Source organism: Winogradskyella thalassocola, assembly GCF_900099995.1.
In the GTDB taxonomy this organism is placed as follows: domain Bacteria; phylum Bacteroidota; class Bacteroidia; order Flavobacteriales; family Flavobacteriaceae; genus Winogradskyella; species Winogradskyella thalassocola.
In genome coordinates this window covers 1-230,686 of sequence record NZ_FNCZ01000004.1, presented here as the reverse complement: position 1 = coordinate 230,686, position 230,686 = coordinate 1, and the positions used below count along the sequence as shown (strand labels likewise).

Sequence of the window (230,686 nt, the reverse complement as noted above, 5' to 3'; positions counted from 1 at the left end):
CTTTAATTTCAGAATTAAAATAAGCTTTAATACTACCTTCTTCAATTCGGTTTATAATGTCTGGTCTTACCCAATATTTCACACGTTCGCCAATGGCATCGCCTCTTATAATCATGGTAACGTTGCCTCCTTTTCTATAAATTTCCAATGCTGCATCCACCGACGAATTACTTGCGCCTACCACGGCAATATCTTGTAAAGTAAAAGGGTGTGCTTCTTTATAATAATGAAACACTTTTGCTAAATCTTCTCCTTCAACGTTTAAGAGGTTAGGGATGTCATAAAACCCGGTAGCTATAATGATTTTCTTAGCATTGTATATTGATTTATCCGATTGAATTTTAAATCCGTTTGGTGTTTTATTTATGTCTATTACCGTTTCGTAAAGGTTAATATTTAAAGCGTTAGATGTGGTAACACGTCTGTAATATTCTAAAGCTTCGTTCCGTGTTGGTTTAGGGTTGTTGCTAATAAAAGGAATGTTATTAATCTCTAATTTTTCAGATGTTGAAAAAAAGGTCATGTTTAACGGGTAATTAAATAATGAGTTGGTTAAAGCTCCTTTTTCGAGTATAACATAATTCAAGTTTCGTTTTTTGCATTCTAAGGCGCAGGCGATTCCTATTGGTCCTGCTCCAATTATTATAATGTCATTATTAATTGATTCCATTTATTGTTTTAATTTAGTCTCCAAGGTGGGTTTTTACGGTTTTTTCCTGCGTGATAAATGATAATAGAGTGCCCATCAGGATCATTTAAGTGTACCTCATTCCAAAGCCAAGACTGTTCCAAAATTTCAGATTTAAAAGTAATACCTTTTTGCTTTAATTCTGAAACGGTTGTAGAAAGATTCTCAACTTCAAAATATAAAGTGATCTTATTTTCTTCGGAAAGTTCTTCAACATTATGAATTGAAAATGTTGAATCTCCATCTGGGCATTCAAACCGTACATATCTTGGTAAAGCATCTACAATTAAGTTTAGGCCTAGGATTTTGTAAAATACAACGGCTTTTTCAACGTTTAGTGATGCTATAGTCACCTGATTTAGATTCATGTTAATTCATTTTTAGATCTTAGTACCCTTTTTAAATATAGCAAAAGTACGATGCCTAATAGTCCAAGCCCTCCCATAATATACCAAGTGTTTTTGTAACCAATACTTCCTACTAATCTTAAACCTCCACTGTGTCCAAAGACATTAGCTATTGCAAAAGCCATAACATACATAGATAAATACTCTCCCGATTTTCCTTTTTTTGCTCTATCCATTGCAAAGGCATTAGAAAACGGAAATCCAATCATTTCACCTACAGTCACAAACAACATGCCTATAGCGAGTATACCAATCCACGACGTTAAATTAAGTAAATAAAAACTTAATGTTGTTAGAATGAGGCCTCCAAGAGTTAATCCTATTTTTGAATGTTTGGTTTGTTCTAACCATTTTATTAAGGGCATTTCTAACAAGAAAATAAAAAAGCCATTGAGACCGAGTAGTATTCCAATCTGTAACACAGATAAGCCATGTATTTCTTTATAATATAAAGGCATTGTAGAAAAATATTGTAAAAATATAATTCCAAATAATACCATAGCCACAAAGAAAATCCAAAACGGTTTATCCTTATAAATTGAGATAGGATTCTCTATAATAATGTTATCAATAGGTTGTGCTACTCTCGGGTTTAAAACTTTAATAAGTAAAATTGTAGCGAGTATACATGTGATGCCATCTACCCAAAATAAACCACTATAGCCTAGAGTTGTAATGATGAGTCCTCCAACTGCTGGACCAGCAGAAAAACCTAAGTTTATGGCTAAGCGAATTAAAGTAACGGATCTGGTTTTATTTTCTGGTTTACTATACACACTCATCGCTACAAACATGGCAGGTCTAAAAGTGTCTGCAACGAGCATCACTAAAAAGATACCAATACAGAGACTGGCAAACGTATTTAGAAATTGTAAGGCTATGAATAGAATTCCTGTACTTAGAAGGCTTCTTACCATAACCTTATAATAGCCTATTTTGTCTGTAAGTTTGCCGCCAATCCATGCTCCTGCCACTGAGCCTAAACCAAAAGCAGCCATTATCCAACTTACATTTTCAACTGAAAATTTTAAATCATCCTTTAAGTATAATGTTAAGAAAGGAATAACCATAGTGCCAGCTCTATTTACAAATGTAATTAGGGCAAGCCACCAAACTTCTTTCGAAAGTCCTTTAAAGGTGTTTAGGTAATTGTTAAATAAAGTTTTCATTTTTTTTGTGGTGGTTATAAAAATAAAAAGTCCGACGTTGACGTCGGACTTTTAAATATTGTTTAATAGTATATGAGTATAGCTACAATAGATAATGCGTCCGAACAGTTTCCGTAGAAATCACACAGGTTTGCTTTGTATATCTTTTGTTTTGTAGCATTGTTTTACTTTTATTACTTACCCAAATCTACAATAAAATTGGTATATATTGTATTTTTGATTTCTAAATTAATTTGAAATGAAGAATTTGATGTTATTTGTTTTGGTAATCTTTTCGTTTGGTTGTACCGAAAATAAAAAGATGATTGTTGATGAAACTCCATTTCAGAGAAAGATGAATACCGAGTTTAAGGATGCTTCAAAGTCTCCTTTAAAAGCAAAGGATTTAAAGGTATTTGACGGTTTAGATTTCTTTCCTTATGATTCTGCTTTTGTTGTTACTGCCACTTTAAAGCGTACTCCAAATAGCGAGTGGTTTGATATGAAAACGAGTACAGATCGTTTATCTACAGAGCGTGTTTTAGGGGTTTTAAATTTTGAATTAAAGGGTGAATCTTATCAATTGAATGTTTACCAAGGAGAAAAACTTATGCAAACGGAAGGTTTTGAAGACTATCTGTTTTTGCCTTTTCTAGATAATACCAATGGAGCTTCAACCTATGGCGGCGGACGCTATATCGATTTAAAAATCCCGGAAGGCAATACAATAGAAATTGATTTTAACTCAGCATACAATCCATTATGTGCTTATAACGAGAAGTATTCTTGCCCAATTGTTCCAAGAGTTAATTATGTTGATTTAGATGTTGAAGCGGGAGTAATGGCTTTTAAAAATCACTAGTACTACAGCTTTTTTTGCTTTGAAATTGTTTGATTAAAATTCCTTTTCTACCAAGTAATTTTCAAAGCTAACACCTTTAGAAATCTTATTTTGTTTTTTTAGAACTTCGAAATATTTATTATCAAAAAATGGCAACGCTGTTTTACTGACGTCAGATTTTAGCACTTCAAAGTCATTCATCATGACTTGAGATTCTATAATTCGCAATAATTTTGAACCTATGCCTTGGCGTTGATAATTTTTATGAACAAATAACCCATCTAAATAATTGCCATTTTTTAAGTAGGCGAAACCTACAATGGTATGTTCAATTTTAGCGATAATAAAATAGAGTTTAGTGAGACGTTCTTCCCATTTTTCAATATCATCAGCACCAGAAGCCCATACACTAATCTGTTTTTCAGAATAATGTTTTTTGTTGATATGAATAATAGTGTCTCTAAAAAGGGAAGTGATTTCTGGAATATCGTCTAGAGTGGCAGTATTTATTTCTATTGATTTGTTCAATTTTTTCTATAAATTATTGATAGTTTTTCTAATAGCGACTAAATTAGTCAACAAACCTTCCAAGTTATCCAAATGCAACATATTGGCACCATCACTTTTTGCATTTGCAGGATCAAAATGGGTTTCAATAAACAAGCCGTCGATGTTGTTTACGACACCAGCTCTGGCAATCGTTTCAATCATATCAGGTCGTCCACCAGTAACACCAATACTTTGATTAGGTTGTTGCAATGAGTGTGTAACGTCTAAAACCGTTGGTGCATATTGACGCATTGTTGGGATACCTCTAAAATCTACAATCATGTCTTGGTAGCCAAACATCGTTCCTCTATCTGTAATCCATGCTTTATCATTACCAGCATCTTTTACTTTCTGAACGGCATGTTTCATGGCTTCAGGACTCATAAATTGTCCTTTCTTCAAATTAACCACTTTTCCAGTTTCTGCAGCTGCAACAACTAAATCTGTTTGTCGCACTAAAAACGCAGGAATTTGCAATACATCTACATATTCTGCAGCCATTGCAGCATCAGATACTTCGTGAATATCAGTTACTGTTGGTACATCAAAAGTTTCAGAAACTTTTCTTAGAATTTTTAATGCTTTTTCGTTTCCAATACCTGTAAAACTATCTATTCTACTGCGGTTAGCTTTTTTGAAACTGCCTTTAAATACGTAAGGAATTTCAAGCTTATCAGTAATTTTCATGACTTTTTCAGCAATACGTAATGCCATATCCTCACCTTCAATAGCACAAGGACCACATAGTAAAAAAAAGTTATCGGATTGGGTATGTTTTAATTTTGGAACTGTAATCAAAATTTTAGACTTAGATGGTTAAGGTACAAAGATACGATTATGTATGTTTAGATGAAACTTTGATTATTGGATATTAAGTTTCAAAAACGGAATCTTTGTGTTCTTGCAAAGTTGTGCAAGATTTTCTAGATATTATGAATCAGTTTTTTTGTCTTCAATTAAAATTCTTTCTTAATACTGTTTCTAACAATCCAGAGTGACATCACAAAATTACCAACAACTAAAAGGCCACCGTAAAATAAAAGTTTTTTAGATGTTTCTGTCCAATGAATAATATTAAGTAGATCAAATAAATAAGCTAAAATTAGGTAAGAAGACAAGCAAACAAATATAATCCCTAAAGAAAAATTTAATTTTTTATTAGGTTTAAAAAGTTGCCATAAAAACGGAATACTAAACAATAATATAGGATAAGCAGAAATGCCTTCAATTTTATTAATAGTTGTAAACCAATATACAATTACCGACAAAAAATAGAGGTAAGGAATAAATTTGGTGTATTTGCTAAGAGTGTTCATCTGTTAATTTTTAGGGTTCAGATTAATCTGCAAAACGCAGTTATAATAGCCCAATTAGCGATTGATTTTATAGGGTAGGCTTTACGCTGTGAATCAATAATATAACGTAAGATACGACTTCAAATTATTTGATAATAAAATTATAACATATAATTAACGAAAAAACGAGAATTAGCCGTACATTTGCACGCTTAAAAATTAGCATCAGTTATGACTAAGATTAAAAATATTGCAATTATTGCGCACGTCGATCACGGTAAAACAACATTGGTTGATAAGATTATGTACCATTGTCAATTGTTTCGTGAAAACGAAAATACAGGAGACTTAATTCTAGATAACAATGATTTAGAACGTGAGAGAGGTATTACAATTACTTCTAAAAACGTTTCTGTTGTTTATAAGGATACTAAGATTAATATCATTGATACACCGGGTCACGCCGATTTTGGAGGTGAAGTAGAACGTGTATTAAATATGGCTGATGGAGTTGTGTTATTGGTAGATGCCTTTGAAGGTCCTATGCCACAAACACGATTTGTATTACAAAAAGCGATTGATTTAGGTTTAAAACCTTGTGTAGTTATCAATAAAGTGGATAAAGAAAACTGTACTCCAGATGAAGTACATGAAAAAGTTTTTGATCTAATGTTTGAGCTTGGTGCTGAAGAATGGCAGTTGGATTTTCCAACCGTTTATGGTTCTGCTAAGAATAACTGGATGAGTGATGATTGGAGAAATGAAACTAAAAATGTTGAGCCGTTATTAGATATGGTTGTTGAGCATGTGCCAACTCCTGAATTTGAGAAAGGAACAACGCAGATGTTAATTACATCATTAGATTTCTCTTCTTTTACAGGTCGTATTGCAATTGGTCGTGTACAAAGAGGAAATATTGTAGAAGGACAACAAATCGCTTTAGTAAAAAGAGATGGTTCAATAGTAAAAAGTAGAATTAAAGAAGTCTTTATCTTTGAAGGTTTAGGACGTAAGAAAGTTCAAAGCGTTGAAACTGGAGATATCTGTGCACTTGTTGGTGTTGAAGGATTTGAAATCGGAGATACTGTTTCTGATATAGAAAACCCTGAAGGTTTAAAATCTATTGCGATAGATGAACCTACAATGAGTATGTTGTTTACAATTAACGATTCTCCTTTCTTCGGAAAAGATGGAAAGTATGTAACGTCTCGTCACATAAAAGATCGTTTAGAAAAAGAATTAGAGAAAAACTTAGCTCTTAAGTTAGGTGAAACTGGTAGTGCTGATAAGTTTATGGTTTTTGGTCGTGGTGTATTACACTTATCGGTATTAATCGAAACGATGCGTCGTGAAGGTTATGAATTACAAATTGGACAACCACAAGTAATCATTAAAGAAATTGATGGTGTTAAATGTGAGCCAATTGAAGAATTAACTATTGATCTTCCTGAAACTGTTTCTGGTAAAGCTGTAGAGTTTGTAACGAAGCGTAAAGGTGAGTTATTAAGTATGGTGACTAAAGGTGAGCGAATGATTTGTGAGTTTATGATCCCTTCTCGTGGTATTATTGGTTTACGTAACCAATTATTAACAGCAACTGCTGGAGAGGCAATTATGGCACACCGTTTTAAAGAATACCAGCCTTATAAAGGTGATATTCCTGGACGTATTTCTGGATCTTTAATTTCTATGGAAAACGGAACAGCGATTCCTTACTCAATTGATAAATTACAAGATAGAGGTAAGTTCTTTGTTGAACCAGGTGAAAACATTTACGAAGGTCAAGTTATTGGTGAGAACTCTCGTCAAGATGATATGTCTGTAAACATTACAAAAGCTAAAAAGCAAAGTAATGTACGTAGTTCTGGAGCAGATGATAAAGCTAAGATTGTTCCTGCAATTAAATTTTCTTTAGAAGAAGCTTTAGAATATATTCAGAAAGATGAATATGTTGAAGTAACTCCAAACTCTTTAAGATTGCGTAAGATTTTCTTAAAAGAGGTAGATCGTAAACGTAATAAATTTTAATCTAAAATTTATTAAACATATAGTTTTAAAAAGAGAAACACTGAAAAGTGTTTCTCTTTTTTTTGCAATCATTTTAAACAATAAGCCCTTACAAATAAACTGAACTAATAGTTTTTTATTTACTTTAGTCACGAATTCAAAAAAGTAAAGATTATTTTCTCAGTAAAAAAATATCAACCTGATTTACAACCAGAATGGGATGCGTTTGTGAAGGAGGCTAAGAATGCGACGTTCTTGTTTCAACGTGATTTTATGGACTATCACAGTGATCGTTTTAAGGATTTTTCAGTAATGATATATAAAGATGACCAGCTATATGCAGTGCTTCCGGCAAATGGTGTTGGTGATAAGGTGATTTCTCATCAAGGCTTAACTTACGGGAGTTTTATTTTAAAGGATAGTTCAAAATTGTTTTATGCTTTTGAAGCTTTTAAAGCCATGTTGGCCTTTTATGAAGCCGAAAATGTATCGGAATTAGAAATTAGGGTTATCCCAACATTTTATAATAGAATGCCAGCAGATGAGTTGGATTATTTTCTTTATAAAGCTGAAGCGCAACTAATAAAGAAAGATGTGCTGATGGTTATTGATTATACCCATAAATTACGGTTTCAGAAAAACCGAAGAGAAGGGATTAATAAAGCTTTGCGTTCTGAGCTTGAACTGAAAGTAGATACAAATTTCAAAGATTTTTGGACGGACGTTTTAATTCCTAATTTGGATAAGAAACACGGTATTAAACCCGTACATTCATTAAAAGAAATAGAATTATTAGCCGCTCGGTTTCCTGAAAATATTAAACAGGTTAACATCTATAAAGATGGAAAAGTTGTAGCAGGAACAACGGTGTTTTTAACCGATACGACCGTGCATCCGCAATATGTATCTGGTAATACAGATAAAAATGCCGATGGAAGTTTAGATTTGGCTTATGATTTTATCATCAATAAAATGTGTGATGATAAGCGTTATTTTGATTTCAATATTTCGAGTGAAGACAACGGACTTAAAATTAATGAAGGTCTCATATTTTGGAAGGAAAGCTGTGGGGCGAGAAGCTATACGGCAAACACTTATCTTGTTAATACTTCGATTCATAAACTATTACACATACCTAAAACATAAAGCATTTCTTTGCGTTTATATTATTTTCGGAGGTATTAAAAGGATTGTAAGCAATGTTTTTAAAATCTTGCAACTTAAAGTTTTAATTAAACCAATTGTTGTTTTATATTTCACAGGTTTATCTGATTTTTCAAGTTTAGCGAAATTAGATATGTACTTTCAAATTGTTAATTCATGATTAAGTTTTTAGATTTATATAAAATCAATGACCGTTTTCGCGATGAGTTTCAGGCCTCATTTAGTAAATCTTTAGATGATGCCCATTTTATTCTTGGAAATAACGTTACCAATTTTGAATATGAATTTGCGAATTTCTGTGGTACAAAGTTTTGTATTGGTACGGGCAATGGGTTAGATGCCTTGACTTTAATTTTAAAAGGTTACATAGAACTCGGTAAGCTCAAAAAAGGAGATAGAGTTATTGTACCTGCAAATACGTTTATTGCTACGATTTTATCTGTTTTACATGCGGAGTTGGTTCCTGTTTTAGTTGAACCCAATCCCGACACCTATAATATTTCTGTCGATACAGATAAAGCACTATTTATGGAAGCTAAGGCTATAATTATGGTGCATTTGTATGGGCAACTCGCAGATGTTGAGGGGTTTCAAAAAGTAGCTAAAGATTTTAATTTGCTTTTAATTGAAGATGCGGCTCAGGCTCATGGAGCGTCATGTCATTTAGGAAAAGCCGGAAACCTTTCGCATGCAGCAGCTTTTAGTTTTTATCCCACTAAAAATTTAGGGGCACTTGGTGATGGAGGTGCAGTAACCACTAACGATTCAGAATTAGGTGATGTCCTAAAATTGTTGCGCAATTATGGAAGTGAAGAAAAGTACACTAATAAAATGATTGGTTTTAATAGTCGCTTAGATGATATGCAAGCGGCATTCTTAAGGATTAAGTTGAAAACCTTAGACAAGGATAATGAAAGACGTCAGGAAATTGCTAGAACATATTTGGCAGGTATTCATAATTCAAAATTAAAGTTACCATTGTATAACGGTTCTAAGAATCACATTTTTTATGCCTTCGTTGTTGAAGTTGATGATAGAACAAATTTTACCGAATTTCTAAATAGGAACAACATAGAATGGTTAATCCATTATCCAATTCCTCCACATCAGCAGGAAGCATTAAAAGAATTTTCGCATTTTAAACTCCCACTAACAGAAAAGATTCATAAAAGAATTATAAGTTTGCCAATGAGTCCTGTAATGACAGAACGTGACATTCAAACAGTTATAGACGTTTTAAACACCTACTAATTGAGAAAGCTTTTCCAATATATAAATAACGAAGTTCTAGTAAAGGCTGCGAATCTAAATTTGGCTAATCTTAGTCTTAGAATTATAGCAGGTATTCTTGTTTCAAAATTTATAGCCATCTACATTGGTCCACAAGGCATGGCGCTTATTGGAAATTTACGGAACTTTATGAGTGCATTACAGTCTTTGTCTATTTCCGGACTTTACAAAGGTGTTGTTAGATTAATCAGTAAGTGTAAAGAGGATGCCGTTGAACTTTCCAAAACATTATCCACCGTCTTTTACTTTGGGTTTTTCTCTTCAGTGCTTCTGTCCTTTTTATGTTATTACAATGCTGAGTTTATAAATGATCTCATTTTTTCTTCAAGCTACAGATATACCTATATCATTAAAACGCTCTCTATTGTTTTACCGTTTTATGCCTTAAACATGTTTGCTTTTTCCATTATGAATGGATTCTCTAAGCATAAGTATCTACTCATTATAAACATTCTTGGACAGGTTTTAGGGCTTTTAGTTACGTTACTATTAATATATCAAGATAATATAGATGGTGCCTTACAAGCTATTGTAATCACGCCTGCACTTAATTTATTAATTACTATTGTTGGTATTGCGTTTAGACGAAGTTTAGTATCCTCTATTAAAATTACGCAAGTTAGTTTGTCTATCATAAATAGATTGAGTCCTTATATGATAATGGCTTTGGTTAGTGCTATTGCGCTACCTATTGTGTCTATTATTATCAGAAATTATCTTATAGATGAATTAGGCATAAAAGCTGCAGGTTATTGGACAGCTATGACACGCGTTTCAGATTATTATTTAATGTTTTTTAATTCGTTGATGGCACTTTATATCTTGCCACGTTTTGCCGAAATAAACTCAAAACAAGCATTTAGAAAAGAAGTGTTTAGTTTCTATAAAACTATTATGCCAGCGTTTTTAGTACTACTTCTTATTATTTATCTCAGCAGATCACTATTAATAAATATTTTATTCACTGAAGATTTTAGACCTGTAGAAGGCTTATTTGGGTATCAAATATTAGGAGATATTGCACGTGTACTTTCCATGGTAATTGCCTATCAGTTTTTAGCTAAAAAGATGTTTGCGCACTTCCTCATTTTGGAAGTATTCTTATTTATAATGATGTATTTTTCTAGTATTTACCTTATTGATGAGTTTGGACTGCAGGGAGCTGTAATGGGACATTGCTTGAGTTATTTTATGTACTTCGGAATAATAGTATTACTCTTTAGTAGTTCTTTGTTTGGCGTTTTAGACGAAGAAAAAACAGAAGACCATTAAAAATAGAGACGTGAAGCTTCCAAAATTTATTAGTAGTAATACAGTGCTTAAGATTACGTCGCTTAATGCTGTGGTGATTACAATTCGATTAATTGTTTCTGCATTTATTCAACGTTTACTTGCGGTTACTGTTGGTGAAGCTGGCTACGCAAGTATTGGTCAGGTGAGGAATGTTTTAGCAATGCTCACTAGTACATCTACCTTAGGTACATTTAATGGAGTTGTAAAATATGTCGCTGAATTTAAAAACAATCAGCCAGAACTTTCTAGGGTGTTTTCTACCGTAACCATTTTTGCAATTATTGGTTCCGTTGTTTCTGCTGCAGTTTTATTCTTTGGAGCGTCGTATTTGTCAGACTATCTTTTTAATTCGCAATCCTATATTTATATATTTCAACTTTTGGCGGTTATAGTCCCTTTTATAGCCGTTAGTCGTGTGGTAAATGCTGTGGTTAGTGGTTTGTCGGATTATAAACGCTACGCCAAAATAGAACTCATTAGTTATCTTTTAGCAACTGTTGCAGTTGTTGTTGGCCTATATACTTCAGAATTAAAAGGAATAATCATTGCTATTGCACTAGCGCCAGTGATTCAGTTAGTTGTTTTGGCCTTTGTATTTGGAAAAACTTTAAAAACCTATGTAAAATTTAAGTCTTTAACGTTTAGCCTCATTTATAAAAACAAGTTATTGGCATTTACATTAATGTCTTTTATTTCGACTTTTTTATTGAATTATATTGAGTTGAATATAAGAACTCTGGTTACCGATGAAATAAATATTAACGAAGCGGGATATTGGACGGCCATTACATTTATTTCTAAAAACTATATGGTGTTTGCTACTGGATTGTTTACGCTGTATGTATTACCAAAATTCGCTAGCATTCATAATAAGCATGAATTTAAGGTTGAAGTATTCAATATTTACAAAACCATTCTGCCGATTTTTGGATTAGGAATGTTGTTAGTCTATTTTTTAAGAGACTATATTATAATGTTTATATATCCAGATTTTACAGGTATGGAACCCTTGTTTAAATGGCAACTACTTGGAGATTTTATAAGATTAGGAGCGTTAGTATTATCACATCAGTTTTTAGCTAAACGTTTAGTAAAAAGTTTTGTAATTACTGAAATAGCGTCTTTAGCATTGTTTTTTGTACTGTCTAAAGTGTTTATTCAATATTATGGTACAGAAGGGATTGTAATTGCTCATTTTGTGAGGTATATCATTTACTTTATAATGGTCTTTTTTGTCATAAAAATATATTTCAGTAATCAAAAAAATAATTCCACCGATGGAAAAAATATGTAAAATATTTATTGATAATAAACCTTTTGAATTTAAGGTAGAAGGTGAATTTTTTTGGGGAAAACCAGAATTGCTTTATCCACAGAAAGATAATGTCTTGTCTAAAATGTCATGGGAAAATGAAGGTTTTAATATCGTTGAAGCCTTTGAAGAGCTAGATTTTTTAAAGCTTCAAGCATCGGTGAAAAATATTATAATTGATGCTTTAAAGACTAATAATGTAGCTGTAGATAATGAAACATTTGACTTAAAGGATTATCATAAATTTGTGACTACAGATGCATTGCATAATCAGGTAATTGCTATAACTCGTAATCTTGAAACTTCAGATTTTGATTTTGATATAGACTTATTGGCAAAACGGTTTGGAGACATTTTGGGTTACCAATTGACATCTTATGTAGAGGAACTAAAAAAATCACATATTCAAATACGGATAAGTAGACCACAATCTTTGGATATAAATCCACCACACAGAGATGGTTATTTAAGTTATTGGGAAGATATTATTAATGTTTGGCTACCTATTGCAGGTTGTAATGAAAAATCGTCTTTACCAGTAGTTGCAAAAAGCCACCTTATTCCAGAAAACGAAATTTTAAGAACAGAAAGTAAGGGAGCAAAAATTAATGGGAATATTTATTATGTGCCTTGTATTTTAGAGACAAAATCTGGAGTCATTAAGATGACAAGACCAAATCCTATGGAAAGTGAAGCCTTATTATTTTCTCCTTTTTTAATTCATGGAGCTGCCGTAAATGAAAATGAAGATATTACAAGAGTTTCTTTAGAACTTCGTTTTCCTAAGCAAAAAAACTAAGACCATTTTTCTAAAAATGATTTTGCACTATCAACATGGTTGTGATGCGTTTTTACAAATTGACGTGCATTTTTAGATATTTCAATTATTTTTTCAGGATTTTCAATCAGCCATTCTAGTTTAGAGGTAATCGCTTTTGCATCTGGTAATGCGTTTATAGCAATAGTATTGGGTGTTACATTATAGTAGTCTTCCCATTCTTTTTCAGCTCCTGTAAACACTACTTTTCCTTTTGCCATAGCTTCTAAAGCATTATAGCCTTGATCATAAGCATAGACTTGATCTAATAAGATATGAGCAGTATCAAAAGCTTTAATGTATTCTGTGTAAGGTAAGTTTTCGACCTTAATTATAATGACTTCTGATTTGTATTTAGTTTCAATTATATCTAATGCAGCATCAAAAATGTCATTTCCTTTTTTGTAATAGTTTGTTCTATTTATGCCATGAAAAATAGTTATTTTTCCTTCTATATTAGGTTCTTGATAAGGTATACTATCTACATTTATAACATGAGGAATCATTCCTAAATGTTTTTTATGGTTTTTTAACGGAATGTAATAATCGAGGTCAGAACTAATAACACCTTCAATTTTATTGTATATATGATGGTGTAATTTCACAAATTCAGGTGTTAAATATTTGAGTCCCAACGAGAAATCTGTGGCTTTTACGCGGCCTTCAAAATAAGGGGTGTGTATGGAATATTTAAATTTTTTATCAACTGAGAATTTAACACTCGGGTAGTCTGTTCCACAGGATAGGATGAATACTTTCTTGTTCCAACTGGTTAATAAATCAAAGATTTTTTGTTCATCTTTAGCAGCACAGAGAAAAGAAGATTCATTTATAAATTGGACAACATCATAGTTTTCTAGTTGGGTTTTATGCTTAAGGAGTTGCTTCTTTACGTGAATAAAATGTAAGTCTATTTTAAACAAACGGATCATTAAAGATCTCACTTTTTGCAATGGTCCTTTTCTAAATTTTTGATTTATTTCTATATCAACATCAACTTTTTTGAACCCATCATCCATGCCAACAACAATTGCTTCGTGTCCAAAATTTTGCAGCCCTTCTTTTAAATATCTATGTGACCTATTGTATTCTCCAACCAATAAAACTCTCATGTGTAGATTCTAATTATTGTAATCAAAGTTATGGAACATTTCAACAATAATCTTGTTAGAATAGCATTGAAATATAGATGTTTCATTTATATCGTTACATTTGTCTCAAAGATACTCGTTAATGCTAAAAGCCAATAATAAAAAGATTTGTATTGTTGTTTCCTCTTTAGGTAAAGGAGGTGCAGAACGCTCTTCTGGCTTATTATCTGAGATGCTTTTTGATGTTGGTTATGATGTGCACGTGGTTAGTGTGCTTAATGATATTGAGTTTCCATTTAAAGGTAAACTTCTTAATTTAGGAGAGCTTAAGGCTAAAGATGATTCTGCTTTAGGAAGAATAAATAGACTTAGAGTTTTAAAAGCATATTTAAAAAAACATAACTTCGATTATGTCATTGATAATAGAACACGAATTGGGTTTTTGAAAGAATTTATAATTTCTAAATTCATCTACTCTCCTAAAAAAACTATCTATTGTATTCGAAGCTATAAAACAGCTAATTATATTAATCCTAATCGGTTTTTAGGACGATTATTATATGGTAATGCTTATAAAATTGTTGGAGTGTCTAAAGCCATTGCCGAAAAAGTAAAAGCGGATTATAGTTTTAATAACGTGACATCTATTTACAATCCTATAGCATTAGAAGAGCATAACTCAAAACTTGAAACTAAAGACAACTATATCTTATTTTTTGGTCGCTTAGATGATGAGGTTAAAAATATTTCATTGCTGTTAGAAGCGTATGCAAAATCCGAACTACCAAAACATCAGGTGAACCTAAAAATTTTAGGAGAAGGAAAAGATTTAGAAACACTAAAGAATCAAGTTGAAATATTAAATATAGCATCTAACGTAGAGTTCTTGCCATACAATCCATATCCTTCAGCCATTGTGAAATCTGCTTTATTTACACTGTTAACCAGCAGATATGAAGGTTTTCCGAGATCTATTTTAGAATCTCTTGCGCTTGGTACTCCTGTGGTTTCTGTAGATTGTAAATCTGGACCTAATGAAATTATTCAGAATACCTTCAATGGTCTTTTAGTTGAAAATCATAATCAGGGGGCTCTATCAGAAGCCATGACAAGTCTTTTTATAGATAAAGATTTATATTTACGTTGTAAGCAGAATTCGAAACCTAGCGTTGCTCATTTCTCGGAAGCTGAAATTGTTCAACAATGGCAATCCATTTTAAATTAATTATATGAATTCAATAAACGACGTAAAAATAATTGACATTCCTAAAGTACATGATGAACGTGGTTTTTTAGCGGTCATAGAAAAGAACACCATTCCATTTGCAATTAATCGTGTGTATTATTTGTACGATGTACCAAGTGATAGTTTTCGAGGTGGACATGCTCATAAGGAACAAGAATCCGTTATTATAGCATTAAGTGGAAGTTTTGAAGTGCTAGTAGATGATGGTAAAACAAAAAAGAGAATTATGCTCAATAAGCCCAACCTAGGGTTGGTCATACCAACACAGATTTGGCGGGAAATAGATAATTTTTCTTCTGGTGCTGTGTGTTTAGTCTTAGCCTCTACAACATATGATGAAGCAGAATATATCAGAGATTATGAGATTTTTAAATCTCAGCTTTTAGGGTAATATATTTTTTCGCCTTTTAAAGATTTAATTTTAATTAAGAGCTTTAAGAGCCATTCAGGACTATGTAATAAAAAGTTTTGTCTAAAACTTAAATTACTAGAATCTAAATGTGACGTATAATAATTAAAAAGGGTTTTATCATGCTGTACTTTACTGAGTATCGCCATGGAATACCTATTTCTATCCAAGAACTTCTTTAATGACGTGTTCTGTTGCTCTTCTTTGTAATACTTGTCAAACTTGGGTTTTTTATTCGCATCAAATGTTGTGTTAGATAGACTAGCCGAATTAAAAACATAATAGACAAGAACTTTGTTTATAAAGACGACGTCATAATGCATTCCAAAACGAAGCCACAAATCAGTATCCTGTCCAGAAACTATAGACGTATCAAAAAGACCTGTTTTATCTGTGATGGATTTTTTAAAGACGACACTAGAGCTTGTGATTAAAGAATATTTCTGACTTGCTTCAAAAAAATTGTGAGCGCCATAAAGTTCTTGTTGTTGAAAATTATACGCAACAGGAACAACTTTGTTTTCATATTTCTGAGCAATACCAGCAGCGAAAACCTTTAATTTAGGAAATTTAAGGATAGCATCGTACATGTATTGCAAATAAGAGGTATCCCAAGTATCATCACCATCTAAAAGTGCAATATAATCAGTGGTTGCTGCTTTTATTCCTGTATTTCTAGCGTTGGAAGCTCCTTGGTTTTTAATGCTTAGAAGTCTTAAGCGGTGGTCGTCAAAACTGTTTATAACGGCTTCGCTATTATCTGTAGAACCATCGTTAATAATTATAATTTCAAAATCTTTGAAACTCTGATTCAGAACACTTTCAATGGTGTGTTGAATGTGTTTTTCCTTATTATAAACCGATATGATTACAGAGAAAAATGCCATTTACCTTTTCGATTTTAAAGTGCAATAATAACTTAATCGGTACAAATCAAAAATCATGAGTGACGGGTTTTCACCAAGTAGGTTTTTTCTGAAAGTAGATTCAAACTTATAATAAATAGAGGCTAGTACTTTTGAAATGACGTTATCCTTAATTTTCGAATAGATGTTTGTAATTCGAGTGTAATGAGATGGTAATAAATCTTGATTGATAAATAGGTTTATCGCTTCAATCGAATCTAATGATTTTTGTAGAAAAGTCTTACTGTCTTCAAGACCAAGATGGTAAACAGGATTATCTATATGTTGTATGTTAATGTTAGCTTCCTTTAAGTTATACGAAAACAACGTGTCTTCATGTCTTAAATTAGGTATGTCTTCATTAAAACGAACCGTATTAAAAATACTTTTATGTATTAAGAAGCTTAAGGTTAAAAAGCTCAAATACGTGTTTTTGTTTCGAACTTCGGCAGATAAGGCTTCTCGTTTATTTCCATAAATCCAACGTAAGAGTTGAGCATCATTTACACGTTTTTCTTGATATAAAATACCTCCATAAATTACTTCAGATTTTTCTGAAATAGATTTAAGATAGGTACTTATAAAATCATCATTTTTGGGCATAACATCGGCATCTAGAAAAAGACACCAATCGAATTTTGCATTTTGAGCTAGCTTATTTCGTATGGCACTTCGTCCAATATTCTTTGGCAGAATATGATACTCAGAATGTGAAAGTGTATTTATAATGTTATTATACTCCTGAAATTTAATATCGTTAGAACAGTCATCATAACACAATATTTCAAAAGGAACGTCTGATATAATTAACTGCTTATGCACTACGGAAACGAGTTCTGAAATATTATAATTATAAACAGGTATTAATACAGAAATCATAAGATTTTACAAAGGTTAACCAAAAACTTAAGAGCGTTACATTGAAGATTTAACTCTTTCGTTGCACCACTTCAAACACTTTGTTTTCGTCGCATTTTAAGGTTTTGCTCGGATATTTTAAAAGTAAAGCATAATCGTGTGTGGCCATTAAAATAGTATTGCCATTTTTATTAATGTCTTGTAATACTTCCATGACTTCAACACTGGTTTGTGGATCTAAATTTCCAGTTGGCTCATCGGCTAATATCAGTTCAGGGTCATTAAGTAAAGCACGTGCAATAGCAATACGCTGTTGTTCACCACCAGAAAGTTCATGAGGATATTTAAAGCCTTTGGTCTTCATTGCGACCTTATCTAAAACCGTGTCTATACGGTCTTTAATACGGTCTTTTTCTTTCCAACCCGTTGCTTTTAACACGAATTCTAAATTTCCAATAATAGTACGATCTGGTAATAATTTAAAATCTTGAAAAACGATACCCAATTTTCGTCTTAAAAAAGGGATGTCTTTTTCTTTCATGGTTTTTAAGTTGAAATCCACAATAGAACCTTCACCTTCTGTTAATTGTAAATCACCATAAAGGGTTTTCATGAAACTACTTTTTCCACTTCCTGTTTTACCAATAAGATAGACGAAATCGCCTTTCTTCATTTCAAAATTCACCTTAGACAGGACCATACTGTCACCTTGATAAATCGTAGCATCTTTGAGCTCTAAAACTGTTTCGGACATATTATAGATATAAATAATTGGTAACTGTAAATGTATTGCTTAAAATTTCAAATCCAAAACATAAGTTTTAAATTCCAATTTAGAATTCTATTTTCAACCAACAACTACAAATCAAAATAATCGATATAGTTCTGCAAATCTTTATCACCACGACCAGATAAACTAATTACAACAACGTCGTTAGGTTTAAAAGTTTTATGTTTAAAAATAGCCAAAGCATGAGAACTTTCGATAGCCGGAATAATACCTTCTAACTGCGTTAATTCTAAACCAGAAGTCATCGCTTCGTCGTCTGTAGCAGAATAAAATTCACCACGTCCAGTTTTATATAAATGTGAATGTAAAGGACCAACACCAGGATAATCTAATCCTGCAGAAATTGAGTAGGGTTCTGTGATTTGTCCGTCTTTGGTTTGCATCAATAAGGTTTTACAACCATGTATAATGCCTTCTTTTCCTAAAACAGATGTGGCAGCACTTTCACCAGAATGAATTCCTTTTCCAGCAGCTTCAACAGCAATAATCCCAACATCTTCATTATCTAGAAAATGATGATAGGTTCCTGCGGCATTACTTCCTCCACCAATACAAGCCACAACGTAATCAGGATTTTCTCGACCTTCTTTTTCCTTTAATTGCCATTTTATTTCTTCGGAAATCACCGATTGAAATTGCGTAACCATGTCTGGGTAGGGATGTGGACCAATAGCAGATCCAATAATGTAATGGGTGTCAACCGGATTGTTAATCCAGTCGCGAATAGCTTCATTAGTAGCGTCTTTTAAAGTACGGCTACCAGATAACGCAGGTACAACTTTGGCGCCTAACATTTTCATTCGGGCTACGTTTGGTGCTTGACGAGCAATATCAATTTCTCCCATATAAACTACACAATCGATACCAGTTAAAGCACAAACAGTTGCGGTTGCAACGCCGTGTTGACCCGCTCCAGTTTCGGCAATAATTCTGTTTTTGCCTAAACGTTTTGCCATTAAAATTTGACCAATGGTATTGTTGATTTTGTGAGCACCAGTATGATTTAAATCCTCACGTTTTAAATATACTTTGGTATTGTATTTTTCAGAAAGACGTTTCGCAAAATAGAGTGGAGAAGGACGACCAACATAATCTTTTAAAAGTTGATTGAACTCGTCTTGAAACGAAGGTTCAGCCATGATTTTTAGATAGTTTTGACGCAATTCTTCTACATTAGGATAAAGCATTTCGGGAATGTATGCTCCACCGAACTCACCGTAATAGCCTTTTTCGTTGATTTTGTATGTGTTTTTCATAAGCCTTTGTCATTCCTGCGAAGGCAGGAATCTATTATTTTCATTGTGGATCACGCTTTTTTGCGTGATGTGGCAATCTGTTTCTTTCTTTCTTTCTTTCTTTCTTTCTTTCTTTCTTTGCGTTCATTTTGTCTTGAAACACTATTAAATAAAAATTGTCCAGTGGACGATTTTTGTTTCATACAAAACCAAAAATTCAAAACGATTTATTAGGAAATTGCTAAAGCACCATTCGCTTTCAAAGCTACATGCTTGAAGCTTCGCTTCGCAGTTCCGCTTTTTCGCTCTTTATTTCTGAAAATCGTTGTTTCCGACGCTGTCGGAATTTGGGACACTCTTACTATGCTAATTTTTGCTTTCCTCCCACGTTATTTTAATTTTTGCAACAGCTAACAGCTAACAGCTAACAGCTAACAGCTAATTACATTATGTTTAAACGTTTTCAATTCTTCAATATTCTTCAATCCAGGTTCAATTTCAAATTTACTATTAACGTCAATAGCGTAACAATATTTTGAAGCAAGACTTTCTTTAAAACCTTTTATTTTTTCAATTTCATGTAATCCAATACCACCACTTAAAAAATAAGGTTTGGTTGATGGATACTGTTCTAATACATTCCAGTTGAAGGTGTAACCGTTTCCTCCTGGTAATTTTCCTTTAGTATCGAATAAAAAATAATCACAGACATCTTCAAAAGGTTGAAGCACATCAAAGTTGAATTCATCTTTAATGCTAAAGACCTTTATAACTTCAACAGTGTTTATTGTTGCACAATATTCTGGCGATTCGTGTCCATGTAATTGAACAGCTTGTAAGTTGAATTTTTTAATAGTGTCTTTCACTATTTCTAGTTCTTCATCCACAAAAACACCAACTTTTTTTATTGATCTTGGCAATTCAGGAATATTAGAATCAAAATGTCTGGCTGATTTTTTATAAAATATAAAACCGAGATAGTCTGGTCGCAAATTAGCCACACCTTCTAGGTTCTCCTTATATTTCATTCCGCAGACTTTTAGTTTCATCTTCATTCTCGCGAAAGCGGGAATCTCACCACGCATTCGGCTTTTTTAAATTATTATTTTTGTCATTCCTGCGAAGGCAAGAATCTATTTATTTCTTCTCGATACAATTTTTTCGTACTTCAAATAGCACTCGAAGTGACGTTAAAATTAATTTGTTTCTTTTCTATTTTAGACCTGCTAGGTTTTATAAACCTGCTAAGTCTTTTATAAATTGAGCAGCACTCGCTCCAGGGTTATCTGTTTTCATAAAGTTTTCGCCGATTAAAAAACCTTTATAGCCATAAGGCTGTAATTCTTTGATGGCGTCCACAGAACTAATACCTGATTCAGATACTTTTACAAAATCATTTGGTATCAATGCACTTAATTGTTTTGAGATGTCTAAACTGACTTCAAATGTTTTTAAATTTCTGTTATTTACACCTAACATATCTAAAGATGGCATAATGGACTTATGTAATTCGTCTTCGTTATGGACTTCTAATAACACATCGAGATTTAGGCTTTTAGCTAATTCAGAAAACTGCTTAATCTCAGCTTTAGTTAATATGGCTGCAATTAGTAAAATAGCATCTGCACCAATAGCTTTGGCTTCAATAATCTGATATTCATCAATTATAAATTCTTTTCGAAGCAAAGGCAATTCGCAATTTTCTCTAGCAATCATTAAATCGTCCATGGAACCACCAAAATAAATCTCGTCCGTTAAAATAGACATGCCACATACTCCTGCATTTTCGTAACCAATGGCAACATCTTCAACCAAAGCAGTATCATTTATAATGGATTTAGAAGGCGATTTGCGTTTGAATTCTGCAATAATACCAGTCTGACTTACTCTTAATTTTTCTGACAATGACCTTGTTTTCATTCCGAAATAAGGTAGCTGTTCATAAGCTTTTATAGGAATTAGTTCTTTTTTAAGATTAACCTCCTTGCGTTTGTCTATTACTATTTTGTCTAAGATGTTCATTTGCTTAATTCAATTAGTTTATCTAAACTCTGTTTTGCTTTTCCACCAACAAGCGATTCTTTGGCCAATTCAAATCCTTCCTTATGTGAAATTTGTTTGGCCGTAGCAATGGCTAGTCCGGCGTTAGCACACACCACATTGTGCTGTGCTTCTGTACCTTTATAATTGATAACACTTTTAAAAATTTCGGCAGCCATTTTGATACTGTTTCCTCCAAAAATTTCAGATTGTTGAATTTGATTGACTCCTAAGTCATGCGGTTCAAATAAGGTTTCTGCTATATTAGAAATCACTTTCGTTTTTCCTGTTAACGAGATTTCATCATAACCATCTAAAGCATGAACTATGGCATAGTTTTTATCCGATTCTTGATATAAATAACTGTACAATCTCAATAATTCAAGATTAAAAACACCAACCATTTGATTTTTTGGAAATGCAGGATTGACCATTGGGCCTAACATATTGAAAAAGGTTTTTACACCCAATTCTTTTCGGATTGGGGCTACATTTTTCATTGCAGGATGAAATAAAGGTGCATGTAAAACGCATATTCCGGCTTCATCAATACTACGTTTTAAAAAGTCGGTATCACTTGTGAATTTTATGCCTAAATATTCCATGACATTTGAAGACCCACAAGCCGAAGACACACCATAATTCCCATGTTTAGTAACATGGACTCCTGCACCTGCTGTCACAAATGAAGATAAGGTTGAAATATTAAAAGTATCTTTTCCGTCACCTCCAGTTCCACATAAATCGATAGTCTCGTAGTTATCTAAATTTACTGGAATACATAACTCTAGTAGTGCGTCTCTAAAACCTCGAAGCTCTTCTGTGGTGATACTTCGCATCATATAAACGGTTAAGAATGATGCAATTTGACTTTGGTTATATTTTCCTTCGGATATGTTGACCAAGACGTTTTTTGCTTCTTCACTAGAGATGCTTTCTTGGTTAATGAGTCGGTTTAATAATTGTTTCATATCAATGCCTACGAAAGCAGGTATCTTTTTTTTATTTGTTCTTATTTTCTTTTGTTCATTTGCCTTGATGCAAACGAACCAAAAATCACGATCAAAATTAGGAAATTGCTAAAGCACCATTCGTTTTCGAAATTCCATGCTTAAAGCTTCGCTTTGCAGTTCCATTCCTTCACTTATTATTTCTGAATTTTGATGTTTCCGACTTTGTCGGAATATGGGACATTAATTTTTACTGAATTTTGTATTCTTCCCAAATTGTATTTTAGTTTTTGCTTACTGCTTACTGTTTACCCAATTTTCTAAAATCTGTTTTCCATCTGGTGTCAACACCGATTCTGGGTGATATTGCACACCTTTAACGTCGTAAACTTTATGTCTTAATGACATTATTTGTCCGTTGTCGTCAAATGACGTAGCTTCTAAACAATCTGGTAAATTGGCATTCACGACCCATGAATGATATCTGCCCACTTCAAAAGTTTTGCCTAAGCCTTTAAAAAGGGATTCGTCATCAACTGAAAGTGTAATGCTAGTGGCCACACCATGATACACATTATCTAAATTTTCCAATGAACCACCAAAAACTTCACCAATAGCTTGTTGTCCTAAACAAACACCTAAGATACTTTTGGTTGGAGCATAAGTTTCTATAATCTGTTTTAATAAACCGGCTTCATCTGGGACTCCTGGTCCTGGAGATAACACAATTTTATCAAAAGCATCGACTTCTTCTAGTGTTAGTTTATCGTTTCGTTTTACGGTGACTTCACAATCTAAATCTTCTAAATAATGAACTAAATTGTATGTAAAACTGTCGTAATTATCTATGACTAATATTTTTTTCATCGCAATGTTCCGTGAAACGGAATATCTTTTTAATTATACTTCAATTTTTTAAATAGATTCCTGCTTATGCAGGAATGACAGCTAACTCAAATTTCCTCAGCCTGTTCAATCGCTTTTGTTAAAGCACCAAGCTTATTATAAACTTCTTGCAATTCACTTTCGGCTTCAGATTTGGCAACTATTCCTGCGCCTGCTTGCCAAAATAATTTATGATTCTGACTTAAAAATGTTCTAATCATGATGGCATGATTAAAATTGCCGTTAAAATCCATAAAACCGATAGCTCCACCATAATAACCTCTGCTTGTTTTCTCATACTTCTCAATCAACTGCATGGCTTTGTGTTTTGGTGCTCCACTTAGCGTTCCGGCAGGAAATGTGTCTGCAACCACTTGCATGGTGTCGGTGTTTTTGTGAATTGTACCTGTAACTTTACTTACTAAATGAATGACGTGAGAGAAGAATTGTACTTCTCTATAATTTTCGACAGTAACATTGCTTCCGTTTCTACTTAGGTCGTTTCTTGCCAAGTCAACTAACATGACATGCTCGCTGTTTTCTTTGTCGTCTTTTATTAATTCTTCAGCTAATTGCGCGTCTTTAAGGTCGTTTCCACTTCGCTTAAAAGTACCAGCAATAGGATGAATTTCGGCTTTACCATCACTAACTACTAATTGTGCTTCTGGTGAGCTACCAAATATTTTAAAATTCCCATAATCAAAATAGAATAGGTAAGGGGATGGGTTAATACTTCTTAAGGCTCTGTAAACATTAAACTCGTCTCCACTAAATTGTTGTGAAAATTGTTTAGACAGTACCAGTTGAAAGACATCTCCGCGGCCACAATGTTTTTTTGCTAGTTCTACATTTGCTTTATATTCCTCATCTGTAAGATTAGATTCAATGTCTCCTTTGGGTTTAAAATCGTAAGAGGCATATTGTCTCGTTTGGATCAATTGTAAAATGTCGTCAATGTTATTTTCGCTATGAAAACAATGTGCAAAAATATAAGCTTCATTTTTCTGATGATCTATAGCGATGATATTTTGATAAACAGCATAATATATTTCAGGAATAGAAACAGAATTATCTTTTTTTGAAATTTCGATGTCTTCAAAATACTTTACAGCATCATAAGCGGTGTACCCAAAAATCCCATTATTGATAAACTTAAAGTCGTCGTTGGAGTCCACCTTAAAACGTTGGGTAAACTTATGAATCTCTTCAATGACACCAACCGTCTCAATTAAATTGCTCTTGGAACTTCCATCAGGATAAGTTTGCGAAATCGTATCACCTTCCACTTTTATAGAAGCGATCGGATTGCAGCAGATATATGAAAAATTGTTGTCGTTTGCATGGTAATCACTACTCTCTAATAGAATACTATTCGGGAATTTGTCTCTAATTTTAAGATAGATACTAACTGGCGTAATAGTGTCTGCTAATATTTTTTTATAATGTGTGTTTAAACTAAATGTTTTCATTTTATGTTAAATTAAAAAAGGCTTGTCGTGAATGACAAGCCTTTTTTTTATATAAGTATTACATACCAAGGATTAGTTCACGAACGTAAGTTTGAGAAATTCCACCACCAAGTATGATTTGTATTTATTTTCATCTGAGCATCAAAGATAGAAATCAAATTTCGGATATCAAACACTTTAGGAAAAAAAGATTCCTGTCGTCGTAAATTTCACGAAAACAGGAATCAAAATATAAATGTGACTACTTTTTTTTTATTGAGGGATTAAAACTTAAGCGTTACATCTAAATCAAATTCGTCATAAATAGCTTTATCCTTTATAGTTTCTAAGATAGAAGGTGATTTGTAGGTAATGTTATGTTTCGTTCTATCAATCTTTAAATTTGCAGTTGCTGTGTTATCTTTAATAAGTAATGGAAAAGAAATAGCTTCTGTTTTTCCTTTAATAGTAATATTAGCTTTTACATTAAAATTACCATTTTTACCTGTTACAGATGTAATATCTAAAGTTGCTGTAGGAAATTCTTCTACACCAAAGAAATCATCAGACTTTAAGTGACTATCTAATTTTTCTTTGTACCCACCTTCTAAATCGGTTGAATTGATAGATTTCATATCTATAGTGAAATTTCCTCCGGTCAAGGTTTTACCATCAAATGAAAGTGTACCACTTTTTAAGTTAATTGTTCCAGTATGTTCTCCACCGACTTTATAACCTTTCCAGATTACTGAACTCTCTTCAACTTTTACGGTTTTGTCTTTTAATGTTGTGTAAGACATAAATGATAATGCTAAAACTAATAGCATGGCAATTTTTGAATTTCTGTTTTTCATAATTATTTGTTTTTAAGTTTTATTAAAAGGGTATTCAATTCTATTAACTCGCCTTGAGTCAAATTTTTTGTAATATTTTTTTCTGTGTGATCTATAATCGGGTCCACTGTTTTCAACGTTTCTAAACCTAAATCTGTAATGACGATCTCCACTTTTCTTCTGTTGGTATTACAGATTGTACGTTTTACAAATTTTTTCTTTATCAGCTTGTCCACTAATCTTGTGGTATTACTCATTTTGTTTACCATACGCTCTTGTATGTCTTGTAAGTTTATGGCTTTTCCATTTTGACCTCTCAAAATCCTAAGGACATTAAATTGTTCTAAGGATAAATCGAAAGGTTTTAGCTCTAATAACAAATCATCTTTTATCCATGTTGTGGTGTGAAAAATATTTATTACTGTCGCTCTTGGTATCGGCAAATCAGCTTTTGTTTTTAGTATGTCGTTTAATTCTTTCATATACAACAATTGTATATACAAATGTATGTGTTTTATTCACATGAGAAATTAATATTTTGTTAAATTTTGAACGTGTAGATTTTAATTATTCAGAGTGCTATGTCATTTAAAGAATTGATGTACTAAAAAAACGATAGAAGAGTTATATATAGAATATGATGTTAGGCTGAATTAGAGATCATGATATAAAAGGGAAGGAATAAATAGTAATTGACTATATTCTTTAAATTTAATTACAGTAGATTCCTACGATAGTGGAGGAATATGTTAAAAAATGAATCTGAAATGTAACACTTCTGATTTTTTTACGTCTATATCATAATGGAATGTTAATTTTGCTAAAAATTAAGAACAAAGAATGGCTGATTTATCACAAGAAGAATGGACAAAACAACTCGAAGCAGACGAGAATGCAATTGTTTTAGACGTTAGAACACAAGATGAAGTTGCAGAAGGAATAATTCCTAACGCAATTCATATAGATATTTTTAAGGGACAAGGTTTTATCTACGAAGTTGAAGAATTGGATAAATCAAAAAACTTTTACGTATACTGTAGATCTGGTAATAGAAGCGGACAAGCGTGCGCTATTATGAATCAATTAGATATTGAAAATGCTTATAATCTATTAGGTGGGTTCAATGAATGGCAAGGTGATGTTGCCTATAATGAATAATTTAATACTTAAATGATGAGAAGAATAGTTGCAATATGTTGTTTTTTAGTTACAGTTGGCTTTAATACAAGCTGTTTAAATAAATCTTTAGATAATTCTGAAATACAACTCGTGTCTGCTGAAGAAATGAAGTCTATTTTAGAGTTAGAAGATGTGCAATTAATTGATGTAAGAACACCCAAAGAATATGCAAGTGGTTACATTGCTAATGCTCAAAATATAGATTTTATGTCACCTACTTTTGATGATGATATCACAAAATTGAATAAAGATAAACCTGTAATATTGTACTGTAAATCTGGAGGTCGAAGTGCTAAATGTGCTAAAAAGATGAAAGATGCAGGATTTAAAAAGATATACGATCTTGAAGGTGGAATTTCTAAATGGAAATTTTCAGATGTCATAAAAATTGAAGAAAAATCTTAACAACCTAACCGAACTTAATGTTCGGTTTTTTTATACTCCTAATTCTCTTCTCGAATTCTTAAGATTTTTATAAATTAGACGACTGTAAACAGAGAACAGAAAGACTTCTGTTACATTTGCAAATTAACATGTCGTTTATGAACTTTAAAAAAGTACTTCTACTTTGCCTTTTGGCATTTTCGTTTTCATTCAATTTATTTTCTCAAGTTTTCGATCCCGTAAAATGGGAAACAAAAGTCGAAAAGATTTCCGATATAGAATACAACCTTATTTCAATTGCAACTATTGATTCCGGATGGCATTTATATTCTCAAAATGTACCAGATAATGGACCAATTCCTACTGGTTTTACGTTTACAGAAAGCGAGAATTTTGAGTTAGTCGGTGCAACTTCTGAGGATAAAGGTCATACTGTAGATGATCCTGTTTTTCAAATGCGGATTAAATTTTTTGAAAACAAAGCGGAGTTTACACAACGTATTAAAGTTTTAAATAATGAATTATCTCTAGTTGAAGGTGAAGTGGAATTTATGGTCTGTGATGACGAAAAATGTTTACCACCAACTTATATAGATCTTAAGTTTAACTTGAAGGATACTGAAGACGTTAAAGAGGTTTCTGCAGGAATGGCGTTAAATTTAACAGGTGATACCACAAAAATTCTTGAGCCAGTAAAATGGAGTACTTCTGTTGAAAAACTAAATGATAACGAATTAATTTTAGTGTCTACCGCAACGATAGATGAGGGTTGGAAGTTATATGCTCAAAATATTGAAGAAGGCGGCCCAATTCCAACAAGTTTTGACTATACATTAAAAGACGGTGTTGAGTTAGTCGGTTCTACCAACGAAGAAAAGGGTGAAGAAAGTATAGACAAGGTCTTCGATATGAAGATTAAATACTTTAAAAATAAGGCTGAATTCAGACAAAAAATTAAAGTTTCAGACGCAACAATTTCTAAAGTCGTTTCAGAGGTTGGTTTTATGTCTTGCGATGACACACAATGTACAGCTCCAACTTATGTCGATTTAGAATATGATTTAACTAAGACTGTTGTGGCTTCCTCAGATGTCACTGAGATTTCTGAGTCAACTGACGACGAGTCGAGCAAAGGTTTGTGGTCTATTTTTATAATTGCTTTCTTTTCAGGATTTGTCGCGTTATTAACACCATGCGTGTTTCCAATGATACCAATGACGGTGAGTTTCTTTATAAAACAAAGTCAATCTAAAGCCAAAGGCATTCGTAATGCTATTATTTATGGATTATCTATTATTGTAATCTATGTCTTATTAGGTACAATTATAACAGCCATTTTTGGTGCTGATGCCTTAAATGCATTAGCCACAAACGTTTGGTTTAACCTTATTTTCTTTATATTATTAGTGGTTTTTGCCATTTCATTTTTAGGTGCTTTTGAAATTGTATTACCGAATTCTTGGGCAAATAAAGCCGATAAGCAAGCTGATAGAGGTGGACTAGTTGGTATCTTTTTTATGGCTTTGGCCTTAGCAATTGTCTCGTTTTCTTGCACAGGTCCAATAGTAGGAACTATTTTGGTCGAAGCAGCTTCCAAAGGAGGAATCGCACCGGTAATAGGAATGTTAGGATTTTCATCTGCAATCGCATTACCATTTGCATTATTCGCTGCTTTTCCGGGTTGGTTAAATTCTTTACCAAAATCAGGAGGCTGGTTAAATACTGTAAAGGTCGTTTTAGGGTTCTTAGAATTAGCTTTAGCGTTTAAATTCTTATCGCAAGCCGATTTAGTATTGCAATTACACTTCTTAGAACGTGAAGTATTCATAGCTATATGGATTGCTATTTTTGGAACATTATCCTTATACCTTTTTGGGAAAATTCAATTGCCACACGATTCGCCACTAAAACATATTTCCGTAGGACGATTATTATTTGGCTTACTAACGCTAACGTTTACGATTTACATGATTCCTGGACTTTGGGGAGCGCCTTTAAAAATTATTAGCGCCTTTCCTCCTCCATTAGATTATTCTGAATCTCCTTATGGAGTTGGAAATTCAAAAGGTGGTGGCGCAAGTATAACAGATATTCCTGAAGGAGCACATTTATTAGCACCACATGATATTTTGGCTTTTAATGATTATGAAACTGGTTTGGCTTATGCCAAAAAAGTAGGGAAACCTGTGATGTTAGATTTTACGGGTTGGGCTTGTGTGAATTGCCGTAAGATGGAACAAAATGTTTGGGTAGATCCACAAGTGTTATCTAAACTTAAAAATGACATTGTGCTTATTTCTTTATATGTTGATGAGCAAATCGATTTTCCTGAAGGTGAAGCGCCAGATTCTAAATTAAGACCAGGAAAAAAACTAAGAAACAAAGGTCAGAAGTGGAGCGAAATGCAAACCATCAGGTACAAAACCAATACACAACCGTATTATGTATTGATGAATCATAATGAAGAAAATCTTAATGAGCCTGTTGCTTATACTCCAGATATTGAGGAATACGAGGCATGGTTAAAAGAAGGGATTGGAAATTTTAAAGATTAAAAAATCAAACTAAAAACAGAACCTTCTCCTTCTACACTTTTAACAATAATTCTACCTTTATGAAGCAACATAATTTGCTTACAAAGGCTTAATCCAATACCGCTTCCTGTGGTTTTACTAGTAAAGAACGGTACAAAGATATTTTCTAAAATGTCTTTAGGAATTCCGGAACCATTGTCTAAAACTTTAATCACAATATCTCTATTTGGGTTTTGAGAAGCAAGGACTTTAATTTGTGGATGGGCTCCATCTTTACAAGCATCAACAGCATTTAAAATAAGGTTAATTAAGACTTGTTCTATAAGATGGGTGTCAATATCCAACTCTAGTTTAGGAGACGTAACATTAAATGCTATACTTATATTTTTCGCCTTTATTGAAGGTTCCATTAACAACTGAAGATTATTAAATAAGTCTTCAATTTTAACACGTTGTAGGTTGAGGTGTGTCACTTTACTCAAACTTCTATAGGTCTTCGCAAATTTTAAAAGGCCTTCACTACGGTTTTTAATGGTTTTAACTCCAGCGTTTAAATCGTCTAACTCAAGGCGTGTTTCTTCAGGTTGTTCTATGGCTAATTGTAAGTTTTTTTGAAGTGTGTCTGCTAAGGATGAAATCGGAGCAATAGAATTCATGATTTCGTGTGTCATCACGCTTAAAAGCTTCTTCCAAGATTCTGATTCATTTTTATTTAAGGTATCATCGATATTCTGAATTACAATTAATTTGAAAGCATCCTCTTTAACCTGAAATACAGTATCAGAAATTAATATTTTAATACTTTCATTTTGAAGCGCTATCGCAATGGAATTCGGCTCTCTATGGTAAGTTTCAAAAATGGTATTAAATAATTCTGGTTTTCTATTTTCTACAAATCGAATATTTTTAAACGACGGCATGTCTAAGGTTTCGCCAAAAGAATCATTACTCCAAAGCACGTCACCAGATTCCAGATTATACGCAATAATCCCAATGTCTACCATCTCTAAAATTTTTTGAAGGTAAACGTATTGCGCTTCGTTTTGAGAGTTGATTTCTTTTATAGTTTTATTAATTTCATTAAAGCCTGTGTATAAAAAACGGATATCTTTTGGACCTCTGTCTTCTGGAAACCATCTCGAAAAGTCACGATACTTAACCGCTTCAAAAAAATCATCCATCACCACAAACCTTCGTTTTACAAACGTGTAGGTATTAATACATAAATAAAGTAGTGCAATGCTAATTACTACGATGTAAGCCGTCTGTTCCTTGTATATGGTATAGGCTAATGCAAGTATGATACTTACTAAAAGTAGAATTCTAAAAAAGAGCCAAAAGATGTAACTTCTATAGTTCATACTTTTCTAATCTTCTGTATAAAGCAGCTCTTGTAATGCCCAGTTCTTTAGCCGATTTTGACACGTTGCCCTTATTTTTTTCAAGGACATTTAAAATCGCGTTTTTTTCTAAATCGTCTAAGTTTAAACTTTTCGTGGTAATACTTGTCGCTGAGGACGGACGTTCTATAGATGAAAACACTAAGTCTTCAGGTTTTAAAACGGAACCATCCGTCATTATCACAGCACGTTCTAAAACGTATTGTAATTCTCTAACATTACCTGGGAAATCGTGATTTTTTAATTTTGAAATAAATCCAGAATCAAATGAAAACGGACTTTTATTATATTTTTCGGCATATAAGGTGACAAAATGATGTGCTAATTCGGTAATATCTGTGCCACGATCTCTAAGTGGTGGCGCAATAATATCCACCGTATTTATTCTGTAAATTAAATCTTTTCGAAATTTCTTTTCGTCCGCTAAAATTTGTGGGTCAATATTCGTCGCACAAACTAAGCGAATGTCAATAGGAATTGAAGTATTAGAACCTAAAGGCGTCACATGTCTATTCTGTAAAACGGTGAGCAATCTTGCTTGTTGGGCTAAACTAATATTGCCAATTTCATCTAAAAATAATGTACCACCATGGGCAGCTTCAAAACGGCCTTTTCTATCTTCTCTAGCGTCTGTAAACGCGCCTTTTTTATACCCGAATAATTCACTTTCAAATAATGATTCGGTTAAAGCACCAACATCAACCTTTACAAACGGTTGGTTTTTTCTATTGGAGTTATCATGAAGTGCACGAGCAATTAAATCTTTACCTGTGCCGTTTTCACCAAGGATTAAAACGTTGGCATCTGTTGGTGCCACTTTTTTAAGTTTGGTAAAGACATCCGTCATAACATCACTGTCGCCAATGATTGCAACGGTATTGCTATTAAATTGTTTCTTCTGAGTGTTTTGGGATTTCTTTTGACTTAGGATCGTTGTAATCGTTTCTACGATTTTTTCATTCTTCCAAGGTTTCATCAAAAAGTCAGAAGCTCCTTCTTTTAATCCTCTTATCGCTAAATCAATATCAGCATATGCGGTCATTAAAATAACTGAGGTTTCAGGTTTTTGCTTTCTAATTTTATTCAACCAAAAAATACCTTCGTTACCTGTATTGACCAAACCATTAAAGTTCATATCTAAAATGATAATGTCGTAGGAGGTACGCTCAATTTGAGACGCAATATTACTCGGATTTTTTTCGGTAACCACTTCCTTAACCAGTGGTTTTAAAAGCAGGCGTAATGCTGTTAATACATCAACATCATCGTCTATAACTAATATTGTAGCGTTTTTTAATACCATCACTCGATAATCGAGGTTTATTTATTAGGAAGTCCTTTCAAAGCTCAACGTCATTCTTCGAAAATAACGTATAGAGCTCATTCTAAGGTTGTGTTTACAATATTACGATTTTATCTCGGGCTTATAAAAATTACAAAACTTAAATTTTTAGAGCCTTCAAAAGTGTGCGTTTTCGAACATAAAGTGTATCAAAAACGGACACTTTTAGTTTTAGATTTAAATATAATTAGCTGTAAATAAGGTTTTTGTGGTTTTGGCATCATCTTCACTATATAAATGGTATAAATAAAAGAGATATAATGGACGTTCCAATTCAGAAGAAGAAATTTTCAAATCAAAAACTAGGATTAGCTTTAGGGATTTTAGCCATAGTGGCTTTAATCGTGTATGTTATTTTTCAAACCTCAGGTGGTTCAAAATTGAATGTTGAAAAAGAACGTATTTCAATCAATACCGTTTCGAAAGGTGTGTTTCAAGAAAATATTCCGGTTAATGGTATTGTATTGCCTATCACTACTATTTATTTAGATGCGTTAGAAGGCGGCCGAGTAGAGGAGAAGTTTGTTGAAGATGGAGCCATGCTGAAAAAAGGAGAGCCTATTTTAAGGTTATCGAACACTGATTTGGAATTGAGTTTAGTGAACCAAGAAACATCCGTATATAACTTGTTAACGCAAATGCAAATCTCTCAAAATGCAGCGCGTCAAAATACCATTAACAGACAAAATCAATTTACAGATGTTGAAAATAATTTGATTGAAGCGGAACGTGTTTATAATTTGAATAAACGCTTATATGATAAAGGTGCGATAGGAAGAATGGATTACGAGTCGTCTCAGAATAATTTTGAGTATCAGAAAGAACGTATGAAACTTGCAAAACAAGTTTTATCTGAGGACACCATTTCGTCTAAATTAGAAGTGAGCCAAGCAAAAAACTCATATGCCAGAACGCAAAGTGCATTAGAGTTGATGCGAAAAAAAGTAGGAGATTTAGTGGTGAGAGCACCAATCGATGGACAGTTAACCTCTTTGGATGCCGAAATTGGTCAGTCTATAAATAAAGGCACACGATTAGGACAAGTTGATGTCACTAGCGGTTACAAGGTAAGAGTTGATATCGATGAGCACTATATTTCTAGAATTTATAATGGTCAAATAGGCACCTTTACCTTGAATAACAAAACCTACACGTTAGTCATCAAAAAAGTATTTACCCAAGTAACCAATGGTCGTTTTCAAGTAGATATGAAATTTGAAGGCGATGTACCAGAAGGGATTAGAAGAGGTCAAAACTTACAGATACGCGTGGCCTTAAGTGCCGAAAAAGAAGCGTTGTTAGTTGCTAAAGGTGGGTTTTTTCAAAAAACAGGAGGGAATTGGGTGTTTAAAGTGAGCGAAGATGGTAATACGGCCTACAAAGTAAATATCAGATTAGGAAGTCAGAATACAGAATACTACGAAGTGTTAGATGGATTAAATCCAGGTGATAAAGTAGTGACATCGAGTTACGATTCTTTTGGTGATACGGAAGAGTTGATATTGAAATAGAAACAAGAGAATAGAGAAATAATTAAGAGTTAACAACTAACAAGCTAAAGGCTAACAGCTAAGGGCCAACAGCCAAAAAACAAATACAATGATACAAATTACGGACTTAGAGAAATTTTATAAAACAGAAGAAGTGCAAACCATAGCTTTAAACAAGTTGTCTTTTAATGTAAAAGAAGGTGAGTTTGTCGCGATCATGGGACCTTCAGGATGTGGGAAATCGACTTTATTAAACATTTTAGGGTTATTGGATGATCCAGATGGAGGCAGCTTTATGTTTAATGGTACTGAAGTCGCTGGTTACAATGAGCGTAAACGTTCAGAATTACGAAAACATAACATCGGTTTTGTATTTCAGAGCTTTAATCTTATCGATGAACTTACCGTTTTTGAAAACGTAGAATTACCATTAATCTACACAGGTGTAAAACCTGCAGAACGTAAAAAGCAAGTGGAAGCGGTTTTAGAAAAAATGCAAATTATGCATCGTCGTAATCACTTTCCTCAGCAATTGTCTGGTGGTCAACAACAACGTGTGGCAGTAGCGAGAGCGGTGGTTAATAATCCAAAATTAATATTAGCCGATGAACCAACAGGAAATTTAGATAGTACTAATGGTAATGAGGTGATGGATTTATTAATAGATCTTAATGAAGCTGGAACAACCATCATTATGGTAACACACAGTGAGCATGATGCTAAATACAGTCACAGAATTATAAGAATGTTAGACGGACAAAAAGTAACAGAAAATATATTGGCATAAATAGAATAGACCTGTCAGGTTTTTAAAACCTGACAGGTCTGGAAATAATCAATCAATCAATCAATCAGGTGGAAATACTTCAGTACGTCATCAACCAACCAATCAACTTGTACTGAAGTGTTGAAGCCAAATCAATCAAGAAACGAACAGTAATTTATAGAAATCATGCTAAAAAATTATTTCAAAATAGCGTTTAGGAATCTTATTAAAAATAAGGTGTATTCATTTATCAATATTTCAGGTTTAGCTGTTGGCATGGCAGCGACGATTATGATTGGTTTATGGGTCACTGATGAATTAAATTTTAATAATCATTTTGAAAATAAAGAGACTATAGCTCAAATATTTCAAAGTCAGACTATAAATAATACCATTGGAACAGGTCCAGCAATTCCGAGACCATTAGAGTTTGCCTTGCGTCAAGATCATAAAGATAACTTTAAACATATTGTGATGTCATCTTGGGAGCAACCACGATACCTGAAATTTGGTGAAACCAACATTTACAGAACAGGAAACGCGATGCAAGAAGGTGCAACCGATATGTTGGACTTGGATATTATTGCAGGTGTTAAGGATGGCCTTAAAGAGAAGCATTCAATCATGCTTTCTGAATCTGCTGCTCATGCTTTATTTGGGAATGATACGGCACTTGGTAAAATCGTAAAAGTAAATAACGAAGATGATTTAGTGGTCACTGCAATTTATAAAGATATACCAGCTAATAATTCGTTTAGCGACATGAAATATATCATTCCATGGAAGCATTATATCACCACGCAAGATTGGATTGAATGGTCTAAAGAATCATGGGGAAACAATTCTTTTCAGTTGTTTGTGCAAATCAATGCGAATACCACTATGGATGTGGTCAATTCTAAAATTAGTGATGTAAAGAAAAATGCCTCATCCGAAACAGCTCAATTTAATCCGCAACTATTTTTATTACCAATGAAAGATTGGTATTTACGAAGTGAGTTTGAAAACGGTGTGCAATCTGGCGGACGTATTGAAAACGTTTGGTTATTTGGTATTATAGGTTTGTTTATTCTGTTATTAGCTTGTATCAATTTTGTGAATTTAAGTACAGCGCGTTCCGAAAAACGAGCGACCGAAGTTGGTATTAGAAAATCGATTGGCTCACAACGTAGTCAGCTTATTTTTCAATTTTTAAGTGAATCGTTTTTAATAGTTTTTCTCTCATTTATTGTTGCACTTGGTTTAGTGTTGTTGTTCTTAAATGGATTTAATAACCTAGCGAGTAAAGCCATTGTTTTTCCGTGGACAAGTCTTCAATTCTGGTTGATAGCATTAGTGTTTGTAATTATTACGGCATTTTTAGCAGGGAGTTATCCTGCATTGTATTTGTCATCTTTCAATCCTGTTACGGTATTAAAAGGCACTTTTAAATCTGGTCGCTATTCATCCTTACCTCGAAAAATTTTAGTCGTAGCACAGTTTACCGTTTCTGTAGCATTGATTATAGGAACATTGGTGGTAATGAATCAAATTCAATTTTCTAAAGATCGTCCTGTTGGATATGATAAAGAAGGATTGATTCAAATTCCTGTAATGAGTAACGAGTTTATCGGGAAAAAAGATATCATGAGGAATCAGTTTATAGCCTCTGGAGGTGCTTTAGAAATGACGGGTACAAGTGGGCCAATGACTAATGTGTGGTCCAACCGATCTGGCTATACTTGGGATGGTAAGCCTGAGGGTTTTCAAGAAGATTTAGCATACACTTCTGTGTCTTACGAATTTGTTGAAACTTTAGGTTTAAAAGTACTTGAAGGGCGAGGGTTTTCGAGAGCATTTGCTTCAGACTCTAATGCGGTACTTCTTAATGAAACCGCTGTAAAATATATGAATATCAAAAATCCTATTGGGAAATATATTAGAGATTCTGATACTGAAGACCAAAATCCACCTTTAAAAATTGTAGGCGTTGTTGAAGATATGATTATTCAATCGCCTTACAGTCCTGTAAAACAAGCGATGTATGTTTTTGATAGCGAAGATAATACGGCGTTTTATAATGTAAGACTTAATCCTGAAAAAAGCACTAGTGAAAATTTAGCGCTTATTGAAACTGTCTTTAAAAAGAACTTCCCAAACACACCTTTCGATTATCAGTTTGTGGATGAGGAATATGGAGCAAAGTTTAAATCGGAAGAACGTGTTGCCAGTTTAGCAAGAGTATTTACGGCATTAGCGATTTTTATAAGTTGCTTAGGACTTTTTGGATTGGCATCGTTTGTAGCAGAACAACGCACAAAAGAAATTGGAGTCCGTAAAGTATTAGGAGCATCAATCAGTCAGTTATGGTTATTGCTTTCAAAAGATTTCATCACGCTTGTAATCATAGCATTGTTAATTGCATCTCCGTTAGCTTATTATATTATGGGACAATGGTTGCAGAAATTTAGTTACCGCACAACCGTAAGTTGGGATGTCTTTGCGATTGCTTGTTTTGGAGCATTAATCATTACACTAATCACTGTAAGCTTCCAAGCCGTAAAAGCAGCTACGTCAAATCCTGTGAAATCACTTAGAACAGAATAAATCAATCAATCAATCAATCAATCAATCAATCAAAAAACGAACAGTAATTCTTAGAAACTATGTTTAAAAATTATTTCAAAATAGCACTCAGAAACCTCTGGAAGAACAGAACATTCACAGCACTCAATGTCGTAGGTCTTACAGTCGCATTCGGAGTAGCTCTATTATTAGGCATGTTTGCGGTTTTTCAATTGTCTTTTGATCGCTTTCATGACCATGGAGATACGATTTATAAAGTGTATTCAGAAGATAGTGGACCATACGGTATTGAAGCCAATACCTCAAAATCTGAACCTTTTGCGGCAACATTTCGTGATGAGGTTACAGGAGTAGATAAAATTACACGTTATAGTGGATCTGGAGTTTTATTAACGTATCAAGACAAGCAACTTGGTATGGGGACGGCTTATGTGGATCCCGATTTTTTTGATATGTTTAGTTTTCCCATTGTAAAAGGAGATACGAAAAATCCAATAACGTCAGAGTCTTCAGTTGCAATGACAGAGCAGGCTGCAAAACGCATATTTGGAGATGAAAATCCCATAGGGCAAACGGTTACTATTTTACGAGATGAAGAAGAAGTGCCTTTTAATGTCACAGCCATTGTTGAAGATTTTCCGGATACAAGTTCTATAGGTTTTGATATCGTGCTCAATTTTAAAAGCCAAAATGAACATGCCTATGCCAGAACTGTAGGACGTTGGGACATGGAAAATCATGAGGTGTATATGCAACTTTCTGAAGGTTTAAAACCTGAGCAATTTGAGAAAAGTACAGCGGATTTTACCCAACTACATTATAAAAATGAGATTGATAATGCCAAGCGTGATGGTTTTGAGCCTAATGCAGATGGCCTTTACAGACAAATAAAAGTATTGCCGTTGGCAGATGTTCGCTTTGCTAATTTTAATCAAGGCGTTGTTAGTGTCAATCGTACCATGCCTTATTTAGTTTTGGGAATTTCTTTTTTAATTCTGTTTATCGCTTGTGTGAATTTTATAAATATGAGTATTGCCAAAAGTTCACAACGTTTGCGTGAAATCGGTATGCGAAAAACACTTGGAGCCAATAAAAAACAGCTCTTCTTTCAGTTTTGGGGGGAGAGCATTTTAGTGTTTTTAATGTCCATAGGTTTAGGGATTTTATTAGCTGTGGTGTTACTGCCTTATTTTCAAACACTCTTTAGAACGCAAGCTTCATTGGCAACATTACTAAATCCATCATTACTGATTTTGCTAATTTTTAGTGTTTTGCTTATTACATTAATTGCAGGTGGTTATCCTGCATTACTCATGAGTCGTCTTGGAACTTTACAAAGTTTAAAAGGAAAGCTACAGGTGAATGGTAAAAATCGTTTACGAAACAGTTTAATGGTTTTACAATTTGGGATTGCTATTTTATTGATAAGTGGTACGCTTGTACTTTGGGATCAGGTAGAATTTATGCGAACTAAAGATTTAGGGTTTAATAAAGATCAGGTCATTGCTTTTCCGCTTAATGGAAAACTCAACGATCAAAAAGCTATAGAATTACTTCGAAATACGCTTCAGGATAAGCCGAATATTGTGAGCATCACAGCATCCAACAATATTTTGGGTATTGGTAAAGATGGCAATCGAACAACGAGTGTCTTAGGTTTTGAGCACAAAGGGCGTGGAGTGGATACGCATATGTTAGTTGTTGATGCAGATTATGTTGAAACTTTAGATTTGAATATTATTGAAGGCCGTTCATTTCGAAAGAATCTGGTGAGCGATAGTCTATCGGTTATTATCAACGAAGCGATGGCTAAGCAGATGAATGAAGAGGATATTTTAGCATCTCAAATCACACTAGATGATGCTTCTTATAATATCGTTGGAGTCATTGAGGATTTTAACTTTCAGGAATTAGATCAGCATATTGCGCCTATGACCTTATTTGCACTTCCTAATTGGAATCTAAGAAATGCCTACGTTAAAGTTACATCTCAAAATTTAGAACAGGCTTACGATGATGTGAAAACAGCTTGGAATACTATTGAACCTAATGTGGAATTTCAGGGCTCATTTTTAAATGAAAATATAGAACGAACCTTACGTAACGAACGCACCATGATTACTATGATTGGTAGTGGTTCCATACTAGCCATTATCTTAAGCTGTATTGGTTTGTTTGCCATGTCATTGCTCATTGTGGCACAACGACGAAAAGAAATAGGTGTACGTAAAATTGTTGGTGCGAGTGTCTCTGCAATTACGGTATTGCTTACTAAAGACTTTTTAAAATTGGTTGTTATTGCATTTCTTATGGCTACACCTATTGCTTGGTGGACCATGAATAAATGGTTACAGAACTATCCGTATCGTATTGATCTTAATATTTGGATTTTCCTTGCAGCTGGTGGAATTGCCGTATTAATAGCCATGCTAACCATAGCTGTAAAAACAATAAAAGCCGCAACCTCTAATCCTGTAGAATCTTTAAGAACGGAATAATCATCATCAACCTGCAAGGTTTTTAAAACCTTGTAGGTTTTTTTATAAAACAATACATCATGATTAAAAATTATTTCAAAATAGCATGGAGGAACCTTATGAAGCATAAGGTGTTTTCTCTAATCAATATCATAGGTCTTACTATTGGATTAAGTGCTTCGTTTGTAATTGGTTTAATGGTGTATTATGATGCTACCTTTGATGACTTTCATAAAGATGGTGACCGTATTTATCGAGTGGTTACAGATTTAATTAGTCCAGAAGATACCTTTTCTATTTCAGGAGTCACCTTAGCATTAGAGGATGAAATAAAGGATGATTCCAATTTTGAAACGGTTGGTAGCTTTTATATTGAACGCCCTTTTAAAGTTGAAAATAGAGAATTAGGTTCTGAATTTAAGTGGCCAAACTTCGTCATTTTTACAGATGCCAATTATTTTAAGATTTTCAATTACACATTTTTAGCAGGAGATGAAACTAGCATCTTATCACATCCAAATAGTGTTATACTAACAGAAAATAGAGCAGCAGATTACTTTCCAAATACTGTGCCTTCAGATATTATAGGAAAGACTCTAGTTTATAACGATTCCCTTAATGTTACTGTAACAGGTATTGTTGAAAATTTTAAAGAAAGAACCGATTTTGTGTTTGAAGAATTTATAGCAAAACCTCTTCTTTTGCAAACCCGATTACGAGAAAATTTCCTCAATTTAAATTGGAATAATACAAATGATGCTTCACAACTCTTTGTAAAAGTAGCTTCTAATGCCGATTTATCAGCCATACAAAATCGTCTTGATAATTTAGCTGCAGCGCACCAAGATGAAGATTCAAAAAAATATGGTGATGAGCAAAAGTTTGGATTACAACCGCTATCAGATATTCATTTTAATGAAAAATATGGTATCTATGATTGGACAAAAGGGCAAGCCAATAAATCACTACTTACTAATCTAGCTTTAGTGGCTATATTCTTGTTATTATTAGGCTGTATCAATTTTATAAACCTCAATACAGCACAAGCATCTCAACGCGCCAAAGAAATTGGTATTCGTAAAACCTTAGGGAGTTCTAGAAAGCAATTGATTGGTCAGTTTATGGGAGAGACCTTTTTATTGGTGCTAATATCTGCTCTATTGTCTGTTTTGCTTTCTAAATGGTTAATAAATGTGTTTTCAGATTTTGTGCCAGATGGTCTAAATTTTGAGCTTTTTAAATCGCCTTTAATTGTTGTTTGTGTTATCGTTTTATTAATCATAGTAACATTTTTATCAGGATTTTATCCAGCCTTAATTTTATCAAAATTTAATACCGTTTCCGTATTAAAAAATCATTTAGCTGTTGGCGATAAAAAGGTGAAACTAAGAAAGTTTTTAACCATTTTTCAGTTCACCATTGCTCAGATATTCATAATTGCCACATTATTGGTCGGTAAACAAATTAATTTTCTGCTCACTACAGATATGGGTTTTAAAACGGATGCTATTATTTCTGTTTATAGTCCAAGAGGCGAGCGTGAAGTTTCCAAAAAAGAGCTTTATGTTGAAAAATTAAGAGCCATTCCAGAAATAAAAGAAATTAGTATAGGTGGCACACCTCCTGCATCGATATCCACAAATAGTACGTCTCTTTCCTATAATAATGGTGAAAATGAGGTTAACACCGACTTGCAGTTTATTTTTGGAGACATTAATTATTCAAAAGTCTTTGAGTTAGATCTTTTAGCCGGAAGAAGTATAAGAAATGATACGGTTAAAGAGTTAGTCATAAACGAAACCTGTAGAAAAAAACTAGGATTTAAAAGTCCAGAGGAAGCCGTTGGTAAGATCGTTTTGTTAGGTGGTGAGAATGTTCCGATTGTGGGTGTTATGGCTGATTTTTTTCAACGTTCATTGAAAAGTAATATTAAACCTATGGCATTTCGTGGAGATTGGAACCGTCCAGATTGGAGTCAATTTCAGGGACTACATTTAGCGTTGCAAAATGAATCTTCCGAAGACTTAAAAACAACATTGTCGAAAATTGAACATGCTTATAAATCCGTCTATACAGAAATAGATGATTATCGCGTAGAGTTTTTAGACGAAAGCATTCAAAATTTCTATAATCGCGAACGTAAAATTTCTAAACTATTAAATTGGGCAACTGGCTTGTCTATTCTCATTAGCTGTTTAGGCTTATTGGGTCTTGTCATTTATACCACAAACCGACGTGTAAAAGAAATAGGCGTGCGTAAGGTTTTAGGTGCGTCATTATTTCAAATTAACACAATCCTATGTAAAGAATTCTTAATCTTGGTTGCGATTGCTTTTGTAATTGCGGCACCAATTGCTTGGTATGGGATTAATAATTGGTTGCAAGATTTTGCCTATAAAACGAGTATTAGTTTTTGGGTGTTTCTAGTAAGCGGATTAGCTATGATTTTCTTCGCCTTATTAGTCATCAGTGTAAAGACGCTTCAAGCTGCAAATGCCAATCCTGTAGACTCATTGCGTTCAGAATAAATCAATTTGAGATTGTCCCCTTGAGGGGACTTTAGGGGTGTTTTTAAATTTAGTTCTAAACTGTCCGTTAACGAACAAAAAGTGTATCAAAATCGAACACTATGGATTTTAAAACAAAAATTAATTAATTGATTTTTAGCGATTTAGAGTTTTGGCATCATCTTCACTATATAATGAGTAGAAGTAATTAATTCAGTCAAAAAATAGTATGATTTTAAATTATATAAAAATAGCATTCCGGACGTTACGTAAAAATAAAGGGTATAGCTTTCTGAATATTTTCGGATTAGCCATAGGAATTACGTGTGCCAGTTTAATCTTTCTATGGGTTGAGGATGAGTTGAGTTTCGATTCGGAATTTGAAAAACAAGATCAAGTGTATTACGTGCCAACGCATCAAGAATATGATGGAGAATGGCGAACGTTCAATTCTACACCAGGACCATTTGCGGAAGCTATGAAAACGGAAATTCCGGGAATTGTTAAGGCATCACGTACCAAACATAGAGACTTTTTATTTGCGGTTAATGATAATGCCATTAATAGTGGTGGACGTTTTGTAGATGCCGATTTTATTGAAATTTTTAGTTTAAAGTTTGTAGAAGGAAATGCTAAAGACGCCTTTAAGAATCCGGAAGCTATCGTTATTACTAAAGCAACGGCAGAACAGCTTTATGGCGAAAACATCAAAGTATTAGGCAACGTCTTAACCATAGACAATAAAGACCAATACCTCATTACTGGAGTGATTGAGAATTTGCCGAAAAACGTAACGTTTCCTATAAATTGGATTGCGCCATTTGAGCGTTGGAGTGCAGATAAAGAATGGACCAATGGTTATGGTAGTTTTTTCGCAGATACATTTGTTGAGTTGTCACCAGAAGCTGATTTTAATGCTGTAAATGATCAAGTCCTTGGATTACTTGAGAAAAAAACAGGAGACAGTGATTCAAAAGCATTTTTACATTCTATAAAAGATTGGCATTTAAGAGATCATTTTGAAAATGGAAAGCAAGTTGGAGGACGCATTGATTCGGTTAGACTATTTACCATCATTGCTTTAATTATTTTGCTTATAGCTTGTATTAACTTCATGAATTTATCTACAGCACGAAGCGAAAAACGTGCCAACGAAGTCGGAGTTCGAAAAGCCATGGGCTCTGGTCGTACACGATTAATTTTTCAATTTATTTCTGAAGCTTTAATTCTTGCTTTTATGGCAACTTTAGTGAGTGTTTTATTGCTCTTTGTTTTATTGCCACAATTCAATTTACTTATAGAGAAAGATTTAGTTTTAGGATTGGCTAAGCCGTTACATATGGTCTTTTTATTAGGAATTACGTTGGTGTGTGGCATATTCGCAGGACTATATCCTGCTTTTTATCTATCCTCATTTAAGCCTGTTGAGGTTTTAAAAGGTTTAAAAGTCACACAAGGTTCTGCAAATTATATCCGGAAAGGGCTCGTTGTTGGTCAGTTTACAATTTCAATTGTTTTTATCATTTGTACGATTCTCGTCTATCAACAACTTCAACATATAAAAAATAGAGACTTAGGTTTTGATAAAGACCAATTGATTTCATTGAATGTCAATGGTACGATGATTGAAAAATTTGATGTCATCAAACAAGATTTAATACATACAGGAGCGGTTTCAAGTGTTGGCTTAAATAATTCTGGGATTCTAAATGGCGGCAATAATGGCTCAAACCTAACATGGACAGGAGGCACAAATACTGAAGATGTCTTAATTTTCTTTAGATATGTCAGTTCCGATTTCTTGGAAACGGCAGGTATGGAAATCGTTGAAGGTCGTGGATTTTATGAAAATATGGTAAAAGACAGTGCGAGTGTTTTAATTACAGAATCATTCGCTAAACTGATGGGACAAGGCAGTGCTATTGGTAAAAAGATAGATCGAGGAGATGTGTATACGGTTGTTGGCGTTGTAAAAGATTACCTCTTTGATGACATGTATGGACAAAGTGATCCTGTGCTATTTTTTAACTACCATGGTGAAGCGAGCTATATGTATCTAAAAACAAATCCTAAAATAGGAACTAGCGATGTGTTGTCTAAAATTGAAGCGGTAATGAAAAAACACAATCCAGCGTTTCCTTTTGAATACAGCTTTGTAGATGATGCTTTTAATGCCAAATTTAAAAGTGAACAACTTGTCGGAAAGTTATCTCAACTCTTTGCTTTATTAGCCATTCTTATTTCGTGTTTGGGACTTTTTGGATTGGCGGCTTATACCGCAGAGCAGCGTAGTAAAGAAATTGGAGTTCGTAAAGTTTTAGGGGCAAGTGTTGCAGGCATCGTAAAATTATTATCTAAAGACTTTTTAAAACTCGTTGGTCTTGCTATTGTAATTGCCATTCCTATGGCTTGGTATGTTATGGATAATTGGCTTCAAAATTATGCTTATCGTATAGAAATTAATTGGTGGATTTTTGTAATAGCAGGAGTTGTTGCCATTTTAATTGCGATGGTTACGGTAAGTTTTCAGGCTGTAAAAGCAGCATTGGCAAATCCTGTAGATAGTTTAAAAACAGAATAAAAAAAACAAGTATTATGATACGTAGTTATATAAAAATTGCTTGGAGAAGTTTAAAGACGAATCGTTTATTTTCAATTGTAAATATTTTAGGGCTTTCCATTGGTTTAGCCACCACATTAGTTCTGTTTTTATTTATTTTACATGAGCGTAGTTTTGATTCTATGTATGCCAACAAGGATAAAATCTACCGTGTACTTCTTAATACAACAGAAGATGACCTTGAAACTTGGACAGGTTCTCCTTCCGCAGTTGCACTAGAGCTCGAAGCTAATATTCCTGATATCGCAGAAGCAGGGCGACTACTCAAACACGATTTTGGTGGGACCGCTTTTATTAAAACGGGTAATGAGGTGTTTGCTGAGAAAAAATTATTTTGGTCTGATGCTTCTATATTAGATATGTTTGATGTTGAGATTGTGAAAGGAGAAGGTTCTGAAGTTCTCAATACTCCAAATACAGTGTTACTTTCAGAAAGCACTGCAAAACGGTATTTTGGAGATGAAAATCCAATAGGTAAGACCTTAAGTATAGACGATATAGATATTGTTGAGGTAAAAGGTGTTTTTAAGGATTTTCCTGAAAATAGTTCGTTAGACTTCAATGTGGTTGCTCCGTTTTTAATGCAAAGTGCAGCAAAAAATCCCACTTGGGATAATGCGAGTTTTGAAACCTTTTTGCGCTTTAATTCAGCGTCACCAAATGTGGCAAATGTTGAAGCTAAAATTCAAGGTATTCTAGATAAAAATGTTAAGAAAGATGAGCAATGGTACAACTTTTCGCTTCAGCCTTTAGAACAAATTCATTTGTATTCTTCAACATATAAGGATAGTTATATTGAGCGAAATGGTGATATCAATCAGATTAGAAATTTAACGGCTTTAGCGATTTTAATTTTAGTAATTGCTTGTATTAATTACATGAATTTAATTACAGCACGGTCTCAAAAACGTGCCACAGATGTCGGTATTAATAAAACGCTTGGGGCATCTGTTAGAGATATCATTGTTAGATTCTATATTGAAACAGGTTTAATTACTGCAATTGCCATGATTTTAGGAGGTGTGCTTGCTGTTGTAGCATTGCCGATGTTTAATGATATTGCAGGAAAAGAACTCGATATTTCGTCACTTTTTTCTATTGAAATCATCGTTTTCTTAGTCTTAATTTGGTTCGTAACAAGTCTTATTTCTGGATCTTATCCAGCATTGTATTTATCACGATTCTCGCCTAAAGAAGCCCTCAAACCTTCTACTAATAAAGGAGGTGTCGCAAGTGTTGTAAGAAAGGGCTTGGTTGTGGTTCAATTTTCAGCATCCGTTGTTCTGATTATTGGAGTCATTGTGATTCATCAGCAACTAGAGTACATTCAGAATAAAAGTTTAGGCTATAATCCTGAAAATGTAATGGCGATATCTACATCTGCAATTCGCGGTGGACAGGCTAATCAGGCTTTAGTAAATGCTTTTAAAAAATTACCAAATGTTTCAGTTGTAGGGAGATCTCAAGGTTATCCTGGCATGGGGGTTAGTGGGAGAAGTATTAATAAGCCTAATACGGACGAAACCATGGGGATTTCAACAAATACTTCTGAGCGCGAAGTGGCGGATGTATTACAGCTTAAGCTCTTAGCAGGTCAGTTGTTGCCTAAAAATAAACAGGCAGGTGATACCTTAGTTGAGGTTGTGGTGAACAAAACTACAGTTGACTTTTTAGGATTATCGCCAGACGAAGCTATTGGGAAAAAAGTAGCGATGCAATTAGGTAATAATGCTTATATACATGGAGTTGTAGAGGATTTTAATTTTGCGTCATTGCATAATCCAATTGGTGCGTATGCGTTTCATAACTCAAACAGAGAACCGAAATCGTACTTGTTAATTCGCTTTACAAATGAGGTTTTATCTGAAACGATTTCAAATTTTGAAAACACATTTAAAAACATAGCACCAAACTCTGCCTTTGAATATACCTTTTTAGATAAGAATCTAGAATTGCTATATGAGAAAGAACAACGTACAGCAAATGTCGGTTTGTTATTTTCAATTTTGGCAGTCATTGTAGCTTGTTTGGGTTTATTTGGCTTAGCAGCTTATATGGCAGAACAACGTCATAAAGAAATTGGAATACGGAAAGTTTTTGGAGCAAGCGTCCCAAGAATCGTACAGTTACTCTCTATGGATTTTATGAGATTGGTCTTAATTTCTTTAGCGATTAGTTTTCCGTTAGCATTTTATGTTATGAATCAATGGTTACAAGATTTTGCTTATCGTGTTACTATTAGCTGGACAGTTTTTGCAATTGCTGGTGCATTAGCGTTGATGATCACATTTGTTACGGTGGGGTACCAAGCGGTTAAAGCAGCAGTGGCAAATCCTATAAAAAGTTTAAGAACAGAATAAAATTATAAAAATAAAATATGAAAAATTTAAAATATAGCTTAGTCCTACTATTTGTTTGTATGAGCCAAATTACATTAGCACAAACAAAGAAGCCTGTTGAATCTTTTAATAAGGTTATTATAAGTCCACATATCGAAACCACATTTGTTCAAGGGGATGAAGAATCTGTTACCATATTAGAGAGCTCAGAACCAGAAGACAAAATAAACATTGAAGTTAAAGGGGGAACACTTCGCGTGTACTTAGATGATGCGAAAGAAACTACTAAAAACGAAAGTATTACAAAAGATGGTATGAAGATGAAAGTGCCAATATATAAAGGAAAAGTACTAACCATTCTAGTTACCTACAAAAATATTAATGCATTGTCTTTAAGAGGAGAACAACGCACACTGTGTAAGAGTTTTATGGATGAAAAAAAGTTTACACTTAATATTTATGGTGAATCTCAAGTAACTTTTAATCATGTGGATTTCGACACATTTAACGTGGATATTTATGGAGAAAGTGAATTGATAATTAAAAAAGGAACTACAGTTAAGCAGAATATTACGGCGTATGGAGCAGGAATCATCAATCTTGTAAGTGTGGATAATAAATCGTCGAAACTTAAAGCTTATGGAGAAGCGGTGTTTAAAATTCAAGCTTCAGAAAGTATCAAATTTACAGCTTATGGTGAAGCCACATTACGCTATAAAGGAAAGGCTGAGGTCAATAAAGGACTGAGTTTTGGCGACTATGAAATTAAACGAATAGATTAAGTTATAAATAGTATAAACAATATCATATTTTCCTAAAAATAGTCTTAGTTAGATTGTCCCCTTGAGGATTATTAAAATAAAAGCGATGGCTTTTGTTGAAAATACCGAGCGTAGCTCATTAGGGGTGTTTTTTTAGAGAGAATTATAATAAAAAAACCAAAGAATGCAATAGTTAACACATCAATAAAAATGAAAAACACACTATTAAGTCTAAACGAAGCCACCAGAACTGTAAACTCAGGAAGTAATAAAGTCACGCTGTTAGATAATATCAATTTGAATGTAGAGGAGGGAGAATTCATTTCACTAATGGGACCTTCAGGTTCTGGGAAATCCACGTTACTGAATTGTATTGGCATGTTAGATAATTTTACAGATGGAGGGTATACGTTTTTAGGGGAACCTGTGCATAGCATGAAAGAAAAAAACAGATCCAAATTGTTTAAAGAGTATATCGGATTTGTATTTCAGGCGTATCATCTTATAGATGAATTAACGGTTTATGAAAACATTGAAACACCATTACTCTATAAAAATGTAAAATCTTCTGAACGCAAAGCGATGGTTGCAGATATGTTAGATCGTTTTAATATCGTTGGAAAGAAAGATTTATTCCCTATTCAATTAAGTGGCGGTCAACAGCAATTAGTTGGTGTAGCTCGAGCATTAATAGGAAAACCAAAGTTGATTTTAGCAGATGAGCCAACAGGTAATCTAAACTCTAAGCAAAGTGAAGAAATTATGGAGCTCTTTGCGCAATTAAATAAAGAAGGAGTCACCATAATCCAAGCCACACATTCAGAAAGTAATGCCGCTTATGGCTCTCGAATTATAAATTTACTAGACGGAAAAATAGTCTAATTATCATAAATAAAAAGGCATTTCGATAACGTTGCGTCACTTCGAGTGAAATTTTCGCTTTTCAGATTATTTTGTATCGAGAAGTAATATATAGATATAAGATTCTCGATACATCTCTCGTTCGCTCGAAACACTCGAATTGACGATGCTGTAGGATTAATTATTCGACACCTAAATAATTAAAAAAAAAACAAATCATGACACATAAACTTGCAATATTAATCATCATTCTAGTGATGAGTTGGGCTGGTTTTGCTCAAAATGAAATAAACAAAAGTTATACCTTAGACGAATGCATTGCAGTCGCTTTAGAGCATAATCTCGATTTAAAATCAACCAATTTACAAGCCAATTCAGCAAAAGTAAATTACCAACAGTCTAAAGCTAATTTGCTGCCAAGTCTTAATGGGAATTTTAGTCTGGGTGTTAATGATGGAAGAAGTATCGATCCATTTACCAATGCTTATATCAATCAAGAATTAACCTTTTCAAACTTAGGATTGAGTTTAGATATGACAATCTTCAATGGCTTTCGATTATTGAATTCGGTCAAACAAGAGCGACTGAATAAAAAGGCATCAGAATTAGAAATTGAAGCCGCGCAACAAGATTTAATATTAAATGTAACCTTAGCATATCTTCAAGTTTTAAATGCTAGAGATCTTTTGGGTTTAACTAAAGCGCGATTAGAAACGACTAAACAACAACTTAAAATTCAACAAGATTTTTACGACAACGAATCTGGAAACCCAGCAGATTATGCAGATATTTTAGGACAAGTGGCAAGCGATGAAACTAGTGTTTTGTCTTCTGAAAGTGGCTTAAATAATGCTAAATTGAACTTAGCACAATTAATGAATTTAAAAGAAAACGTCAATCTAGCGACAGATGGATTAATCCTAGATTTTGAAAAATATAATTTAACTTCGGATGCTGTTTATGAGGAAGCTTTGCAAAATTTAGCCACATTTAAAGCTAAAGAATTACGTGTTGAAGCCGCTAAAAAAGGAGTCAGTGTCGCCAAGTCTCAATTCACACCCGAAATATCCCTTTTTGGAGGTGTCAATACCAATTACTCAAGTGCAGCAGAACTGTTTACGGCAACAGGATCAAACGTTGTGGGAACTGGCGATTTTGTTACGGTTGATGGTCAAAATTTACCAATTATGACAGAGCAAACTAATTTTGCTTCAAAAAGTATTGGTTACAAAGATCAATTAGATAATAACTTAAATACTGTGGTTGGCGTTGCAGTAAATGTGCCATTGTTTAATGGGTTTAGAGCAAAAAACAATGTGGCTTTAGAAAAAATTAGAGTAGAGGGGTCTATCATAGAATTAGAGCGTACCCATGTAGATATAAAAAATGCCATTGCTCAGGTTTATTTTGATATGGAAGCTGCCTATAACCGTCATCAAAGTTTAGAAAAACAAGTAGACGCTTACCAAGAATCCTATCGCATCAATGATATCCGATTTAAAAATGGAGTGTCTAATTTCTTAAATTATATTACCAGTAAGAACAATTTAGATAATGCCAAAGTGAACCTTGCCAATGCAAAATATGAATACTTGTTACGTGTAAAAGTTCTAGATTATTATAGAGGAACTAATTTATTATGATCAGTTGAAGCCGTTCAACTTTTTATCTTCAGACTAAAGCAGATACATTTAATGGCTTTAGAGTTAATGCGTTTGATGTTAAAGAATTTACTTTATAATTCATTAACAGGAGTGACATCATGTACTACAGAAAAAAACATGGCAGAGGCTTTCGATATGTCGATAGCTCTGATAGAACTATTAAAGATAAAGATTTAAAAGATTGGTTTAAATCGCTGTTATTCCTCCGGCATGGACTGAAGTGGAAATTAATGCCAAGAAGACAGCTAAGATTTTGGCGACAGGTAGAGACGATAAAAACAGAAAACAATACATCTATAATCCGAAATATAGAGAAAAACAAGATCAAGAAAAGTTTGATCGCATTCTTAAGTTTGCTGGCGAACTAGAGCATATGCGACGTGTTACAGGCCAGCATCTTCGCAAGCGAAAATTGGTTAAGGAAAAAGTGCTCGCGTGTATGGTTCGATTGTTAGAAGCGGCTTATTTCCGTCCAGGAAGTGACCGTTATTCTAAAGAAAATCAGAGTTACGGATTAACGACGATGAGAAGTAAGCATTTACAAATTGAAAATGAAGAACTCATATTTAGTTATATCGGCAAATCAGGAAAAGAACAAGAACGGCATATTGTCGATAAAAAATTGGCCAGAATAGTACAAGAAATTGACGACTTACCGGGTTACGAAATATTCAAATTTATTGATGAAGATGGTGTAAAACAAGATGTGAAGAGCGATCATCTCAATGCGTATATTAGAGACGTTATGGGAGACGAATTTTCAGCCAAAGATTTTAGAACATGGGCAGGCACTGTAATTGCGGCTATGGCTTTAGATGAGATTGGCTATTCCAAAAAGCAAGACCAAAAAGAACTGGATAGTAATATTCGAAATGCTGTTATAAAGGTTAGTGAAAGGTTGGGGAATACACCATCTGTAGCACGGAGTTCTTATATAGATCCACGAGTCATTGATGAATATATTGACGGCAAAACCATTAATTATTTTCAAAAGGAAATTTTGCGACTTTTGAAGGTCAACGAAAATCTTTCAAGAGAAGAAATCGGTGTGTTATGTATGTTGAAAAAGAAATTAAAATAAGTAGTTAATTCCAGCTGAGATCACTCCGTTCTTGCCAATAGTCTTGAGGATCTACGGTAAACGATTTTAGTTTTAAAATCTCGTGTGCTTCTAGTTTTAAATTAAAAGCTTTCAAATTTTGTTGAAGCTGATTTGTGCTCGACGCACCACTTAAGATGAGAGTTGGTTCTAAACTATCCATAATAAAACGAATGGCTATAGCATCTACGTTAACGTTGTATTTCTTAGAGAGCGTTTCAAGGTAGTCATAAGCGGATTTATAAGCAGGAAACGTATCGTTTTTGAAAATTCTACCATTTGCCAAAGCTTCTTTAATAATGATAGTTTTCCCTTCTGCTAATAATTCTTTTAAAATTTCAAAAGTAGATTGTTCAAAAATATTGAAGGTCACTTGGTAGCTGTCAAATAGATCTTCATCATTAAAACTAACTTTTCGAGCTTCTTCTATAATTTTTACCTGCTCAGTTCCGCTCGAAGACATTCCGATTTTAAGTTGATGCTTTTGTTTTAAGTCGTTTAACCTCGAGAGTACAGCATCATTTGTTAAAACACCACTATCTAATGTCGCCGAATGAATTTGATAGATTTTTAAATTAGGCAATAAGGCTTTTGAAACCTCCCATTGTTCGTTCAATTTGTCTAGAGAGTGTTCTTTTAATTCATGTTTACCTGAAAATCCAACTTCCCAATTCGCAACATAGGTATACCCAAATTTAGTAGAAAGATGAACGTCTTTGTGGTTTCTAGAGTCATTCCAATTTTGTAAAAATTGTTCACCTAAACCATAAGAAGGGGCCACATCAAAATCACGAATTCCTAAGGAATAGCTCTCATCTAAAACCTTCAATGCATTTGCCTTAAAGCTTTCAATAGACTTATCTATGTTTTGCTCTGGTCTTATATTTATATAATCTGGTCGGCCTAAAGCGGCTAAGCCTAATCCAATTTTTGTAGTGCTCATCTGTTAATTATTCTGATGTCGATTGTAATGTTTTGGGAATAAAGTCTATATCAATATAATTTGAAAAATCCTTTAATAAGAGTCTCAATTTAGGATTTATAAAGCGTTCGCAGAAAGGTTTTTCAGGATTTTTTTGATAGTAATTCTGAATAGCTTCACGAGACGCTTTAAATTCGGAAAACGGATAGGCTTTAGTTACTAGATGGTTTCCAAACTCTGGTTGAAATGCATTTAATAAAGTTTCAGTTTCTGCTTTCTGAGCCTCTGAAAAATAATAGATGGCAGAACGGTATTTGTCTCGCATAGAATGCGCAGATGTACTCTTGTGTGTGCGTAAATGAATTTCAATTAAAACCTGAAGTGAGATAATATCAGAATCAAACTGTAAAATAACAGCTTCGGAAAATGAGCTGTTATTCTCGGTAGAAGCGATAAAACCTTGTTCTACGTTATAGACTCCTTTTAAAGATTGAAATACAGCTTCGGTACACCAATGGCAACCACCTCCAAATGCTATTTTAATTGATCTATCCATTTTATTAATTCTGCGTCCGATGGGTTTCGTAATTTTTTAGTTCCTAACGTGAGTGTTGGAAAATTAAGTTTTTTATTAGTATATAGGTTTCTTAACTCTTCAGCATAATCTTCATTGATGTCAACATCTAAAAATGAATATGGTAAACCTATTTCATTTAAAACCTTTATATAATGTTGGGTTTTATGGCATTGTGATGTACCGTATAGCTTGATTTTCAAAATAGAAGACATATGTTATTCTTATTCTTTCCTTCAATAAAAAAAAGCAACTCTCAATTGAAAGTTGCTCTTAAATATTTGTTTGTTATTTCAACTTATCTGAATGCAATTTTCTGAGCTTCGTCAATTTAGGATCTATAACGAAACTACAATAGCCGTATTCTGGATTGTTTTCATAAAAATCTTGATGCTCTTTTTCCGCTTCATAAAAAACAGGAGCAGCAGTTAATTCAGTGACAATCGGTTGCTCGTAATAAGGCTTCATCTCGTTAAGTACAAGTTTAGCGATGTCTTTCTGTTTATCATCGTGGTAATAAATCACAGAACGGTATTGTGTGCCACGATCGGCTCCTTGTCTATTTAGCGTTGTAGGGTCGTGCGTGGTCATGAAAATGACTAGAATATCTTCGTAGCTAATGACGTTAGCATCAAAAGTAACTTGTACAACTTCAGCATGACCAGTTAAACCAGAACAAATTTCTCTATACGTTGGTCGTCCAGGGACAATTCCACCCGAATATCCAGATATCACTTCTTCCACACCTTTTACTTCCTGAAAAACGGCTTCTGTACACCAAAAACAGCCTCCACCTACGGTTGCTATTTGTAAATTTTTAGTTGTCATTAGGCTATCTCCTTATCTAAAATCATGGATTCTGAATTCACGCAATAGCGCAAGCCGCTAGGTTCTGGTCCATCTGGGAATACATGTCCTAAATGCCCATCACAGGTGTTACACATCACTTCTACGCGTACCATTCCAAAAGCTGTGTCTTTTTCGTACTTAATGGCATTTTCTTTTATGGGTTGCGTAAAACTTGGCCAACCTGTGCCTGAGCTAAATTTTATGGTAGAATCAAACAGCGGAGTGTCACAACAAACGCAATTGTATTTGCCTTCGTCATAAGCTGTACAGAGTTCGCCAGTATGCGCACGTTCTGTGCCTTTTTGTCTCGTAATTCTGAATTGTTCAGGAGTTAATTGAGCCCTCCATTCTGCTTCAGTTTTTTCAACTCTTTTATCTGGAGTTGGATTTCCGTTTACGGAAAAGTTGATGACTTCTTTCCAAGTTAACATAGTTAATAGTCCTTTCTTAATATAATTGATTTGTCTAACTGTTTTCAAGATAAAGGTAGTCGAAATGTTTTTCAATTTCTTACAGTTATAAAATTTTAAGTGTCTTACCTAGGTATGTTCCTAATTTTACATCAAACGGTTAATATTTCACGTTAAGTTTTTCTTAAATACACCGAAAATATTAGGTTTCATTCTTTATTCTGTCTTAGAAATAATAGTTTTGTAGCATAAATAAATGAAAACAAGAAGTATGAGTATAGTAAAAGAAAATGATACAGTAAAAGTTCATTACACAGGAAAATTAAAAAACGGACAAGTCTTTGATAGTTCTTTAGAGCGTGAGCCATTAGAGTTTACCTTAGGTCAAGGCATGTTGATTCCTGGTTTTGAGAGTGCTGTCATTGATATGAAAGTGAACGATAAAAAAACAGTAGATATTCCTGTGGCTGAAGCATATGGTGAGGTAAGACAAGAATTATTTCATAAAGTAGATAATGCACAACTTCCGGAAGAAGTAAAGCCAGAAGTAGGTTTGGGTTTAGTGTCTAAAGATGCGCAAGGTAATGAGCACCCTTTTAAAATTGTAGAGGTTAATGATGACCATATTGTTGTAGATGGAAATCATCCTTTAGCAGGACAAGAATTAGTATTTGATCTAGAATTAGTAGAGATTAAATAAGACCTACTTACCTAGAATAAAAAAACCTGTGAAGTTCAACTTTACAGGTTTTTTTATTCAAATATCAAGGGCAAAAAGGCTATTTACTTTGCAATGTGTGCTTCACACCATGCATCGTATGCGGTTTGAAGTTCTTTAACAATTTCAGGATGTTGAGCTGAGACATCATTGCGTTCTCCTGGGTCAGCTTCAATATCAAATAATTTGATAGTTAAATCGTCTCTAATTGGAGCAATATACTGTACTGATGGTTCACTCTTCCAGTGATTTTCCTTAGCATTCGTTATTTTCCATTTGCCTTGTCGTGCAGCCCAAGTTTTTTGCCATTTCCAAACTAATAAGCGTTCATCTTTGGGTTCAAGTAAACTGATGCCATCAATATCCTTATCAGTGATAGTAATTCCTGCAGCGTCCGTTAACGTTGGTAGAATATCTAATGCAGACACGTAACGGTTTTCAATTTTACCAGCCTCCACATGCCCTGGCCAACTTACTGCCATCGGCACTCTGATGCCACCTTCCCAAAGAGAGTATTTACCACCTGTTAATGGTGCGTTATTTGCACCTGTAAGCGGAGAGCCACCATTATCTGATACAAATACAACTAAGGTGTTTTTGTCTAATCCGGTTTCATTTAAAGCATCTAAAACACGACCAATATTACCGTCTAAACAATTTAAATTGGCTAAGTAGTATTTTCGTAAGTCGTCTGTGTTTATGGCGCCAACTCGAGAGTATTTGTCGTAGTATGCAGAATAACTCCCAGCTTTATGATTTCCAAAAGCAACTAAACTATCGGGATCATAGTTGGCAATCTCTTTAACATTAAACTTGTCTAAATACTTTTTTGGTACTTCGTGAATTAAATGATGAACAGCACTATAAGATAACGTTAAAAAGAAAGGTTTGTCGTGTTTGCGTTTTAAGTAGTCAATGGATTCGTCTGTTAAAATATCGGTAAGATAACCGGCTTCGTAACTTTTTTCTCCCATATTATGCATTAAAGGTCCAAGTAAAGCACTCGTGCCATAAGGATCTGGAGTGCGATCTTTTATACTTTGAGAATTTGCCCAATAATCGTGAGCATGTGCAGAAAAGCCTAAAAACTCATCATAACCATGCTGTAACGGATATTCCCTAACGTCATTTTTATGAAAATTTTGACCTAAGTCATTTTTACCAATACGCGCTGTGTGGTAACCGGCTTCTTTTAAATATTCAGGAATTGTTTTTACATCATCAGGCAAACCTGGTCCCCAACTAGCAGGTTTATCCCAGCGAAATTGATTTTTTCCTGTAATAATTCCTGCTCTAGATGGACTACAAACTGGTGCTGTAACGTAGGCTTGTGAGTAAACCGTACCAGATTTCCCTAATCGTGCGATATTTGGACTAGAAACAGAGGTGTCAAAGTTGTCAAAAGGCGAAAAATCCGCATAACCTTGGTCATCGATAACAATTAAAAGAATGTTTGGTTTTACATTCTGCATTGCCATATCTTCTGAAGAAGTTTCACTTTTCTTCTTTTCTGAATGACATGAAAATAATAAAGCAAAAACTAGTAATGCTACGACGTGTTTCATTTTAAAAGTTGTTTAAGTTAATTCAAATTTATAAGCCATTTACAATCGTGACTTTGATTTCTTTTTCTTCTAATTTTTTTCGTTTTATATCAGAAATACCACTGTCTGTTATAATTTCATCCACACGTGAAAGATCGCATATACGAGCAAAACTCTTTTTTCCGAATTTTGAAGAATCTGCTAAGACAATCACTTTTTGAGCTGCATTTAGCATTTTCTTGTTTAATTCAGCTTCTTCTAGGTTTGTGGTAGAAAGTCCGTATTCCAAATCAATTCCATCAACACCTAAAAACAATTTACTACAAGATACATTTTGCAAAATATATTCCGCGTAATTTCCGATTACAGAGGCAGAACTGTGGCGTATATAACCACCTAGCTGTAAAATTTCAATATTTTTATCATTTATAAGGTGCAGAACCACATGAAGCGAAGACGTAATTACTGTCAGTTTGTTTTTGGGTTGAATGTATTTTGAAAAGGCTTGTACGGTTGTTCCCGAAGCAATTAAAATAGAGTCATTTTCAACAATACGGGTGGCAGCCATTTGGGCTATACCGTTTTTTTCCTCTACCGAGATTTTCTCTTTATCTAAAACCGTACGTTCATTAATGTATGGGTTTTCTATAGAAGCTCCTCCGTGTGTTCTGTGAAGTAATCCTTTTTGTTCCAGAAATTTTAAATCTTTTCTGATGGTAACAGCAGAGACGTTTAACATCTCACACAGTTCTAAAACTTCAAGATGTTTCTCTTTTGTTAGTCGATCTAGTATGTCTTGATGTCTCTTCATGTAATATTTTTTTTCTAATGGTTGTTCAAAGCGGGAAAGAACAAATATAATAAAACGAAAGAAAGTGAAGTTAATTTTTTCGTAAATCTTCATTTGTGATCAAATTTTAGTTTCGTTTTGTTTCATTTTGAAATAATTTGTTTACATTTGAAACTAATTGTAATACAAATAAAACATTTTGTTCAAGAGAAAAGCTTTAGTAGATCAGTTAAATACCACCAAAAATTGGGATGTTATTATCATTGGAGGTGGTGCAACCGGATTGGGTGTCGCCTTAGATTGTGCAACCCGTGGTTACAAAACCTTATTGCTAGAGCAAGTTGATTTTGCTAAAGGCACATCGAGTAGAAGTACAAAACTGGTTCATGGTGGAGTACGCTATTTAGCACAAGGTAATATTGATTTGGTGCGTGAAGCTTTGTATGAAAGAGGTTTGATGCTTAAAAATGCGTCACACTTGGTGAGTAATCAGTCTTTTATTATTCCGAATTATAGATGGTGGGATAATTTTTTCTACACCGTTGGGATGAAGGTTTATGATTTCTTGGCTGGTAAATTAAGTTTTGGAAAATCTACAAGAATTAAGAAAAAAGAAACCATTTCTAGATTGTCTACGTTAAAAACAGATAAGTTAAAAGGAGGTGTTGTTTATCATGATGGTCAATTTGACGATTCGAGATTGGCTGTTAATATTGCACAAAGTTGTATTGAAAACGGAGCAACAGTTTTAAATCATTTTAAGGTTAAGAACCTTCAAAAAAATGAAAAAGGACTCGTTGATGGAGTCGTAGCTATTGATACTGAAACTAGTGTTGAATATACTTTAAATGCTAAAGTAGTCGTGAATGCTACTGGTGTTTTCTCTGATGAAGTGTTACAGATGGATAATGTATCTGCAGAAAATAGTATTCGCCCAAGTCAAGGTATTCATTTGGTTTTTGATAAGTCATTTTTACCAGGAAACGATGCTATAATGATTCCGAAAACAGATGATGGACGTGTGTTGTTTTTAGTGCCATGGCATAATAGAGTTGTGGTTGGTACTACAGATACCTTATTAGATAGTCATAGTTTAGAGCCAAAACCATTAGATAAAGAAATCGATTTTGTGTTAGAAACCGCAAACAGATATCTTAATAAAAAAGTAAGTAAAGATGATGTGTTAAGCATTTTTGCAGGTTTGAGACCATTAGCAGCTCCAAAGGATAAATCTGAAAAAACAAAAGAAATATCACGAAGTCATAAAATCATCGTTTCAGATTCAGAACTCGTTACAATCACAGGCGGAAAATGGACAACATACAGAAGGATGGCACAAGATACCGTGAATAAAATAATAGAATTAAGGAAGTTACCAAACGCGGAATGTAAAACGCATAATTTATTAATTCATGGATCTAACGGAAAAGTAGATCGTGCAAATCATCTATATATTTACGGAACAGACCAAAAAGGAATTGCTCAGCTTATTGAAGAAAATCCTGAATTAGGCGAACTTTTACATCCAAGATTAGAATTTACAAAAGCAGAAGTCGTTTGGGCTGTAAGACATGAAATGGCTAGAAGCATTGAAGATGTTTTAGCAAGACGTGTGCGAATACTATTTTTAGATGCAAAAGCAGCCATTGAGATTGCTCCATTGGTAGGAGAATTAGTACGAGTAGAATTAAATGAAACGGAAGACTGGCGTGCTAAGCAAATTTCAGAATTTATACAGATTGCAGATCAATATATTTTAAAATAACAAGAATTTATTCCGAACTCTACTTCGGTTAACTACTAAATAAACACTAAGTTATGGGAAAATACATTTTATCCCTAGATCAAGGGACTACCAGTTCTAGGGCGATTGTTTTTGATAAAAAAGGTCATATTATTTCGATTGCTCAAAAAGAGTTTACACAATATTTTCATAAACCTGGCTGGGTAGAACACGATCCAAGAGAAATTTGGTCGTCACAAGCAGGAGTTGCTGCAGAAGCTATTGCTAAAAAAGGATTGGATGTAGAACATATCGCGGCTATTGGTATTACGAACCAACGTGAAACCGTTGTGGTTTGGGATAAAAACACAGGCGAACCCGTTTACAACGCTATTGTTTGGCAAGATAAAAGAACTTCAGATTATTGCGATCAACTTAAAAAAGAAGGTAAATCAGAACTTATAAAGAAGAAAACCGGATTGGTGATAGATTCTTATTTTTCTGGAACTAAAGTGAAATGGATTCTAGATAATGTTGATGGAGCACGAGCAAAAGCCGAAGCAGGAGATTTAATTTTAGGCACCATTGATTGTTGGTTGGTCTGGAATTTTACCAAAGGCAAGCAACACGTTACAGATGTCACTAACGCATCAAGAACGTTGATGTTTAATATTAATACCATGGAATGGGATGATGAATTATTGGAGTTATTGACCATTCCCAAAAGTATGCTGCCAGAAGTAAAAGCCTCTAGTGAAGTTTATGGTCATACGACATCGACGTTTTATGATACTAAAATTCCTATTGCAGGAATTGCAGGTGACCAACAAGCCGCATTATTTGGACAAATGTGTACGAAGCCAGGAATGGTTAAAAATACTTATGGTACAGGTTGTTTTATGTTAATGAATATTGGAGAGAAGCCAATCGTTTCCAAAAATAACTTATTGACGACTGTAGCTTGGAAAATTAATGGAAAAACAACTTATGCCTTAGAAGGGAGTGTCTTTATAGCAGGAGCCGTTGTGCAGTGGCTTCGAGATAGCTTGAAAATTATAAGAAATTCTTCAGATATCGAAAGATTAGCAGCTTCGGTAGATAGTACAGATGGTGTCTATTTTGTGCCGGCTTTTGCTGGTTTGGGAGCGCCACATTGGAATCAGCATGCAAAAGGTACTATGTTTGGATTAACAAGAGGGAGTACAGATGCGCATATCGCTAGAGCAGCTGTAGAGTCTATTGCTTTTCAGACTATGGATATTTTGAAAGCTATGGAAGCTGATGCCGATATATCTATAAAAGAATTGCGTGTTGATGGTGGTGCAACCATTAATAATATGCTGATGCAGTTTCAATCGGATGTTTTAAACACGGTCACTGTAAGACCTAAAGTTGTAGAAACAACTGCTATGGGAGCAGCGTTTTTGGCAGGTTTGGCTGTTGGTTATTGGGAAAGTCCTGAAGAAATTCAAGATATTTGGCAGGCGGATAAAACGTTTAGTCCAAAAGAAGATAGAACTGAAATTGAAACCAATATTAAAGGTTGGTATAGAGCTATTGATGCTTTAGAGTATTGGACTAAAAACATTTAAAACAGCGTTTAAATTATGACACCATTTATAGCAGAAATTATAGGTACAGCGATTTTAATTTTACTCGGAGGAGGCGTTGTGGCTAATGTCGTCCTCAATAAAACCATTGGTAATAATAGTGGTTGGATAGTGATTACTACGGGTTGGGCTTTGGCTGTTTATGTAGCTGTTGTTATTGCAGGCCCATATAGTGGAGCGCATATTAATCCGGCAGTTACGGTGGCAGTGGCAATTGCTGGTAAATTTCCTTGGGCAGATGTGCCAATGTATATATTAGCGCAAATGATTGGAGCTATGATAGGGGCTTCTGCAGTTTGGTTAACTTATAAGAATCACTTTGACGAAACAGAAGACGCAGATTCTAAGAAAGCAGTGTTCTGTACGGCACCAGCTATCAGAAATACATTTTCAAACTTTTTTAGTGAAATGATCGGGACGTTTGTCTTACTCTTTACGATATTTTATTTTTCGGATGCCAGTATTACAGAGACTGAATCCGTTATAGGTTTAGGGTCTTTAGGAGCTTTGCCTGTTGCTTTTTTGGTTTGGTCTATTGGTCTATCTTTAGGTGGTACTACTGGTTATGCTATTAATCCGGCAAGAGATTTAGGACCGCGAATTATGCATGCTATTTTACCCATAAAAAATAAAGCAAAAAGTGATTGGTCTTATGCTTGGATTCCTGTTTTAGGGCCATTAACTGGTGGAGCGTTAGCAGCTTTTTTTATGCTTGCGTTGTCGTAGTTTAGTATTTTAAGTTTATAATTTTTAATGTCAGTTCATAAAGAGCTGGCATTTTGTTTGTTCATTATCTAAAACTATCTTTACAACACAGATGAGACACTTCATATTTATATTATTTCTACATGTATTCTTGATGATTCCTGCTCAAGAATTACCCCCTATTGAAAAATTTACAGCTTCAGATTATGGAGGAGACAATCAAAATTGGATGATTTCTCAAAATGAGGATAATTATATTTATGCGGCAAATAACAAAGGCCTTTTAGAATATAATGGATCTAATTGGGTGGCGTATCCGTCTCCAAACAATACGATATTGAGAGCTGTGAACGTTATTGATGATCGGATTTATACAGGTTGCTATGAGGAATTCGGGTATTGGTTAAAGGATGAAAAAGGACTACTGAACTATACGTCGCTAATTCCGAAACTAAAAGAAGCTTCTATAAATGATGATCAAATCTGGAACATTCTAGACTTTAATGAATGGGTGCTTTTTCAATCTAGTCATGCGCTATATTTCTATAATAAAAAAACAGAGCATTTTAAAACGATTACTTCAGAGCAGATAATTTACAAGGTTTTCAATATCAATGACCTTATTTATTATCATGTTGCGAATGAAGGGATTTATCTTATAAAAGATGGTCAACCTAAATTAATAATAGATGATGCTGTAGTCGTAGAAGATCGGGTTATTAATATGTTCTTTGTAGATGATGTGCTTACGATTCTTACCCGAAATACTGGCTTTTTTCAATTGAATAATAATCAGTTAGAGCCATGGGGAATTTTAGCAAATGAGCGTATAAAAAAGTTAAATATCTTTAATAGTATAAGGCTTGAAGATAATAGTTTTGTTATTGGTACAATTTCTAATGGGATTATAAAAATTAATAATAAAGGCGAATTTGATTATACAATAAATCAGAAATTAGGATTAAGCAATAATACCGTTTTGGCATTGTTTGAGGACACTAACCATAATGTTTGGGCAGGTTTAGATAATGGCATCAACTGTATAAATATGACGTCTCCAATTCGAACATTTATTGATTATGAAGGTGTTTTAGGAACTGTGTACTCAACCATTATTTTTAAGGATTTACTTTACGTTGGTACAAATCAAGGCTTGTTTTATAGGTCATTAAAGTCTGTAGATGAACCGTTCAGTTTTGTAAAAGGTACTGCTGGTCAGGTATGGAGCTTATATAATCATAACAACGAAAGTCTTATCTGTGGCCATCATTTGGGGACCTTTATTGTTGATAAGGATGAAGTGGAAAAAATTAGTTCAGATTTAGGCGCTTGGAACTTTAAGAGAATTCCAAATCATGATAACCTATTAATTCAAGGTAACTATGATGGATTATATGTTTTGGAGCATAAAAACAATACTTGGGAAGTAAGAAATAAAATTGAAAACTTTAAAAACTCATCTCGTTTTTTTGAAATCAATGCTTCTAATCAAATCATGGTGAATCATGAGTACAAAGGGGTATTTGTCTTAAATATGAATTCTGATTTCACTCAAACTTTAGAGGTAGTCGATGTACCGGAATTGACCATTGGGAATAGTTCAAGTTTAGAGAGTTACCAAGGTGATATCCTCTATACTTCAAAAAATGGAATATTTAATTATAAAGAAGCTGAACATAAATTTGTTGAAAATAGTGCTTTAACAGATCTGATTACGTCTAAAAACTTTACTTCGGGGAAAATGGTAGTGGATCAAACAGGTAAGTTGTGGTTGTTTTTTAAAAATAATATTAGTTATATAACTAATGATAATCTTACGAATATTCCTCAAATTACAGACATCGCAATTCCTTCTGATCTTAGAAAAGGGGTTCTGGGATTTGAGAACTTACAGCATATAGAAAATGAAAAATATATTTTAGGAACTGTAAATGGTTATTTAACGCTCGATTTAGCAAATATTGAAACTAATAATACCTATTCAATACATCTCAATACCATAATGAGAAAGGATGTTGATGGTAGTTCTAATTATTTGCCTCTAACAGAAAGTGGATCATTTGAACATGAAAAGGGTATAGTGTCATTCGGGTTCTCTGTTCCGGAATACAATAAATTCCAAGATGTTAGTTATAGTTATAAAATTGAAGGGCTTTCCGATAAATGGAGTGAGTGGTCTCATGTGTCAAGTGTTCAATTCGAGAATTTATCATTTGGAGATTATACTTTAGAGGTTAAAGGAAAAGTAGGAAATCAACTTACGGAGAATTCAATTGTATATCATTTTGAGGTTAATAGACCTTGGTATATTTCAAATTTAGCCATTATACTTTACATGTTAATTCTTGTTGGAATTGCATTTTTAGTGAATAAAGTATATAAATTTTACTACGAGCGAATTCTTAAGCATGAGCACATAAAAAGTGAACGCGCACTCATTCAAATAAAGAATGAAAAATTAAATCAAGACATCGAAGGAAAAAACAGAGAATTAGTTATTTCTACAATGAGTATCATTAAGAAAAATGAGTTGCTCAATAAAATAAAGAAGGAATTAAAAAGAACTAGAAACAATAAAGATATAGAAAGTGCAATTGATCTAATTGATACCAATTTGAATAATAATAAGGATTGGAAATTCTTTAAAGAAGCCTTTAATAATGCCGATAAAGATTTTATGGATAAAATTAAGGCAACACACCCAGATTTAACCCCTAATGATTTGAAGTTTTGTGCCTATTTACGATTGAATTTATCCTCTAAAGAAATGGCCCCATTGCTTAATATATCTATAAAAAGCGTGGAGACTAAACGTTACAGATTACGTAAAAGATTACAATTAGATCACGATGACAGTTTAGTTAACTATATCTTAAAATTCTAACACCTCGACAATCACATTTTCTACCACGACTTTACCTCGACAAGCTTATTTTTTAACTAAGTTTTTGGTTTTTCTTAAGAAATTTTAAGTTCTTCATAAAGCCAATGTTTATAACACATACCGAGATTTTTTAAAGATTTATTTTTGCTTAATTTTACGATGTTCGTTTTTTATCGAGGTGTATATTGTCAATTTAGCAATTATTTGAGGTTAAATTTACAAAAGCTTAACATTACATCTCATTTCTGCATGTTTTGAAATGATAGTTTTGGGCTTTAATTTTTAACTAAATCAATCATTCATGAAATTAAAATTTCAAAAATCAAGAATTGAAATATTCTTCTGTCTCTTTTTATTGTGCAGTTCGTTTTCGCTTTTAGCGCAGACCACAATAAAAGGAAAAGTGCTTTCTTCTGCAGATAATATGCCACTGCCAGGCGCGTCTGTTGTAGAAAAAGGAACAACCAATGGTACACAATCAGATTTTGATGGTGCATTTATTTTAGAGGTTTCAAATGAGTCTTCTATTATAGTGGTGTCTTATGTAGGTTTTAAATCTAAAGAAGTTGCCTATAGTTCTGGAGAAATTACAGTGATGTTAGAGGATGATACGGCTTTAGAAGAAGTTGTAGTCGTAGGTTATGGTACGCAAAAGAAAAGTGATATTGTAAATGCTGTAGCTACAACAGATTTATCAAAAGCAACATTATCACCAACATCAGATGTTAATGAGATGTTGCGTGGTAGAATTGCCGGTTTACAAGTAAATGTTGGTGGTGGTACATTACGACCAGGTGGAACATCGGATATTATATTTAGAGGACAAGGTTCTATTGAAGGTAATGTCAGTGCAATTTATGTTGTAGATGGTATTGTTAGAGAAGGAGGTATTGAAGATATCGACGCTGATGATATTAAGTCTGTAGAGTTTTTAAAAGATGCTTCGGCTCAGGCTATTTATGGTTCTAGAGGTGCTAACGGTGTTGTTTTAATAACAACTAAACGTGGTACTGCAGGGAAAGTAAGTGTAAGTTATCATGGTTTTCTTACTACAAAAACAATTGAACGTAATTTTGATGTTTATAATGGACAGGAATTCGCGCAATTAAGAAGAGAAGCGTGGAGGTCCACAAGAGCAGATGATAGCTATGCAGATGATGTTGTAGATAATGTATTTACAGATGTTGAATTAGAAAATCTATCAAACAATCGTTTTGTTAATTGGGAAGACGAGTTAATGAGAAATGGTTTTGTTAACAGTCAGGCTATTAGTATTAGTGGTGGTACCGAAATGACTAAAGTTTTTGGTAGTATCAACTACTTTCAAGAAGATGGTCTTATACCATCATCGAGCTATACTAGAAAAACATTGCGTTTAAATGTAGATCAAAAAATATCTGATAAGTTCTCTGTGAATTTTGATTTAAACCTTTTAAATGATGATACCGATAGATCAGCGAACGTCAATGTTATTACAACGTCACCATTAGGAAGTGCTTATAATGACGATGGTAGTATAACACGTTATCCAAGTGGTGAAGAAGGCTCGTCTGTAAACCCATTATGGAATTTACGTGAGCAAAATCACGAAGAAAAAGGAAATGACTATGTGATTAATGTAACTCCGATATGGCAAATTACTAAAGATTTACAATATCAATTAAAAACGAATTTAACTAGAAGAACATCAGAAAGAGGACAGTATCAGTCGTCTTTAAGTTCTGCAGGTGATGCTGTAAGAGGTATCGCAAGAATCGATAATAAACTATGGGAATCTTATCTTGTTGAGAATATTTTGACTTATGATAAAGCGATTAACAACGACCATAAATTAAATCTTACACTAGTGCAATCGGCTCAAGAAAATGCTTTTTCTAGAACATTTACGGAAGGTCAAGGATTTCCAAATGAAGATTTGGGGTATAACGGTATTTCAAGTGCAATAGGTAATGTCACTGTAGAGCGTGATGGTGATAAATTTAGATATTTAGGCTATTTAGCGAGAGCACGATATACCTTAATGAATAAATATACGTTTGAAGGAATCATCAGAGCGGATGGAGCTTCATTAAATGGAGAGGGTAATAAATGGAGTTACAATCCAGCAGGTTCATTTGCTTGGAAGATTCATAATGAAAGTTTTTTAGAAGAAGTAAGTCAAATACAAGAATTAAAGTTTAGAGCAAGTTATGGTTCTTTAGTTAATGACTTAGGGCGTGCTTATACATCACTGTTTACAGCTGATTTCCAACCTTATATATTTGATGAGGAAACTGGGTCAGGATTTTCGCCATCGACTATTTTACCTAATCCCGATTTAAAGTTTGAAAGAATAACAACCTTAAACCTTGGTTTAGATTTTTCAATCTTTAAAAACACATTAGTGGGTAGTGTTAACTGGTATGATGCTAGAACTACTGATTTATTGTTAAAAAGAGGTGTGCCTCCCGTAACCGGATATACATCAACATTCTTTAATGCTGGTGAAATGCAAAATACAGGTATTGAATTAGGCTTAACGGCTAATATTTTTAATACTGAAGATTTTAGTTGGTCTGTATCTACAAACTGGTCTAATAACAAAAACAAATTATTAGAGCTTTATAATGATGGAAATGGAGATGCTATAACCGAAGATAATTCATTCAATTATTATGTTGGTCAGCCAGTAGGTGTTATTTATCAATATGCATTTGATGGGATATGGCAAGAAGGAGAAGATTTTGAAAATGCACCACAAGCGAATCCAGAATCCGCAAATCCACAAACCAACTTAAGACCAGGTGATATTAAAGTTAAAGATATTAACGGAGTTGATGAAGAAGGTAATATAATAGCTGGTCCTGATGGGAAAATAACTCAAGAAGACCGTGTTTTTATAGATCCTAATCCAGATTGGTTTGGTTCACTATCTACAACAATAGCCTACAAAAACTTTGATTTATTTTTAGATTTTTATGCTGTAGAAGGTGCTACTAAGGTTAATCCATTTTTAAACGAGTACAATAATGGAGGAACATTAAGAGGAGATATAAATGGTGTTAAAGTAGATTACTATACGCCAGAAAATCCATCAACATCATTCCCTCGTCCAAATAAAGATTCTGCGGATCAATACTTAAATGCGTTAGCAGTTAAAGATGCATCATATTTAAGATTAAGAACGATAAGTTTAGGATATACGTTGTCAGAGAAGTTTACATCTAAAATAAATTTCGATCAGGTTAGACTTTACGTTACTGCTACAAATGTATTTACAAAAACTGACTATTTAGGGTATAGCCCAGAAGTAAACATTAGATCTACGTATTCTAGTGCTGATACAGGGTATCCAGATGCGAAGTCATTCACTTTTGGAGTAAGAGTTAAATTTTAATTATAAAAAAGAATAATATTATGAAAACTAAGTTTTTTAATTCAAAAATAAAAGGTGGCTTTCTATTAGCCATGACGTTATTCTTTGTTGTAGCTTCTTGTGAAGATTACTTAGAAGAACAACCAAGTACGCTAATCGATGCAGATTATGTTTATACTACTGAAGGCGGTTTAAAGTCTGGTGTAGTGAGTTTATATAAATTTGAAAGAGATCGTTACGATAATGGTACCGAAGATTATATGGGTTCAGTGCTTATGTCATCTAGAGCAGATTTAACCTTTGCAAGATCTGGTTATACAGGTTTAATAGGAAGATACGAAAGAGCAACGTCTCCAGTAGACCAAGGTACTAAATTTGCATCTTCATTATTTTGGAAGCATTATTATAACATGGCTAATAAAGCCACTGCCATAATAAATGCAGCTGAAACTTTAGAAGGTATTGATGAAGATACAAGAGCACAAATTTTATCTGAAGCAAAGTTTTTTAGAGCACATTCTTATTTTTACTTATATAGAATGTACAATAACATTTATGTGACTACAGAAACAATAACTGTAGATAATGCTTTTGATGTGATCAACGATAAATCGTCTGAACAAGAGATTTTTGCACTTATCAATAGTGATTTAAACTACGCTGTAGAGAATTTAGAATGGACAGATACTTTTGGTCGTGTTACTAAAGGAACTGCAAAGCATGTGAAGGCAAAAGTGGCTATGTGGCAAGGTGACTGGACAGAAGCAAAAAACCAAGCTTTAGATGTTATAGAAGGACCAGATAGTCCTCATAGTTTAGTAGGTAGTACAGCAGATGTATTTGCAGGTGATAGAAATAATTCAGAAGCCTTATTTGTTATCCAATCTAAAGATGATATCCTAGGAGGAGGAAATGCAACCATGATGAATGCGAATTACGTAACTCAGTTTTTTCAAATTTCTGGTATAGAATACAATAACGAACAAGGAGGTAGAGGTTTTTCTAGAGTTTTACCAAATTTATATTTGTTAAATCTCTTAGCAGAAGATCCAAATGACACAAGAGATGATGATACTTATTTCAGATTAAAATATTATTACACTTCTGGAGATAGAATTGGTGAGGAGATCGATAACTATGCTCCAATTACAGATTTAGACAATCCAAGTAGTACTTACGGGTCTTATTACCAAAGGATGCATCCATCTTGTATCAAATTTGCTCAAGCAGACGGTGATGAATCTTCTTATACTATTAGAGGTAATGTTATGGTTTATAGATTAGCAGAGACTTATTTAATAGCGGCAGAAGCTATTATGAGATCTTCAGGTGATCCTTTACCATATATTAATGCTGTAAGAACTAGAGCTGGTGCTGCACCAGTTGTAACTGTTAATCAACAAACTATTTTAGATGAACGCGCAAGAGAATTAGCTTTTGAAGGGCAACGTTGGTTTACTCTAAAAAGAATGGGACAAAGCGTTATTGATTTTCAAATGACCAATTATGCTGGTGACGGTGAATATTTTCCGGCTAATTTAGGTTCTAAAGATCCTAGAGAAAATTGGAGATCGCATTTCATTAATTGGCCAATATCCCAAAATGATTTAGATCTATTAGGTCCGGATTATCCTCAGAATAATGGTTATAATTAATTATATGAATTAGTCATTCTATAGAAACATATTGGGCAAGTTCACTTGCCCTTTTGTGTTTTTTATTTACGATTTTTGCTCACTTTTATTTTAATACTTTGGCTTATGCGTTGTTTTATAGTTTTATTTTTATGTCTTGGGTTGGCATCATGCAATTCGACGACCACCGAATCAGAAATTGTTTTTGCTGATAATCCTGTAATTGCACACAGAGGAGCCTGGAAAGCTAAAGGGTTTCCAAAAAATTCTATTGCTGCATTGCATGAGGCAATTAATCTAAAATGTACAGGTTCTGAGTTTGATGTTCGTATGACATCAGATCATGTTTTAATCGTAACGCATGATGCCGATTATCAGGGTGTTGATATTGAAACTTCAACTTATGAGGAATTGGCAAAAGTTAAGCTTCCAAATGGTGAAACGCTACCAACACTAAAAGATTTTATTAGTGCAGGTATGAATAATAATACCACAACTGGTTTGGTTTGTGAAATAAAGCCTTCTAAAATTGAAGGGAGAAATATTGAAATGGCAAACAAAACGGTAGCCTTAGTTAAGGAATTAAAAGCTGAAGCTTATATTTCTTATTATATTAGTTTTAGTTATGATGTTATTAAACGTATCAAAGACATAGATGCCAATGCACGAGTCTTATATCTCGATGGTTCAAAACCTCCAGAAGAATTAAAAAAGGATGGTATTACAGGTTTAGATTATATCGTCTGGAAACTAAAAAATAAAGAGAATTGGATTAAAGAAGCTAAAGATTTAGGCCTTAAATTAAATGCTTGGACAGCAAATAAAGAAGAAGATATAGATTGGTTATTAGCTCATGATTTTGATTATATAACTACGGATGAACCTGAATTAACTTTCGAAAGAATAAAAGCAAGGTCTAATACTGCTGATTAAACCTTATTCTATTCTAGCGATAACTTATTTTGAAAGGCTTATTTTTCAAGTTTGAAATCACAATTACATGAAACTAATTAATATATTAATTATTGGTCTTTTCTTTTTAGGGTGTAGTCCTAAGAAAATGAAGCCTGAATCTAATACTGAGTCTGTGAAGTTAAAGGTAATGACCTATAACATTCGCCTAGATATCACTTCGGATGGTGACAATGCATGGCCAAATCGAAAAGATTTTTTAAGTTCTCAAATATTGTTTCTTAGTCCTGATGTTTTTGGAGTACAAGAAGCACGGCCGAATCAAATAGAAGATTTAAATGCCGCTTTGCGAGATTATAAATTTATAGGTGAAGGAAGAGATGGCAACGGAGAGGGAGAGTTCTCTGCAATTTACTACAATTCAAAACACCTAAAAGTTGAAAAACAACACACCTTTTGGTTATCAGATTCGCCAACTGTAGTTTCCAAAGGTTGGGATGCGGCTTACCCAAGAGTTTGCACCTATGGTTTATTTACTTCAAAAGACACTAATCAAAAATTCTGGGTATTTAATACGCATTTAGATCATATTGGTAAAGAAGCGCAAAAAGAAGGCATGAAACTCATTCTTAGAAAGATGGCTTCAGAAAATACTCAAAACTACCCTGTACTTCTCATGGGTGATTTTAATGTAGAACCTAATAGTGAGGTTGTCGCAGAAATTTTACCAACCATGTCAGATTCAAAACATATAGCTGCATTAAAATTTGGGTCCGATGGAACATTCAATGGCTTTCAATATAATGAACCCGTAACACGACGAATTGATTATCTTTTTGTTTCAAAATCGCCTGAAGTCGTAGTGCGCAAATATGCTGTACTTTCAAGTGCTATAGATTTTAAGTTTCCTTCCGACCATTTTCCTGTATATGCAGAAATTGAGTTAAAATGATTTTTATATAATGAATAAAACGACCAAGTCTTTATTATTAGGAGTAATTAGTGTAAAAATTGTTGTTATTCTTCTCGTTACAAGTATTCCCGTAAATGGCAATACGTTAGTGCCAAATGATTCAGAACTTGTGAAAAATACGACTACTTTAATCAATGTAAGTACTGAACATAAGGTAGATTCAGTATTAGCATTAATGACTATCGATGAGAAAATTGGTCAATTAGTTCAGTATAGTGGTAAATGGAATGCAACAGGTCCTTCAACTTCAAAAAGAGATCAGTACAAACACGATAAACTAAAGAAAGGCGAAGTAGGTTCTATGCTCAACATAGCTTCTGTAGCTTCTATCCGTGAAACACAACGGATCGTTATGGAAAATTCTCGATTAAAAATCCCACTTATTTTTGCCTATGATGTCATTCATGGTTACAAAACCATATTTCCTATTCCTCTTGGCGAGAGTGCGAGTTGGGATTTAGGGATTATAGAAAAATCGGCTGCGATTGCTGCTAAAGAAGCTGCTGCCTCTGGTTTAAATTGGACCTTTGCACCAATGATAGATGTGTCTAGAGATGCGCGTTGGGGACGAATAATGGAAGGTTCAGGGGAAGACACGTATTTAACTACTAAAATTGGTGTTGCAAGAATAAATGGATTTCAAGGAAACGATTTGTCTGCAGCTCATACCATAGCGGCTTGTGCAAAACATTTTGTAGGCTATGGATTTGCAGAAGGAGGTAGAGATTACAATACAGTGAATATTGGAGAGTTTGAATTGCATAATACTATTTTACCTCCATTTAAAGCAGCATCCGAAGTTGGTGTCGCTACATTTATGAATGCCTTTAACGATATTGATGGTATACCAGCAACAGGGCATAAATATTTACAAAGAGATTTGTTGAAAAAGGATTGGAATTGGCCCGGTCTAATGGTTTCAGATTGGGGAAGTATCGGAGAAATGATAGCTCATGGCTATGCAAGAGATTTAGAACATGCTTCCGAAATAGCGATTAATGCAGGAAGTGATATGGATATGGAATCTTATGCTTATGAAGCGTCATTAAAAACATTAGTAGAAAAAGGTAAAGTTTCAACAGCGATTTTAGACGATGCGGTTAGGCGTGTTTTACGTCTTAAATTTCAATTAGGATTATTTGATGATCCTTATAAATATTGTGATGAAGAAAGAGAGAAAGCCGATGTTTATTCTAAGGAAAATCTTGAGATAGCTAGAGATGTTGCGAAAAAATCTATCGTACTTCTTAAAAATGATAATCAAATTTTACCACTTTCAAAAAAGATAAAGAGTATTGCTGTTATTGGTCCATTAGCTGATGATAAAGATACTCCATTAGGAAATTGGAGGGCAAGAGCGGATTATAATTCGGCTGTATCCCTATTGGAAGGTGTAAAGCATGCTGTTTCAAAATCCACAGCTATTTATTATGAAAAAGGCATTGAGTTAACCATTCCTATAGTCAAACCTGGTGAAAATCAGTTTGCACGTCCTTTAGAATTTAATACAACGGATAGTTCTGGTATTGAAAAAGCAGTGGAATTGGCTAAGAAAGTTGAGGTGGTTTTATTAGCCATTGGAGAAGATGCTTACCAAACCGGAGAAGGAAGAAGTCAAGTAGATATTGGATTTAAAGGCTTACAACTAGAGTTGTTAGAGGCGATTCAAAAAGTCAATAAAAACATCGTGATTGTTCTGATGAATGGTCGCCCAATGGATTTAAGTCGTGCTTCGGAAGTGGCTCCAACTATTTTAGAATGTTGGCATTTAGGATCGGAATCTGGTAATGCCATAGCAGATGTTATTTTTGGGGATTATAATCCTTCTGGTAAATTGCCAGTATCATTTCCGCATCATGTAGGTCAAGAGCCTTTATATTACAATCAAAAAAATACGGGGAGACCTTACGGGTCAACACAAGTGACGTATTCGTCATACAGAGATGCACCAAGATCGGCCCTATATCCTTTTGGTCATGGGTTAAGTTATACGACTTTCAGTTATGATAATTTTAAACTGAGCACAACTGAGATAAATGCTTCAGAACATATAGAAGTTTCAGTTAATGTAACTAATGCCGGAAAGCGTAATGGTGAAGAAGTGGTGCAACTATATATTAGAGATTTAGTTGGTAGTTTGGTAAGGCCAATTAAAGAATTAAAAGGCTTTAAAAAGCTAATGATTAAGGCAGGTGAAACTAAAACAGTCACGTTTAAAATTAATGCGGAGACACTTCAGTTTTATACAGCAAATAAAAAATGGGAGGTAGAACCTGGCGCATTTGAAGTTTGGGTTGGAGGCAGCTCTCTTGCTGAATTAAAACAAAGTTTTAGTGTTGTTGAATAAATAAGTTTTATTCAAAAGCATTTATTCCCTCAGTAATTTTATCGATCCAAGTATCGTTAATAGTAACTAATTGACCATGCTGTGTTTCCTTATCGTAAGATTTTTGTGTTTTTAGGCATTCCTCCCATAATTCTTGATAGACACTTACATAAGAATTGTAATTAGCATTCTTCTGTGCTTTTAATTTTTCGAACTCTGCTTGGATTTTAAAAGCATATAACGCCGCGATATCAAAGTGTAATTGTTCATGCAAAAGTAAATAGGCGCTTTTTTCATAAACCCATGAGTGTTCCGTATAAAAATTGGCTACAACGGTCAATGATTCATAATCTTGAATATTCTCATCAGAATCAACCATAATATCACTTGGTAGGATTTCTATTTTATAAGAAGTGAGGGCATATGCCACAATATCTAAATTAGGAGCTGCTTTAAAATCCGACCAGTTTAATTTTCTGTCTTTTGACCACTCTACTGTGTCCTGGGCGTTTAACTGTGTTGAAAGAAATAGAGATATCAATATAACGCATAGCGCTACTGTTTGTTTCATGTCGAGTTGAGGTCGTTGTGTTGAATGACTTAAAAGATGTTTAGGTGTGATGAGGCAACTAATTTAGTAAACAAAATATATTTAGAAAATGTCTGCTGATTTTTATTTTCTTTAATGAAGAATAATTTTAGTTGTTTTGCTTTAATAAGCACGATAATTAAAAACAGAAAACCGTTCAAGCAAGCTTGGCGGATTTCTATTGTTTTCACTCAAAATAGAGTTATGAGTGTTGTAGAGTCGGTGAGATTAACGTCGTTGTTCTCTAGTGAATCCCATCCTGTAAATACAACTTTTTGTGCTTTCAGCCCAAGTGCTTTTAAACAACAAAGCTCAATCAAGTAAAACTTGTTGAGCTTTTTATGCTTAAAATCACAACAAAGTTGTGCTTAATTGTGGAGTCGGAGAGAATCGAACTCTCGTCCAAACAAGTAACCAAAAGGCTTTCTACACGTTTATTCTTTTCTTGTTTTTTCGACTTAAAGCTGGTTAAAGACAACCCACTTTTAGCTTAGCTCCTTAATCTCGAAAAGGTATCAGAGCACTACCTAATCTAAGTCAATTTTTACGATGCCTAATAAAGAACGCCATTAACTAAGGCTTTCTCGAGACATTTAGCACTCCTACCTAGTAGGACGAGGCTTAATCTTACTATAATTCAGATTATGCAGCTAAAGCGTAGTTATTCTCGCCGTTTAAAATTTGGTCTTGCCTTTTACGTGTATCAATGCCATTACACGACGTGCTTACAATCTAATTAATCTCGCTGTCAAAACCAGTCGACCCCATTTACTTCCCACGAAAGTGGGAATCTCTTTAATAAATTGATAATAATTTTTTGGGCGTTACCTTATCAGGTCGGGCTGTCCGCTATATCTTTTGCTAAAAAAAAGCAAAAGGATGCCGCTTCCATCCCTAACGCGCTAAACCCAGAAACTGTATTGGTGTTTCAAGGGCTGCAAAATTACAAAAAATAATAACGCAAAAGTTATACCAAACTTGTTTTCTATGAATTTGCAGAAATTGTGTCAGAAGCTGTACATCATCATAGCAGATAGGATACAAAACTTTAGTGATGTTTAAAACAGTATTAATTATACTCAGTTTTTCTAATCCATTTAAAGATAAAAATACTCAATTTGAGTATTTTTTAATGTAGTTGCTTGATTTATATTTGGTTACATAAAAAAATACCTAGTAGTGGGTATTGTTTTGCTTTACAATATTATATAATATCGCGTGACACATTTTTTACCAATCAATACATATATCATGAAAAAACAAGTACTGTTGTCGCTTGCCCTAATGCTAATTACAACCTTTTTTAACCTTAATGCGCAAATAGCTTTTGAAAAAGTGTTGCCACAATCGTCTTCACCTCTTATTAGTAATGATTTTGAAGGAGTCACTAATAGTGGACTAGATTATTCAGATATTGATAATGATGGAGATCAAGATGTTTTAATCACAGGTACAGATAGATTGGGTCAAAAAATTGCTACACTTTATTTGAATGATGGTTTAGGTAATTATTCTGAGATATCAGGAACATCTTTTGTTGGTGTAAATCAAAGTACTGTACATTTCTTTGATGCAGATGGAGATAATGATGAAGATGTATTAATTTCTGGTGCTGATAGCTCAAATCAAAGAATAACAAAACTATATACTAATAATGGAAGTGGAGACTTTACAGAAGTTTTAGGAACACCCTTTGATGGTGTTACTTCTGGTTCGGTATCTATAGCTGATATAGAAGGCGATAGTGACCTAGATGTTTTAATTACAGGATATGATAGTTCATCTCAAAAAATAGCAAAACTTTATACTAATAATGGAGGTGGAGTGTTTTCAGAAATATTTGGGACTATTTTCGAAAACGTTGGTACTAGTGCTGCATCATTTAATGATATAGATGGAGATAACGATCAAGATGTTTTAATTACAGGAATTAATAATTTAAATCAAAGAATAGCAAAATTATATACTAACGACGGTAGTGGTATTTTTTCTGAAGTTGTTGGAACATCTTTTGAGCCAGTTAATGGTGGTGAAGTAGTATTTGTTGATATAGATGGAGATAACGACGAAGATGTCTTTTTAACAGGATATAGTTCTAACTTAGAACAGCGCATATCTAAATTATATACCAATAATGGAAGTGGCGTTTTTTCAGAAGTTTTGGCAACTCCTTTTGAAGGTGTTCAACAAGGAGGTGTGTCTTTTGCTGATATAGATGGAGATTTAGATCAGGACTTATTAATTACAGGATATAATGGTTCAAGTCAAGGTATTTCAAAATTATATATAAATAATGGAAGTGGTGTATTTAGCTTAGATGTTAACACTCCTATGGAGGGAGTTTGGAATGGAGCATTATCATTTTTAGATATTGATAATGATAGTGATTTAGATTTACTTTTAACAGGTTCAGGTTATAGTGGTAATAAGGTGTCTAAATTATTTGTTAATGATGGAAGTGGTTTTTTTAGAGAAGTTACAGGTTCTACATTTACTAATTTAGGACTAAGTTCTAATAAATTTTCTGACATTGATAATGATGGAGACGAAGATTTATTAATTAGTGGTTTAAAACTAAATCAATATATAACAGAAGTATATGAAAATAATGGTTCTGGTGAATATATATTAAATCAAGCTATACCTATTAATGATTTCTTTGGTGAAGTTAGTTTTATAGATATCGATGGTGATAATGATGAGGATTTAATTTTTGTAGGTTATATACTTCCTTACCAACCCATAACCAAACTATATAGGAATGATGGCTTAGGAAATTTCACAGAAATTCTAGGAACCTCTTTTGTTGGATTAACTTCTAGTTCTATTGCGTATGCTGATATTGACGGAGATAATGATCAAGATGTACTAATTGCAGGTAAAGATAGTTCTAATAACAGGAGAACTTTATTATATTCAAATGATGGAAATGGCAATTATCAATTAGTAAGTGGTACGCCATTTACAGGAGTGTTTGCTGGTTCTATTGCCTTTGCAGATGTAGATGGTGATAATGATCAAGATGTTTTAATTACAGGCGTTACTGATAATTATGGGAGTTATGGCATATCTAGATTATATACTAATAATGGAAGTGGTGTGTTTTCTTATGTTTTGGGAACACCATTTGATGATGTACGAACTAGTGCTATTGCCTTCGCTGATATTGATAATGATGGAGACCAAGATGTTTTAATTACAGGAAGGAATAGTTCAAATGAATACATATCAAAATTATATGATAATGATGGTAGTGGCGGGTTTACCTTAAACACAGATTCTACTTTACAAAGTTATAGTACTAAAAGAGCTGTCGGTTTTACAGATATTGATGGAGATACAGATTTAGATTTAATAATGATTGGAGGAGGTGTTACTAATTTGTACACTAATGATAGTTTTGGTGTATTTACCCTAGAAATAAATACCATTTTAGAAGGTGTAAGTAATGGTTCTCTTGCATTTTCAGATATTGATACCGATAATGATATTGATGTATTAATTTCTGGTAAAAATTCAGTAAACGAAGAGACAACATTTTTATATAGAAATGTAAGTATTCCTATGCCACCAATTATAGCAGATACCACAAGCTTACTAGACCTCACTGCGCAATGTGAAGCAACACCAACAGCACCTACAGCAAACAGTGGAGCAATCACTGCAACCGCAGATGTTGCCTTCCCACTTACAACACAAGACACAACAATAGTTACATGGACTTACGATGATGGTATTGGTAATACCTTAACTCAAACACAAAATATAATAATTAATGATTCCACAGGACCAAGCATGTCATTTACTAACCCTTCAGATGCAACAATAGAATCGTGTGACACTGAAGTATTAGTCCCTTCACCTCAAGCTATCGAAGACTGTTTAACAAATGATTTTGCATTAGACTTTGATGGAGTAGATGATTTTGTAAGTATCAATCAAGCTATTGGCAGTTTTGGCACCATAGAATTTTGGATGTATACCGAAAATGGAATTAATGGGTCTGAAGAGTTTGATTTTATATTCAATTTTAATAATTCATTATTACAATACGCAGGCACAGGTAATGTAACAAGTGATTTTGCTGGTGAAACTTTTACTATCGTTACAAATTTTGGTCAGTTAATGGCAATTACAGAACTTATTCCGGCTGGTTGGAACCATATAGCAATAACAGGAAATGGTAGTATCTACGATAAAATTATTTTAAATGGAGTCAGTAAATCTACAATAGGACTAGGCACACCAGTAGTAATCAATGCATCTAGTTTATTCATTGGCAAAAGGCAAGAAGATGTAAGTAGCAGGTTTTTAGGTAAACTTGACGAAATTAGATTTTGGAATACGCCAAGAACAGAACAAGAAGTTGCAGATGATTTTGAGAAAATTATTGATGCATCAACACCAAATCTTCTAGCGTACTACGACTTTGAGGATGGCATAGGAAGCTCAATTTTAAGCGATAAGACTTCTACAAATGCTAATGGAGTATTAACGAATATGAATATAAATACAGATTGGGTTACTTCTGATGCACCTATATCATCAGTAACGTTAACAAATGACTTTAACGGAACATCTGATGCATCAGGAACATATCCTGAAGGAGAAACTACGGTCACATGGACAGCTACAGATCCTTTAGGAAATCAATCAACATTAGAACAAACAGTAAACATTGTTTGTAGTATAACTTACACGTTTAACAATGATGTTTGGTCTCCTAGTGATCCAAATGGTGTTGCTACTGCTATAGATAACTTGATAATTACATCAGGTAATGCTAATATAAGCTCTAACACCACTGTAAATTCAGTAACCGTTGAAGCTGGTGCATCTCTAACTCTAGATGCAGCCTTATCAGCTACAGATATCACTTTAAACTCTACTGCAGGCAGTTATTCAAGTTTACTAACTGGAGCATCTAGTAGTGCATCTGGAATTATAAGCTATAACCGTTTCGTTAACTCTAATAGTCTTGGTAACGACCTAATCTCATCACCATTATCTGGTGAAACCTGGAGCGATTTTTTAAGTCCAGAAAATGCCACAGCCTTATTAGATAATGGTGGAACACCAACCATTTATGCTTTTGCGCCTTTTGATAAAACAACAGATGATTATGAAAATTACGATAGCAACACTTCAGCAATCTTAAGCAGTGGTAAAGGGTATAGAGCTGCAACGAATACAGGTGAAACCTTAACGTTTTCAGGAACAGTGCCAACAGACGCTAGTGTCAATATTATGAATACGGCAACCGCTTATTCTCAATGGAATTTAGTCGGTAATCCGTATCCCTCTTATCTTAATGTACACGCATTTTTAAACCACGAGGTAGAGGCTGGTATTTCAAACCTAGATCTTTTTACAAATGCATCTGCCGCAATTTATGGTTATAATGCTACTACAGAAAATAGCTGGACCATCTACAACTTAGCAAATACAACAGCGTCTACTGTTATAGCGCCAGGTCAAGGCTTTTTTGTAAGTGCAGATGCCACACATGTTGCAGCACATAATTTAGAGTTTACCACAGCAATGCAAACCACAGGGACTTCAGACGATTTTATTGCTGGTCGTAATGCGGACTTAGAACTAATTTATCTTAAAATAGGCTTAAGTTCAAACACAAGCACGTACAATACAGATGTCTATTTTAATGGTAATGCGAGTGAAGGTTTAGATAAAGGTTACGATGCTGATCTTTGGGGATCCGTAGTGCCAGAGTTTAGTATTTATTCTCACTTAGTACAAGACAATACAGGGAAACCAATAGCGTTACAAGCCTTAAACACAAACAGTTTATCTAATGTATCTATTCCTTTAGGTGTGCATGCCAACTTAGGAGAACAAATTACCTTTAGCATTTCAGAAACCACATTGCCAGCAACAATAAACGTGTTTTTAGATGATGTTTTAACTAACACATCTACATTACTTACTAACAGCGATTATACCATAACACCATCAACAGATCTTTCAGGAACTGGCCGTTTCTTTTTACGAACTACAGAAGAAGCGTTGTCTATTGCAGACAATAATTTTGATGCTATAAGTATATTCTATGAGAAGCGTGCTAAAGATGTCCTTATAAACGGACGTATTCAAAATAATACTGTAGTTGAGATTTATGACATGCAAGGCAGAAAAGTGTTGTCTAGTCCTCTTGATGCTGCCGTATTAGAAAATAGGATACATGTTGCTTCGTTAAATGCTGGTGTGTATTTAGTTAATCTTAAAAATAGCTTAGAACAAAAAACACAGAAAATAATTATTAATTGATGGATTAAATTGACAGTAATAATTTTAAAAATTATTCCAATCAAAGATAAAAGGGATTAACACGTTTAGTGATAAAATTTATGGTGTTTTAGTTATGTTTTTATAAAGTATAGTGGACTAAATTTCAAGGATTATCACTGATTAAAAATTGCTCATTAATTTTAAATTAACCATGGTTTTAAAGCTTACTTTTGTCGGCTTCAAACTAAACCATGTACTCATGACAAAACCAAGAATAGCACTTGCGGTTGGCATTATTTGTATTTCAATATTCCCAATTTTGGTGAAGTTAAATCTAACACCAGGACTTATTTCAGCATTTTACAGAATGGCGATAGCTTCTGTTTTTATTGTGCCTTACGTATTGATCACAAAACAGTTTAAGGTAACGTCTAAAAAAGCAGTCCTATTTTCCATAATTTGTGGTGTTGTATTTGGTTTAGACGTTGGTGTTTGGAATATTGCGATTCAACAATCTACTGCAACACAAGCGACATTGCTAACTAATTTATCACCAGTTTGGGTAGGTGTTGGTGCCTTTTTGTTTTTAAAAGATAAGCCGAAACAGAATTTCTGGATGGGTACCGTTGTGGCCATTATTGGTATGGTGCTCTTGGTCGGCTTTGATTTGTTCCTGAATTTTGATTTTAATCTCGCCTTTATTTTTGGTGTCTTATCAGGCATGCTCTATGCCGTTTATATGTTGTTGAGTAAAAATATTTTAGAAGATATGGAGGTTATGACCTTTATGACGATTAGTCTCGTGTCTTCAACCATAGCATTGGGGGCGCTTAGTTATGCTTTTAATGAGCCTTTTACTGGGTTTTCAGAAGCAGGCTGGTTGGTATTAGTTGTTCAAGGTATAGTATGTCAGCTTTTGGCGTGGTTACTTATTAGCTATGCAACAAAGCATATGCGTGCTACAAGAGTTTCTGTGAGTCTGTTAGGGCAAGCTGTATTGGCTTCCATTTTAGCTTGGTGGTTATTAGATGAGCAAGTGTCTTTACAAATGGTTATTGGCGGTATAGTATTACTATTTGGCATTAGACTTACCTTTTATGAAAAGCCTATGCTGAAACCTAAGGTTTAAAATTTACCTGAGTAATAGTTGTCTACTTTATGAACCTTTAGTGGTTATAAAACAGTATAAGAAATGCAGATGAATCTTGTCTTAAACCAGATTTCTGTAATATTTAATTGATGGTGTTCCATACCATAATATCTTGTAAATATTTTAACCGAAGAATGTTTGCTAAAACATGCAATTCCTCTTATTTTCGTGAAAACATTTTTCAATATTAAATGCTGAATTTAAAGTGTTTCTTTACACAAATCACTAACGTATGTGTTACCTGAAAGCCTAAGTATTTAATTTCGAAATATCTCAATTTTAAAATATAGCTATGACATTCGCCATCATAAAAGAACGTAAAAATCCACCAGACAGACGTGTGGTATTTTCTCCTGAACATTTAGCAGAAGCGAGAACGCAATTTCCGGATGCTACTTTTATTGTAGAATCTTCGGATATTAGAATTTTTCCGGATGAAGCCTATAGAGCTTTAGGTTTTGAAGTGTTGGACGATGTGTCGCATGCTGATGTTATGATTGGCGTCAAAGAAGTGCCGATTGAAAATTTAATTTCAAATAAAAAATATTTCTATTTCTCACATACTATTAAAAAGCAGCCTTACAACAGAAAATTGTTGGTCGCTATGTTAGAGAAACATATAGAAATGTTTGATCACGAAACTATTGTTAGAAAAACGGGTGCGCGTTTAATTGGTTTTGGACGTTACGCAGGTTTGGTTGGTGCATACAATGGGTTTAGAGCTTTAGGGTTACGAGATGGTTTGTTTGAATTACCAAAAGTTGAAACACTTGCTGATTTAGATGCCGTAAAGTCAGAATTAGATAAAATCACCATCCCAAATATTAAGATTTTACTCTCCGGAACAGGAAAAGTGGCCTATGGAGCCAAAGAGATTTTAGATCATTTAGGTATTAAGCAAATTAGCGATGCCTTGTATTTAACATCTCAATTTTCGGAGCCTGTGTATGTTATGGCAGATGTAATGGAATATGCCAAACGAAAAGACGGTAAAGTAGGAGATAAGTATAAGTTTTATAAAGACCCATCGGGTTATGAAAGTAATTTTATGCCTTATGCTAAAGAAACTGATTATTTTATAGCTGGTCATTTCTATGGGAATAATGCACCTTATTTATTTACAAGGGAAGATGCCAAACATCCCGATTTCAAAATTAATTTAGTTGCTGATATATCTTGTGATATCGATGGCCCAGTGGCAAGTACAATTAGGCCTTCAACTATTGAAGATCCTTTCTATGGTTACAATCCTAAGACCGAAAAGGAAGTCGCTTATGATGCAAAAGGCGCAATAACGGTTATGGCTGTAGATAATTTACCATGCGAATTACCAAAAGATGCTAGTGAAGGTTTCGGTGAAACATTTTTAGAACACGTTATTCCTGCTTTCTTTAATAACGATGAACGGGAAATCTTAAAACGTGCTCAAATGACTGAAAAGGGTAAACTGACGAAACGATTTAGTTATTTGCAGGATTATGTAAATGGAAAATAATCTACATAGGATTATAATCAATAACAGTTAGGTCACCAACTTCTAAAGTAACATACTGATAATTAACTTTGTCTTTTTTGTCAAACTCACCAGTTTTGTTGGTGTCAGATATACTTTTAAAATATAATCTGTTCTGTTTTGGAATAACTTTCCAGTCAACAATTTGCGCAAATTCAGGAGTTAGTTTTTTAAGATTCTTACCGTCAATAGTACTAATGTATAAGGTTTCAATATCATTGAAATCTAGCTTGGAGTCTTTGTTGGTGTCGGCATCTCTAATGGTATATACTAAAAATTGAAGTCCGGTTTGTGCTCTAATGTTTTCAAGAAAACTGATAGCCGTAATCTCCATAATCTCATCTGATAAAGCGGTGAGTTTTTCCGAATTAAGGTGCTGGAATTTAATAGTACTGAATTCTCCCGTTATTGAAAACTTATTATAGCGCGACACTGCGTATGACGTATGACCACCTCCCTTACTGTAACTTGAGAATTTCGAATTATCATACTCTGTTATATAACCAATCGGATGAATTAAATAATCCGTACTGTCAATAAGAATTGGCAAATCAGCGATTTCGATTTTTGAACTGTCTTTTTTGATTTTAGTTTCAAAGGTGTCATCATGACTGATGGTTTGTGATTTTTCCTTACAGCCCATTATAAATAAGGCTAGACATAAAGTTATAAAAGTTGATTTCATAATTTTAGTTTTTTTCTAATTGATTTAAGGTAGTAAACATCCAAAAGCCAATCACCAAAAATGTACCAAAGCCCAAAGTGAATAACCACGCTTCAAAATGCTGAAATGGTGACATTATAATAGTGACAATATCCATAAATAAAAACTGTGGTCCACTTATAATTTCCCAGGAATTGTAACGGAGAAAACGACCTAAATATACTCCAAATCCACATAAAAAGATCAAGGTTATACTCAGCGCTTCAATAGGAAGTTTTTTAAATTGAGAAGTCACTAGTTTCTGCATATCCATTATAGATACATAGAATAATAATAAACCACTTAAAGCAAACGACAACACCACCAGCACATCGAGCCATAAAAGCGAATCGTTTCCTATTCTAATATGAATAAGATCAGTAACAATATAAGGTGCATTAGGCAAAAAGGCTAACCAAACCATAAACCAGAATCCAAGTTTTAGTTTGCTCAAATTTTGTGCGGTATTTAAATACATCGTTATAGCATAAGGTATGATGGCCAAAAACACATTCCAGATTAAAAACAGAAAGAAATAGGACTTGTTCAGTTTCATGCGTACCATGAGTAAAATAACACTAAACAGTAAGGCTACTGTAATTAATGATAAGGTTTTAAAACGATTTAGAATTAATGTTTTTAGAACTTCCATAATCTTATATTTTGCTTGTTTTGTAATTTGAAAAGTGAAGACTCTACGGCTAAAACAGTCAGTATTCCTAAAGTATAAGCGAGTAAATCTGTGACATGGAATGTGCTACCGAAAACGAGTTTAGCCGTAAAACTATCTTGTAAATTAAAGTAGGTTAAGAATGGGGTGAGTTGAAGAAACTCAATAGCATAAGCAATTAAGAGGACGACCAAACTCGACGCCCTCACATTCAAGTTGATGCATCCTCTAATAATTGCATATAATAAAATAACAACGAGATAATCGCCAAATGTGTAGCGAATAAATCCTGTTTTAATGATGAAAGCGATGGCTAATTCTATAAGAAATAGGCTATGTGCGAGTACTAAATATTTTTTGTTGAATTGAAATTTCATGGTCGTGTTTTGAGGTTTTATTTAATAGCGATTTTGTCTCCTAGAAATTTAGGTGTAACATTAAAAAGTAAGTCTAAACGTGCTTTAGTACGTGCTAGATATTCTCTTGGAGGTGTTTTGTAGACATCTTTGGCATTGTAAGCTATAGCGTCAATATCATAATGTTGAGCGATATAAATGGCGCGCTGGTTATGGAACTTCTGCGAGATAATAGTGATCGTATTTTGGCCAAATATTTCTTTAGCTCTTACTATAGAGTCTAAAGTTCTAAAGCCAGCATAATCTAAAAATATACGATCTGCAGGAACGCCTTTTGCAATTAAATCGTTTTTAAAATCAGTGGGTTCATCATAGTCTTTTCTGCCATTGTCGCCACTGACCAAGATGTACTCTATTTTTCCGGCTTTGTAAAGTGCAACCGCAGCATCTACTCTGTGTTTGTAGAATAAGTTGATGTTGCCGCTTGGCGCAAATTTGCTTGCTCCAAGTACAAGTCCGACGTTGTTCTTCGGGATATTATCAATAGCGTCATAAGTCAATCCTTTAGCTTTAAAACTCACCCAATGAAAAGTAGTAAAAACACCTAATGCGATAAATAATCCTGTTATAATTAATATTTTAAATGTTTTCATACTGAAATGAGATTAAGGTTTAATAAGTCATGTTTCGGAAAAATGGCATCTCTAAAATCTGAAATGGAAACATGCATAAGCTTCCTATAATCAAAATGATGGAATGCATTAGCCGCTTTTCCTATTTTGAAAGATTTATGGTAATACTTATAGTAATCAGGAAGAATAGCAACACCAAGAATAATGGCTCCATACAAATACGGACTGCGTTTCCCGTTGCCATAACAAAGACATTGTAGTGCAATTTCATCTTCAACTTTAGTACTATAGCCACAGAGCACATGATAGCAATCGTGACGTTCAACCTTTGGAATTAGTTCAAAATTATTTCTATCCAAGAATTCGCCTAAATGTCTTCCAAATGTAGGTTTTGGTAGATTTAGTAAATCCGTTTTGGTGAGGTTCCAAGGTTCTTGATTTTTAAACATGTTGGTGTAAATGCGTTGCGAATGTTCAAACAACCAAATGATAAATTGCTTTCGTTTTGCTTTTAAAATTTTAAATAGGTTGTTCATGGTAATTCGGGTTGATGTGATTCTACATTATTGTTATTTATAGACTGTATTTTTCTACTTTGTATGAGTTCATATCTCCAGATTAAAAGCGATATAAAAAACACAAAACTGAAATAATAAATGGCACCTATACGTTTGTCTAGTCCTATTATTACTGCCATACAAAGTGTAAATAAACAAATGATGTAATATGGGAAATAGGTTTTGTAGATTCGTATTTTATCATGTCTATATTTGGAAGTCCAAAACACGCACGATATACTTAGTCTTACCATTACTACCGTTAGTACGCCTACCAAAAGGGACAAAAATATAATTAAGGAGATCATTTTATTTTGTGTTAATTTTGAAATTGTCGTACTGTAATTCCTGCCAATTATTCGTTTTTAATTTATCGATATAGCCATGATATTTTTCTTCAATAAGATATGTGAATCCTCTATTGAGGTCTTTATGGTCTAACTGCTCATTTAATAGTAGAGTGTTGTTGTTAGAGAGGCCGATGACATAATTATAGTCCATTGATTTGGCATAATTAAAGTTGTAATTGGTAATATGATAGTCCCAATTTATAGTGCTAGAAACAACTAGAATTATAAATGCAGCTTGTGTATTGACCCTAAAGAGAAACCAATTATTTTTTGCGCTATTTATCTTTAGAAGTGTTGTAACCAGTCCGATTGTAGCTAGTAAAAGATAAATCACAACACCAATACGCTTATACGTTAAACCAAAATTATAGATGTACTGAGCGTTTTTAAATACAATGCTTAGAACTAATAGAATGTTTAAAATGATCCAAGTAAAGGCTAGACGTTTTAAGGTGGTGTTTTGCTCGTAAAAATTAAGATTGCCCCTAAAGACATATAACAGAATCATAATAGCAATAAGAATTGAGGCAATAAGTGCGTTAATGCCACTATGAACCTGAGCAGAATAAACAGAAGCGCTAATATCTTGTTGCGTTGTTAAAAAGGTGATATCTGTTATTAAGTACATTACAATCAATGCGTTTAATAGTGTGATAAGAACGACACCAAGTTGGTTTTCTTGTTTTAATTTTGGAATAGAAAAGGCTTCGGTTTTATGTAAACTGTTTTCGGTTTGCAAATCAATTTCAGTAGCGGGTTCGACTTCAATTGGTGCATAAATATTATTGAACAAATAGTACCCTAAACCTGCCATTAAAATCCATTGAATATTTATAAAACCGAAATCTATTTTTTCTATTAAGTTGCTGAAAACAGGGTTTCCTTCTTTGTAGAGAGCAATGAAGGTGATTACAATGACGGCTGGAATTAGAATGATTTTAACCCAATGTAAATAATCAATGTCGATTTTTTCTTTTGTGTCTTCAGAATTAGTTTTTGATTCAACGATAGCAAAGTTGCGATGAAAAAAACCAGCAATTGTTGTGTATAAGCCGTTAAGCCAACTGACGTAAATAGACGATTTAGTCTCAGAGAGCTGACCTATTAAAGTGAAGAATGCTACGAGATTTGCAATTACAGAAAGTGTAGAACTATGAAAAAAGATGGTTAGTCCTGTGATGAGGTAGGCTATAGTGTAGATTTGGGTTTTCCGATTCTTAAACTGAGACTTGTTATTAATAAAAAGGATGACAACAGTAAGAATACTGAATAAAAAGAGGTTAAGTCCGATAGTTTGGTTGTAGAAGAGGGTGCTAAATAAAAGGGCTGCAATGAATAAGATTAGTTTTTTCATGATTGATTATTTTAAAGTACTTTGAATTTCAAAGTAAATGATTAAAAAAAAGATTTTAATTTTTCAACTGTTCCGCTAAGGGCAGTTGAGGTGTTTTTATTGAGTTTTGTTTATTAATTTTTCAAGGGCTTCAATATGTTTTTGAAATTCTAATTTTCCTAGTTTCGTAACGCTGTATCTTGTATTCGGTTTTCGACCTATAAATTGTTTTTCTACTAAAATGTATTCTGCTTTTTCTAATGCCTTCGTATGACTTGATAAATTACCATCTGTCGCACCCAATAATTCTTTTAGCATATTAAAATCCGCATACTCGTTTACCATAAGTACCGACATAATGCCAAGTCTTATCCTATGATCAAAAAGTTTATTTATGTTGGTTATTATGCTCATCTCACTTCCTGCGAAAGCAGGAATCTTAGTTTTTTAATTTCAGTATTCAGTTTCGAAATTAGGTCAATTATTTAAAAGGCTCTGTGATTTTCCGTACAACCTTTGTGCTTCTCTACGTTATTTTTTTGTTTGCGCTTTTGCGCCTTTGCGAGATCATTTTTTCACTTTACATCATATTTAAAATGCATCCAAGTGCCATAAACAATATGCATGATCCCAAAACCAATTACCCAAAGCCAAAAACCATAACCAGGATAAACGGCTGCAACAAGTCCCAAAGCTATCTGAATAAATCCTAAATATTTAATATCTCCAATACTATATTTTGAGGCGTTGATTAATGCTAGGCCATAAAATATAAGCATTAGGCCACCAGTTTGTCCGTATTTACCTTGACTCAAGATAATTAAGGTGTATAATCCACCAGCAACTAGAGGAATTAAAAAATTAAATAACAAACGTTTAGAAGAGTTATCCCATATTTTCTCTCCATTTTTTTTAGCTTTTCTCGTAGTTAGTAAAATGCCAGTTGCTACACTAAAAAATGCGACTAAGAATAGAATGAGTAATACGGTTTCAAAAATCCAACCATCTAATTTTAAAGTACCATAACTATAGGTTGTAACTAACCAATACGTAGCAGCTGCACCAATAAGGGCATAAATTCCAGCCAAAATTCCAGATAATCCACTCAAAGAAATAAATCGAGAGGATTTATTCATAAGATTTTTAATCTCACTAATGTCTTTTAGATAATCTTTTTCGCTCATGTTAAAGTACTTTGAAATACAAAGTAAATTAAATTAATTGGTTTGCGCAAGTTTATTTTTCAGATTTGACTAATTTTATATTCAATTAATTAAACCATAATTAAAACATGATTGAATTACTTTTAGCTATAGCAAATATTTCAGGAGGCATCTTACTTGGTTTAGCAACCTTAGACAAATGGGATGGTGAGCATAACTTTTTCAACAAAATTGCTGGTTTTTTAGCGCCATTTGATACCATAATAGGACTTGGTCTTATCATCTTAGCGATATTAGAATTTTGGGATGGCCTGTTATTTAATATCGTGAGTATTTTAGGTGGTATTTTACTTTTAACGCATGTCTTTGGGAAAGTACCTGCTTTAGAAACAAGCTTAAGACAACTCTCTGCTAAGCTAATGCCCTTTAAGGCTATTATTGGAATTGGACTTATTGTGATTGGTATAATCGGCATATTTTAACGCTATATTTTGAATCCAGCAGAAGCTCATATCCTAAATCAACCTGAACCTTTCAAGTCTATATTCATGCATTTGCAAGTATTGATTGAGCATACCTTGCCAGAAGCCGATTTATTATACAAATGGAGAATGCCGTGTTACTACATGGATAAACGACCAATATGCTACATTAATAAAACCAAAGACTATGTTGATATTGGCTTTTGGCATTCCGCACACTTATCAAAAAAATGGGATACTTATTTAGTAAGTGAAAAACGGAAAGTTGTAAAATCGCTACGTTATAAAATGCTAGATGATATTGATGATGCCGTTTTTATAGCAATTTTAAAAGAAGTAGAAGGGGTGAAAGAGAAGGGGTTTTATAAGAAAGGGTAGATTTTAGTCTTAGTCTTAGTCTTAGTCTTAGTCTCAGTGTTCAGTCTCAAGATGGAAAAAAGTTATTTGATATTGAGTTGATGTCTCAAATCGCTCTTTACATATCCAAGTCATCTCTACTTTGCGTCTCAGCGCCTTCGCAAGAAACTTTTTTTACACTGCAACTCTGAAACTTTGCTTCTTTGCGTCTTTTCGCCTCAGCGAGAGAAAAATCATTTCACCAAAAACATCCCCAAAAACACAGCCAAAAACCCAACCACAAAACTAGCAATCGTATAAATCGCAAAACTCGTAAAGTCACCCGATTTTAAAAACACATGGTTCTCATAAGCAAAAGTTGAAAACGTCGTAAAACCTCCACAAAGACCAGTCGCTAAAAGTAAAGTCTGACTCTGGGACAGTGTTTCATTTTTAGCCGCTAAACCAAGAATAATTCCAATTAATAAACTACCAATGATATTTGCAGCGAAAGTCCCATAAGGAATTCCAGTTTCCGAGTTGTTTAACCATTTTCCGATGATAAAACGCAGTACGCTACCAAAGCCACCTCCAAGAAATACGAGTAAGAGTTGTTTCAATTGTTTAGTTTTTAGTTGGTAGTCGGTAGTTGTTGGTTCGAAGTATATTATTTTCAATCATCAGTTTCAAACTAGGGAATTAAGTTATTCAATTACTACGTTATTGAGTCGTATTCTTATTCTCATTTTAACAAGATTTTTTTAGCTACACACTTCACACTTCACACTTCACACTACTTTACTGCTACATATATTTCAGTAATCCATTTCGCAGGATTTTGCTCACTCATAGGATCGGTTAAATAGGTTTCAAGCATTGGACCGCCTTCAATCATTTCTAAATTATTATCAGCAATATAATTCATAGTTGTATCCCATGCTTCTTTCAAATTAGAATAGTTGCCTTTTAAAACGGTTCTTACTGCTGTAAATGATTCTAGTTTACCCGTTAAAATTTCGGCTTCGTCGGTAATAATTCTAGAATTCGTTGGTACACAAGTAGAAAACATTACAGTATCATTTTCTTCATCCCATTTGTGATATAAAATAAATGCTGGACCAGCCATAGTCACATTATGAGTAATAGCGTAGGCTCCAACTTTTGGTAACATTGCTGTCATGTTTTTTTCAAAATCACTAAATTTACAAGACGCCGTATTATAAAGGTAATAACCGCCACTGTGTTGTGTTATGCCTTCAACGTTAATATTGTAAACTTTCATTTCGTTTTGAATCACACTATCTAATAAGGTTAAGCCTCTTTCAAAATGAGGGCCAATTTGCTTTTCCATACCTCCCATAAATGCCGAAACCATTTTAAATCCAAAAGGTAAATTTTTGCCAGAGATCGTCCATGTAACATCTGTAGAACCATCATCATTAGGTTTAAATTTCCATTGCACATCCGATTTTGGAAATTCTCCAAATTGCATCTCTTGAGTAATAGAGGCATTAATTTTAGTATTTAGAGTTGTCATGGTTCCTATACCATCTTCATCTTCCCAAGTATAAAAACTGCCTACGCCTTTTGTAGTATCGCCTAAAGTAACTTTAGTTTCAGGTTTTTCTTCAATCCAAGAACTCCATGATTCCCAATTTTTAAAATCACTAACATTATCATATACCACAGATGGCGGTGCTTTTAGGGTTTTAGTTCTTGTAACTTCGAACGAATTTGGCTGCACTGCAATATAGATAGAAACACCTATGACAAGTATTAATAATAATAAAAGGACGTATTTAATTGCTTTCATTTACTGGGATTAAATTTTGTATTTATCAAAGATAGTCATTTTATGATATGTGATATATACATTACATTTGTGTACAACTAAATAAATAAAACATATGAATTTAAAATCAGTATTTAAAATTTGTCTTTTTGCCTTATTAATCGTGGCATGTAAGAATGAAGTAAAAGAAGAGCCAGTAGAAACTGTTGAAACTATTGAAACGGATTTTAGTTTTAATGTTGAAGAATTTGCTGACATTAAAATTTTACGCTACCAAATACCAGGTTGGGAAAATCTAAGTTTAAAGGAGCAAAAATTAGTCTATTATTTAACGCAAGCAGGTCTTGCTGGTCGCGATATTATGTGGGATCAGAATTACAGACACAATCTTAAAATTAGACATGCTTTAGAAAATGTATATACCAAGTTCGAAGGAGATAAAACGACAGACAATTGGGCAAGTTTTGAAACTTATTTAAAACGTGTTTGGTTTAGTAACGGAATTCACCATCACTATTCTAATGCAAAATTAGAACCTGCTTTTAATAAGGATTATTTAAATGAATTATTAGCTGCAACCAATACCACTTTAGAAGGTGAAGCTTTTGACGTTTTGTTTAACGATAAAGATTCTAAAAAAGTAAACCAAGCTAAAGGAGTAGATAACGTCTTGGAATCTGCGGTTAACTTTTACGGTGCAGATGTTACAAATAAAGATGTTGCTGATTTCTACAAGGCTAAAACATCTCCAAATGCGGATAAGCCATTATCTTATGGTTTAAACTCGCAATTGGTAAAAGAAAATGGAGTGTTGAAAGAGCGTGTTTATAAATCTGGCGGATTATATGGTGCTGCTATAGATGAAATCGTAAAGTGGTTAGAAAAAGCACAAGGAGTTGCTGAAAACGAAGCACAAGGCAACGCTTTAGGGTTGTTAATTAAATATTACAAAACGGGAGATTTACAAACTTGGGACGATTATAATGTCGCTTGGACAGCTGCAACTGAAGGGAATGTGGATTACATTAATAGTTTTATAGAAGTGTATAACGATCCATTAGGTTACAGAGGGTCTTACGAGAGCATTGTACAAATCAATGATTTTGACATGTCTGAGAAAATGGCTGTATTGTCTGAAAATGCACAATGGTTTGAAGATAATTCACCTTTAATGGATGCGCATAAAAAGGATAGCGTTGTTGGTGTAACTTACAAAGTAGTTAACGTTGCTGGTGAGTCTGGAGATGCTTCTCCAAGTACACCGATTGGTGTTAACTTACCAAATGCAAACTGGATTAGAGCAGCAGTAGGAAGTAAGTCAGTATCTCTAGGGAATATTATCCATGCCTACAGCAATGCAGGAAGCACTGGCCGATTAGCTGAGTTTGTACACGATGAAGAAGAGTTACAATTAGAAGAAGAATACGGACAATTAGCAGATAAATTACACACCGCATTACACGAAGTCATTGGGCATGCCTCAGGACAATTAAATCCTGGAGTTGGTGAAACTAAAGAAACACTTAAAACGTACGCGTCTACTTTAGAAGAAGGTCGTGCAGATTTAGTTGGTTTATACTATTTATACGATTCTAAATTACAAGAATTAGGTTTAGTAGACGATTGGAAAAAAGTAGGTAAAGCAGCTTTTGATGGTTACATCAGAAATGGTCTAATGACGCAACTCATTCGTTTAGATCTAGGTGATAATGTTGAAGAAGCACACATGAGAAACAGACAATGGGTTTCTGCTTGGGCTTTCGAAAAAGGTAAAGCCGACAACGTTATTGAAAAAGTAACAAGAGACGGAAAAACATACTTCAATATTAATGATTATGATAAGTTACACGATTTATTCGGACAATTATTAAGAGAAACACAACGTATTAAATCTGAAGGAGATTACGCAGCTGTTGAAGCGTTAGTAGAAGGTTACGGTGTAAAAGTAGACCAAGCCATTCATGCCGAGGTTTTAGAGCGTAACAAGCAATTTCCATCACCACCTTATAGTGGTTTTGTGAATCCTGTTTTAGTTCCAGAAATGAATGATGCTGGCGAAATTACGGCGATTAAAGTCACACAACCTAATGCATTTGCTGAGCAGATGTTGAGATACAGTAAGGATTATAACAACCTTCCTGATGTAAATTAAGTTGTAAATTATTATAAATTTCAAAAAAGCACTTACAGTTTTGTAGGTGCTTTTTTTATGCGTGAATAAGTCCTGTTTTATCAAAACTTCCGCATCTTTGCTTCAAATTAAACACTGTGAATTTTAAAGGCAAAGACCTTATTATATTCGATTTTGATGGCACGCTAATTAATAGTATTCCAGATCTTACCTTGGCCGTAAATAAAATGTTGAAGCATTATAATTTACATCCTTTAACCATAGAACAAGTTACACCTTATATAGGCAATGGTGCAAAACCTTTAGTGCGTAGAGCGCTAGAATATAGAATGCAAGATAAAGCGTTGCCAGAAACCTTGCTAAAAGAAGCCTTTGATATCTATTTGGGGGCTTATAAAGAGGCCATTTGTATAGATACGTTTATGTATCCTGGTGTTTTAGAAACCTTAAAAAGTTTAGATAAAAAAGGCTATAAAATGGCAATATGCACTAATAAACCTTTCGGATTTATAGAACCGATTTTAGACACCTTAGAGATTACAAAATATTTTAAATGTTGGGTAGGTGAAGATTCATTAGCTGAGAAAAAACCAAGTGCAGTACCATTATTACACTTAGCAAAAGAACTGAATACAACTATAGAACAAAGCATCATGGTTGGTGACTCTAAAAATGATATTCTAGCCGCTCAAAATGCAAACATGGACAGTATTGGTGTGAGTTATGGTTATAACTATAATGAGAATATTGCTGATTATAAGCCAACGTTAGTTGTTGATGAATTTGCGGAATTAACAAGTTTGTTTTAGTTTAAAATGTACGTGACTTTACGTATAGAAATTTAAATTGTTTTGGTTAGCTTTACGAAGTTAATTAACTTTATAAGCACGCTTACCCTGAAATGTGACATGATATTGGAAATAAAAGTCATTATATAATGAGTTGGCAACAAGCTAAAAAAAATACGATATCATAAAAGATGAAAAGTAAAATAGAAAAACAAGATTTTTTAAATTCTATCCAAAAAGAAACAGATTTACATACACTTCTTGAAGATTTATTACCTGAAATGGGTTTTAAAGATGTGAAAATCACTCACGAAAAAGGCAACAAACCTGAATTCGGAAAAGATTTAGTTTGTTCTTATCTAGACGAAATAGAAAACAAAAAAGACTGGCTAGCTTTTGTTGTTAAAAAGGGAAAAGTTTCAGGGAAATCAGGAGCTGTAAAAGAAATTGAAGACCAAGTTTATGAATGCTTCAAGTTTCCATATAAATCTTTAGAGCAAACAAAGAAAATTCCAATTAATAAGGTTAAAGTCGTTACAAACGTACATTTTTCAACAGGAGCTAAAGATAAAATTTTTGATAGTAACAATGATGAAAGAGCAAATATTGATTTTTGGGATGGCGAGAAACTGATTGCTTTTATAGATAAATATTATCCAAAATTTTGGATTAAAGGCTCAAAAAAATATAAAAAATACATAGAAAGGTTACAAGAAAGAATTATAACAGACAGTTCTATAAAATCATTAAGTGTTGATAGTAAAAAAGTTGAAAAACTATTAACTAATATGATTGAACCAAAATTATCTGAAAGGATAACTAATGATGATGGTTCCATAAAATGGGTTAATAAGAAAGCAGATACCATAGTAAATCTTCCGAACAACTCAATAATAATTGGCGAACCTGGTTGTGGTAAATCTACTTTATTTAAAACTCTATCAAATGAGATAATCACTCAAAATTCTTTAAGAAACAACCAAGATTTCTATCCAATCATTCTGACATTTAAAGAAATTGAACAATCAAAATTTAATCTTGAAAATACAATTGAAGATTTTTTCAACAAAGATTGGAATGAAGATTTAAACATTGATTCTCAAGAAATATTAAAAACTGAAAATTGTGCGATTTTTATTGATGCTCTTGATGAATTGGCAAAAAAAGAATCAAAAGAAAGTGCATTAAATGCAGTTTCTGAATTCAATATTAAATACCCAAATGTTAAGGTTATCTGCTCTTCTAGACCTTCTGATTATCTTTTCCATAATTGCGAGACAATCGGGTTTAGATATATGGAAATAAGTGCCCTAAATAGACAGCAAATAGAAATATTTTTAAATAATTATTTTAGTGATAACATAACAAAATCTAAATCATTACTCAAATCATTAAAAGATTCGGAAATTTTAGAAAAACTTCCAAAAACGCCATTAACAATAGCATTAATAACTATGCTATTTGACGAAAAAGAAATAGAGATTCCAGCAACCATAACAGATTTATATGAACTTTTCGTAAACCTTCTAATTGGAAAAACTACTTCAACAGAAACTACCGAACTTATAGAGGTTGGAATTAAACATAGAATCCTTTGTTATGTTGCTAAAGATTTACATTCAAATTTAAAAGCAAGTATAACAAAAACAGACTTGCACGACCTTATTACAAAATATTCAAAAGAAAGAGGTCAGAAATTTGATGTTAATCAAATACTTGAAGAAATTCTCGACCAAATCGGTCTTCTTTATGTGAATGATAAAGAAGAAATTTCTTTTAAGCACCAATCATTTCAAGAATATTTTACTGCATATGAAATATTTAACCATAGACAATCTGATAGAAAATTATTTATAGATAAATTTAATGACTTATGGTGGCAAAATGTCGCAATTTTCTACGCTGGTATGGCTAAAGATTCACCAAAATTTCTTGAAGAGATACTTGAAAAGAGTAAACCAACTAATCTTTCTGAATATATCTCAAACACAGGTGGAATGGGAAAATTACTTCAAGCGTTATACAATACACCTATTGAACAAAGAAAGAAGGGTATTCAAAGAGGCCTTGATAATACCAATGCAGTACTTGATATTGTTACAAAAGAAAAAGCAAGTCCAGAGAGAAAGGATTTACTATTTTGGCAAAACTTTTCTAAATATGGTTTAATGCAAATATTTGGTGGTTGGTTCCAACATAATAATTGGTCAATCACACTTAAAGAACCAATTTCGGAATATTTTGATGACAATTTTGAACTTTTAGACGATAACGAATTAAGCTCTGAAGATATTTTCAAAGTGGAATTTGAACTTTATCTAATATCTTCAATTCTTGCTTCTGACTCTTTCATTGATTTTGACAGATTTAACAAGCTCGTTTCTAAATCTAATCTTTCTAATTTAGATATTTTAGCAATATTAGATACTCACTACAACACATTAATGAAACACCTTCCTAAATCATTTAGAAAAGATGATAATTTAAAAAGCATTCATAGAAGATTGAAAAAAAGAATTCAAGCTATACCAAATTTTGCAGAAGAAGTGAATAAACCAATTAATCAGCTAAAATTAGAATAAAGCCAGATTGCTAACACCGTATATAATTTATTGCTGGCTTCTTGCCTACTTGCGAAAGTCCTCGCGAACTTTCTTTGTCGCTAATTATTTATTTGTTGCTTAAAACACGCAACTAACCATACACAAAACGGTTGTGTGCAATATGACTAAAACCTACAAAAACATAAAAATTGAAAATAATTGGAACAACAGAAATTTCTTTTGAAATAGAAAAGATACTTAATAAAGCAGAAAAATTTTTAGTTTTAGTAACACCTTATTTAAAACTAAATCAAAGAATTAAAGTTAGATTGTCTGATGCTTTTAAAAGAGTAGACAATATATATATTCTACACAGAGAAAAAGAGCTGAATTATAATGAAGCTAATTGGCTAAAATCTTTTGATAACATAAAGATATTCCCAATAAAAAATTTACATTCAAAAATTTACCTAAATGAAGATTCCCTTTTAATTTCATCTATGAATCTTTATGAATATTCTCAAGTAAACAATCACGAAATTGGAGTGAAAATGAATTATTCCGATGACACAAAAGAATATAATGACACATTAAACGAAATAAGAATTATATTAGAATCTCAATACGCAAGTTCAACTCATAACTTTGAAGAAATTTTAGAAACTACTGAAAACTATTCGATGAGTCGCTTATTTAGTGAATTGAATAACAAATACAGTTTTAGAAATTTCAGAAAAGGTTCACAAAGTCTTTATGAATATATTTCTGACAAATCTAGAGTATTAGTAGAATTTGACGAAAGCGAATTGTATCAAGATAAAACTGCTGTTTTGAGATCAACTGAGCTTGGAAAAGAACGATATCAAATATTAAGGAAAGAATTAAAGAAACTATCGAATTAAAAAATCCTCGCCCACAAAACCGTACTATTTTTATACATAACCGCTACCACCTACAAAAACAATAAGCTAACCACTTTGCAAGCAGAACCAAAACCCCCAAGACTAACCTGTTACAGATGCATGAGTCCTAAAAGCACTTGCATTTGTAAACACATACATCCGTTACATACTAAGACGCGTTTTATTATTCTGATGCACCCAAAAGAGTACAAGAAAGAAAAAAATGGAACGGGACACATGACGAAGCTTCAATTGGAGAATTCGGAAATTATAGTGGGTGTCGATTTTACCAACAATAAGCGCGTTAATGCTATACTAGCTAATGAAAACAATAGTTCTTTTTTATTGTATCCAGGAAAAGAGAACTTCAACTTATCGGTAAGCGGAAGTTCAGAAGTGAATGCATTTATGGGACATCATCCACACCTCTTTATTTTAGATGGCACATGGCCTTGTGCTCGTAAAATGCTAAAACTAAGTAAGAACTTGCAAAGCTTAAAAAGAGTGAGTTTTGATAATGACATCAAATCAAAATTTATAATCAAGCAGCAACCAGAATCACTTTGCCTCAGTACAATTGAGTCCGTCTTTACGGTATTAAATTTACTTAAGGAAGGAGAAGTCGAACATTGTGAAACAAAGGATTTCCTGATGCCTTTTGAAAAAATGATTGCACATCAACTCGACTATTTGCGAAACCCAAATAATAAAAACTATCGTTCTACGGGAAATAGTGAGATTGCTGTAAAGAACCTATATAAGAAAACTGAAAGAAATACTATTTTTGAAGTAGAGCGTTAATTGTAGTACACGTCAATATTAGTTATTAAAGGTTTTCTATTCAGAAAATCCCTTGTAGACGTTCTATTCCGTCTTTATTCACTAAATTAGTTGCTTTACCATTCATAAACACACATATCAGGCTATTCTGATTCAAATTATTAATCCATTACAATGAAATTAAACCTATTATCATGCGACGCTCAACGACCAGACAAAAGAGCCATCGCCAACTGTATTACTGAGATTTCTACTAATGGGAATGCATCACTATCTAATGAGCTTACAGAGATTCTTTTAGACGGAGATCCTGTAGATATTGAAGTTGCAGATAAAAATTCTGGCTCTGCTTTAAGAGCCTTACGAAAGCTAGATATAGATTACGAAATCGTTGAATAAAAGTTGAAAACAAAATGATTCACCTCATAGTAGGAAATACAGGTTCAGGAAAGACGACTTACGCCAACGAACTCAAAAGAAACATTAAAGGTGTTGTGTTTTCAATCGATACATGGAATAATGTGTTGTTTCTTCCAGATAAAAAAGAAACGGATGGTTTAGAGTGGTTTTTAGAACGCATTGAACGTTCAGAACGGATGATGCTAGATCTAATTCATCAGTTAGAAAATTTAAAAACAGATGCGATCCTAGATTTAGGATTGTCTAAATTCGGTCATCGCGAAAAGTTTAGGAAATTTGCTGAAATGAATAATTACAAAGTAAAGCTGCATTTTCTAGATGTTTCTAAAGCCGAGAGGTTAGACCGAGTGATGAAACGCAATACAGAAAAAGGCGCCACGTTTGAGTTTGAAGTGACAAAAGACAACTTTGATTTTATGGAAACATGGTTTGAAAGACCGTCTGAAAAAGAACTTAGTGATGGTTTTGTAATTTCTGAATAGAATAAGTATCAATTAAATAATCAGATTATGGATAAGCGAGAAAACGCAATTGAAATTAGTAAAACAGAATTTCGAAAAATGGGTTATCAGCTCATTGATACCATATCTGAATTTCTTGATGATATTTCAAATCAACCCGTCACAACAACCAAAACACCCTTAGAATTACAAGAGCTATTAGGGAATTCACCGTTACCAAAACAAGGAGTACCAGCTGATCAACTATTGGGATCCACATCTAAATTGCTATTTGAAAATTCGTTATTAAACGGTCATCCTAAATTTTTCGGATTTATAACATCGTCTGCAGCGCCAATTGGTGCCTTAGCCGATTTGTTAGCCGCTTCGGTTAATCCAAATGTTGGAGGACAAATTCTAAGTCCGATAGCAACAGAAATAGAAAAACAAACCATTAAGTGGTTAGCCGAATTTATTGGAGTAGATCCAAGCTATGGAGGTGTTTTAGTCAGTGGAGGCAACATGGCAAATTTTACGGCGTTTTTAGCCGCAAGAACCGCTAAAGCCCCAAAAAGCATCAAAGAAGATGGACTTTCAAATACTTCAAAACAGCTCATTTCATACTGTTCAAAATCAACGCATACATGGATAGATAAAGCCGCGATTCTATTTGGGCATGGTAGCAATTCTATTCGTTGGATTCCGACGGATGCTTCAAACAAAATGAATATTGAAGCTTTAGAGCAAACCATTAAAGATGATATAAAACAAGGCCATCACCCCTTCTTGGTTATTGGAACTGCTGGTGATGTCAGCACAGGAGTTGTGGATAATCTTGAAGCTATTGGAGCCACTTGTAAAACTCACGATTTATGGTTTCATATCGATGGTGCTTATGGTATTCCTGCAGCCGTTATTCCTGAGCTAAAAGCTTTATTTAATGGAGTAGAGGAAGCCGATTCTATTGCGCTCGATCCTCATAAATGGTTATACAGTCCTTTAGAAGCGGGTTGTACGTTGGTTAAAAATCCTAAACACCTCATTGATACCTATAGTTCGCATCCCGAATATTATAATTTCAGTTTAACAGAAGAAGGAGGATCTCTAAATTTCTTTGAATACGGACTTCAGAATTCACGTGGTTTTAGAGCTTTAAAAGTGTGGTTGGCCTTACAACAAATAGGTCGTGATGGTTATGTGAAATTAATAAGTGAAGATATTGTCTTATCAAAATATTTTGCAGAATTGGCAGCACAGCATCCAGAACTAGAGACTGTAACTCAAAATTTGAGTATTGCTACCTTCAGATATATGCCACAAAATCTTGAAGTAAAGGATGAAAAAAGAGCAGAATATTTAAATACATTAAATGAAGCCTTAGTAAATACACTACAAGCAGGAGGTGAGTTGTTCTTATCTAATGCTATTATCGATGACAAGTATTGTATGAGAACCTGCATTGTTAATTTTAGAACTACCAAAAAGGATATTGAGGAGTGTGTTGAGATAATTATAAATGAAGGTCGAAAATTACATGCGTCACATAGTTTGATTTAGACAAACATTACAAGTGATAAAGACACTAATTTAAAAACAAAGTCTGACGTTTCCATTAGCCCAATAAATCGTCTAAAGCAGGTCTTAAATTCACATAAGTATAATTAAATCCTTCAGCTTCCACTTTTTGAGAACTGACACGTTGACTTTCAAACAAAAGAATATGCATGTCTCCTAAAACGAGTTTCATCGCAAATTTTGGAATGTTTGGTAAAATTAAAGGACGATGTAAAACCTCCGCTGAAACTTTTGTCAATTCTTTATTAGTTACAGGGTTTGGAGCTACACCGTTATAAATACCTTCAAATTTATTTTGAACGGCATAAACAAAAAGTGAAGCTAAATCTTCAACATGAATCCAGCTTTGCCATTGTTTACCACTTCCAAAAGCTGCTCCTACACCAAATTTAATTGGTTTTACAATTTCAGGTAAAGCACCACCGTCATTGGCTAATACTAACCCGATTCTAATTTTTGCCACTTTACAACCCATAGCTTTAAAACCATCAATGGCAGCCTCCCATTCGTGAACAACTTTACCTAAAAAAGTTTCTGAAATCTCAGTATTCGTTTCTTCGTAATAGTTCACTAAACTCGTTGGATAAATGCCAATAGCACTAGCAGACACCACTTGCTCAATGTTATAATTATGTTTTTTTATGGTGACTTGTAGAAGTTGCGCGGTTTTCGTTCTGCTTTCAAGGATGATTTTTTTGTAATCGTCCGTCCAGCGTTTGGAAATCGAAGCGCCAACCATATTGATAATGGCAGTCACACCGATAAAACAGTTGTGATCGATCTCGTTGTTTTTTGGATTCCAATAAAATCCTTTATAATTGGGTTCAGTACTCAGTTTAGATTTTGAAGTCGTTAAATAATGGACATTAATGCCTTGAGAATGACATTGGTCAACAATTTTTTGTCCAATTAATCCAGTCGCTCCTGTTATTAAAACGGTCATTTTTCTTTTTATGTAAAGATACGAAAGCTAAAAAGTGTGGGTATGAGATTTAGATATGATTTAACGTTTGGGTGGTGTTTGTAGCGAGAAGTAGAAAAGCTGCAAAGATTCAAAGTAGTAAAGTCGCAAACTCTCAAAGTCAAAAGAAACAAAGAAGTAAAAGGAATCTGTTTTTATTTACCATTATCGTCGGTTCGAGTGTTTCGAGTGTACGAGAAATGTATCGAGAATCTTCGAGACAAATAAGCTTCTCGATAAGAAATTCCTAAAATGCGGAATTTCACTCGAAGTGACGAAATGTAAAGATTGATTTTTTGGGTTTTAAAGCATTTAGCTCGTGGCATTTCGGTGAATGTTATGAGTTCTTTTTCTGGGCTCTCAACATTTAGCTCATTGTATTTCACTGAATGTTACTCGCCCTGTTTCTGGGCTCTCAACATTTCACGTTTTCCAGGAGGTCCAGGTAAGCGTTCTACAACAAAACCTACAGCTTGCATGGCACGTCTTACGCTTCCTTTTGCAGAATAGGTTACTAAAATACCATTAGGTTTAAGAGCTTTGAACATAATTTCGAAAATGTCTTCAGTCCATAAATCGGGTTGAACACGTGCGCCAAAAGCATCAAAATAAATGATATTAAATGTGTTTTCTGATGATATATCTTTAAAGAATTTTTGTTGTTTTTCTAATTGAAAGTTTGAAGTGATAGCACGTGATTCTTCCCATGGAGTTGCATGTAGCTTTTCGAAAATAGCTTTATGTGCTTCTGAAATCAATTCAACATAATTTAATTGACTGATTTCTTCAGGTTGAACAGGATAAGCTTCAATACCTGTATAATTGAGATTTAAGTTGTCTTTTTCTCCTTTAATTAAAGTTAGAAAAGCATTAAGTCCTGTGCCGAAACCTATTTCTAAAATTGAAATGGGTTGCGTATTTGACACCTGTTCAGAATAAAAAAGCAAACCATGTTTTAAAAACACATGATTTGCTTCTTGTATGGCACCATGAATAGAATGGTATTGTTCGTTCCATTCTTCTATTTGTATGGTTTTAGAACCATCTGACGTGGTAATTATATTTCTCTTCAAAAATTATTGAATCAATAGTTTTTTAATCTTAGGAATTGGTCCTGTGCATTCCGTTTTATGACAGCTTAAACAATTATTAATCGCTACATTATAGCGTTCTTTTAATTCGGTATTAGACAGCGTGTCTACAACTGCTTTTTGCGATTCTATAAATACATTTACAAAACTTTGCCAATTTTGAGTTCTAGATTTACCGTTACTCATTTCAGCCGAGTGTAATTTTAATAAATCTAAAGGTAGGCGCGTTGGCGTTTCACCAGCAACAATTTGTGCTTTTAATTGTTGATTGTAAGCATACATCGCATTCATAAAGCCTGCCATTTCAGAAGGTTGATACATATCGTATACAATAGCCTTCTTTGTAGGTTCTTCTGCTATTTTTTCTTCATTTTTACAGCTAACAAGCATTAAAAATGAAAGAATAACGATGCTTAAAAGTTTATTGTTTAAGTAAAACTCCATCAGCTTCAAAACCATATTCAAATTTAGGATCTGTAATCGCAGCAACTTCTTCTGCAGTCTTACCAGCATCTTCTGCGTAATGTCTTAATTCTTCAACAGACGTTTCAGAAACATAAGCTTTTCCGTTCATTACAACGTCGCCCTCAGCATTTAAAGGCATAAAAAAACCGTAGTCTTTAAATTTTACCATCACTTCGTTGTCGTCACCCATATCTAAAGTCATCCAACATCCTTTTTTAGAACATACTTCAATGATTTTTCCTTTCACTTTTGAGGTAATAGTATCACCAACTTTTAAGGTTTTATATTGCTCCATCATACGCTCAGGAGTTAAAGCGTCTGTGTCATTAATTTCTTCGCCGAAAGAAGCATAAGCAATCTCTTGTTTAACGTCTTCAACTTTCTCTTCAGTTGTTTTTGATTCATTTTTACAAGAAAAAACAACTAAGTTAATAGCTAGAAGTAGAATGATTTTTTTCATTATTTATACATTTTGAATTGAATTATTATCGAATTGCGAATTTAAACAATTTAACGGAATATAACCTTTTTTTAACGGTATCGATTATGTATTTTTGTTGGAAAACCGCATTTAATTATGGCTATACATACCGATAAAATCAGTGTTGAAACATCTGAAACATCTAAAATCAATACTGTAGATTTTAGCAACTTAGACTTTGGTCGTGTGTTTACAGATCACATGTTTGTGTGTGATTATGAAGATGGGAAATGGCAAAATCCAAAAATTATGCCTTACCAAGCCATGACTTTTGAGCCATCTGCTCGTGTGTTTCATTATGGACAGGCTGTGTTTGAAGGTATGAAAGCCTATAAAGATGACGATGGAAAGGTTTTTCTATTTAGACCAAAACAGAATTTTGAAAGAATTAATAAATCATCTGGTCGTTTGGCAATGCCTGCGTTTCCTGAAGATTATTTTTTTGAAGGTTTAGAGACCTTATTAAAATTAGATAATGATTGGATAAAACCAGGAGTTGGTAACTCATTATACTTAAGACCATTTGTAATTGCGACGGAACCAGCCATTTCTGCATCACCAGCAAGCATGTATCGTTTTATGATTATTTGTTCTCCTGCAAAATCGTATTATAACTCAGCAGTACGTGTTTTAATCGCCGATCATTATAGTCGTTCTGCTAATGGTGGTGTTGGTGCTGCAAAAGCCGCAGGTAATTATGCTGCTCAGTTTTATCCGACAAGTTTAGCACAGAAAAAAGGATTTCAACAAGTCGTTTGGACAGATGCAGATACCCATACACTTCTTGAAGAAGCCGGAACAATGAATGTATTTTTTAGAGTAAATGATAAGCTGATTACAGCACCTACAAGCGATAGGATTTTGGATGGTGTGACACGTAAAAGTATCATTCAACTCGCTGAAGATTTAGGAATTACTTGTGAAGTAAGACCAGTAACCGTTGCGGAAATAAAAGAGGCTGCAAAAGATGGAAGTCTAAAAGAAATATTCGGAGCAGGAACTGCTGCAGTAATTAGTCCAATTTCAGCATTTGAGCATCAAGATGAGTTATTTGAAATTTCTAGTGTTGACGCTGAAGATTCTTATGCTAAATTATTTAAACAGACCTTATTAAATATTCAACATAATTTATCGGAAGATAAGCATGGTTGGAGATATGAAGTAAAATAAAATTATAAGATTAAAATATTATAAAGAAAAAGCAGCCATCTGGCTGCTTTTTTTATGATTCTAAGATAGCTTTAATATGCGGTTTAAAGTAATTAGGCCCTTTTAAAACTTTACCATCTTCACGATAGATCGGTTCTCCATCTTCACCTAATTTACTCATATTACTGCGTTGTATTTCTTCAAAGACTTCTTCTATTTTATGTTGCATACCGTGTTCTATAATAGTACCACACAAAATATAAAGCATATCACCTAAAGCATCCGCAACTTCAACTAAGTCATTGTTATTAGCCGCTTCTAAATATTCTTCATTCTCTTCACGCATTAACTTATAGCGTAGCATATTTTTGTTAATTCCTAAGTCCGCTTTTGGCGTTTCACGATGTCCTATTTTGAAAGCTGTATGAAACGCTTTTACCGCATTAATTTTGTCTTGCATAGTTGTGGTTTTAATCCTTATTTTTGCATAAAAATAAGAAGATGTTTAGTACTGGTCAATTGATTTTTGGAATATTATTTTTTATTGTCTTCGTTATCGTTATTGCATTTCAATATCGTAAAGATCTTCAACTTCACAAAAAACATTATAAAGGTACTATTTGGATACTGATCGCTTTCATTGGTTTCATTGGTATGATTGCATCAATTAAGTATATCTTTATGTAATCGTCTAATTTTTAGTCTTTTTATCTAGGATTAGTCCACAATTCAAATTTTATAACTTAATTTCAGAAATATACCTACTATTAGGTATGTTTTGGTGTGCTTTTACTTTGCATCTTTGACGTATTACATTTATTTATTATAGAAAAAAATAGTTAGAAAATAAAAATTTCTAAAACCATTGAGATTTTATGGAGTTGAAATGCATGACTACAAATTTTAAGATTATACTATGTTTTATACTGTTACCATTACTATGTTATAGTCAAAAACAAAAAGACTCTTTATTAGTAATTTGGGAAAATACTAAAGTATCTGATACTACAAGAGCTAATGCTTACAGAGATTTTATTTACAAAAACTATTTTGAAAGTAAAACGGATAGTGCTTATGCTTTGGCATTGCGTTTATTGGATTTTGCTGAAGCACGCCAATTAAAAAAACAAAAGGCAGATGTACTTATACTTCTGGGTGAAATAGAACATATTTTTGGGGACAATTCTAAAGCATCAAAGAACTTTGAGTTGAGTTTGAATATTTTTGAGGAATTAAATAATAAAAGAGGACAGGCTAAAGCAATTAATGGTTTAGGTATTTCTTATAAAAAAGTTTTCAATCTCGATGAGGCAAAGCTCTACTATGAAAAATCATTAGAATTAAGTAAAGAAATAAACGACACTTTATTAATCTCTAAAACTTTAGTTCTTATAGGTAATATCTATAATTGGCGTTATAAATCTGATGAAGCATTAGGCTATTATGCTGAAAGTTTAAAGTTAGCTAAGGCGATTCATAATAAACGAGCGGAAGCTTCTGCTTTAATTAACATGAGTAATTCCTATATTCAGAAAAAGGATTATAAGCAGTCTAAAACATATATAGACGACGCGATAAAAATTGGCGATTCACTAAGTAGTTATAATATTTTGTCTCATGCCTACCGAGTACTATGTCATAGCTATTTTAAACAAATGGATTATGAAAAGCTTATTAGCTCAGCAGACGAATTACTAGATTATGGGCAAAAGGCTTCTAATAATGAAATGATTGGTGACGCTTATTATTTTCTTTTTGAAGGCTATAAGGGGCAACGAAACTTTGATTTGACCGTGAAATATCTAGAATTAAGTAAAGACAATAAAACTAATACAGACGATATTATTACAGTTAAAACACTGGAAAAGATAAAAATTGATAATCACCGAACTAAGGATAGCCTTGTCAACATAAACAAGACGCTTAAAACAGGAATGGCATACCAAAAAGAGAAAACGAACCTGTTTTTAGCTTGGGGAGGAAGTTTGGCTGTTCTTTCAGTGATTGCTTTTGTTATCTACAGAAATATAAAGCGTAAACAACATAAGGCGGAAAAAGAACGTCAAGATGAAATTGATGAAAAAGAAAAAATTTTAAAGGATTTAGAATTATCTACTATTGATGCTATGATTGAAGGTCAGGAAAAAGAACGCAGACGTTTGGCTGCTGACTTGCATGATAGTGTTGGTGCTACATTAGCAGCTGCTAAATTGCAATTTGATTATTTAGTGAAACATCAAAATAATAATCAAGATTCAGAGGAACTAACAGAAAAAATAAGCACATTATTAGACAATGCTTATGTTGAAATTCGCTCCATGGCACATCTAAAAAACTCAGGTGTCATTGCTAAAAACGGTTTGCTTCCGGCAGTAGAAAAATTAGCAAACAACGCTTCAGGGATAAATGGATTAGAAATTGAAGTTCAAAGTTTTGGTTTGGATCAGCGTTTAGATAATTCATTAGAAATTTCAATTTTCAGAATTATTCAAGAATTAGTGACGAATTTAATAAAGCATGCTAAAGCAACTCAAGCAACGATTCATATTACTAATCATTCCGACAACATCAATATTATGGTTGAAGATAATGGTGTTGGTTTTAATCCTAAGCAACTATCAAAAGCAAAATCGAAAATGGGAATCACTAGTATAGATAGACGTGTAGAGTCTTTAGATGGTAAATTCACAATAGAGTCAGAAATAAGTAAAGGGACAACAGTAATAATCGATTTGCCATTATGATAACAGTAGCCATAGCCGAAGACCATCAGTCCTTTATAGATGGTATAAAATTGCTTTTAGAGTATGAAGACGATATAAAAATTGTAGGTACAGCAAACGATGGGGAAGCACTTTTAGATTTGGTACGTTTAAAGCAGCCAAGTGTTGTAATTACAGATATAAGAATGCCAAAAATGGATGGCATTACAGCAACAAAAGAAATAAAAAAAGAGTTGCCACATACAAAAATATTAGGCTTTACAATGTTCGATCAGAAGGATGCGATAAAACAGATGTTAGACGCTGGGGCTTCGGGATATTTATTAAAAAATTCACCTTTAGAGGAAGTTTTGAAAGCCATACGAGCAGTGTATAATGGCAATGCTTATTTTGATGCTAATATTGAAATAGAAGCAGAAAATGACACTAATAAAAAGGCCAAAAGTATTTTAACCAAGCGACAGGTTGAAATCTTAAGTTTAGTAGCACAAGGAAAAACATCTCGTGAAATTGCAGACGAACTTTTTATAGGTGTACATACGGTTGAAACGCATCGTAAAAACATGATTCGTATTCTTGGGCTTCATGGTAAAGGAGAATTGATGCGCTATGCTTTAGAAAAGAAGTATCGATTTTAAGGTTTTTAGTGGTCTGGTAGTTTTCAATTCCATAAGAAAAAAGCACTCATTTTTGGGAATGTGACTGTAATAATTAATTTTTAACCTTTGAAAAAGGTCGTATAACTAGAAAAAAAATCCTAATTCAATTATAATTTTAACTTCGTTGCAACCAAAACTTAATTTATTATGAAAAACACTAAACTTTTTAACCTATTTATTTTTTTACTGACCTTAAACCTATCTTTTGGACAAAGTTATGTAGGGCATTCTATTGATAATTATTCTGGCATCCATGGAGTTGTTTATAATCCATCGAGCATTGTTGGTTCTAATTTAAGAGCTGATATTAACTTGTTTTCTGCAAGTTTATTTGGAGGTAGTGATTATTTTGGAATTAACGTCAGTGATATTCTGAACTCAGATGGAGGCTTCGATTTTGAAGATGACGCCAAAAAATTCCCGAGTAATACTAATAATTTTTTCGTCAATGTTGATGTTGTAGGACCTTCTTTTATGTTTAATTTAAATAAAAAAAGTAGCATAGGAGTTATAAGTAGAGTGAGAGCTAATATGAATATTAATAATATTAACGGCGAGCTCTATGAAACAATTTCTAATGATTTTGACTCTGATGATGATTTCGACTTTGATTCAAAAGACTTAACTGGTACCATACATGCATGGGCAGAAGTAGGGTTAGCCTATGGTAGAATACTAATAGAAAAGCCCAACCATCTCTTAAAAGGAGGTGTGACTTTAAAATACTTACAAGGGGCAGGTAGTGCCTTTATGAGTAGTCCTGAATTGCAAGGTTTTTATTCAGAATCTGCCGAAACATTAACGACGCAAGGAAATTTAATCTATGGTACTAGCCAAGATTTTGAATCTGATGATTTAGATTTTAGTAATCTTACTGCTGGCTTTGGATTAGATGTAGGCTTTACATACCAATGGTATTCTAATCGCGAAAATGATAGTCTACCGACTTATAAAACTCCTTATAAATTAAAAGTAGGGGTTTCAGTGACAGATATTGGATCCATAAATTATGATAATTCAACTGTTAATAATTATGATTTGAATGCGACAGTAGATACATCAGATTCTGAAGATGATACAGAAGATTTTTTAGAAGATAATTATAACGGTGTAGAAACCATAGAAGAAGCAAAAATAAAATTACCAACAGCTTTACATTTACTAGTAGATTATAGATTAGCAAAAAAATGGTTTGTAAGTGCACAAGCGAATTTATCTATGGTGAAAAAAGGTTCAGAAATGAGTACTTCAATTATAAATACAGTAACTGTAGCTCCACGATTAGAAACCAAATGGTTTAGCTTTTACGCACCACTTAGTTTTAGACAATATGGTGATACTTCTTTTGGAGGTGGGATTCGTGTAGGTCCATTAACAGTTGGGTCTGGGTCTGTTTTTACAAATCTTTTATCTGATAGTTCTAAGACCACAGATGTTTATTTAGGACTTAATATTCCTTTATATAGATAATAAAAGGTTTTTAAAATTGAATTAAAATAAAAAACACCCATTATTGGGTGTTTTTTATACTATAAACCTAATAGTAACCAAAAAAAGCAGTCATTTTAAAGACTGCTTTTTCAACTGTATTGTAATTAAATCTTAAACTTTATTAGCTGTTAAAGTAATTTTTAATTCAATTTCATTATTAATAAATTTATCACCTAAATTATCAAAAAATGATTTTGAACCATATTTAACATCCCATTTAGATCGGTCTATGGTAAACGTTTCACTAGTTAATGTCATAGTGTTTTCGTCATTAAAAGAAATTGCGACAGGGAAACTGATATTGTTTGTTGATTTTTTAATAGTTAAATTACCTGAAAGCATTGATTTTCCTTCACTAGTTTTCATTTCGGTAACTTCAAAAATTGCATTAGGAAAGGCATTAGAATCAAAGAAATCTTCACTCTTAAGATGATCTGTAAGTTTTGCATTACCTTTTTCTTCTAGCGGAATATCTTTAACTACGATACTAGCCATATCAATAATGAATTTTCCACCTTCAATAGATCCACCATTAATATTTAATTTTCCAGCAGTTAATCCAATTACGCCATTATGAGTACCTGTTGGTTTAAAACCTTTCCATTCTATTGTAGATTCATCTGTATTCACAGCGTAATGTATAGAATTAGATTTGGCAACTGCAGCATCTTTAGTTTCAGTCGTACTGGCTTCTTTAGCTTTCTCACCACAACTTGAAAATGTAACTATAGCAATTAGCGTAAAAAATTTTAAAAAATTTGATTTCATTTTAATGTCTTTTTATTTGAGTTGTTAGAAACAAAGATATAAAATACAGCGCTTAAAGTATGATAAAAAAATGTTAATGACATTTTGACATTTTTATAATAATGGCAGTACTTTTGCCAATATAATTGAAAGTTTAAAAGAACTCAAAATGAGTAAAAAAGATAAAAATAATAAGGTAGAAGATTCACAAGTAGAGGATCAGGCTACAACTACACTAGAAACTGAAGCTGAAACACAGCAGAAGGACTTAAGATCTCCTGAAGAACAGTTACAAGAGCAATTGGTTGCTGAGAAAGATAAATTCATGCGCTTGTTTGCAGAATTTGAAAACTATAAAAAACGAACAACCAAGGAGCGTATTGAATTGTTTAAAACAGCAAGTCAAGATGTAGTCGTGTCAATGTTGCCGATTCTAGATGATTTTGAACGCGCTTTGTCACATATCGAAGAGGATAAGGAAGCCGAAGAATTAAGAAAAGGAGTCTTGTTAATTTACAATAAATTGGTAAATACTTTAGAGCAAAAAGGGTTGTCTAAAATAGAAGTAAGACAAGGAGATCTTTTTAATGCAGATCACCATGAAGCAGTAACTCAGATTCCTGCACCAACCGATGATCTTAAAGGAAAAATCATTGATGTTGTGGAGCGTGGTTATAAACTAGGTGATAAAGTTATTCGTTTTCCAAAAGTGGTTATCGGACAATAATATTGAAATACGAATTTGCACATTTCTGCGAAAATCAAGAATAAATTAGTTGATGAAAGAAGATTATTACGAGATATTAGGAATAAGTAAAGGAGCATCTGATGCCGAAATAAAAAAGGCTTATCGTAAAATGGCATTAAAATATCATCCAGATAAAAATCCAGATGATTCAAGTGCTGAGGAGAAGTTTAAAAAGGCGGCGGAAGCATATGAAGTTTTAAGTAATGCTGACAAAAAAGCACGTTACGACCAATTTGGTCACCAAGCCTTTGATGGAAATGGTGGCTTTGGCGGAGGTGGCGGCATGAATATGGATGATATATTCAGTCAGTTTGGTGATATCTTTGGCGGAGGCTTTGGTGGCGGAGGCGGATTTAGTGGCTTTGGCGGAGGCGGAAGACAACAACGAGTTGTTAAAGGTAGTAACTTACGTATTCGTGTCACTTTATCATTAGAAGATGTCGCAAATGGTGTTGAGAAGAAGATTAAAGTAAAACGTAAAATACAAGCTCCAGGTACAACTTATAAAACCTGTAGTACGTGTAATGGTGCTGGTCAAGTTACCAGAGTTACCAATACTATTTTAGGTCGTATGCAAACGGCTTCGGCTTGTCCAACTTGTGGTGGAGCAGGACAAACAATTGATAAAAAACCAGATGATGCAGATGCACATGGTTTAAAAGTGTCTGATGAAACAGTTACCGTTAAAATACCAGCAGGTGTTGTAGATGGTATGCAACTTAAGGTTACTGGAAAAGGTAATGATGCGCCAGGAAATGGTATTGCAGGTGATTTATTAGTCGCGATTCAAGAAGAAGAGCATCCTACGTTAAAGCGTGAAGGTGATAATTTACATTACGATATGTATGTCAGTTTACCAGATGCGGTTTTAGGAAACTCTAAAGAAATAGATACGGTTACTGGTAAAGTGAGAATCAAAATTGAACCAGGAGTTCAGTCTGGTAAAATTTTAAGATTACGAGGTAAAGGTATTCCGAGTATCAATGGTTATGGTAAAGGTGATTTGTTGGTTCATGTAAATGTTTGGACACCAAAGACCTTAAGTAAAAAACAGAAAGCATTTTTTGAAAGTATGAAAGAAGATGAACATTTTGAACCTAAACCAGAAAGTTCGGATAAATCTTTTTTTGAAAAGGTAAAAGATATGTTTTCATAAAGGGTGCCTATTTAATAAAAATTAGTATATTTGAATTATCGCTAATTTAATTAGCGGTAATTTTTCTTTTTCATAGCAATTTTTTCCCATCCTTGTCTAACCATAAGGGTGGGTTTTGTTTTTTACAGCTATAATGTATTGATTCATAGCTTGGTTTAGTGGTTTCTTAGTCTAAGAACACCTTAAGTAAAAAGAATATTTTCATTCTAATTACCTTCTCAAACACCATGAGAAATCTTAAGATTCATTAAAATTTGGTATAATAATATTCTAACTTTTCAAGTAACTGATGGAAATATTTAAAATTTATACAAATAGTAACCTATTCTTATTTTAGAATCTATAACATTTAATATATTTACGTAATAACCACATCCTAAAAATTTAGTTTCATATGAATGACTTATTAGTTGCTAATTCCGTTTCAAAAAACTTCGGGAATTTTAAAGCACTAAATCAAGTATCTATTGCTGTACCAAAAGGTAGCATCTTTGGTTTACTTGGCCCAAACGGCGCAGGCAAAACCACATTGATTCGTATAATTAACCAAATCACCATGCCAGATGAAGGTGCTGTGCTATTAGATGGTCAGCCGCTAAAACCAGAGCACGTTAGAGATATTGGTTATTTACCGGAAGAACGTGGATTGTATAAATCTATGAAAGTGGGTGAGCAATGTTTGTATTTGGCACAGTTAAAAGGATTAACGAAAACTGAAGCGAAAGCAAGATTAAAATATTGGTTCGATAAATTAGAGATCGGAGATTGGTGGAATAAGAAAATACAAGAGTTAAGTAAAGGTCAAGCTCAAAAAATACAATTCATTGTAACGGTCCTTCACCAACCAAAATTGTTGATTTTTGACGAACCTTTTTCTGGTTTTGATCCTATTAATGCGAATTTAATTAAGGATGAAATTTTACAACTCAGAGACGAAGGAGCCACAGTAATTTTTTCAACTCACCGAATGGAATCTGTTGAGGAGTTATGTGACCATATCGCCTTAATTCATAAATCGAATAAAGTCTTAGACGGAAAATTAAACGATATAAAACGTCAGTTTAAAACCAACACTTTTGAAGTTGGATTAGAATCCTTAAATAGGGAAAAAGTATTTGCAGAAATTCAAGACAAATTTGAAGTGCTTCCGGCAACTTTTAAAAACTTGAATGATGATATTAAGTTGAATATAAAGCTAGGAGAACATGCATCACCAAATGATTTATTGTCATTTTTAACATCAAAAGCAGAAGTACATCATTTTGTTGAGGTGATACCTTCAGCCAGCGATATTTTTATTCAAACTGTAAAAAATAACTAAAAATGAATCATTTACCATTAATTATAAAACGCGAGTACTTTACAAAAGTGAAAAACAAATCATTTATTGTAATGACGTTTTTAAGTCCGTTAATAATGATTGCGCTTTTTGCAGTAGTTGCCTATTTATCGCAATTGAATAACGATAAGGAACGTACCATTTCTATTTTAGATGAAACAGGTTACTTAGAAGAAGTATTTCAAAATACAGAGTTTACAACATACACAAACTTAAACGGATTAAGCCTAAACGATGCCATTGCTTTAGTGAAAGAAAAAGAAGATTATGGATTATTATATATTGGTAAAGCAGGTTCTCTTGATGATGTTTCTGGTAATGTGAAATTTTATTCTGAAGAATCACCATCCTTAAGTGTCATCTCTGGTTTAGAGCAACAGATTGAAAAACGTCTAAAAGAAAAGAAACTTGAATTAGACGGAGTATCCTTAGCACAAATAGAGGCATCTCAAACAAATATCGAAATTGCACAAGAAAGTTTTGATGGCGAAAAGAGTTCTAAAATAGATAATGTTGTAAAACTTGCATTTGGTGGGGCTGCTGGTTATTTGCTATTTATGTTTATTGTTATTTATGGTAACATGATTATGCGTAGTGTTATAGAAGAAAAAACAAGCAGAATTATCGAAGTTATAATTTCATCTGTAAAACCTATTCAATTAATGATGGGGAAAATTATAGGGACGTCATTAGCTGGTATTACACAATTTGTAATTTGGGTTATTTTGGGAGGTGTTTTGTTGGTTGTTGTTTCTGCCATTTTTGGTATCGATCTAACACAAGTACAAACACCACAGCAAGAAATGGTGAACCAAGCTATGCAAGCAGATGGTTCGCAAGCGATGGCCGAAAATTTAATTGCAGCAATAAGTAACTTACCGTTAACTAATCTCGTTATAGCGTTTTTATTCTTCTTTATTGGAGGTTATTTACTGTATAGTTCACTTTATGCTGCCATTGGTGCAGCAGTAGATAATGAAACGGATACGCAACAATTTATGTTGCCAATTCTTATGCCATTAATTTTAGCAGTTTATGTCGGTGTATTTACGGTTATTGAAGATCCGCATGGTACTGTGTCAACAGTATTTTCGTTTATTCCATTTACGTCTCCTGTGGTTATGTTAATGCGGATTCCATTTGGCGTACCACTTTGGCAACAAGGTTTATCGTTATTACTTCTGATAGGGACATTTATTTTTGCAGTATGGTTTGCTGCTAAAATATATCGCGTTGGTATTTTAATGTATGGCAAAAAACCAACATATAAGGAACTTTTTAAATGGTTGAAATATTAAATAATGAACCAAGATTTAAGTGAGATAGAAGACAAAATAACTGAAAGTGGTGCTTGGCAGACCTTTCGAGATTTCCTAGGATTACACATTAATATAGGAGAGGATATTAGTATTTCAATTCTTGATATTCTAATTATTATCACAGTTATATTTGTTACAACTATTGTCTTAAGAATAGTTTTAAAGATCATCACAAGAAATGTACCTGAAGAAAATATTGGTAAATTTGGTGTTGTATATGGGTATTTTCGGTGGCTTGTTTATATCGTAATACTCTTAATAACGCTGCACAGCGTAGGTGTCAATGTAACTGCAGTTTTTGCAGCATCTGCCGCGCTTTTAATAGGTATTGGTTTAGCTTTGCAAACCTTATTTCAAGACATTATTTCTGGTGTGTTTATATTAATTGACCAGTCGTTACATGTTGGTGATATCATTGAGATTGAAGGTAAAGTTGGTCGTGTAGAGGAAATAAAATTACGAACAACCAGAGCAATAACCATTGATAATAAGGTCTTAATCATTCCTAATCATTTATATTTAGAAAACAGTTTGTATAACTGGACACAAAATGGAACCACAACTCGAGAAAATGTAGAGGTTGGTGTCGCCTATGGTAGTGATGTGCAATTAGTAAAAAGGTTGTTGCTTCAAGCAGCTAGCACAAATGAGAATGTCCTTTCAGAACCAGAGCCTGCTGTTATTTTCACAAATTTTGGAGACAGTTCTTTAGATTTTAAGGTGTCGTTTTCATTAATAGATAGTTTTAAAGCGCAGTTTCCTAAAAGCGAAATTAGGTTCGAAATAGATCGTCTTTTTAGAGAACATAATGTGTCCATTCCATTTCCGCAACGCGATATACACATTATTCAAAAATAAGAAGTTTAAGAATTTTCTTAAGTTTGGTTTAACTTTTGAATGCATTCTAAACGAAAATAATAACAAGATTAAAATAAAGTTATGCCAAAAATATTAATTATTGAAGATGAAGCTGCTATACGACGTGTATTAGTAAAAATACTTTCTGAAGAAAATAATACCTATCAAGTTGAAGAAGCAGAAGATGGTTTAGTTGGAATTGAAAAAATTAAAAAAGAGGATTACGATCTAGTGCTTTGTGATATTAAAATGCCAAAAATGGATGGTGTTGAAGTATTAGAAGCCGTAAAAAAAATAAAACCAGAAACACCTATGGTAATGATTTCTGGTCATGGAGATTTAGATACAGCTGTAAACACAATGCGTTTAGGTGCGTTTGACTATATTTCTAAACCGCCAGATTTAAATCGATTATTGAATACGGTTCGTATTGCTTTAGATAGAAAAGAACTTGTTGTTGAGAATAAAATGCTTAAGAAGAAAGTAAGCAAAAACTACGAGATGATTGGTGAGAGTGATGGAGTAGAGCGGATAAAAGATATGATTGATAAAGTAGCACCAACAGATGCTCGTGTATTAATTACAGGCCCTAATGGAACAGGGAAAGAGCTTGTAGCCCATTGGTTACATCAAAAAAGTGAGCGTTCTAAAGGGCCAATGATAGAAGTTAATTGTGCTGCAATTCCTTCAGAATTAATTGAAAGCGAATTATTTGGCCATGTAAAAGGAGCTTTTACATCTGCCGCAAAAGATAGAGCAGGTAAGTTTGAAGCGGCTAATGGAGGAACTATATTTTTGGATGAAATTGGAGATATGAGTTTGTCTGCTCAAGCTAAAGTTTTACGTGCCTTACAAGAAAGTCGTATTCAACGTGTTGGGAGTGATAAAGATATTAAGGTGAATGTTAGAGTAGTTGCAGCAACCAATAAAAATCTTAAAAAAGAAATTGAAGAGGGGAACTTTAGAGAAGATTTATACCACAGATTAGCTGTTATTTTAATAGAAGTTCCTTCTTTAAATGATAGGCGAGTAGATATTCCGCTTTTGATTAATTATTTTTCTGAAAAGATTTCTAATGAGCACGGAACTGCTCAGAAATCATTTTCAGATAAAGCCATTAAGTTACTTCAGAATTATGATTGGACAGGTAACATACGTGAATTGCGTAACGTGGTAGAACGCCTTATTATTTTAGGTGGAAATGAAGTAAGTGAAAGTGATGTGAAAGCTTTTGCTTCAAAATAAAACGTAGTTATTATGAAAGATATCAAGATAGACGATTTCAAAATATCATCTCAAATTAACATTAAAGATTTACCGACAACATTCGATTTAGGTGAGAGTGAAAAGAAGATAGAAAAGGAATTAAGAAAAGTTAGTCGCGATTTAGCAGACATCCAAAACCGAATGTATGCCCATGGTAAATATTCGGTCCTTTTTTGTATTCAGGGTATGGATACAGCGGGCAAGGATAGTTTGATTCGTGAGGTTTTTAAAGAGTTTAATGTTAGAGGTATTATTGCTCATAGTTTTAAAAAACCTACAGATTTAGAATTAAAACACGATTATCTATGGCGACATGTCAGAGCTTTACCAGCAAGAGGGAAGTTTGGTATTTTTAATAGAACACACTACGAAAATGTATTGGTTACGAGGGTACATCCAGAATATCTAATGTACGAGAATATTCCAAACGTAACATCGCTAGATGATGTTGATGACGCGTTTTGGGATAAACGATTCGGTCAAATTAATAACTTTGAAAAACATATTGCAGATAACGGTACCATCATTTTTAAATTCTTTCTGAATATTTCGAAAGAAGAGCAAAAGAATAGATTATTAAGACGTTTAAATAAGCCTAATAAGAATTGGAAATTCTCACCAGACGATTTAGATGAGCGTGAGCATTGGGATAATTACCAAACCTGTTATGAAGATGCGATTAATAAAACGTCTAAGCCTCATGCTCCTTGGTATAATCTTCCTGCAGACGATAAACCTACGGCGCGGTATATTGTAGCTAAGATTCTTTACGATACACTTAAAGACTATACCGATATTAAGGAACCAGAATTACCCGAAAGTCAAAAAGAGAATATTGATTCTTATAAGCATCAACTGGAAAATGAATAAGGTGAAAACTCTAATTATAAGGATTTTATTAATCTGTAATATCATAGTTCCAATGTTTAGTGACGCTCAAAATAACGATGAACTTCCGTATTATGAATTACCTGAAATTTCAGAAGAATTTACAGCAGGCACTATGGCTGCACGTATGATTGATGCCTTAGGATTTCGGTTTTATTGGGCCACAGACAGCTTAACTGAAAAAGATTTAGCTTTTAAAGCTAATGAAGAAGGTAGGTCTTCAGAAGAAACCATAAATCATATTTATAGTTTGTCTAAAACCATTGTTAATTCAACTTTAAAGCAACCTAATATTAGAGAAAACGAAGATTTGTCATTTGAAGAGTTGAGATCTAAAACATTACTCAATTTAAAAACAGCTGCAGATATTTTAAGAACAAGTGATGATATTTCGCAATACAAAATTATTTTTGGAGAACGCGAAATTTCGTTTTGGAACCAAGTTAATGGACCAATTGCAGACGCTATTTGGCACTGTGGACAATTATCGATTTACCGAAGAACTACTGGAAACCCTATAAATTCTAAAGTGAATTTTTTTACTGGGAAAGTGAAATCTTAATTTCATGACTAAAAAATCAATTTTCTCTATTGTAGTTTTACTTTGTTACTCTTCAATAGTGATGAGTCAAGGAGCCGTAGAGTTAATTTGTAGAATTTTAGATAGCAATGAAAAATTCCCAGTGTCTTATGCTACAATTCAGTTTGAAGGGGAATCAGCAGGTCTTGTGGCTAATGATGAGGGGAGTTTTAGACTGCCAGGTCATTTGGTACAAACCAATAAACGCATCATTATTTCATCTATAGGCTATGAAACGTTGGTGTTAAGTATTAATACTTTAGATTCTAAAAGTATTAACATCATCAATCTTATACCTAAAATTGAAAGTTTGGACGCTGTTTTAGTGACGTCAAAAAAAACAAATCGTAATACGACAGAGTCATCTGTAGAAATCATAAGAAAAGCTATTTCTAGTATACCAAAAAATTACCCAAATGAACCGCATTCTTATATCGGTTACTATAGGGATTACCAGGTTGTAAATGATAATTATTACAACTTAAATGAGGGTATTATAGAAAATTTTGATGCTGGTTTTAAAACCAATAAGTTTATGTATAAGGACAATCAAACAGCGATTTATTCATATAAACTTAATAAGGATTTTTATCAAGATACATTATTGCTCAATAGTATTTATGGTGAGTCTAAAATAATAGATGCAGATGATAATGCGAGATTAGGAACAACCATTAGGAATGAATTAGAAATTTTAAATATCCATAATCCGATTAGGAATTATGATAAATCAAGCTTTTCTTTTATTTACGTTTTAAAGGATAATTTTATTATGAATCATACTTTTGAGAGTCCTAAAGTGGTCTTTATGGGGGATGAACTTTTATATGAAATAAGCTTTTATTCTAAAGAAGGCATGCAGTCAAAATTTAAGGCGAAAGGAAAAATTTATATCTCTAAATCTACGTATGCAGTTAACAGACTAAATTATCATGTATTTGAAAACTCGGACTATAATACTGGTCGTTCGGGAAATGGTTATGGTTTTGGATTTAGTAGTAATAAAGCAGAAGAATCAAATACGCTATTCAAAATTAATATTGAATATAAGGATATAGGCGGGAAGATGTATCTGAGTTATATGACCTTTAATAATAGATTTATAATAAAAGAACCCAACCCTTTAAGTGTTGATGATTTTGAATTTGATCCTAATGATGAGGCTTTTTATATTACGTTTAATAAATCGATAGACAAAGCTTCTATTCAAAGTAAAAGTAGGTTTAAGCTCTTTTTTAAAGAGAAAAAGCTGATGGTAAAACATATAGAGTTAGTTAAAAATAACGTTGTTAGGATAGACGTTTTAGATTGGTCAGCTGGGACTGCTCTAAATATAGCCGACGTGACTTCAGAAGATTTTTCTTATAAATTGAAAAAAATTAAGGATGTTTCTGGTGTTACTATTTACAAGGAATCAAAACTATTAGGGTTTCAGTTTAGAGAATTTTTTACTCAAGAAATTTTCACAGACAAATCACTAAATCCAGATTTATTATTAGTCAATAAATCCATGCCATTGTCCACTAGTTTGTTGAATAATAAAACTGTGGATTTCAATAAATATTGGGTTAATTCTCCTTTAAAGGAAACCTCAGAGGCTAAGCGTTAGTTATTCTGTTTCTTCATTCGTGTCGTCTTTTTTCATTTTAATGTATTTAGATACCAACCGGACTCCTAATCTTGCGAAAAGGATTACGGCAAATACCATTACTATATCTAAACCTGTCATATTTTATATTAATTGCCTGTTGCGGGTCTTGGGAACTTAGGTGCTTTAACGTCTGTTTTAATACCTAATTGCTTCATTAATTCTTCGATGGCTTTTTCAAGCTGAGGATCATTTCCATTGGACAATGCTTTTGCATCTTGTCTAACTTCAATATCTGGTGCCACTCCTTCGTTCTCGGCAATCCATTTATTATTTATAGGATCAAACACTGCATTGTCTGGCGAAGTTAATGAACCACCATCGATTAAAGCATAATGTGTTGAAGATTTAACTAAACCTCCCCAAGTTGTCATACCAATTAATTTACCAACATTCTGCTGTCTAAATACCCATGGGAAGAAATCTCCACCAGAACCCGCAAGTTCATTAATTAATAACACTTTCGGACCTAATATACCTGCAGGAAGTGTTAACGGTTTACCATTTGGCACTTCATTGGTTAAACCAGCTCTTAAGCTACGTGTCATTAAATCTACCATATAATCATCTAATAAACCACCACCATTAAAACGTTCATCAATAACAGCACCTTCTTTATCTTGTTGCGCAAAGTAATATCTATTGAAAGAGACAAAACCAGGACCTCCGGTATTCGGAACCCAAATATATCCTATACGACCGTTTGATAATTTGTCTACTAATCTGCGATTGTCCTCAACCCATGTGCGTTGTCTTAACGAGTTTTCATTAGAAATAGGTTCAACAATTTCTTTCCAGTTGCCTTTAAATTCTGGTTTGTCATTAATATGAAGAATAGTTTGTTTCCCTGAAGCACCATCTAAATATTTATAAAAATTGTCATTGGCTTTTATTTCTTTTCCATTGATACCTACAATATATTGACCTTCTTTTATGTTTAATCCAGGGGCGTCTAAAGGACCTGTTAAACCTGGATTCCAACTTTCAGTAGTGAAAATACGATCGATTTTCCAATGGTTTTTGTCGGTACTCATATCAGCACCTAATAGGCCTGTTGTAGATCTTTCAATATCTGGATAATCGCCTCCTCTAACAAAACTATGACCAACGGATAATTCACCATTCACTTGATCTAAAATGTAATATAAATCGGCACGATGCTTTATAAACGGAACCAATGGTGCGTATCGTTTGTAAACAACATTCCAATCACGACCATGCATATTTGGATCGTAAAAATAGTCGCGTTCATATCTCCAAGCTTCTTCAAACATTTGTTCCCATTCTGCGGCACGATCTAAATTCATTTGTAAATTAACTTTAAGGCGTTTGCCACCTTTTGCATCTCCACCTTTGGTACTAATCACTTGCCAATCACCATTAATCTGAGCTAACATATGTTCGCCATTTGTGGTAACCGAAACCGAACGCACACCAGATGCAAATTCTTTGTTTTCTTGTTTTTCAAGATCAAATTTGTGAAGTAGTGCGCCTCTATCATTTGGCACATATTCTGAGATAAATAGAGATCCTTTTTGACCAGCAATGATATACCCATAATTTCTTGAAGGTATCGGTAATGCTAGTGTACGGCGACCAATATTTTCAAAATCGATGTGCATTATTTTATTGTCATCTTCCTTTTTTTCTTTAGAATCTTTATCGTCTTTTTTATCATTAGGTTTCTCCTCATCTTCTTTTTTGATGTCTTCTTCATCACTTTTCGGTTTAAAAGGGGAATCATCATTAGCATCTAAATTAATAACATAAGCAGTGTAGGCAGGATTTGCTGTCATAGAACTGGTATTCGCCCAACCCGATCCAAGTGCAACATCGGTACTTGCTAAAAAGTAAAGTTGTTTCTTGTTTAAATCCCATGCCGGAGAAAAAGAATCTGCAAAAGCATCTGTAATTGGTTTAGTCGTATCTTTCTCGATAGAGTAGATGTAAATTTGTCTAAAGTTATTGGAAGCCGATTTTTGATAGGCAATCCAATTACTATCTGGTGACCACTTTAATTCAATACTATTACGTTCTAAGTTGGTTCCACCAATATCAATGGTTTTTACTTTTTTCGTTTCTAAGTTTACAAAACGTAAACGTACATCATCATCAACAAAGGCAATATGTTTTCCGTCTGGAGACCATGTCGGGTTCCAAGCTAGTTTAGATTCTCCAATAGAAATCGTTTCAGGTTTTGATAACCCATCCTGATCAGAAATCATTAACGCATAATTTTTTCTATCGGCATCAGAAAACCAAGCGATTTTATCACCTTTTGGAGACCAAATTGGTCGTCTGTCTGCGGTGCCAGAACTTTCAGTAATATTTCTAGAATCACCAAATTCTACAGGAATTGTAAAGATATCTCCACGAGATTGCATAATGGCACGTTTACCATTAGGAGATAAAGATGCTGAACGGGTGGAATTAGAAACATCTTCCCATTTGGTTTCTGACCAAGGAAAATCACCAACAACAGTAATTGATAATTGGGTGTGCTTGCCTGTTGAAATGTTCATGGTATGTATAAAACCATCGCGTTCATAAATCAAAGTATCATCATTACCACTTAGCCATTTCACATCAGAACCTTTAAAAGTTGTAATTTGTTGAATTGATTTTGTCTTCGGATTGAAAGACCAAATATTCGCTACTAAATCGCGATCAGACAGGAAATAAATGCTTTCACCTAACCACATCGGTTGTATATCGGTGGTTTTTTCATTAGGAAGTAAAACTTCATTCTGCGTTTTTAAATCCAATATAATAAGTGGTGTATTTTGTCCTCCTCTGTAGACGCGCCATTCTTCATCCCAACGATCCATTTTGTCTAAAATCAATTGCGTTCCGTCTGGTGAATAAGAGCCATCATTACTCCATTGTTTTGTTAAGAGTTGCGGTGCTCCGCCTTCAACCGAAATCGTGTAAAGTCTGTTATATGGTCGTGGTGCTGTTTCTCTGTTACTCGCAAATAAGATATGCTTTCCATCATTTGTCCAACCTCTAACTACAGAGCCGCTAGGATGCCATGTTAAGCGTTTTGGCTCTCCTCCATTTTTAGAAACTACATAAACGTTTTCTGTTCCAGCTCTGTCAGAACTAAATGCAATCCAATTGCCATCAGGTGAAAAGTAAGGATGAGATTCCACGGCAGCAGTAGAAGTGATGCGCTTAGAGTCGCTAGAGTTTAATGCAGAAACCCAAATATCGCTTCCGTATGTATAAGTAATATGAGTCGCACTTATATCTGGTGACCGGAGTAATCTTGTGCCTTGTGCAAATGATAAAATGCTGGTGAATAGAAATACTACAGTAAGAATTGGAGTTTGATGCTGCGTTTTAAATTTTAACGTCATGAGAGAGGGTTGGTTAAATTAATTATGATGAAGTTATAAAGTTACTAATAACTTAGTTACCATTATTAAAATTTAATAAATTCCAAAGACCATCTATCTAAGACTTACCATATTCTTCTTTGTAAATTCTGACTAAAGCCATGAAAATACTGATTAATAAGGGGCCGAAAATTAACCCTATAAACCCGAATAATGGCACACCGACAATAACACCAATCAACGTGATTAAAGGATGGACATCATCTAATTTCTTTAAGACGTATAGTCTGATAATATTATCGGTTAAACCTACCACAACAACACCATATATTAAAATTCCCCATGCCTGAAATGAATTTCCAGCGGATAAGGACAATATAAATACAGGTATGATTCCTATAAAGGTTCCAATGAATGGAATCATGGACCCTATGGTAACAATAACAAACCAAAAGAACGGTTCTTCAATACCAAAAATTAGAAAACCAATCAGAGCGATAATACCTTGAGCCAAAGCAACTAGTGGAATACCAATAGCATTAGATTTTACCATGGCTTGTACTTCTTTACCTATTTCGTTAACATTATCTGTGTTTAAAGGCAGATAATCACGTAAGGATTGTCTTAATTCCTTTCTGTTTGTTAACATGAAAAATAGCATGAAGTACATCAGTCCTATGGCTATAAGTAAGTTAAAGGTGTTACCAGCCATGCTTTGTAAACTTTCAGAAAGCCATGTGGTTATCCCTTGCGTATCAATTTGAGAGTTGACATCAAATCCAGTTTCAAATTTTATTTTGCTAACCTGATCTTTAAAAGCATCAATAACTTTTTCACTATTGCCAGCCACATCAGAAATTTTATTTCCTAACATTATTCCAAAGCCAGTAAGTGGCACCATTATAACAACAAACGACCCTAACATTAAGGTCATTGCAGCCAATGTAGGTTTCCAAGAATACTGATTCACCAACTTTTTCATTGGTTTCCGTAACAGTATATAGAATGTAATTGCTCCTAAAACACCACTTAAATAGGGTAGCATTTCACGAAAAATCAAACTACCAAATAGTAAGATTAAAAGTAAAACAAAGATTTGACGAATTATTTTAGGAGGAATTTGATTCATTTAGAAACAGTTTAAAAGTCCTTCAAAGATAACAGCGAGTCGATGGGAAACGTACCCTAAATAAATAAATAATTAACTCAATTAATGAGCCCTATAAAACGATCTCTACTTGGTTATTTAGGATGTCATCAAAAGTTTCACGTTTTCTTATTAAATGCGCCTTCCCCTTGTAAAGTAATACTTCTGCTGGTCTGTAGCGCGAGTTGTAGTTGCTGGCCATAGAATAACAATAAGCACCTGCATTTTTAAAACATAGAATGTCGTTTTCGTTGATTTCAGAAATGCGTCTGTTATTTGCAAACGTATCCGTTTCACAAATATAACCCACTACAGAATAAAAACGTTCGCGTCCTTTTGGATTTGAAATGTTTAGAATATCATGTTGCGAACCGTAAAGCATTGGTCGAATTAAATGGTTAAAACCAGAATCAATCTGCGCAAAAACAGTTGAGGTGGTTTGTTTCACCACATTGACTTTAGCTAAAAACACACCAGCTTCACTAACGAGAAATTTACCAGGTTCAAAGGCTAAGGTTAAATCTTTACCATATTCTTTGCAGAATTCGTTGAAACGTTGTGATAATTTCTCTCCTAATTCTTCAATATTGGTTTCAATATCTCCTTTTTTATAAGGTACTTTAAATCCGGAACCGAAATCTATAAATTGAAGCGTTTTGAAGTTTTTAGCTGTATCAAATAAAATTTCACTAGCATATAAAAAGACATCAATATCTAAAATATCACTTCCTGTATGCATATGAATACCGTTGATATTCATATTGGTGTTTTCTACAATGCGGAGTAATAGAGGAATCTGATGAATTGAAATTCCGAATTTACTATCAATATGTCCAACAGAAATATTGGTGTTTCCACCAGCCATTACATGTGGATTTATTCGGATACAAACAGGAACTTTAGGATGCTTCGTTCCAAATTGTTCTAAGATTGAAAGGTTATCAATGTTAATCTGTACACCTAATTTAGCAGCTTCTTCAATCTCTTCAAGAGATACACCATTAGGAGTGAAAATAATATCTTCTGGTTTAAATCCGGCTTTTAAACCTAATCGTAATTCTTGAATGGAAACTGTATCAATTCCTGAGCCCAACTTGTTAAATAATCGTAACACAGAAATATTCGACAATGCTTTAACGGCATAATTAAGCTTCAGATTTTTTACCTTACTAAATGCTTTTGTTAATCGCTTGTATTGAAATTCAATTTTTTCAGCGTCATAAACATAAACAGGACTTCCAAAATCCTTTGCAATTTGTAATAAGGTACTATCTTTCATTCTTTCTTTGTCTTTAAGTGAGATGGCGAAAATATATGTAATCCATATAATAAACATAAAAATGACAAAAAATGGTTATTTTTACACAAAATGTTAAATAGTTAACAAATTGAAACACGTATTTAAAAGTTGAATATTTTATTTAAGTAATATTGAAGCTTTTAAATGCGAGAACGAAGTGGTTCCACACGTTCTTAATTTTATAATTATTTTTCTTTAGAATTATCAAAATTTAAACGTGTGAAAACTATTGCCTCCTGTGTTCAAGATATTATTGTGGCTAGTCCCTTCTTAGAAGAAGGCTTATCTAGAGAAATTATAAATTTTTCTGCTTTAGCTAAAGAGTTGAATGCACCGATTTCTAAAATGTTACGGAAGCCTATAAAAGATGGAGCTATTATGATGGCTTTACGTCGTTATCAACAACCGTTAAATCTAGAAAATTCAAAAAGTTTAAAGAAGACCTTTAATGAATTAGGCGATATTACGGTACGCTCTAATCTAAGTGATTTTACCTTTCAGAATTCAAAAACCTTAATACATAGTCATTCTCAAGTTTTAGAGAAAATTAGTGAAAATCATCAAACGTTTTATGCCTTTACGCGTGGCATGTTTGAAAGTAATATAATAATATCCACTTCTGAAAAAGAGAGTGTTCTCAAAGCATTCAAAAAAGAAAATCAAATAGGATTACAAGAAAAACTGTCTGCCATTAGTATTTATTTGCCCAAAGGGAATTCTAAGATAGTGGGGCTGTATTATCAAATTTTTAAGCGTTTAGCATGGGAAAATATTACCTTATATGAAGTGGTTTCGACGACTAACGAGTTTACCATTGTAGTTGAGGACCATTTAGTTGATAAGGCATTTTCAGCTATAAAGCGTTTAATTGATTAAACGTTCTAGAACGTGTGTTGAAAAGCGTTAAATCAATTTTAAAAACTATTGGTAAAAACTATTAGTATGCTTACTTTTGTCAGACCATTAAATTTCTGATCAAAAATGAATTTACACGAATATCAAGGAAAAGAATTATTAAGCAGTTTTGGAGTACGTATTCAACGTGGTATTGTAGCCCAAAGTGCTAAAGAAGCTGTTGATGCAGCAAAGCAATTAACGGCTGAAACTGGTACAAGTTGGCATGTTATAAAAGCACAGGTTCATGCAGGTGGACGTGGAAAAGGTGGAGGCGTAAAATTGGCTAAGAACCTTAAAGAAGTTGAAGAAATTGCAGGACAAATCATAGGAATGGATTTGGTAACACCTCAAACTTCAGCGGAAGGAAAACGTGTTCATCAAGTTTTAGTTGCGGAAGATGTTTACTATCCTGGCGAAAATGAGCCAAACGAATATTACATGTCTGTTTTATTAAATCGTGCTACAGGAAGAAACATGATTGTATATTCTACAGAAGGTGGAATGGATATTGAAACGGTTGCTGAAGAAACTCCAGAATTAATACATAATGAAGAAATTGATCCTGCTACAGGGATTTTACCTTTTCAAGCGCGTCGCATTGCTTTTAACTTAGGTTTATCTGGAACGGCTTTTAAAGAAATGACAAAATTTGTTACGGCTTTATATACTGCTTACGATAAATCTGATGCCTCTTTATTTGAAATCAATCCTGTTTTAAAAACAAGTGATGATAAAATAATGGCTGTTGATGCTAAAGTAACTTTAGATGCTAACGCATTATACAGACACAGAGATTTAGCGCAATTACGTGACTTACGTGAAGAAAACCAGATTGAAGTTGAAGCAGGAGCTTTAGGTTTAAACTATGTGGACTTAGACGGAAACGTTGGTTGTATGGTAAATGGTGCTGGTTTAGCAATGGCAACCATGGATTTAATTAAGCAAGCAGGTGGTGAGCCAGCTAACTTTTTAGATGTTGGTGGTACTGCAGATGCAGCTAGAGTAGAAGCAGCATTCAAAATCATATTAAAAGATCCTGCTGTAAAAGCGATCTTAATCAATATTTTTGGTGGAATTGTAAGATGTGATCGTGTTGCACAAGGTGTCATTGATGCGTATAAAAACATGGGTAACATTACAGTGCCGATCATTGTACGTTTACAAGGAACAAATGCAGACATCGCAAAAGAATTAATTGATAATTCTGGTTTAGATGTAATGAGTGCAACTGAATTCCAAGAAGCAGCTGATAAGGTGCAAGATGTATTAAATAAATAAGTATCCGATAAGGTTTTAAAAGCCTGATAGGTATTATTACATATAAAAAAAGAGCAACATTTAATGTTGCTCTTTTTTTGTCTCTATAATTATAGAATTTAATCTTTCTTCTTTTCCTCTTTCTTTTTCTCTCCTTTTTTAGGCATTGGTCCACGTAAATGAATAATCAAACCATTCAAGAAGTTTCTTAGAACTTGATCACCACATTCCATGTATTTCGGATGCTCTTCGTTTCGGAACATCGCATTCAGTTCACTTTTAGAAATTCTAAAATCTACTAATTCTAAGATTTTTACGATATCATCGTCTCTTAGTTTGTGCGCTACTCTTAGTTTTTTAAATATGTCGTTGTTTGTCATAATACGTTGTTTGTCTTTAATTGTTGGATGTTAGATAGTGATACGCCTCTCCAAAATGAGTCGCCCAAAGTTTTTCATTGTGTTGTCCACCTTCAATATGATGGCTTTCAAATTGCGATTTATGAACACCTTTAGATTGAAGTAATTTAATCATTTCTTCTAACTTCGGAATCATGGTTTCACCTTCATTGGTACCAGCTAAAAAATAAAACTTTGAAGTTTCTGGAATTTTAGTGTTTTCTACTAAATCAAAAATCTCAGGATTTATCCAAAAGGCAGGGGAGAAGACTCCAGCTTTACCAAATGTTTCAGGATATTTTATTACGGCATAAAACGATATTAAACCACCTAACGACGAACCAAAAATAGTGGTGTGTTCTGCGTCTGATTTAGTTCTATAAGTCTTATCAATGTGCGGTTTTAATGTGTTCTTTATAAAACTTAAATAGGCATCCCCTTGTCCTCCTCCATGTTTTTCATGCTCATATGGTGTGAGTTCATCAGTGCGTTTGGCGTTGCCGTGTTCTATTCCAATAATTATACTTTCGTTATCCGTTAATGTATCCATATATTCATCAACTTCCCATTCTCCAACAAAGGATGTTTCTGCATCAAATAAGTTTTGTGCATCATGCATATAAATGACAGAATATGACTTTTCAGAATTTTTATAATTTGTAGGTAAATACACCCAAATAGTTTTTACAGAATCTAGTTGAGGAGCTGCTATCGTAAATTTTGTAATATGTTGTGAAGCAGTGCTTTGTGCTGTAATTTGGGTTGCTATAAATGCTAGAATTAGCAAGTATAAATACTTCAATTTCATTATTTTAATGATGTTTTAGTGTGACAAAAGTTTAAAAAAATCGACCAAGTACATTTAATTTTTCGACAAGATACATTATATCAACGACAATAAAATAAACTACCTCTGTAACTTTACACTATTAAATTAATCCCCGTATAGTCATGATTAATCGTGTTGAAAAATTGAGTTTACTTTCTGAGATGATTGCATTCGCTCAAACAGATGAAAATATAAGATCTATTGAATATAAATTTTTATATAGTATTGCTAAGCAATTGGAGATTTCAAAAGAAGATTTTAAATACCTCTTTGAACATCCTGTAACTTATGTGCATTTAAAATCGCATAGCGAACGCATTGTTCAGTTTCACCGATTAATATTGCTTATGAATCTCGATCATAAAGTAGCGCCAAAACAATTGGTTAAAATTCACAACTTTGGATTACGAATGGGATTAAGTCATGAATCAATTAACAGAGTTCTTGATTTAATGGATAGTTTTCCTAATAAAATTGTACCACCAGATTTCTTGATTGATATTTTTAAGGTGCAGTATAACTAGTCTTCAGTATCTAGTCTTCAGTTTGCAGTCTCAATGGTAATTTTAAAAAGCTATCCTATTTGAATATAGGCTTAATTTTTAGAACAATCTCTCTGTGAATCTTTGTGCCTTCTCTGTGTAACTTCGTGTAATAGTTTTCAGTTTTAGTCTCAGTCTCAGTTTTTAATCTTGAAATTTAATTATTGCGTTTCGGAATTTTTCCTCTTTCGCAACTTTTTGTAAAATCTTCCAACCTTCCGTCAATTTTTTTTTAGTTTCACACTTCACACTTCACACTTCACACTTCACACTTCACACTTCACACTTCACACTTCACACTTCACACTTCACACTTCACACTTCACACTTCACACTTCACACTTTGTACTGACCACTGACTACTGACCACCGTTTCACACCTTCAACTTCTCTAACTTACTCTGATAAGCAGTTATCTCATCTCTAAAACGTGCAGCTTCTAAAAAGTCTAATGCTTTTGCAGCTTGTTCCATAAGTTTACGACGTTCTCTAATTTTCTTTTCTAATTCCCCTTTATTTAAATAATCACTTTCTGGTTCAGCTGCTATTTGTGCATCCAATTCTGTTCTGTATGTACTCACTGAATTTTGAGTTAAAGCACTATTTAAACTCTTATTTAAAGCTTTAGGAACAAGATTATGTTTGGTGTTATAGGCGATTTGTTTTTCACGACGATATTCCGTTTCGTCCATTGTTTTTTGCATACTTTTTGTGATTTTATCAGCATACATAATCGCTTTCCCATTTAAGTTTCTTGCCGCTCTACCAACGGTTTGCGTTAAAGAACGTGCGGACCTTAAAAAACCTTCCTTGTCAGCATCTAAAATAGCAACTAGCGATACTTCAGGTAAATCTAAACCTTCACGTAGTAAGTTGACACCTACCAAAACATCAAAGACACCTTTTCGTAAATCTTGCATTATTTCTACACGTTCCAAAGTATCTACATCACTATGAATATATCGGGTACGAATTGAAATTCTGGTTAAATATTTTGTCAATTCTTCCGCCATTCGTTTAGTCAATGTGGTTACTAAAGTCCGTTCGTCTTTTTCAACACGATTTTGAATTTCTTCAATTAAATCATCAATCTGATTTAGACTTGGTCTGACTTCAATAATAGGATCTAATAATCCTGTTGGTCGAATGACTTGTTCAACATAAACTCCATCTGTTTTTTGCATTTCGTAATCTGCTGGAGTGGCAGAAACATAGATCACTTGATTTTGAAGCGCTTCAAATTCTTCAAACTTCAAAGGTCTATTGTCCATGGCGGCTGGCAATCGGAAACCATAATCAACTAAGTTGACTTTTCTACTTCGGTCACCTCCGTACATGGCATGGACTTGTGAAATGGTCACGTGACTTTCATCAACCACCATTAAAAAATCATCCGGAAAATAATCGAGCAAACAGAATGGTCGCGTTCCTGGTAATCGTCCGTCTAAATATCGAGAATAATTCTCAATACCTGAACAATACCCTAATTCCCGAATCATTTCTAGATCGAATTCTGTACGTTCTTTAAGGCGTTTGGCTTCAAGATGTTTACCTATGTCTTTAAAGTAATCGTATTGTTTTACTAAATCGTCTTGTATGTCTTTTATCGCGCCGTTTAGCACATCAGGAGATGTTACGAACATGTTTGCAGGATAGATATTTAAGCGATCATAACGTTCTATAATCTCATTAGACCTTGCATCAAACGCTTCAATTTCTTCAATTTCATCACCAAAAAAGTGAATTCTAAAGGCATGATCCGCATAACCAGGAAATACATCTACTGTATCACCTTTTATTCTAAAGTTTCCGTTTTTAAATTCAGATTCTGTTCTAGAATATAAACTTTGAACCAGTTGATGTAATAATTTAGTACGAGAAATAACTTGATCACGCTCTATCGAAATCACATTCTTTTGAAATTCTACAGGATTCCCAATACCATATAAACAAGATACGGAGGCAATGACAATCACATCACGACGACCAGAGAGAAGGGAAGACGTGGTGCTTAAACGCATCTTCTCAATTTCCTCATTGATAGATAAATCTTTTTCTATATATACACCAGACGTAGGAATGTAGGCTTCGGGTTGGTAATAGTCGTAGTAGGACACAAAATACTCAACAGCATTTTCAGGAAAAAACTGTTTGAATTCGGAGTAGAGTTGTGCAGCCAAAGTTTTGTTATGTGCCAAAACCAAAGTTGGTCGTTGCAATTCTTCAATAACGTTGGCAACTGTAAAGGTTTTACCAGAACCAGTAACACCCAAAAGCGTTTGGTATTTTTCTTTTCCTTCAATACCAGCAGCTAATTTTTTTATAGCTTGTGGCTGATCACCAGTAGGTTTAAATTCGGACTCAATTTTAAATCGCATACTGCAAAGTTACAATAAAGCACTTATAATTTAATTGCGAAGTGCGTTACAATTGCGTTAAAATAAAAAGAACTTCAAGATCTAAAATCTGAAGTCCTTTTTAAAGATTGTGCAATATAGATACTCCTTTTTTACTAGAAGTAGTAGTTATATACCTTAATGCTTTAAAGCAAAATGGCCTCTAAGCTCATCACCATTTACTAATGTAATTAAATACCAGAAATCATTTGATTCTAGCATTTTTCCGTTGTAATAGCCATCCCATGAATAATTTGAAGGAATTAATTGCTTAATAAGCTTACCATATCTATTAAAAATAAGTATTTCTTTTACAATACGGTTTCTATCAATAACGGTCCACGTATCATGAGCATTATCGTTATTAGGAGTGAAAAATGCAGGAATAAAAAGGTCTACTTCAATCTGAAAAGAGAGTGATTTAATGATACAGCCATTAAGATCCGTGACATATAACGTGTGAATACCTTCTGTTAGATCATTAAAAACATTGGAGGTTTGAGTACTAGAATAATCAATAGCGTATAAATAGTCTAAAGTTTGATCTGTCATAGTAACCATAAGCGTACTGTTGCTTATTGAAATATTGGATTCATCTAAAGTAAAATCTACCGCGTCATTAATAGTAATGTCAAAACTACTTTCATTAGAGCAGGTATTTGGTGCGGTGCCTATTTCATTATAAATGTATAAGGTTTGCGAATTAGTAATAATATCTCCAGCATTAAATAGGGTTCCTGTACCGCTTGGTCCTGTAAAATAGTTACCGTTGGTTAGTGTAGGTAATGTATATTCTGAACAAATAATTTGGTTAGCCAAGGTATCTACACTTGGAGCACCCGTAATTGTAATATCAAAACTACTTTCATTATGACAAGTGTCTGGAACTGTACCAATTTCAACATAAATATAAATGGTTTGTGTAGTCGAAATGGTATCACCAGCGTTTAGTGGTGTACCTGTACCGTTTGTGCCTGTAAAATAATTACCATTAGTAAGTGTTGGTAAGGTATATAACCCACATTCCGTTTGATCAGAAAGTGTATCTACATTAGGTGTACCACTTACAGTAACCTCAAAACTACTTTCGTTAGAACACGTATTAGGCGCTATTCCTGTTTCGTTATAAATATAAATGGTTTGTGTTGTTGAAATAACCTCACCAGCATTGAGTGGGGTTCCTGTACCATTAGGACCTGTATAATAGTTTCCATCGGTTAGTGCTGGTAATGTGTAATTAGAACACACAGCTTGATTAGCAATGGTATCTACAGCTGGTGCACTAGTAATAGTGACTTCAAAGCTACTTTCGTTATTACAAGTGTCTGGTGCTGTACCAATTTCAATATAAATAAAAATAGTTTGTGTAGTCGAAATGGTGTCACCAGCATTTAATGGTGTACCTGTACCGTTTGAACCTGTAAAATAATTTCCATTGGTAAGTGCTGGTAAGGTGTATGATCCACATTCCGTTTGGTCAGAAAGTGCATCTACATTTGGTGTTCCACTTACTGTTACATCAAAGCTACTTTCATTTGAGCAATCATTTGGTGCTGTTCCAATTTCATTATAAATGTAAATAGTTTGTGTTGTAGAAATAACATCACCAGCATTGAGTTGTGTTCCTGCACCATCTGTTGCAGTATAATAATCTCCGTCAGTTAAGGCAGGTAACGTATAACTTGAACACACAGTTTGATTCGCAATTGTATCTACATCTGGAGTTCCGGTAATAGTCACCTCGAAACTACTTTCATTATGACAAGTGTTTGGTGCCGTGCCTATTTCATTATAAATGTAAATAGTTTGTGTTGTCGAAATAACATCACCGGCATTGAGTTGTGTTCCTGCACCATCTGTTGCAGTATAATAATCTCCGTCAGTTAAGGCAGGTAACGTATAACTTGAACACACAGTTTGATTCGCAATGGTATCTACATCTGGAGTTCCGGTAATAGTCACCTCGAAACTACTTTCATTATGACAAGTGTTTGGTGCCGTGCCTATTTCGTTATAGATGTAAATGGTTTGTGTTGTCGAAATAACATCACCAGCATTGAGTTGTGTTCCTGCACCATCTGTTGCGGTATAATAATCTCCGTCGGTTAAGACTGGTAACGTATAATTTGAACATACGGTTTGATCAGAAAGAGTATCTACAGCGGGACTATCGATAATTAATTGAGCAGCTTTCGTTATTAACGGACAAGAATTATAGTTAACTTCACAGTAATATTGGTTTCCATCAAAACTTAAAGGAGCATTAGTGATTACTAACGCGCTAGTTTGTGCGCCAGAATATGGACTAGCGTTAGCGACATTTACCCAGTTTCCTGAAGCATCAAGAACTTTCCATTGGTATTGGAATATACTAGTATCTAAAGTCGTGTTAAACGTTACAGTACCATTCTCGCAAATGGTTTGTGTTATAGGGTCTATAATATCTGGAATGGTATTCGTAATTGGATCTGCCGTATGTGACCCTAAATCTGAACAATTTTCACTAGAGTCAATAGACCAATCGTTACTGTCGTATGTCGTTTGTGGTATTGGAGCATCCGCATTTCTGATAACGGTATAGCCTCTCTCATCAGGTGAATTTACAACATCAATAAGGATTCCGTTTTTAAATAGTTTGAATTCATCGTTATCATTAATTCCTGTCGGAATATTAAAATCCACATCTAGAGGAGAGCAATTGGTACCGCTTCCCATTTGAATGACAAAAGTACTTAATGGAGCAATTGTCCCTACAATATCACTAAAGGTATTATTGGGTGTCGCGTTTCCTACATCTCCATAGCGTTCTATGATATAAATATTATCGATAACCACAGGAGAGTTTGTAGGGTTGTAAAGTTCTATAACCGCGTAATCACCACTATTGGCATCGTATATTTCTGAAATATATATATCAGCAGGTTCACAATCTGAAGCTATCACTGTAAAATCTGTAGATGACGTTCCTGTGCAACCACCAGTACTTATTATGGAAATGCTAGAAGTATCGACGGCACCTGCAGGTATAATCGCTGTAATTTGAGAATCGTTTATAATTGTAAATGAAGTAGAGACTCCATCAATAGAGACAGAAGCAGCACCATTGAAGTTGCTACCGCTAATAGTGATTAATGTGTTTTCTGGTCCACTAGAAGGTGTAAACGTATTAATTATTGGTGCAGGACAAACGCTCTTGTCTGTTATAACATCGCTACCTACTGTGGCATAAGCGTTGGTTATAAAAAATAAACTTAAGACGTAGGTATAGTGAATTAATAAATTAATGCGCTTCATTGCTTCAAATTAGACGTTGAAAAAATAATTGGTTTTATTTATTTAGATAAACCCAACCTGTAAAAGGTTTAGAATTTGTATTAGGCTCATTTAAATATAAGACATAAAAGTAGGTGCCTACAGGTAATACTTTATCCGTATGCATTAAGCCTTTATTTGCGATTCCGAACCATTTTTTATTGTTATTTCCTTCAAAAATTAAAGTTCCGTATCGGTTATAGACTTCTAATTTATGGTTGGTATAAACGTCATATAAACCTTGAATGTTAAACCATTCATTTTTGTCGTCATTGTTCGGTGAAAAACCAGTAGGTATAATTAATTCTTCTGCTGCAGTTGCAATTTCAAAAGCAATGGATTTAACAATACAACCATTAGAATCTTGCACGTATAAGGTATGTGTCCCTTCTGAAACATTTGTAAATGTATTTTCATTTTGAAAACTAGAACCATCAATAGCATATTCGTATTCAATTGACGTGTCAGACATTGTTATTGTTATAGAATCCCCGTTGATTTCAATATTCGAATCTGTTAGCGTAAAATCTGTTGATGGATAAATTGTTACATCAAAGCTACTTTCGTTATTACAAGTATCTGTAGTGGTACCAATTTCGTTATAAATATAAATCGTTTGTGACGTTAAAATAATCGCACCTGCATTAAGTTGCGTTCCTGTTCCGTTAGTTCCTGTAAAATAGTTACCATCTGTAAGGTTTGGTAAAATAAATTCTGAACAAATCGAAACATCAGAAAGTGTATCTACATTTGGCGTTCCAGTTACGCTTACATCGAAACTACTTTCGTTAGTACAGATATTAGGAGCAACTCCAACTTCGTTATAAATATAAATCGTTTGTGATGTTGATATAATTTCTCCTGCATTTAAAGGTGTACCATTTCCATCAGCAGCTGTGAAATAATTACCATTAGTTATACTTGGTAGTACATATTCAGAACAAACCGTTTGGTCTTCTAATACGCTTACAAGTGGATTACCACTGATAGAAACTGTGAAGCTAGATTCGTTTTGACACGTATTAGGTGCAGTGCCGGATGTATTAAATATATAGATGGTTTGAAAAGATGTTATAATATCACCAGCATTAAGCTGAGTTCCTGTTCCGTTAGTTCCTGTATAGTAATTTCCGTTAGTCAGTACAGGTAATGTATAGATAGAACAAACCGTTTGGTTTGGCAACGTATCTACTTCAGGATTTGAAACCTCAAGATGAGCTGCATTTGAAACAAGGTTACAACCCGTAGATGACATCATACAGTAATATTGTAATCCATTAAAACTAGCTGGAGTATTAGTAATGTTTAATGTGCTAGTGGTTGCACCAGAATAATTACTATCGTTACTAACGTTTACCCAGTTTCCAGAAGTATTAAGGACAAGCCATTGGTACGAATACGACCCTGTATTTACAGATACGGAAAAGGTCGCTGTACTGTTCTCGCAAATAGCTTGATTGTTTGGATGTGTAATATTTGGTGTAGAGCTAGAGTCAGCTGTATGTGAACCTAAATTTGAGCAATCTTCATCCTCTAACAATAACCATTCGTTAAGATTAAATGTTGTACTCGGTGAAGCTGCATCCGCATTTCTGATAAAGCTGTAACCAATTTCATCATCGGTGTACATCACATCAATGACAGTTCCATTTTTTACTAATTTAATTTCGTCATCTTCATTAATACCAGCAGCTACTGATGTACCAGCAGTTAAGCCACTACACGTATTGCCTGTACCACCCATTTCGATAATATAAGTACTAAGAGGCGCAATAGAGCCTTCTAGTGGGATTGTAGCACTTGGAGTTGCATTACCGATATCTCCAAAACGTTGTACTTCGTAAATGGTATTTAAACTAATAGCGGTGTTGGTTGGGTTGTAGAGTTCTATAACACCATAGCTTCCTCCGTCAGAATCATAAACTTCTGAGATGTAAATCTCGTCAGCAGAATTACAATCAGAATTTAATAAAGAAAAGCTAGTAGCAGTTGTGGTGTCGCATCCACCAGAAGTCGTTAGCGTTATATTAGAACTGTCAGTAACCCCAGAAGGAACCGTAATTGAAATTTCAGTATCACTTAGTATTGTAAAGCTTGCAGTTACACCATTAAAATCTACAGAGGATGTCGTTGAAAAATTACTTCCATCAATTGTGATCTCTGTATTTACAGGTCCACTTGCAGGATTAAAAGTGTTTATAATTGGTGCCGGACAAGCAGTGCTATCGGCTTTGTAGGTTGAATAATTTGTGTTATTAATTAAAAAATAACCGTTAAAAATTAGAACGAGGGGGAATAATAAAAAAGTATAATTCTTCATTTAGTTTAGATAAAAATAGTGAGCAAAAATATGTAATAAATTACTCTTATTTATTAAGTAATAGTTATGCTTATTTTTTGCTCAAATAAGGGTTGAGTTAGTTATCACAAAAATAGAAGATTAAGTGATAACTCAAAATGTGAAGAATAGTATTTGTAGTGTAAAGTCAATCAGTTGATTAGATATTTCTGATTTCTTTTATCGTGTTATTTTGTATTTCGAAGATGCTAGATATTAGTTTTTTTTTGTTAAAAACCAAATTTCAATTTTAAATAGCTGTAATTTGAACCTTTATAGGGCTATTACAAAATTGATATAAAATAAAAGTGCAGCGTTTTAAATACGTTACAAAATATCTTTTTAGTGGTAAAGTAGAATAGAAAACAATGAGACACAAATGTCAATTATCTCCGTAACGCAAAATGGCCAGTATAAGTTTTGTTATCAATGAATTTAGCGACGAACCAATAATCATCACTAGGAAGAGGTTTTCCTTTTAATGTACCATCCCAACCACGATTTGAAGCCGTTAATAGCGTCATCAATTTACCGTAACGATTATAAATCTGAATAGCTGCTATTTGGTCGAATTGCGCATCAGTACCAATAACTTGCCAAGTTGGGTTATCGTCATCTCCATTTGGTGTAAAGAATTTTGGAAACCCTAATACCGAAATGATTTCTTCTTGAGTACCACAACCATTTTTATCTCTGATATATACGGTGTGAAAGCCTTTGGAAACATTAGTAAACACTAAATTGTCTTGGTAGATTCCGTCGATGTCATCTAATGCTATTTCATAATCTCCTTCACCAGAAAGTGTGATGGTTACCGTGTTATTTGGTGCTACACCAACCACGTTGACACTTTCTATTGTCGCTAGTTCTGAGGCTAAAACCGTAATTATTCTACTAGAAGAACAGCCATTTGGATCTGTAACTATGACCGTATAAACACCAGGTTCTGTTGCCTCATAAAATAGAGTAGTCACATCCGTTATACTGCCATTAAATTGCCATTCGTAATAGTAATTGTTAGGTAAATCATTAAGCACGCCGCCATAAATTGTAAGTGGTTCTGGGAACGTGTTTAAACAATATAATACCGTTTCATTAGCTTCTAAAACAGGAGTATAAAGAACATTAAGGTTTACTGTAGAAATACCATAACACTGATTGTTATTCGTGATTTTTACGTAAATCGTTTGTGTATAGGCTACCGTGTTTTCAAAACTATCCGATAATTGATTAGATTCACTTAAAGCGTCTTCTTCTGTTTCGTAATAACGTACTTCAGCACCTATGGGAATCTGATTTTGAATAGAGGCTTGAATATTAGATAAATCAAAAGTGGTAAAACCATCTATAACTTCGCCGTCACAAGCTTCGAGATTAGGGATGTATACCGTGTTATTTGATGTTTGTAATTCTAATTCTGCAATGTCAAAGCAATTCGCTTGATTTATAACTCTAGCATAAACAGTTTGAAAAGGGATCGTATTCTGAAAAGCTTCCGGATTTGTAATCGGGTTTATATTTGCAATGGCATCTGATTCGGATAAGAAAAAGGCATCAACAACGATGTCTTGATTTCCGTTGATTAAATCTAAAGAGGCATCAAATAAATCATACATTGATAATCCATCTTGGTTACTATCGCATTCAATTAAAATAGAATCAACTCCAGTAGGTAATGGTGCATATTCAATGAGAACTTCTCCGTATGAAATACAACCATTGGCTAAAGTAACTTCAACGTTGTACGTTCCTTCTTCGGTAACATTATATTTACCACAATTGATACAATTGCTTGGTTGAGATTCAACTAAGACACCATCTTTATACCAATCGTATACATTTTGACCATCTTGATATGCATTCAACTTAACAGCTTCTCCTTCACAGAGCGCATTATTTGTAGCAAGTAATAAATTTGGACCTAAATCTGAAGAGAGTTCAAAACTACCAGCCTCTAAAAAAACGGCAGAATCGTACCTGTAATTCTGTTCATCAGCAATGACTAATTTGACATGGTAGGTGGTGTTCGGTTCTACATTTGCTGTAGCAGTTAAAATAGCAGTCTGACCATTAAAATTAATGGGAGCATTACTATCATTATAATTACCAAAATAGGTTTCATTTTCTGGAGGACAACTGCCTTGAACGCCTGGCATTACAGTCGTCACTTTAACAGGTGTGTCTGTGTCTGGGACTAAAGCTATATTTTCATATTGCTCTTGTCCGATTGCCGGCTTAATTAAGAAACCAAACAAATCAGAGTATTGGCAGGTGTTAGAATTATTTTCTTGATACTCTTCTGAGGCAAAAATGTACCTAAAACTTACCTGTGAGGCCACTGACGTAAACTCAAATTCTAAAATAGTAGCATTTGTTGTTCCAGATTCATTTAGAGCATTTTCTAAATCAATATCTCCATTCCAATCAGTAGCATCATCATCACTTAGGTTGTCATTTGGTCCAGGGACATTTACTAACCTTCCTGTGCTTAAAACAATACCACTTTCAAAAGGAAAGTTTGAGCCTGAAGCTTCAAAATAACCATAGCTTTGATCGGTGCCACTAAAGTCACCGCCAACGACATTGGTTACAGTGATGTTGCTTATGCAATCACTATCGATTAAAATATTTTCTATAAGTTGCTGAGGTGTATAGGTTTGACTATCTACTGAAATATTTTGCGCATAGTTCAATAGAGAAAATAAAAGGACAATAGCCTGTAGTATATGCTTCATTTTCATTTTAAGGGACTGCAAAGATACACTTCTATGGATTATCTAAATTGTAATACGATGTTAAAAAAGATGATAGGTTTTTATTAACGACGAAGCGCAAAATGGCCTCTGACTTCAAAAGCAATATTACCTTGTTTTATTTCTGCCAAAAACCAATAATCTGTGGCTGGCATGTTATAACCGTTATAAGTTCCGTCCCAGCCTTGTGTGCTAGAACTCAATTGTTTTATGAGCTTTCCGTAACGATTAAATACATAAACTATACTACCAGGTAAGGTTTCTATGCCTATAATATGCCAAGTGTCGTTTTGTGTATCACCATTAGGAGTGAAAAAGGGAGGTGCATCTACAACAACAACTTCCTTTGTTACTTCTGCACAACCATTTAGATCAATAATGGTAACTGTATGATAGCCTAAGGCAACATTTTCAAAAACATTAGATTCTTGTGGGTCGTTATCGTCTAAAATATAGAGATAATTACCAATACCACTGATGGTGATTGTAATATTGTTTGGGTCAGAGAAATCTACCGTTTCTGTTAAATCTATAGTTGCAGATTCAGAAGCTGTTACATTGAAAGTGCTTGTGGTTGTACAGCCATGTTCTGAAGTTACGGTAACAGAATAAGTGCCAACGTCTGTAATTTCAATTTCAGAACCAATTTGGTTATTTGACCATAAAAAAGTGTCTGACTCATAAAAGGTATTGGCAGAAACCACCAACGGTAAATTATCGATACAAACCACTTGATTTGGAATGTTGACGTAAGGTTTTCGGTTTACAATTAATGAAAAATCAACTAGACTGTAACAGCCAGTGGTATTGTTTTCTATTCGAGCTGTAATGATTTCGTTAGTATTACCATTGTATGAATCTGCATTTAGTGGGTTTATGCCCTCAAGGGCATCAAGAATGTTGTTAAAGTAAGCTACACTATAATTAGAAGGGTTTTGAAATCCTAAAATAGTTGCTGTTTGTTGATTTAAGTTGAAATCAAAATAACCATCAAAATCATCATCACAAACAGTTAGATTTGGTGGTTGATTTGCAATTGGTAAAGGATTAACACGAAGTTCAAAAGGATGAATATAATAACAATGCGTAGTGCTAAATTCGATTCGCGCAAAAATGATATCATTGGTACTTAAATAGGTGTAATTTGTATCTAAGGCATTTTGATTAGCAATAGCATCTGCTTCTGATGAAAAATAACTAAAAAGCACATTGTAATTAGTGTCAACAATAACGTCGTTTATTGTGGTTAAATCGAAACTATTTATATCGTTTTCACAAGTGTCAAAGATCTCGAAAGTATTTGTAGCAGGCGGTAGATTGACATTTAATTCTAAAGGCACAAATGTGAAGCAATCAGCAACCGTATTATAAACTTTTATGAATATAGTTTGAGGATTGCTGGTGTTATAATAATTAGTAGGATTTAAAATAGGGTTGTTGTCTACCTGTAAATCGTCTAATGACGTAAAATATGAGATTATATTATCTGGATTTGGTGTTGTAAACAATTCATCTTCAGCAGTGGTTAAATTGAAAGGTGTGCTAGCGTCATAATTAGTATCACATTCTAAAAGTGGATTAGGAATATTAGGATGTGGATTAACAATTAAGTTAAAATCAGTAATGCTGTAGCATCCGGTGTCGTTATTTTCAATTCGGACTATCACTTGCTGATTTGTTGTTGTATGAGGAGATGAAATAAGATTGTCTCCTGTTTCTGCATCAGTGAGGTTTAAATGATAGGTTACCGTAAAATCATCAGGGTTTTGAGTGCCTAAAATGATGCCCGTTTGAGATTCAAGATTAAAAGATGCTATACCATCATTAGAGTCGTCATCACAAGCTTCAATATCATTTGGTGTATTGGCAATTGGAGAGGGGTTAACTTGAAGTATAAAATCATATACAAAGAAGCATCCCGTATCAGGATGTTCAATGCGAACAAAAATAACGTCGTTCACAGTTTGGTAATTGTAATCTAAGTCTAATGGATTTATGCTATTTTCAGCATTATTAAACGTTTCATAATAAGTAAGTGTCGCTGCAATCCCAGGGTTAATTAGGACGGATTCAATTTCTGAAAGGTCGAAACTAGTTGTTGGATTATCGCAAATTTCGTAGACTTCAAAATCATTGAAAGGAGGAGGAAGATTTACAATTAATTCTAGTGGAACGTTAACGAAACAATTACTTAAAGTGTTGTTTATTTTAACAAAAGCAGTTTGTGGATTACTAATGTTATTATAATTTTCGGGATCTGGAATAGCATTGATATTGGCTTCCAAATCGTCTAAGGTTTCAAAATAGGTGACTTCGATATTATCTTGTCTTACACCGAGTATTTCAATTTCGGAAACGGTTAAATCCCAAGTTAAAATACCATCATAATTATCATCACATCGCGCAATTGGGGTCGACGAATTAACAATAGGAGCAGAAATTACATTAATATCAAAAGCAGAGATGCCTTTACAGTAATTACCGTTATCGACTCTTGCATAAAGTTCTTGGGGATTTGTGGAGTTGGTGTAATTTAACGGAACAGGATTACTATTATTCATCGCATCTATAGCAGATACATGAAATGAAATATCTAAAGTTTCTGGACTACCAGCAATCATTTCCGCAATTTTATCGTTTAAATCTATGGTTATAAAACCATCATTACTGATGTCGTCACAGACAAAAATGTTTTCGGCAGCATTAAAAATAGGAATGGATCCGACCTCAATATCAAAAGAAGAGGTGCCATAACAATCAGAATCCGTAAAGCTTTCGACTCTAACATATATCGTTTGAGGACTCGACGTATTATTGTAAATGGAATATTTATCTATCACATTAATACCAGCGAGAGCGTCTGCTTCTGTTTCATAATAAAGCACTTGTTTATCTGGCTGCCCATTGAGTATTTCATCATCCTTTAAATAGAAATAAAAATCAGCAACTCCCGTAATGTCGGCTTCACAGTTTTCAAAATTTGTAATCGATATAAATTCGGGTAAAGTATTCACATAAATATAGAAACCAGAAAGACTATAACAGCCTGTTGTTTCATTTTCTACGCGCGCATAAATGTACTGAGTAGCCGTAGAATAATTTTGAGGATCTAAAATGACATTGTCACCTTCAATAGCATCGTTATAGTTATTGTAAAAGCTAATTTCAACACCAACCGTTGATGGTACTATTTCTGGAATTTTAGATTCTAAGTTTACTACAGAGATGCCATCATCATTATCATCGCAAATAATGATAGATTCCGGATACAGTATACTAGGCGCACTAACAACATTGACTTCTAGCGTAGAAATATCATAGCATTCTGTTTGAAAATTGATAACTCTTATATAAAATAACTGTGGGTTAGCGGTGTTGTAATGATAATCTGGTAGTATATTTTCATTATTTATAGCATCGTCTTCTGTGAGATAATATTTTACATTTCCGGCCTGTACACCTTGTAGCGCAACGCTATTAAACGTATCCATAATTAAAGTTGTAAAACCATCATCATCTTCATCACAATAGTCAACACTTTGTGGTGTTAATATTACAGCAGGCGAAATCTGTAATACAACATCCACATAACCTATACATTCTCCATCGACTAGAGTAGCATAAATCGTTGTCACATTATTTATAACATTGAATGGTATATTTTTATCCAATTCATTTGTGTTGTTCGTTCTGTCATCTTCTGTAAGAAAGAATTGAACTTCAAATTCGTCATAACCATCTATAAGTTCTATTTCAACATCATTCAAATCAAAATCAGCGATACCATCATTAGAAATGTCATCACAAACGATAAAGACCTGACCAGAAAAATTTGTTTTTATAATGTTAGCGTACAACCCTAGCTTCGTAATGGTATAACATCCAGTTGTAGGGTCCTCAACACGGATATAGAGAAGCTGAAAACCTTCAGTTGTATTTTGGTAATCTTCAGGGTCTGCAATAGGGTTAAGATTATTGTGTGCGTCAAATTCAGTAACATGAAAACTGACATCTAAACCTGTAATTCCTTGTAAAACATCATCTATGATGCTTGTTAAATCAAAATCTTCAAAACCATCGTCATCCTCTTCACAAGCATTAATCCATTGATCTTCTGTGTTTGTTGCGGGGCTGTCCTGCATCTGAACTGATAGTGTCGTTGTAGAAAAACAGCCAGTTAGGGCATCATAAATTCTAACATATAATGTTTGCGACGTATTGAGGTTAGCATATGGTGAAAAAATTGGATTTTGACCTAAATCGGCTTCAGGCTCTGAAAAATGATAAGAGACATACAAATTGGGATTTCCGTTTGTAATTTGATCATTAGCAACATTTAAATCTACAAATGTAAAACCATCTAAAGTAGCGTCTTTACATGCTACAATAGGATCAGGGTCTTCATATTCAGGTTTTTCATTCACAATTAAATTGAATGTAGAAAAGGCTAAACACCCATTTACAGTATCTTCAATTCTAACAAATATGGGTTGTGGTGAACTTGTGTTTTGAATAGTACCTGTAATAGGACTGCTATTATTTTCAGCGTCTTCGCTCGAGTAGTGGTAGCTAATATTGTAGTTTGAAGGAGGTACAGAAGCCAATACCTCAATGTCTTTAGTTGAAAGATCAAAATTCTCTACACCATCATTAGAATCATCATCGCAATACACAATATCTGAAATTTGAGTTGAGGATTGCTCAGAGTCGAGCGTGATTTCAATAGTGTCTTCAATAACACAGGAAGTCGCGTTAAGTTGTATGGTAATTTCAACTTTATATGTACCAGAAGATAATACGTTTAAAGTTGCATTATTTTCACCTGTTATTAGAACGTCATTCTTATACCAGTTATATGAGGCTTGCGGATTTTGGATATCTCCGTTGATGGTGACGGAATCTCCACATGTGGTGATATTAGGACCAAGATCTACATTAGCGTTAAAACTATTACCTTCTATAAACACTGCGGAATCAAAGTTATTATCGGTTTGATCTGCAATAATTAATTTAATTTGATATTCTACATTTGGCTGAATTGCCGCAGTAGCTGTTAATACAGTTGTTCGTCCATTATAATTAGTGTCCCCAACATTATAACCTTCAAAAAAGGCTTCGTTTTCGGCAGCACAAAAGCCTTCAATTTGGTCGTGTATCGTATTGGTATTTACTGGAGTGCTAGTCCCTGGAACAAGTGCAATATTAGAATATGGGGCAGAAGAGCCAGCTTCTCTAATTAAAAAGGCAAATCCATCAGAATAAAAACAAGGAAATTCTTGTTGATATTCCTCAGAGGCGAGCAAATAATTAAATTGAATTTGATTCGCAACGGATATAAAGTTGAATTGTATTGAGGTGGCATTTTGTGTATTAGTAATTCCTAAAGCGTTTTCTAAGTCTAAATCAGTTAGCCATGTGTCATCACCTTCATTTAATGGATTGCTATTGAGTATGTTTCCTGCGGAATTTACGTCGCCTGTGGTCAGTAAAATGCCATTTTCAAAAGGGAAACTAGAATCTGCACGATCAAAATAACCGTAACTGTTAATGCCATTTATTGACCCATTAATACTTGAAGATATGTTAGAAATTTCAACACAATTTTGTCCTAGATTTTGTTGGATCAATTGTTCTAAGAGTAAAGAGTCGTCCGTTGTTATTTGTTGTGAATAGCTACAATTAATACCAAAAAGGGTAATAACGAGAAAAAAAATTAAGTTAGGTCTCACAGTTTTAGTTTAAAAAAAAGCTTACGTAAAACAAGTATAATTTTAGGTAAAGCGATTTAGGTGAGAAAAAAATACTGAAAAATCACCAATAATGAGTTTTTTTAAGGATAAGTAACCTTTTTAATTGGATGAATGACCATTGAATAAAACACCCAATTGTTGTAATAAAAGTTTAACGCCTCAGTGTAAAATGACCTTTTACTTGAAATTCTTTTCCATCTTGTATCACATCTGCCACAAACCAATAATCTCCTGCTGGCATTTTTGTACCATTATAAGTCCCATTCCAACCTAGAGAGTTATGATTAAGTTGTGTCATTAGTTTTCCATAGCGATCAAAAACATTGATAATAGTTCCTGGTAGTGTTTCAACACCTGCAATGTGCCAAGTATCAAAATCGCCATCATCGTTGGGCGTTAAATGTTTTGGTGTGTCTATTACAAAAACATCTTTGGTAATACTAGCACAACCATTTTGATCTATAATAGTAATGGTGTTTTGTCCTATTGGGACATTTTGAAATACATTAGATAATTGAAAAGGATTAGTGTTAAGTTGGTATAAGTAATTACCAATACCAGTAACGGTTACCGTAATATTGTTAGGATCTGAAAAATCTATAGTCTCAACAACATCAATCGTAGCAGACTCAGATTCCGTAACATTAAATGTAGTAGTGTATGTACAACCATATTGGTTTGTTATGGTAACAAAGTAAGAACCTATGGCATTAATTTCAATTTCTGATGAGGTTTCTCCTGTAGACCATTGGTAAGTATCAGAAGTAGTATTAGTGTTAGCAGAAACTAATAGCGGTAAATCATTTAAACAAATAACTTGGTCTGGAATTGAAATATTAGGCAGTGAATTAATAACTGTTGAAAACTGGGTTATATCATAACAGCCTGTATTATTATTTTCTAATCGAACATAGATGATTTCACTATCAAAAACATTATAATTAGAGTGTAATGGGTTTCTATCTTCAATCGCATTAATATTAGAGTTGTAATAGGTTATAGAAAAATCATTTGAATTTTGATTCCCTAAAATGGCTGAATTTTGCTGCGTTAAATCAACTGATACATAGCCGTCAAAATCATCATCACATACAATGAGATTATCAGGAGTATTGGCTACAGGTAAAGGGTTAATGACTAATTGAAACGGATAAACAACATAACAATGTGTTGTATTAAACTCTACTCTAATGTATAGGGTTTCTGTGGTGTTGGTGTAAAAATAATTTGAATTTAAGGCGTTTTCATTAGCCTCAGCATCCACTTCATTGGAGAAATAGTTAATAACGACATTGTAAGTATTGTCAATTAGTAGTTCATTAATATCCAACAAATCGACACTGTTTTCTGTGTTTTCACAGATACTGAAAGTTTCAAATTCGTTGATTAATGGAGGGCTGTTAATTATTAATTCAAAAGGAACAATATCAAAACAGCCAGTTGTGTTATTTATGATTTTGGAGTACAAAGTTTGAGGAGAGGATGTATTCGTATAAAACTCCGGACTAATTATAGGATTATTATCTGTTAATGCATCATCTTCAGATTCAAAATAGGTAAATCCGATGTTGTATTGTCTTCCTTCTAAAATTTCTAATTCAATTTGGGTTAAATTCCAATCTAGTGAAAAATTGTTATTGTTAGCGCACGCAGTAATAGATTTGCCAAATTGTATATCTGGAAGTGAAAGCGTATTCATACTAAAAGTAGGTGTTTCAAAACATCCCGAATTTATGTTTTCTACTCTTGCATAAATTATTTGAGGGTTACTTGTTGCCGTGTAAATTAAAGGAATGGCATTAGATCCAAGTTCAGCATTAAGTGGTGTGAGGTGAAAAGAAACGTTTAATTCTGTTGGACTCCCAGCGGTTATATCATTTATTATATTACTTAAATCTGCTGTAACTAAACCTGTTTTATCGATATCACATTCAAAGATGTCTATTGGATTATTATAAATAGGAGCTTGGCGTGCTTCTATTTGCATAGGAGCAATCTTATAACAATTATTTTCAGCTTCATTTTCTAATCGTACATAAAGCGTTTGTGGATTTGATAATGGAAGATAATTTATTGTTTTGTCAATAGGATTTAGCCTGTTTACAGCATCATTTTCAGATTCAAAATAAAGCACTTGCATACCCACTTGTCCATTGATAATCTCTAAGTCTTTGGTCGCTAATAAAAATTCTGGATCCTCATTTAAATCTATGCCACAATAAATATAATCATCAATTGCATCTATATGTGGGTTGGCATAAATTTGAATATCGTACTTAAATACCGTGAAGCATTCTAAAGAACCTATTTCTCCTCGGATATATACTGTATTTGTTTCTGTTGTGTAACTGTTTGGGTTGATTATAGGTGTGGCTTTAGTAACGGCTTCATCGTAACTTTCAAAAAAAGAAAAATTTAAATTGGTAGCATCTCCAGCTAATTCAGGAATAACACTTTCTAAATTTATAGTGGCAATACCGTCCTGATCGTCGTCACAAATAACTAAAGGTTCTGGATCACTAGCTTCAATTGCGTTTGTAATATTTACCTGAAGAGTTGAAACATCATAACAACCTAAAAACATATTTGAAACCCTTATATAAAAAATTTGTTGATTACCAGCAACATCATAACTTTCTATAAGTTCGTTCTCTTGGTTTTCAGCGTCATCAACAGTGAGATAAAATTGAACAGGATTATTAATGTTTGTTCCAGGAAAAACAGTTTGAACCAATGGCTCTAAAACAATATTAGTTGTATTTGTAACAGGATTTGTATTACCACAATAATCAATAGACATAGGAGGTACATAAAATCCAGGCTTAACTATTAAGTCTATTCTAGAAACAAGAGAACAATTAGCGTAACTTGATCCTAGATATAATGTTTCGGAATTTATAACTGTAAAAGGTGTGTTTAGATCTAATGGATTGATACCAGATAAAAGATCTGATTCTGTTTCATAGAGTTGTAGATCTATATCATCATAGTCACCTTTAAACTCTTCCACGACTTCAATAAGGTTAAAATCTACAATTCCATCATTGGATTGATCATCACATCGAGACACCTCTAATACATTAGTAACCCTATTATATAAAAGATTTTTATGAAGTTCTAAGATCATAAATTTTGGACAGTTCTCATCGATATACCTTATACTAATAGGTATCACATATTTGGTTTCGGACGTTGTGAATATTGGACTGCCACCTGTTCCAAGGAGGATTTCTAGTTGTACTGTAATACCGGGATAAGTGGTTTCGATTTCTTCAAATATTTCAATTATATTATAATCCGCAGGTATCGTGTTATAGTTATAAGAATTTCCATCTATGGTTTCGCTATAATTAGGATCCATGCACAAATCGAATATGTAGCGTTCTATACCGATATCTGGTTCTGGTATATAATCTAAGTGAATAGGAACTATTGCAGGGCAAACACTTGAGTCATCTAGTATCCGTGCATAAAACAAATCTGGCTCGTTACTTAATGAAGGGAATTCAGTTAGCTCATTCTCTATATTTACAGCATCATCTTCTGTATGATAAAAGTAAACAGTTGTGTCTAAATTAAAATTTGAAACTACAGTTCCTAAGAAATTTAAATCATTAAAAACGGCTTCTACGAGTTCACCATTACAAACATCTATAGTATATTCTAGAGTGTCTGGAGAATCGCTAACCGAAATTTCAAAACTACCTACTTGAAGACAATCACCACTTAAACTTTCAATCCTAACAAAAATAGTTTCAGTTTGTTCTGTATTTTGATAAAGTCCTGTAATGGTATTTGTGTTATTTTGAGCTGCTTCTATAGTTGGGTGATAACTTATTATATAATTCGTGGATGGTAAATTGGCATAAATTTCATCATTTTTTTCAGTAAAATTGAAGTCATTGGTGCCATCACTGTCAAAAGGATTACAAACTAACCAATTGTTAATAGGTAAGGCTTCTTGAAATGGTATAATTTCTATAGCAATAGAATCGCTTAAGGTACAATTACCGCTAACCGTTGGTATGCTCACTTCAACATCGTAGGTTCCAGACGTACTAACTTCTAGCGTGGGATTGTTTTCTCCAGCAATAGGATTACCGTTTAATAGCCACGTATAGCTTGCAGAAGTATTATTGATGTCAGCATCTAGGGTTAGGTCACTACCACAGATATTTTGATCTGGACCTAAGTTTATTGAAGCCCCAAAACCATTAGCTTCAATAAACACAGCAGAATCATAACGTTGATCAATATGATCTGCAATTATCATTTTTATTTGGTAAGTTTCATTTGGAAGTATATCTGCACTTGCAGTTAAAACTTCTGTACTGCCATTAAAATTAGTATCACCAGAATTATAACCTCGAAAATAGTTCTCGTTTTGTGCATCACAAAATCCTGTTATCGATGGGTGAATGGTATTAGTGCTAACTTCTGTTGTCGTTTCTGGAACTAAAGCAATATTAACATAAGGGTCTGTTGTGCCAGCACGTTTAATTAAAATAGCAAAGACATCTTGAAAATTACAAGGGTATTCTTGTTGATATTCTTCTGAAGCAAATAAATAATTAAAGGAAATAAAGTTATTAGGAGATGAAAAATCGAATTCAATCGTTGTGGCATTAAGGGTTTGATCTATATTCAGAACATTAAGGATATCAGGATCTGTCACCCAGTCTAAATTCCCTTCACTTAGATCTTGAGGATTTTGTGGATCTCCAGCAGAACTCACACGACCTGTAGATAAAATTATACCATTTTGTAGTGGAAAGTTTGTGCCATTATTATCGAAAGCACCATAGCTAACAATATTATTGATACTGCCATTTATTGGAGAAGACAAGTTGCTTACTGTAACACAATTACTGCCAACTAAATTCTGAATAAGTTCATTTGGCTGTTGCGTATTGTCTGTCGTTATTTGCTGTGCATATGTGAAATATATGTGCACGAAAAGATATAGAAATAGAAGTATATTTTTCTTTTTCATTAGAATTTAATATCAAAGCAATAGCCGAAAACGAAGTTTTCTTTTCTTTTTTTGATAAATGTAATAAAAAATAAGTAAAACGATTAAATACTCCTACTAATGGTTTCTATGAATCGATAATGAGGTTTAGCGCCTCAATGCGAAATGACCTTTTACTTGAAACTGTTTTCCATTCTGAATAACATCTGCTACAAACCAATAATCTTTGGCTGGCATTTTTTTGCCATTATAAGTGCCATCCCAACCTGGGGAGTTATGAGTTAATACAGTTAATAGTTTACCGTAATTATCGTAGATATGAATAACTGTACCAGGAAGCATTTCTACCCCCGCAATGTGCCAAGTATCAAAGTCTCCATCATTGTTTGGCGTCATATGTTTTGGAGTGTCAATTACTAAAACATCTTTTGTAATGCTGGCACATCCATTTTGGTCTATAATAGTAAGTGTATTGTATCCTATCGGTACATTCTGGAAGATATTAGAGGCTTGTAAAAGACCATTATTAAGTTGATAAAGGTAATTTCCGATTCCAGTTACAGTGACGGTAATATTATTAGGGTCTGAAAAATCTATAGTTTCCACAACGTCGATGGTTGCTGATTCCGATTCAGAGACATTGAATATTGAGGTATTTTCACATCCAAATTGATTAGTAACCGTAACCGAATAGGTTCCAATATCATTAATTTGAATATAAGACGAGGTTGCTCCTGTAGACCATAAATAGCTGTCAGTAGGATTATTGGTTTCAGCTGTTACAATTAAAGGAATGTTATTTGAACAAATCACCTGGTCTTCAATAGATACAAAAGGCAAGTCTTGTACAGTAGTTGAAAATTGGGTAATAGCGTAGCAGCCAGTAATATTATTTTCTAGTCTCACAAATATGATTTCATTTGTGTGAGTGATGTGTGTTGTGTTAATAGGTTGATTTCCTTCAATAGCATTAATTTCAGAATTATAATAGGTTATAAAGAAATCATTTGGATTCTGACCGCCTAAAATAGCAGCATTCTGTTCGGATAAATCGATCTCTACTAAGCCATCAAAGTCATCATCACAAACACTGATAGGATTAGGTTGATGTGCTATAGGGATCGGATTAATCACCAATTGAAAAGGATAAACAATATAACAATGTGTTGTACTGTATTCTACTCTAGTATATAGGGTTTCTGTGGTATTGGTGTGAATGTAATTTGAATCTAATGCATTTTCATTAGCTTCAGCATCTGCTTCATTTGAGAAATAGTTGATAAATATATTATACGTATCATCCATTAAAAGTTCATTAATTTCTATAAGATCGACACGATTCTCAGCGTTTTCACAAATATTGTAAGTTCCAAATGGATTGATTTGTGGAGGTTGGTTGATGATTAATTCAAAAGGAACAGCATCGAAACATCCCGTAGTTGCGTTTGTAACTTTCGCAAATAACGTTTGTGGGTTCGATGTATTGGTGTAAGAACCAGGGTTTAAAATAGGATTAGTATCCATATTTAAGTCCTCTTCAGTTTCAAAATAGGTGAAGCCTATATTATATTGTCGTCCTTGTAGAACTTCTAATTCAATCTGTGTTAAATTCCAGTCTTGTGTATAATTATTGTTATTACCACAAGCCGTAAGTTTTTTGTTGTATTGAACTTCAGGAAGCGATAAGGTATTAATATTAAATGTGGCTATGTCGACACATCCTGTATTAATGTTTTCAATGCGAGTGTAAATTAATTGCGGGTTACTGGTAGTGGTGTAAATTAAAGGCATGGCATTAGCTCCAACTTCAGCATTTAACGGAGTGAGATGAAATGAAATGTTTAATTCTGTTGTACTGCCACTATTTATTTCTGTGACTTTATCAATTAAATTTGTCGTTGCAAAGCCCGTTTTGTCAACATCACATTCAAAAACATCTGACGGGTAATTAAAAAGCGGTGCCTGTCTTACTTCAACATGCATTGGTGCGACTTTAAAACAACTGTTTTGAGCTTCATTTTCTAGGCGAACAAAAATAGTTTGAGGATTTGAACTCGCCAGATATGCGGTGTTTTTATCAATAGGGTTTATGTTGTTTAAAGCCTCATTTTCAGTTTCAAAATAAAGAACTTGCATATTGTTTTGACCATCTATTATGTCGGTATCTTTATCAACAAATAGAAATCCTGATGTGTCGTTCAAATCAATAGCGCAATAAATATAATCTTCAATAGTGCTGAGTTGTGGGTTAGCGTAAATTTGTATATTATAAGTAAAGACAGTAAAACACTCTAAGGTTTCAATTTCTCCCCTTATAAAAACGTCTCTACTTTCCGTTGTATAGTGGTTTGGGTTAATTATAGGGTTTACATCATTTACGGCATCTTCATAAGTTTCAAAAAACGAAAAACTTAAATTACTAGATCCACCAGATAATTCAGGAATAACGCTCTCTAGATTAATTGTTGCACTTCCATCTTGGTCATCGTCGCAAATTATTAAAGGCTCAGGATCACTAGCTTCAATCGCAGTGGTTATATTAACTTGAAGCGTTGAAATCGAAGGACATGAGTTCTCCCAAAATATATTAACGACTCTAACGAAAAACTCTTGCTGATCTCCAGGTATATTGTAGCTTTCTGTAATTTCATTCGTTTGATTTTTAGCATCCTCATAGCTTAAATAAAAATTTACTGAGCCTACAACATTCAAATCAAGGAAGTAAATATCTTTTAAGGGAGCTATTGAAATAGTTGTATGGTTAGTAATAGGATCCAAATTGCCACAGTAATCAACAATAATAGGGTCTAGGTCATAAATTGGTTCTATGTTAACTGTAAATTTAGAATCGTACGAGCAACCACCATAGGAAGCTTGCATAAATATACTTTGTGAATCTGCAACAGACAAAATAGAGTTTTGGTCTAATGGATTAACTAGGTTGGTACGATCTTGTTCGGTTTCATAGAAAACAAGGTTAATATCGTCATAACCATTTTTATATTCTTCAGATAATTCAGCGAGGTCTATATCTATAAAGCCATCATTAGATGGGTCATCACATTCCGTGATAGTTTTATCTCTACCAAAAAGATTATAGACCAAATTTTTATGAATTACAACAGACGTAAAACTGCGACAATACTCATCAGGAAATTTTACACTTATAGGCAATACAAATGATGGAGTAGAAAAGTGAACTATTGGGTAATCTGGATGGGGAAGTATCTCCAAATTCATTGCTACGATAAGTTCAGGATGTTGCGCCTCAAAATCACTAATTAAGTCGTCTATATTATAAGTTAATGTTAAGCTGTTATAATCAATAGTGTCATTACCACTAGGTTCGCTATACATTGGGTCTATACAGAGATTAATTATAGTTCTGTCTATATCTGGAGGTATTGTATAAGAAAAATTCACAGGAACTACCGATGAACAATCATATAAAACACTCTCCACTCTTGCAAAAAATCTTGGTGGTTCTTGTTCTAAATCAGGAAAGTCACTAATTGCATTTTCAGCATTTATAGCATCATTTTCTGTTAAGTAATAGGTCACTGTGGTGTCAAATTCGTAATTTGAAACAGTCCTATCAAGAGCACTCAATTCGGTAAATGTAGATTCAAAAATCTCACCGTTACAGACTTCAATTGTAAACTCTAATGTGCTAGGTGAATCTTTAACGTTAAGGTTAAAACTACCCAATTGAAGACAGTCACCATTTAAACTTTCTATTCTAACAAAGATGGTTTCTAATGAATCCGTATTTTCGTAAATTCCTATAATGGGATTACTATTATTTTGAGCATCATCTTCACTAAGGTGATAGGTGATTATATAATTTGTTGAAGGTAAAGACGCATAGATTTCATCATTTTTTTCAGTGAAATCAAATTGATATACACCATCGCTTGGAGCAGGATCACAGATGTTAATTGTATCAATAGGTGCAGCGTCCTGGAACGGAATAATTTCTATTTCTATGGAGTCAGTCAATAGACAATTACCACTATTAGAAGGAATCGAAATTTCAACATCATAAGTGCCAGAAGCATCTACGTTTAACGTTGAATTATTTTCACCAATGATTGGATTCCCGTTTAAAAACCAGGTGTAAATCGCAACGACGTTATCAATTTCAGCATTTAAAGTGAGGTCACTACCACAAATACTTTGATCTGGTCCTAGGTTTATAGAATTACCAAAACCTTCCGCTTCAATAAATACGGCAGAATCAAAACGTTGGTCAATATGATCTGCAATTAAGATTTTGATATGGTAAGTTTCATTCGGAATAATATCTGTTCTAGCCGTTAATACTTCTGTACGCCCATTAAAGTTGGTGTCCCCATTGTTATATCCTTGAAAATAGTCTTCGTTTTGAGCCTCGCAAAAGCCTGTAATGTTTGGGTGAATGGTATTGGTGCTAATTTCTGTTGTAGTTTCAGGCACTACGGCAATATTAACGTAAGGATCTGTTGTTCCGGCTCGTTTTATTAAGATAGCGAAAACATCTTGAAAATTACAAGGAAATTCTTGCTGGTATTCATCTGAAGCAAATAAATAATTGAAGGATACAAAACTATTCGCAGATGAAAAATCGAATTCAATAGTAGTGGCATTCAGAGTTTGTTCTATTCCAAGTACATTAAGAATATCAGGATCAGTAAGCCAATCTATATTACCGTCATTTAGATTTTGAGAATTGAAAGAATTTCCTGCAGAACTTACACGACCAGTAGATAATAATATACCACTTTGTAATGGAAAGTTTGAAGTGCTTTTATCGAACGTACCATAACTAATCACATTATTAATACTACCATTTATTGGTGAGGAAACGTTGCTTACGGTAACACAGTCACTACCAACTAGATTTTGAATAAGTTCATTTGGTTGTTGAGAATTATCCGTAGTTATTTGCTGCGCATAAGAATAATTTATATACACAAAAAGGAATAGAAATAGATATATACTTTTCGCTTTCATTAAAACAAGAATCAACACAATAGTATAGTGTGCTAGTTTTCTTTTTTTTGATAAATATAAAGAAAATTAAATACTTGAAACTAGATCTTTGGAAATGACATAGTTTAACCGTTAAGACGTCACTTTATGAGACTTAAGTGCGCTTTAATATAGAGCTGTCTATTCTTCTGAATTAGATTAAAGGTATACAGTTCTCTTTATGTGTTGTAAATGAAATTCACAATCGGAAGATCCTAAATATAAAAAATCCCCTTACCGAGAGGTAAGGGGATTATAATAAAATATGATTGAGTTTAATGTTTTAATGTAAAGTGACCTTTAACTTCAAAAGCTATTGAACCACGTTTTACGTCAGCAGTAAACCAAAAGTCACTTGTTGGTAGTATATGACCATTGTAATAACCGTCCCAACCAGGAGAACTAGATGTTAACTGTTTGATATGTTTACCATAGCGGTCAAAGATATTAATTACAGTTCCAGGTAAGGTTTCAATACCTACAATATGCCAAGTATCAAAATCACCATCGTTGTTTGGTGTAAAGAATTTAGGGATATCCACTACTAAAACGTCTTTAGTCACATTTGCACAACCATTTAAATCTATGATTGTAACGGTATGGTAACCCATTGCTACATTCTGAAAAACATTAGATTCTTGAGGATCAAAATCATCTAATTGATAAAGGTAATTACCAATACCACTAATGGTAACTGTAATATTATTTGGGTCTGAGAAATCTACAACTTCTGTAGTTTCTATAGTCGCGGTTTCAGATTCAGTAACACCAAAATAACGCGTGTCTTCGCAACCGGATTGCGTGGTGACAGTCACCCAATAATTACCTACTTGGGTAATATCAATTTCTGGTGTGGTTTCACCAGTGGACCATAAATATGAATCAGTTGCATAATTGGTGTTTGCCGATACTAGTAAAGGCATATTGTCTATACAAATCACTTGGTCTCCAAGATCTATAACAGGCAGAGGATTTATAATTACAGAAAATGAGGTTATACTATAACATCCTGTGTTGTTATTTTCTACACGAGCATAAATCTCCTCACTATCAAAAGCAATATAATCAGTGTCTAAAGCAGAATTGTTTTCATTCGCTTGAAGTGCTGTGTTATGATATGTTACCGTAAATGTATTAGGATTTTGACTTCCTAAAATACTTGAGTTTTGTTGCGTTAGATCAAAATCTAAAAGACCATCAAAATCATCATCACAAGCTTCTAAATCATTAGGTTGATTGGCTACAGGTAATGGATTTACTTTTAGATTAAATTCGTAATACGTAGAACAATGTGTGGTACTATATTCTGTTCTTAAAAATAAAGTGTCAAAATTACTCTGGTATGTATAATTAGTATCTAAAGCATTTGTATTTGCTATAGCGTCTGCTTCATTTGAGAAATAACTATATAAAACGTTATAAGAAGCATTAGTTGCTATTTCGTTGATTTCTGTTAAATCTACGATGTTCGATTCATTTGCGCATATTGTATATTCTTCAAAATCATTAATAATAGGAGGTTGGTTTACTATTAACTCTATTGGTAGCGCGGCATAACAGTTAGAGACCGTATTGGTCACTTTCATATAAACCGTTTGAGGATTTGAAATGTTTGTATAATTTGCAGGATTCGGAATAGGATTTATACTCGCTTCAGAATCTTCAAAATTAGCATAATACTCAATAACAATATTTTCTTGTCTAACATCTGTAATATTAGATTGAGCGCTAGTTAAATCAAATACAAGAGTACCATCTGTATCATCATCACATTCTATCATTGGTTCTACAAGTGTTACCTCAGGTACTCTTATTACATTTACGACAAATGATGTCACAGATTGGCAAATTGTACCATTATCTATTTGAACAAAAATTTCTTGTGGATTTACAGTATTTGCATATTGAAGCGGAATCTCATTGGTACTGTTTCGAGCATCGTTTTCAGACGTATAGAATTTTACGGTTTGAATATCCGAAATACCAGCAGTGACTTCGTCAACGACGCTAGAAAAATCGAATAAGACCGAACCATCATTTGAGATATCATCACATACAAACCAATTTGTTGGCTCGTTATATTTTGGATTTGTACCTACTTCAATAGTAAAAGATGAAGTACTATAACAAGATTCGTCTGTAAGATTCTCTATCCTAACATAAATTTGTTGTGGATTGGTAATGTTTTCATAAGTACTTGTTTTATCAATAGCATTAGTTTTGTTATCGGCATCAGTTGGGTTAAGGTAATAAGTTACTTCTTTACCTGTTTGGCCATCTAAAGCTTCACTATCTTTGTTCTCAAAAATAAATTGACCAATACCATCAGATACATCTTCACAAAACGTATATTGTTGTACATAGTTAGATAAATCTCCGACATATGGTAAGGTGTTTACAATAATGTCTAGTTCTTCAATAGCATAACAACCAGTTGTACTATTCTCAACACGCATGTAAACAGTTTCTGTTTGGGCTGCGTAGCTCGTTATATCTTGAATTTCATTTACATCTGAACGTGCATCGGCTAGACTATTATGAAAGCTTACACTTCTATTAGGTGTTGCTAAAATAGAATTTGGTATTGTAGTGTTTAAGTTTATTGGTGAGAAACCATCTCTATCTGCGTCACAAATAATAATGTCTAAAGGTTTTTCGCTTTCTGGTGCTGGTAAAACGGTAACTTCGAATGAATTATAATCAAAACAACCTGTTTCAGAAAACGTAATTCTAGGAAACAATGTAAATGGATTGGTTGTATTTGTATACGAGTTTGGAAGCGGGTTAGTGTTGTCTATAGCATCTTGTTCTGTTAAGAAGTAAGTAACATCAAAGCCTTCTTCTCCATTCGTTACATCTCCGCTTAAAGATGATAATCTGGTTGTTGTAAAACCATCTTGGTCTTCATCACAAACCATTAGGTTTACAACGGATTCAAATTCAATTATAGGATACAATACCAAATCGAACTCTGCAACCTCGTTACAAGTTGCGTTTTCTAAAGTAATATAAATTGTTTGTGGGTTGCTTTGTGAATTGTATGATACAGCAGGGTTAATGGCATTAATTCCATTATCTCTGTCCGATTCAGTTTCGTAAAATACGATTTCAACATCAGGTAATTCATTGATGATACCAACGGCAATATTTTCAAAATCGAACTCTTCTGTTTCATCATCCCCTGCATCACATACAGTTACGTCTCTAATGTTTGTTGCAGTCAATAACAGGTTAGTATGTAATTCAATAGGTGTCGTAGATGCACAACCTGTAGTCGCATTTTCTACTCTAATATAAATGAGTTGTTCTTCAAAATCAATATTTGCGTAATTAGTGTCGTCTGCAATTGGATTTAATCCAGATAACGCATCTTCTGAAGTGATATGGAAAGTTACTGACACTCCAGTCAAACCTTCTAATACTTCAGGGATAATTGAAGTTAAATCAAAATTAGCAAAACCGTCTAAATCCGTATCACACGCATCAATATAATGTACCTCTGTGTTAATTACAGGACTTTCTATGACGCTAATATCTAAAGTTGTGGTACTAATACAACCGGTTTCTGTATTCTTAACACTTACAAATACTTGTTCTGAAGCGTTGGTGTTGGTATAAGGCATAGAATATGCATTTATACCTGCAATTGCATCTGCAGCCGAACTATGATAGCTAACCACAAGATTCGGTTGCGAAAGTGTTATTTCAGTATCTTTATAGGCATTTAAATCCATAGACACTCTTCCGTCTGCAGAACCTTCATTACAAACTTCTAGTTCTGATGGGTTAGAAATTATTGGTAATGAATTTACAACCAAATTAAATGTTGAAAATGCTAAACAACCATTAATCGTATCTTCAATTCTTACATGTATAGATTGTGGGTTAGACGTGTTTTGAATAGGACTTGTAATGGCATTACTATTATTAATAGCATCTGAATTGTTATAGTGATATGAAATCGTATAACTAGAAGAAGGTACAGAGGCTAAGACTTCTGAATCTTTAGTGGATAAATCAAATGTTTCTACTCCGTCACCACTTAAATCATCACAAAGTTGATAGTCGGTAATAGGATCTGAGGTTTGTGTAGAACTTAAAGTAACTTCAATATCATCTTCTATAACACAAGAATTTCCTGCAAGTGGCAATTGAATTTCTACACGGTAATTACCCGATTGTAAAGCTGTAAGAGTCGATTGATTTGCTGAAGGAATTTGAGAGTTGTTGAAAAACCAAGAATAAACGGCATTTGGGTTGTCAATGTTTCCGTCTAATTCAACACTATTAGCACAAGTAGAGAAATCTTCTCCTAAATTTACTGAGGCGTCAAAACTATTACCTTCTATAAATACGGCAGAATCATAATTTTGATCATCTTGATCTGCGATGACAAGTTTAATTTGATATTGTACGTTAGGTTGAATAGAAGCTGTAGCAGAAAGTACTTTAGTTCGACCATTATAATTAGTGTCTCCTAAATTATACCCATCAAAATACTCTCCGTTCGAAGCTGGACAAAATCCAACGATTTCATCATGAACCGTTTTAGTATTTACAGGGGTTGTAGTTCCGGGTATTAAAGCAATGTTTACATAAGGGTCAGTGGTACCTGCTTCTCTAATTAAGAAAGCAAAACCATCAGAATAATCACAAGGGAAATTTCCGTAATACTCTTCCGAAGCTAAAATGTAATTAAATTGTATTTGATTTGAAATTGAAATAAATTCAAACTCGATAGATGTCGCATTTACAGTTCCAGATATTCCTAATGTCGATTCAAGATCAACATCTGTACTCCATGTCTCATCTCCTTCGTTTAAAATGGCGTTGTTTTGTCCGTTACCAGCAGAGGTTGCGTTTCCTGTGGTTAAGACAATTCCATTTTCGAAAGGGAAATTAGAGTTAGCACGTTCAAAATAACCGTAACTACCAATTCCGATAGTAGATCCATTTGAAGGTGATGTAATATTTGTGACTTCAACACAACCTTGTATTAATGTGTTTTGAATTAAGTCTTGAGGTGAAACTGAATTATCTACAGTAACTTGTTGAGCAAAAGTAATACTACAAATTAAGCCTATAAATAAGCAGAGGGAGCGGTTTAAATAAGTCATTAGTTTCGGTTAAGGGTTTTTGTTTTAATGCAGAGTAGATTTGGAGTCGACGCTTACATGTGATTTTATCACGGCGGAAAAGTATATTAAAATAAGATGAAATACAAAAAAATACGCTGAAATGCACGAAATGTTAACATTTAGAGCCGAAAAATGGGCTTTTGAGCTGATAGATTCAGCGAAAAGAGAATATTCTTACACTTGAGAATCAGATTATTTCCTTTTATTTTGTAAGAAATATCTTTAACTAAGTGTCAGTAATTTAATTTCATAGCCATAGTAAACCTAAAATAAAATTTGAGGTATTAAAATGAACTATTATAATTTTTTGAGGGAATTCTTAAAAAAAATATGGAGGGAACTAGCAACGAAATATTGCTAACGATTATAAAAATAATAGAACAAAAGTATAAATACAAAAAAATAAGATGAATGGGCTAAAACTTTAACAGTTCTAATAATTTACATATACCCAACCAACAAATGGTTTATAATTTGGGTCATTTAAATTCAAAATATAATAATATGTCCCAACTGGTGCGAGGCCGCCAATATTATTAAGCCCTCTGTTTATTTTACCGTACCACGGTTTTTCATTGTTACCAACAAAAATTAAGTCTCCGTAGCGGTTATAAATTTGTAATTCGTGCTCAGTAAATATGTCGTATAAATCTTGAATGTTGAACCAGTCGTTTTTAGTATCATTATTGGGTGAGAAACCTTGAGGAATATAAGGCGGACAATTCTCTATGGTTAAATCGAACTGAAATATCTCATAACAGGGATCACTTACTATGCTTACATATATCGTTTCCGGATTTGATGCATTATTATAGTCAGACGGTATTAATATAGAATTAGATGCTGTTTCTAAATCTTCTAATGATAGATAGAAAGCAACATCGTCTTCTTCATAATCTAAAGTTTTCAGTGCTTCAAATAAATTATAACTCGAAATTTCTAAGCCTTCGTTACAGCCTATAAGGTTAGGAAGTACTATTATTTCAGGAATAATTAATAATTCTATTTCCGAATAATCACTATTATTGTTTTCGTTAGATTCTGTAACAACACCTGTCATGGTGCCATCATCATCTACAATAGCAATAATAGTAACGTTAGGATCGATGTCTTCGGGCAAATTGAGGTAAATACTATTACTCTCACTAGCATTTATAGCAATAGCATTTAGTGTTACACTAGCGCCAATAAAATCACCATTGCTATAAAATGCGATTGGTGTATTGGCTGGTAAAACATCTGTACTATTAGTGTTATGAACGGTGTAGAATACTTCAATTGTAGTGTCTCCACAACTTACTGTGTCATTATCAATTGTTATAGTAGCATCTGGCAATTGACTATTAAGTACTGTAATAATATTATTTATCATTACAAAATCTTGTCCAGAAGTCAGTGCAATAGTCGCAGAAGTATCTCCAATATTTATATTATCTTGAATATTATACACATCAATATCCATATTATATAAGTTGGTAGCTCCTGTAAATGAATTTGTACCATTAAAGGCATTGTTTGCGGGGTTTAATGGGTAATTACTAATCACGTTTCCGTTAATAGTAAGTTGCTCATTAACTGCAATAGATCGATCTCCTTCCCAAGCAACGAATCCAATTTTGGCATTTTCATTATCTAGTACGTTTAAATTATCTAATGATATACTTAAGTTGTCGGGAACACTTTGTAAACCATCATAAACATTTAGTTGATTAAGGGGAAGGTTACTATCTTCATAAATCACAGTAATGGCCCAACCTCCAAAATTTGTACCTGAAGGACAATAGGGGGCAATAACAGCATTAAGGTCAAAATTAGAAATGGTATAATCGGTATTACCTTGATTTAGAATTATTGATGTAACATCTGCAAACGCTGCGAAAAAAACACGGTCACTATCTATGGCATCACTAAATGTGCGTTCTGCAGTAATATCTATATTATTTAATGAAATATTGAAATCTCCCGTATGTGTACCTGCCCAATACAAATAAGCGGCAACTATATTTTGCCCACTATTGAGTGATAAATTTGCTGATGATGACGTTAAAATAGTACAAGGTCCTAAAGTGCCATTTTCAACTGTATTCATAGTGTTGCCAATCGCTGTATAGTCATACCTTCCGTTAAATTGTTGGAATAATGACACGTCTTGGGCTAGTGCAGGAAGCGTTAAACCAACCAGTAAGAAATAGTGTATGTAGAAATATTTTTTCAATTTTTTTTGGATTGGTCAAACGAAAATACAATTTTTAATTTATCGTTTCAATGCAAAATGATTGGTAAATAAGCGTCCATCTTGAAGTTTTACTTTAAACCAATAATCACTTGTTGGCATTATTTCTCCATTAAATGTACCATCCCAACCAACACTTAAAGGATCTAGTTCTTTTAATAATTTCCCATAACGATCAAATATTAATACGGAAGAATTCTCTTGAAAAAGAGAAGATATCCCTTTTACTTGCCAATAATCATTGTCATCATCGTTATTTGGAGTAAAAAACTTAGGGAATCCAATAACAGAAACTAAGGCATCTGTGACTCCACAATTATTTTTATCTTTAATGTATACTGTATAAAGTCCAGGTTCTACATTTTCAAAAGTAGAAGCGTTTTGATAGGGGCCATTACTATCATCTAAAGCATACTCATAATCTCCTTCTCCACTAACAAAAACGGTGATGGTGTTATTTTGAGTGGCATCTACTACTTCAATATTCGTGACAGTGGCAACATTAGAAGGCAGAACAGTTATAGTTCTATCTTTAAAACAGCCGTTTGTATTAGAAACTCTTACTGTATAAGTTCCTGGCGCATTAACATCTATAGTTGAAGTATCTTCTCCTGTTGACCATTCATAATAATAGTTATTAGGGATATCATCAATGAGACCACCATTGAGCGTTATCGTTTCTGGAAAAAAGTTAAGACAATACTGTGTTTCAAATGTAGTTTCGATATTTGGTAATTTTAAAACAGTCAATTCTATTTCGCTAATGCCATAACATGCATTGGTATTTTCTACACGTCCATAAATGGTTTGATTATAAGGTATGGTATTAGTGAAATCTGCAGCAATAGAATTGGTTTCTAATAGCGCATCTTCATAAGTTTCATAATAGACCAAAACAAAATCGTCAATCGTATTTGGAAAAATAGTGCTAACTACAGTACCGAGATTAAACTCCATAAATCCATCCTCAGTGCCGTCCGTATCACATAACTGAATACTAACATTGTTCGTCGATGTTGTACTAACTTCTAATGAAATTTCACTAAAATTAACACAGCTAGTGCTAACGTTGGTGACTCTGGCATATATGATTTGTGGATTGAAAAAATTATCGAAAGAACTACCATCAATAGCGTTTTCTTGATTTTCAGCATCAAGTTGAGAGAGGTAATATTCTATAGTAGAGTTTGGTTCTCCTTCTGTAATGTCATTAGCCGCTTGAGTGATGTTAAACGTTGTAAAACCTTCAGGTATACCATCTTCATCACATTGTATAAGCGATATATTATTAGCTATTGGTTTGGGATCAACATTAATATTGAAAGACGTGAAACCAATACAACCAGAATCCAAATCTTGAATTCTTACAATTATTTCAGTTGGAGTAGGTGCAGTGTTTCTATAGCTTAACGATAAAGGAGAGGTTGATGCCTCTGCGGTTGCTTGATTTAAATAATAGCTAATATCATAATTGACACCTACAATACCATCTATAATTTCTAGTGATTTAGTATTAAAGTCAAAAGTTGAAATACCATTTTGGTCATCTCCATCTATATCATCGTCACAAATGTTATAATCTGTAGGTTCATTAAAATTGGTGAGTGCTGAAACATTAATATCCACATCATTAATAATAAAACAACCTGTTGTTGCGTTTTCGACTCTAATATATACCGTTTCATTACTTGCTGTGTTGTTAAAAATATTCCCTAATGCATCTACGCTAATATTGGCATCACTTTCAGACGTATGATACGTTACTATGACATCTGATTCTCCATTAATAATATCTTGCGATAAATTAGTAAAGTCAAATTCAGTAATATTATCATCAAAAGGAGCTGTGGAATCGCAAACATCTATACTAGGTAAACTTGTTGATATTGTGTTTGCTGTTATCGGATTTGATGGTGCTTCTGGAAATGTAGCAGTACCTGTCCATTCTAATGAAAAGGGACTATTACCAATAGGCCTATCAATAACAATAAAATAGCTTTCGCCTGCTAACACGTCAATTTCACTTACAAAACTATCTCCAGCAGCACCTGGTCCTTCTGATGTTTCTGTAGATGTAGCGTTTAATCCTGTTCTATTATTGCCTTGATTGGCAGCGGCGGGATTCGTTGTAGAACAGCGAATGGCTTGTCCAATATTTCCACAGCTTACATTAGGTCCAAAAACGAAGAAGTCATAATCTTCACTGATGTTAGAACTGCTCGGGGACAAAGTAAAAGCTAAAGTACCAGCAGTGGCAATATTAACTTCTAGCCAAATACTATTGTTTTCTTGACTTCCGCAGGTATTGGAGTTATTTAATTCTTGCGAACCAATACCATTGACATTTAAACTAAAATCAGAATTTCCACAAACCGTAACTGCAAATTGGCAATCATTGGGTTGTTGGGCATAAACCAGAGAGCAACAAAAAATACAACATAGTAATATTATAGATTTTGTAAAAAGATTAGGGGAATTCATCATCGTTTTAATGTAAAGTGATTTGTGTATGTGCGTCCGTCTTCTAAGGTGACTTTAAACCAGTAATCGCTAGTTGGCATTTTTTCGCCATTAAAAGTGCCATCCCATCCCGAACTTAATGGATTGAGCGCTATAAGTAGTTTTCCATATCTATCGAAAATATAAACTTTTGAATTGGCTTGAAATTGTTCAGAGACACCATAAACTTGCCAGTAATCGTTTACTTCATCGCTATTTGGAGTGAAAAACTTAGGGAAACCAATAACCGAGACTAAATCGTCTATGATACCACAATTGTTTTTATCGCGAATATATACTGTATATATTCCGGGTTGTAGATTATTAAAGGTATTCTCATCTTGGTAAGGACCGTTATTATCATCTAGAGCATATTCGTAATCTCCTTCACCACTCACAATTACAGAAATAGAATTGTTTTGTGAAGCATCAACGACTTCAACTTGCGTAATCGTTGCGATGTTAGATGGAGAAACTATAATAGTTCGGTCTTTAAAACAACCATTAGTGTTAGAGATGCGAACAGTGTAGGTTCCTGGTGTATTTATTTCTATTTCAGTAGTATTTTCCCCAGTGGACCATTCATAATAATAGTTGCTCGGAGAATCGTCGATGACACCTCCATTTAAAACGATAGTCTCTGGAGAGAAATTTAGACAATAAATCGTTTCAAATTCAGTCTCTATGTTTGGTAAATTAAAAACAGTTAATTCTATTTCGCTTATACCATAACAAGCATTAGCATTTTCTACACGAGCATATATAGTTTGCTGATTGGGAGTGGTATTGGTATATGTTGAGCCAACCGGATTGTTTTCTAATAATGCATCTTCATAAGTTTCATAATAGACTACATCTAACCCTAAAGGAGAATTGGCTAAAACAGTTGCGTTAGCATCAGTAAGATTAAAAGTCATAAATCCATCTTCTGTGTCGTCTGTATCACATAATGATAAACTGGCATTGTTTGAAGAGGTGGTGCTAACTTCTAAAGTGATTTCACTAAAGTTGTCACAGTCAGAATTTGTATTTGTAACTCTTGCATAAACGGTTTGAGGGTTGGTATAGTTCTCAAAAGCATCAGCACTTAATGGATTTTCGTTGTTTTCGGCATCGGTTTGAGAACTGTAAAAATCAACACTCGTATTTAGTATGCCGCCTGTGATGTCACTAATACTTTCATTTAGGTTAAACGTTGTGAAACCTTCAGGTATACCATCTTCATCACATTGAATAATAGAAATAGCATTAGCCACAGGAATTGGATTAATACGCACATTAAAGCTTTCTGTTATAAAGCAATCCGTATTTAACGCATTTTCAACTCTAACAAAAATAGTTTCGTTAACCGCTGATGTATTGGTATAGGTAAGAGGTAGAGCATTTGCATTCATTTCTGCATCATCTTGTGAACCGTGGAATGTAATATTGATTTCTGTTTGATCACCGCTGATGCTAGGCATTAAATCTCCAAGTTCAATAGTTGCAATGCCGTCCATAACATCACCAACATTATCACAAAACTCAATTGTATTCAATTCGGAAATTTGAGGTGTATTAAATACTTCAATTTCAAACGAATTTATAGCAAAACAATTGGTATTATTAGAATTATCTACACGAGCAAATATGGTTTGTGGATTAGCCGTGTTTACAAATGGGAACATCAACATGTTTTCATTAGATTCTGCGTCTTCAAGCGTTTCATAATAACTGACATTATATTGCAAAGGATCTTGGTTTAATAACACTTCCGAATTTTTATTTGTAAAATCGAAGCGCGTAAACCCGTCGTTATCTATAACATCACAAACAGTAACGTCCGTAAGTGGATGTGCTTCAGGAATTTCAAAAACACCTACAACAGCACTACCTTCAATTGGGCATTCACCATTATTAGGTTCAATATAGACTTCGTAAAAACCAGGTGTATCAATCACTAATTGGGATGAGGTTTCTGCCAATGGCACTCCATCAAAAGACCATACGTAATCTGCACCTACAATGTCATCGGCTTGTAACGTGTAAGTGTCATTTGTACATAGTTTTAATTCGGAAGTACTAATACCATTTCTAATAATGTCTGTTTCAGAATTAAATAAAGATTGAATAAATGGGGGCAAACCAATTCTACTAATATTTTGATTTAGACCATTAATATCTAGTAATATACCTTGTTCTTCGTAATTTACAGCTAACCCGTCTGCTTCAGGATTATTAATAACACCTAAGTATTTTGAAATTGTAGGATGACCATTATAACTAAGATTTGCTCTATAAATACGTCTGTCAATACCCAACTGTAATGCTCCTGCAGTAACATTATTTGAAGAGTGAATTGTTTGTTGCGAATTAAGGATATCTATACTTTCTAAATCCCATTGTAATATCTGGCTGGTTCCATCTCCAGAAGCACCTTCGCTTAAGGTAGCATATACTTTTTTGCTTTCTGCCGAAAATTCTACACCATATGGACTATTCCCATTTTGCGAACTGTAAAGTTCTAAAGGATTAGTAACTGTTCCTGTTTCATTATTAAAATCATATAAAAAAACATTACCAGGAGCATTACCACCTGCGAGTGTCGCTTCACCAAAGTTGGCAGCAACGAGTTTAGAAGCATCTGGTGATGTTTTAATGTAACCTAAAGAATTTCGTCTGAAGCCTTCAATAGGGATATAAGGTCCCACTTGAGAGATTATGGGTGTGGATTGGACTCCATTAGTGTCAATTTTAAACGCGTAAAATTTATCGCCAAAGTGTGTTATTACCCAAAACGATGAGCAATCTTCAGCACGAACTGCCGTAATTTTTTCTGAACTTTTATATTGAATTTCAATAGGAATGTTAGGATCGTAGGTTACTAAATGTATGTTTTTTTCTGAAACATCCACATCTCCCAAACCACCATTTAAGGTCATGTCTATTAAGGTGTAGTTGAAACCATTGTTAAAACCATCATCATCTTGTGGTACAGTTGTACCTTCAACATAAGGTCCTGGAAATTGATTTGGGTAGGTGCTAGCATTATTCTGATGTGGTTCATCTACGGTAAAAATATAATACTTATTCGGATCTTCGGGTTTCGGAACAATAAGACCAGATGATGTGCTTGATGGATCGCCTAAAAGTCCGGTGCCACCAAAATAATTACCATTAGCCATGATTTGGTGATTTCGATTCCAAACGGTTCGTCCATCAGAATAAAACAATAAATTTCCGTCTGAATCTGCAATGGAGGTGCAGCCTTCTAAAGTTCTTATTTGTCCATTAGTAATTGCGGTTACAGTTCCTGTTTCGGCATTAAATTGCAGACCAGCGTTTTGCCCAAAATACCAAAATGAAGCTTCACTTTGTGCATAAAAATGGGTACTGGTTAATAATATGAATAAAATTAAAAAGATTCTTTTCATAAAAGCTTAATGTGGACAATCACATTAGGCACACAAGATAACAACTAGAACATAAAAAATCCCAAGTTTTAACATTGTATGATTGTAAAGCAATTTTTACAAATCTATTATAAATCTCTCTTTTTTAATAATTGATAAGATAAAAAGACAAATAATGCTGTCCAACCTAAAACGATAGCAATCTCATACCAATGTACGGCGTAGTCGTATATAATATCCGTTTTTTCAGGAAATTTTGTCATTACAATACGTTGGATAGGTTGATTGATAAGGTTGTACATAGATTCTAATGGTAAGAAGCCTTTGACTTTAAATGCCATTTCTACAGTTCCTGATATATAAATGGCAGCCCAAAATATTATCCATTCCAAGATGTAAAGCACCACTAAAAATGCTAAAGCAAATGCAGAACGTTTTACCAGCATACCAAAAAATAAACACAGACTGAAGAAGCCAACGAGTTTTACAAAATAAGCTAGTAAAAATTCAACTTCTCTAAAAATAATAGTGGCTTCAGTATAACTTGAATAGTACATTCCAATCACAAACGTCGCAATGCCAATAAGTAGCGTAGCACATAAAGAGAAAAATACAATAGTATAGAATTTAGAAAGTACAAATTCCTTCTTGCTTAAACCATCTATTAGGTTCTGTTTTAAAGTTTTGTTACTGTATTCATTACCAATCATACTGACGACAACGATAGCAAAAAAGAACTTAAAATAGGAAGCGAAAAAGGTGGTGATATGCCAAATAATTGGAAAATTAAAAATGCCGAGTTCACCTAATTCGAGTGTGAAAAATCCGAAAAAATTTATTTTAATCGAAGATAAAATTAGTACCGTAAACGGTAAGATAAAGGATATGAAAATTAAAACAACACTGACTTTATTAAGCCAAAGTTTTTGAAATTCTATTTTTATAAGACGTAACATATGTGGTTGGTTTTGCGCACTCTCTTTTGAGAATTATGCTGTTTTTTGATTGATTTATTGGTTGTCTGTTAACTGTAAGAATTGCTCTTCTAAACTTTCTTTACGTTTTACTAAATGAGATAATAAAATACCCTTGTCAAACATTAATTTATTAAATTCTGAAGCCGACATAGGTTCGTTTAAAAAAGCAGTAATTAATTCGCCTTCAACTTTTACTTTACCAATATTTGAATGTAACTCTAATAGTCCTATAAGTTCGTCATGTTTTTCAGCCTTTAATTCAAAGAAACCATGACTGCTAATCATTTCATCTACGCGACCTGCATATAATTTTTCTCCTTTACGTAAAACCACTACATGTGAGCATACTTTTTCAACTTCATCCAAAAGGTGAGAAGCCAAAAGAATAGTCGTCCCATTCGCAGCAATATCTTTTATAATTTGTCGTATTTGATGAATGCCTTGTGGATCTAATCCATTAGTTGGCTCATCTAAAATTAAAATTTCTGGATCGTTGAGTAGGGCAGAAGCAATGGCTAAACGCTGTTTCATTCCTAAAGAAAACGTTCTGAATTTATGATCTTTTCTGTCTAGCAATCCGACGACAGCTAGTTTTTCGTCAATTTTACTTTGATCAACTCCTTTTATGCGACAAACTAATTTTAGATTTTGTTCAGCCGTCATATATGGATAAAAATTTGGACGCTCTATGATAGCCCCAACTTGCTTTAAGGCATCATGGGTTGAGGTATTACCGTCAAACCAATGAAAATCTCCCTGCGTTTTGTTCACCACATTTAAAACGATACCCAAAGTTGTGGATTTACCACTTCCGTTAGGGCCTAAAATGCCGTAGACATTGCCTTTATTAATAGTGAAACTTAAATCTTTTACGGCTGTGAGATAACCGAATTTCTTTGTGAGATTATTGATGGTAAGGATTGGTTCCAAAATGATTGGTTTTTAAGATGCTGAAGTAACTTCAGCAAAGTTGGTTATGTGTATAAGACGATTGATGCTTTTATTTGTTACAAGAATTTATATTTTATGATAACTTAGGAATCGGAATTGAGTGATTTAAATCGCTCCAATAGCTTTAAAAGATAAGTTTAATCAAATTTAAAAGTAACCTTTTTTATATTCATTTTAAAACCCTTAAATTTATCACATGAGTGAGGATTTAAAAATATCAAAACGAAAACCAACATACCCTATTTCTAAAAAATTAGATACGTATTTATCTAAATATAGAAGAAATATAGATTTACCTATTTTTTATTCGGATTTACTCCGGTTTCAAGGTTCTGTTGTTGTTTATGATAAAGATGATGTTGATACGCTATGGGTACGTGTGTATTACAATGGTTTTGAGCGTGAAGAAATTGATATTAGTTTAAAACAAGTGTACTCAAATTTAATTTCTGATGGAGGAACCAGTATTTTAAAGTACCTTAGTGTAGATGCGATTGATTTTTGCACGTTTGGAAATTCTAAACCCTTCAGAATAAAAGTGAGGAACATTCTCAATGATAATTTCACTTATTTTTACGTTAAAACAGCGGATGCTTCAAGGGTTTATGGATTGGAACTTGAGCAAATGTTATCACCATATCAAATCAATTTTTTGGTTTGTAAGGATACGTTGATTGAAGAACATATTGCCGGTATTCCCGGAGATGAGTTTATAAAGAATATGTTGCCAGATTGTAGTTCGTCTGAAAAAGCGCAAATAGCCAAAGAGTTTGTAAAGTTTAATGAACGTTGTTTAATTCGGCTTTTAGGTGATATGCGTTCTTATAACTATGTGATTGTTCCAACACACGATTTTGATCATGTGGTTTTTAAAATTAGAGCTATTGATTTTGATCAGCAATCTTATGAAGGCAATCTAAAGATTTACAGACCACAATTTTTTAAAGAGAACTTTAAGATGGTAGAATTGGTACGTGAAAAAATTCAACACGAATCCATAGATCAGTATAAAATTGAAGAACGCTCTATTGTTGCCAAACGAATGATTAGTTACCGCTCGCGATTAAAAGCTTTATTAAATTGTATGGAAGCGGACGAAATATCTATCCCAAAGCATATTGAAATACTTAAAGAAGATATCTATAATTATACCATGGATTTAAACTTTAGAAAGAGTAAAAACATGGGTGAAGTGCTTAAATATGCTCTTGACTTTGTAAAGCGGAATTATGAGGATGTTAATTTAAACCGATTTAGTTAATTCCAATTCTCATCAAAATTTAAATTATCGTAGTCGTCTAAATCTAAATCATCATCAAATTCATTATAGTCGTCATCGTCTTCTTCAGCTTCAAAAGTTTTTTCAGGAGCTTCATCAGGAATTTGACCGTGAACAAACATTAGATTAGGGTAGTCTGTGCCTTCTGCTTCTTCAACAATTTCACCTAACTCAACATAAAATGTCCACATGTTCATAAAATCGTAAAGATAGATGAGACGTGTAGATGCTTCATGGATAATAGAGTTTAGAACGGTTTCGTTCATCATCTTTACTTCATTGCCAGCTTCGCTCATGTCCATCATAGCGATTTCTTCACCTTGGTTCCATTGATCGTCGCTTACATAAAATGATGCCATTTCCATACCATCAAACCCAAAAGATTGGGTTATAGTATTATGTAAATCTTCCATCGTGTCAGTTTCGCGGATTTCTATATCACGGAACACATCATCTTCGGTATCGTTATCTAGTATAACTCTAAATCTATAAATCATGCTGCAAAGTTAAGGGATTTTTTAATTATTTAGTGAAGCGATGTAAGGTAAATGTCATAGCACTTAATAAAATAAATGCTCCAACTTGATGTAAAACACCTAACCAAACCGGAACAGCGAATATTAAGGTTAATACTCCTAATAAAAATTGAATACCAACCATTATAAGAAGACTGTTAATACCTTTAGTTTGCCATGTGGTTAATGCCATTCGCTTTGCTTTATACCAAATGGCTAGAATAAAGATCACAACGACATAGGCCAATGTTCTATGTACAAACTGAACACCACTTTTACCTTCTAGAAAGTTAAGATATACGGGGTTTTGTTCGATATAAACGGTTTCATGTATCCATTTGCCTTCACTCATTAATGGCCAATGATTATGAATCCATCCTGCATCTAAACCAGCTACAAAAGCACCATATATAATTTGAAGGATAAGAACGGCTAAACCAATCCTGATAAAATTTCTAAATTTCTTATCGATGACTTTTTTCTCAGGAAACATTAAATCTAAAGCCACCCAAAAGGTGTAAGCAAAGGTTAAAAATGCTGTGGTTAAATGCGCTGCTAACCTAAAATGACTCACATTAGGCTCATCTACTAATCCAGATTTTACCATATACCAGCCTAAAAATCCTTGAAAGCCTCCTAAAACAAGTAGGATTATAGATTTTTTAATAGTGGATTTTGAAAGTCGTTTTTTAATTAAAAAGTAAATAAATGGAATGATAAAGACCAACCCAATAAATCGACCGATCACTCTGTGAATCCATTCCCAAAAGTATATATCTTTAAATTCTTCTAAACCAAAGTGATTATGGAGTTTTTGATATTCAGGATATTGTTTGTAAAGTTCAAAAGCTTCATTCCATTCTACCTCATTCATTGGTGGAATAGTTCCTGAAATTAACTTATAGTTCGATATAGATAAGCCTGAATGCGTTAGCCTAGTGATACCGCCAACAATGACCATAATGAATATTAAAATACAACCTGTAAGTAGCCAATAGATGACTGCCTTATTTTCTTTTTTTACTTTCAAAGTTTCAAAGTTTTAAAGTTTCAAAGTTTCAAAGTTTAGCCTTTGATTTTTCTGATGAAACTGGTTAACATTCTTTTCAATCTCTCTTGTGTCTGTATAAAGTTTATTGAAACTAACTTCATTTAAAAAGTTTAAATTGTAAGAAATTTCTAATTGCGATTGCAGTTCAAATAAGGAGCTTAGCGCAATGTTTAAAAATCTTAAGTAATCTTTCTTTCCATCTCTTCCATAGCCTTCAGCGATGTTACTTGGTATTGAGGTTGCTGATCTTTTGATTTGAGATGTTAAAGCGTACAATTCATCAGGAGGAAAAACTTTAACTTCAGAATAAATTTCCGTTACCAAAGCCATTGACTTTTGCCAAACTAAAAGTTGACGATAAGTATGGTCGTTTTTCATCTTTGTTACTTTGAATCTTTGCTGCTTTTTAACTCAGCTCGCAATCCTAATGCCTTTCCCTTTTCTAACATCAACTCAAAAGCCGCTTCATATTCATTTGGAATCTCCCCTTCTAAAATCGCTTCTTTTATCGCTTCTTTAATCATCCCGATTTCTCTTGAAGGTTTTAAGTTGAAGGTTTTCATAATTTCTTCACCTGAAACCGGAGGTTGAAAATTACGAACTTGATCGCGTTCTTCAACTTCAACAATTTTATCTCTTACCTTTTGGAAATTGTTATGGTACTTCTTGAATTTCTTTGGATTCTTAGTGGTGATATCTGCTTCACAAAGCGTCATTAAATCTTCAACATAGTCGCCAGCATCAAATACCAAACGTCTTACAGCTGAATCTGTAACTTCGGAAGCCAAAACAATTGGTCGCGAACTCATAAATACCATTTTCTGAACAAATTTCATTTTGTCATTCAATGGCATTTTTAAACGCTTAAAGAGTTTATAAACCATTTTAGACCCTACAAATTCGTGCGCATGAAACGTCCAACCAATTTTTTTATGAAATTTCTTAGTTGGTGCTTTTCCAATATCGTGTAATAATGCCGCCCAGCGCAACCAAAGATTATCTGTATTTTTAGCTATATTATCTACGACTTCTAAGGTGTGGTAAAAATTATCTTTGTGGCTTTGGCCTTCAATTTCATCAATGCCTTTAAGGGCTGTTAATTCAGGAAGTATAAAATCTAATAAGCCTGTTTTTTCTAAATGAATAAAACCAATTGAAGGTGTTTCGCTCTCCAAAATTTTATTTAATTCAACAACAATACGTTCTTTGGTAATAATCTTAATTCGCTCTTTGTTATCGGTAATTGCTTTAAGTGAGGCTTCTTCAATTTCAAAATTGAGTTGTGTTGCAAAACGGATAGCACGCATCATTCGCAATGGATCATCGCTATATGTAATATCGGGATTTAAGGGTGTGCGAATTATGCCTTTGTCTAAATCGTTTAGTCCATTAAACGGATCTAAAAGTTCGCCGAAGTTATGTTTATTCAAGCTTAAGGCTAAGGCGTTTATCGTAAAATCACGACGATTTTGATCGTCTTCAAGCGTACCATTTTCAACAATAGGATTTCTACTGTCTTCGTTATAACTTTCTTTTCTCGCTCCAACAAATTCAATTTCAATATCTTCATAACGCAACATAGCAGTTCCGTAGGTTTTAAAAACTTGAACTTTCGGTTGGTTTGGTAAATTTTTTGCGACTTGTTTTGCTAATTCAATTCCACTTCCAACGGCAACTACATCAATATCTTTCGCTTCTCCACGCTCTAAAAGATAGTCGCGTACAAAGCCACCAATAACGTAACTTTCTACCTGCAATTCTTCAGCAGATTGTGTGATGTATTTAAAAATATTGAGTTTTAATGCTTGTTTGTGATTCATAAGATATTGGAAACTACAGCTGGTCTTCGTTTTAATTGAAAAATGGCTGTATTTTTTAGCTGCGCAAAGATACGACACCTAGCTAATCTTTTAAAATGAATAATGCCCTTTTTTAGATGGAACATTATTACTTGGGAACCAAAACAATGAACTAAAATTTAAGGTGTTTTATATCCTCTTGTGCTTTTTCAAAATCTTCGGGTTTTCCAATATCTAACCAATAGTCTAAAATCGGATAATTGACAATTTTTTTGTGCTTTGCTAACAAGACTTCTATTAAATCCGTAGCGTCAAAAAAGGTGTTTTCTGGAATAAATTCGAAACATTCTTTTTTAAACATATAAATTCCAGCATTTGAATAATAGGTATAAGACGGTTTCTCTTTTAAATCGGTAACAAAGCCTGCTTTGGTTTCTACGACACCATGCGGAATATCTACTTTATAAGGTATCGTCGCAATTAAGGCATCACCACCTTTTGAAAGAAAATCATTAAAAAGGGCTTCAAAATTTACATTAGTAAGTAAATCGGCATTCATTACTAATATGTATTCATTTTTAAAATTTTCTATAAGTTTTAACGCGCCAATAGTTCCTAAAGATTTCGATTCTTTAATATAATTAAAATCAATTTGATGCTCGTTATTTTCTTCAAAATAGGAGACAATTTGTTGACTTAAATAATTAGTAGAAATGTTTATGTGTTTTATTCCGTAAGATGCTAAACGATCTGTGCTGTATTCAATTATTGGTTTGTCACCTATTTTTAAAAGGGGTTTTGGAGTGTTTTTGGTTAATGGCATTAAGCGTTCACCTTTCCCACCAGCCATAATTACAACATCTATTTTGTTATGCATCAATTACATTTTATGATCTAAATATTTACCAGTCTCTTTGTGGTTAAAGTTCGGTAATATTTTGTGAAACAATTGGGTTATATCTTCCTTTGTCCAAGATTTATTTGCTTTGAGTTTATTTATAGACTCAGAAAAAAGTTTGAGTTTATCACCTCTATCAATGTTTAATTCATTTTTAATAATGCCAAGCGTCTTAAAACGATTTAGGTCTAAAATTTCATGTGCTGTATAGAATTCTTCAGATTCTTTTTCGCCTGTGGTATCAGTTTTAGTCAATAAGTAGGGCCATTTCCCAGATTTAGGTAATGTTTTAGCTAATTGTCTTGCGTCGTCTTCGTTGTCACACAAATAAGGTTCGTAACCAAGTGCTGTAATGTAGTTTATAGCAACGTCAGCGCAACTAATTGAATGTAACTGTTCATTCATTTGTGGGAAAAAGATATCATTATTCTCACCAAAAATGCACGACATTAAACAGAGTTCTCCGGATTCTTTAGGTGTTATAAAATAGCGTTTAATATCGTTTGGAGCCGCAATAGGTTGCTGTTTTTTAATGCGTTGCTCAAAACCATATAATAAAGACCCATCGGAAAATGCCACATTAGCAAAGCGAGCTGAAGAAATAGTGATGTCTTTACTTTTTTGCATTAAAAAAAGTTCCATAATGCGCTTAGAAGCTCCCATCATATTCACAGGATCTGTAGCTTTATCTGTAGATACGCAAAAATATTTTTTGACACCATTATCTATAGATTGTTGAATGGTTTTTTCAGTATTAAAAATATTGACATCAATAATTCGTATCAATGTAAAAGCGTCTTCTTCACTTCGTACGTGTTTTAATGCAGAAAGATTTAGTACATAATCATACTCTCCATCGGATGCAATAAACGCATCATATGCAATAGACCCAATATCTAAAGCAAACGTTTTAAAATCACCATCAATATAGCCAAAAGAACTTCGGATATCTCTCACTAATTCAACTAAGTTATTTTCACTTATATCAACGACATGGAGTTTTTTAGGATGCCGTTTAAAAATTTCATTAGTCACGGCTTGCCCAATTGTGCCGGCACCTCCTAGAACCAAGAATTTTGAAGATGCAACGATAGCGTTAAGTTCGCTATGGTGTGTTTTAAAATCGCGTTCAAACAATTCGTCCTCTCTACCAATGAGGTTTAATATATTTAGTTTGGACAATTCTTTGTGGTTCATAGTGTAATTAGCGCTACTAATGTTCTATAATTTAAAATATAAAACACGATTCTTAGCTTTGTAAATATAGGGTTTAGCAATTATGTTTTAAAATTGTTGCATTTATTTCTTTACTTTTATTATGATAAAAATATTCACACCAAAGATTATTAAAAATTGTAATATTGCTAAATGAAAACGTTTAGAATTAGAACTGAATACAAGGATTCTCAGGGGAAATTGGATTATTTTATTAAAAATTTTGATACTGAAGGCACACCTTTTGGTGATCAAAAGAGGAATTCTCTTAGGCTTTTTAAGTTGAAGGATTTTCAGGTGAATATAAAATCGTTCAAGGTTCCTAACGTTGTTAATCAAATAGCATATTCGTTTTTTAGAAAAAGTAAGGCGCAGCGTTCCTATGAATACGGCTTAGAACTTATAAAACGAGGCATTGGTACACCACAACCAATTGCTTATTACGAGTTTAAATCGTTTTTTTTATTTAAAAAAAGCTACTATTTATCGGAACAGGTCGATTGCGATTTAACGTATAGAGAACTTACTCACGATTTTAACTACCCAGATTACGAGGCTATTTTAAGAGCCTTTACACGATTTACATTTCAATTGCATGAAAAAGGAATTAAATTCTTAGATCATTCTCCAGGAAACACTTTAATAAAAAAGGTAGCTGATGGTTATGAGTTCTTTTTAGTCGATTTGAATCGTATGGAGTTTAAACACATGAACTTTGAAGACCGTATAAAAAACTTCGACAGATTAACCATTCATAAATCTATGGTAGAAGTGATGAGCGATGAGTATGCGAAAGTTTCGGGCGAAGATTATGATAAGATTGTTAATTTAATGTGGGAAGCTACAGAAGCTTTTCAAGCAAAACATCATAAAAAGCAGCGTTTAAAAAAGAGATTGAGATTTTGGAGAACGTAGTTAAGGTCTATTGATTTTTTCTAGTTCTCTTAACTTCGAATATTTTAAAAACGTAATATTTGCTGTTTGTACACAAATTACAAAACCATTAAACCCATCTAAAAATCCAAGTCTTAAAAAATAGGATTTAAAAAAAGCCCATGTAGGGTTCCAAATAATTTTCAATAGAGAACTTTTTTTTCCAGAATCGAAATACGCTTTTGCCGCAATAGTTGAAAAATATTCTGTCTTTTGATTAAACTCGGAATAGGTTTGGTAGGTTTTATGTAAGATATCACCTTTTAAATGTCCAAACTTTGCCTTAGCATTGTGTAATTGCACATTATCGTGTGGATTAATTCCTTTCCATTCTGCACATCGTCTATCAAAAATGCGTAATTTCTTGTTTGGATACCAATCGGAATGTTTAATCCATTGCCCACAAAAGTTATTAAAACGATTAGCGTAATACCCATCAAATTTCCAACTCGATTTGAGGTCGATTATAGATTTTTGAAGCGTTTTAGATAAGGCTTCGTCACCATCTAATGAAACAACATAGTTAAAACTTGCTTGTGATAATGCAAAATTCTTTTGTTCTATGTAACCTAAAAATTCTTGCTCTATAAATGTGACGTTAAATGCTTTACAGATGGCTTTTGTGTTGTCTGTAGAAAAGGAATCTACAACAATAATTTCGTCTACCACATCAACTAAAGATTGCAAACATTGTTCAATGTTGCGTTCTTCATTAAAAGTGATAATGACTCCAGACAGTTTTATCATGTTGTTGATTTCAATGCTGTAAAAATAGTATTTTTGCTAAATGCAATCTAATCTACAAGCAACAATAATTGTAAGCACGTTTAATAAGCCAGAATGGCTTAAACTGGTATTGCTCAGTTTTGATATCCAAACCACGAGAGATTTTGAAATTATTATTGCAGATGATGGTTCTGACGAAAAAACAAAAACGGTTATAGATCAATTTTCTGAGCATACAGATTTGAAAGTGATACACGTTTGGCAAGAAGATGATGGTTTTCAGAAAACAAAGATTTTAAACAAAGCCATTGAGGCTTCAAATGCTGACTATTTAATTTTTACAGATGGTGATTGTATTGCGCGTAATGATTTTGTTGAAACGCATTTAAAATTAAGACGATTACAACATGCGCTTTCTGGAGGTTACTTTAAACTAACAGACGAAGTTTCGAGAAAAATTAATGCTCAGGTTATCAGTGCACAAAAATGCTTTGAAAAGGATTGGCTTATTGCTGAAGGTCAGCCAAAAACGTTTAAAATGAATAAGCTGACAAAATCAGATGCAAAAGCTAAGTTTTTGAATTTTGTAACACCAACAAAAGCCACTTTTGACGGCATGAATGTATCGTGTTGGAAAAGTGATATTCTAGCAGTTAATGGGTTTGATGAGCGGATGAAATATGGAGGAGAGGATAGGGAAGTAGGTGAGCGAATGATGTATAATGGTGTTCGATTTTTACAGATTCGTTATAGTGCCATTTGTGTTCATTTGCATCACGAACGACCGTACAAAAATGAAGATATCTTGAAACTTAATAAACAGATCAGACAACATACGAAGCAACAGAAATCGACTTATACCCAATTCGGTATTAAAAAGGATGAAACTATTTCTTAATAGTAAAAGGTTTAGAGTAACTCTTCAATGTAAAATAACCCAAACGTTTTCTCATTTTATATTTGCGAATTAAATTGAGGGGTTTATTTTTTAAATGGCTTTTATCTTCATGTAAAAATGCAATAGACGTTTCAACGACGCGCTTACTCGATTTACCATCAAAATAGGGGTGTAATTGATCTATAAAAGTATCAATATTTGTAATCAATTCTTCAGGATAATTTAGAGCCTCATCAAAAGCACTTTCAATAAGATTTGCAGCTTCAATATTTATTAAATAATCATGATTAAACGTATGTCTATATGTAACTACCGGTTTTTTTTGAATTAAAAACTCTTGAATTGCAGACGTCGTATCAGCAAACATAATATCTGCTTTTTTAAACAGTGGAACTAAATCGGTCGTATTATAATAGGTGAAATGGTCGCCGTTTAAGTTTTTCCATTTCTCTTTGATCTCATTCGGTAATTTAGGGTGCAATACCATTATAAAATTATACTTTCCAGAAGTTGCTAAATGTTTAATAGTATTAAAAACATCATCGTGAAGTGCCAAACTTAATCGCTTGCTAAATGTTGAAGCTATCATTATGGTTGGAAGACTATTTTTTTCTGTTTCAACTATAGGGAATAAAGGATCTATCTTGCTCCAACCTGTTTCTTTAACTTCAAAATGAGGGAACTTTTTTTGCTGTAATTCAAAACCAGCAGTGCTCGTTGGACCTTGTGTACAGTACAAATCGAAAAAACCACGAATTCTAAAATGTGCAAATTTATTGTTGCCTTCTGGTCGCTTTTGAGCAAAAAAACCATGAAAAATCTGAACTTTAAGTCCGGCTATAAAATCAGGTACATCATCGGTAGCTGCTAATACAATATGAGGTTCATATTTTACAACGTCTTGTATGGTGTTTAAAACATTGTTTTTGCCTTTTAATGCATCTTTACCATCATTAAGATCACTATACCACATTACTGTGTCACCTCTGCTTAGGATTTCTTTTTCTAGCGGGTTTCCTATAGGTAAAGCATAGCTGTAAGAAATGTATATTAAGAATTTATATGGCATGCTGGTGATGTATTTATGAGGTTCTTTTTTCTAACCATTTTAATATGTAGTCTAAAATATGTGGTGGACTACGATCTAAACTTTGAAGTCCTAAAAACAATTTTCCTTTAGTCTTCACATTTAATTTAAAGCGATACCAATACAACGGTTTTTTATAGGATCGAAAATACATGAGCTGAAGATCATCTTTAAAATAACATGTTTTATTTTTTATTTCTAGATGATTTGCTAAGCCTTGAGATAGAAATTGATTCGGATTCCTAAATTTATATTTTATATTTTCTAAAAAGACCTCACGATTTGCTTTAAAATACGTTTCGAAAGTAGATTTTCTTAATGGATGAGGTGTGTGCTTAAAATTGTAATACTTGTTTAGTCCTGCGAGTTTTGCAGCAAGTTGTTGAGCTGATTTATGACCGATTCTTGGTTTCTTGAATTTTTTATAGAATTTGTTTTCATCAAATTTTTGCCATTTACCTCTCAAGACAGGATATCCATTTTTAAAAAAGTCTTCAGGTTGTGTTTCTTTTATTAAAAAAAAGTCATCGTTAAGATAGATGAAATGCTCTGCTAAATTGGGAATTCTATGTATACAGGTCTCTAATGTTCTACTACAAAATGTAGGTAAAAATTTTTCGTAACCTTCGAAAATAACCTTGTGATCTATAATAGATACTTTGTCGTACGATTCATTTTTATTCGTCTCGCTTAAAAAATTGGGTGTTTGATTATCTGTAACTATAAAAATGTTTCTGATGTAAGGAGCAAACTTTAAAATGGAATCTATCGTAAATTTAATTTCATTGACTTGGTCATATCGGGTTCTAAAATTTTCTGAACTTATTTTAGTTTTATCTTCTAAGTAAGGCAGCATTTTAGCTTTATGCTTTTCGTCATTTCCATCAACCCACAGAATTACAGCGTCTATAGGATGTTCTTCAATAATGTCCTTCGTCATAGTATTATTACTTAATTAATCAAAAGTTGCATCCCATTCGTTCTATTAAAATTTGGTAATTACGTTTTGACCTTTTTCAAGTTTAGGCAATTCAAAATAGTCTCCAATGATGGTATTATATTCATCCGGATAAAATTCTTTTCTAGCATCAGATGGGTAAAACGTCATTTCTCCAAATATTGTCTTTCCATTAACAGAGTAAAAATCGACTCTAACAAAAGGGAGGTTTTTAGATAAAATCACAGATAACTCTACCATCTCTTTAAGATTAGTGGGTTTTGCAATCCCAGCCGAAATTGTTTTGTAAGTTTTACTTTTTCCAAATGGTAGTAAATTAAAGTCTAAATCAAAGCAGCCTTGTTTGTGATCTTCTTCTCGGTCTATATGAACATCTATGAATTTAGGTTCACCATTAAAACAGTAAAATTTATAATCAACTAAAGTGTTTTTATCATCTTCCTTTAAAAATTTTTCAATGATGTATCTCGGTTTGACGTCTTTATAAGCCCATTCTTGACCCATTCTATAATATTGATTAACCTTTAGCCATTTTTTTAACTTTTTGGAAGTTTTTTTAATGTCTAATTGGGTTTTGTCTTTAACAATTATATTGTGACCACTAGAGTGGGTTGCTTTTATAACAAACTTGTTAGGTAAGTCTTTAAATGGAATATCTTCTACAGTATCGTAAACTCCATAAATTTCGTTGAGATATTTTTTGCCGATAGTATTTTCAATAATGCTTCTAACCTCATACTTATCTACTAACGTGTTTAATATTTTTGGTCTATAAAACACTTTATACCATTCTATTTTTGCATTAAATTCTCTAGGGTTTTCAAGGTTTAACTTTTTGCCAGAGAAATACTCATAATGATATTGTGCATAAAGCTTAGAAGGTAAAAAACGCATCTTTCGCAACTGTCTTAATAAGCTCCGACGTATTTTATTAGGCATTGTTCAAGTTGTTTAAGTAAATATAAAACAAAAATATGGTGTCAATTTTCAATTTTTATATTCTTTTCCATTAAAATGAAAGTCATTATTCTAACCGATAACCAAAGCCATCAATCACGTATTGTTTACAAGGGTTGCATTCACCACAAGGTTTGTCGGTAGCACGATGACAAAACCAAGTATTATTCATAATATCTATGAAATTATGTTTTTCGGCATAGCGCTTCATTTCTAATTTAGAGATATAAGCGATTGGGAATCTAATATTTTTAAACAGTTCTTTTCTAAGAAAATCTATTTTCTTTGGATTCACAACCCAGTTCTTTCCGCCAGTTTCATCTTTGATTTCAGTCAATTCATTAAAATAAATTAAAGAATCTCGATCTTCGTTATGAAATCCTTGTTCTAAACCTTTATATTTTTTGGCTAAGCAAGCCAACCAATAGTATTGCTTTCCTATTCTACGACGACGTCTAATTAATTTAAAAATTAACTTTAAATATAAGTTAGTGGGTATTTTTTCTCGTTTTATCAGCTTTACAGGTAAAATTTTACCGTTAGAGTCTTTAAATCTTTGTCGAATTTCTTCCGATAACTGCTTAATGGTTTCAAGCTCTTTATCCGTAGAAGGTCTGCCTTTGTCAATAACATAAAGGGGTTGAAGAATTAATCCACGCTCATAGAGTTGAATAACTCTAAAGGTAGAATCCCAACCACCTGTCCATAAAACAACTTTAGCCTCTTTCATATTTAAACGGCAACATCATACTCGCGCAATGCATCATTTAAAGATGTTTTCTTATTTGTACTCTCTTTACGCTTTCCGATAATTAATGCACAAGGTACTTGAAATTCACCAGCCGCAAACTTTTTAGTATAACTACCAGGGATTACAACCGAACGTGCAGGTACAACACCTTTGGTTTCTAAAGGTGTGTCTCCAGTTACATCAATGATTTTTGTACTCATGGTTAAGACCACATTTGCACCTAAAACAGCTTCTTTTTCTACACGTACACCTTCAACAACAATACAACGACTGCCAATAAAAGCGCCATCTTCAATGATTACAGGTGCCGCTTGTAATGGTTCTAATACACCGCCAATACCAACACCTCCAGAAAGATGTACATTTTTACCAATCTGTGCACAACTACCAACAGTTGCCCAAGTATCTACCATCGTGCCCTCATCTACATAGGCACCAATATTTACATAACTTGGCATTAAAATAGTGCCTGAAGAAATATAGGCACCATGTCTTGCTACAGCGTGTGGCACAACTCTTATCCCTTTAGCAGCATAACCGCGTTTTAAAGGAATTTTATCATGGTATTCAAAAATACCAACTTCAAACGTTTCCATTTTTTGAATTGGGAAATATAAAACAACCGCTTTTTTTACCCATTCGTTTACCTGCCATCCATTATCGGTTGGTTCTGCTACTCGCAATGTGCCAGCATCAACAAGGTCAACGACGCTTCGTATAGCGTCTATGGTTACTTTATCAGTTAGAAGAGAACGATCGTCCCAAGCCTTTTCTATTATAGATTGTAGTTGTTTCATATTATTCGTCAGTATTTTGACATCAAATATACTTTTATAATCGTTGTGGCTAAAACACTTTTTTAAAAAAATGTGACGTATTTAAAAAAGTTGTGTCTTAAGTATAATTAACACGGTGATTTATTTTTTAGAGGGAATAACTCATATGATTAATTTGGTTAAATTGATTTACTTTAAAACGCTTCTTTTTTTAAGAAGCGTTTTTTATTGCGTTATCTTTGTAGTTATGGGACGAATTTTAGCCATTGATTATGGTACAAAACGAACAGGATTAGCAGTAACAGATGAAATGCAAATTATAGCATCTGGTCTTACCACAGTAGAGACTAAAACGCTGATTCCTTTTTTGAAAAATTATATTTCAACCGAGAAAGTTGATAAAATAGTAGTTGGTTTGCCAAAGCAAATGGATAATACGGCTTCAGAAAGTGAAGTCTATATTCAGAAATTCTTAGTGCAATTAACAAAAGCAATTCCTCAAATTCCTGTAGATCGTGTGGATGAACGTTTTACTTCAAAAATGGCATTTCAAACGATGATCGATAGTGGGTTGAAGAAAAAACAACGCCAAAATAAGGCTCTGGTGGATGAAATTAGTGCAACCTTAATTTTGCAGAGTTACCTTTCTAGCATTTAATAGGTAGTGTTGGTTGGCTATTTTTAATTTTTGAAATGAATTTCAAATTCTAACGACTTAGGTTTTGTCTCGTTCTGAGAAATGCTTTTTAATTTAGTTTTTGAAATTTGAAATATTATGTCAGAATTTGGTACTTTTGCACCCGAAAATAAATGAATTATGATTTTACCTATCGTAGCCTATGGCGATGCTGTTTTGAAGAAAGAGGCCAAGGAAATTGATAAAGATTATCCGAAGTTAAATGAGCTTATTGATAACATGTACGAGACCATGTATGGTGCGTTTGGTGTTGGTTTAGCTGCTCCTCAAATTGGTTTAGCAATTCGGTTATTTTTAGTGGATACTAGTCCTTTTGCAGACGATGAAGACCTTTCAGAAAAAGAAAGTGAACAAATGAAAAACTTCAAAAAAACATTCATCAATGCTCAGATTTTAGAAGAGGAAGGTGATGAATGGGCTTTTAATGAGGGCTGTTTAAGTATCCCAGACGTTAGAGAAGACGTTTTTAGAAAACCAAAAATTAAAATTCAATATCAAGATGAAAATTTTGATACACACGTTGAAGAATACGATGGCTTAATAGCACGTGTAATTCAGCATGAATACGACCATATTGAAGGCATTTTATTTACAGATAAACTATCATCGTTTAAAAAGCGTTTAATAAAAGGACGACTTGCCAATATTTCAAAAGGTAAGATTAAAATTGATTACAGAATGCGATTTCCTGCAATGAGCAAGAAACGTTAATATAATATATATGAGCTTAGATAAAATTTTATCCATTTCTGGAAAACCAGGTTTATACCAAATCGTTACACAAACTAGATCAGGTGCTGTTGTAGAATCGTTAATCGATAAAAAACGCATCACAGTTGGTGCGCACAGTAACATTAGCATTCTTAGTGAAATTGCTATTTATACCTTAGCTGAGGAAGTACCTTTAAGAGACGTACTTAAGAAGATTAAAGAAAAAGAAGGTGGACAGCCAACGTCTATCAGTCATAAGGATAGTAAAGATACTTTAGAGGAATTTTTCTTTGAAGTTTTACCAGATTATGATGAAGATCGTGTGTACCCTTCAGATATAAAGAAAGTTGTGCAATGGTATAATTTACTTCAAAAAAATAATCTTTTAGAGGCACTTGAAGAATCTAAGGATGACAAAAAAGCTTCTGACGAAGAAGAATAAAAATGTCGGAAAAAGCAGCCCAATTAAAAGCCTTTGAGCGTTTGTTAACGATTATGGACGAGTTGCGAGAGCAATGTCCGTGGGATAAGAAGCAAACGATGGAATCCTTGCGTCATCTCACCATTGAAGAAGTTTACGAACTTGGAGATGCTATTCTTGATAATGATTTAAACGAGGTTAAAAAGGAATTGGGGGATGTTTTACTTCACATTGTATTCTATTCTAAAATAGGAAGTGAAACCAATGATTTTGATATTGCAGATGTTTGCAACAGTATTTGTGATAAACTTATAAGTCGTCATCCACATATTTATGGTGATGTTGTGGTTAAGGATGAAGCAGAAGTAAAGCGCAATTGGGAACAGCTAAAACTTAAAGAAGGAAAAAGTAGTGTCCTCGAAGGAGTGCCAAAAAGTTTACCAGCTGTTGTTAAAGCTAGTCGCATACAAGAAAAAGTAGCTGGTGTTGGATTTGATTGGGAGCGTCCAGAACAAGTTTTTGAAAAAGTAGAAGAGGAGATTGCCGAATTAAAAGCTGAAATCCTAAAAGGAGATCAAGATGCGATTGAGAGCGAATTTGGGGATGTGATGTTTTCTATGATTAACTATGCACGTTTCCTTAAAGTGAATCCCGAAAACGCTTTAGAACGCACCAATAAAAAGTTTATAAAACGCTTTCAATATTTAGAATCTAAGGCTAAATACTTAGATAAATCTTTAAAAGACATGACACTTTCTGAAATGGATGTCTTTTGGGAAGAGGCAAAATTACTGTAATTCTATGGTCATTCTGAGAAGGCAGGAATCCACTTTGAATTATGCTTTTTAATTTTGCAATAAATTTTAAAAAATTAAAAGCTAAATAACAGAATTGTCTGTCAAAACTTGACGAGAAAACTATAAGAAATTCTTTCTGCTTAAATTAATTACCTTCATTAAAATTCTAACTTTCTTCTAGAGACGGCAATGAAAATTGGTCATTTGTTAAAGTTTTAAAAAATTTAAATTCCAAACATCCAAAACTAATTTCTGTGCGTAAATACTGTATATAAAAACAAAAGCGTTTTTATAATCTTAGTAGGAAATCTTAATTATTATTTTAAGCGGTTGTAATTAAGGTTAATTTAGTTTAGTTAGGGCAGAACCCACTTGTAAAGTACAAGTGGGTTTTGATATTTTAGGCTTTAGCTAATATTAGTTTTATTAGATATAAGTTGACTTTAATTTTAAAATAGAGATATTGAGAATGCCGACTAATTTTTTATTAGTTTTTCTCTAAAGATGTCTCCATTGGCATTTTTTATTTCAACAATATAATTACCACTATTCAAATCTTGTATATTTATTTCCTGATTTAATTTAGAATGTCCTTCTTTTACCGTTCTTCCCAATAAATCAATAATACCATAGCTAATATCTTCAGTAACGTTTTCGTTGCTAGTCACAGTAATAACATTGCTAGTTGGATTAGGAAATAATTTTAATTCTGATTTCACAGCGATTTCTTCTGTACTCAAAGTCTGGCTTTCAGCCATGATGTTGTCAATATCTAAAACCGCTTCGATGGGATCTGACTCCCAAGCAGGTACATCATTGTGTACTATTCTCATTTCTTCTACGCCTTGACTTGAACTTCCAAATGTAACAGAGTAGCTGAAGGTATCTGAAAGTGCTGTTATGTTTTCTTCAAGAATAGAAAAAGAAATTCGTTTCCATCCTTCGTTTGGTAAAACAGCTATGGCATTGGTTGTACTGCAACGATAAATAAGACCATAATCGGTTTGAAAAGATAACCTTAAAAAAATAACATTATCACCTGAATTTCTAACATCCATTGATATGTATTTAACACGACTCGAAAGATTACCTTGATAGTAGTTACCTTGCCATTGGGCATTATTTTTAGTCATTAATTCAAGATCAGAACCTGAACCGCTTGAGGTTACTCGTAAAAAATTATCGCCTTCACCAGAAGGACCTCCGTTATAAATATTTTCGTTAGCGATAGAATTGTTTTTGGTCCAGTTACTCATCGTATAATCTTCAAAATCATCAACCTGATCTAATTCAACTTGTGATAATGCAATAGTTGGTAGGCATAACAGTAAAAAGCGTAGAGTTTTTTTCATAATATTTGGGTGTTTAAATTGTTTGATTGAATTGATTTGTGTTTAGAAATAGTACATAGCGTATCTGTGATGCTGAGACTATTTTGTTTATTACAGAAAGTATTTGCTTATAACAAACGGATGTGTGTTATAAGCAAATGAGTTACATCTAAATTCTATAGTATTTTAGCTATACATGCCACGAACCTTGGATAATTTGGCTTTCCAAGTGTCTAATTCCTTTTTATGATTCGCAATATTTTTATGGACATCTTTCACTAAAGGATTATCTGATTTTACATTAGAGAAAAACTGTAAATTATTTTCTAATTGATTGATTTCAGATTTTATTTCAGTAATTCTTTTTCGGATAAAATTTTGCTCATTATCTAGCAATCGCGTGTCATCAGAATCTGCTAAGTTTTCGAGTTTACTCTCAAACTTAATCATCTCTAATTTCGATTTATCCATTTTAAGCTTATCGAATTTATCGTCAATGGCCTTGTAGAATTTCCCATCAATGTAACGTTTATTTTGCGGTACATATCCTATGGCTTTCCACTCAGCAATTTTGTCTTGTAGTATTGTTATATCTGCTTTAGGATCTTCAGTAAGCTCAAGTGTTTTTAATTCGTCTAATAACTTTACTTTTTTATCAAAAGCATCATAAAGGTGTTGATCTTGCGCTTTGCGCTCTGTATGCATTTTATCGAAATAGTGATTACAAGCTGCTTTAAATTGCTTCCAGATTTTATCGCTATCGCGTCTTGGAACATGACCAATTGTTTTCCATTCGTTCTGAATTTTCTTCATTAACGGAGTTACCGTTGCAAAGTCATCACTATCTTTATTGTCTTCTGCAATTTGAATTAAATCCTTTTTCTTTTTAAGATTATCATATTGATCTTTCTTTAAATCTTTGTAAAAGCTGTTTTTACCACGATTAAAAGTTCTTACTGCTGATTTAAATTTTGCCCAAGTACTCTCATTAACTTTTAAAGGCACTTTACCTGCCTTAAAAAAAGCGTCTCTTAGAGCTTCAATTTCTTTAATCTTTTTCTGCCAAGCACTATGTGAATTGCCTTTGTCCTCCGCTAGAGCTGTTATTTGTGCAATGATTTCTTCTTTGCGCTCAAGATTTTTTTCGTGAGCTTTATCCATATCAGCATAGTAAGCTTGACGCTTATCGTGAATCAATTTTGTGGCATTACTAAAGCGTTCCCAAATTATTTCTCTGTGTTCTTTACCAACAGGTCCAAGCTCTTCTTTCCAGAGTTTATGTAGTACTTGTAATTCTCTAAACGAACGGTTAGTGTTCTCATCTTCTGCTAACTCTTCTGCACGTTCTATGATTTTTAATTTCTGATCATAGTTATGCTTAAAGTCCATATCTCTCAAATCGTTATTGAGATGTAAGAAGTCGTAAAAACGCTCTACATGATGGTGGTAAGTATTCCAAGCCGTATTGTATTTGTCTCGTGGAATTGGGCCAGCATTACGCCATTTTTCCTGGAGTTCTTTGAAGGTTTTATAGGTGGTACCCATGTTTTCTTCAACACTGAGTAGACCTTTAATATCTTCAATAATTTGTAGTCTATTATCAAGGTTTTGTTTCAGGTTTTGCTCGCGCTCCTTATAATAAACATTTATGGTTTGTTTGTATTCTTTATAATACGAATTGAATTGTTTTTTGGTGTCGTTGGTATAATAGAAGTCTATTTCGTTACCTCCATCTTCAATAAATTCTTCCTTTTTTTCATCTAGAAGCTCACTGAATTTGGCATTAAATTCGCCTTTAATCTCATTAACATGTTTTGAGATCGTTTGAATCTTATGGGTTTTCAAGAGTCTACCCATTTCAGCAGTGAGCTCAACCATAGTCATGGCATGATAATCTTTTTCCTCAACCTCATGACGCTCAGCATTAGATTCATCTTCAGCGTCTTCAGCATTTGATGCTTCTATTTCGTCAACAAGGTCGTCTTTAGGAGCTTCAGTTTCAGGTGTCTCCTCAACGTCATCGTCTTCAGATTTTACAATGCTCTCAGCTTCTGTTTCAACTATTTCAATTACAGAACCTTCATCAAGGTCATTATTTACTTCAGCTTCAGCGGCATTCATTTCAATTTCTGTTGGTTGTGTTGGAGTAGTTTCTGTTGATTCTACTTCTTTTTTTCCATCTGCATGTTGCAGGTTATCATTCTCAGACATGTGTCAAATATTTTTTATAGTTGTTAAAGATACTAACTAGTAGTTTAACTACAAAGGAAATGCGTGTAGAGCTTGTGTTTTAGGATTTATTCCAGATTTCCCAAGATTTTTCAGCCTGTAGTCTTAACATTTCGAGACCATTTATGGTTGTTGCTCCCTTAAGTTGCCCACATTGTAAAAATTTAGTTTGCTCAGGGTTATAAATAAGGTCATATAAAATATGCTCACTGGTAACGGCGTCATACGGAATATCGGGACATTCATTAACCTTAGGAAACGTGCCAATTGGTGTGCAATTGATAATAATGGTGTATTCTGAAATAATATCACTTGTTAAGTCGGAATATAAATAGGTGACATTTTCCTTTTGAGAGCGCGAGACAAAATCATATTTAATTTTTAACTTTTTAAGGGCGTAAGCAATGGCTTTAGAAGCCCCTCCTGTACCAAGAATTAAAGCTTTTTTATGATGTGATTTTAAATGTGGTTTTATAGAATTTCTAAAACCATAGAAATCGGTATTGTAACCTACCAGTTTTTTCTTTTTTGTAAATCGAATGGTGTTTACAGCTCCAATGTCTCGTGCTTTTTTGTTTAACTTATCGAGTAAAGGAATTACTTGTTCTTTATAAGGAATAGTGACGTTAAGCCCTTTTAAGTTTGACGTAGTCTTTATGATTTCTGAAAGCTCGTCTATAGATTGTAAATCGAAATTTACATAAGAATTTGGTAAATTTTCAGAGTCGAATTTATCTTTAAAATAACCTCTCGAAAACGAGTAGGAGATATCTTTTCCTACGAGTCCGAATTTAAGTTTTGATTTGTCTTGTGCGTTTTCCATACCATTCTAATCCTAAAACTATCAGGATTCCTAGGGCAATATAAACAATTGCGATGTAAGTTTGGGTGTTCAATTCTGGTAAATACCGCTGGTAATTGGCAATGATTTGTTTTCCAGTGGAATCTAGAATAGTTATGCCATCAGTATTTGTTTTATATATGGTTTCTTTCCATGGCCAAACAACTCCTAATGAACCGATGATAAAACCCATTATGGTAGCGAGTGTAATGAATTTGTAATTCTTCAGTATATAACTTAGTATATGTGAAAAAGTAACCAAACCAGTGAGAGAACCTAGTGTGAATACCACTAAAACTTTTAACATTCGTATGCGATAGGCATTATGAATAAATTCAAAATCACCACTAATAACATCAACTATGGTGTCGTTAAGTGCATTTACAGAGTCAACTAACAGCAATACGTAATTTCCTAAGAGAATAAGAATGAACGAACCAGAAAACCCTGGTAACGTCATGCCAGAAACACTAATTATGCCACAAAAGAAAACAAAAAATAGATTATCGTTTTCCGTTGCAGGATCTAGAAAACTAACACTAATACCAGCTATGGCTCCAAGAACTAAAGCTAATAAGGTCGTTCTATTCCATTCTTTAAAATCCTTAGAGATATAATAAATTGAACCTAAAATCATTCCAAAGAACGTACTCCAGACATAAAGCTCGTAATGTACAATGAGGTAATCCAATAGTTTAGAAACACTAAAATAACTCACTATCATTCCTAAAAATAGTAAGCTTAAGAATTTACCATTGATATAACGATAAAAGCTTTTAAACCTCCCATTAAACAAAAGTTTAAAAGCCGTTTTGTTAACCCGTTGTAATGAGTAGATAAACTCTTCGTAAAAACCAGCAACAAAAGCAACAACACCTCCAGATACACCTGGAACTTTGTTAGCGGCACCCATAGCCAAGCCTTTAATGACCAAGAATACGCGATCTTTAAGCGCTCTGGTGCTTTGCATTACACTTTGTTTTTATGTTTACCTAAGCTTTCTAAAATTAAGATAGTTGCAAACCCAATGACAATGAATATGATTGCCATTACGAGTTCGTTATCGCCAACATAAGAGGTTGGTAAGATACTTTTATCAAGTAGGGTAACCACTTCACCTTCAGAATTTATACGGGTTTTTAAAACTTCTTTCCATGGCCAAATTTTATTTAGAGACCCAATCATAAACCCGGTTAAGATGGCTAGAGTTAGATTTTTGTGATGTTTAAACATCCAATTTAAGGCTTTAGAAAAGACTTTAAGTCCAATGACAGCGCCAACACCAAGTAGTACGAATTTTAATAACGCATCTTTAAAAAGTTCCATATTTCCATTTAACAAACCATCTCTTAGATTATTAATGGTATCAATTGCGGTTTGGTAAGCTCCAAGAATTAGTAAAATAAATGCACCAGAAACTCCTGGTAAAATCATAGCAATGATCGCTATAAATCCACAGAATATAAGATAGTATGGACTGTCTGGTGAGGCAAATGGTTCGGCTTTGGTAATATAAAAAGATATAATTGACGTTATTAATATAGCAATTATCAATTTTAAGGACCAACCTTTAATTTGTTTGGCTATGTATAAAATACTAGCTAAAACAAGTCCGAAAAAGAAAGACCAAAGTAATACGGGCTCATTGTGTAATAACCACTTTATGAGTTTTGATAAGGATAAAATACTAATCGCTATTCCAGAAAAAAGAGCTATTAAAAAATTCCCGTTAAAGGAGTTCCATGCGGTTTTAAAACCTTCTTTCTTCCAAACTTTGAAAACACTGAGATTAACCTTATCAATACTTTCTATAAGTTCTTCGTAAATACCAGATATAAACGCAATGGTTCCTCCAGAAACACCTGGAACAACATCTGCTGCTCCCATTGCAATACCTTTAAAAGTGATGACTAAATAATCTATAAATCGTCTTTGCATTTTATAAGAAAAATATGAAATGCTAAGGTATGATTTTTTTTAGTTTGATGTCTTTTTAGCTTCTGAAATTATAGCTTTAATCAAGGGTTTATCTGTAAGTTGAGGAAATAATTCTGAAATAATAAAGTTATAATCGATATTAAGTCGTGTTGCATTTTTAAGATGGAAACGACCTTCTTCAGATTGATGAACGGTGAAATACAGGCCTGCTAATCGGAATTCTACTTCTGCACTTTCTGGATAAAATTCTGAAGCCTGAAGTAAATTAAATATAGCAGCTTCGTACTCACCCAAAGTTGTTAAAACATCAGATCTGTTTAGCCATGTATCTAATTCGTAATTACCTAAATCTAAAGTGCGTTTGTAACCACGCTCTGCTTCTTCAAGAAAATTTAGTCGTTTGTTTACAGCGGCATAAAGTTTCCAATATTTAACATTTTCACTATCTATAATAACAGCTTTATTAATGTAGTAAAGTGCTTTTTGATAGTTAAGACGTTTCATGTAAAACTTGGTAATCGCAATCCAACCTTTATCGAGTAAGGCGTCTTCATGGATTGTTTTTTTGAAAAACTGAATAGCTAAATCTTCCTGTTCGAGTTTGGCATAACATTGACCAATACGCAAAAGTGCAAAGGACGTTGGGTCGTCTAATGCTAAGCTGATTTTGTAATTGTCAATAGCCTCTTCGTATTTTTCTAATTTCTCGAGGACTTTTCCTTTTTCAATATAAGCACCAATAAAAGTGTCATCCGAAATAATTGCAAAATCTAAGGCTGTATTTGCTTTCGCATAATCTTTAATAGTAAAATACTGTCTTCCCAATTGGTGCCAAGCAACTTCACAATATGGATTAGTGTTTAAATATAAATTTAAATAGTCTATAGCTTCTGAATGCTGATTTAGAAAATCATAACAATACACAATATTATGAAGTGCAGAGTAATCTGAAGTATCGCTTTCTAAGCATTTTTTAAAATAGATAATAGCATTTTCAAATTTATCTAAAAATAAATATTCCATACCCACTAAGGCATACAAATCTGCATCATCTTCTGGTGTGTGAGATAGTTCTATGGCAATAAGTAACGTATCTATAGCTTGCTGATGTTTATCTTGTTTAGATAAAACATTTGCTTTTTGAATAAAAATTTCTTCGTTGGTAGGTTCAATATTATGTAGTCTATCTAATAAATCATCCGCCTCTTTAAACTTATTTTCAATCACTAAAATTTCAACTTGAAATAATCTTAGATTAATGGATGTAGGGTGTTGTTCTAAACCTAACTTAATGGCACGTTTAGATAGCGGGATTTTGCCATTTTCTAAATAGTGGTGTATGATATTTTCGAACTCGTTAGAATCAAAGAACAATATATTATTGGTCTTTAGCATCGATTCAAATCGAGTGAGAGGGAAATTTTCGTCGTCTTGACTATATTGCATAAATAGTTTAATAATTCGCTGAAATAAAATTACAGTTATCCTATGCGTTACATCGTTTTTTCAACGAATGTTCTTAACAAATTAATTAACATTCAAATTTTCGTTTATGTTAAGGTATGTAAAAGACTGAATTAAAGTATTTTAAAAGCGTGTAAATGGAATTAAATTTCGTCTAGTATTGAAGTTATGATACGACATCCTTCTATTATTTCTTCATTTGAAATTGTTAAAGGAGGCGTAATACGGATGGCTTTGGGTTCAAAGAGGAGCCAAAATAATATTAATCCTTGGTCTTTAGCTTTCAAAATCACTTCATTTGTAAGCTCTGCATTATCTGTAAAAGCGGCTAACATTAGACCACGACCTCTAATCTCTTTGATGTGTTTATGTCGAAGATGTTGCCTAATTAATTGCTCCTTTTCTAAGGCTTCAGACATCAGATTAGACTCTGTGATTTCTTTTAAAGTCGCTAAAGCTGCAGCTGCAATTACAGGATTTCCGCCAAAAGTTGTGATATGGCCAAGTTTTGGATTATCACTTAAACAATCCATCATGTGTTTAGAGGCTGTAAATGCTCCAATAGGTAAGCCACCTCCTAAACCTTTGCCTGTAACAACAATATCTGGTTGGCAGTTGTAGTTCTCAAACCCGAATAGTGTTCCCGTTCTCCCAATTCCTGGCTGAATTTCATCTAAGATAAAAACAGCTCCAACGGCATTACAACGTTCTTGCACTTTAGTTAGATAGTTGTTGGTAGGTTCAATAAACCCGGCTCCGCCTTGAATCGTTTCTAGGATAACAGCAGCCGTTTTATCAGTGATTTTTTCTAAATCTGTTATAGAATTAAATTCAATATGCTTTATGTCTGGAATTAACGGTAAAAAGGGCTGCTTGCGTTCTTCGTAATCCATAAGGCTTAGTGAGCCCATAGTATTGCCATGATACGCATTTTTTGCAGCAATAATTTCTGAACGACCTGTAAAACGCCTTGCTAATTTTAAGCTGCCTTCAATAGCTTCTGTTCCTGAATTTACAAGATATGTAGATTCTAAAGGAGCAGGTAAATGTTTGGCTAATATCTTAGTTAATTCTAATGCTGGTTTTTGAATATATTCTCCATAAACCATCACATGAAGGTATTTGTCTAATTGATCCTTAACTGCTGTTACCACTTTAGGATGCGAATGCCCTAAACTACATGCTGAAACTCCAGCAACAAAATCGAGATAAGCTTTGCCTTGAGTGTCATAAATATAGCATCCTTTTGCATGGCTTATTTCCATCGCTAGTGGATATGGCGTGGTCTGAGCTTGGTATTTTAAAAACTCGTCTTTCAATTATTGACCTTCTTTTTTAATTGTTTGTTTTAAAGGTTTCGTCGCTGTAGAGTCTGCCTTTTTCGGAGTAGATTGAAATGGCTTTAATATTGTTTTTTTAGGGAGATTCCGAGCCGCTTTATTCTCTTTTTTAGGAGTGGCTTTTCCGGCTTCTTCTATACGTTCCGTAACGTCATCATCAATAAATGCTTCAGCAGGAATATAGTCGTCTAAACCTTTAATTAATGGTAAATCTAATGGAGGATCATCTTTAAATAAATCTTCAACAGACAGTGGTTGTTCTTCGCCACGCCAATCGAAGTCCCTTAAGCGTCTGCCGCTTTTTGGGAAATCTGACTCGGGGAAAATATTACCATCAATTTGATTAATAAAACGAACTTCGTCTATTTCTTGGTCGATAATTTGAACATTAATACTACCCGATTTTGATTTTTGAATCCCTATTAATTCACCTTCATCATTTCTTAAATATCGAATGGTTTCGGCATTTTTAATGATATCTACATTGTAAAGTTGGTTGTCTTTAAATAATCCAATTAGCCGTAGACCTTTTATTTGGTTGTAGCCATCTTCACTTAAGGTGTCTTTATTTATTAAAAATGCATTTTCAAACACTTTTAAAGAATCTAATTGCTCTGTTTTTGGGTTTGAAATTAAATGAATAGTATCACCAGTCATTTGATTACCAATATTCCAAAGTACAGGTTTGCGTTTGGTAGCAAAAGCATCAGTAGAGCTAAATCTATTAAGGTTAATCAGTTGGGTTAAACCTTCTTTGTGATTAACATGAATAGAATCTGCTTTGCCAGCCATGTCACTTTTATATAATCTGGCGTTATTGTAAGCCCGAGTGATGCGGTTTTCGGGTTTGCCAGTAACCATAAGCGTATCTGCGTGTATGTAAATTGAATCGTTTTCTTGAACTGTTATAGCTAAAGCGCGCTTTGTAATATACATGGAGTCTTTTGCTCGCCAAACTTCAGCATAATGCCCCTTTACAATACTTTTATTAAGCGTATCTGTAACTGTAATATTGTTAGTGGCAGAAGCAAATTTTTTAGTTCTATCAAAATACAAACTATCTCCTTCTACTGTGCGATTGTCATAATCGATTTTGGCGTTGCGCTGAAAATGTCCTGTATTATTATTTGTGTCATAAAAACCACGTTCACAATAAATCTTGCTCGCTTCTCCAACTATGGTCGAAGGACCAAAAAGATAGGCGTGGCCATTTTCTGTAAAGAAATCGAGACGTTCCGTGTTTAAAGTGTAAGTGGGATTAACGAGAACTACATCTTTAACGAACTGGTACTTGCTAGCATTGATATAATACCTTCCAATTTGACTCGTAATTGTTCCTGAAGTGTCTCTTACAACTGTTCCTTTAGTGTTGTAATAGGCTTGCTGTTTTATTCTATCAAAATAAAGTGTGTCGGTTTTAAGCGTAGATTGAGGTTCTGTTAAAACGACGTCGCCTCGTGCAATTGCTAATTGAGATTTTCCACTATATTCTAGGTATTTAGCAACCATATTAATAGAGTCACCTTGCTTCATCACCACGTTACTGAAGGCTTCTATAAAATCTTGGTCTTCATAATAAATGGCTTTATCGCAAAAAAGATCTGCTCCTTTATGAATAAAATGGACTTGTTGTGACTTGTCTCTAAGAAATACCAATGCGCCATCTTTTATATCTGGAGACGTTGAAGTGTTCCCAGAATATTTCACTGTTATTTTCTGCTTTTCTTGTCCAAAGCTAAAAAAGACAGATACTAAGCAAATGATAAATAGAAGATTTTTAAATCGTTTCAAAGACATATATTTTTTACAAAATAACACTTATTAGATTTGCTTTAGTGTGTGTTAACGTTTTTTTTAACAGATAATTAATTTAAAGTCTATAACCTAAGCCAATTTTTAGAATATTGATATTTGAGTTGTAAGTGATATCCGGAACGTCATTGTCGATACCGAATTTTACAAAGTCGTATTGAATTTGAATGAGTACTTTACGCGATATGTCGTAAGCTATTCCTAAATTGATATTAAAACCAGATTCATTCTCACTTTCATAAGTTGTATTTGGGTTTAATGAAGGTTGATTGTTAACTGGTTTAAAAACAAATACACTATAGCCTAAGCCTACAGAAGGATAAAACTTCGGAAGGCTAGGTATGTGTAATTCAGCAAAAATTCTTGGTTGAATTGTGAATAGATTCACATCAATTGGTTGAACGCGTTCTGTTTTAGAATTTTTTAAATAACCTACATGAAATGAACCTCCAATATGGATGGCATTCAATGCTAAAAACCGATACTTGAGTCCTAAATCAACAATGCCATTATAGTTTCTGCCAACAAAATTATCATCCACAACTATAGGGTAGCTCAGTTCAACATTGAGTTTTGAATCTTGAGAATAACCTACAATTGAAACAAGACCAATTATGAAAAGCGCAATTTTTCGAAACATACAATTATACCGTCTTGCGAATAATTGTCTGTTTACGATCAGGACCTACAGAAACAATTGTAATAGGAATATTTAATTCTTTCTCTAAGAATTCAACATAACCATTTAAATTTTCTGGAAGTTGTGATGCTTCAGTCATTCCTGTTAAATCTGCAGCCCAACCTTTTATTTCTGTATAAATAGGAGTGACGTTTTCTGCCTCAATATTATATGGTAAATGTGTAATGGTTTCACCTTTATATTTGTAAGCTGTACATACTTTTAGGGTTTTAAATCCTGAAAGCACATCACCTTTCATCATAATTAATTGTGTAACTCCATTAACTTGGCAAGCATAGCGTAAAGCTACTAAATCTAACCAGCCACAACGTCTAGATCTTCCGGTTGTTGCACCGAATTCGTTACCAACGCGACCCATAGTTTCACCATCTTCATCAAATAATTCAGTTGGGAATGGTCCAGAACCAACACGAGTAGTATAAGCTTTAAAAATACCGAATACTTCTCCAATTTGGTTTGGAGCAACTCCTAAACCTGTACAAGCACCTGCTGCAGTGGTATTAGAAGATGTTACAAAAGGATACGTTCCGAAATCAATATCTAATAAAGACCCTTGTGCACCTTCAGCTAAAATAGATTTACCAGATTGTTGTGCTTGATAAATGTATTCTTCAGAATCAATAAATTTTAAAGATTTTAAAGTTTCGATAGCTTCAAAGAAATCAGCTTCTAGTTCTTTTAAATCATATTGAATATCTACGTTGTGAAATTCAATCATTGCTTCGTGCTTATCTGCTAAAGCTCTGTATTTGTCTTTCCAATCGGCTAATTCAATATCACCAACTCTAATTCCGTTTCTACCGGTTTTATCCATATAAGTTGGACCAATACCTTTTAATGTAGACCCTATTTTTGCTTTACCTTTAGAAGCTTCACTTGCTGCATCTAATAAGCGATGCGTAGGTAAAATAATATGTGCCTTGCGCGAAATACAAAGTGATTTTTTATAATCAACATTCTGCTCTTCTAACTTATCGAGTTCTTTCTTGAAAATAACAGGATCGATAACAACACCATTACCAACAAGGTTCACCTTATTCTCGTGAAAAATACCTGATGGAATTGTATGCAATACATGTTTCTTGCCGTTAAATACTAAGGTATGACCTGCATTTGGGCCACCTTGAAAGCGTGCAATAATATCGTAGTTAGAGGTAAATACATCGACAATTTTTCCTTTGCCTTCATCTCCCCATTGTAATCCAAGTAGTAAATCTACTGCCATTTTAAAATTGAGTTAGTCGTCTTTTTTACGGTTACCGTAAAAATATAGTGAATGATTAGTTATCTGAATATCAAAAACCTCTTCAATGGTTTTTTTGATGGATTGAATGCGTGGGTCACAAAACTCTATGACTTCTCCAGTATCTGTGAGAATTACATGATCGTGATTTTTATCAAAATACGATTTTTCGTAATGTGCCTGACTTTGCCCAAATTGATGCTTACGGACCAAAGCACATTCTAATAGTAATTCAATTGTATTATAAAGCGTCGCTCTACTTACACGATAATTTTTGTTTTTCATTTTGATATATAAAGATTCAATATCAAAATGTTCTTTGTTATCATAAATTTCTTGAAGTATAGCGTAGCGCTCAGGTGTTTTTCTATGACCTTTATCTTCAAGGAATTGTGTAAATACACGTTTTACAATTTCCTGGTTACTTTCTTCTGTGGTTGCATTCATAATTAAGCAGCAAATTTAAGCAAATTTTATAGGATATGAATTATAAAATTGGCGATTAAAAGCGAAAGAAATGAACAAGTTTCGAATAATAGTTAATAACCTTTATACTCGTGTTACTTTGTCAATTCCATTAATTTGTTTAAGCTTATCGATGAGTTTTTTAAGCATGGCTTGATTTTTAACCTGAACCGTTATTTTGCCAGTAAATACACCATCATCACTAGAAAAACTAATACTCTTCATGTTAACATGCATATTACCAGAAATGAGTTTAGTGATGTCGTTTACAAGTCCTAAATTATCTATACCAGATAAAATGATCTGAGAGGTATACACTTGTTGTGACGAATCTATCCATTTGGCTTGCATAATTCTATATGCGTAGTTAGATTGCAAGCTTACTGCATTAGGACAGTTTGTTTTGTGGACTTTTAAGCCATCGTTAATTGTTAAGAAGCCAAAAACTTTATCTCCAGGAATAGGATTACAGCAATTAGCTAGCGTATAGTTGAGTTTTTCTTCTTCTTTGCCAAAAACCAACATGTCATATTTAGAAGTAATCTCTTCTTTATGTATATCTTTTGAAACAGATGGTTTATAAATCTTGTTTTTAAAATAACTCATAAAAGCATTGCTACGCGATGATGCAAAGGCTTTTAATTTTGTGTTATCGATACTACCAATACCAACACGATAGAATAAATCTAAAGAGGTGTTCAGTTTAAAATAACTCACCAATTCATTAATAGAATTTTCATTCAGAGTAATTTTAAGTTGCTTTAATTTTCGTCTTAAAATCTCTTTTCCTTCTTCTGCTATTAGTTTAGTGTCTTCGTTTAATGCCGATTTTATTTTACTACGAGCTCTTGCTGTTGTGGCATAATCTAACCAGTTCGCATTAGGTTTAGCATTCTCAGACGTCATAATTTCTACACGATCACCACTTTGTAACACATGACTCAAAGGCATTAACTTACCATTGACTTTAGCTCCTCGTGTTCTCATGCCCACTTCTGTATGGATGCTAAACGCAAAGTCGAGTGGAGTAGCTCCTTTAGGAAGCGATTTTAAATCTCCTTTAGGTGAAAAGACAAAAATCTCTTTAGAATATAAATTGAGTTTAAACTGTTCTACAAAATCTACGGCATCTGCTTCGTGATTTTCTAAGGCTTCTTGTAAACGGTTAATCCACAAATCGAGATTGTCTTCTTTAGCATCTGCATTTTTGTATTTGTAATGGGCCGCATACCCTTTTTCTGCAATTTCATTCATGCGTTGACTACGGATCTGAACTTCTACCCAACGACTTTTTGGACCAACAACTGTAATGTGAAGGGCTTCGTATCCTGTGGATTTAGGAGAGGAAATCCAATCCCGAAGTCGAATAGGATTAGGTGTAAAATGATCAGTTACGATAGAATATATTTTCCAAGCTAAGAATTTCTCGTTAGCTAAATCTGATTTGTATACAATTCGAACGGCAAACTTATCATAGACTTCATCAAAAGAAACCCCTTGTTTTACCATTTTTCTACGAATACTAAAAATAGATTTTGGACGACCTTTAATTTCGTAGTTTAAACCTTCAGTATTAAGTGAGTCTTCAATCACTTTAGAAAAGGCTTTGATATAAGCATCTTGATCTTCTTTGCTATCTTGTATTTTTGCGAGAATATCGCTGTAAACTTCTGGTTCGGTATATTTTAGTCCTAAATCTTCAAGTTCTGTCTTAATATTGTAAAGTCCAATTCTATGAGCTAATGGAGCGTAGATGTATAAGGTTTCAGAGGCAATTTTAACTTGCTTGTCTGCGCGCATGGAGTCCATAGTCTGCATATTATGCAAACGGTCTGCTATTTTTATAATGATAACTCTAACGTCATCATTTAGGGTAAGTAGCATTTTTCTAAAGTTCTCTGCTTGTAAGGACACATCCATGTCTTTTTTTAGCGAAGAGATTTTGGTGAGTCCATCTACAATTCTTGCAACTGTTTCTCCAAATAACTGCTCAATATCATCAATAGTGTAATCGGGATTGTCCTCAACAACATCATGAAGTAGCGCTGCAGCAATAGATGTAGCATCCATACCTATTTCTTGCGCCACAATTCTAGCTACTGCAATCGGGTGAAAAATATAGGCTTCGCCAGATTTACGTCGTTGATCTTTATGTGCATCCACAGCAACTTCAAAAGCATGACGAATTAATTTCTTATCGTCTGTGCTTAAAGTCTGATAGCTTACTTTTAGTAATTCCTTGTAAGCTTTGGCGATGGCTTTATTTTCTTTTTCTATAGCTTCCTCAGTCATAGAACTAAAGTAGTAAAACCATTGTAAATGAGCACTATTTTTTTAATAGGAAATTTTAGAAATTTTCAGATATAAATAATGGTTTGTAATGGTAATTAGTGAAAGTTATGGGTTTAGAATGTTGACTTTCCTTTTTATTATTTCTTCTCAGTAAGTAGTTCTGCAAGTTCAATAGCGCAACCCCAAGCTACCGTAAAACCAGCGCCTCCATGTCCATAATTATGGAAAATATTGGAGAAATTATCATCAAATTCAAACCTAACAGGACTTCTTTTTGGTCGTAAGCCTACAATCTCTTCTAGTATTTCTGGCGGGGCCTCATTATAACCAATAGCTTTAAGTCGATTTAAAATTAGGGTGGTGTCTGAGGCCTCTACATTTCTATTCCAATCGTTGTCATAATCTGTTCCGCCAATCACACAGTCGTTACTTCTATTAATAATATAGCTAAGAGCTCCTTTTTTTGTGGAATCGGCAAAAGAAGGAGTATTCATTTTTTTACAACGTAAAATTTGACCTCGCATCGGTTGTAAATCCTCATCGTTACATAGGTTTTTTGCGCCTAGTCCGGTACAATTAATAACTAAAGTATTTAGTGCTGCTAGTTCTTTAATGTCTTTAATTTCTCGTTCTTCAAAATGGCCTCCGTTTTTAAGAAATTTCTCAAATAAATAGGGTAGATATAAACGGGGTTCTGCTAACGGAACTATGGAAATGAATGCCATTTTTATACCTTTAGGAAGCTCTGAAGGTTTCGCTTTTCTAACAGTCCCTTTAGGTAATGTTTGAGTCCAGTCATTATTGCTGTGGTTGTTGTAAGCAGTTAAAAAAGGAATAAAAGTGACTCCGTTTTTAGGTTCTATGTCATTTTGATAACGCTCATAAGCAAGTGATGCCCATATATTGGCTTTTTCTTTAGGTTCAATTTCGAATGGAAACCAAATCGCTCCAACTTTACTAGATAATGTTTTGTCAAAACATTCCTTTGCAACTATAGTGACTTCAAATCCTTTTTCTTGAAGTATAATTGCGGACGTTAACCCCACAATCCCTGATCCTACGACAGTAACTGATGGCATGCTGATTTTTTGTTTTTTGTATTGGAATTCCTGAAAAATGAAAACCCAAAAGATTTATAATGCAATGAAGTTCGTCTTTTTATTTTAAATAATCAAACGTCTCATATTTGTGTGCATTACTAAAATTCCGAGTAGTTTAGAAATAACAAAACCCACAATTAATGTAGGTTTTGTTATTTAATTTTTGAAAGTAAAATTACGGATTAGTAGACCATAACGATGCATTTGCCATCATAGCGCGTCGTGGTAATTTTAAACCAGATACAATTAATTCTGCAAAATCTTCGGGTTGTAAAACGCTGTCTTCAGAATCTTTGCTAGCAATACCTAATTCTATAGACATATCTGAAGCAATCGTACTTGGAGTTAAAGTACACACTCTAATATTGTTTTTACGGACTTCTTTCATTAAAGATTGAGACATTCCGATAACTGCAAATTTTGAAGCTGAATATGCTGATGTTGTCGCATTACCGCTTAATCCAGCAGTGGACGATACATTAATAATATCACCTTCATTTTTAGCAATTAAATGTGGTAAAACTTCTTTGGTGACATAATACATTCCCATAACATTGGTTTGTATAATTTGACTCCATTGATCCACTTCCATATCGTTTAATGATCCAAAAGCAGCAATACCAGCATTATTAACCAAAATATCAATAGATCCTAAAGTTTCAATTAAGGTTTTAATGCTTACTTGTACTTCCTCGTAGTTGCTAACATCAAATGCAGCATAAGTAGCGTTTACACCAAATCCTTTTAATTCTGAAACGGTTTCTTTTAAAACGGCTTCATTTCTACCAGTAATAGCGACATCAATGCCTTCTTTAGCAAAAGCTATAGCCGTTGCTTTTCCTAAACCTCTTCCGCCTCCTGTAATTATTGCTTTTCTATTTTTTAAATCTGTCATTATATTATGTTTCTTTTTATTCAAAGTTATAAAAATTGGGTGTCTTTACTGTTATAATAATGTGAAGTTACAGCCTTAAAATCTTAATACGTTCTAAAAGTGTGAGATGCCTATTATTGATAATTATTGGATATCAGTAAATGTTATTCGCCATGTTTTTTCCAATAGGATTTGCCATAACTGCAAAACACTTCGTCTCCATACTCTATGTTTTTTATAGCTTTAATACAGACATTATTATCGTCGTCTAAAGTAATTGCAGCATTGTTTTTAAAATTACTTTGCGATAAGCCTTCTGCATCATTCGCATATTTGGCGTAGCAATCGGTATGCATACTATCCATAATAGTACCATCTAGCAAATTAATAAAGTACCTGTCTTGGTGTTGTTCGACTCTTAGTGCCGCTTCTTTGTTATCGATAATTTCGCCTTTAAACGACGAAATGATTTCATCTTCATAAATGTCTATTGCCGTAAATAAACCTTTACCAGCATGTTTAATTTGTGAAGGCTGAATAAACAAGTAGTCTGATTCGGGTGCTTCAATAGTATTTGTGTTTATATACTGGTCTTCTGTATTGGAGTCGCTCAAGGTTGATGAGATTTATTAACGATGTTCGGTTATATAATTAAAAGCGCTTTTATTTTTTTAGATTCTTAATACGCTCTAAAAGTGTAGGATGAGAATAATGCATAAATACATAGGCTTTATGTGGTGTTAAATTACTCAAGCTGTTTTTAGATAATTTCTTTAATGATGTAATTAATGGTTCGGGTTTATAAGTGTTTTTGGCGTAATCATCTGCTTGGTATTCAAAAACGCGTGAAACGTAATTCATTATTAAACCTGTAATTTCTGAAATAGGTGAGTAGAGTAATCCAAAAGCAATCAGACCAACATGAAAACTCGGAATTTCAACACCTATGGCATTAGATAATAATGGATTTGAAATAAAGATAGATAAAATAAAAAGCGTTAGTCCTGTAAGTAGAATAGAGGTCACTAAATTGAAAATGATGTGTTTCTTTTTATAATGCCCCACTTCGTGTGCTAAAACAGCCACGATTTCTTCATCGTCTAAATCGTTGACTAAAGTATCGTAAAGTGTGACACGTTTTTCACTGCCAAAGCCCGAAAAATAGGCATTGGCTTTGGTGCTTCGTTTTGAACCATCTATGATGAAGATCTTTTCGAGATTAAAACTAACGGATTCCGCATACGTTGAAATTTTAGTTCTCAATTCGCCGTCTTCTAATGGCGTTTGTTTGTTAAATAAAGGTACAATAAGTTTAGAATAAAACATATTCATAAACACGGTGAATACAGTTACAATTCCCCAAGCATATAACCAAAATTGATTTCCTGTAACCTGATAAAACCAAACAATAAGAGCAATGAGACCACCGCCTAAAAGTACCATCATAACTAAACCTTTCAATTTGTCTAAGATGAATAGTTTCTTGGTGGTTTTGTTAAATCCGAATTTTTCTTCAATCACAAAGGTTTTATAGTAGCCAAATGGTGTCGTAATAATATCGCTCGCTATCATGATGATACCGAAGAAAATTAAAGCGATGATTATTGGATTGTTTGAATAACTTCGGGCGATGTTATCAACGTATTCAAAGCCATCTAGAAGTAAAAATCCTAAAGTTAAGGCAAACGAAAACAAGGACGTTCCAAGTCCGAATTTATAATTCACGGTTTTGTAAGCTTGTGATTTTTTGTATTCCGTTGTATCATAAACATCGTTTAATGCTTCTGGAATAGGGTCATTATAATGTTTTGCATTTATAGCATCAAGGGCTTTATCAATTATAAAATTGATGATAATGATGGCTATGATGATGTAGAATAAGGTTTGTGCTGTCATAAAGAATAAAATTCCAATTTTGAAAATTTTAAATTCCAAGTTCTAATCTGTAACGTTTTGGAATTTGTGTTTTAGTTTTTGAGATTTGCGAATTTTCTCAAAGAAAATTCCGCTGTCGTTTCGCTTCAAAAATAAGGATTCCTGCAGCGACAGAAACATTCATCGAGTCAATTTCACCTTGCATTGGTATGCTTATATTTTTTGTGGCAGCTTCTCTCCATTCTTCTGATAAACCTGTCGCTTCTGTACCAACTACAATGGCTGTTGGTAAGGTGTAATCCTGTGAATGATACGCTTCTGACTCCTGTAAAATAGCAGAGAAAATATTGAAATTATATTTTTTTAGAAACGCAATAGCTTCTTCAGAACTGGCCATTGCAATTTCCGTCGTAAATACGCAACCAACACTAGAACGAATGATATTAGGGTTGTATAAATCTGATTTCGGATTCGCTATAATTACAGCATCTACATTTGCGGCATCAGCTGTTCTGAGCAAGGCGCCAATATTACCCGGTTTTTCAGGTGCTTCGGCCACTAAAATCAGTGGGTTTTTAGATTCAAATTTTAAATCTTCGAGCGTATGCTTTTTTGAATTCACTACAGCAATCACACCTTCAGTAGTATCGCGATGTGCTAGTTTTTGAAACACCTCTTTTGATATTTCAATAATCTCAATATTGTATTGTGACATCGCTTGAGCTTCGCTTTCTGAAAATAATTCAGGATAAAACAATAAGGTATCAATATTGTAGCCACCCTTTATAGCTAATGATAGTTCGCGCTTACCTTCAATTAAAAATTGTCCAGACTTTTTACGTTGTCTCGATTTTTCTTTGAGTAGAACAAGTTGTTTAATGAATGGATTTTGAACGCTAGAGATGGATTTACTCATTACTATATTGTTTAATCTAATTTAAGAGATGCAAATTTAACCTATTATAAAACAAAAACTGCTTTCCCTATTTCTATTCTTGCTAATTGGAGCGATTACATTTTACTTAAGTTGCAAATCAGCTAATCAGTTTAACGGTGAAGAAGTTAATCATAGTTTCATAAATTCCACTTAATCCTATTGAGGTAAAACTAATTTCACAGAATTATAATTTAATCATAATAGCTAGTCTTAGTATAATAATAGAACTTTAACTATCGTTTCTTTTTGAGAATTCAACTTTCATTGGATTAAGATTTAAATGAATTGCGACTAAGGTTCAACATTTATTAACTTAATTTTGTGCTAAGACCAAACAAATGTTGATGATGATGAGAAATTATATCCTACTTATATTAATGTTTTTAACCCTATTTTCTTATGGTCAGAGCATTACATTCCAAAAAAACACGAGCGCTGCAGCTAAAAAATTAAAATTAGTTCAAAAACTAAATAAAACGGGTGATAGTTTAATACTCGCTACAGAGCATGAAAAGATAAAGGAAGTCGATATATTAAATGCCGATTACTTAGAGACTATTGAAATTAATAATTCAAATGCAAAGATTAATTTAAACCAACTCACTATTGGTAATTATGTTGTACAGGCTAAAATAGGTACGCATTGGATTGTAATGTATTTAGAAAAAAGAGATTTAAAAGCCGAAGGAATTAAAACTACTGATGTTAACATTAAGGGTAATGTCGATCTAACTATTTATAAGAATGCAGTTGATTCATTGTCATTAGCTAAAGTACATTCTAATAAACTTCATTTAAATGATAACGAAATGTATTGGGCAGTATATGAGAGTAATACAGGGTTTTCGTCACAAAGAACAATGAGTTTAAAATTTCCGGAAGAAATATATGATTTAATATATCGGATAGAATTAGAAATGAAATCTAAGGTTGGAAAAAACAATACGTTACTTGTTTATGAGGTGTTTAATAAACCAGATTTTATGCTCAAACAGCTTAAGAATAAAAACTATTATAAGCGAAAAAATTCAAAATATTTTAATGTTGAACCTCTATATAATTCTGAAGAAAAAAAAGAAGACACTAAGGGGTTTTAAAAAGTAGAGGTTATTACTGAAAAACATCGCTATGGCATTGCCATAACGACTTACTTATTTCGCTTCGCTTTCCAAAATTAAATCAGTTAAAAACAAAAGGGAATTAATCTAATAGCCATCTTTTATGACTAATGACAAGTCATGCTTACCTTTAATTAGAAAAATGTTCAGTTATTTTAAGTTGTCACAATTTATCCTTGAGTAGTATGAATTGTTTTATAAATGGATTTTGTACGCTAAAAGTGGATTTACCCATTACTATATTATTTAATCTATATTTGAGAGATATAAATTTAACCTCTTATGAAACAAAAACTACTTTACCTATTTCTATTCTTAACAATTAGTACAACTTTAATTGCTCAGGTGGCTAATCAACCAAATGATTACGCGGTTTGCGATGATGACAATGATGGTTTTGCTTTATTCAATTTAACTAATGCAGATGCACAAGTTTTAGGAAGTCAACAAAGTTCCGCAGATTATACGGTAACGTATCACGAAACACTGTATGATGCAATCAATGGAGTTTATGCGATTAATTATCCTTATGCTAATATTACCAGCTGGTTACAAATCATATATGTGCGATTAGAATCTAATGCTACTGGGAATTATGCTCTTACTGAATTAGCCTTAGTTGTAAATCCAACACCTATTGTTACTGTAGCAACATCCATGATGTTATGTGATGATGATGTCGATGAGACTGCTGTATTTGATTTAACAGTAAACAATTTAGAAATCACTCAAGGTAATACTGATTGGACGGTAGCGTATTATGAAACGCAATCGGATGCTCAGACGCAAATAAATGTACTTAACACTAGTTATACTAATATTTCAAATCCACAAACATTATTTGCAGCAGTTACGGATACCAATACGGGGTGCGTGAGTATAACGCCATTAACCATACGTGTATTGCCAAATCCTTCTAGTGCTATGGGAACTCCAAGTGATATTATGCTATGCGATGATAATAATGATGGCATTACCGCTTTTGATCTAACACTATCCGAGGGTGAAATAAATCCGTCAGGAGAGCTTTTTACACTCTCTTATTTTATAGATGAAGCTGACGCTTTAAGTAATTTTTATCCAATTTCAGATCCAACTAATTTTACAAACGTAAGTAATCCACAAACTATTTATGTTAGAGTTGAAAATCTAGACGGCTGCGATGCACTTACTAATTTTGATATATATGTTAATCCATTACCATATTTAGATTTTGAAAGTGATTATAGCTTTTGTCTTGGCGATACATTGGTGTTAGATACAGAATTATCGGCTTCTGAGTATGCATTTCAATGGACACATAATGGTAATCTTATACCAGGTGAAACGCAATCGTCTCTAACGGTATCAGAACCTGGTTTTTATTATGTAACGGTTGTTGCTTTTTCTGGGTGTGGAACAGTTTCTACTATGATTAACGTAGAGGAAGTGGTTTGTACAGACACGGACAGTGACGGTGTCATTGATGCCGATGAAGATATCAATGACAATGGTAATCTAGAAGATGATGATACCGATGGTGATGATATTCCAAATTATTTAGACGATGATGACGATGGGGATGGTGTTGCTACTAGTGTTGAAATCAATATTGTATTAGGAAGAAATACGATGCATCCATTTGTGGATACCGATAATGATACTATTGAAAATTATTTAGATAACGACGATGATGGTGATGGCGTATTAACTATTGATGAAGATTATAATGATAATGGAGATCCTACAGATGATGATACAAATAGCAATACGATTCCAGATTATCTTGAAAGTTCAGTAGCTTTAAGTATAAATGAATTTAACGTTACGAGTTTTAGTATGTTTCCAAATCCCGCAAAAGAAAACGTAACCATTCAATTGGCATCGTCTAATTTTGGAACTGGAAGCGTAAATATTTTCGACATTCAAGGAAAAGTAATTTTGAAACACATTAAGTTTGAAGGGAACTCTACGATTTTAGATATTTCTAGTTTAGAAAGTGGCTTGTATTTTGTAGAATTAACGATAGGAAACACTTCAACTGTTCAGAAGTTAATTGTGAATTAAATTTAACTTTATTTGATATTTTAAGAAGCTTCAGAATTTATCTGAAGCTTTTTTTGTAATGTATTGTATTTATTCACGTCGAAAGAACCTAATCAAAACCATATCATGAAAAAAATAGTACAAACTCTACTCTTAGCAATTTTAATTACAGCTTGTAAAAACGAACCAAAGCAAGAATCTACAGTTGTTGATGAGGTAAAACAAGATCAAATTATTACAAGTATTTATCCTGAATCTATAACCAAAGTTTTTAATGCACATGGTGGTATTGATACTTGGAATAAAATGCAAACACTTTCTTTTTCTATTGAAAAACCAACAGGAATCGAAAAGACCGTTAAAAATTTAATGACTAGAGCAGAATTAATTGATACACCAACATATACGCAAGGCTTTGATGGTGAAACGCTTTGGGTCAATGAAAAAGATGGTAATGCATATAGAGGAAAGCCTCAATTTTATAAAGGTTTAATGTTTTACTTTTATGGAATGCCTTTTGTTTTTGGTGATGATGGTGTGGAATATAAAGAAATAGAACCTTTAGTTTTCGAAGGAAAAACGTACCCAGGAATTCTAATTTCATATGAAGCTGGTGTTGGTGAATCATCAGATGATCAATACAAGATTTTTTATGATGCCGAAACAGGACAAATGGAATGGTTAGCTTACACGGTAACTTTTGGCAAACCTGAAGGAAGTCCAGATTTTCATTTTATAAGATATAATAATTGGCAAACTGTTAATGGTTTGGTATTACCGAAAAGCATAGATTGGTATAACTATGAAAATAATTTACCAACAGAAAAGCGAAACACAGTTGAGTTTACCGATATTTTACTTTCAGAAAAAGCACCAGATCAGGCAATATTTACAATGCCAGAAGGGGCAAAAGTGATTGATTAATCAGAATTAAATTAGAGCAAAAAAAAAGCGAACCGTGAGGTTCGCTTTTTTTGTTATTAATCTTCTTGACTAGGTTTCTCAGAAAACCGTTTCCAAAGTTCCGTTTGGTGTGTTTCTAAGCTTAAACGTCTACCATCAATAAAAGCATGTGTCAATTGGTTAGTTCGCATATCTAAAGCATCTCCTTCACTAATAAACAGAGTGGCGCTTTTGCCAACTTCAAGCGTACCGTACATATTGTCTATCCCCATAATCTTCGCGGGATTCTGCGTAATTAATTGTAACGCTTGTGCTTTTGTTAAGCCATCAGCAACCGTGGTACCAGCATAAAACGGAAGGTTACGAGAATTCATACGCTCCATTTGTCCACTTGGTTCTAAAGCAACTAAAATACCAGCATCAACTAATATTTTGGCTTGCTTAAAGGTATAGTCGTAATCGTCATCTTCTAATTCTGGTCTAGAATGCACACGTCTCAAGAATACAGAGACATCATTTTGCTTTAGAAAGCTTGCGATATTTCCGGCTTGATAAGCGCCAACAATAGTGATTTTAGAAACCCCTTGTGATTTTGCAAAATTTACAGCATCGGTAATTCCTTTTTCATCATCTACTGCAATATATAAACGCTTCGAGCCATCAAATACGCCAGCTAAAGCTTCATACGGTAAGTGACGTTCAGTAGAACTTCCCATACTATAACTTTTAGATTCATTAAAATAATCGCCTAATTCCTTAACTTGAGTGGCATAGTTTTTATTCGGTTTCAATCCTGGATCTTCACCTAGCCACCAACGACCACGGCTAAAACTACTTGGCCAATTCACGTGAATTCCATTATCCATTTTTATAGCGGCATCTTCCCAATTCCAGGCGTCATATTGCACCACAGATGAGGTTCCAGAGATACGTCCACCTCTTGGTACCACTTGGCCTAGTAATACACCGTTAGGTCGCATCGATTCTGTGATTTTAGATTCTGTGTTATAGGCTATAATACTTCTAATATGTGGATTAAAAGTTCCTAATTCTTCAAGATCATCAGAGGCTTTTACAGCGTCTACTTCAACCAATCCTAAAGTCCCATTAGCCACAATAAATCCTGGATAGACATCTTTACCTTTTCCATCAATGATGTCCATAGCTTGTTTGGTCAGTGGAGTAGAAGCTTCTGGTCCAATAGTTGTGATTTTTCCATTACTGACTACAATAACACTGTTTTCAATTATGGTGCCATCTCCAATATGTGCGGTTGCACCAACAATAGCAAAATCTTTAGTTTGCTTAGGTGCAGGTGTTTGTTGTGCGAATCCAATAGTGATACACAACATCAATAACACACTATTTATTTTATATAAATTTTTCATTTGTAACTGTTTTTTAGTTGTGTAAATCCATTGAGTCACAATGCATTAATTTTTCCTCTTTCTTCTTAACAGGTTGTGTTTTTAATCCCTTGTTTTTATCTTGAAGCATTAAATTAATGAGTTCGCTTTTCTCTTTTTTAATCGCTTCTCTCATTTCTTTGTCGCGCGCTAAATCGAAATAAGTAACGCCTTCTATAATGGTTTTTTCAGCTTTAGCATAAATGGATAACGGATGATCTGTCCATAATACAACATCAGCATCTTTACCTACTCTTAGACTTCCAACACGTTTGTCTAGATGTAAAAGTTTTGCAGGATTTAAGGTGACAAATTTCCAAGCTTCTTCTTCGCTAACTCCACCATATTTTACGGATTTTGCAGCTTCTTGGTTGAGACGACGCGACATTTCTGCATCATCACTATTAATAGCTACTGTAACACCAGCGTTGTGCATAATAGCAGCGTTATACGGAATAGCATCATTGACTTCGTATTTATAACCCCACCAATCGCTAAAGGTCGAACCACCAACTCCGTGAGCTTTCATTTTATCAGCAACTTTATAGCCTTCAAGAATATGTGTGAAAGTATTTATTTTGAAATCGAATTGATCTGCAACCTTCATCAGCATATTAATTTCACTTTGCACATAAGAATGACAAGAAATAAAACGCTCTCCGTTCAAAATTTCAGCAAGAGTTTCCATTTCGGCATCATGTCTAAATGATTTACCGCTTTTCTTTGCTTCGTCATAAGCTTTTGCTCTGGTAAAATAATCTACAAACACTTGTTCCACTCCCATACGCGATTGTGGGAAACGTGAATTGCTTCTACTTCGCGATTGTTTAACATTTTCACCTAAAGCGAATTTGATAAACTTTGGAGAATTTTCATAGATTAAATTATCTGCCGCTTCTCCCCATTTTAATTTAATGATGGCCGAACGACCACCAATAGGATTTGCAGAGCCATGTAATATTTGAATCGACGTCACTCCACCAGCTAAATTACGGTAGATGTCAATAGCTTCATCATTTAATACATCCTCTATAGTGACTTCTGCTGAAGAGTTTTGACCACCTTCATTTATAGAAGAGGCAGCAATATGTGAATGCTCGTCAATAATACCAGCGGTAATATGTTTTCCTGTGGCATCAATAACTTTCGCGTTTTTACTAGAAAGGTCTTTTCCTATTTTTGAGATTTTACCATCCTTAATTAGAACGTCTGTTTCCTCTAAAACACCTTCGCTCTCATTGGTCCAGACTGTTGCGTTTTTAAATAATAATGTTTCTGATTTTGGCTTTTCGGTAAAACCGTATGCTAAGTTGGGGTAGGTAATAGGACTCATAAAAGGAGTGTCAGCATCGTCCTTATCTTTCTTTTTATCACCTTTCTTTTCGGAATCTTCTTTTTCTAGTTTATTAGCAAAAAAGGATAGCTCATCACCATTTGGTAAAATAGCTTTTCCATTAAGACTGGTGTTGCTTGTGGTATTGGCTACAATCCTAATGTATTCTTTTTTAGTACTGTCTGCCGTTTTAATTGTAAGGTTTAACCAGTCATCTATATAACTCGCTTTAGTCCCTAAATTTTTAGCGTTACTCTCAATTTTAGCATCAGTTTTACTCGTGCTGTTTGAGATGGTTAATTTATAGTCGTCACCCGCAAGTTTAAAATCGTAATCGCCATCAATATCTTTAGTAGTCATGTTTTCGATAACATGCGCTGAACCTTGAACCCAATTTTCGTAAAGTTTTGTTTTCTTTTCAAAAATGTCTCCATCGGTAATTAAAAAATTAGCATAACTTCCGGTTTTTAAAGTCCCTAAAACATCTGATTTTCCTAATAAGGACGCCGGAATTGTAGTTAAAGCTTCTAATGCTTTTTGCTTAGATAATCCATTTTCAATAGCCTTTATTAAATTTGAAGAAAATGTTTTATTCGATTTTAAACCATGGGTTGTTAAGGCGAATTTAATGCCGTTTTCCGCTAATAATCTAGGGTTGTGTGGTTGTTGATTCCATGATCGCATATCACTTAAAGACAATGTGCTTGCCAAGAATGGATCATCAACATCATACGCCAATTGAAAATCTATTGGCAAAATAATAGTAGCGTTTGTGCCTTTTATTTCATCAATACGTTCGTATTCATCACCACCTCCAACTATGGTATATTGAATGTTAAACGCGTCACCAACTTTATCGGCACGCATTACATTAGCTCTACTACCAGCTTCAAAAATTTGAAGTAAGTTCTTGTTTTTGTTTAAGGCTTCAAGCGATAAATCTTTAGTGTCAATATTTCCTGCTTCATACCATTTTGCATCATCATACATTTGACGTAATAGTGCCATACTTCCCATAATAGAAGATGGATACGATTGGCGAGACGTCACACTTTTACTAAATGATAAATGTTGCGTAGTTTCTCCATCCACAACACGCATAGAATTATCAGCGTTATTGTTTAGTGCAATTAAAGCACCTGTACCACGAACGACACCATCTGGCATATGTGTATTAACAACTCCAAAACCTAATTTGTGAAGATCAGAAGCTGATTTAGCGTCGTATTTAAAACTCGCCATAACATCTTGCTCTGGCATAATATGGTCGTTCCAATAATAGCCACTTCGACTCGCACCATATTGTGGACCATTGCCACCTCGTTTTGGTTTTTCTACTCCAAAGGTGGTGTACATGTCAATAAAAGAAGGATAGATGGTTTTTCCTGAAAGATCAATTTTTGTGGTGTTCTTCGGAATGTTTACGGATTTACCAACACTAACAACTTTACCATCCTTAATAAGGAGTGTTGCATTGTTTAAAACTTCAGTTGGTGTAACGTGGATTGTAGCATTTGTAAATGCGGTGTAGTTAGAGTTATTTGCAATGACACCTGAGTTACTCGGGAAGTAATCTTGTGCAAATAATGAAAAACTGCACATAAAAATGAGCAGTCGGAGATGTACTTTAATCATATGTTTTGGTGGGTTAGATTGAATTCTAAAGATAGGAATTATAGCTAAATGGCTGTATTTAATGTTAATATTTTAACATTTTCTAAATTAAGAAAAGGTATCTAGCTAAACTTATAAAGGTTGATGTTCATAATAATTAACCAAAAGCGCAACGACATAGCTGTAACTTTTCATGCCAGCGGACTGATTATTTGCTTTTAGAAAATTATCAAAAGTTTTTTCGAAAATAGGTTCTATTGGGTTTTTGTAGGCATCCCAAAATTCTCGAACATCTTGGTAGTTTTTCAGTATGCCTGTATTCACAGTTAGAATTACAGTGTCATAAAGTTCTGGGTCGCGCTTAAAGAGTTCACCTAAACAATACCGAAGAGCAAAGGTATACCCAGAGTATTTAAAATAAACATCATCATTTTGAATGGCAGCTAAACTGCCAATGAAATTAGCTTCGTTTTCTGCGGCATAGCCCAGTTGGTGCGCTGCTTCGTGACAGGCTGTTGTTGGAAACTTATAGGTTAAAGTCAACCCATTTACCTGAGCTTCATTGGTGAACGGATTTAAATACCCCGAAAATCCCATATAGGTTAACGGTAAACTATAAATGGATGTTTTAATGCTTGTTGGTTGATATTCAAGTTGTGGATACGTTTCTGAAAGTGTTTGATATCCGTCTTTTACCTTCGTTAAAATTTCAGGTTTGGTATAAGGTATTTCAACTTTTAAGGTGTCATTTTTTGCCAATTGAAGTTGTAAAGCATTCGATTTTTGAATCAATTGTTCTGTAAATGAAACCAGTTGTTCGGTGGTGTAATCTGCTTTAAGATTCAAGGACTTATAAAGCGGCTGTCTGTAATAATTAAAAGCCCAAAGGATATGAAATGCAAAATAGGCAATCGATAAGGTCGCTCCAATATCAAGTAACCAATTCACGGTATCTTTAATAATACGTGTTCTGTTTACAATTAGCCATCTGATGAGGTAGATGCCGGCTAAGGTGTAAAAGATATCTCCAGCTGAAAATGGAATCCAGCCAAACGTATAGCGCATCAATTTTGAAATAAAAACGTAAAGTCCGTTGCTGTACAACTGCTCAACAAATTCAGGATAGTGTTTTAATTGAGATAATACTAACAATTGAATTCCGAAGAACACAACGAGGATTAGTTTTTTGTTTTTACGCATGACTCAAAAATAGGGAAAAGTTCTAATTACATTTTCAAGGTCATGCTAAATTTTTAAAGTACATCAAAAGCTGGTCATTGATTGTATACGGTATTTTGTAACCTTTTTTCTTCTTATAAATACCTACACTTGTTAGCCGTGTTTTTACTTATTACGCAAATGAATCGTTTGAACAGCTTTAGGTGCAATTTGAGCTGTATAAGTCTTCGTTTCTAATTTGATTGATAGCTCATGTGCTTCTTCATTATTGTTGTATACAACAACAGCGATTGAGCCGTCAGGATTTTTAGCCGCTGTATAAATTAGTCCGTTTACGTTATCACCTTTTAAAGCAATTCTGCGAGCATCTGGGCGGATAAACTTGCTAAAATGACTTAGTAAATAATAAAGTGGTGTGTAAATCACTTTGTCAGTGGTTGGATTGATAAGTACTGGCGCACTATTAAAATTATCATAAGGATTTGGTTGTCCTTTGTGACTAAGAATGCTACACCACTCAATATAGCCTTGAGTGCCGTGGTTTAAATCTGTAATGATGTCGTTAACATACGTTTCAAAAGGGACAAAAGTACCTGCGTAATCAGTACTTGCTCTCCAATATTGACCAATAGGATCCTTAGCATCAATATCTATGCTCGATTCCGTATGAATCATCCCTTTGTTTGGCCAGTTTTTTTGTAATTCAGCTAATTCTTTAGCATACCAGTTGTTATCTTTCAATTCAGAATTTGTGTACCAATGAAAAGCAGTTCCCCAAGCATATTTAGACGCTTCAGGGTCTTCATAGGTTTTTTGAACATAGTCGTTCATTGTTGATTTGTTGTGGTCATAAATTAGGACTCGTAATCCAGATTCTAAATCATCAAGATTTAAATGACCATCTTTAACAAGTTGCGGACCAAGGTGATCTCTTAAAAAGTCACGACCTTGTTCTGGTGTAAATCCGTTACTGTCCCAATGTGCATCATGGGCATGTAAAGGTTCGTTTTGTGGTGTAAGACCCCAAAGGTTAATGCCCTGTTCTTTGTATGCTGTCACATATTTTGACATGTATTCTGCCCAAAGCCCATAATACTCAGGAAGTAAACTACCATTCGTCATCTCAGATGTTTCTCCTGATTTCATCCAAGATGGTGGACTCCATGGAGACGCGATAATTTTAAAGTCTGCACCAGGAATTTTGGAGGCTTCTAAAATCATTGGAATAATATCATAACTAGGTTCTACGAGTTCAACATCACGAACTTGATCGTTTTCATCACCAGTAAATCCTCTCATATCTTCATGAATGCTGAAGGTTGAAAGATCTTCGTCACCCTCTTCGATATAGGTATAATGATTGTTTGAATAATCGCTACTATTAATATGTGTTCTGGTAAGCGTGAAGCCAGCCCCTTCGGTAGGACTAAAAAGTTTAGTTAAGACTTGTTTGCGAGATTCAACAGGGATTGTAGCCAAATTCCATGCTGAGGACTCGGTAAATGAAGCACCGAAACCATAATATTTTTGAAACTCTTCATTAGGAAGTACCTCTAAAGTTACTTTCTTAACATCAGTAGAAGTTGTTTTAGCATCAGCACTAGACAATAATTTGAGGTTATCACCAGCCTGTGATGTTTGATAAACATCAGATACATAATCGTCGTAAGCGCTTTTCGTTTTAGATGAGCAACTTACAAACACAAAAGCTATAACTAGGGCGTGTAACGATGTGATTTTTCTGTTGTAATTTTTGCGGTTTTGTTTAGTGCTTAATGTCTGCATTTATTTTGATGTTTTACTAATGTTTTCAATGGTTAAAGATACATAATGAATTCGTAAATTTCCTACAGAATCAAAAAAAAATATATTGAAAAAGCATTAATGGATCCGTGACAAATTCAATTCTGAATAACCCTATTTTCGATTCTGAAACAAGTTGGGAATGTCAACAAAGTGACAATCGTATTTTGTACCTTTGCAAATCTAAAAACAAGATTTATGAGTTCAGAAATAAGAGCCTTAGAGCCAAAACAACTATGGAATAAATTCGCAGATTTAAATGCTGTGCCACGACCTTCAAAAAAGGAAGAACGTGTGATTCAATTTATGAAAGATTTCGGAAATAATTTAGGTTTAGAAACGATAGAAGATGAAGTTGGTAATGTCATTATCCGTAAACCTGCCTCGAAAGGTATGGAAGATCGTAAGCCAATTGTAATGCAGTCACATTTAGATATGGTACATCAAAAAAATAACGATACCGTTTTTAATTTTGATGAACAAGGTATTCAAATGCATATTGAAGGGGATTGGGTAAAAGCAAAAGGCACAACGCTTGGCGCTGATAACGGTTTAGGAGTTGCTACGATTATGGCCATTTTAGAAAGTGATACTATAGCGCATCCTGCTTTAGAAGCTTTGTTTACAATTGATGAAGAAACTGGCATGACAGGTGCCAAAGGTTTAAAAGGAGGTTTACTTAACGGTGCGATTCTTTTAAATTTAGATACTGAAGAAGACGATGAAATTGGTGTAGGTTGTGCTGGTGGAGTAGATGTTACTGCAAGACGCGAGTATAAGGAAGAGGAAACTCCTGAATTTAAAATTGGATATACCATTACTGTAAAAGGCTTACAAGGAGGTCACTCTGGAATGCAAATTCATGAAGGTTTAGGAAATGCCAATAAATTAATGAACCGTATATTATTTGATGGTTTTGAAAATTTTGGACTTCGTATTTCAGAAATTGATGGAGGGAGCTTAAGAAATGCTATTCCAAGAGAAAGTAATGCTACTGTTGCTATTGATGCGATACATGAAGCTGCTTTTGAAGCTGAAATGAAAGAATTTGGGGATACTTTAAAAACCGAATTTAAAACTATGGAACCCGATTTAGAAATTGTTGTTTCTAAAACGGAGACTCCAGAAAAAATTATGGACCTAGGTGTGCAAGAAGGTTTAACAAGAGCTTTGCATGCGGCTTGGAATGGAGTATATCGTATGAGTCCAGATATTAAGGACTTGGTAGAAACGTCTAATAATATCGCTAGAGTTATAGTGAAAGATGGTGCTATTAAAATTGGCTGTTTAACACGTAGTTCAGTGGAAAGTACAAAATTAGATTTAGCGAATACATTACGTTCTGTTTTTGAGTTGACAGGTTGTGAAGTAGAATTTTCTGGTGATTATCCTGGTTGGGCACCAAATATGGATTCTGCCATTTTAAAAGTCATGGTTCCTATTTATGAACGTTTAAATAATGGTGAAAAGCCACATGTTGCAGCTTGCCATGCAGGTTTAGAATGTGGTATTTTAGGAACTAACTATCCAGATATGGACATGATTAGTTTTGGACCAAATATTAAAGGAGCGCACTCACCAGATGAACGTGCTCAGATTTCTTCTGCACAGAAGTATTGGAAATTTGTTCTAGAAGTTTTAGAGAATATTCCTAAAGCTTAATTTGCATAAAAAAAGACCTGTCAGGTTTTAAAAATCTGACAGGTCTAAATACATTAAAAAAAAAAGCAGCTAAATAGCTGCTTTTTTTTATGTCTTATAGTTGGTGTTACCTATTTCTTAATGCTTGCTAATTCAATATCAAAAACTAAGTTAGCACTTGGTGGAATTGTAGGAGGATTTCCTCTTTCTCCATAGCCTAAATAATAAGGAATAAATACTCTAGCCTTATCTCCGATTTTCATATGGAGCATAGCTTCTTTAAAGCCTGCAATTAAACCAGCAGTTTCATTATAAGGCATATCAAAACTAGTATATCTACCAGCTTTATCAGTGCGTTCATCGTATTTGCCATTTTTTTCAGCAACGTCTTTCCAAGTGGTCCAGAATAAATCTCCATTTTCTAAATAACCAGCACATTCAATATTAACACGGTCTGTAGCCTTAGGCGTCACACCTTTACTTTCGTGTGTAAAAATCATTGCCATCCCAGTTGGAGAGTCAATTTTACGCCCTTTTAATTCTTCGTTCTTTTTTAAGAATTCAGTTTTTGCTAAATCAGCTTTTGCTTTCGCTTCTTTTTTAGCTTCTTCAGCTTTTGCAGCAGCTTCGATTTTTGCAGCTTCAGCTCTTTCTTTAATTTTTGGAAGTTCTTCTGTAAATACTTTAGGTGCATCAAATTTCTTTGCGGCTGAACCTATTCTTATAATATTTAATTTTTTAATGATGACATCTTCTAATGGTTTGTTAGTTCTAGGTGCCACTTTAACATTAGAAATAGTATCTAGTACATTCAATCCTTTTACCAATTCGCCAAAAACAGCATGGCATGCAACTCTAGGGTTTGAACAATCTCTTAAAGTGCCGTTTTCATCATAACCATCTAACCAAGGAGTGACTTTTTCAGTGATAAAAAATTGACTTCCGTTAGAGTTTACACCAGAGTTTGCCATAGATAACATACCTATCTTGTCATGTCTGTATTCTGGAACTAATTCATCTTCAAATTTATAGCCAGGGTCACCAGTACCTGATGCTGTTGGATCACCACCTTGAATCATAAAATTGTTCATCACACGGTGAAACGTTAAGCCATCATAAAAAGGCTTTCCTTTATATTCTTCTTTTACTAATGGGTGATTTCCTTCTGCTAACGCTACGAAGTTGGCTACTGTTACAGGAGCTTTCTCAAAATAGAGTTTAGCAACCATAGTATCCTTAGAGGTTATAAATTCAGCATAAAGTCCATCTTCTAAATCAGAATGACGTTCTTGGCAAGACGTGTTTGTTAAAACTAATAGAGCAACGAATGCTGCAAGTGCTTTTTTAATCATTTTTTTGAGTTATAGTGTTTAAAGTTACTTCACAAATTAATGGAACATTGGTTCCTATTTTACCTTCATCTCCATAATACCCAAAGGCTTTTTGAGATGGAAATATAAATGTTGCTGTTTCAGTTGGTTTTAATAATTTTAAACCTTCACGCAAACCAGTGAACAATTCTTCTTTGTCCATAATATAGGTTTTATCGGTGTTAGCATAAATTTCATTGCCTTCAATATTAGAAACATCAAAGGTAAAGTGTACAACATCACCAAATTGAGGTTGAATTGTGTCACTTTCAATTTTAGTTTGGTAATAATACCAAAACCCACTTTCGGAAGCGATGTAATCTTTATCAGGATTACTCTTTATAATATCTTCGATTTGTTGTTGCTCTAATTCGTTAAGCTTTTTATTACGCTCTGCAGATGCTTTTAAGAATGAGCCAGATTGTACGGATTCTGGTAGTCTTGCTTCTGGAGGTTTACAGCTGAAACACAGCAGTAATACAATAGTGAGTATGAGTAGGTTTTTCATGTGTTTATATTTTAATCGATACCAATTTAGGGGTTTCATTGGGACAAATCTTGTTTATATTGTGGTAATATACTAATAAATTTATTTATTGTTGTTTGCATGTCATCATCGCTACGTCCTCCGGCGGCATTGGTATGGCCACCTCCATGAAAATGTGCTCTCGAAAATTCGTTTACCGAAAACTCACCTTTACTACGTAACGATATCTTTATAATTTGATCTTGTTGACTTTCTATAAAGATAGCAGCAAAAATAATATCTTTTAATGATAAAGCATAATTCACAAAGCCTTCTGTATCTCCTTTTTTAAAGTTGAATTCATCTAATTCGGCCTGAGACAAGGTTATATACGCCGTTCTTAATTCGGGAATGACCTTTAAATTCTGCATGGCTCTCCCTAATAATTGTAAACGACTATAACTATTAGTATCGTATATGTTATTATGAATTTCAGAATTTTCAGCTCCTTTTTCAATTAAATTTCCAATAACTTGATGTGTTCTACTCGTGGTAGCCGGAAAACGGAAAGAGCCAGTATCTGTCATAATTCCAACATAAAGGCACGTTGCTATAGTGGCATTAATTTTATCATCATCGCCAAGCATTTCAATAAAATTATAAACCATTTCGCAAGTCGAAGACATACTTATATCCGAATACATGTATTTGGCATAATCATCTGGTTGCTGATGATGATCTATCATTATTTTAATTGCTGTAGATGGTTCTAAAACGTGAGCCATTTGATTTCCTGCTCTGTGAAAAGCATTAAAATCTAAAGTGAAAATAATATCAGCGTTATTGATAAGTGTGGAACTTTCCTCTAGTTGGGTTTCAAATTTTAAAACGGTATCGTCTCCTGGTAACCACTTTAAAAAATCTGGATAATCATTAGGTGCAATAACAACGGCATTGTGATTATTAAGTTTTAAATAATGGTACAAGGCTAAGGTTGATCCCATTGCGTCGCCATCTGGATTTCTATGAGGAACAATTACAATGTTCTTAGGTGCACTTAAGAGTGCTTTTATTTCTGAAATTTGTGCTTTAATCATAAGTGGCGAAGATACGTTTTTTAGATATTTTGAAGATGGCTTTTAATATGAATTATAAGATTGTTTTGTTCTAAAACCTATCGCGATGCAAAATTATCGAAAAATCAATTTTACAAGAACAGATGACGAAACTAAAATTTGAATTTTTCTTAATGTGATTGCTGATTAAAAATGAATTTAAAAGACGCTTATTTAGTAACATTAATTTAATAAAAGCAGCACTTGATTAATAAAAGAAATATATTACTTTTGCACCTCATTTAAAAAAAATACATGGCAACTAACAGAACATTTACAATGTTAAAGCCTGATGCTGTTGAAAAAGGACACATTGGCGCAATATTAGAAAAAATTTCAGCTTCAGGATTTAGAATCGTAGCAATGAAATTAACACAAATGACTACAGCAGATGCTGAAGCGTTTTATGCAATTCATAACGAACGTCCATTTTTTGGAGAGTTAGTAGAATATATGACTCGTGGTCCTATCGTAGCAGCTGTTTTAGAAAAAGAAAATGCAGTTGAAGACTTTAGAACTTTAATTGGAGCAACTAATCCTGCTGATGCAGCAGAAGGCACTATCCGTAAATTATATGCAGCTTCTATTGGAGAAAATGCAGTTCACGGAAGTGATAGTGATGAAAATGCAGCTATTGAAGGTGCTTTTCATTTCGCAGGAAGAGATATGTTTTAAGCTAAAACATTATATATTATTAAAAAGACCATCTGTAAAGGATGGTCTTTTTTTTATTTTTTTTCCAATTCAAGATCTATTAATCCTACGATAGAATGTATTTCGTTTTTAAATTCAGGATAAATATTTTCTTGAAGGGATACTCCCGAAACTAACAAAATGAGCGTGGTGTTTTCCAATTTCTTATCCATTAGTAAGTGTTTGTTGCTTACTTTGACTAAAGAAGTATCTAATTTCATTCTTTGAGAGAGACCTATGCCCTCAAAAAGGACTTTCATATTCCCATTTGTAGAAATATACTCTCGGATACGACTTTGAGCACTAAAAATGTGCTGTTCTTGCAATCTTACATAATCGATTTTACTCTGCCACGAGGCTAAAATATTGCGTATGCTATCGTTTTCAATATTTTTTAATCCATCAGACGCTAAAAGTTGATTCATCACACCATTTTCGAGAAAAGCTTGAACATCATCTCTCACCAATCCAGCGATAAGAGAAGACAATTGATGTTCTTCAATATTTTTTAGATTGTTATCTGTATTATTCAAATTAATTAGGTCTCGACAACTTGTTATCGTTTTGCTTAAATCCTTATTTGCTTCAACTATAGCTTGTAAATTGTTGATCATTTCCACTTTAATCAACTGCAAATTATTCCGTTGATTTCTATGCGTTTTTACATTTTCATTCCAATTGTTAATTGATAGCGCAATTAAAATTCCAATAACCACAAGGATAATTTCTCCAATAGCATATTTAAAATACTTTCCAGTTTTGTTTTTTTCCATAAGGTCGTATCTAATCTTTCTAAAAAACTTGATCATTAATTTATGTTTAAGGTGCTATTTGTAGTCTCATCAAACTTCTTCAAGAGCTTTGATTTTGCAAAAGCAAATGCAAAAGCAAATTTGAGTTCGAATAGTTTAAAGATTGTTATCATTGGTTAGCGGTTTATCATAATGAAGCACAGTTTGTTGCGTGTTATTTACACGTAATTTAGTAAATAATAACTGAATAGAAAATCTTAGAGGATTTTTGTAAGTAGGCTAGTACTAGCAATTGATAATACAGGTTGTTGTACTTTCGTTATTTAATGTGTTTTCAAATAACCAAATATGATTTATTCCAAATTATATTCTGCTTTAATCCTATCAATCAAGACTTCGCCATCAGCTTTAAATTCTATAAGTGAATTCTTGTAGATGTCATATGACACTGAGAATATGTGAAAGTAATTTTTATAAGTGACATCTTCAAAAATCATATTGACATATTTTGTTCGATCATTTTTTACTAAATAATCAACTAAAACTCCTTCTTCTACAATATGATTAGTTAATCTTTCTAAATTATCACCAACAAATTTCGCATCTACTTCAAGTTCAAATAGTTTTTCAGAATACAACTTTGAAAGGGCTTCAGTGAGCTCCGTATTTAGTTCATAATCAAGCTCAATTTTTGATTCAAGTAATCGCATTCCCGTCTCATTTATTTGTATGTCTGGGGATCCTAAAGTAAAGTGGTATTTACGGAAATAATCATTACTTGATAAAAGAGAATCGCGTTCAATATCACCATTAAGAATATTTTGCATTAAAGGATATATAATATCCATATTTTTAATATCACTCTCAATTTCTGAAGCTGTATTATTTAAGTCCTGCACAATTCGAATATAAATATTACGGATTTGTTTCTTCTCTATCCGTTTCTGATTCCAATTATTAATAGAAAGAGCGATAAGAATACCAATAACAACAAGAACAATTTCTCCAATAGCATATTTAAAATACTTTCCAGTTTTATTTTTTTCCATAAGGTTGTATCTAATCTTTCTAAAAAACTTGATCATTAATTTATGTTTAAGGTGCTATTTGTAGTCTCACCAAACTTCTTCAAGAGCTTTGATTTTACAAAAGCAAAATTGAGTTCGAATAGTCTAAAGAATGTTGTCATTGATTAGCGGTTTATCATAATGAAGCACAACTTGTTGTGTGTTATTTACACGTAATTTAGTAAATAATAACTGAATAGAAAATCTTAGAGGATTTTTGTAAGTAGGCAGTGCCCAAGCAATTAATTATACACGGCTTAAGTTTACAATTCATTACATTTAAGTATAAATCAGAAACTGAGAAATTTATTATTTATGTGCAGTTTTAATACTTGTAAACACAACAAGACTTACCGAGATCTTTATGAGCGCATTGTAGCTAAAGGAAAGCGCAAAAAATTAGCACTAATTGCAGTGTGTAATAAACTGCTAAAACAGGTTTTTGCAATTGCTAAATCGGGATTAATATATGATGGAAACTATAAAAGTATTTTAGTTAAAAATTAATGAGTTTTTACTTGTTTTTTGCCACAGTACTTTGTTGTGCTTTTGTTATTTTTTAAGTTCTTCATCAATTAATGCGATGAGATGAGCCAATTCTTTTTTAAGTTCTACTGATGCTTGTTCATTTTGATTGATATTAGCAAGAATTAAGATTAAATCGCTAACCATTTTTTCATCTTCATTAAGCTTAATGTCTTCGAGATTTCGTATTTGAAAATCAAGATTAGTAACCTTTTTAACAAATTCCCGATTCATAATTTTTGGTAAAATATAATACTTAAAAGACCTAGTTAAGTTTAATAATTCATCAAACGCTGCTATTGAGGTTTTTAGATAATATTGTGTCAATTGATTTCTCAATTCTGTATTAGCGATTATTTCAATATTACCTGAATTGGTTAGAGTTTTGTAGCCTGTGCTATTAGGTGTGAAACTTGCATTTGTAAATAATTTACCTTCCGATAAAAGAAAGAACATTTTTTCACCAAGTTCTGGGGATACTTTTTTCTGTGCAGCAATCTGCATAAATTTACTTATATCAGAGCTCTTTTCTGCGTTGAAAGTAGATATTTCATGAATTAATAGGGTGTCGGATATAAGGTTCTCTCTAATTTCTAATAGCATAATATCTCCTTTTTCTTTATTTTGAGATATTGTGTTTAAGTTGTTTAACCATAGGGCAATCAAAATTCCAATAACTACTAGAACTATTTCACCAATCGCATAAAGAAGATATTTGCTGAGTTTGTTTTCATTCAACATTTTTTGCCGTATTTTCCGAAAGAATGTTATCATTGGTTAACGGTTTATCATAATGAAGCACAACTTGTTGCGTGTTATTTACATGTAATTTAGTAAATAATAACTGAATAGAAAATCTTAGAGGATTTTTGTAAGTAGGCTAGTACTAGCAATGGATTATATACGTGTTAGGCACAGTATTTATTTCAGTTTGTATTTTTTTATTACTTCTTGTCTAATTTTTTCATTCGCTTGTTCAACTCCAACTTGACTTCCAAAAATTTGATAATTTTCTTTTTGAGTATAAATTCTGTCGATTAGCATTTTAAACGGAACTATGTCAATTTCTTTATTTTCAAATGCAACTTGAATAATTGGCAAGTATTTTTCCATCATTTCCAAATTTGAGTGCTGAATTACTAACCACATAGTACTTTCAAATTTTTCTCCTACGAGAGTTCTTCCAATATATGTTTTGTATACATTGAAAAGCGAGTCAATTGCTTTTTGATTTTGTATATCTAATTTCCTTTGTTTTGCTTTATTTTCGTCCGCTGTTTTTTTTCTATAAACTTGGTCGTTAAGCATAATGTTATTAATCTTTTCTATTAATGCTAAATCCAAATTATTCGTTTTGCTGTATTCTGAAATGTTAAATGTTTTATCTTGAACTGGTTTAGCCTTGCATTTGTCTAATTCTTTATTGTAATCTTCTCTAATAATATCGTATTTCGGATTTTTCTCAACTGATTTTTCAAAAGATATGATGTATTCGCAACTTCCTTCTGCATTTTTGAATTTTTCAAAGACAATTTTTATATTTTCTCTACTTTCTTTTAAAGTAAGAAATGCAGATAAAACATTAAAATAATCAGCAAGGTTGAAATTTTTAGAATTGTTGTTTGTCGCAGATTTTGTTTCCTTTATGATCATATTTGCATAGTCAAAATCTTTCTTTGAAATTTGAGAATTTTGTTTAGGTTTATAATTCAAAAACTGGTTTTCAAAATTGTCATATTCGAATTCTGTTCCATTCTGTGCGTTGCAAGAATAAATGCTGATTATGAATAAAATAAATAAGTAGTTTTTCATTGCGATAGTTTTTGTCATATTGTGCCTAACAGTATTGTGTATGGTTAAGCATCTAATTTAGCAAATAAATCACAGATAGACCCGAGCGCAGCGAACTGGCGAAGCAATATTCCGCAGGAATGTTCGTAAGTAGGCAGTGACCAAGCAAGCAATTATACGCGGTGTTAGCCACTGTGTTTTTTTATATTCCAAGTGGATTATCAGTCAGATAATCCCATACTGTTCGCCAAATAGATTTTCCTTTTTCATTATTTGGATCAGAAATCCAAATTCCACAAACATTGCATATATCATTATCTTTGAACGTCGTGCGTCCAGCTAATCCATCCAAAGTGGCGATTTCATCTGAATATCCGCTTTTCAAAGCTGTGTCTGTCCATTCGACTTTATCCTTTCGGATTTTATCTGAATAACATCTTGGGCACCTTTCCTTATCGTCTGTCAGTTTTGACTTTGGGTTTTCAGATATCAGTTGGTTAATTTTGGATTCCGTAAGATTCCGTAAGATTCCGTTCAGCTAAATATTCTTTTATTTCCGATTGAGTTTCTTTCATATAAGTAAGAAGCTTGAACTTTGCAAAATTTGCTAATTCATAGTCGTCTAATTCAGTAAGAAAGTTTTTGACTCTGCTCATTTTCGGTATTGTGGCTAACGTGTTTTTGTATGGTTTGTTGCGTGGTTAAGCAACTAATTTAGCAAATAAATCACAGATAGAATATTCCGCAGGAATGTTCGTAAGTCGGCAGTGACCAAGCAATTAATTATACACGGCTTAAGTTTACAATTCATTAAATTTAAGGATAAATTAGAAAGAACAAAAGAGAGGAATAAGGTTAATATACACGCAGAGACTTTAGATCTCGTCAACATTGAAAATCCCCTCTCTTTTCTACACAGATTTCGTACAGTTCTGTGAGGCTTTTAGACCTCGATTTTAAGTCGTTGAAACTCGCGTAGTATGTCCTTTCAAAAAAACATTTTCTTATGAATAAAGGTATTAAATATTTTGGAATTGACATCAGCCAAAAGGTTTTTGATGTTACAGATTCTGATGGTAATTACTATCAGTTTAAAAACAATGAACTT

Annotated in this window: 178 protein-coding genes, 1 other RNA gene and 1 pseudogene (1 of these 180 cut by a window edge); 75 read left to right on the top strand and 105 right to left on the bottom strand. The window is 33.5% G+C overall.

Features of this window, described 5'->3' with window-relative positions; translation table 11 throughout:
• The 3 genes in view from BLT80_RS12120 to BLT80_RS12110 are tightly spaced (at most 8 nt apart) and all read right to left on the bottom strand, a layout consistent with a single transcriptional unit that may run on beyond the window.
• A protein-coding gene (locus BLT80_RS12120) for a YpdA family putative bacillithiol disulfide reductase (RefSeq protein ID WP_092468329.1) crosses the window boundary here: on the bottom strand, positions 1-670 show its 5' portion. 302 nt of this gene lie to the left of the window's left edge; 670 of the gene's 972 nt are visible here — the first part of the coding sequence; its start codon is at positions 668-670; its stop codon lies off the left edge, out of view.
• An 8-nt stretch (positions 671-678) separates the two neighbouring features.
• The gene (locus BLT80_RS12115) at positions 679-1,056 is read right to left on the bottom strand and encodes a VOC family protein (RefSeq protein WP_092468327.1); all 378 of its coding nucleotides are present in this window, start codon (positions 1,054-1,056) and stop codon (positions 679-681) included.
• The gene (locus tag BLT80_RS12110; protein WP_092468325.1) at positions 1,053-2,264 is read right to left on the bottom strand and encodes an MFS transporter; all 1,212 of its coding nucleotides are present in this window, start codon (positions 2,262-2,264) and stop codon (positions 1,053-1,055) included. The genes BLT80_RS12115 and BLT80_RS12110 overlap by 4 nt, the downstream gene beginning before the upstream one ends.
• Positions 2,265-2,502: 238 nt before the next feature.
• Here BLT80_RS12110 and BLT80_RS12105 point away from each other — a divergent pair, with 238 nt between their 5' ends.
• On the top strand, positions 2,503-3,105 hold the full coding sequence (locus tag BLT80_RS12105) for a DUF1684 domain-containing protein (protein WP_092468323.1): 603 nt from the start codon (positions 2,503-2,505) through the stop codon (positions 3,103-3,105).
• A gap of 33 nt (positions 3,106-3,138) precedes the next feature.
• On the opposite strand, the gene BLT80_RS12100 is transcribed toward BLT80_RS12105, so the two are convergent.
• From BLT80_RS12100 to BLT80_RS12090, 3 genes are all read right to left on the bottom strand, one after another.
• A complete protein-coding gene (locus tag BLT80_RS12100; RefSeq protein ID WP_092468321.1) occupies positions 3,139-3,612 on the bottom strand; it encodes a GNAT family N-acetyltransferase in 474 nt (157 codons plus the stop codon).
• Between the two features lie 6 nt (positions 3,613-3,618).
• On the bottom strand, positions 3,619-4,431 hold the full coding sequence (gene kdsA / locus BLT80_RS12095) for a 3-deoxy-8-phosphooctulonate synthase (protein ID WP_394331391.1): 813 nt from the start codon (positions 4,429-4,431) through the stop codon (positions 3,619-3,621).
• A 158-nt stretch (positions 4,432-4,589) separates the two neighbouring features.
• Positions 4,590-4,949: a hypothetical protein gene (locus BLT80_RS12090; protein WP_092468317.1), complete on the bottom strand. Its 360-nt coding sequence runs from the start codon at positions 4,947-4,949 to the stop codon at positions 4,590-4,592.
• A 210-nt stretch (positions 4,950-5,159) separates the two neighbouring features.
• On the opposite strand from BLT80_RS12090, the gene typA reads away from it, so the two are divergent.
• From typA to BLT80_RS12060, 6 genes are all read left to right on the top strand, one after another.
• Positions 5,160-6,956, top strand: coding sequence for a translational GTPase TypA (typA, locus tag BLT80_RS12085; RefSeq protein ID WP_092468314.1), 1,797 nt, complete (start codon positions 5,160-5,162; stop codon positions 6,954-6,956).
• A 252-nt stretch (positions 6,957-7,208) separates the two neighbouring features.
• A complete protein-coding gene (locus BLT80_RS12080; RefSeq protein ID WP_139181060.1) occupies positions 7,209-8,081 on the top strand; it encodes a GNAT family N-acetyltransferase in 873 nt (290 codons plus the stop codon).
• 174 nt (positions 8,082-8,255) lie between these two features.
• Positions 8,256-9,350, top strand: a complete 1,095-nt coding sequence (locus BLT80_RS12075; RefSeq protein WP_092468309.1) for a DegT/DnrJ/EryC1/StrS family aminotransferase — start codon at positions 8,256-8,258, stop codon at positions 9,348-9,350.
• Positions 9,351-10,661, top strand: coding sequence for an O-antigen translocase (locus BLT80_RS12070; protein WP_092468307.1), 1,311 nt, complete (start codon positions 9,351-9,353; stop codon positions 10,659-10,661).
• Positions 10,662-10,671: 10 nt separating this feature from the next.
• Positions 10,672-11,976, top strand: a complete 1,305-nt coding sequence (locus BLT80_RS12065) for an O-antigen translocase (RefSeq protein WP_092468305.1) — start codon at positions 10,672-10,674, stop codon at positions 11,974-11,976.
• On the top strand, positions 11,960-12,793 hold the full coding sequence (locus BLT80_RS12060; RefSeq protein WP_092468303.1) for a phytanoyl-CoA dioxygenase family protein: 834 nt from the start codon (positions 11,960-11,962) through the stop codon (positions 12,791-12,793). Before BLT80_RS12065 ends, BLT80_RS12060 begins: the two co-directional genes overlap by 17 nt.
• Here the strand turns inward: BLT80_RS12060 and BLT80_RS12055 are convergent.
• On the bottom strand, positions 12,790-13,923 hold the full coding sequence (locus BLT80_RS12055; RefSeq protein ID WP_092468301.1) for a glycosyltransferase: 1,134 nt from the start codon (positions 13,921-13,923) through the stop codon (positions 12,790-12,792). The two genes, BLT80_RS12060 and BLT80_RS12055, sit on opposite strands and share 4 nt — an antisense overlap.
• A gap of 121 nt (positions 13,924-14,044) precedes the next feature.
• Between BLT80_RS12055 and BLT80_RS12050 the strand changes: the two genes are divergently transcribed.
• On the top strand, positions 14,045-15,127 hold the full coding sequence (locus BLT80_RS12050; protein ID WP_092468299.1) for a glycosyltransferase: 1,083 nt from the start codon (positions 14,045-14,047) through the stop codon (positions 15,125-15,127).
• Positions 15,128-15,131: 4 nt separating this feature from the next.
• Positions 15,132-15,539 (top strand): sugar 3,4-ketoisomerase, encoded by a 408-nt coding sequence (locus BLT80_RS12045; RefSeq protein WP_092468297.1) that lies wholly within the window; start codon positions 15,132-15,134, stop codon positions 15,537-15,539.
• Here the strand turns inward: BLT80_RS12045 and BLT80_RS12040 are convergent.
• From BLT80_RS12040 to BLT80_RS11990, 11 genes are all read right to left on the bottom strand, one after another.
• Positions 15,524-16,444: a glycosyltransferase family 2 protein gene (locus BLT80_RS12040; RefSeq protein WP_092468295.1), complete on the bottom strand. Its 921-nt coding sequence runs from the start codon at positions 16,442-16,444 to the stop codon at positions 15,524-15,526. The two genes, BLT80_RS12045 and BLT80_RS12040, sit on opposite strands and share 16 nt — an antisense overlap.
• Entirely contained in the window at positions 16,445-17,341 is an 897-nt protein-coding gene (locus BLT80_RS12035) for a glycosyltransferase family 2 protein (RefSeq protein WP_092468293.1), read from the bottom strand. It lies immediately after the preceding gene.
• A 49-nt stretch (positions 17,342-17,390) separates the two neighbouring features.
• A complete protein-coding gene (locus BLT80_RS12030; protein WP_092468291.1) occupies positions 17,391-18,074 on the bottom strand; it encodes a cell division ATP-binding protein FtsE in 684 nt (227 codons plus the stop codon).
• A gap of 104 nt (positions 18,075-18,178) precedes the next feature.
• A complete protein-coding gene (gene trpB / locus BLT80_RS12025; RefSeq protein ID WP_092468289.1) occupies positions 18,179-19,366 on the bottom strand; it encodes a tryptophan synthase subunit beta in 1,188 nt (395 codons plus the stop codon).
• A 410-nt stretch (positions 19,367-19,776) separates the two neighbouring features.
• Positions 19,777-20,394, bottom strand: coding sequence for a phosphoribosylanthranilate isomerase (locus BLT80_RS12020; protein ID WP_092468515.1), 618 nt, complete (start codon positions 20,392-20,394; stop codon positions 19,777-19,779).
• A gap of 184 nt (positions 20,395-20,578) precedes the next feature.
• Positions 20,579-21,367 (bottom strand): indole-3-glycerol phosphate synthase TrpC, encoded by a 789-nt coding sequence (trpC, locus tag BLT80_RS12015; protein ID WP_092468287.1) that lies wholly within the window; start codon positions 21,365-21,367, stop codon positions 20,579-20,581.
• Positions 21,364-22,356 (bottom strand): anthranilate phosphoribosyltransferase, encoded by a 993-nt coding sequence (trpD, locus tag BLT80_RS12010; RefSeq protein ID WP_092468285.1) that lies wholly within the window; start codon positions 22,354-22,356, stop codon positions 21,364-21,366. Before trpD ends, trpC begins: the two co-directional genes overlap by 4 nt.
• Positions 22,357-22,629: 273 nt before the next feature.
• Positions 22,630-23,202 carry an anthranilate synthase component II gene (locus BLT80_RS12005; protein ID WP_092468283.1) on the bottom strand — a complete coding sequence of 191 codons (573 nt, stop codon included), beginning with the start codon at positions 23,200-23,202 and terminating at the stop codon, positions 22,630-22,632.
• A gap of 86 nt (positions 23,203-23,288) precedes the next feature.
• Complete coding sequence (locus BLT80_RS12000) at positions 23,289-24,689, bottom strand: anthranilate synthase component I family protein (RefSeq protein ID WP_092468281.1); 1,401 nt, start codon at positions 24,687-24,689, stop codon at positions 23,289-23,291.
• A gap of 263 nt (positions 24,690-24,952) precedes the next feature.
• On the bottom strand, positions 24,953-25,522 hold the full coding sequence (locus tag BLT80_RS11995) for a YceI family protein (protein ID WP_092468279.1): 570 nt from the start codon (positions 25,520-25,522) through the stop codon (positions 24,953-24,955).
• Between the two features lie 2 nt (positions 25,523-25,524).
• Entirely contained in the window at positions 25,525-25,983 is a 459-nt protein-coding gene (locus BLT80_RS11990) for a MarR family winged helix-turn-helix transcriptional regulator (RefSeq protein WP_092468277.1), read from the bottom strand.
• A 358-nt stretch (positions 25,984-26,341) separates the two neighbouring features.
• Here BLT80_RS11990 and BLT80_RS11985 point away from each other — a divergent pair, with 358 nt between their 5' ends.
• The 3 genes from BLT80_RS11985 (at position 26,342) to BLT80_RS11975 (ending at position 29,619) form a co-directional block, all read left to right on the top strand.
• The gene (locus BLT80_RS11985; RefSeq protein WP_092468275.1) at positions 26,342-26,659 is read left to right on the top strand and encodes a rhodanese-like domain-containing protein; all 318 of its coding nucleotides are present in this window, start codon (positions 26,342-26,344) and stop codon (positions 26,657-26,659) included.
• Positions 26,660-26,671: 12 nt separating this feature from the next.
• Positions 26,672-27,085 (top strand): rhodanese-like domain-containing protein, encoded by a 414-nt coding sequence (locus tag BLT80_RS11980; protein ID WP_317041772.1) that lies wholly within the window; start codon positions 26,672-26,674, stop codon positions 27,083-27,085.
• Positions 27,086-27,222: 137 nt separating this feature from the next.
• A complete protein-coding gene (locus BLT80_RS11975; RefSeq protein WP_092468273.1) occupies positions 27,223-29,619 on the top strand; it encodes a protein-disulfide reductase DsbD family protein in 2,397 nt (798 codons plus the stop codon).
• Here the strand turns inward: BLT80_RS11975 and BLT80_RS11970 are convergent.
• Entirely contained in the window at positions 29,616-30,959 is a 1,344-nt protein-coding gene (locus BLT80_RS11970) for a sensor histidine kinase (RefSeq protein WP_092468271.1), read from the bottom strand. The two genes, BLT80_RS11975 and BLT80_RS11970, sit on opposite strands and share 4 nt — an antisense overlap.
• Complete coding sequence (locus BLT80_RS11965; RefSeq protein WP_092468512.1) at positions 30,949-32,301, bottom strand: sigma-54-dependent transcriptional regulator; 1,353 nt, start codon at positions 32,299-32,301, stop codon at positions 30,949-30,951. The genes BLT80_RS11970 and BLT80_RS11965 overlap by 11 nt, the downstream gene beginning before the upstream one ends.
• 299 nt (positions 32,302-32,600) lie before the next feature.
• Between BLT80_RS11965 and BLT80_RS11960 the strand changes: the two genes are divergently transcribed.
• From BLT80_RS11960 to BLT80_RS11910, 11 genes are all read left to right on the top strand, one after another.
• Complete coding sequence (locus tag BLT80_RS11960) at positions 32,601-33,851, top strand: efflux RND transporter periplasmic adaptor subunit (RefSeq protein WP_092468269.1); 1,251 nt, start codon at positions 32,601-32,603, stop codon at positions 33,849-33,851.
• A gap of 88 nt (positions 33,852-33,939) precedes the next feature.
• Positions 33,940-34,617 (top strand): ABC transporter ATP-binding protein, encoded by a 678-nt coding sequence (locus BLT80_RS11955; RefSeq protein ID WP_092468267.1) that lies wholly within the window; start codon positions 33,940-33,942, stop codon positions 34,615-34,617.
• Between the two features lie 165 nt (positions 34,618-34,782).
• Positions 34,783-37,182: an ABC transporter permease gene (locus BLT80_RS11950; RefSeq protein ID WP_092468264.1), complete on the top strand. Its 2,400-nt coding sequence runs from the start codon at positions 34,783-34,785 to the stop codon at positions 37,180-37,182.
• A 59-nt stretch (positions 37,183-37,241) separates the two neighbouring features.
• The gene (locus tag BLT80_RS11945) at positions 37,242-39,659 is read left to right on the top strand and encodes an FtsX-like permease family protein (RefSeq protein ID WP_092468262.1); all 2,418 of its coding nucleotides are present in this window, start codon (positions 37,242-37,244) and stop codon (positions 39,657-39,659) included.
• A 59-nt stretch (positions 39,660-39,718) separates the two neighbouring features.
• A complete protein-coding gene (locus tag BLT80_RS11940) occupies positions 39,719-42,166 on the top strand; it encodes an ABC transporter permease (protein ID WP_092468260.1) in 2,448 nt (815 codons plus the stop codon).
• A gap of 208 nt (positions 42,167-42,374) precedes the next feature.
• A complete protein-coding gene (locus BLT80_RS11935; RefSeq protein WP_092468258.1) occupies positions 42,375-44,726 on the top strand; it encodes an ABC transporter permease in 2,352 nt (783 codons plus the stop codon).
• 14 nt (positions 44,727-44,740) lie between these two features.
• A complete protein-coding gene (locus BLT80_RS11930) occupies positions 44,741-47,125 on the top strand; it encodes an ABC transporter permease (protein ID WP_092468256.1) in 2,385 nt (794 codons plus the stop codon).
• Positions 47,126-47,142: 17 nt separating this feature from the next.
• Positions 47,143-47,886 carry a head GIN domain-containing protein gene (locus tag BLT80_RS11925; protein WP_092468254.1) on the top strand — a complete coding sequence of 248 codons (744 nt, stop codon included), beginning with the start codon at positions 47,143-47,145 and terminating at the stop codon, positions 47,884-47,886.
• 189 nt (positions 47,887-48,075) lie between these two features.
• Positions 48,076-48,747, top strand: a complete 672-nt coding sequence (locus BLT80_RS11920; RefSeq protein ID WP_092468252.1) for an ABC transporter ATP-binding protein — start codon at positions 48,076-48,078, stop codon at positions 48,745-48,747.
• 197 nt (positions 48,748-48,944) lie between these two features.
• Complete coding sequence (locus tag BLT80_RS11915) at positions 48,945-50,369, top strand: TolC family protein (protein WP_092468249.1); 1,425 nt, start codon at positions 48,945-48,947, stop codon at positions 50,367-50,369.
• 241 nt (positions 50,370-50,610) lie between these two features.
• Entirely contained in the window at positions 50,611-51,471 is an 861-nt protein-coding gene (locus BLT80_RS11910) for a DNA topoisomerase IB (RefSeq protein WP_217630758.1), read from the top strand.
• 4 nt (positions 51,472-51,475) lie between these two features.
• On the opposite strand, the gene BLT80_RS11905 is transcribed toward BLT80_RS11910, so the two are convergent.
• The 5 genes from BLT80_RS11905 to msrB all read right to left on the bottom strand — a co-directional run bounded on the left by BLT80_RS11905 (position 51,476) and on the right by msrB (position 54,265).
• A complete protein-coding gene (locus BLT80_RS11905) occupies positions 51,476-52,432 on the bottom strand; it encodes an aldo/keto reductase (protein WP_092468247.1) in 957 nt (318 codons plus the stop codon).
• Positions 52,433-52,439: 7 nt separating this feature from the next.
• Complete coding sequence (locus BLT80_RS11900) at positions 52,440-52,967, bottom strand: peptide-methionine (S)-S-oxide reductase (RefSeq protein WP_092468245.1); 528 nt, start codon at positions 52,965-52,967, stop codon at positions 52,440-52,442.
• Complete coding sequence (locus tag BLT80_RS11895) at positions 52,946-53,188, bottom strand: glutaredoxin family protein (RefSeq protein ID WP_245710243.1); 243 nt, start codon at positions 53,186-53,188, stop codon at positions 52,946-52,948. The genes BLT80_RS11900 and BLT80_RS11895 overlap by 22 nt, the downstream gene beginning before the upstream one ends.
• 85 nt (positions 53,189-53,273) lie before the next feature.
• Positions 53,274-53,813 carry a peptide-methionine (S)-S-oxide reductase MsrA gene (gene msrA, locus BLT80_RS11890; RefSeq protein ID WP_092468241.1) on the bottom strand — a complete coding sequence of 180 codons (540 nt, stop codon included), beginning with the start codon at positions 53,811-53,813 and terminating at the stop codon, positions 53,274-53,276.
• Positions 53,813-54,265: a peptide-methionine (R)-S-oxide reductase MsrB gene (msrB, locus tag BLT80_RS11885; RefSeq protein WP_092468510.1), complete on the bottom strand. Its 453-nt coding sequence runs from the start codon at positions 54,263-54,265 to the stop codon at positions 53,813-53,815. The genes msrA and msrB overlap by 1 nt, the downstream gene beginning before the upstream one ends.
• A gap of 250 nt (positions 54,266-54,515) precedes the next feature.
• Between msrB and BLT80_RS11880 the strand changes: the two genes are divergently transcribed.
• Positions 54,516-54,944, top strand: coding sequence for an FKBP-type peptidyl-prolyl cis-trans isomerase (locus tag BLT80_RS11880; protein WP_092468508.1), 429 nt, complete (start codon positions 54,516-54,518; stop codon positions 54,942-54,944).
• 83 nt (positions 54,945-55,027) lie between these two features.
• On the opposite strand, the gene BLT80_RS11875 is transcribed toward BLT80_RS11880, so the two are convergent.
• Together BLT80_RS11875 and BLT80_RS11870 are read right to left on the bottom strand one after the other, a co-directional pair.
• Entirely contained in the window at positions 55,028-56,527 is a 1,500-nt protein-coding gene (locus BLT80_RS11875; protein WP_092468239.1) for a sulfatase family protein, read from the bottom strand.
• Positions 56,528-56,555: 28 nt separating this feature from the next.
• Entirely contained in the window at positions 56,556-57,317 is a 762-nt protein-coding gene (locus BLT80_RS11870) for a DeoR/GlpR family DNA-binding transcription regulator (RefSeq protein ID WP_092468237.1), read from the bottom strand.
• 178 nt (positions 57,318-57,495) lie between these two features.
• Here BLT80_RS11870 and BLT80_RS11865 point away from each other — a divergent pair, with 178 nt between their 5' ends.
• The 9 genes from BLT80_RS11865 to bglX all read left to right on the top strand — a co-directional run bounded on the left by BLT80_RS11865 (position 57,496) and on the right by bglX (position 73,439).
• Complete coding sequence (locus BLT80_RS11865; RefSeq protein ID WP_092468235.1) at positions 57,496-59,061, top strand: glycerol-3-phosphate dehydrogenase/oxidase; 1,566 nt, start codon at positions 57,496-57,498, stop codon at positions 59,059-59,061.
• Positions 59,062-59,114: 53 nt separating this feature from the next.
• Complete coding sequence (glpK, locus tag BLT80_RS11860; protein ID WP_092468233.1) at positions 59,115-60,611, top strand: glycerol kinase GlpK; 1,497 nt, start codon at positions 59,115-59,117, stop codon at positions 60,609-60,611.
• Between the two features lie 15 nt (positions 60,612-60,626).
• Entirely contained in the window at positions 60,627-61,355 is a 729-nt protein-coding gene (locus tag BLT80_RS11855) for an MIP/aquaporin family protein (RefSeq protein ID WP_092468231.1), read from the top strand.
• A 91-nt stretch (positions 61,356-61,446) separates the two neighbouring features.
• Positions 61,447-64,218: a helix-turn-helix and ligand-binding sensor domain-containing protein gene (locus tag BLT80_RS11850; RefSeq protein WP_092468229.1), complete on the top strand. Its 2,772-nt coding sequence runs from the start codon at positions 61,447-61,449 to the stop codon at positions 64,216-64,218.
• Between the two features lie 301 nt (positions 64,219-64,519).
• Positions 64,520-67,594 carry a SusC/RagA family TonB-linked outer membrane protein gene (locus tag BLT80_RS11845; RefSeq protein ID WP_092468227.1) on the top strand — a complete coding sequence of 1,025 codons (3,075 nt, stop codon included), beginning with the start codon at positions 64,520-64,522 and terminating at the stop codon, positions 67,592-67,594.
• A 20-nt stretch (positions 67,595-67,614) separates the two neighbouring features.
• Positions 67,615-69,228, top strand: a complete 1,614-nt coding sequence (locus BLT80_RS11840) for a RagB/SusD family nutrient uptake outer membrane protein (protein ID WP_092468225.1) — start codon at positions 67,615-67,617, stop codon at positions 69,226-69,228.
• Positions 69,229-69,333: 105 nt separating this feature from the next.
• Entirely contained in the window at positions 69,334-70,140 is an 807-nt protein-coding gene (locus tag BLT80_RS11835) for a glycerophosphodiester phosphodiesterase (protein ID WP_092468223.1), read from the top strand.
• Between the two features lie 67 nt (positions 70,141-70,207).
• Positions 70,208-71,071, top strand: coding sequence for an endonuclease/exonuclease/phosphatase family protein (locus tag BLT80_RS11830; protein ID WP_092468221.1), 864 nt, complete (start codon positions 70,208-70,210; stop codon positions 71,069-71,071).
• Positions 71,072-71,081: 10 nt separating this feature from the next.
• A complete protein-coding gene (gene bglX, locus BLT80_RS11825; RefSeq protein WP_092468219.1) occupies positions 71,082-73,439 on the top strand; it encodes a beta-glucosidase BglX in 2,358 nt (785 codons plus the stop codon).
• Positions 73,440-73,446: 7 nt separating this feature from the next.
• Here the strand turns inward: bglX and BLT80_RS11820 are convergent, their stop codons facing one another.
• Together BLT80_RS11820 and ssrA are read right to left on the bottom strand one after the other, a co-directional pair.
• A complete protein-coding gene (locus tag BLT80_RS11820) occupies positions 73,447-73,989 on the bottom strand; it encodes a DUF922 domain-containing protein (protein WP_092468217.1) in 543 nt (180 codons plus the stop codon).
• A gap of 390 nt (positions 73,990-74,379) precedes the next feature.
• Positions 74,380-74,773, bottom strand: a transfer-messenger RNA (tmRNA) gene (gene ssrA, locus BLT80_RS11815).
• 485 nt (positions 74,774-75,258) lie between these two features.
• Here ssrA and BLT80_RS11810 point away from each other — a divergent pair.
• From BLT80_RS11810 to BLT80_RS11800, 3 genes are all read left to right on the top strand, one after another.
• Positions 75,259-80,292, top strand: coding sequence for an FG-GAP-like repeat-containing protein (locus tag BLT80_RS11810; protein ID WP_092468216.1), 5,034 nt, complete (start codon positions 75,259-75,261; stop codon positions 80,290-80,292).
• Positions 80,293-80,512: 220 nt separating this feature from the next.
• Positions 80,513-81,382: a DMT family transporter gene (locus BLT80_RS11805; RefSeq protein WP_092468214.1), complete on the top strand. Its 870-nt coding sequence runs from the start codon at positions 80,513-80,515 to the stop codon at positions 81,380-81,382.
• A gap of 313 nt (positions 81,383-81,695) precedes the next feature.
• Positions 81,696-82,898, top strand: a complete 1,203-nt coding sequence (locus tag BLT80_RS11800; protein ID WP_092468212.1) for an NAD(P)-dependent oxidoreductase — start codon at positions 81,696-81,698, stop codon at positions 82,896-82,898.
• Between the two features lies 1 nt (position 82,899).
• Here BLT80_RS11800 and BLT80_RS11795 read toward each other — a convergent pair whose 3' ends face one another.
• The 9 genes from BLT80_RS11795 to BLT80_RS11760 form a co-directional block, all read right to left on the bottom strand.
• On the bottom strand, positions 82,900-83,601 hold the full coding sequence (locus BLT80_RS11795; protein WP_139181059.1) for a hypothetical protein: 702 nt from the start codon (positions 83,599-83,601) through the stop codon (positions 82,900-82,902).
• Positions 83,602-83,605: 4 nt separating this feature from the next.
• Positions 83,606-84,271 (bottom strand): DUF1361 domain-containing protein, encoded by a 666-nt coding sequence (locus tag BLT80_RS11790; protein ID WP_092468208.1) that lies wholly within the window; start codon positions 84,269-84,271, stop codon positions 83,606-83,608.
• Positions 84,259-84,666: a ribosomal maturation YjgA family protein gene (locus BLT80_RS11785; protein WP_092468206.1), complete on the bottom strand. Its 408-nt coding sequence runs from the start codon at positions 84,664-84,666 to the stop codon at positions 84,259-84,261. The genes BLT80_RS11790 and BLT80_RS11785 overlap by 13 nt, the downstream gene beginning before the upstream one ends.
• A 17-nt stretch (positions 84,667-84,683) precedes the next feature.
• Positions 84,684-85,298 carry a SanA/YdcF family protein gene (locus BLT80_RS11780; RefSeq protein ID WP_092468204.1) on the bottom strand — a complete coding sequence of 205 codons (615 nt, stop codon included), beginning with the start codon at positions 85,296-85,298 and terminating at the stop codon, positions 84,684-84,686.
• Positions 85,295-85,813: a hypothetical protein gene (locus tag BLT80_RS11775; RefSeq protein WP_092468202.1), complete on the bottom strand. Its 519-nt coding sequence runs from the start codon at positions 85,811-85,813 to the stop codon at positions 85,295-85,297. Before BLT80_RS11775 ends, BLT80_RS11780 begins: the two co-directional genes overlap by 4 nt.
• On the bottom strand, positions 85,810-85,974 hold the full coding sequence (locus BLT80_RS20105; RefSeq protein ID WP_175455601.1) for a hypothetical protein: 165 nt from the start codon (positions 85,972-85,974) through the stop codon (positions 85,810-85,812). Before BLT80_RS20105 ends, BLT80_RS11775 begins: the two co-directional genes overlap by 4 nt.
• A 169-nt stretch (positions 85,975-86,143) precedes the next feature.
• Positions 86,144-87,538 carry a DUF4153 domain-containing protein gene (locus BLT80_RS11770; protein ID WP_092468200.1) on the bottom strand — a complete coding sequence of 465 codons (1,395 nt, stop codon included), beginning with the start codon at positions 87,536-87,538 and terminating at the stop codon, positions 86,144-86,146.
• 96 nt (positions 87,539-87,634) lie between these two features.
• Positions 87,635-87,931, bottom strand: a complete 297-nt coding sequence (locus tag BLT80_RS11765; RefSeq protein ID WP_092468198.1) for a winged helix-turn-helix domain-containing protein — start codon at positions 87,929-87,931, stop codon at positions 87,635-87,637.
• Between the two features lie 161 nt (positions 87,932-88,092).
• Complete coding sequence (locus BLT80_RS11760) at positions 88,093-88,701, bottom strand: hypothetical protein (protein ID WP_092468196.1); 609 nt, start codon at positions 88,699-88,701, stop codon at positions 88,093-88,095.
• A 107-nt stretch (positions 88,702-88,808) separates the two neighbouring features.
• Between BLT80_RS11760 and BLT80_RS11755 the strand changes: the two genes are divergently transcribed.
• Positions 88,809-89,162: a hypothetical protein gene (locus BLT80_RS11755; RefSeq protein WP_092468194.1), complete on the top strand. Its 354-nt coding sequence runs from the start codon at positions 88,809-88,811 to the stop codon at positions 89,160-89,162.
• A 9-nt stretch (positions 89,163-89,171) separates the two neighbouring features.
• Positions 89,172-89,540, top strand: coding sequence for a DUF1801 domain-containing protein (locus BLT80_RS11750; protein WP_092468192.1), 369 nt, complete (start codon positions 89,172-89,174; stop codon positions 89,538-89,540).
• A gap of 212 nt (positions 89,541-89,752) precedes the next feature.
• Here BLT80_RS11750 and crcB read toward each other — a convergent pair whose 3' ends face one another.
• Together crcB and BLT80_RS11740 are read right to left on the bottom strand one after the other, a co-directional pair.
• Positions 89,753-90,118 carry a fluoride efflux transporter CrcB gene (gene crcB / locus BLT80_RS11745; RefSeq protein ID WP_092468506.1) on the bottom strand — a complete coding sequence of 122 codons (366 nt, stop codon included), beginning with the start codon at positions 90,116-90,118 and terminating at the stop codon, positions 89,753-89,755.
• 173 nt (positions 90,119-90,291) lie between these two features.
• Positions 90,292-91,311, bottom strand: coding sequence for an SRPBCC family protein (locus BLT80_RS11740; RefSeq protein ID WP_092468190.1), 1,020 nt, complete (start codon positions 91,309-91,311; stop codon positions 90,292-90,294).
• Positions 91,312-91,405: 94 nt separating this feature from the next.
• Here BLT80_RS11740 and BLT80_RS11735 point away from each other — a divergent pair, with 94 nt between their 5' ends.
• The 8 genes from BLT80_RS11735 (at position 91,406) to BLT80_RS11700 (ending at position 100,851) form a co-directional block, all read left to right on the top strand.
• On the top strand, positions 91,406-93,442 hold the full coding sequence (locus tag BLT80_RS11735; protein WP_092468188.1) for a dipeptidyl-peptidase 3 family protein: 2,037 nt from the start codon (positions 91,406-91,408) through the stop codon (positions 93,440-93,442).
• A gap of 116 nt (positions 93,443-93,558) precedes the next feature.
• The gene (locus tag BLT80_RS11730; protein WP_092468186.1) at positions 93,559-94,230 is read left to right on the top strand and encodes a phosphoglycolate phosphatase; all 672 of its coding nucleotides are present in this window, start codon (positions 93,559-93,561) and stop codon (positions 94,228-94,230) included.
• Positions 94,231-94,400: 170 nt separating this feature from the next.
• The gene (locus BLT80_RS11725) at positions 94,401-96,791 is read left to right on the top strand and encodes an NACHT domain-containing protein (protein ID WP_092468184.1); all 2,391 of its coding nucleotides are present in this window, start codon (positions 94,401-94,403) and stop codon (positions 96,789-96,791) included.
• A 170-nt stretch (positions 96,792-96,961) separates the two neighbouring features.
• Positions 96,962-97,654 carry a phospholipase D family protein gene (locus tag BLT80_RS11720; RefSeq protein ID WP_092468182.1) on the top strand — a complete coding sequence of 231 codons (693 nt, stop codon included), beginning with the start codon at positions 96,962-96,964 and terminating at the stop codon, positions 97,652-97,654.
• Between the two features lie 75 nt (positions 97,655-97,729).
• Positions 97,730-98,455 carry a tRNA-uridine aminocarboxypropyltransferase gene (locus BLT80_RS11715; protein ID WP_262508034.1) on the top strand — a complete coding sequence of 242 codons (726 nt, stop codon included), beginning with the start codon at positions 97,730-97,732 and terminating at the stop codon, positions 98,453-98,455.
• 153 nt (positions 98,456-98,608) lie between these two features.
• Positions 98,609-98,833: a hypothetical protein gene (locus BLT80_RS11710; RefSeq protein ID WP_020894997.1), complete on the top strand. Its 225-nt coding sequence runs from the start codon at positions 98,609-98,611 to the stop codon at positions 98,831-98,833.
• Between the two features lie 14 nt (positions 98,834-98,847).
• Positions 98,848-99,336 (top strand): P-loop nucleotide/nucleoside kinase family protein, encoded by a 489-nt coding sequence (locus BLT80_RS11705; RefSeq protein WP_092468178.1) that lies wholly within the window; start codon positions 98,848-98,850, stop codon positions 99,334-99,336.
• A 27-nt stretch (positions 99,337-99,363) separates the two neighbouring features.
• Complete coding sequence (locus BLT80_RS11700) at positions 99,364-100,851, top strand: pyridoxal phosphate-dependent decarboxylase family protein (RefSeq protein WP_092468176.1); 1,488 nt, start codon at positions 99,364-99,366, stop codon at positions 100,849-100,851.
• Positions 100,852-100,906: 55 nt separating this feature from the next.
• Here BLT80_RS11700 and BLT80_RS11695 read toward each other — a convergent pair whose 3' ends face one another.
• From BLT80_RS11695 to BLT80_RS11680, 4 genes are all read right to left on the bottom strand, one after another.
• Positions 100,907-101,812, bottom strand: coding sequence for a TIGR01777 family oxidoreductase (locus tag BLT80_RS11695; RefSeq protein ID WP_092468174.1), 906 nt, complete (start codon positions 101,810-101,812; stop codon positions 100,907-100,909).
• 410 nt (positions 101,813-102,222) lie between these two features.
• Positions 102,223-102,903: a tRNA (5-methylaminomethyl-2-thiouridine)(34)-methyltransferase MnmC2 gene (mnmD, locus tag BLT80_RS11690; RefSeq protein WP_092468172.1), complete on the bottom strand. Its 681-nt coding sequence runs from the start codon at positions 102,901-102,903 to the stop codon at positions 102,223-102,225.
• 3 nt (positions 102,904-102,906) lie between these two features.
• Complete coding sequence (locus BLT80_RS11685; RefSeq protein WP_092468171.1) at positions 102,907-103,365, bottom strand: hypothetical protein; 459 nt, start codon at positions 103,363-103,365, stop codon at positions 102,907-102,909.
• Complete coding sequence (locus BLT80_RS11680) at positions 103,343-103,846, bottom strand: DUF4920 domain-containing protein (protein WP_092468169.1); 504 nt, start codon at positions 103,844-103,846, stop codon at positions 103,343-103,345. Before BLT80_RS11680 ends, BLT80_RS11685 begins: the two co-directional genes overlap by 23 nt.
• Before the next feature lie 117 nt (positions 103,847-103,963).
• Here BLT80_RS11680 and BLT80_RS11675 point away from each other — a divergent pair, with 117 nt between their 5' ends.
• Positions 103,964-105,037 (top strand): branched-chain amino acid aminotransferase, encoded by a 1,074-nt coding sequence (locus BLT80_RS11675; protein WP_092468167.1) that lies wholly within the window; start codon positions 103,964-103,966, stop codon positions 105,035-105,037.
• A 52-nt stretch (positions 105,038-105,089) separates the two neighbouring features.
• On the opposite strand, the gene BLT80_RS11670 is transcribed toward BLT80_RS11675, so the two are convergent.
• On the bottom strand, positions 105,090-105,476 hold the full coding sequence (locus BLT80_RS11670) for a pyrophosphohydrolase domain-containing protein (RefSeq protein WP_092468165.1): 387 nt from the start codon (positions 105,474-105,476) through the stop codon (positions 105,090-105,092).
• Between the two features lie 430 nt (positions 105,477-105,906).
• Between BLT80_RS11670 and BLT80_RS11660 the strand changes: the two genes are divergently transcribed.
• From BLT80_RS11660 to BLT80_RS11650, 3 genes are all read left to right on the top strand, one after another.
• Complete coding sequence (locus tag BLT80_RS11660; RefSeq protein ID WP_175455600.1) at positions 105,907-107,760, top strand: tetratricopeptide repeat-containing sensor histidine kinase; 1,854 nt, start codon at positions 105,907-105,909, stop codon at positions 107,758-107,760.
• On the top strand, positions 107,757-108,377 hold the full coding sequence (locus BLT80_RS11655) for a response regulator transcription factor (RefSeq protein ID WP_092468162.1): 621 nt from the start codon (positions 107,757-107,759) through the stop codon (positions 108,375-108,377). Before BLT80_RS11660 ends, BLT80_RS11655 begins: the two co-directional genes overlap by 4 nt.
• 168 nt (positions 108,378-108,545) lie before the next feature.
• On the top strand, positions 108,546-109,868 hold the full coding sequence (locus BLT80_RS11650) for a DUF5723 family protein (RefSeq protein ID WP_092468161.1): 1,323 nt from the start codon (positions 108,546-108,548) through the stop codon (positions 109,866-109,868).
• A 132-nt stretch (positions 109,869-110,000) separates the two neighbouring features.
• Here BLT80_RS11650 and BLT80_RS11645 read toward each other — a convergent pair whose 3' ends face one another.
• On the bottom strand, positions 110,001-110,657 hold the full coding sequence (locus BLT80_RS11645) for a YceI family protein (RefSeq protein ID WP_092468159.1): 657 nt from the start codon (positions 110,655-110,657) through the stop codon (positions 110,001-110,003).
• A 148-nt stretch (positions 110,658-110,805) separates the two neighbouring features.
• On the opposite strand from BLT80_RS11645, the gene BLT80_RS11640 reads away from it, so the two are divergent.
• From BLT80_RS11640 to BLT80_RS11600, 9 genes are all read left to right on the top strand, one after another.
• Complete coding sequence (locus BLT80_RS11640) at positions 110,806-111,363, top strand: nucleotide exchange factor GrpE (RefSeq protein WP_092468157.1); 558 nt, start codon at positions 110,806-110,808, stop codon at positions 111,361-111,363.
• 52 nt (positions 111,364-111,415) lie between these two features.
• Entirely contained in the window at positions 111,416-112,540 is a 1,125-nt protein-coding gene (dnaJ, locus tag BLT80_RS11635; protein ID WP_092468155.1) for a molecular chaperone DnaJ, read from the top strand.
• A gap of 394 nt (positions 112,541-112,934) precedes the next feature.
• Complete coding sequence (locus BLT80_RS11630; RefSeq protein ID WP_092468153.1) at positions 112,935-113,861, top strand: ABC transporter ATP-binding protein; 927 nt, start codon at positions 112,935-112,937, stop codon at positions 113,859-113,861.
• A gap of 2 nt (positions 113,862-113,863) precedes the next feature.
• Complete coding sequence (locus tag BLT80_RS11625) at positions 113,864-115,177, top strand: ABC transporter permease (protein WP_092468150.1); 1,314 nt, start codon at positions 113,864-113,866, stop codon at positions 115,175-115,177.
• Between the two features lie 3 nt (positions 115,178-115,180).
• On the top strand, positions 115,181-116,056 hold the full coding sequence (locus tag BLT80_RS11620) for a mechanosensitive ion channel family protein (RefSeq protein WP_092468148.1): 876 nt from the start codon (positions 115,181-115,183) through the stop codon (positions 116,054-116,056).
• 81 nt (positions 116,057-116,137) lie between these two features.
• Positions 116,138-117,301, top strand: coding sequence for a sigma-54-dependent transcriptional regulator (locus tag BLT80_RS11615; RefSeq protein ID WP_092468146.1), 1,164 nt, complete (start codon positions 116,138-116,140; stop codon positions 117,299-117,301).
• Between the two features lie 12 nt (positions 117,302-117,313).
• Positions 117,314-118,192 (top strand): PPK2 family polyphosphate kinase, encoded by an 879-nt coding sequence (locus BLT80_RS11610; protein WP_092468144.1) that lies wholly within the window; start codon positions 117,314-117,316, stop codon positions 118,190-118,192.
• Between the two features lies 1 nt (position 118,193).
• Complete coding sequence (locus BLT80_RS11605; RefSeq protein WP_217630757.1) at positions 118,194-118,772, top strand: hypothetical protein; 579 nt, start codon at positions 118,194-118,196, stop codon at positions 118,770-118,772.
• 4 nt (positions 118,773-118,776) lie between these two features.
• Entirely contained in the window at positions 118,777-120,399 is a 1,623-nt protein-coding gene (locus BLT80_RS11600) for a carboxypeptidase-like regulatory domain-containing protein (RefSeq protein WP_092468142.1), read from the top strand.
• A 128-nt stretch (positions 120,400-120,527) separates the two neighbouring features.
• Here the strand turns inward: BLT80_RS11600 and BLT80_RS11595 are convergent, their stop codons facing one another.
• The 3 genes from BLT80_RS11595 to lysA form a co-directional block, all read right to left on the bottom strand.
• Positions 120,528-123,797: a S41 family peptidase gene (locus tag BLT80_RS11595; RefSeq protein WP_092468140.1), complete on the bottom strand. Its 3,270-nt coding sequence runs from the start codon at positions 123,795-123,797 to the stop codon at positions 120,528-120,530.
• Between the two features lie 97 nt (positions 123,798-123,894).
• Positions 123,895-124,905 carry an AI-2E family transporter gene (locus BLT80_RS11590; protein ID WP_092468138.1) on the bottom strand — a complete coding sequence of 337 codons (1,011 nt, stop codon included), beginning with the start codon at positions 124,903-124,905 and terminating at the stop codon, positions 123,895-123,897.
• Positions 124,906-124,996: 91 nt separating this feature from the next.
• Positions 124,997-126,202: a diaminopimelate decarboxylase gene (gene lysA / locus BLT80_RS11585; protein ID WP_092468502.1), complete on the bottom strand. Its 1,206-nt coding sequence runs from the start codon at positions 126,200-126,202 to the stop codon at positions 124,997-124,999.
• Positions 126,203-126,442: 240 nt separating this feature from the next.
• Between lysA and BLT80_RS11580 the strand changes: the two genes are divergently transcribed.
• Together BLT80_RS11580 and sucC are read left to right on the top strand one after the other, a co-directional pair.
• On the top strand, positions 126,443-127,099 hold the full coding sequence (locus BLT80_RS11580) for a hypothetical protein (protein ID WP_092468136.1): 657 nt from the start codon (positions 126,443-126,445) through the stop codon (positions 127,097-127,099).
• A 105-nt stretch (positions 127,100-127,204) separates the two neighbouring features.
• Positions 127,205-128,398, top strand: coding sequence for an ADP-forming succinate--CoA ligase subunit beta (gene sucC / locus BLT80_RS11575; RefSeq protein WP_092468134.1), 1,194 nt, complete (start codon positions 127,205-127,207; stop codon positions 128,396-128,398).
• Between the two features lie 98 nt (positions 128,399-128,496).
• Here sucC and BLT80_RS11570 read toward each other — a convergent pair whose 3' ends face one another.
• Positions 128,497-128,757, bottom strand: coding sequence for a DUF1456 family protein (locus BLT80_RS11570; RefSeq protein WP_092468132.1), 261 nt, complete (start codon positions 128,755-128,757; stop codon positions 128,497-128,499).
• A gap of 16 nt (positions 128,758-128,773) precedes the next feature.
• Positions 128,774-129,583 carry an alpha/beta hydrolase gene (locus BLT80_RS11565; RefSeq protein WP_092468130.1) on the bottom strand — a complete coding sequence of 270 codons (810 nt, stop codon included), beginning with the start codon at positions 129,581-129,583 and terminating at the stop codon, positions 128,774-128,776.
• A gap of 143 nt (positions 129,584-129,726) precedes the next feature.
• Between BLT80_RS11565 and BLT80_RS11560 the strand changes: the two genes are divergently transcribed.
• On the top strand, positions 129,727-130,128 hold the full coding sequence (locus BLT80_RS11560; RefSeq protein WP_092468128.1) for a hypothetical protein: 402 nt from the start codon (positions 129,727-129,729) through the stop codon (positions 130,126-130,128).
• Positions 130,129-130,520: 392 nt separating this feature from the next.
• Here the strand turns inward: BLT80_RS11560 and uvrB are convergent, their stop codons facing one another.
• From uvrB to BLT80_RS11495, 13 genes are all read right to left on the bottom strand, one after another.
• Positions 130,521-132,524 carry an excinuclease ABC subunit UvrB gene (uvrB, locus tag BLT80_RS11555; RefSeq protein ID WP_092468126.1) on the bottom strand — a complete coding sequence of 668 codons (2,004 nt, stop codon included), beginning with the start codon at positions 132,522-132,524 and terminating at the stop codon, positions 130,521-130,523.
• A 156-nt stretch (positions 132,525-132,680) separates the two neighbouring features.
• On the bottom strand, positions 132,681-135,836 hold the full coding sequence (locus tag BLT80_RS11550; RefSeq protein ID WP_092468124.1) for a T9SS type B sorting domain-containing protein: 3,156 nt from the start codon (positions 135,834-135,836) through the stop codon (positions 132,681-132,683).
• Between the two features lie 34 nt (positions 135,837-135,870).
• The gene (locus tag BLT80_RS11545) at positions 135,871-138,174 is read right to left on the bottom strand and encodes a T9SS type B sorting domain-containing protein (protein ID WP_092468122.1); all 2,304 of its coding nucleotides are present in this window, start codon (positions 138,172-138,174) and stop codon (positions 135,871-135,873) included.
• A gap of 404 nt (positions 138,175-138,578) precedes the next feature.
• The gene (locus tag BLT80_RS11540; protein ID WP_092468120.1) at positions 138,579-140,927 is read right to left on the bottom strand and encodes a choice-of-anchor L domain-containing protein; all 2,349 of its coding nucleotides are present in this window, start codon (positions 140,925-140,927) and stop codon (positions 138,579-138,581) included.
• Positions 140,928-141,010: 83 nt separating this feature from the next.
• Positions 141,011-146,674, bottom strand: a complete 5,664-nt coding sequence (locus BLT80_RS11535; protein WP_092468118.1) for a T9SS type B sorting domain-containing protein — start codon at positions 146,672-146,674, stop codon at positions 141,011-141,013.
• Between the two features lie 172 nt (positions 146,675-146,846).
• Positions 146,847-151,688, bottom strand: a complete 4,842-nt coding sequence (locus BLT80_RS11530) for a T9SS type B sorting domain-containing protein (protein ID WP_092468116.1) — start codon at positions 151,686-151,688, stop codon at positions 146,847-146,849.
• 126 nt (positions 151,689-151,814) lie between these two features.
• Entirely contained in the window at positions 151,815-156,659 is a 4,845-nt protein-coding gene (locus tag BLT80_RS11525) for a T9SS type B sorting domain-containing protein (RefSeq protein ID WP_092468114.1), read from the bottom strand.
• Positions 156,660-156,952: 293 nt separating this feature from the next.
• Positions 156,953-161,794: a T9SS type B sorting domain-containing protein gene (locus BLT80_RS11520; RefSeq protein WP_092468112.1), complete on the bottom strand. Its 4,842-nt coding sequence runs from the start codon at positions 161,792-161,794 to the stop codon at positions 156,953-156,955.
• Positions 161,795-162,248: 454 nt separating this feature from the next.
• Positions 162,249-164,030 carry a T9SS type B sorting domain-containing protein gene (locus BLT80_RS11515; RefSeq protein ID WP_245710242.1) on the bottom strand — a complete coding sequence of 594 codons (1,782 nt, stop codon included), beginning with the start codon at positions 164,028-164,030 and terminating at the stop codon, positions 162,249-162,251.
• Positions 164,031-164,069: 39 nt separating this feature from the next.
• Positions 164,070-166,532 (bottom strand): T9SS type B sorting domain-containing protein, encoded by a 2,463-nt coding sequence (locus BLT80_RS11510; RefSeq protein ID WP_092468110.1) that lies wholly within the window; start codon positions 166,530-166,532, stop codon positions 164,070-164,072.
• Positions 166,529-169,960: a T9SS type B sorting domain-containing protein gene (locus tag BLT80_RS11505; RefSeq protein WP_092468108.1), complete on the bottom strand. Its 3,432-nt coding sequence runs from the start codon at positions 169,958-169,960 to the stop codon at positions 166,529-166,531. The genes BLT80_RS11510 and BLT80_RS11505 overlap by 4 nt, the downstream gene beginning before the upstream one ends.
• A gap of 107 nt (positions 169,961-170,067) precedes the next feature.
• Positions 170,068-170,895 carry an ABC transporter permease gene (locus tag BLT80_RS11500; RefSeq protein WP_092468106.1) on the bottom strand — a complete coding sequence of 276 codons (828 nt, stop codon included), beginning with the start codon at positions 170,893-170,895 and terminating at the stop codon, positions 170,068-170,070.
• Between the two features lie 54 nt (positions 170,896-170,949).
• A complete protein-coding gene (locus BLT80_RS11495) occupies positions 170,950-171,846 on the bottom strand; it encodes an ABC transporter ATP-binding protein (protein WP_092468104.1) in 897 nt (298 codons plus the stop codon).
• Positions 171,847-172,063: 217 nt separating this feature from the next.
• Between BLT80_RS11495 and BLT80_RS11490 the strand changes: the two genes are divergently transcribed.
• Positions 172,064-173,128 (top strand): hypothetical protein, encoded by a 1,065-nt coding sequence (locus tag BLT80_RS11490; protein WP_092468102.1) that lies wholly within the window; start codon positions 172,064-172,066, stop codon positions 173,126-173,128.
• On the opposite strand, the gene BLT80_RS11485 is transcribed toward BLT80_RS11490, so the two are convergent.
• From BLT80_RS11485 to BLT80_RS11460, 6 genes are all read right to left on the bottom strand, one after another.
• A complete protein-coding gene (locus BLT80_RS11485; protein ID WP_092468100.1) occupies positions 173,125-173,643 on the bottom strand; it encodes an IS1096 element passenger TnpR family protein in 519 nt (172 codons plus the stop codon). The genes BLT80_RS11490 and BLT80_RS11485 overlap by 4 nt on opposite strands.
• A 25-nt stretch (positions 173,644-173,668) precedes the next feature.
• A complete protein-coding gene (locus BLT80_RS11480; protein ID WP_092468098.1) occupies positions 173,669-174,691 on the bottom strand; it encodes a COX15/CtaA family protein in 1,023 nt (340 codons plus the stop codon).
• A gap of 12 nt (positions 174,692-174,703) precedes the next feature.
• Complete coding sequence (locus BLT80_RS11475; RefSeq protein WP_092468096.1) at positions 174,704-175,090, bottom strand: four helix bundle protein; 387 nt, start codon at positions 175,088-175,090, stop codon at positions 174,704-174,706.
• 5 nt (positions 175,091-175,095) lie between these two features.
• Positions 175,096-176,532, bottom strand: coding sequence for a CCA tRNA nucleotidyltransferase (locus BLT80_RS11470; RefSeq protein WP_092468094.1), 1,437 nt, complete (start codon positions 176,530-176,532; stop codon positions 175,096-175,098).
• A gap of 151 nt (positions 176,533-176,683) precedes the next feature.
• Positions 176,684-177,388, bottom strand: coding sequence for a nucleotidyltransferase family protein (locus BLT80_RS11465; RefSeq protein ID WP_092468092.1), 705 nt, complete (start codon positions 177,386-177,388; stop codon positions 176,684-176,686).
• 3 nt (positions 177,389-177,391) lie between these two features.
• Complete coding sequence (locus BLT80_RS11460) at positions 177,392-178,606, bottom strand: UDP-N-acetylglucosamine 4,6-dehydratase (protein ID WP_092468090.1); 1,215 nt, start codon at positions 178,604-178,606, stop codon at positions 177,392-177,394.
• Between the two features lie 171 nt (positions 178,607-178,777).
• Here BLT80_RS11460 and BLT80_RS11455 point away from each other — a divergent pair, with 171 nt between their 5' ends.
• On the top strand, positions 178,778-179,539 hold the full coding sequence (locus BLT80_RS11455; RefSeq protein ID WP_092468088.1) for a lipopolysaccharide kinase InaA family protein: 762 nt from the start codon (positions 178,778-178,780) through the stop codon (positions 179,537-179,539).
• Here the strand turns inward: BLT80_RS11455 and BLT80_RS11450 are convergent, their stop codons facing one another.
• A complete protein-coding gene (locus BLT80_RS11450; RefSeq protein ID WP_092468086.1) occupies positions 179,540-180,304 on the bottom strand; it encodes a glycosyltransferase family 2 protein in 765 nt (254 codons plus the stop codon).
• 40 nt (positions 180,305-180,344) lie between these two features.
• Here BLT80_RS11450 and BLT80_RS11445 point away from each other — a divergent pair, with 40 nt between their 5' ends.
• Positions 180,345-181,181, top strand: a complete 837-nt coding sequence (locus BLT80_RS11445) for a glycosyltransferase family 2 protein (RefSeq protein WP_092468084.1) — start codon at positions 180,345-180,347, stop codon at positions 181,179-181,181.
• Here BLT80_RS11445 and BLT80_RS11440 read toward each other — a convergent pair.
• From BLT80_RS11440 to BLT80_RS11420, 5 genes are all read right to left on the bottom strand, one after another.
• Positions 181,171-182,250, bottom strand: a complete 1,080-nt coding sequence (locus tag BLT80_RS11440) for a UDP-N-acetylglucosamine 2-epimerase (protein ID WP_092468082.1) — start codon at positions 182,248-182,250, stop codon at positions 181,171-181,173. The genes BLT80_RS11445 and BLT80_RS11440 overlap by 11 nt on opposite strands.
• A 13-nt stretch (positions 182,251-182,263) precedes the next feature.
• Positions 182,264-183,208, bottom strand: a complete 945-nt coding sequence (locus tag BLT80_RS11435; RefSeq protein WP_092468080.1) for a stealth family protein — start codon at positions 183,206-183,208, stop codon at positions 182,264-182,266.
• Positions 183,209-183,253: 45 nt separating this feature from the next.
• On the bottom strand, positions 183,254-184,165 hold the full coding sequence (locus BLT80_RS11430; protein ID WP_245710237.1) for an ATP-grasp fold amidoligase family protein: 912 nt from the start codon (positions 184,163-184,165) through the stop codon (positions 183,254-183,256).
• A gap of 85 nt (positions 184,166-184,250) precedes the next feature.
• Positions 184,251-184,913 carry a hypothetical protein gene (locus BLT80_RS20500; protein ID WP_092468076.1) on the bottom strand — a complete coding sequence of 221 codons (663 nt, stop codon included), beginning with the start codon at positions 184,911-184,913 and terminating at the stop codon, positions 184,251-184,253.
• A gap of 2 nt (positions 184,914-184,915) precedes the next feature.
• Complete coding sequence (locus tag BLT80_RS11420; RefSeq protein ID WP_092468074.1) at positions 184,916-185,731, bottom strand: 2,3,4,5-tetrahydropyridine-2,6-dicarboxylate N-succinyltransferase; 816 nt, start codon at positions 185,729-185,731, stop codon at positions 184,916-184,918.
• 226 nt (positions 185,732-185,957) lie between these two features.
• On the opposite strand from BLT80_RS11420, the gene ruvX reads away from it, so the two are divergent.
• The 4 genes from ruvX (at position 185,958) to mazG (ending at position 188,336) form a co-directional block, all read left to right on the top strand.
• Positions 185,958-186,368, top strand: a complete 411-nt coding sequence (ruvX, locus tag BLT80_RS11415; RefSeq protein ID WP_092468072.1) for a Holliday junction resolvase RuvX — start codon at positions 185,958-185,960, stop codon at positions 186,366-186,368.
• A 159-nt stretch (positions 186,369-186,527) separates the two neighbouring features.
• Entirely contained in the window at positions 186,528-187,118 is a 591-nt protein-coding gene (gene def, locus BLT80_RS11410; RefSeq protein WP_092468070.1) for a peptide deformylase, read from the top strand.
• Positions 187,119-187,128: 10 nt separating this feature from the next.
• A complete protein-coding gene (locus tag BLT80_RS11405; RefSeq protein WP_092468068.1) occupies positions 187,129-187,560 on the top strand; it encodes a DUF5606 family protein in 432 nt (143 codons plus the stop codon).
• A 2-nt stretch (positions 187,561-187,562) separates the two neighbouring features.
• On the top strand, positions 187,563-188,336 hold the full coding sequence (gene mazG / locus BLT80_RS11400; RefSeq protein ID WP_092468066.1) for a nucleoside triphosphate pyrophosphohydrolase: 774 nt from the start codon (positions 187,563-187,565) through the stop codon (positions 188,334-188,336).
• A 476-nt stretch (positions 188,337-188,812) separates the two neighbouring features.
• On the opposite strand, the gene BLT80_RS11395 is transcribed toward mazG, so the two are convergent.
• The 17 genes from BLT80_RS11395 to BLT80_RS11315 all read right to left on the bottom strand — a co-directional run bounded on the left by BLT80_RS11395 (position 188,813) and on the right by BLT80_RS11315 (position 208,756).
• Positions 188,813-189,688 (bottom strand): T9SS type A sorting domain-containing protein, encoded by an 876-nt coding sequence (locus BLT80_RS11395; RefSeq protein ID WP_092468064.1) that lies wholly within the window; start codon positions 189,686-189,688, stop codon positions 188,813-188,815.
• A gap of 165 nt (positions 189,689-189,853) precedes the next feature.
• Positions 189,854-191,878 carry a DUF349 domain-containing protein gene (locus BLT80_RS11390; protein ID WP_092468062.1) on the bottom strand — a complete coding sequence of 675 codons (2,025 nt, stop codon included), beginning with the start codon at positions 191,876-191,878 and terminating at the stop codon, positions 189,854-189,856.
• A gap of 79 nt (positions 191,879-191,957) precedes the next feature.
• A complete protein-coding gene (locus BLT80_RS11385; protein WP_092468060.1) occupies positions 191,958-192,719 on the bottom strand; it encodes a shikimate dehydrogenase family protein in 762 nt (253 codons plus the stop codon).
• Positions 192,688-193,707: a DUF368 domain-containing protein gene (locus BLT80_RS11380; RefSeq protein ID WP_092468058.1), complete on the bottom strand. Its 1,020-nt coding sequence runs from the start codon at positions 193,705-193,707 to the stop codon at positions 192,688-192,690. Before BLT80_RS11380 ends, BLT80_RS11385 begins: the two co-directional genes overlap by 32 nt.
• On the bottom strand, positions 193,707-194,675 hold the full coding sequence (locus BLT80_RS11375) for a DUF368 domain-containing protein (protein WP_092468056.1): 969 nt from the start codon (positions 194,673-194,675) through the stop codon (positions 193,707-193,709). The genes BLT80_RS11380 and BLT80_RS11375 overlap by 1 nt, the downstream gene beginning before the upstream one ends.
• 39 nt (positions 194,676-194,714) lie before the next feature.
• Complete coding sequence (locus BLT80_RS11370; RefSeq protein ID WP_092468053.1) at positions 194,715-196,121, bottom strand: tetratricopeptide repeat protein; 1,407 nt, start codon at positions 196,119-196,121, stop codon at positions 194,715-194,717.
• A gap of 161 nt (positions 196,122-196,282) precedes the next feature.
• Positions 196,283-197,458, bottom strand: coding sequence for an aspartate aminotransferase family protein (locus BLT80_RS11365; protein ID WP_092468051.1), 1,176 nt, complete (start codon positions 197,456-197,458; stop codon positions 196,283-196,285).
• Positions 197,459-199,276, bottom strand: coding sequence for an OstA-like protein (locus tag BLT80_RS11360; protein WP_175455597.1), 1,818 nt, complete (start codon positions 199,274-199,276; stop codon positions 197,459-197,461). It abuts the gene before it with no gap.
• Positions 199,277-199,349: 73 nt separating this feature from the next.
• Positions 199,350-199,931 carry an outer membrane protein gene (locus BLT80_RS11355; protein WP_092468049.1) on the bottom strand — a complete coding sequence of 194 codons (582 nt, stop codon included), beginning with the start codon at positions 199,929-199,931 and terminating at the stop codon, positions 199,350-199,352.
• A 4-nt stretch (positions 199,932-199,935) separates the two neighbouring features.
• The gene (locus BLT80_RS11350) at positions 199,936-201,216 is read right to left on the bottom strand and encodes an adenylosuccinate synthase (RefSeq protein ID WP_092468047.1); all 1,281 of its coding nucleotides are present in this window, start codon (positions 201,214-201,216) and stop codon (positions 199,936-199,938) included.
• Between the two features lie 12 nt (positions 201,217-201,228).
• Entirely contained in the window at positions 201,229-201,681 is a 453-nt protein-coding gene (locus BLT80_RS11345) for a Fur family transcriptional regulator (RefSeq protein ID WP_092468045.1), read from the bottom strand.
• A gap of 102 nt (positions 201,682-201,783) precedes the next feature.
• Positions 201,784-203,991, bottom strand: a complete 2,208-nt coding sequence (locus tag BLT80_RS11340) for a RelA/SpoT family protein (RefSeq protein ID WP_092468043.1) — start codon at positions 203,989-203,991, stop codon at positions 201,784-201,786.
• Positions 203,992-204,128: 137 nt separating this feature from the next.
• Positions 204,129-205,070, bottom strand: coding sequence for an FAD-dependent oxidoreductase (locus BLT80_RS11335; RefSeq protein WP_092468040.1), 942 nt, complete (start codon positions 205,068-205,070; stop codon positions 204,129-204,131).
• A 196-nt stretch (positions 205,071-205,266) separates the two neighbouring features.
• Complete coding sequence (locus tag BLT80_RS11330) at positions 205,267-205,986, bottom strand: 3-ketoacyl-ACP reductase (protein ID WP_092468036.1); 720 nt, start codon at positions 205,984-205,986, stop codon at positions 205,267-205,269.
• Positions 205,987-206,129: 143 nt separating this feature from the next.
• On the bottom strand, positions 206,130-206,579 hold the full coding sequence (locus tag BLT80_RS11325) for an SET domain-containing protein (protein WP_245710235.1): 450 nt from the start codon (positions 206,577-206,579) through the stop codon (positions 206,130-206,132).
• A gap of 49 nt (positions 206,580-206,628) precedes the next feature.
• A complete protein-coding gene (locus BLT80_RS11320) occupies positions 206,629-207,861 on the bottom strand; it encodes a M48 family metallopeptidase (RefSeq protein ID WP_092468033.1) in 1,233 nt (410 codons plus the stop codon).
• A 97-nt stretch (positions 207,862-207,958) separates the two neighbouring features.
• Positions 207,959-208,756, bottom strand: coding sequence for a TrmH family RNA methyltransferase (locus BLT80_RS11315; RefSeq protein ID WP_092468031.1), 798 nt, complete (start codon positions 208,754-208,756; stop codon positions 207,959-207,961).
• A 365-nt stretch (positions 208,757-209,121) separates the two neighbouring features.
• On the opposite strand from BLT80_RS11315, the gene BLT80_RS11310 reads away from it, so the two are divergent.
• The 3 genes from BLT80_RS11310 (at position 209,122) to BLT80_RS11300 (ending at position 212,844) form a co-directional block, all read left to right on the top strand.
• Entirely contained in the window at positions 209,122-209,874 is a 753-nt protein-coding gene (locus BLT80_RS11310; protein ID WP_139181058.1) for a hypothetical protein, read from the top strand.
• Positions 209,875-210,177: 303 nt separating this feature from the next.
• Complete coding sequence (locus BLT80_RS11305; protein ID WP_092468025.1) at positions 210,178-211,941, top strand: T9SS type A sorting domain-containing protein; 1,764 nt, start codon at positions 210,178-210,180, stop codon at positions 211,939-211,941.
• 105 nt (positions 211,942-212,046) lie between these two features.
• A complete protein-coding gene (locus BLT80_RS11300) occupies positions 212,047-212,844 on the top strand; it encodes a DUF6503 family protein (protein ID WP_092468494.1) in 798 nt (265 codons plus the stop codon).
• A 56-nt stretch (positions 212,845-212,900) separates the two neighbouring features.
• On the opposite strand, the gene BLT80_RS11295 is transcribed toward BLT80_RS11300, so the two are convergent.
• The 4 genes from BLT80_RS11295 to BLT80_RS11280 all read right to left on the bottom strand — a co-directional run bounded on the left by BLT80_RS11295 (position 212,901) and on the right by BLT80_RS11280 (position 220,140).
• The gene (locus BLT80_RS11295; RefSeq protein ID WP_092468023.1) at positions 212,901-214,211 is read right to left on the bottom strand and encodes an amidohydrolase family protein; all 1,311 of its coding nucleotides are present in this window, start codon (positions 214,209-214,211) and stop codon (positions 212,901-212,903) included.
• Between the two features lie 13 nt (positions 214,212-214,224).
• Positions 214,225-217,197: an amidohydrolase family protein gene (locus BLT80_RS11290; RefSeq protein WP_245710232.1), complete on the bottom strand. Its 2,973-nt coding sequence runs from the start codon at positions 217,195-217,197 to the stop codon at positions 214,225-214,227.
• 111 nt (positions 217,198-217,308) lie between these two features.
• On the bottom strand, positions 217,309-218,376 hold the full coding sequence (locus tag BLT80_RS11285; RefSeq protein WP_092468020.1) for a DUF3810 domain-containing protein: 1,068 nt from the start codon (positions 218,374-218,376) through the stop codon (positions 217,309-217,311).
• 144 nt (positions 218,377-218,520) lie between these two features.
• A complete protein-coding gene (locus BLT80_RS11280; protein ID WP_092468018.1) occupies positions 218,521-220,140 on the bottom strand; it encodes a glycoside hydrolase family 30 protein in 1,620 nt (539 codons plus the stop codon).
• A 216-nt stretch (positions 220,141-220,356) separates the two neighbouring features.
• On the opposite strand from BLT80_RS11280, the gene BLT80_RS11275 reads away from it, so the two are divergent.
• Entirely contained in the window at positions 220,357-221,820 is a 1,464-nt protein-coding gene (locus BLT80_RS11275; protein ID WP_092468016.1) for an aminoacyl-histidine dipeptidase, read from the top strand.
• 110 nt (positions 221,821-221,930) lie between these two features.
• Here the strand turns inward: BLT80_RS11275 and BLT80_RS11270 are convergent, their stop codons facing one another.
• From BLT80_RS11270 to BLT80_RS11260, 3 genes are read right to left on the bottom strand one after another with little or no spacing between them, the layout of a single operon-like run.
• Positions 221,931-223,151 (bottom strand): peptidylprolyl isomerase, encoded by a 1,221-nt coding sequence (locus BLT80_RS11270; RefSeq protein ID WP_092468014.1) that lies wholly within the window; start codon positions 223,149-223,151, stop codon positions 221,931-221,933.
• Positions 223,144-223,677, bottom strand: coding sequence for a gliding motility-associated peptidyl-prolyl isomerase GldI (gldI, locus tag BLT80_RS11265; protein WP_092468492.1), 534 nt, complete (start codon positions 223,675-223,677; stop codon positions 223,144-223,146). Before gldI ends, BLT80_RS11270 begins: the two co-directional genes overlap by 8 nt.
• A 35-nt stretch (positions 223,678-223,712) precedes the next feature.
• Positions 223,713-224,732, bottom strand: coding sequence for a DHH family phosphoesterase (locus BLT80_RS11260; protein ID WP_092468011.1), 1,020 nt, complete (start codon positions 224,730-224,732; stop codon positions 223,713-223,715).
• A gap of 273 nt (positions 224,733-225,005) precedes the next feature.
• On the opposite strand from BLT80_RS11260, the gene BLT80_RS11255 reads away from it, so the two are divergent.
• Positions 225,006-225,425: a nucleoside-diphosphate kinase gene (locus BLT80_RS11255; protein ID WP_092468009.1), complete on the top strand. Its 420-nt coding sequence runs from the start codon at positions 225,006-225,008 to the stop codon at positions 225,423-225,425.
• Positions 225,426-225,478: 53 nt separating this feature from the next.
• On the opposite strand, the gene BLT80_RS20205 is transcribed toward BLT80_RS11255, so the two are convergent.
• Both BLT80_RS20205 and BLT80_RS11245 read right to left on the bottom strand, forming a co-directional pair.
• Positions 225,479-226,216, bottom strand: coding sequence for a DUF6090 family protein (locus BLT80_RS20205; protein WP_217630760.1), 738 nt, complete (start codon positions 226,214-226,216; stop codon positions 225,479-225,481).
• 332 nt (positions 226,217-226,548) lie between these two features.
• Positions 226,549-227,244, bottom strand: coding sequence for a DUF6090 family protein (locus BLT80_RS11245; RefSeq protein WP_092468007.1), 696 nt, complete (start codon positions 227,242-227,244; stop codon positions 226,549-226,551).
• Between the two features lie 306 nt (positions 227,245-227,550).
• On the opposite strand from BLT80_RS11245, the pseudogene BLT80_RS20300 reads away from it, so the two are divergent.
• Positions 227,551-227,769, top strand: a pseudogene (locus BLT80_RS20300) (IS110 family transposase); the annotation flags it as partial.
• Between the two features lie 45 nt (positions 227,770-227,814).
• Here the strand turns inward: BLT80_RS20300 and BLT80_RS11235 are convergent.
• The 3 genes from BLT80_RS11235 to BLT80_RS20095 form a co-directional block, all read right to left on the bottom strand.
• Entirely contained in the window at positions 227,815-228,561 is a 747-nt protein-coding gene (locus tag BLT80_RS11235; RefSeq protein WP_092468005.1) for a DUF6090 family protein, read from the bottom strand.
• Between the two features lie 147 nt (positions 228,562-228,708).
• Positions 228,709-229,599 (bottom strand): DUF6624 domain-containing protein, encoded by an 891-nt coding sequence (locus BLT80_RS11230; RefSeq protein WP_139181057.1) that lies wholly within the window; start codon positions 229,597-229,599, stop codon positions 228,709-228,711.
• 476 nt (positions 229,600-230,075) lie between these two features.
• The gene (locus tag BLT80_RS20095; RefSeq protein ID WP_175455596.1) at positions 230,076-230,234 is read right to left on the bottom strand and encodes a hypothetical protein; all 159 of its coding nucleotides are present in this window, start codon (positions 230,232-230,234) and stop codon (positions 230,076-230,078) included.
• Between the last annotated feature and the right edge of the window lie 452 nt (positions 230,235-230,686).

Bases quoted from the DNA above. Each gene is read 5' to 3' on its own strand.
- BLT80_RS12115 (WP_092468327.1), bottom strand. From the start codon at position 1,056: ATGAATCTAAATCAGGTGACTATAGCATCACTAAACGTTGAAAAAGCC.
- BLT80_RS12110 (WP_092468325.1), bottom strand. From the start codon at position 2,264: ATGAAAACTTTATTTAACAATTACCTAAACACCTTTAAAGGACTTTCG.
- BLT80_RS12105 (WP_092468323.1), top strand. From the start codon at position 2,503: ATGAAGAATTTGATGTTATTTGTTTTGGTAATCTTTTCGTTTGGTTGT.
- BLT80_RS12090 (WP_092468317.1), bottom strand. From the start codon at position 4,949: ATGAACACTCTTAGCAAATACACCAAATTTATTCCTTACCTCTATTTT.
- typA (WP_092468314.1), top strand. From the start codon at position 5,160: ATGACTAAGATTAAAAATATTGCAATTATTGCGCACGTCGATCACGGT.
- BLT80_RS12080 (WP_139181060.1), top strand. From the start codon at position 7,209: ATGGACTATCACAGTGATCGTTTTAAGGATTTTTCAGTAATGATATAT.
- BLT80_RS12075 (WP_092468309.1), top strand. From the start codon at position 8,256: ATGATTAAGTTTTTAGATTTATATAAAATCAATGACCGTTTTCGCGAT.
- BLT80_RS12060 (WP_092468303.1), top strand. From the start codon at position 11,960: ATGGAAAAAATATGTAAAATATTTATTGATAATAAACCTTTTGAATTT.
- BLT80_RS12055 (WP_092468301.1), bottom strand. From the start codon at position 13,923: ATGAGAGTTTTATTGGTTGGAGAATACAATAGGTCACATAGATATTTA.
- BLT80_RS12050 (WP_092468299.1), top strand. From the start codon at position 14,045: ATGCTAAAAGCCAATAATAAAAAGATTTGTATTGTTGTTTCCTCTTTA.
- BLT80_RS12045 (WP_092468297.1), top strand. From the start codon at position 15,132: ATGAATTCAATAAACGACGTAAAAATAATTGACATTCCTAAAGTACAT.
- BLT80_RS12040 (WP_092468295.1), bottom strand. From the start codon at position 16,444: ATGGCATTTTTCTCTGTAATCATATCGGTTTATAATAAGGAAAAACAC.
- BLT80_RS12035 (WP_092468293.1), bottom strand. From the start codon at position 17,341: ATGATTTCTGTATTAATACCTGTTTATAATTATAATATTTCAGAACTC.
- BLT80_RS12030 (WP_092468291.1), bottom strand. From the start codon at position 18,074: ATGTCCGAAACAGTTTTAGAGCTCAAAGATGCTACGATTTATCAAGGT.
- trpB (WP_092468289.1), bottom strand. From the start codon at position 19,366: ATGAAAAACACATACAAAATCAACGAAAAAGGCTATTACGGTGAGTTC.
- BLT80_RS12020 (WP_092468515.1), bottom strand. From the start codon at position 20,394: ATGAAACTAAAAGTCTGCGGAATGAAATATAAGGAGAACCTAGAAGGT.
- trpC (WP_092468287.1), bottom strand. From the start codon at position 21,367: ATGAACATCTTAGACAAAATAGTAATAGACAAACGCAAGGAGGTTAAT.
- trpD (WP_092468285.1), bottom strand. From the start codon at position 22,356: ATGAAACAATTATTAAACCGACTCATTAACCAAGAAAGCATCTCTAGT.
- BLT80_RS12005 (WP_092468283.1), bottom strand. From the start codon at position 23,202: ATGAAAAAAATATTAGTCATAGATAATTACGACAGTTTTACATACAAT.
- BLT80_RS12000 (WP_092468281.1), bottom strand. From the start codon at position 24,689: ATGAAAACATTTAGTTTAAACACACATTATAAAAAAATATTAGCAGAC.
- BLT80_RS11995 (WP_092468279.1), bottom strand. From the start codon at position 25,522: ATGAAAAACAGAAATTCAAAAATTGCCATGCTATTAGTTTTAGCATTA.
- BLT80_RS11990 (WP_092468277.1), bottom strand. From the start codon at position 25,983: ATGAAAGAATTAAACGACATACTAAAAACAAAAGCTGATTTGCCGATA.
- BLT80_RS11985 (WP_092468275.1), top strand. From the start codon at position 26,342: ATGGCTGATTTATCACAAGAAGAATGGACAAAACAACTCGAAGCAGAC.
- BLT80_RS11980 (WP_317041772.1), top strand. From the start codon at position 26,672: ATGATGAGAAGAATAGTTGCAATATGTTGTTTTTTAGTTACAGTTGGC.
- BLT80_RS11975 (WP_092468273.1), top strand. From the start codon at position 27,223: ATGAACTTTAAAAAAGTACTTCTACTTTGCCTTTTGGCATTTTCGTTT.
- BLT80_RS11970 (WP_092468271.1), bottom strand. From the start codon at position 30,959: ATGAACTATAGAAGTTACATCTTTTGGCTCTTTTTTAGAATTCTACTT.
- BLT80_RS11965 (WP_092468512.1), bottom strand. From the start codon at position 32,301: ATGGTATTAAAAAACGCTACAATATTAGTTATAGACGATGATGTTGAT.
- BLT80_RS11960 (WP_092468269.1), top strand. From the start codon at position 32,601: ATGGACGTTCCAATTCAGAAGAAGAAATTTTCAAATCAAAAACTAGGA.
- BLT80_RS11955 (WP_092468267.1), top strand. From the start codon at position 33,940: ATGATACAAATTACGGACTTAGAGAAATTTTATAAAACAGAAGAAGTG.
- BLT80_RS11950 (WP_092468264.1), top strand. From the start codon at position 34,783: ATGCTAAAAAATTATTTCAAAATAGCGTTTAGGAATCTTATTAAAAAT.
- BLT80_RS11945 (WP_092468262.1), top strand. From the start codon at position 37,242: ATGTTTAAAAATTATTTCAAAATAGCACTCAGAAACCTCTGGAAGAAC.
- BLT80_RS11940 (WP_092468260.1), top strand. From the start codon at position 39,719: ATGATTAAAAATTATTTCAAAATAGCATGGAGGAACCTTATGAAGCAT.
- BLT80_RS11935 (WP_092468258.1), top strand. From the start codon at position 42,375: ATGATTTTAAATTATATAAAAATAGCATTCCGGACGTTACGTAAAAAT.
- BLT80_RS11930 (WP_092468256.1), top strand. From the start codon at position 44,741: ATGATACGTAGTTATATAAAAATTGCTTGGAGAAGTTTAAAGACGAAT.
- BLT80_RS11925 (WP_092468254.1), top strand. From the start codon at position 47,143: ATGAAAAATTTAAAATATAGCTTAGTCCTACTATTTGTTTGTATGAGC.
- BLT80_RS11920 (WP_092468252.1), top strand. From the start codon at position 48,076: ATGAAAAACACACTATTAAGTCTAAACGAAGCCACCAGAACTGTAAAC.
- BLT80_RS11915 (WP_092468249.1), top strand. From the start codon at position 48,945: ATGACACATAAACTTGCAATATTAATCATCATTCTAGTGATGAGTTGG.
- BLT80_RS11905 (WP_092468247.1), bottom strand. From the start codon at position 52,432: ATGAGCACTACAAAAATTGGATTAGGCTTAGCCGCTTTAGGCCGACCA.
- BLT80_RS11900 (WP_092468245.1), bottom strand. From the start codon at position 52,967: ATGGATAGATCAATTAAAATAGCATTTGGAGGTGGTTGCCATTGGTGT.
- msrA (WP_092468241.1), bottom strand. From the start codon at position 53,813: ATGACAACTAAAAATTTACAAATAGCAACCGTAGGTGGAGGCTGTTTT.
- msrB (WP_092468510.1), bottom strand. From the start codon at position 54,265: ATGTTAACTTGGAAAGAAGTCATCAACTTTTCCGTAAACGGAAATCCA.
- BLT80_RS11880 (WP_092468508.1), top strand. From the start codon at position 54,516: ATGAGTATAGTAAAAGAAAATGATACAGTAAAAGTTCATTACACAGGA.
- BLT80_RS11875 (WP_092468239.1), bottom strand. From the start codon at position 56,527: ATGAAACACGTCGTAGCATTACTAGTTTTTGCTTTATTATTTTCATGT.
- BLT80_RS11870 (WP_092468237.1), bottom strand. From the start codon at position 57,317: ATGAAGAGACATCAAGACATACTAGATCGACTAACAAAAGAGAAACAT.
- glpK (WP_092468233.1), top strand. From the start codon at position 59,115: ATGGGAAAATACATTTTATCCCTAGATCAAGGGACTACCAGTTCTAGG.
- BLT80_RS11855 (WP_092468231.1), top strand. From the start codon at position 60,627: ATGACACCATTTATAGCAGAAATTATAGGTACAGCGATTTTAATTTTA.
- BLT80_RS11850 (WP_092468229.1), top strand. From the start codon at position 61,447: ATGAGACACTTCATATTTATATTATTTCTACATGTATTCTTGATGATT.
- BLT80_RS11845 (WP_092468227.1), top strand. From the start codon at position 64,520: ATGAAATTAAAATTTCAAAAATCAAGAATTGAAATATTCTTCTGTCTC.
- BLT80_RS11840 (WP_092468225.1), top strand. From the start codon at position 67,615: ATGAAAACTAAGTTTTTTAATTCAAAAATAAAAGGTGGCTTTCTATTA.
- BLT80_RS11835 (WP_092468223.1), top strand. From the start codon at position 69,334: ATGCGTTGTTTTATAGTTTTATTTTTATGTCTTGGGTTGGCATCATGC.
- BLT80_RS11830 (WP_092468221.1), top strand. From the start codon at position 70,208: ATGAAACTAATTAATATATTAATTATTGGTCTTTTCTTTTTAGGGTGT.
- bglX (WP_092468219.1), top strand. From the start codon at position 71,082: ATGAATAAAACGACCAAGTCTTTATTATTAGGAGTAATTAGTGTAAAA.
- BLT80_RS11820 (WP_092468217.1), bottom strand. From the start codon at position 73,989: ATGAAACAAACAGTAGCGCTATGCGTTATATTGATATCTCTATTTCTT.
- BLT80_RS11810 (WP_092468216.1), top strand. From the start codon at position 75,259: ATGAAAAAACAAGTACTGTTGTCGCTTGCCCTAATGCTAATTACAACC.
- BLT80_RS11805 (WP_092468214.1), top strand. From the start codon at position 80,513: ATGACAAAACCAAGAATAGCACTTGCGGTTGGCATTATTTGTATTTCA.
- BLT80_RS11800 (WP_092468212.1), top strand. From the start codon at position 81,696: ATGACATTCGCCATCATAAAAGAACGTAAAAATCCACCAGACAGACGT.
- BLT80_RS11795 (WP_139181059.1), bottom strand. From the start codon at position 83,601: ATGAAATCAACTTTTATAACTTTATGTCTAGCCTTATTTATAATGGGC.
- BLT80_RS11790 (WP_092468208.1), bottom strand. From the start codon at position 84,271: ATGGAAGTTCTAAAAACATTAATTCTAAATCGTTTTAAAACCTTATCA.
- BLT80_RS11785 (WP_092468206.1), bottom strand. From the start codon at position 84,666: ATGAAATTTCAATTCAACAAAAAATATTTAGTACTCGCACATAGCCTA.
- BLT80_RS11780 (WP_092468204.1), bottom strand. From the start codon at position 85,298: ATGAAAACATTTAAAATATTAATTATAACAGGATTATTTATCGCATTA.
- BLT80_RS11775 (WP_092468202.1), bottom strand. From the start codon at position 85,813: ATGAACAACCTATTTAAAATTTTAAAAGCAAAACGAAAGCAATTTATC.
- BLT80_RS20105 (WP_175455601.1), bottom strand. From the start codon at position 85,974: ATGGCAGTAATAATAGGACTAGACAAACGTATAGGTGCCATTTATTAT.
- BLT80_RS11770 (WP_092468200.1), bottom strand. From the start codon at position 87,538: ATGAAAAAACTAATCTTATTCATTGCAGCCCTTTTATTTAGCACCCTC.
- BLT80_RS11765 (WP_092468198.1), bottom strand. From the start codon at position 87,931: ATGAGCATAATAACCAACATAAATAAACTTTTTGATCATAGGATAAGA.
- BLT80_RS11760 (WP_092468196.1), bottom strand. From the start codon at position 88,701: ATGAGCGAAAAAGATTATCTAAAAGACATTAGTGAGATTAAAAATCTT.
- BLT80_RS11755 (WP_092468194.1), top strand. From the start codon at position 88,809: ATGATTGAATTACTTTTAGCTATAGCAAATATTTCAGGAGGCATCTTA.
- BLT80_RS11740 (WP_092468190.1), bottom strand. From the start codon at position 91,311: ATGAAAGCAATTAAATACGTCCTTTTATTATTATTAATACTTGTCATA.
- BLT80_RS11735 (WP_092468188.1), top strand. From the start codon at position 91,406: ATGAATTTAAAATCAGTATTTAAAATTTGTCTTTTTGCCTTATTAATC.
- BLT80_RS11725 (WP_092468184.1), top strand. From the start codon at position 94,401: ATGAAAAGTAAAATAGAAAAACAAGATTTTTTAAATTCTATCCAAAAA.
- BLT80_RS11710 (WP_020894997.1), top strand. From the start codon at position 98,609: ATGAAATTAAACCTATTATCATGCGACGCTCAACGACCAGACAAAAGA.
- BLT80_RS11705 (WP_092468178.1), top strand. From the start codon at position 98,848: ATGATTCACCTCATAGTAGGAAATACAGGTTCAGGAAAGACGACTTAC.
- BLT80_RS11700 (WP_092468176.1), top strand. From the start codon at position 99,364: ATGGATAAGCGAGAAAACGCAATTGAAATTAGTAAAACAGAATTTCGA.
- BLT80_RS11695 (WP_092468174.1), bottom strand. From the start codon at position 101,812: ATGACCGTTTTAATAACAGGAGCGACTGGATTAATTGGACAAAAAATT.
- BLT80_RS11685 (WP_092468171.1), bottom strand. From the start codon at position 103,365: ATGGAGTTTTACTTAAACAATAAACTTTTAAGCATCGTTATTCTTTCA.
- BLT80_RS11680 (WP_092468169.1), bottom strand. From the start codon at position 103,846: ATGAAAAAAATCATTCTACTTCTAGCTATTAACTTAGTTGTTTTTTCT.
- BLT80_RS11675 (WP_092468167.1), top strand. From the start codon at position 103,964: ATGGCTATACATACCGATAAAATCAGTGTTGAAACATCTGAAACATCT.
- BLT80_RS11670 (WP_092468165.1), bottom strand. From the start codon at position 105,476: ATGCAAGACAAAATTAATGCGGTAAAAGCGTTTCATACAGCTTTCAAA.
- BLT80_RS11660 (WP_175455600.1), top strand. From the start codon at position 105,907: ATGACTACAAATTTTAAGATTATACTATGTTTTATACTGTTACCATTA.
- BLT80_RS11655 (WP_092468162.1), top strand. From the start codon at position 107,757: ATGATAACAGTAGCCATAGCCGAAGACCATCAGTCCTTTATAGATGGT.
- BLT80_RS11650 (WP_092468161.1), top strand. From the start codon at position 108,546: ATGAAAAACACTAAACTTTTTAACCTATTTATTTTTTTACTGACCTTA.
- BLT80_RS11645 (WP_092468159.1), bottom strand. From the start codon at position 110,657: ATGAAATCAAATTTTTTAAAATTTTTTACGCTAATTGCTATAGTTACA.
- BLT80_RS11640 (WP_092468157.1), top strand. From the start codon at position 110,806: ATGAGTAAAAAAGATAAAAATAATAAGGTAGAAGATTCACAAGTAGAG.
- dnaJ (WP_092468155.1), top strand. From the start codon at position 111,416: ATGAAAGAAGATTATTACGAGATATTAGGAATAAGTAAAGGAGCATCT.
- BLT80_RS11630 (WP_092468153.1), top strand. From the start codon at position 112,935: ATGAATGACTTATTAGTTGCTAATTCCGTTTCAAAAAACTTCGGGAAT.
- BLT80_RS11625 (WP_092468150.1), top strand. From the start codon at position 113,864: ATGAATCATTTACCATTAATTATAAAACGCGAGTACTTTACAAAAGTG.
- BLT80_RS11620 (WP_092468148.1), top strand. From the start codon at position 115,181: ATGAACCAAGATTTAAGTGAGATAGAAGACAAAATAACTGAAAGTGGT.
- BLT80_RS11615 (WP_092468146.1), top strand. From the start codon at position 116,138: ATGCCAAAAATATTAATTATTGAAGATGAAGCTGCTATACGACGTGTA.
- BLT80_RS11610 (WP_092468144.1), top strand. From the start codon at position 117,314: ATGAAAGATATCAAGATAGACGATTTCAAAATATCATCTCAAATTAAC.
- BLT80_RS11600 (WP_092468142.1), top strand. From the start codon at position 118,777: ATGACTAAAAAATCAATTTTCTCTATTGTAGTTTTACTTTGTTACTCT.
- BLT80_RS11595 (WP_092468140.1), bottom strand. From the start codon at position 123,797: ATGACGTTAAAATTTAAAACGCAGCATCAAACTCCAATTCTTACTGTA.
- BLT80_RS11590 (WP_092468138.1), bottom strand. From the start codon at position 124,905: ATGAATCAAATTCCTCCTAAAATAATTCGTCAAATCTTTGTTTTACTT.
- lysA (WP_092468502.1), bottom strand. From the start codon at position 126,202: ATGAAAGATAGTACCTTATTACAAATTGCAAAGGATTTTGGAAGTCCT.
- sucC (WP_092468134.1), top strand. From the start codon at position 127,205: ATGAATTTACACGAATATCAAGGAAAAGAATTATTAAGCAGTTTTGGA.
- BLT80_RS11570 (WP_092468132.1), bottom strand. From the start codon at position 128,757: ATGACAAACAACGACATATTTAAAAAACTAAGAGTAGCGCACAAACTA.
- BLT80_RS11565 (WP_092468130.1), bottom strand. From the start codon at position 129,583: ATGAAATTGAAGTATTTATACTTGCTAATTCTAGCATTTATAGCAACC.
- BLT80_RS11560 (WP_092468128.1), top strand. From the start codon at position 129,727: ATGATTAATCGTGTTGAAAAATTGAGTTTACTTTCTGAGATGATTGCA.
- uvrB (WP_092468126.1), bottom strand. From the start codon at position 132,524: ATGCGATTTAAAATTGAGTCCGAATTTAAACCTACTGGTGATCAGCCA.
- BLT80_RS11550 (WP_092468124.1), bottom strand. From the start codon at position 135,836: ATGAAGCGCATTAATTTATTAATTCACTATACCTACGTCTTAAGTTTA.
- BLT80_RS11545 (WP_092468122.1), bottom strand. From the start codon at position 138,174: ATGAAGAATTATACTTTTTTATTATTCCCCCTCGTTCTAATTTTTAAC.
- BLT80_RS11540 (WP_092468120.1), bottom strand. From the start codon at position 140,927: ATGAAGCATATACTACAGGCTATTGTCCTTTTATTTTCTCTATTGAAC.
- BLT80_RS11530 (WP_092468116.1), bottom strand. From the start codon at position 151,688: ATGAAAAAGAAAAATATACTTCTATTTCTATATCTTTTCGTGCACATA.
- BLT80_RS11525 (WP_092468114.1), bottom strand. From the start codon at position 156,659: ATGAAAGCGAAAAGTATATATCTATTTCTATTCCTTTTTGTGTATATA.
- BLT80_RS11520 (WP_092468112.1), bottom strand. From the start codon at position 161,794: ATGACTTATTTAAACCGCTCCCTCTGCTTATTTATAGGCTTAATTTGT.
- BLT80_RS11510 (WP_092468110.1), bottom strand. From the start codon at position 166,532: ATGATGAATTCCCCTAATCTTTTTACAAAATCTATAATATTACTATGT.
- BLT80_RS11505 (WP_092468108.1), bottom strand. From the start codon at position 169,960: ATGAAAAGAATCTTTTTAATTTTATTCATATTATTAACCAGTACCCAT.
- BLT80_RS11500 (WP_092468106.1), bottom strand. From the start codon at position 170,895: ATGTTACGTCTTATAAAAATAGAATTTCAAAAACTTTGGCTTAATAAA.
- BLT80_RS11490 (WP_092468102.1), top strand. From the start codon at position 172,064: ATGAGTGAGGATTTAAAAATATCAAAACGAAAACCAACATACCCTATT.
- BLT80_RS11485 (WP_092468100.1), bottom strand. From the start codon at position 173,643: ATGATTTATAGATTTAGAGTTATACTAGATAACGATACCGAAGATGAT.
- BLT80_RS11475 (WP_092468096.1), bottom strand. From the start codon at position 175,090: ATGAAAAACGACCATACTTATCGTCAACTTTTAGTTTGGCAAAAGTCA.
- BLT80_RS11470 (WP_092468094.1), bottom strand. From the start codon at position 176,532: ATGAATCACAAACAAGCATTAAAACTCAATATTTTTAAATACATCACA.
- BLT80_RS11465 (WP_092468092.1), bottom strand. From the start codon at position 177,388: ATGCATAACAAAATAGATGTTGTAATTATGGCTGGTGGGAAAGGTGAA.
- BLT80_RS11460 (WP_092468090.1), bottom strand. From the start codon at position 178,606: ATGAACCACAAAGAATTGTCCAAACTAAATATATTAAACCTCATTGGT.
- BLT80_RS11455 (WP_092468088.1), top strand. From the start codon at position 178,778: ATGAAAACGTTTAGAATTAGAACTGAATACAAGGATTCTCAGGGGAAA.
- BLT80_RS11450 (WP_092468086.1), bottom strand. From the start codon at position 180,304: ATGATAAAACTGTCTGGAGTCATTATCACTTTTAATGAAGAACGCAAC.
- BLT80_RS11445 (WP_092468084.1), top strand. From the start codon at position 180,345: ATGCAATCTAATCTACAAGCAACAATAATTGTAAGCACGTTTAATAAG.
- BLT80_RS11440 (WP_092468082.1), bottom strand. From the start codon at position 182,250: ATGCCATATAAATTCTTAATATACATTTCTTACAGCTATGCTTTACCT.
- BLT80_RS11435 (WP_092468080.1), bottom strand. From the start codon at position 183,208: ATGACGAAGGACATTATTGAAGAACATCCTATAGACGCTGTAATTCTG.
- BLT80_RS11430 (WP_245710237.1), bottom strand. From the start codon at position 184,165: ATGCCTAATAAAATACGTCGGAGCTTATTAAGACAGTTGCGAAAGATG.
- BLT80_RS20500 (WP_092468076.1), bottom strand. From the start codon at position 184,913: ATGAAAGAGGCTAAAGTTGTTTTATGGACAGGTGGTTGGGATTCTACC.
- BLT80_RS11420 (WP_092468074.1), bottom strand. From the start codon at position 185,731: ATGAAACAACTACAATCTATAATAGAAAAGGCTTGGGACGATCGTTCT.
- ruvX (WP_092468072.1), top strand. From the start codon at position 185,958: ATGGGACGAATTTTAGCCATTGATTATGGTACAAAACGAACAGGATTA.
- def (WP_092468070.1), top strand. From the start codon at position 186,528: ATGATTTTACCTATCGTAGCCTATGGCGATGCTGTTTTGAAGAAAGAG.
- BLT80_RS11405 (WP_092468068.1), top strand. From the start codon at position 187,129: ATGAGCTTAGATAAAATTTTATCCATTTCTGGAAAACCAGGTTTATAC.
- mazG (WP_092468066.1), top strand. From the start codon at position 187,563: ATGTCGGAAAAAGCAGCCCAATTAAAAGCCTTTGAGCGTTTGTTAACG.
- BLT80_RS11395 (WP_092468064.1), bottom strand. From the start codon at position 189,688: ATGAAAAAAACTCTACGCTTTTTACTGTTATGCCTACCAACTATTGCA.
- BLT80_RS11390 (WP_092468062.1), bottom strand. From the start codon at position 191,878: ATGTCTGAGAATGATAACCTGCAACATGCAGATGGAAAAAAAGAAGTA.
- BLT80_RS11385 (WP_092468060.1), bottom strand. From the start codon at position 192,719: ATGGAAAACGCACAAGACAAATCAAAACTTAAATTCGGACTCGTAGGA.
- BLT80_RS11380 (WP_092468058.1), bottom strand. From the start codon at position 193,707: ATGCAAAGCACCAGAGCGCTTAAAGATCGCGTATTCTTGGTCATTAAA.
- BLT80_RS11375 (WP_092468056.1), bottom strand. From the start codon at position 194,675: ATGCAAAGACGATTTATAGATTATTTAGTCATCACTTTTAAAGGTATT.
- BLT80_RS11370 (WP_092468053.1), bottom strand. From the start codon at position 196,121: ATGCAATATAGTCAAGACGACGAAAATTTCCCTCTCACTCGATTTGAA.
- BLT80_RS11360 (WP_175455597.1), bottom strand. From the start codon at position 199,276: ATGTCTTTGAAACGATTTAAAAATCTTCTATTTATCATTTGCTTAGTA.
- BLT80_RS11355 (WP_092468049.1), bottom strand. From the start codon at position 199,931: ATGTTTCGAAAAATTGCGCTTTTCATAATTGGTCTTGTTTCAATTGTA.
- BLT80_RS11350 (WP_092468047.1), bottom strand. From the start codon at position 201,216: ATGGCAGTAGATTTACTACTTGGATTACAATGGGGAGATGAAGGCAAA.
- BLT80_RS11345 (WP_092468045.1), bottom strand. From the start codon at position 201,681: ATGAATGCAACCACAGAAGAAAGTAACCAGGAAATTGTAAAACGTGTA.
- BLT80_RS11340 (WP_092468043.1), bottom strand. From the start codon at position 203,991: ATGACTGAGGAAGCTATAGAAAAAGAAAATAAAGCCATCGCCAAAGCT.
- BLT80_RS11335 (WP_092468040.1), bottom strand. From the start codon at position 205,070: ATGCCATCAGTTACTGTCGTAGGATCAGGGATTGTGGGGTTAACGTCC.
- BLT80_RS11330 (WP_092468036.1), bottom strand. From the start codon at position 205,986: ATGACAGATTTAAAAAATAGAAAAGCAATAATTACAGGAGGCGGAAGA.
- BLT80_RS11320 (WP_092468033.1), bottom strand. From the start codon at position 207,861: ATGACAGCACAAACCTTATTCTACATCATCATAGCCATCATTATCATC.
- BLT80_RS11315 (WP_092468031.1), bottom strand. From the start codon at position 208,756: ATGAGTAAATCCATCTCTAGCGTTCAAAATCCATTCATTAAACAACTT.
- BLT80_RS11310 (WP_139181058.1), top strand. From the start codon at position 209,122: ATGATGATGAGAAATTATATCCTACTTATATTAATGTTTTTAACCCTA.
- BLT80_RS11305 (WP_092468025.1), top strand. From the start codon at position 210,178: ATGAAACAAAAACTACTTTACCTATTTCTATTCTTAACAATTAGTACA.
- BLT80_RS11300 (WP_092468494.1), top strand. From the start codon at position 212,047: ATGAAAAAAATAGTACAAACTCTACTCTTAGCAATTTTAATTACAGCT.
- BLT80_RS11295 (WP_092468023.1), bottom strand. From the start codon at position 214,211: ATGAAAAATTTATATAAAATAAATAGTGTGTTATTGATGTTGTGTATC.
- BLT80_RS11290 (WP_245710232.1), bottom strand. From the start codon at position 217,197: ATGATTAAAGTACATCTCCGACTGCTCATTTTTATGTGCAGTTTTTCA.
- BLT80_RS11285 (WP_092468020.1), bottom strand. From the start codon at position 218,376: ATGCGTAAAAACAAAAAACTAATCCTCGTTGTGTTCTTCGGAATTCAA.
- BLT80_RS11280 (WP_092468018.1), bottom strand. From the start codon at position 220,140: ATGCAGACATTAAGCACTAAACAAAACCGCAAAAATTACAACAGAAAA.
- BLT80_RS11275 (WP_092468016.1), top strand. From the start codon at position 220,357: ATGAGTTCAGAAATAAGAGCCTTAGAGCCAAAACAACTATGGAATAAA.
- BLT80_RS11270 (WP_092468014.1), bottom strand. From the start codon at position 223,151: ATGATTAAAAAAGCACTTGCAGCATTCGTTGCTCTATTAGTTTTAACA.
- gldI (WP_092468492.1), bottom strand. From the start codon at position 223,677: ATGAAAAACCTACTCATACTCACTATTGTATTACTGCTGTGTTTCAGC.
- BLT80_RS11260 (WP_092468011.1), bottom strand. From the start codon at position 224,732: ATGATTAAAGCACAAATTTCAGAAATAAAAGCACTCTTAAGTGCACCT.
- BLT80_RS11255 (WP_092468009.1), top strand. From the start codon at position 225,006: ATGGCAACTAACAGAACATTTACAATGTTAAAGCCTGATGCTGTTGAA.
- BLT80_RS20205 (WP_217630760.1), bottom strand. From the start codon at position 226,216: ATGGAAAAAAACAAAACTGGAAAGTATTTTAAATATGCTATTGGAGAA.
- BLT80_RS11245 (WP_092468007.1), bottom strand. From the start codon at position 227,244: ATGGAAAAAAATAAAACTGGAAAGTATTTTAAATATGCTATTGGAGAA.
- BLT80_RS11235 (WP_092468005.1), bottom strand. From the start codon at position 228,561: ATGATAACATTCTTTCGGAAAATACGGCAAAAAATGTTGAATGAAAAC.
- BLT80_RS11230 (WP_139181057.1), bottom strand. From the start codon at position 229,599: ATGAAAAACTACTTATTTATTTTATTCATAATCAGCATTTATTCTTGC.
- BLT80_RS20095 (WP_175455596.1), bottom strand. From the start codon at position 230,234: ATGAGCAGAGTCAAAAACTTTCTTACTGAATTAGACGACTATGAATTA.